Raw genomic sequence first — 230,686 nt, forward strand, 5'->3', positions numbered from 1 at the left:
GCACATTTAGTGTACTTTAAACAGGCTTTTGTAGAGAAAAAGCATTGGTTAAATGAGCAGCAATATGCTCAACTGCTTGCACTTACCCAACTACTCCCAGGCCCAAGTAGTAGTCAAATGGGTATGGCTATCGGCTATTTACAACATCGACATTTAGGCGCAATTGTGGCTTGGATTGGGTTTACCCTTCCTTCAGCCTTGCTAATGTTTGGCTTAGCACGATTCATTCAGCAGCATCCAGTTTTTAATTTAACCTTATTTTCAACAATCCACTCAATCATCTTGGCAATTATTGTCTTTGCTTTTTTACAGATGTTTAAAAGCTATTGTAAAACCAAACTACATTTTGCCTTAATGCTTGTTAGTACTGGGTTGCTCCTGCTGTTTTCCAATGCTTGGATACAACTTGTGATTATTCTCGGTACTGGTTGTTTAGCCGTTTTAATGACGCGATTTGCATATATTCAAAAGGATTCAAATGATCTTGCTATCGAAAAACAGCATATAAATTTTAATACCTTACCAACCGCTCATCGTCTTCATTCAATCTGGTTGATTGGCTTTATTTCAATCTTTTTCGCCTTGTGCTTGGCAATGCTTTTTTCCAATAAGCTGTTCTTTCAAGCCAGTTTTAGTTTTTATAAAACAGGCGCTTTGGTCTTTGGTGGTGGTCATGTGGTTCTTCCTATGCTGCACCAAGACCTTGTCAATACAGGGCTAATCAGTAAACAAGATTTTGAATTAGGCTACACACTTGCGCAATTTATGCCAGGACCACTGTTTAGCTTTGCCAGTTATCTTGGTGCATATTTGCCCCTTACAGCTTTTCCCATTGTTAATGCTGCCATAACAACACTGTTGATCTTTCTACCTTCTTTTTTCTTTGTTTTTTTAGCTTTGCCTTACTGGTCTAAGCAACTTGAGAATCGTTATATTGAAAATTCTGTAATGCTCATCAATGCCGTAGTTGTTGGATTTATCCTGTCTGTGATCGTCCCCATGCTACAAAAAATCATGGGCAGTCCATTAGATATCCTCACAACCTGTTTAATGCTATTGAGTTTAAAACTTAAAATTTCAATTTTTATCAGTATTCCTAGTCTTTTATTTATTCATTATGCCTTGCTGAATTGCATTTAAAAAGCCAGTGATATCACTGGCTTTTTAAATCTAAAGATTAAGCGATAAATTTTAGAATTAATTGAATCACTGTTGCATTAATTAAGTCGACAAAAAAAGCACCACAAAGCGGAACAATCAAAAATGCTTTATGTGAAGGACCGTACATATTGGTAATGGCCTGCATATTTGCAACAGCTGTTGGTGTTGCGCCCATACCAAAACCACAATGACCTGCGGCCAATACCGCTGCATCGTAATTTTTCCCCATTACACGGAATGTCACGAAAGCAGCATATAAAGCCATCGTTAATGTTTGTGCACTCAGAATAATCACCAATGGCCCGGCTAAATCTGCTAACTGCCAAAGTTTTAATGAAAGTAAAGCCATCGCTAGATAAAGTGACAGTGCTGCATTACCAAACACATCGATCGCACGATCAAACATTTTAACTCTTAAAATGCCTTCAAGCACATTTCGAAGAATAACACCGCCAGCGAGCGCCCAAACAAATGTTGGCAGTTCAAACCATTGTCCTTTACTGTAACCTGTCATAAATTCAGCAAAAGCCAAACATGCTGCAAAAAGTCCCAATGTTGTAATCGCATTATCTGCAGTAATCAAACGGACTTGATGTGGATATTCAAAGGGAACATATTCACCAAGATCAGAAACAGCTTGCTGATTGGTCTCATCCACTTCTTTTTGTGTCTTTGGATTAGATAACTGATAACGGTTAATCAGTAGCTTGGCCAATGGACCACCGATGATCCCACCAATAATTAAGCCAAAGGTTGCACTTGCCATACCCAATGCTAATGCACCTTGAATACCATGCTGGGTTTCTAAAATCTCACCCCAAGCACCTGCTGTACCATGTCCACCTGTGAGGGTAATTGAACCCGCAATCAAACCAATCAGCGGGTCTAGACCCATGGCCGTTGCCAACCCAATCCCAACAAAGTCTTGTACGACAATAAATGAGGCAACACAAATTAAAAAAACGACTAAACCAAAACCGCCCTCTTTTAATTTTGCAAAATTTGCACTTAAACCAATCGAAGCGAAAAATACCAACATGAAACTGGTTTGCAATTCACTACTCGTGGTAATGCTATAGCCCCAAAAATTATGGATGAGTAAAGACAAAATTGCGGCAACAAGTCCCCCAGCAACAGGTTCTGGAATATTATATTTACGGAGAAAATCAATCTTATTGACCAGGAAACGACCCAATAACAATACGATGACCGCTGCAATCAACGTATAGAAGGCATTAAAAGAAAATTCCATAAGTAATTGTCCATTCTTTGGCTAGATTTTTTGTTGTATAGATATAGAAATGCTATTCCATAGTATCAGACTTAAAATCACTCAGATTCAGTGATTACCTAATTGCCTGATATATACAACAAAAAATTAAAATAAAACGCAGATTTTCAACATTGAAAATCAAAAAGGCTTATCGCGATAAATACATTAGCGATTAGATATAAACAGAATTGCAATGCTGCAAAAATTTAGAAAAGAAAATGGTCATGATGTTACTCCTATTATTGATAAAAGATCATTTCATCAAACAATGAGAAATACAGTCCTCATAAGTCATTCGCTTTACAAGAACAGGCCAAAACAGGTCATTTATCTATACGATAATATGAACATACAAAAAAAAGTGGGTTAATTATGCATTTTTTTAAGCAAATGTCTTATGTTTTTACAATATTATTCATTATTTGAAATGATATTGATTTGATGATTATTTTTGACGTGAATACTCAGGCATTAAAAAACCGAGGATCATTCCTCGGCTTTTTGAATCAATAAATTTCTAAGTTGGAATTAGAAATTGTATTTCGCCATTAAACCTACACGGTTATCTTTATAAGATTGACCCGCGAAAGTTTCACGTTTACCGTTGATATACTCGATACCTAAATCAATCGGTTTCGCTGGAGAATAGATCACGTTTAACCAAGCTTGTTGAATTTTTTCATTTGCAGTTTGGTTTGCTTTGGCAAAATCTGTACCGTTGTCAGCAAATAATGCACCATACGCTAAAGTTGAACGTAAGTTAGGTAAGATTTTATATGTCCCACCCACTTGAAGCGCAGTGAATTCATTCTGTTCAATATCACCATTTACCACAGAATATGCATTGTTACTTCCGTATAAGTAGTTGCTATTACCAACCACATAAGATGCATCAGCAAAAAGTTTTAAAGGATCAGCAACTTTAAAGTCTGTACCAACTGCAACACCCCAACCAGTCTTGTCTTTGCCAACATTGTTATCTTTATAGTTTTCCACTAAAACACGTGCAGATGCATTACCGTTGCCATCAGCATATGATTGTGTAATTTTACCTGTTAACACAGGAAGACTATATTTAACTGCTGTACCTGTAACTCCAGTACTATTACCCTCTTCAGCAGCAACTAATAATTTTGTAGTCGGTGCCAAATTGTATGCATAACGTACTTGTGGAATACGTGTAGTACCGCCACCTGCGTTAGTTGCAAAGTCAATCATTTCTGGTGCATGGCTAGATAGGAAGTTAGATGTTGTTTGACCAAATAACCAATTGTTATAGGTTAAATAAGCATGACGAATACGAAGGTTTTCATTTACGCCATTACCTGCAAAGTCAACTTCAACTTTACCACCAACTTTAGCATCGCCTACTGGTGTATTAAAATCTAAACCGATACGTGTTGTTTTTGCTGTAGCACGGAGTTTATCTTTCGCTTCGCCATTGGTTGAACTGATTTTGTTGAAGTCGTCATCACCGCCTTCAATGATATAGTTCGCATCACCACGAACAAAACCATAAATATTGATATCTGCACCAGACTTAGACTTTAAGCCAACTGAAGAAGAAGATGGTGCTGCTTGAACTTTAGATTCAACTAATCTTACTTGCTGCTGTTGCTGTTGAAGAAGTGCTTTTAATTCTTGAACTTCATTACGTAATTGTTGAATCTCTTGACTGTCAGTAGCAGCTTGAGCTGTATTTACCATCAAAGCTGTTACTGTTAATGCTAAACTTTTGACGATCAATGACTTGCGATTTGTGAATAGACTCATGAAATACTCCTAGCCTTATTTATGATGTGCATCCGTACAATTTGATCTTTTAACCCCAATACTTTGCTAAAAAATCAATTTTTCTTGTTTTCTTCAGTAGTTTCTCAAACACCACATAAAAAAAACTTTGCACATATATGCTTGCTATTAAATTATGAAAGCGTTGAAACTAAGTTAAAACCCAAAAGTAACAATTTGTGTATAATTCTTACACCTTTGTAATCTAGCGTAACTCAACCCCTTTATTAAATCAGTTTTATCGAATAATACTTTAATTTCAATTCTTTTTTCAGATTAGTATTTCTATAATCATTATATAATCTAAGGCTTAGCTAAAATTTCAAAAAATGAATATAACGCCTCTACGACTATCGTATATAGTCTATTTGATGAAAAATTAGACCAATAAAGGACTTTTATGTTTATAGAACAGGTTCAAGTGATAGATCAAGCAATTACAAGCCGTCATTCAGTACGTGCATTTTTGGATAAACCTATCGATTTATCTATTATTAAAGATATTTTAAAAGTTGCCTGTCGTGCGCCATCAGGAGCAAATACCCAGCCGTGGAAAGTATATGTCGTCACTGGTAACAAACGGCAAGAAATGATTGACCGTGTATGTGCTGCTCAAATCGAATTATTTACCCGACCAGAACTTGCCGAACAGCATACTGCGAGCTTTTCATACTACCCAACCACTTGGATTTCACCATTTATTGATCGTCGTCGTGAAAATGGTTGGGGGCTGTATGGGCTTTTGGCGATTCAAAAAAGCGAAAAAGAAAAAATGGCGGCACAACATTTAAGAAATTATCAGCTTTTTGATGCACCTGTTGTGCTGTATTTTACTGTAAATAAAATCATGGGAACTGGCGCTAAAATGGATATTTCCATGATGGTGCAAAATGTCATGATTGCAGCCAAAGCTCGCGGTATAGACAGTTGTCCTCAAGCTGCTTGGAATCATTTTCATCGTATTGTCTTAGAGGTACTCAATGCGCCTAATGATGAGGAGTTAGTCTGTGCGGTTGTATTGGGCTATGCCGATCCAGATCATATTGTAAATACATTTATTACCCCGCGTGAACCTGTTGAAAGCTTTACCGTGTTCTTGGATTAGAACGACTTTATTTAACTGCCTTCAATAATTTAAGTCATTTTAAAATATTTTTATTCGGCTTCTTTCAAAAGCCCTTTTTAAAACTGAGTTCAACATAAAATTTCCTCATCCTAACCTTCTCGAAAGGTGGAGAAGGAATTTTCAATACCAATATGATTTACTCAACATAATTATTTTTTGATTTTTAAAAAATCTATTCTTCTGTATTTGATGAACAAGAGCATTTCAATGCTTGAATGTTGCCCTGACTTGTTAAAGTGCATGTTTTCTTATAGTAAGGGCTTTTTATCGTAGCTGTCTTTATATACCTATCGTCTTTTAGCGATCCCCTGCTGTTTCTTACATAATAAATGTCTAGGGGTTAAAGCCTGTGAAATCTCGAATAATAGACAGCATTAAAAAATTAGCACGCTCTCACACACTAAATATTACAAAATAAAACAATGACTTAAATAAAAATCCAATCAAAAAGCATCTAAGACTCAGGTTTGTAATCTTTTGTAAAGTAATATTGATAATTAAATGGGCTTTATGACACTATATATGTATTGGCAATAAGCCCCCTTATAGGTATAAGCAACATGTCTATCCAAGTCAAAGATTCAAACAACAATATTATCCCTATTCAAAATATTCAGTTTGCGGGTGGTGAACGACATGTTCAAATTTCAGCAGATACGTTAAAAATGTTGAAAGGGCAAATTCAGATTCAAGCCAAAATCAGTAACACGCAAGATTTGATGGATTACTTGTTAATTGAAAATGTATTACTCAATCAAGGTTTAGAAATTGATTTAGAAATCCCCTATTTTCCATACGCACGCCAAGATCGAATCTGTGCGATGGGACAGGCATTCTCATTAGAACTGATGACAAAATTATTAAATATCAATACTGAACAATTTCCACAACAACGTAAATCAATCAAAGTTTGGGATGCACATAGTTGTGTTACTGAAAAACTTTTAAATGAAAACACCCATTTTTTTGAGATTGAGAATGTTCAACCAAGTGAAATCATTCTGCAAAATTCAAAGTTACAAGACATTTTAATTGCTCAAGACACCGTTTTAATCTGTCCAGATGCAGGTGCAAAACAACGGACCAAAACGATTGCCAAAGTCATCAATAGCTTAAGAGATCACGAAATCGAAATGGTCTACTGTGAAAAAAAACGTGATGCCATCACAGGAAAAATTCAGAATGCTCAAGTCAATGCAACTGATTTAACGGGCAAAACAGCTGTGATCACGGACGATATTTGTGATGGTGGTGCAACTTTTATTGGTATTGCACAAGAGTTAAAAAAATTAAATTGCCAACATGTGATTTTGTATGTGACTCACGGGATCTTTAGTAAAGGTATGCACGTATTTGAAGGCTTGGTTGACCAAATTTTTACCACGACGAGCTTTCCACAAACTGAACACCCAAATCTAAACGTCATTTCATTTAGTCGTTTCAATTCATTTTAATTATTTTGGAGAATAAGAATGAGCTTAAAAATCAATCCACTGAATGCAATTGACTTTTATAAAGCAGATCACAGACGCCAGTACCCTGTTGGCACAGAATATGTTTATGCCAATTTCACGCCACGTTCTTCTCGTTTAGCAAAAATGTTGCCTGACTTCGACGATAAAATCGTGTTCTTTGGCTTACAAGGCTTTATCAAACACTTTTTGATTGAGACTTGGAATGAAGGTTTTTTCCAACAAGATAAGGCAAAAGTCATTGCTAGATATAAACGTAGAATGGATAACGCATTGGGTGACGGCGCAGTACCAGTCGATCATATCGAAGCTTTATATGACTTAGGCTATTTACCAATCCGAATCAAGGCGCTAGAAGAAGGCAGCCGTGTCAATATAAAAGTACCTGTACTCACTATTGTAAATACCCTGCCTGAGTTCTTTTGGTTAACCAACTACTTAGAAACAGTACTCAGTGCTGAATTATGGAAAAGTTGTACGACAGCAACGATTGCATTTGAATACAAACGCTTACTGACAGCATATGCGATTAAAACAGGTGCACCTTTAGACTTCGTTGCTGTACAAGGCCATGATTTTAGCAGTCGCGGCATGAGTGGGATTTATGATGCCACACAAAATGGTGTAGGACATTTAACCAGCTTTATCGGTACAGACGCAGTTTCAGCGATTGATTATGCAGAAGAATATTACGATGCAGACGGCATTGTAGGTGTTTCAGTTCCAGCAACCGAACATAGTGTGATGTGTATGGGCAGTGAAGACAATGAAATTGAAACTTTTAGACGTTTAATCACTGAGCTTTATCCATCAGGTGTGGTCAGTATCGTATCGGATACTTGGGATTTTTGGCGAGTGATTACAGAATTTACTGTGGAGTTAAAAGACGAAATTCTAGCTCGCCAGCCAAATGCTTTAGGTTTAGCTAAATTGGTTTTTCGTCCTGACTCTGGTGATCCTGTAAAAATCATTTGCGGTGACCCAGAAGCTGAAATGGGCAGTCCAGCTTATAAAGGCGCTGTGCAATGTTTATGGGAAATCTTTGGCGGAACCGAAACAGATCAAGGCTATAAAGTTTTAAATGAGCGTGTTGGTTTGATTTATGGTGACTCGATTACTTTGGAACGTGCTTTAAATATTGTTCAAGGGCTAGAAGCTAAGGGCTTTGCTTCAAATAATCTGGTCTTTGGCATCGGTAGTTATACTTATAACTATTTAACACGTGACACATTTGGTTTTGCAGTTAAAGCCACTTGGGGACAAGTCAACGGTGTTCCACGTGAATTATTTAAAGATCCGATCACTGATTCTGGTATAAAGAAATCTGCCAAAGGTTTACTTCGTGTAGAAAAAACTGAAGACGGATTTGTGTTATTTGATCAGCAAACCATGGAACAAGAGCAACAAGGTGAGTTAAAAACGGTGTTTGAAAATGGGCAATTGATTCGAGCGTGTCGTTTGAATGAAATTCGGGAGCGATTGGCAAATCAGTTATAACAGCTATTTGTAGAAACCTTGCTTTTATAGCAAGGTTTCTACGCTTAGAGTACGCCATTATCCATCTCATTCTTGCTAAACATATTTTCTACTTGGCGAATCTCTTCCACCCTGCAATAATCCAACACAATCCGTTACTTTAATAAAATTAAGTGAGCCTTACAGTGACCTTTAACTCCGAACAGGAATTTCTCTCTAACTATAATAAAAAGGATTATGAATCCCCATTACTTACAGTGGATATGGCGATTTTTTCTGTTGATGCGGGTCAACTACAGGTTTTATTGATTAAACGTTCTAATTTCCCACAAAAAGATAAATGGGCACTCCCAGGTGGTTTTGTCGATTTGTCTAAAGATCAAGATTTGATGGCAACAGCACATCGTAAATTGGTTGAAAAAACTGGACTTCAATCACCACATTTGGAACAAGTTGCGACGGTTGGCAATGCAACACGTGATCCTCGTGGGTGGGCTGTAACAGCTTTATATTTTGCCCTGATCGATTTCAAAGCATTTCAACAGATTGCCACTGAACAAAATGAATATAGCGAATGGATTTCAATTGCTGAGGCAAAAAAATTAGACTTGGCTTTTGATCATTTACAGCTTTTAGATATGGCTGTTGACCGTTTGAGTAGTAAGGCACGTTATACAGCCTTACCCGTCAGTTTGATGCCTCAACTGTTTACTTTGACTGAGCTACAGCAGATTTATGAAATTATTTTGGGACAAAGCTTAGAGAAGAAGTCATTTAGACGGCGTATGATTGAAGCTGGCGCAGTTGAGGAAACAAACCAAACTAAAATTGCAGGCAAACGTCCTGCTCAATTGTATAAGTTTGCGCTAGAAAGTTATGATTTCCATTTTCCTCGAATTTTAGAGTACCCGAGGGAAACCACTTAAGCGCTTTGTATTATTTGGATAACAGCAAACAATGAAAACTTTAGAACAATTAATCAATATTGAAGATTCAGGCTGGATATTGGTACAAGAATGGATGACTCAAGCCACCAACCATATTGAAGTTTTACCCAAGAACAAATTAAGAGCTGAACAAGAGTTACTGAACATTCAAGTCACAACACGTTCACCTATGGGTTCAATTATTTATGAAACAGGTGGAATACTGATTGATCATGGATGGTTGAGAATTTTAGCTTCAGGACATCCAAAATTAGATCGTGGTATTACTGAATGGAATCATCATAAAACGTTTCATCAATCTGATCAGGAGCTAACCTATCTACTGATTGCTGATGATGTTTTAGGGGGTTACTTTGCTATCAATAATGGAAAATTAGGTGAAGCAATTGGAAAGATTTACTATTTTGCCCCAGATACATTGGTATGGGAAAATCTTGATGTGAGCTATTCAGAATTTTTGACTTGGGCATTCAGTGGAGATATTGCTCAGTTTTATCAAGTATTCCGTTGGCAAAATTGGCAGACAGATCTTCAAAGTCTCAATGGCAACCAAGTCTTTAGTTTTATGCCCATGTTATTTACCAAAGAAGGTAAGGATATCGAACAAGTGGATAAAAAAATTATTCCTATTTCTGAGAGTTATGATTTTCATTTTGCACCGACTTTAAAATAACTGAGAGCAGCAAATCCGTGAGCAATCATCTAAAGTTAATCCGAGCTTTTCCTAAAGCTCTATTAGATGATGTTTTAGTAATATCAAAATACTTAGAAAGTAAAAAAATAAAAATTCATGAAAGCTCTCAATGCGAAGTGTTGATTCATCACGAACATATCGTTGTACCATCAAGGATCTATATAACTCAGTTACAATGTATTGAGTTTCATAATTTTTCTTTAACACAACGTCAAATTCTATGGTGTATTCTTACTCGCCATCACAATGGTTTTGTTCGGCAAAGAGCGCTCGAAAGACTCCTTAAAACTGACCTTACAAGTTTTATGATCCCTTTCATTTTTCAGTTATTGGGTGAATATGTTCAAGAAATTTTAGAGGCCATTGAACCGATTCTAGATGCAAATAATCAAGGACTTTTTGCAGCATTTATGCTGCAAAATCCAAAATATGACCAAACGACTCAAAGTAGAATTGTCAGCTATTGGAATGAGTATTATCGGATTAAATATCCAAATTTTAACGATTTTATGGGTTATAAAATTTTAAATAAGCTTAAAAGCTTTGTCTTAACTTATCGACATCACTAAATCACTTCACATCGACTTCTAACTGCCGTTTCAATTTCATTTATTGATTTCCAAAAATAACGACATAAGTTCCTATTTTTATTTTTTCCTCTAAACAACAAACCAGTTTTTCTAAAAAACTCATCACTTTGCTCTCGTTAAAATGCAGATCTTTAATTTTTAAGATAATGTCTTGTATGGCATTTTGATCAAAATAGTTATCTGAACAAGGATCAAAACTACACTCAAATTCATTTCTCAGTGGGCTAAACAACGGAAATAAAGATCTAAATATTTTAATGACATAAGCAAAATCATCTTGCGGAATAAAATAAGTTCTATTGCCTTTATTTTGTATCCTCTCTAAGTTTTCATCTTCTGCCCAAATAAAGAAACCCACTTTATCAACATATTTTGGATTTTCATCTATGCTCAATTTGATTGTACGTTGATTAAATTCATTAATTTTTTGAATGATTTTTTCAAGATTGTAATGATATCTCGGATCATCATAATATTCTTGTGCAAGCTCCGCCTCACAATCTGTTGCTACACAAATTTTTTCAATATTCTGCTGATGATAAACTTGTATGCAATGTGCTATCTCATCATATTGTTTTAATAAAGCGCAAGCATCTGCGATTGAAATGGTAATTTTTGCGCGTAATTCATGTAATTTTTCTTTATCCATAACACACCACTTTTAATTGCCTCATTCTTTCATTTTCAATATTTATACATCACAACTTTGCAAATTCTATTATCTTAATCAAAACATTTAAAATTGGACAATAACAATGAACGCACTAAGCTACTTTGAAATTCAGTCTTCAAACCCTGAACGTGAAGTTAAATTTTATCATGACGTTTTCGGTTGGAAATTTAGTAAAGTTGAAGGTCTACCCATTCAATATTTTCAAATTGAAACAGCCAACATACATGGTGGCTTATTGGAGCGTCCAGCTCAAACACCACCCACCCATTGTGGAACCAATGCCTTTACCTGTTCCTTTGAGGTTGAAGATTTTGATACAACTGCTGAAAAGATTTTAGCTTTGGGTGGGCAAGTAGCAATGGAGAAATTTGCTATTCCCAATAAATGTTGGCAAGGTTATTTTTTAGATGCAGATCATAATACCTTTGGATTAGTCCAAGTTGATCCTAATGCAAAATAAGCTTGATTGATTAAAAATCTAAATGAATGTTTGAGAAAACCAGTCTATATTCGGCTGCATGAAACAGTTGGGATTAAAAGATAGCGAATATTTTTTAAGAATTTTTATAAAAAATACAGATCATATTAAGTGATTAAGGCCTTACAGCTGATTTAAGCATTCAATTTGTGCTACCTTAATTTTAAATTTTGTAAGGCTTATCCAACTAATGACTGTACGCTTTCTTCATACTTCAGACTGGCATCTGGGACAATTCTTCTATAACCATTCTCGCCAGTATGAACATGAGCAATTTTTAGCGTGGTTATTAGCTCAAATCAAAGAAAAACAGCCCCATGCCCTATTGATTGCAGGCGATATATTCGATGTCATCAATCCTGCATCTGCTGCGCAGAAACAGCTCTATCAATTCCTAGCCAATGCACATCAGCTTGCTCCACATATGCAAACCTTAATGATTGCAGGTAATCATGATTCAGGTTATCGGATTGAACAGGTTGAGCCCTTACTTGAAAAATATCACGCCAAAACAGTTGGTGTGATTCATAAAAACGAGCTTGGTCAAATTGATTTAGATCGTTTACTGATTCCAATTTATGATGAACAAAAAAATATTATTGCTTGGTGCCTAAGCTTACCGTTTCTACGCCCAGCCGAAATTACAGGCTTTAATGAACAAACCAATAACAGTCAAAATGCCATTGCCTATTTACATCAACAGGTGATTTCTGAAGCACGAAAAAGAAAGACAGATAATCAAGCACTCATTCTAATGTCACATGCCCATATGCAAGGTGGAGAAACCTCTGATTCTGAACGGCCTATTATCATTGGCAATGAGGAAGCACTTTCTACCACATTGTTTGAAGATTGCATTGATTATGTTGCACTCGGGCATTTACATAAACCGCAAAAAGTTGGTCAGGAACATATCCGTTATAGTGGTTCACCTATTCCCTTATCCTTTAGTGAAATCAACTATAAACACCAAATTGTCGACGTTAATATTGACCCGCTTAAAACAGATGAGTCACGGGTTTCATTTGAAAGTGTATTTATTCCCCGTAGTGTACAACTACATAAAATTAAAGGGGAATTGAACGAAGTTTTAGCCAAATTAAAGGCCTTAGCAAGTGGTGAAATTGAAAATATTGATCAGCGTGAATATGTCGATATTGAATACCATACCGATGTTCCACCTCCGCCCAATTTGCGCCAACAATTTGAAGATGCCTTACCCAAAAGTCGTTACCGCTTAGTACGCATTTCAAGACAATACTTCGCATCAGAAAAAAATAACGATGAAATTACTTCAATCAATTTAGAACCACCGACACCAGAAAAACTCTTTCAACAGCTTTGGGAAAAAAATGGCTATACCAATGATGATGCGGTCTTGAAAGACTTTTTAAGCTTATTACAAGAAGCCGAAAAAACGCTTGAAAATCAACACGACGCATAGGAGTTTGCAGTGAAAATTTTATCTATACGACTCAAAAATCTCGCGTCTCTTTCGGGTGAACATTTTATAGATTTTGAATCTGAACCATTAGCTTCAGCAGGTTTAGTGGCGATTGTTGGAAAAACAGGGGCAGGGAAATCAACCATTTTGGATGCCATGTGCCTTGCTCTGTTTAATAAAATCCCACGTTTAAAAGACAGTGATGGTAAATTACAGGATGTTGATGGCTCTGAACTTTTAACCAACTCACCACTGACTGTACTACGCCGTGGTACCGCACACGGCTTTGCTGAATTATGTTTTGTAGCACAAGATCAAAAGCATTATTTGGCACGCTGGGAACTTAAACGTTCCCGTGAAAAAGCAGATGGAAAACTACAAAGTGTCCAACGCTATTTAAAATGCTTAACTGATGGAACAGTAGTAGCAGATAAAGCCAAAGCCGTTGAATCAGCGATCTATAAAATTACCCAACTGAGTTTTGAGCAATTTACCCGTGCAGTTCTCTTGGCACAGTCCGAAGTTACAGCCTTTTTAAAAGCACGTGACAATGAACGTGGTGAATTACTTGAGTATTTAACCAATTCATCCATTTTTGGAAAAGTCGGCCAATTGGCCTATGAAAAAACCAAATTGGTGGCATCAAAACGTAAGGAATTGGAAAATCTTCTCGGTCATATTGAGCTCCTCTCTGAGGAAGATGCCGCTGAATTACACATACAATTCCAACACATCAATCAAGACTATAAAAAACTTGAAGATGAAAAATCGCAACTTGAAAAACAGCAGCAATGGTTTGAGCGTAAACAAAAACTGAATGATGAAATTGTCGTTAAGCAACAGTTGCTTGATACACAGTTACAGACGCAACAAGGCTTAATCCCTGAGCGTGAACGTTTAAATCGTTTAGAAATATTCTCAGAAATTCGCTCTAGTATTTTCCAAAAGCAACAACTGATAAAAACCGAACAGCAACTCGCACCACAAATTCAAAAACAACAACAGCTTTTTGATACATTACAAGTTCAATTTGACACTGAACAGACCCGTTTTATCCAAACTGAAAGTGCTTTAACTGTTCAGCAAAATTTCGAAAACACCCATCGTGAGTCTTTGAGTGAAGTACGGAAATGTATTCAGGAACGGGATTTTATTGGGGTCGAATTTAAGAAAATTCAGACCAGATTAAATGATTTAGAATCGTCTAAAACCCCACTACTCGATCAACAACAACAACTTGAACATCATATTCAGCAGATTACAGAAAAACGAAATATTTTAAATCAGCAACTTGCAGACACTCAACAGTTCTCAAGTTTGGATAAAGGTTTAACTGCACATGTGCAACAGTTAACTCAATTTATTCAGCACTATCAGTCTATTGAAAATCAATTAGGAAATGTATCTCAGGCTGAAACGAAATTAATTGAGCAAAAAACACAATTACAAGACTCAATTCATCAATTTGGAACTGCGGAGCAACTTGAAACTCAGCTTGAACAAACGCGTCAACAACGTGAATTTAGACTAAGCCAACTCAACCAATTGACGACGTTACAACAAAAATTAGCCCAGCTTTTTGAATTAAAGATTGAATCTCAGCAGCTTAATGACCGATTGAAACGTTGCTCAGTGCAATTTCAACAACTTGAAAAAACCACAATACAGACTGAACAAGATTTCCAAACAGCGAAACAAGCTCGCTTAAAACTGCAAGAGGTTTTACAACAACAACGCTTATTACATGCTGAAAATGTAGAACGTTTAAGAGCTGAATTAGTAGATGGTCAAGCTTGTGTTGTTTGTGGAAGCACAACTCATCCCTATCACCTTGATGATTCTGCTGTATCTAAAGCACTATTTGAGCTACAACAGCAACAGGAACAACAAGCCACGCTCAAAGAACAAGAAACATTTAACCTTTGGCAAGCGGCTCAACAAGACTTGACCAAATTGAGTGTCGAACAGCAACAGCTTAAAACCACTCTTCAAAATGTGACTGAAAAAATAACCGTCACACAACAGCTATGTATTGAACAAGGTCAATCAGCCCAAATCCCGCTGAACTTAACTCAGACACAATCTGAAATTAAGCAACAATTGGAGCAACTTACCCAGCAATATCAGTTTGATATTCAACAATTGGAAGCACAATCTAAGCAATGGATTCAAAGCATCAAAGTTCAGCAACAATTAAGTCAAAGCATTCAACACACTGAACATCTATTGCAAAATGCCAATAACCTACACAATCAAGTGCAGCATATTGTCAGTTGCTTAGCTGAGCGTGAAAAAAATGCATGGCAACAGTACAGTATCACCACAGCACAACATATCTTGAGCCAATTAAATACGCGTACACAACAGCTTGAACAGCTTGAGTTATTGTCGAAACAGCATGATCAATATCTACAGCAACTCAATACAGCTCAACTCAATATAGCGAATGCAACCAAACAGATTTCTGAAACTGCTCACAGCTTGAACGAGATAAAACTAAAAGGGCAACAAAATACAGAATTGGCAAATCGACTCATTCATAGCATGATAGGATTAACAGAGGTTAAGCCGAATGAATGGTTAACGCAGTATGAGCATGAATACCAGAAAACCCAGACGCTTTACCAACAACAAAAGCAAAGTTTTAACCAATTACGCAATCAATTTGAGCAGGAAAAAAGTCAGCTCGAACAACTTAAAGCCCAGCAACAACAAAATGAGAATAGCCTCAATCAAGTGAATCAGGATATTCAGCAATGGCTTGCTCAACATCCTGATTTTCAGCCTGATGATTTAGAGCACTTGGCTCAAATCACGGCGGTACAAGAACAACAGATCCGCCAACAACTGCAACATGCTGAACGAATGTTAAATGAAGCCAACTCAGCACTTAACACCATACAAGAGCAATTAACCGAACATAAGCTTCATCAACCTGAAATTGATTTTGAACAGCTACAACAATTGATTTTGGATAATGCGAATACGCTGAAAACCCAATTTGAAATCCGTGATCAGTTAAAACTCAAACTTGAATTGCATCAGCAAAATGTTGCTAAGCAAAAGCAATTTGCTGATCAGATTCAACAAGTACAACAGGAAGAACATCGCTGGGGCAAGATTTCAGGCTTAATGGGAGATGCGACCGGTAAGAAATTCCGTGATTATGCACAACAGTATAATCTGGATATTTTACTCGAACACGCCAACCAACAATTGGCGATGTTGTCTCAACGTTATACCTTAAAACGATTAGATAATTCGCTCAGCCTTGCCATCATTGACCATGATATGGACGGTGAAACCCGTTCTGTTGCCTCACTTTCAGGGGGTGAATCGTTCTTGACTGCCCTTGCCTTGTCTTTGGCAATTGCCAATATGGCATCAGGTTCAATGAAAATTGAATCTCTCTTTATCGATGAAGGTTTTGGTACATTAGATGCATCTTCTTTACATATGGTCATGAATGCATTAGATCAATTGCAGAATCAAGGGCGTAAAGTTGTATTGATTTCACATATACAGGAAATGCATGAACGTATTCCTGTGCAAATTCAGGTGCGTCCTTTAGGGGCGGGTGCAAGTACGATTGAAGTGGTGAGTTAGTGTTTAGCTCACACTTCTTAATTTAAATTTTTATCGTATTCTGCTTGTATCTTATCGCAATAAGGTTTCATTGCAGTCACTGAATTTTTAAAACCATTCAAAGCTTCATCAAATGTACGCTGATCTTCAGCAAACTCTTGATCGAATTGCTCTTTATACTTTTGATTATTCAACAGCATTTTAACGATTTGCTGTTGATGAACACATCTCCTATGCGCGCTCATTATATTATCATCTTGAGCCGTATTCGCAATTGAATCCATGAGAGATGCAACAAGGGATTCAAAAACCTCCTTAAACGCTTGATAAGTCTTTTGCTCTGAAACAATCGCTTTGTTCAGCTCAGGATTTGCACTTGTATTTGCATGAATTAAAGATGTAACCAATAAACATAGAATCGATAGTAAATATTTAATATTTTTCATTATTCTTCCAAACAATTAAAAAAGAAGTGCTTATAAGCACTTCTTTACTTTATTCTTTAACGATCTGCGGGAAATGCATTTGGTGGAGGTGCATATTTATTCACGGGTTTAGCCTCATCTTCTGGTGCTTCCAAGTCATATAAAACCGTACCAATTACACCAGCATTCTGAATGGAACCATTCTCTGAGTTCGCAGCATACGCATCTTTAGGCTTACTAAAAGTAAAGGAAGCAACAGCAGATTCACTCTTACGGAAACCTTCAATTTTCAAAGAATCATGTGCATGTAAGACATAACCAGAATTACTTCGGGATGCCTCACTGCCATCAATGACATCTACACCATCAACACTGGCAACCACTTCAAAGGTTTTCGCTGTGTTATTTTCATACTGAAGTTGATAGCTTTGCCCTTCACGCCCTGACAAATAGTAGCTTTGTCCAACACGATACATTGGAATTCGGTTTCCATGATCATCTACAACAGAAAAACTCACTTTTCCTGCGGCAATAGAAATTGAATTGACCGTTTTACCTTTATAGTTCTTATCTGCATATTGCACGATAGTTTCAGCAAGAGGTGAATCAGATTTACGCTTTAACTGCACTTCAGTCACATGGGAATCAATTTCATCACCCCACTTTGTGCCTAACTTTTCATCAGCTGCAACTTGATTGTTGGCTGCTTCAGCGGCTGCATCTGCACTGGTCGCTTCGGTTTGGGATTGTGATGCGCTTTCATCTGATTTTTTCGAACATGCAGCTAGAAAAATACACAACAAAAGGCAGAGAAATATATTTATATTTTTCATTATAAAACCTATTTTAAAGTTTATAAGTTACGTAGATTATTATCAAAGTCATAATATCGTAGCTGTTTTGACTGCGCTATTTTTAAATTATTGCAATTATGTAACATTATAACATCTCAAAAAATAAGAGGGATAATGTGATCCCTCTCACTTCTTGATATTTTTTAATTAATCCGCAGGAAAGGCATTTGGTGCAGGCGCATAAGTATCCTTAGATTTTTTGGGTAGATCGTATTTAGGGGCTTTTAACTCATACACCACTGTACCAATCACACCAGTATTTTGAATAGAACCACTGGCAGAGTTGGCAGCATAAGCATCATTTGGCTTACTAAAAATAAATGAAGCTACAGATGAATTACTCTTCCTAAAACCTTCAATCGCAAATGAGCTATATGGTCTTAACACATAACCACTATTTGAACGTGAAGCTTTACTTCCATTGAGAACATCTAGGCCATCGACACTTGCAACAACTTCAAAGGTTTGGCTACTGGTATTGGCATAACGCAATTGATAGCTTTGTCCATCACGGGCAGAAAGATAATAACGCTCGCCATCGCGATATAGCGGTAAAATTCGCCCACGATCATCCACAACAGAAAAGCTAACTTTTCCAGCAGCTAAAGAAATGCTGTTAATACTGCGTCCTGAAAATTGCTTACTGGCATAACGAATTTGAGTTTCATCAATAGGGCTGCTACTTAAACGTTTTAAATCAACTTGAGTCACATATGAGCTTACGTCATCTCCCCATTTCGTTCCCAAACGCTCTTCTGACTTTACTCGATTTTGGTTGGAAATAGGCGCTGCTGCAGCCTTAGCTGTTGCTGAGGTAGGTGATGGTGCAGATTCGATTTCTTGTGAAGTTGAATCCTGCGTTGAAGAATATTTTGCAGTACTACAAGCGCTGATTAAAGCACAAAGACATAACCATAATAATAGTTTGGATTTATACATATTCTATTTCCAGTTTTTAAATTTTATTCAAATCAGTATAGTCAAATTGACAATCATATTACATCTAGAATTGTTGAGTATATTTTAAAAAATTTAACTGAATAGTTTGCCTTAAAGTAAATTCCAAATGCTTAAACGGATACTCATCAGCTTCATTTTACCTGTACATAGAATTGTTTTTTATAGTGATTTATCTTAGCCAATGTGAAAAACATACTTATTTCTTAAAAGGATAAATATCAACACAAATCAAAAAACTGTATGTAGAAATACAGTTTTTCATTTCATACCAGCAACTACTCAGCGTGTACAGGTCTTAGAGTTAAAATCTGTTCACTACGTCCGAATGGTCCATAAATATCATGTAAGACGGAACTGGTTAAACCAATACCATCTTCACCATACTGTTGTATGGTTTCTAAACCTAACCATTGACCTTGGGGCAAACGATATAAATGAATTTGTAAATCTAAGTTTGGAAAGCCCCAATTAAAAGGAGGTGTTTGTCTCGCCACGACACCATTTGCAGTATCGACCATTCCCATTAACTTCACAAATGCCGATGTCGGTTGACCTTCAACCATATCCAAAGTATTGCTAAGCCATACAATACCTGCTCCCTGTCGACGTTGCTCAGTCCTTGCTTCAATCGAATGAATATATCCACCAGGCCACTGACGTATTTCATGCCAAATCGGTAACTGTTCAGGCGTTCCAATAGATTGATCCTCTAAACCTGCAACACTTTGACTATTGCTGGTCATCATGCGCCAAGTTCTCGCCACAATACTTATTTTACCTTGTGTGACCATTTCGGATTCAATCAGTTCAATGGTCTTGCCAGCTCGAATTACTTTTGTCCGAATATAAAATTCGCCACCCGCAATTAATCCAAGAATATCTAAACTTATACGACCAATTCGAACATCATTTCGAGGTGAAAACTGCTCTAATTCAGCACAAATAACCCCTGTCGCTGGTGCCATATGTTGCTCATGCGCATTCCAAGCCCCTTGAGCATGATGTGTCGATTGATAATGCGCTGTCACTACACCCTGTTTATCGATTTGACGCTGAATCAATTGATAATATGCAGACATAAACTTCCCTATCACTCTTAAAAATCATTCGCTATACATATAATCCCGCATTATTTTTGTACTCGACTTAAACAAAGAAGTCTAATACTAATAGGAAAAATGACCCTTAGCGTTCAATATTTTACACAGGATTGAACGCTTAGATTTAAAGTGAGATATTGAAAAGAGTAACATATTGAAAAGTCAGTGTTTGAAAGCCTAGATTTAACCAATGAGTAAAACGACGCCAGAGAAAATCAGACAATAAATACCAAAGAAATGCCAACGACCATGTTCAAGCCAACTCGATAGCCATTTTAAAGCAACAAGACCTGCAATAAAGCTAAACAGCATCCCAAACATACTGGGTAAAAGCAGTTGAGCTAAATGGATATTTTGAAAATTCTCGGCATGTAGCAATCGATAAAGCTCTTTTACAATCACCGCTGGGGTCAACACCACTGCCAAGGCAAAACTAAACTCTTCCGCTTTTTGCCGAGCGACACCTAAAAACAATCCTGTTGAAATTGTTGCACCTGAACGTGAAAAACCACGAAACGGCAAGCATAAAGCCTGAACAGCGCCAATCCATGCCGCACTTTTCACCGTCACATCACCAACCTGTCCACGATCTAATCGAGAAGATAAAATAATCAATACACCAGCAGAAGCTAAAGCAGCAGCCATTAATTTTGAGTTGCTAAACAATTGCTCAATTTCAAAGTGGCTTGCCCCAGCAAAAAAAACATGTTTGATCATCGATTGCAGTGCCAATCCGAGTACGCCCGTGATGCCTGTTGCAACAATCACAAACCATGCTTGTTTTTTAAAGCGATCCCATGACGAAAAATAGGTTGTGCGCCAAGACTTCCAAAAATACATAATGACCGCAAACATGGTTCCTGTATGTAGCATCACCAATAAAAACGTCATATCAGGCGCTGATGGGTCAAAACCCATCAATTTTTCAGCCACAATCACATGCGCTGAACTGGATACCGGCAGCAGTTCTGCAAACCCTTGTATGATGGCAAGAATAAGTACATGAAAAATAGTCATCAACAATCTCAATGGATTAGAATTATTGATGTCTTATACGTTTACAGCATTAAATCTAAATTAAAATAAACTTAAACCCAGCGAAAATTAACTCAGCCTTCTCGCCGATTTCGCTACAACCTTTAACGCTGATTTGAATAATCTCGTGCACCAAACAAAGCTGTCCCAATACGTACCATGGTTGAGCCTGCGGCAATGGCTTCCACCATATCTCCAGACATCCCCATGCTTAACGTATCCCAATCTGCAGCATGCGCATGATGAACTTTAACCTGATCAAACAATTGCTTTGCATCACTAAATGCTTGCGGATGATCAGGTGCAGGAATCACCATTAAACCACGCAACTTTAAATTCTTTAATTGACTGATTTGTTTCACCAGATCTGCAACTTCATCAGGCTGACAACCGTCTTTACTGTCTTGTGCATCAATATTGACTTGCAAGCAAATATTTAATGGCGTTTGAGTCGCTTCTCGTTGATTTGAGAGACGCTCTGCAATGATAAAACGATCAACACCATGCACCCACGCAAACTTTTCAGCAAGATGCTTGGTTTTATTGCGCTGCACATGACCAATAAAATGCCATTCGATCTCTAAATCTGTTAAATCTTCAATTTTTTCGAGCGCTTCTTGTAAATAATTCTCGCCAAAAGCACGCTGACCCGTAGCATACATTTCTTTTAATAACGTACTTGGATGTGTTTTGGAAACTGCCAACAACTGTACCTGACTCACATCTCGATTTGCAGCCAAACAGGCCTGCTGAATTTGCGCGAGTACATGATTTCGAGCTTGATTTAGATCATTCATTGACAAGGTTCTCATTTCATAAAAATTTCAGCTTCCAAGCAATGAAATTGTTGGTTATGCTGAGTGAAAGGCCTTATTATTCTACAAAATAATGAGGGCGTGTTGATCGTTCATAAATAGCTTGCGTTGTAGGCTAAAATTGAGCAAACAAGGAATGGAATGTAGAGAATAGCAAGACTATTTTCAAATTTCATAACGCAGTTTGAGATAATTTTAGCCACAACCTAAGCAAGAACAAAGTATTGCTTTGTTCTTAGCGCAAGGCGAAGCTAAGTTTTTTACTGTTTTTTTTATTGCGTGTTACCTTGCGAAAAGATGTTTCTCATCATTTAGAATAACTAAATTTCGTACTTCGCGCCTAGTAACCCTAAAAAACAGGCTTAGTCGCAAGCATAGATGAATAATCTACACCCCCTAGGCAAATAGGTTTTTATTCGGGGACATTATGGATATTACAGAATTATTGGCGTTTTCCGTCAAAAATGGTGCATCTGACTTACACCTTTCAGCAGGTATGCCACCGATGATTCGTGTCGATGGTGAGGTCCGTCGTATCAATTTACCAGCACTGGAACATAAAGAAGTTCACAGATTGGTTTATGACATCATGAATGATAAACAGCGTCGTGATTTTGAAGAACAATTAGAAACTGACTTCTCATTTGAAGTTCCAGGTATTGCCCGTTTCCGTGTCAACGCATTCAACCAAAACCGTGGTGCGGGTGCTGTATTTCGTACCATTCCTTCTAAAGTATTGACCATGGAAGATTTAGGTTTAGGACAAATCTTTAAAGATCTTTGTGAATTACCCCGTGGTTTGATCCTTGTAACAGGTCCAACAGGTTCCGGTAAATCAACCACATTGGCCTCTATGATTGACTTTATTAATGACAGTCGCTATGACCATATTTTAACGGTCGAAGATCCAATCGAATTTGTACACCAATCTAAAAAGTGTCTCATCAACCAGCGTGAAGTGCATCGTGATACACATGGCTTTAATGAAGCGCTACGTTCTGCGTTACGTGAAGACCCTGACATTATCTTGGTTGGTGAGATGCGTGACCTTGAAACCATTCGCCTTGCTTTAACAGCAGCAGAAACAGGTCACTTGGTTTTCGGTACACTACACACCACATCAGCGGCAAAAACCATTGACCGTGTGATTGACGTATTCCCTGCTGAAGAAAAAGACATGGTCCGTGCCATGCTGTCAGAATCATTACAAGCGGTTATTTCACAAACCCTGCTGAAAAAGAATGGTGGCGGACGAGTTGCAGCACACGAAATCATGATCGGTATTCCTGCAATTCGTAACTTAATCCGTGAAAACAAAGTTGCACAAATGTATTCAGCAATTCAGACCGGTGCAAACTATGGTATGACCACATTGGATCAGAGTTTAAAAACGCTGGTCGCCAAAGGTGTTATTAGTCCTCAAGTTGCAAGAAATGTAGCAAAACAACCAGAATCATTCTTATAAAATGGATTATTGAGGTTTAAAAAAGATGGACTTTAATGACTTGCTCAACATGATGATTGAGCAAAAAGCATCAGACTTATTTATTACCGCCGATGTTGAACCATCAATGAAAATTAATGGTCAAATTGTTCCTGTGGTAAAAACCAAGTTAAACGGCGAAATTATTATGCAATTGCTTAACTCTATTATGAGTGAAAAGCAGCGTAAAGAATTTGCTGAGACGCGTGAATGTAACTTTGCCATTACCAATCGCGATAAAACTGCGCGATTCCGTGTCAGCGCTTTTCAACAACGTGATATGCCTGGAATGGTTTTACGTCGTATTGAAACTCAAATTCCGACTATGGATGAGCTTAAATTACCGCCTATTCTTAAAGATCTCGCAATGACCAAACGTGGGATCATTATCTTTGTTGGTGCAACAGGGACAGGTAAATCAACTTCTCTTGCATCCATCATTGGTTATCGCAATCAAAATTCTAAAGGTCATATCATCACCATTGAAGACCCAATTGAATTTGTACACGAACATGCAGGATGTATTATTACCCAACGTGAAGTGGGAATTGATACAGATTCTTTTGAAATTGCGCTTAAGAATACTTTGCGTCAAGCACCAGATGTGATCTTGATTGGTGAGATCCGCTCTCGTGAAACCATGGACTATGCCATCGCTTTTGCTGAAACAGGTCACTTAGTCTTTGCCACACTGCATGCCAACAATGCTAACCAAGCAATTGACCGGATTATTCACTTCTTTGAGTCTGACCGTCATAGCCAATTGTTTATGGATCTATCACTTAACCTCAAGGCCATGGTTGCACAACAATTGATTCCAACACCAGACGGTAATTCTCGTCGTGCTGCAATTGAAATTCTCATCAACTCACCCTTAGTTTCAGACTTAATCCGTAAAGGTGATGTCCATGAAATTAAGGATTTGATGAAGCGCTCTCGTGAATTGGGTATGCAGACGTTTGACCAAGCTTTATTTGACCTCTATAAAGCAGGACAAATTACCTATAAAGACGCACTTAAACATGCCGACTCTCCAAATGATTTACGTCTACAAATCAAATTGGATGAAGAAGGTGGTGCACAGCTACTCAATTCAAATAGCAAACTCACCTTTGATGGACAGTAGTTCCAAAGCAAAAAAGAGCTGATATAAAAAGAGGGGGCTTGGTTAAGCCCCCTCTTCATTTGTTGTATTTATGTGATTCTAGCGCTTACGATAAGCTTCCTGACATGCAGGTTCATCACAATAACCGTATAGATTCAAAGAATGTCCAGTCAATTGAAAGCCATGTTTCTCAGCTACCGAATGTTGCTCATGTTCGATGGTTTCATTAGTAAATTCAACGACTTTATTACAATTTTGACAAACCAAATGATCATGATGATCTTCTTGCATAATTTCAAAAACAGAATGATTGTTTTCGAAATGATGGCGCTGGATAATTCCAGCAGCTTCAAATTGTGTTAACACACGATATACGGTCGCTAGACCGACATCTTCACCTTGTTCGAGTAATGTTTTATAAATGTCTTCCGCGCTCAAGTGGTGTTGTCTTGAATTTTCTAATAATTCCAAAATCTTGATTCGTGGTAGGGTAACTTTAAGTCCAGCTTTGCGTAAATCTTGATTTGAAATAGGCATATAAAAAGGTCTCTCAACAAATTTTAAGTTGGAATATGCAACAGAGTTGAGATGCAGTATGATCTATCCTTGGATCAATTGCATCATAATTAATTTGGGATAGTGTAGCAAAATGCAAAAAATCATGCTGACGTTATTCGTCGCTTCTTTACTTGGTGGTTGTTCTGTATTTGGAGTATACAAAGTCGATATTCCTCAGGGAACACCGTTAACCCAAGCTCAAGCTTCAAAAATTCAAGTCGGTATGACCTACCAACAAGTACAATTCTTGTTGGGTAGCCCAACAGTCTCAGATCCATTGAATCCAGGACGATGGGATTACATTTACAACTATATCCCAGGAACTTACGCGAAAAAAGCGAAGATTCCCGCAGCACATGGCCAACATTTAAAGGTTTATTTTGATCAATCAGGTGTCGTAAACAAAATTGAAGGTTTAGAAACCATTCCTGAGTCTCAACCTGGTTTACCTGCTTCTAAAGAAGCAATATTGAATGCGCCCCCACTATAGACACTTTGCGATAAAAAGAAACCCCTCAATGAGGGGTTTTTCATATGCATTCAATTGTTTAAAGCGATTATTGTAAATAACGCCTTATTTAAATAACAATTGTTGATAGCGATTGCCACGGCAGTAACGTCCGACAGGATTTGCTTTTGCGCGATTGCGACGAATATCTTTTGGATTAATCGTTAAAGCTCTATAAATTTCAACACGATCACCTGCTTGTAGCAAATGCGATTGCGCTTTTATTTTCACTCCAAAAATACCAAAACTAAAATTTTCAGGCAATTCTACTTGTTGCGCCAATCCACTTTGCGCAATTGCATCGGCAATCGTCATGCCTTGAGAAAATTGTAACTCAATGTGAAATTGTTGCTTTTCGGCAGCATATGCCACCCAAATCTTTGCCACGAGAATCACCTTGACCCTTAAATTAACTGTTCAATATAGGATACCAATGCCAACACAATACTCAAAGGTAAAACAATTCGTACCGCAATACGCCAAATATTATAAAACGCTTCTGAACTAAAATTGATTGCTTTACGTAGATGGCTGATTTTCATAATCCAACCCACAAAGATCGAATAAATCAAGCAAATGACCAAGCCCCAAATCATCAGCAATGGATTAAACAGCACTGCAATGTTTGGAATTGCCCAAAGGAATAATGCCACCAACAACACTACAAATTGAATAAGTATTGCGACTTGGCGTTGAGCTAACTGTTCTTTGCCTAGTTGTAATAATAACGCGGCTGAAATGACTGCAGTAAATAATAAAGTATAGGCAGGGATTTGTGCTGAAGCCGCAAAAAAACCAAAGGCAATCACAGCCACCAGTTGCGCAATCCAAATCGGGAAAGCTGTTTTAGATGCCTCATTATTCTGTTGAACATTCAACAAGCTGGTTTGCCAATACAAGCCTAAACCGAGACCTGTGGCCACAAGGGCTAAAATCGTTGCATTGCCCCACTCTTTAAACTCTACAGGAGTAACATGCCAAGCGGATAAGTGTGTACCGAAAACCTGTGCAAGGATTAAAGAAAGCAGCACGCCTAGCGTGATCAAGCCCACTAAAATTTGACGAGGCGCAAAAGACAAAGCAAAAGCCACTACAGCGGCACCTGCAAATAACAAATGACCTTCTATCGGTAAATTCGCAATCTGCACAGCACTTTGACTGATATTCGATAAAATCCCACCCGCTAAGAATGGAATAAAGATAACAGCCAGCCAACCCACAATACGCCACGATTGAGATGCGTCAGCATCACGAGTTAAGCTAGACAAGGCATTGAGTGCAGTTGTTTTAGAACGCTTTGCTAAAGCAACTTCTAAATAAGTAATCGGCAATGCCAACACCAGCATTGACACTAACCACAATATCCAAAAATCAATTTGCCGATCAATTTGAATACCTAGGCTTGGAGCCAAACCTGCGATAATTATAAATGATAAACAAAATGCCATGAGCGGCGATAACCATCGTGACATAGAATAATCCTGCATGAGGTGTTTCGTAAAAAGTTCTGCTATTTTGCCTTTGTCGATGCTGAAAATCAAAGCTTAAAAGAAAAAAGCAAATCACCCCTCGATGATTTGCTGCGCTAGATCTTGTTATAATCTTTGTTATTTCTTTTTATCCCCTCTGAATTTTTTTAGTTAGAGAGCTGGTGATTCCCATAATTTCACAATCATAAAATGCCTGTAAATTATGAAAAAAATCTTGCAAACCAATTTTTACCTTTTTTCTTTTCGTTTTCTTTAATGATCCCCATCATATTTAATTTTACAGCCCCCACATAATCTGCATCATCATGTTGAATATGATTAATTAACCATTTAGACAACACCTCATGCAATTCTTTTTCTATAGAATGCCCTTCTTCAAAACTGGTACGATAACTTTCGATACGTTTAATAAATAAGTCATGTACACGTTTATGAGGAACACGGTATTTATAACCCGCTTCTTCTTGTAAGCTTTCTTCAAAGGTGAAATGGGATTGTGTATAGTCAATAATATTATCAAGAATTTGCTTAATACGAGCGCGATCCGTTGCCATACCGATTTCATCAATTTCATTGATGTAATCCAAAATCCGTTTATGTTGATCGTCGATCACATCGATACCCGTATTATATTCTGGAATCCATCTCATCTTCATACGATCACCTTAAAATAATGTCTTGACCTTCAGCAACCATATTAACGGCTATCTCTATAAATAAAAATGAACTGTATTAGTCGGGATTCATTAAAAAAACTATGAAATAAATTAAGTTATTGTTTATACTTGAATAATATTTTAATCCGCACTAAAAGAGTAAGATATTTTTTAACCAATTATTAAGTTTAAATAATTTTATTGATTGTCTATATTTATTATTTTGAATGAACAAATGATTATTCGTGTGTAATCTAAAAATTTAAAACAACCACCTCAAATGATATTTTTATTTGCACGTTTCCATACGATTACTCGTGATAAAACTACTCAATCATTTTTTCAAAATAAGAAAAAATATTCTTTTGTGATTTTGTTATATTTTTAAATACTTTCTTTATTCAAGTGAAAATTATTTTATATGTGCTATTTTTATCCCACTTATTTCATGATCCACTTTTAAAAGAGCTAAAATATAAATTTTATCACGGCAATTTTATATAATAGACTTCTTTCATAAGTCCTTTTTAAAACCATAAATCGACATAAAAGCGCCCTCATCCTAGCCTTATCCCAAAGGGAGAAAGAACTTTCAATCCCAATATTATTCACGCCACATCATCATTTTTTGATTTATGAAAGATCTTTAATATTTAAACAATTATAACGATATTATTACTCATTTTTTTCAATAGAATATAATTACACATTATTATTTCATTATCTTCTCTTTGCTTTAACAACATCAAAATATTCCGTTAAGTCTCAAAGATGACCATCCTATACAATTGAATATGGGACTTTGATCATTCAGAATAATGCGATTTACAATAAATAATCCGAAGTAATTTTTACAGGATATCGTGAAAAAGCCTGCAAACGAATGATAAGGAAATTGCTATCAATCTAAGATAATTCTTGCATCTATAGTTGGTGCAAAAGCACCTATAAAAACCTGAATGGGCTAGATAAATTGAATTATTTTTACAATAATTTATATTTAAAAAAAACATGGAGTTAGTAAAGAACACCACCTCCTATCCTCATACAAATTCATTCAGATCAAACTAATATTGATCTGCCTTGGTGACTCTAACCAAACTTGGATCAGCAGCCTCACGGGCCAGTCTTTCGACATGTGTTGTTGCTGTTTTTATCACTTGACCATCTTTAAATAAAATCATCTCACCAGGCTGGTATGCAGTCCAAACTTCATTTTGAGTTAATGGCTCTGTGGTAATCACGGCAACACGATCTTCTTTTGTTGTAAATTGACTAAAATCAATATCAACATCAATATCGACTAAGCGTGCATATGTAAATGGATACTCACGTACAATCCAATGCAGCTTCGTTGTCGCATAACTAAACAAAGCTTGTCCATTGGAGAGGCAAAAATTAAAAGTGCCATATTCTGCAATTTTAGGTGAAATTTCTTCAAGCAAGGCAAATACATCATTTAAACTCGGTTCAAAATAACCAAATCTTAAAACCAGTTGTTCAAGCAAATAACAAAATGCCAGTTCACTGTCGGTACTGCCTACAGGGGTAAAACGCCCCGACAAATGTGGATGAAAGTTATGTAAATCACCATTGTGCGCAAAAATCCACTGTCTGCCCCATAACTCACGAATAAAGGGATGAGAATTTTCTAAGGTAATTTTACCTTGAGTTGCTTTACGAATATGCGCAATGACATTCCGCGATTTGATTGGATAGTTACGTACCAGTTCAGCAATCGGTGACAAGACTGCAGATTGATTGTCGACAAATAAACGACATGCTTTATCTTCAAAAAAGGCAATACCAAACCCATCAGAATGATCAGAGGTTATTCCTGCACGTTGAGAAAACCCACGAAACGAGAAAGTAATATCAGTGGGAGCAGCGCAGTTCATTCCAAGCAATTGGCACATAGTGTATTCATACAGCATTTTATTTATAAGAATATTGTGCATGACTACGCATCTGCTTGCAAATCTCAATAACTGAAAATAACTGCAAACAGATGCATATTAGACCAATGACTTAACATAGATCAGCAGAATAATTGGGTACTTATTCGCGGATCAAACTCTAAGTCCCCTTATTTTTCGGACACTCAGCGATTAACCATTTTGTTTAAAACAAAATTTTTGGCAATTTCATTGACATCTAAAAAGACAAAATAATCTAAACAATTAAATGCTTCATCGTGATATGCCTGTTTCGATAAACGCGCATTCATTTTCAAATAGACATCAAACAACTTTGGAATTCGTTCATCTTGTGGAAAGCTATACTCTGGATGACTTGGTTCAAAAGCGAGATTTGCCTTTATATCAATTGACTGTTTGACAGTCATTTTCTTCAAATGCTGATGTGTATAGTAAGCACGTGCCTTATTGTCTTCCAAACGGATACTGACACATCCCATTAAGTGTTTTGCCTTCATTTTCCACAGTACTGTCGGAACCAAATTTAACCACAACATCGACAATGCACGTCCATTACGATAACGCGGATGTACACAAGTACGGCCTATTTCCACAATATTAGATAGATGTGAAAGTTGAGAAACATCAAATTCTTGTGCGCTATAACTACGTGCAAGCTCATGCCCCTGAATCAACTTCAGGCGTGTATAGGCAACAATCTCATTGCTCCATTTATCACGTAATACCGCATGCTCACAATCCAGGTCATATAAATCTTGATCTAATCCATTTTCAAATGTAATGCCAAACTGATCTGCGAATTGTACTGCACGAAATTTTTGTACTTCTTTGAGTTGTTTCAGGTCTTCAACCCATTCAAATTTATATTGTGATTGTGCTTTTTTAGGTTTTGGTAAGGGTAAATTTAAGTTCTGGAAGTTCTGACGATACTGATTTAATTTTGCGAACATATTTTCGACTCCTTGAGCTTTTACTTACACTAGGCAATCCCGATGACACTTATATGACGAAAAAATGACCGTTTAAAAACACGCTATGAATGGTGAATTTGAAATAAAATCGGCAAAATAAAAAAGCCAATGTTTTCACACTGGCATTTTAAAAAAAATAATCTATAGATTTGGGTCTGTTGACAATTCGTCTACGTTTGCGACTACGTGTGTTTTTTAGGCGATACTAGGCGCGGAGTATGAGATTTAGTCATTCTAAATGAGTAGTTCGTAACGACGTAGCGGCAAAAAACACGCTAGTCCCGAAGGGTTGTGGCTAAAATTATCTCAGCCTTCGTTATGAAACTCGAAAATAGTCTCGCTATTCTCTTCGTTTCATGCCTTGCCTGCTTAATTTTAACCTACAACGCAAGCCATTTATGAAATATCAACAGACCCTAAATATTATTTCTGAGGCTTGGCACGGTTGGTAATTAAGGTTCCTACACCATGATCGGTAAAGATTTCTAAGAGTGTTGCATGAGGTACCCGCCCATCTACAATGTGCGCACTCACAACCCCACCTTTAACCGCATCTAAGGCACAACCCACTTTAGGAATCATGCCCCCGTAAATCACCCCAGTTTCAATGAGACGATCGACTTCTTGAGTACTAAGACCCGTCAGGAGGTTTTTATTTTCATCTAAAACACCTGATATATTGGTCAATAGAATCAATTTTTCCGCGCCCAAAGCTTCTGCCACTTTACCTGCGACTAAGTCTGCATTGATATTATAAGTTTGACCGTCTTCATCTACACCTAAAGGCGCAATCACTGGAATAAAATCACTTTGAGTAAACATTTCTAAAACGTCAGTTTTAACCCCAGTCACTTCCCCAACTAGACCTAAGTCAATTTGCGTGACTGTACCATCAGCAAGTGTCTTTTCCATCAAGAGCTTTTGAGCACGCAATAAATTACCGTCTTTACCCGTTAAACCAATGGCACGTCCACCATGCTGATTAATCAGATTAACGATAGATTTATTAACGCTGCCGCCTAAAACCATCTCAACCACTTCCATGGTTGCAGGATCCGTTACCCGCATTCCATCAATACGATCAGACTCACGTCCCAACTGTTTAAGCAATGAATCTACTTGTGGACCACCACCATGTACGACAATCGGATTTAAACCTACAGTTTTGAGTAAAACGATATCGCGAGCAAATGAGCTTTCCAACTCTGGATCAGTCATTGCATTGCCACCATATTTTACAACGAGTGTTTTACCTGAAAATCGTTGAATATATGGCAAAGCCTCTGTCAATATTTGCGCTTTGTCGATGCCAGTATGCTGATGTGGCATTCGCCTCTCCTTAGTGAGCTGTAGGAATTAGACTGATGAATATGGATGATGCAAGAAATCAGTGTGCCTGTAGAATATCTTGGGCGATCATAGGATAACGATCACTGAGCATAGACGCAAATGTCTGACGAATTTCATTTAAACAATTTGGACAATCTGCATCAAAACGTACGGTAAAATATTCACCTGTATTTGATGCCCGAATAATGCCAAAACCATGCTCAAAATCAAGGCGAACACCATCAATTTTACTCAGCTCAGCACCAAATTGTTGACTGAGCTGTTCGATCTCATTCAAAACAATTTTCGGATCAGTTCGATGGGTACTGATATAAGTATCTTCAGTATAAAAACGATCAGGATAACAGGCTAAGATTTCAGACAATGTTGCTTGAGGAAAACAACATAAGTATTCCATCACACGTAAAGCCGCATATAGACCATCGTCATAACCAAGTCCACGTCCATCATTAAATACATAATGACCTGCGTACTCACCACCAAAGACAGCTTGGCCTTTTGATTGCGACATGTATTTGCGTAAAAAACTACTGCCAGTCCGAATCATCTTGGCTTGACCGCCCAAACGTTCAACCACTTGACGTACCATAGATGAGCATTTCACATCAAATACAATTTCATGCTGTGGGTGATCTTTTAAACACATTTGGGCAAACAATGCTAAAAGCCGATCCGCTGAAATAATATGGGCATTTTCATCCAATAGAACCACACGATCGCCATCACCATCTAAAGCAATACCAATGTCTGCCTGATGATTAACTACATTTTGTCGTAATAATTCTAAATGTGTGGCTTGTGAAGGATCCGGTGCATGGTCGGGGAAGTTTCCATCAGCATTACAGCGTAATGCAATCACCTCACAACCCAATTTTTTTAAAACAAGATTGGCACAATAGCCTGCTGAACCATTTAAGCCATCAATCACGACTTTGAGTGGTCGGGTTAACTGAATATCTTTTAATAACGCAGACTGATAGGACAGACAAAATTCAGATTTAATTTGATGAGTCGCGGTTGGAATCACAGATTCTACATCAATCCATGACAACTGCTGACTTTGCAGATAATTTTTTGCTTGAATGCCTATATTTTGAATCATTTCAGGAGACGGTGGCTCAAACTGCATGATCCATTTAATACCATTGTCAGTTTTTGGATTATGACTGGCTGTGACCATGATGCCATTGCCCTGCGTATTTCTTGCGGCAAAGTACAATTGTGGGGTAGCACAACAACCTATTTCAGTGACTTCAATGTCTTTATTTTGAAATACCTGTTTGATAATTTGAGCATACGCAGGACTGCTTAATCGAGCATCGTATCCCAAGGTAATTTTTGATTGACCCTTTTCAATCAGTTGATCAACTAAAGCATATGCGATTGCCTGAATCAATTCAGGTGGCATCATTTCAACTTTTCCACGAATATCATAAGCGCGGAAAATCTGAAAAGGAAAATCATTCATCTTTTTCATAAGCAAAACTTCTATTTGCTTAACCCTTTATTTCGTCAGCTTTATCGCTCTAATGATAAGCAAGCAATTCATTTATATGAGAATATTTATATCGGGTCAAATGCAATATACTAAAAAACTCTTGATAATATATTCAATTTTATATACAGCGTTATACATACTTTTTGTTACAATTCAATATAACATTAAAAAAGCCTGATAAATCAGGCTTTAAAAATGATGAGAAAAACTTAGTTCTTCCCAGTGTGACCAAAACCACCAGCACCACGTTCAGTCGCTTCAAATTCACTTACAATATCTAATTGCGCTTGAACTACAGGCACCAAAACATACTGTGCTAAACGCTCACCTGGTTCTAAAGTAAAGGTGGTTTGACCACGATTCCAAACAGAAACCATCAATTCGCCTTGATAATCTGAATCAATTAAGCCAACCAAGTTGCCCAATACGATCCCATGCTTATGGCCCAAGCCCGAACGTGGTAAAACTAGACCAGCAAAATTAGTATCTTCAATATAAATGGCCATACCTGTTTTAACCAACACAGTTTGACCAGGTTCAATTTGAATCGCTTCTTCTACACATGCACGTAAGTCCAAACCCGCTGAACCTGTTGTTGCATATGTTGGCATTGGCCATTCTTGACCTAAACGTTGATCAAGTACTTTTACTTGAACTTTCATATTGAAATCCTTGATTAAATAAAGCTGTTAAAGGTTCTTCTATGTCTTTCGATCTGTTTAAAAGCAAATCGAAAGAAAAATAAAAGAACTGATTTAAAAAAATTAACGTTTTAATAACGCTTTTAAGTTTTGTAAATATTGCTGTGCCTGTTGTTTAGGATCAACATTTTCAGCTAATTTTTTCTTACGCCCTAACCAATCCAACTCATCTTGAGGTAATTCATCTAAGAAGCGGCTTGGGGTCATTTGTTTCATTTGCCCACCATTTTTACGCTGCTCAGCCAAAGTTAAGGTTAAGCCTTGTTGTGCACGGGTAATACCCACATACATTAAACGGCGTTCTTCTTCGATCGTTTCAGCGGCAATGGAGTTCTTATGTGGCAGAAGCTCTTCTTCTAAGCCCATAATATAAACAAATGGAAATTCCAGACCTTTAGATGCATGTAGTGTCAGCAGGTTAACTTTATCGGTGTCTTCATCTTCCTGCTGTTGCTCAAGCATATCCAGCAACACCATTTTACGAATCACACTTTCAATGTTCTTTTCATCTACATCTTCAGCACGATTGATTAAGCTTTGAATACTGGTATAGAGCATCTCCACATTATCAATCTTGGTTTTTTCTTGTGCAGGCGTTGCCGCAGTTTCACGTAAATAATCGATATAGCCTGCATCATTCATCATTTGACGAATTTTAGGAACAGGTTCATCGTCATCTAACAATTCACGAGTGAAATCATTGATAAAGCCAGCAAACTCAGCCAGTTGTGTAGTAGCCTTTTTCGGCATTACCATAGTTAAGCGTTGATCACTTGCTGCAGCCAACAGTGATAAATGATTTTCTTGGGCAAAAAGACCTAACTTTTCAAGTGTTACAGGGCCAATTGCACGTTTAGGCGTATTGATAATACGAAGGAAAGCACTGTCATCTTCAGGGTTGATGATGATACGCAAGTAGCTCATCACATCTTTAATTTCTGCACGACCAAAGAAAGATTGACCACCAGAGAGCTTGTATGGAATCTGCATTTGACGTAGCTGAGTTTCCAATACACGTGCTTGGAAATTTCCGCGATACAACACCGCATAATCTTTCCAGTTTTTGCCATTCATCAATTTATGCGTAAGTAGATCTTTTACTACACGTTCAGATTCATCATCATCATTACGACAGGTAATGATTCGAATGACTTCACCATGACCTTTATCACTCCACAACTTTTTATCGAAGATATGTGGGTTATTTTCAATGACATGGTTCGCGGCTTTTAAAATACGACTGGTAGAGCGGTAGTTTTGCTCCAGCTTAATCACTTTTAAATTACGAAAATCTTCTTTGAGCAATGCCATATTTTCAGGCTTTGCACCACGCCACGCATAAATGGATTGGTCATCATCGCCTACAGCGGTGAACTGCCCCATCACACCGACCAATAATTTTACCAAAATATATTGCGCGGTATTGGTATCTTGATACTCATCCACAAGTAGATAGCGAACCCGGTTTTGCCAACGATCACGAACTTCTGCATTGTCTTGTAAGAGACGTGTTGGCATTACGATCAGATCATCAAAATCTACAGCATTATAAGCCCGTAAATTTCGCTCATATAATTGATACAAGTGGGCAAACTGCACATCTTCTGGTGTTTCACAAGTCGTATGTGCTTGCTCAGGCACAATCAAATCATTTTTCCAATCTGAAATCTTTTTCATGGCTTTAGCAATCAAGTCTTTGCTTTCAGCACCCGATAAATTATCACGATGCATCAAGTCCATAAGAATACGCTTACAGTCATCGGCATCAAGGATTGAGAAATTATTTTTAAGTGGGGTATTTTTCAGCTCAATTCTTAATAAATTTAAACCAAAGGTATGGAAGGTTGAAACCGAAAGCCCTTTGCCCTCTTCTTTGCCCAATAGCTTACCGACACGTTCTTTCATTTCACGTGCAGCTTTATTGGTAAAGGTCATTGCGGTAATTCGATGCGCAGGAATCCCACACTGCTGGACCAAATACGCAATTTTTCTTGTAATTACTGAGGTTTTACCTGAACCCGCCCCTGCAAGTACTAACAAGGGTCCTTGAGTATATTTCATGGCTTCAAGTTGCTTGTCATTCAGTTGACTTGCTTTCGACATTGTTCATCCTCTAAAAACTTCGAGCTCGATTATAGTCATCTAAAGTAGAGTTGCAAAATGCTTAATTTGAATTTTTCCAATATAAAAACCAGATAAAAATAATTTCAGTTAAATTCTGCTTTAGTTTCAAACCTTCTTATTTCAATACTCTATTTTGTTATGAGTTGTTGTTATTCAGTTGACTGGTGATCAAGTGGCGAAAGCATAACCAAAAGCCATCATAACGGCTAGCAAATAGCAGCAAGAAGAAAGACCTTTATAGCATCAACGCTGGTTTTAATGATAAAAAATCTGAATCGCAACCTTGAACTGGTTGATGCGGTTTAAATAAAAATTTGGAACATAAAAAAAGGAATCATAGCGAACCATGACTCCTTTTCAATGCTTTCAACTCAATGCCTTCAACTAAAAAATACGTTACTGTTGTTACGATTTCTTAGTTTGTCGGATATTAGTTTGCTGCATAAATGCTAATTTCAACACGACGGTTCTGTTCACGACCCGCAGCAGTTGAGTTATCTGCGATTGGGTTTTGTGAGCCATAACCTTGAGTATCAATACGGCTCGCTACACCTTTACCTTTAAGGTAGTTTGCAACTGAATACGCGCGGTTTTGAGACAATGGAATATTGATTGAATCATTACCTGTATTATCTGTATAACCCGTAACAAGAATTACACTCTTGTTATCTTCCATTAAAGTTTGAGCAACTTTATTTAAAGTACCGTAGAAGTTCGGCTTAATTGTTGATTTGTTGGTATCAAACGTGATGCTACCAGGCATAATTAAAGCAACAGAACCATCTGGATTACGGTTAACTTCTACACCAGTACCCTGCATTTGTTGGCGTAATTTCTTTTCTTTATTGTCTAAATAAAGACCAGTACCCGCACCTAAAAGCGCACCAATTGCTGCTGCACGATTGTTTTGTGCAGATGAGTTTGCATTACCACGAGACAAACCATAGCCCGCTGCTGCACCGATCAAACCACCAATAGCAGATTTGTCGTACTCCATACCACCGATGTTATTACCAGTTGTTTGACAGCCAGAAAGTACTAAAGCCCCTGCTGTAAGTGTTGTAATTAATAGTGCACGCATTGCATGCCTCCAAGTTGTGTTTTTTGTTAGCTTAATTTTGGTATAAAAAACAAAGCACCACTATAGGCGTTTTGTTAACAATCACGTATTTTTTTACATTTTGTAATATTTACAATGAAATTTACAAAAGTGATCATCATAATTTATACATAGTCATTAAATGTGTCTTTTTTAATTGCATTGTAACGACTATATTTAGAGTCTGTGGACAATTCGTCTATGTTTACAACGATGTATATTTTTGAGCGAATACGAGGCAGCAAATCCGAAATCTAGTTATGCTAAATCAAGACTAACATGATTTTTCAAGGCCGCAACGTGATAGTAAAAAATATCCTAGTCGCTTGAACTGGCACTCACAATAAATCATTAGGACTGTTCTATGTCATCTCAACAGCAGAAGCAACCTATTTTAAAAAAAATTACGAAAGGTTTAACCGTTGGCTCAGTGATTACTGGTAGTACTTTTTTTCACGGCCCGCCTGTTTTAGCTTTAGGTTTGACCAAATTATTTAAAAAGTCAAAAAAGGTGGATGAAACCAATATCAACATCACCAATAGTTGGTTAAGCGTCAATAATTGGTTGATTGATCATATTCTTCCAGAAACACAATGGGACATTACCGTTGATGAAAACTTGAATTTAAATATGCAAGGTCGTTATTTAATGACCTGTAATCATCAAAGTTGGGTCGATACCACCGTAAACCAATATTTTGGTCTAACACGCATGCCACTCACCCGCTTTTTCACCAAATGGGAACTGATCTTTATACCGTTTGTCGGGCAAGCCTTTAAAATTCTGGGCTTTCCAATGATGAAACGCCATACAAAAGAGCAGATTGCAAAAAATCCTGAACTCAAAACACGTGATATGGAAGAAGCACGTAAAGCCTGTGAGCAGTTATTAAGCCAGCCTTTTACGCTACTCAACTATCTTGAAGGAACACGCTTTACCCCAGAAAAACATGCTCAACAACAATCACCTTTTACCAATTTACTTAAACCTAAGGCTGGTGGACTCGCACTCGCTTTAAGTATCTTAGGTGATAAGATTGACGCACTGGTGGATATGACCATTGTGTATCCAGATGGTGCACCCGGTTATGGCGAGTTTTGGTTAGGCGAAGTCCCTCGAATTGCAGTCAATATGCGTAAAATTGAGATTCCTGAATGGGTACTGGGCGGCAATTATGAAGATGATGCAGAATATCGCGAACGCTTTCAAAACTGGGTTGATGATTTATGGACTGAAAAAGATCAACTGATTAGCACCATAAAACAAAAATATAACCACTAACTTTCAATTGAAGAAAAACCACAGAATAGGATGGATATGACAGAGCAAGTTCCACCACTCGAAAATAGTACAGAAACGAAAAACGATATGTCACGAGGATGGTGGATCGCTTTTGGTTATGACATCTTCATGATGTTTATTATCATCTTTAACTTATTCTGTTTATGTGCCAATGCTTTTTTAATGAGTAATTTTGGTGACTGGCTTTTCAATGAAATTCATTTACCGCAAGTTTTACAGTATTACAAAACAGATCTGCACCCATGGGTGATTAAAACCGAAAGCTGGTTTATTACCTTTTTGATTGTTGAATTGGGCATTCGCTGGCTCATCGCAATCATCAACAAACACCATGCGCGTTGGTTTTTCTTTCCATTTATTCATTGGTATGAAATTTTAGCGATTATTCCTTATTTACGTTTTTTACGTTTAATTCGGGTCGGTATTATTGCTTACCATTTTCATGAGTTAGGTTATAAGGTCATTCCCGACAACATTCTAAAACGTGTGCTGTTTTATTATCGGGTGGTGATGGAAGAATTGTCTGACCGTGTGGTCATTACAGTCATTGACGGAATCAAACATGAATTAGATACGAGTTCCAGTCATAAGAAAATCATTCATGATTTGATTGACCATCATAGAGAGCGTTTTGCACAAACCTTAGCGGAAGTCTTACAAGAGTCTTTAGCCGCTGAATTAAAAGCACAAAGTCATGTGATTAGCCATAATGTTGGACAGATTGTACGTCAAGCCATTGAAGATACTCCGCAATTGACTCAATTATTGCGCATGATCCCAATTGCAGGCAGTATGATTGAAAATCAGATTCAAAATATTGGGCAACAGTTAGGTGAGAATATTACCCAAGGATTGGTGGAACCTTTCACTGAAGGTAATTTACACAATCCAAACGCGACCTATCAACTAATTTCAACCAAATTAAGCCAGTTAAATATTGAAAATCAGAAGCTTGAAGAACTAGTTGAATCTGTAGTCTATGAAAGTTTAGAATCGTTAAGGAAACAAGTGAAAGTAAAACAATGGCAGCTTGAATTAGAAAAAAATGATCAAGTAAAAGATGAGTGATTCAAAGAATAAGCAATTCATTGAAAATATTTGTATCTTTGCTAGAGAAATCATTCAATATGTTCTAGCATTTGCCCTATTTCACAATTTTTGACGCTTAGATAGAAAAATTTAGGTCACACGCCTTTTAAGGAATAATTATGGCTGATATACGGATTACAGGCAGAATGGTTAATTTTACCCGATTAACCTTCGATACTAATGATCATGATGCCATCCGCCAGCAATTAACTTCAATGATGAGTGAAACCTCTTATCAAGGGGCTTTGGTCATTATTGATACCACAGTTGAACAAGAGCTTATTGCCCTGATTCAACTCATTATCAGTCTAGATTTACAGCCTATGGCTGTGATTGATGGTTTATTGGGTGATCAAGCACGTGCAATTCAATTCCCAGTCTTGCCTGCCGATCGTCCATTGCAACGGATTAAACCGACGAAAGAACAAGTGGTTGAAACACCAGTAAAAGCACCCGCTGTAGCAACACCAAATGCAAGCATAGATGCGCCTAAAACATTGAGTCATGTAACCTCATATCATGATGAAATTTTAAGAACTGGACAATGTCTGGTTCAAGATCATGGGGACATCATACTGAATGCTGGTATTAACAGTGGTTCGGAAGTGATTGCTTCAGGAAATATACATATCTATGGCAGTGTTCGTGGTAGAGTCATTGCAGGTGCAGGTGGTAACACCATTGCAAGAATTTTTTGTCATTCACTAGAAGCCGAATTGGTTTCTATTGCAGGAACATATTGTGTGGCAGATGACATTCCTCAAGATGTCATTAAAAAGGCTGTACATATTTACTTGAATGACCAGCAAGAGCTAGTGTTTGAAGCTTTGCAATTTTAAGGTATAAATTAACACCATATAAAACTCGTTTAATCGGGTAAAATGACCATAACAGGAGTGGATTCGGTGGCCAAAATTGTTGTCGTTACATCAGGCAAAGGTGGCGTAGGTAAAACTACGACGAGTGCATCTTTTGCAACAGGATTAGCCCTACGTGGTCATAAAACTGTTGTGATTGATTTCGATGTGGGTTTGCGTAATTTAGATTTGATCATGGGCTGTGAACGCCGCGTGGTGTATGATTTTGTTAATGTCATCAATAACGAAGCACGCTTACAACAAGCATTGATTCGTGATAAAGATATTGAAAATCTATATATTTTACCTGCATCACAAACCCGTGATAAAGATGCGTTGAGCGATGATGGTGTTGCTCGTGTAATCGATGAGCTTTCGCAAGAGTTCGATTATATTATTTGTGACTCACCTGCGGGGATTGAGCGTGGCGCGATTTTAGCCATGTATCATGCAGATGAAGCAATTATTGTAACAAACCCAGAAATCTCTTCTGTTCGAGATTCAGACCGTATTATTGGTATGCTCGACAGCAAGACGAAAAAAGTAGAAAACAACGAAGGGCGTGTTCGTAAGCATTTATGTATTACGCGTTTTAACCCTGAACGTGCCGATAAACAAGAAATGTTGACCATTGATGATATCTCAAAAGATATCTTGCGTGTACCAACTTTAGGCGTCATTCCAGAGTGCCCTAGCGTACTTCAGGCATCGAATGAAGGTAAACCCGTCATTCTTTACCAAGAAGCATCTGCTGGGCAAGCATATGATGATTTAGTTGCGCGTTTCTTGGGTGAGGAACGTCCTTATCGACATATTACAGTGAAACCTAAGGGTTGGTTAGCACGGTTATTTGGAGCGTAGAAATGGCAGGATTTTGGAGTAAACTTTTTAGCAATGATGACAAACCATCTAGCGCCCAAACTGCTAAAGATCGCTTAAAAGTTATTGTTGCTTCTGAAAACGGTTTGGGCAAACGTTTAAGCCAAGACAAGATTGACCAAATGAAGAAAGAAATCATGCAAGTGGTTAATCGTTATGTCCGTGGTGTGGATGAACAGCATATTCAAATGCAAGTTCGTTCTGAAGCCAACATTGAAATGTTGGAAATGAATATCAATTTACCTGAAGAACGATAATTTCATTATTGATTAGTCAAGTGAATTGATTCAGGGCAAAATATAGGGCAGAGTCAAAAAGCATTGCTTTTACTCATGCAATATATTTTGCCCTTTTTATTTTAGATTTTTTTCAGCTAAATATTGTATTTATCCTTATTAAACAAAAGCTCAATAAGGTTTATATAATGCTGCAAATCAATCATTTGATTTAGAATTATTTTATTTTGAGGAGATGCTGTTATGGCACTTTCACAGCCAGCAACGTTCAATGAAGAATGGTCAGACGAGCGTGTATTTGCCTACTTAGATCAACTTCCTCCTGAAGGTACCAATACAGATTTTCATGTACTTTATCATGCATTTAAACATATGCGCCCATTTGACTATGAGCGTTTGTTGACCAAGTTTGTTGCTGATGGCCGCGACATCAATGCAACCAATCCTGAAGGTCAGCGTATTCATGACGTGATTGCTGAATACCCGCGTCAAAAAGAAGGTTTCTTAGAAGTATTGGCAAAGTTTGCTTAACGACTAAAATACGCGGATAACACGATACAACTCAATATTGTTAATCAGTAAATGTCTGATGAATTTCATTGGGCATTTTTATTTTATATAACCCTCTTTTCTCAATGTATATCTCAAGGCTCTCTAACGTAGAGTCATCACTATTGAATACAATGATTTAAATACTTATACACATCAACATGAATAAACTTTGCTAAAATCCGCTATTTGATTCAGTCTTTAACGATGTTTTAACATCATCCAATCTCGATTTAATTCAAACAACAATATGCTGTGTAAACTAAATCCTACAGTTAACTTATCAGCTGCCATAAAAAAACCCAGCTTACGCTGGGTTCTTCGAATCAAGTCAGTGCTTAGTGAGCAGCGAATTGGTTCATTGTGTTTTTAGCATCGTCATGCGCTTTAAGTGCATTGTCACCAGAGAAGATTTCTTTGTGATCATCACCGATGTCAGAACCCGCCATTGCTTGGTGTTTAACACAAGCGATACCACCACGGATTTCTTTACGTTGTACGCCAGCAACATAAGCCAACATACCTTCAGTACCGAAGTAACCTTGTGCAAGCTCATGAGTAGAAAGCGCAGCAGTATGGTAAGTCGGAAGTGTAATCAAGTGATGGAATACACCAGCTTCACGAGAAGCATCTGCTTGGAATGTACGGATTTTCGAGTCAGCATCAGCAGCCAATTCAGAAGCATCGTACTCAGCGCTCATTAATTTAGCACGGTCATAAGCAGAAACGTCTTTACCTTCAGCAACCCAACGATCGTAAGCTTGTTGACGGAAGTTTAAAGTCCAGTTGAATGATGGGCTGTTGTTATAAACAAGCTTCGCATTTGGAACTGTTTCACGTACACGGTTAACCATGTGTGCAATTTCTTCAACGTTTGGAGTCGCAGTTTCGATCCAAAGAAGATCTGCACCGTTTTGTAAGCTAGACACACAGTCAAGTACAACACGGTCAATTTGAGTACCTTCACGGAACTGATATAAGCCAGAAGCTAAACGCTTAGGACGGTGTAATTTACCATCACGTTTAATCAAGATTTCATCTTCTTGAGCATCAGCAATATCAATTTCAGTTGTGTCTAAGTAGCTGATATATTGAGAAGCAATATCACCTGGCTCTTTAACCACTGGGATTTTTTGAGTCAAGTCAGCGCCTTCAGAGTCAGTACGCGCAACGATGATACCGTCATCAAGACCCATTTCTAAGAATGCATAACGTAATGCATGGATTTTAGAGATAAAGTCTTCATGTGGAACTGTTACTTTACCAGCTTGGTGACCACATTGTTTAGCATCAGATACTTGGTTTTCGATTTGTAGTGCACAAGCACCAGCTTCGATCATCTTACGTGCAAGTAAATAAGTCGCTTCTTCGTTACCGAAACCAGCATCGATGTCCGCAATAATTGGCACAACGTGAGTTTGGAAACCGTCGATTTGTGCAGTGATTTCAGCAGCTTTAGCAGTATCACCAGCTTCGTTTGCTTTTTTAAGTGCACGGAATAAATCGTTAAGTTCTTTCGCATCAGCTTGACGTAAGAATGTATAGATTTCAGCGATTAAAGCAGGTACAGAAGTTTTTTCGTGCATAGATTGGTCAGGAAGTGGACCGAATTCTGAACGAAGTGCAGCAACCATCCAACCAGAAAGGTAGATATAACGTTTGCTTGTAGTACCGAAATATTTTTTGTTTGCAATCATTTTTTGTTGTGCAATGAAACCATGCCAGCAACCTAAAGATTGAGTGTATTTGCTAGAGTCAGCATCATATTCAGCCATATCACGACGCATGATCGCAGCTGTATATTTAGCGATATCTAAACCAGTTTTGAATTGGTTTTGCATTTGCATACGCGCAGCATCTTCTGGGCTAATATCGCGCCATGTGCTTCCGAATTTTGCTTTTAATTCACGGATTGCATCAATCGCTGTTTGGTATGTAGTCATGATATGTTCCTGTAATAATATTAGGATTTCATCAATCGAAGAGCTAAATCCACTCGGTATTTGTTTGTACAGATTTAGAACACTTCGTTGTTATGGTCTTAGCTTAGATTGACTCCTCAAATTAATCCAATATTCTGAGTTAATTTTCAGTATTTATTTAAAAAATATGTAGATCAAAGTCGTATTATAATTATATAAAAAATCTCTAAATACTTAATTTATAAAGCCTTATATAAAACCCAATCATCTATTTTTTGCTTAAATAGCAGACAATTTACTGATTTTATCGCTATTAGACTTAAGTCTGAGCTTGTAACAAAAAAACCAGAACTGGATTTTTTTGATATAAAAATACCCTGAATGATCAATAATCACACAAGTATAATCGCCGAATTCATCCATTGAGAAACAATGCTGTTGCTCAAAAATCTGCTGGTCTTGATGTATAATGAGGAGATTAGGATTTATTCAAGCATGCATCTCAATTTAAAACCAAGACAATAAATCTTGATCCTTCTACAACAATAAATCGCCTGCTGTTTTTTTATCTACTTTTTACACAAAAGCATTTCCTTATGGCATAATCCCCTGTGATTTCTAAATTTTATTTTCGGTATTTTTTTTATGAATCTGGAGCGGGTCGATCTCAACCTCTTAATTTACCTTGACGTTCTTTTACGTGAAAAAAATGTGACTCGTGCTGCTGAACAGCTTGGTGTTACCCAACCCGCAATGAGTAATATTTTACGTCGTCTTCGTAATTTATTTAATGACCCTCTTTTAATTCGTTCTTCTGAAGGTATGACACCAACAGAACGTGCTTTAGAATTACAACCCCGCATCCGTGACGCACTGTCTGATTTATCGATGATTTTGGAACCTCGTACTGAGTTCCGACCTTATACTTCAAACCGTGTATTCCGTATTATGACCTCTGATTATGCCGAAGCGACACTTGTTCCTCGTCTAGTCAAAGCCTTGCGCTCAGAAGCACCGAATGTTGTACTCGACTTTTTAACACCAAGTGACGTGTCATATCGTGACATGGAACAAGGTAAAGTTGATTTAGCCATTAACCGTTTTAATGAAATCCCACAAAGCTTTCACCAAGTTTTAGTATGGCGTGACAGTTTCTCTTGCCTACTCAACAACAAACATCCCGCTTCGAGTAATTTAAATCTTAAAAGTTATTTAGATGCGCAACATATCTGGGTATCAAAAACAGGTATGGGGGTCGGTTTTGGTGTGAATCCTGAGAAACAAGCAGGATTAGGTTGGATTGATCAAGCTTTAGAGCGAATTGGTCAAAAGCGTAAAATTTCAGTCTTTACCCGTCATTATCAAATGCCAGCATTGTTGGCTTCAAATGTCGATTTGATTGCAACATTACCAACCCGTATCGCCCGTTTACAAGCCAAAAGCCAAAATTTACTCATTAAAGATCCGCCTTTTTATATTCCTGAATTTGAATTAAAAATGGCATGGTGCCCGTTACTTCATCATCATCCTGCACATCGTTGGTTACGCCAATTGATTCTTTATGTTGCACGTCAAATGATTGAAGAAGAAAATCGTGAATTTATGCAAAATAATTCGCATTTTTCTCAATATTAATAGGAATTTTCTTAAATTCTTATCATTTCAAGCTTATACTAATTCCAGATCGGTAGTGTGTTACTCACTACCACCCCCCTTTTATGTGTTAAAAATATCTCATAATAATGATGATCCATAGGTGGATTCGTGAGCCTGTTCCAGAATATCCTAATCATCGCTGTCCTCATCGCAGGAGCTGGTTTTTTATCTTTAACTGAAATCGCCCTTGCAGGTGCGCGTAAAGTTAAACTGAAAATTCTTGCCGAATCTGGCGATGAGCGAGCACAAAAAGTCCTCGACTTACAGCAAAACTCTGCCGATTTCTTTGCCGCATCCCAAATCGGTTTAAATGCTGTTGCTATTCTTGGCGGTATTTTAGGTGAAGGTGCCTTTCGCCCTTATTTTCTTGAATTTGTCTCGCGTTTCTATGTCGGAAATTGGACGGAAACCATTAGCTTTGTCCTCTCATTTACTTTAGTCACTTCACTGTTTATTCTTTTTGCCGATTTAATGCCAAAACGTATGGCAATGATTGCACCGGAAAAAATTGCGGTTTCAGTCATTAATCCCATCCAGATCTTTATCGTGGTTTGTAAACCTTTAGCTTGGTTTATCAATGCGGTGGCTAATTTGTTGTTCCGCTTGTTTAAAGTCAATACAACACGTGAAGACAACATTACCTTTGATGATATTTCAGCGGTGATGGATGCAGGTGCTCAGGCAGGTGTTTTACAAAAGCAAGAACATCACTTTATTGAAAATGTATTTGAACTTGAAGAACGTAATGTTCCATCTAGTATGACCCCACGTGAAAATGTGGTGTTTTTTACGTTAAAAGAACCAGAAGAAAGTATCCGCCAAAAACTGGCTGAATACCCTTATTCTAAGTTCCTGGTTTGTAACGAAACCATTGACCAAGTGATTGGCTATGTAGATGCCAAAGATATTTTGGTACGGATTCTCAATAATCAAAAAATTAATCAGCTGCACGAATCAACTATTCGTACAGTATTAACCATTCCTGACTCATTGACCCTTTCTGAACTTCTTGACCGCTTCCGCTCAAGCAAAGAAAAATTTGCGGTGGTATTTAATGAATATGCACTTGTGGTTGGTGTTATTACCCTGTCAGATATCATGATCACTGTGATGGGCGACTGGGTTACACCAATGGATGAAGAGCTACAAATCATTAAACGGGATAACAACTCATGGTTGATCGATGGGAGTACCCCAATTGAAGACATGAAGCATGCCTTAGCCATTGATGAAATGCCAGATGAAGAAAACTATGAAACACTGGCAGGCTTTATGATGTATCAGTTAAGAAAAATTCCCAAACCAGCTGACACGGTGATTTTTGGTGGTTATAAATTTGAAGTGGTCGATGTAGATCATTTTAAAATTGACCAGCTACTTGTTACACGGTTACTTGAAAAAGCTGAACCATCAAGCTCAGACGATTCTTCACAGTAAGTTTCTTTAGCGTATTTAAAGCTTAGCAATTACCTTGCTAAGCTTTTTTTATGCAAAGCAGTGCTTCAATATTAAAGGTCCCAGAGCGTCTTTGATTAGATTATGGGCTTTTGATTTATAAATTTTAAAAATATGAAAATTAACATGAACTCAATTCCTAAAAACCAAAAATCATAATATATTTAAAAATCAATACCTTATATTTTATAACCATTTTGGTGCAAAAATAATATTCATTTTTAAATATCTGTTTTGAATACTCTATTTATTTAAAAAATAGTACTGAATTCAGTATTTCTACAAGGATATTTTAATTTAATCAAATAACTATTAGCATGCTTCTGCTTAAAAAACTAAAAGACTTCTGTTAAAAAAGTCTCATTCAAGGATCGAACTATGCTAACCGTATTAGGTTTGGGCATGATTTTGTGCTTTATGTACTTAATCATGTCTAGACGAATGACTGCGCTTGCAGCACTCACACTTATTCCAATTTTATTTGCATTAATCGCTTACGGTCTTAGCTTCTATTTCGACAGCCTTGGGCATTTAGAAATCAAACAGCTCGGTGAAATGATGCTTGATGGTGTGAAAAAACTTGCACCAACAGGCGTAATGCTACTTTTTGCAATTCTCTATTTTGCCATCATGATTGACACGGGATTGTTTGATCCTTCTGTAAAGTTCATCTTAAAGCTGGTCAAAGGTGATCCCCTTAAAGTCGTTATTGGTACTATTACCCTGACACTCATCGTCTCTCTTGATGGTGATGGTTCAACCACCTACATGATTTGTGTGGCAGCAATGCTTCCGCTCTATAAAAAATTAGGTATGAGCCCGCTGATTATGGCGTGTTTAATGATGCTGGCAAGTGGGATCATGAACCTTACCCCTTGGGGTGGGCCAACGGCACGTGCTGCAAGTGCGCTGCACGTAGAGGCGAGTGAAATCTTTGTGCCTATGGTTCTACCAATGTTGGTTGCTATTCTTTGGCTCTACTTTGTCGGTTTTATGTATGGCCGTATGGAACGTAAACGCTTAGGTATTATTGAACTTGATGTTAGTCATGGTGATGACATTCAAATTTCAACGAACCCAGAAGCAAATCGTGCACACTTAAGATGGTTCAACGGCTTATTAACTGTTGTACTGATGATCTGTTTGGTGAAAGGTGTGTTGCCTTTACCGATCTTATTTATGATCGCGCTTTGTATTGCATTAGTGGTGAACTATAAAGATGTCGATATGCAAAAATCTTTGGTTGCCCATCATGCAGGCAGTGCCCTAAACGTTGTGGGTATTATTTTTGCCGCAGGGATTTTTACTGGGATTCTTTCAGGGACAGGCATGGTTGATGCGATGTCGAAAGAATTGGTGGCGATTATTCCACAAAGTATGGGGCCTTTCTTAGCACCAATTACTGCTGTGATTAGTATGCCTTTGACCTTCTTTATGTCGAATGATGCTTTCTATTATGGGGTGTTACCGATCCTTTCAGAAGCAGCAAGTCATTATGGTATTACACCTGTAGAAATGGCACGTGCTTCAATTGTCGGCCAACCTGTGCACTTACTCTCACCATTAGTTCCTTCTACCTATTTATTATGTGGATTGGCTGGTATCGAATTTGGACAGCATCAGAAGTTCACCATTAAATGGGCGATTTTGACCTGTTTGGTAATGCTGGTTGCAGCCATGCTGCTCGGTGTGTTCCCACTCTATTCAACACTCCACTAATAGACAAAAGCCGATATTTATATCGGCTTTTTTTTCATTTTAAATAGATTATTTTCATCATCATCTATTTAAAATAATGATTTATTTACAATCAAATCCAATTAAGGATGAATCAAGACATCGAGCAACGCTTGATAATGAATTGAAATGTCATCTTCTAAAATTTTATAGGCACTATCGAACTGCACCATTGGCCAGCCTTCTTTCCAGAAAGGAAAAATATTATGCAGGTCACGCGTCACGGTGGCATCTTCACGAATAATCGCTTGAGCAACTTGCGATAGCACTTGAGCAGTTTCTGCACCATCAATGGCTAAATAATCGATACCTTTAGCTTTTAAAATACGAACACGATCTTTCTTATAACGAATTTTCTTGGCTTGCGCTTCATTTAAATTTAAAGCCAAAGTCACTGCTTCAACAAGTTTGTCTTCAAAGCTTTGATGTAAAGCAACCAATGCCTGTTTATGTGCTTCTTGACGCCCTGCTTTTCCACCATCACGAATGATTTTTTGTGCTTCAACATTCAGTTCATCCGATTTCATCGACTGAAGAATGTCTAAAATTTCAATATCACTTAATGAAGCAGAAGAATCTGTCATGGGAGTCCTAAAACAAAAATAAATAGAAACGCTATTTTCGCACAATTTTAAAATTAAGTCAGAGATAATGTTAATCTGCTGCGATGTATCTCGAACTGATCAAATAACAATAAAGGATGATATTTCAATGTCTGTTTTAGCCCTACTCGCTTGTACCAGTTTTTATTCCGCCTTGTATCTCATCTATTTTTATTTTGCTCAACAACCACGACCTCTGTTCCTTGTGCTGGCAGTGATTTTATTCGTATTTGCTTACCGAATTACTCCTGCGGTTTATCAAAGGGAACGACAAACATTTAATCGCACCTTGAATCATGGAAATTGGCTGACTTTGCCGCTTTACACATGCTGGCAATTGTTTATCTTGCCTATACGCTTACTACTGTCCAAATTTTTTGATTAAGACCATTCGATAAAATCCTATCAATAAGCATAAACTGACAATTTTTTGCTTTCTTAATTGAGATTTTTTTGCTATTGATTTGATATGCCAATAAAAAGTGAAACCTTATGAAAGCTGTTGCTTATAAAAAACCATTCGCAATTTCAGAAGCCAATGTTTTTTCCGAAATCGAGATCGAACAGCCAGTTGCAACAGGTCATGACTTACTGATTGAGGTCAAAGCCATTTCAGTCAATCCAGTCGATATCAAAATGCGACAGCGTACTTCGCCAGACAATGATACTTGGAAAATTTTGGGTCATGATGCGGTTGGGACCGTGAAAGCAGTCGGAGAAAAAGTTCAAAATTTTAAAGTGGGTGATGAAGTTTTTTATGCGGGTTCAAATCAAAGACAAGGTTCTTATGCTGAATTCCAATTGGTCGATGAACGTATCGTTGGACTAAAACCTAAATCATTGAGTGATGCAGAAGCCGCAGCCTTACCATTAACGTCGCTCACCGCATATGAAATGTTATTTGACCGTTTAAAAATCCAAGACACCAAAGTTGAAAAACCTGTGATTTTAGTCATTGGCGCTGCAGGTGGTGTAGGATCTATTACGGTTCAATTGTTAAAAGTACTGACTGAATTTACTGTTATTGCCACAGCTTCCCGCCCTGAATCTAAAGCATGGCTGACTGAAATTGGCGCAGATTATATTGTGGATCATAGCCAACCATTAGAACAGCAAATCCTAGACTTGAATATTGGGCTACCTCATTATATTTTTTCAATTAATGGTACGGGGCGATATACACAAGCCATTGCCAATTTGATTGCACCCCAAGGTCATTTTGGTTTAATTGATGATCCTGAAAACTTTATCATCAACCCGTTTAAAGTTAAGTCTGTTTCTGTTCATTGGGAATCGATGTTTACCCGCTCTACATTCCAAACCAAAGATCTCAGCCGACAAGGTGATATTTTAAATAAAGTTTCAAAATTAGTTGATGACCAAAGAATCAAAACCACTTTGGGACAAAACCTCGGTCAAATCAATGTTGAGCATATAACCCAAGCTCATACACTGATTGAGTCAGGTAAAAGCATTGGTAAGATCGTATTAGCAGGCTTTTAATCGCTGGTTTTTAATGGCGACTTCAATCTGTATGAGTTAGATTGAAATCGCCTTACATATTTATAAACAAAGGCAAAAGTTTAAAGCTTTGTATAACAATGTGAGCTTAAATCACTTCCACCACAACTTTACCAATATGCTCACCTGTATCCATACAGGCATGTGCAGCTTGGATCTGATCAAATTTAAATGTTTTATAAATCATGGGTAAACATTCACCTTTTGCCCACAGTGGAACGACTTGTTCCATCAAACCTTTGGCAATTTCAGCTTTTTCAGCAGTTGTACGCGCACGCATTGTTGAACCAGTAATAGTAAGACGTTTCATCATAATCTGCCCTAATTTTACTTCTTTGGCCTTTGCACCACCCAAAAATGCGATATAAACCAAACGCCCGTCTCTACGAAGTAGGTTTAGATTTTGATCTAGATAAGGCGCCCCAACCATATCAAGAATAATATCGACACCCTCATTTTGGGTCTTTTCATGAATGACCTGTTCAAAGTCTTGAGTTTTATAATTAATCGCATCGGTCAAATGACGAATGGCTTGAATCTTCTCATCAGAACCTACAGTTGCAAAGCTTTTCAAACCGAATGATTGCGCTAACATTAATGCGGTTGTACCAATACCACTTGAGCCACCATGTACCAATAGTGTTTCACCTGCTTTGGCATGCGCCATTTGGAAAACATTGGCCCATACGGTAAAGAAGGTTTCAGGTATTGCTGCAGCTTGAACAAAACTTACAGCTTCTGGAATATTAATGGTTTGAGATTCTGGCACGACACAATATTCTGCATAACCACCGCCGTTGGTCAGTCCACAAACCTTATCCCCCATTGTGAATAAAGTGACTTTTTCTCCTACTGCAATCACCTCTCCAGCAACTTCCAAACCGGGAACAGGTGTCACCCCTTTTGGCATAGGATATAAGCCTTGACGCTGTAAAATATCGGGCCGATTAATCCCAAATGCATGGACTTTAACCAAAACTTCATCTGCTTTGGGTTGAGGAATTTCTACCGTTTCATAAGCCAGTTTTTCTATACCACCGGGTTCTGTAATAATGACCTGTTGCATATTCTTTGTAGACATACTTGCTTTCCTATTCCATTCATTGCTTTTCATGTTTTCTGTATTTGAACATAAACCAGTGCATGTGCAAATATTTCGCCACCAATGTCTACAAAATAGCGTGGGTATCCTTACAAAAATATAATTTTCAGTTATTTATACAAATGGCATCAAACGGATAAAGACAATAAGAACAAAGATCAAAAACAAACGATGTTGCTGATTTTACAGATAACCATGCGCTCGCTTATGGTTTAAAAATAGATTATCGCTTTTAACTCATTATATTTTTTGCAAGTAAGCATTTAATTCTTAACGATTTACATGCTTTTTTATTGCCATTTTTAAGCATCAAAAAACCATATTGATCATTTTTTGTTTGCTATTTTAATTTTACCCTGATAATATTAAAACACAAATTAGTTTTACCCAGATAAAAATATCTAAAGGTTTTAAAATGAATACTGAAAACACCTACACTGCCTTTATTGGCAATGACCGTTTAATCACTGACTCGCTGTTAAACGTGGCATTAACCATTAAGACTCAACAAAATACCTCCACACCTGTGTTGATTTTTAATGATCAAACGGGTCAAGCCATTGATGTTAATACCATTGGCTCTACAGCCGATATTCAACAACGTTATGCTGAACCTGAAGCGGTTAAAAAAGTTGGACGTCCTAAATTAGGGGTGATTTCTCGTGAAATCACTTTGCAGCAAAAACATTGGGATTGGTTAGATCAACAAAGCTCTAGTGCATCTGCTGTGATTCGAAAATTGATTGACCAAGAGTTAAATAACCCCGATTCAGCAAGCAATAAAATGTTAGCAAAACAGGCAACTGATCGTTTTATGTCAGCAATGTCAGGCAATATGCCCAATTATGAGGAAGCCACTCGTGCTTTATATCAAGGTAATCAAGCGCTGTTTTTAGAATTGATTCACAACTATCCAAACGATTTACGGGCGTATTTGATTTTAAAAACACAACATGCTTTTTAACTACAATATTCGCAACTATATAAAAATAAAATGCGCTAAGCCTTCGGGATTAGCGCATTTTTTATAATCATCGGCACACGATTGATCATTAAATTATTTTTGTTGTTCGGACTCATCACACGCTTGTTTTAAACGTTGCATTGCCATCGGATCCATAGGTGCCGTCATCATTGCATGATAGTTTCGGCATTCTTTGGTCGGCTCCTGTATTTTCGGTTGGTTTGAGGCACAGGCTGTCAATACGCTTGCAATACCAATCAGGAAAAATGCTTTCATTACATGACCTACTATTAAATTTCAACTTGAATTAAAACTGAATTTTATTGCTTGTACTGTTGCAAGTCTGTTTTGATCACATTCCATCAATGTGAATTCTTCTTATTTTAAAGCTTTCACAACCGTACCGTTCATTGAAGCTCTAAATAGATTCAGTCGAGCACTGCAAAAAGTATTAGTTGACTCTTGCAGAGGATAAAAATTTTAAAATCCCTTTATTTATAATCAGATATATGCTCTAAGTATTAAACAATGCAAAATTAAAAATGCTTTAATCTATATGATGTTGATTAGTATTATCTTGTATATATTAAATTTTTTGCATCAAAAAACCCACCTTCTGGTGGGCTTCTCTCAATCAATCCAATCTGTTAAAGACGAACCAATTCCACAATTTTTTCAGCCAATTCTTCAACTGCTTCTTGAGCAAATGCTACATCAGCACCCTGCTCAACATCCGTCACCACCACAACACCAGTTTGACGAAGCAATGCAACTTGATCGCTTGATAAACCTACTTTTGCAATCGCAACAACACCTTGTTGAATCAATAAGCTTTCAAGAGATTGTGCATGTTTAAGTACTTGAGCAGATACAGCAACTACAGCCGGTTTTTGACCTAAACGTGCAGCACGAGCTTCAGCAGTGACAGGTTCATTGTGTGCAGTCCATTCAACCGCAGCTTCAACCATACCCGCACCAACAGTCACATTACTTAAACGGTCAATGAAGATAAAAGAACCCGTATAACGACTGTCATGATAACGGTCAAATACCACTGGCGCATCAAACTCAATCGTTACATCTGCAATCGCATTTAAATCAAGCTGCTCAACTTGCATTTTTTCCAATGTGTTGACATTGGTACGATAATTAATTTTCGCAACCTTAGCCGGAATGGTTTGTGTACCAAACTTCACATTATAAAGTTTACCCAACACTAAAGGCTGATCGTTCATCCATACCACAGAAGCACGAGCAGAACGGGAAATGAGCGGTTGCTCACCCGCTTTAACCAGCACGTTACCACGCGAAATATCGATTTCATCATTCAAGGTCAAAGTCACTGCTTGACCCGCAATAGCATGCGCTAAGTTACCATCAAAAGTGACAATTTCTTTCACTGTTGACTTCTTACCAGACGGTAAAGCCACAATTTCATCACCAACTTTGATTTCACCTAAAGCAATCGTACCGCAGAAACCACGGAAATCGAGGTTAGGACGGTTCACATATTGCACAGGGAAGCGGAATTCATGTTTGCTTACATCATGTGTAATTTCAACAGTTTCCAATGTTTCCATCAAGGTTTTACCTTGATACCACGGCGTATTTTCGGATTTATTTACAACGTTATCGCCATTCAATGCAGAAATTGGCGAGAAGATGATATTGGCAGGTTTACGCTCACCCAATTGATTAACAAAATTATTGTACTCAACTTGAATTTCATTGAAACGCGCTTCAGAGAATTCAACCAAGTCCATTTTGTTAATCGCAACTACGATATTGCGAATACCCAATAGGCTCGCAATAAAGGTATGACGACGAGTCTGTGTTTGTACGCCATAACGAGCATCAATTAAGATGATTGCAAGATCTGCGGTAGATGCGCCTGTGGCCATGTTACGGGTATATTGCTCATGCCCTGGGGTATCAGCAATGATAAACTTACGCTTTTCAGTAGAAAAATAACGATAAGCCACATCAATGGTAATACCTTGCTCACGTTCAGCTTGTAAACCGTCGACAAGCAAGGCCAAGTCAGGTGCATCACCTGTTGTGCCCACTTTTTTAGAATCACGGGTTACTGCTTGTAATTGATCTTCATAAATCAATTTTGAATCGTAAAGTAAACGACCAATTAATGTTGATTTACCATCATCCACATTACCGCAAGTCAAAAAACGTAACAGGTCTTTATTTTCGTGCTGTTTTAAATATGCCAAGATATCTTGGCTAATTAATTCTGATTGATGAGACATTGCTCAAAGCTCCACAATATTTTGAAATCGGTTGCTATATCTTTAAATCCTCCTAAGTCCTCCGTTTTCTTGCTGGAGTTCCCCCCTCTTTTATAAAGAGGGGGTTAGGGGAGATTTATATAAAAAATACTTAGAAATAGCCTTCTTGCTTTTTCTTTTCCATCGAACCTGCTTCATCATGGTCAATCATACGACCTTGACGTTCAGAGCTTGTGGCTAAAAGCATTTCTTGGATAATTTCAGGCAGTGTTGTTGCTGTTGATTCAACAGCACCTGTCAACGGGTAACAGCCCAAAGTACGGAAACGTACCGATTTCATTTGTGGAACTTCACCTTCTTTTAAACGCATACGTTCATCATCCACCATGATCAACGTACCACTACGCTCAACAACTGGGCGTTCAGCGGCTAAATACAAAGGTACCAAAGGAATACTTTCTTGGTAAATATATTGCCAAATGTCTAACTCAGTCCAGTTTGACAATGGGAATACACGGATACTCTCGCCTTTATTGACTTTACCGTTATAAAGATTCCAAAGCTCTGGGCGTTGGTTTTTAGGATCCCAACGATGTTTAGCATCACGGAAAGAATAAACACGTTCTTTTGCACGTGACTTTTCTTCATCACGGCGTGCACCACCAAATGCAGCATCAAACTGATATTTATCCAATGCCTGTTTTAAGCCTTGGGTTTTCATAATATCAGTATATTTTGAGCTACCATAATCAAATGGGTTTACACCTGCATCTTTACCTTCTTTGTTTTGATGCACGATCAGATCAAAACCGTGTTCTTTTGCCATGTTGTCACGGAATTTAATCATGTCCTTAAACTTCCAACCTGTGTCGACATGCAACAGTGGGAAAGGAAGTTTAGCAGGATAAAATGCTTTTAAAGCAAGATGCAGCATGACAGCTGAGTCTTTCCCGATTGAGTAAAGCATCACTGGATTTTCAAACTCAGCAGCAACTTCACGGATGATATGAATACTCTCAGCTTCAAGCTGTTTTAGATGAGTAAGTCTTTCCTCAGATATAGGCATTGACAGCACCAGCTCACAAAAACGTGTACTTATTACACATATTAAAATTTATATTCATTATAGTGATTTACACCTCAACCCTTTTGCTTGTTTTTTTATATTCATATATAAAAACATCATAAGCAACAACAAGAGATCGGTATGACCACACAAATTATTGCACTAGAACAGATTGATTTTGAGCAATGGCTTCCACTTTGGCGCGGCTATTTAACATTTTATAAATCACAACTCAGTGATGAACAAATAAGATTATCTTGGAAGCGAATCACAAATCCTGAACAAGTTGATATGTTTGGTTTTGCCATCAAAGTAAATGGTCAGGTAGTTGGCTTTGTACATTTGATTGCACATATGAGCATGTGGACAGATTTACCCTATTGTTATCTACAAGATTTATTTGTGGATGAAGCTTTTAGGAATCAAGGTTTAGCACGACAATTAATCGAGCATTGTTATCAGGTCTGCGCAACAAAGTTTGACCGTGTTTATTGGCTCACTCAAGAATCCAATATTAACGCCCAACACCTTTATGATCGTATTGCGAGTAAAACAGGATTTATCCAATATAAAAAGGCATTAACATAACTTATTTTAGATGTAATTCATTTAAAAAAATTAAAGATCTGCATAATCAAATAGCTCAACCAACAATTTAAAACTAAAAATCGCTTCTTTTGTAAAAATTTTAAAGAAGCGATTTTAGCTTAGTCCCAACTTATCAAACTGTATATGCTTAAAATTAGATATATACAGCCCGACAACTCAGGTCTTAATGGCCGAATAATGCTTTATCTAAAGGAATTTCGATTCCTACAGAAGCACCTGCATCATTGCCATGTACATCAGAATCACTCACCCAACCATTAATTTTTAATGGCATGGTCGGTTTAATATAATGTGTCCAAGTTAAATCTAATGCTTTAATTTTGTCTTTTTCAGGGAAGGCTAAGTTGATTTGCTTATCACCAAAGAGAGCAGCAGATTGGTTGACTTTGGCATAGATTGCACGACCAGATAAACGATTCATCACATCAAAGCGAATATCACCACCGACAGAAATCATTTCACCATCACCACCCATTGCATGCCCCAATGGGAAACCTTGTTGGTAATAACCATCTTTATAAACATGATGACTATAAGAAATACCTAATGGATCGCCATTTGTTTCTGTATTCGCCCATTCAACATAAAGCTGGTACGGCAAATTTTTAAAACTTGAGGAATAGTCAGCACCAGCTAAATACATTTTTTTAGAGGGTAGTAAACCCGCTTCATCTTCCCCAATATATTGCCCATAAAAACTCATAGGAACATTCAGCAAAGATTGAAGATTTAAACGTGCATCAAATCCAGCAAGCTGGTTGGATGGATTACCCACCCCCGTACAAGTGCTATCCGCACACTCATTGTCTTTTCCAATAAAAGCATTCCAATAAGCTTTTGCACTTCCTGGTTGACCTTCTCCATCAATTTGGAAAGCACGTGATGCACCAATTTCTAAATAAGGTAAAGGTTGTGCAGTTAAGCGCAATCCCATTAAACGTGCATCAGGCACAGCCGTATAATCATTTAACTGCCCAGCAAATGCTTGATATTGCCAAGGACCAATCCAAGACAACCATTTAGATTCAAAAGCTTTTTGTTCAGCACGTTGTACAGTAAAACCATAAACTGGACGGCTGGCATCACCACGAATCAAACTACCATCATGTCCTGGCCCCCAATATGTTGGGATTTGACCCGCAATAACCCACTGATTCCATAGTTTTCCTGCAATGTATGAACCTTCCACATTGACATCTTGGCCGTTATCAATTTGCGGATCTTTTTCACCATTCACACGAAGCTTTGCATCCCAGTTTTCACCGCCTGCATTAAATTCTAATGAACCCACATACTGTGCTTTTGCACTATCCCCAAAAGCTTGAGGAATATTTTTTTGATCAGTTTCAGCAAACAAACCTAATTTTGCGGTTTGATTATCTGCTTTTAGTGCGTTTTGAATTGAATCAATAACTTTTTGTTGGGTATTGTTTAAAACTTTTGCTTGAGATAAGGCACGTTGAATTTCATCCCCACTCATTGGCCAAGTCGATGTACTGATTTGAATCACACCTTGCTGATTTAACCAGTTCAAATCTGTACGAAGATCTTCATTATTTAATACGATTCCCTGTGCAAATACAGGTAAAGACATTCCAAGTAATACAGCAGCACAAAGTGATTTTCTTAAATACATGCTCATTTTTCTCAAGTTTGATTTACAACCACACCTTAATTTTTTTATAAGTTTTTTTCAATGGTGAAATTGTGTTATTCATATTTTAAAATTCCATTATCCAAAAGAAAATGAGTGCACAAAAGTGCACTCATTTTCTTTTAAATTCAGACAATAACGATCATTCAGCTTTTAAAATAATCGCCATCACTAACTTTTAAATTAAAATACTTTTAAAAATAACCAGAATAAACCGCCCGATAAACAAATCGTTGCAGGTAAGGTAAAAATCCATGCAGAAAGAATCGTTTTGACTGTTGCAAAATTCAATCCAGTTTTATTGGCAACCATAGTTCCCGCAACCGCACTGTTGAGTACATGAGTCGTTGAAACGGGTAAACCAAAACCATCTGCAGCAGCGATTGTCGACATTGCCACAAGTTCAGCAGACATCCCTTGACCATAGGTCATATGATGTTTACCAATACGCTCGCCCACAGTAACTACAATACGTTTCCAACCGACCATTGTTCCTAAACCCAGTGCCAATGCCACAGCAACTTTTACCCAGTTTGGAATATATTGAAGGAAAGAATCTAAGTTTTTGCGATACTCTTTTACCACTTTGCCTTGAGCTTCATCCATTTTTGGAAGTTGATCAGCTTTATCCAAGCGTTTAAAAGCCGTGGTGCTTAAGTACATATCATTGCGTAATGAAGATACTTCAGCTTCTGGGATATCTTTGAGATCACCGAATTTACCAACACGCTCGCCCAAATGATCAGTCAAACTGGCCAATGCAGGAACAACTTCGGGATTTATTTCTTTGCTTTGAATAAATTTAGTGATGGTTACACGCGCTTGTTCATCTGGAATATCGGCATGCTGTGCATAAATTGCTGTCGCAGTTTGACCAGACAATTGTGAGAATGACTGTAAATGCTGTTGGTCTAAACCTCTATTCAACGAATAAGCCAAAGGCACAATACCAATCAAAATCAGCATGATTAAGCCCATACCTTTTTGCCCGTCATTTGAACCATGTGCAAAGCTTACACCAGTACAGGTGAAAATCAGAATTGCACGGATCAAAGGTGGTGGTGGCTTATTGCCTTCAGGGGGTTGGAACAACTCAAGTTGTTTCTTAAATATTTTTTTAACAATCAAAAATACAATTGCTGCAAATGCAAAACCAATCAAAGGAGAAAACAGTAATGCTTTACCCACTTTAAGCACTTGATCCATGTCTACACCACTTGCACCCGTTGAAGCGTGCAAAATGTAGTTCATGATGCCTACACCCAAAATTGAGCCAATCAAGGTGTGAGAGCTCGATGCAGGAATACCTAAGAACCAAGTGCCTAAATTCCACAGAATCGCCGCAATCAGCATGGCAAAAACCATAGCAAAACCAGCGCCACTGCCTACATTCATGATCAATTCAACAGGAAGTAAGGCAATAATTCCATAGGCAACTGCACCACTGGCAACCATTACCCCAAGGAAGTTACAAAAGCCTGCCCACATCACTGCTACAGGTGCAGGCAATGCATTGGTATAGATCACGGTTGCTACAGCATTGGCTGTATCATGAAAACCATTTACAAACTCAAAACCCAAAGCGATAAATAATGCTGTCGCTAAAAGGATCATTGAATAAAGGCTTAACGGTGGAACATGTGCTAAATCTGCACTAACTTGCACCCCAATATAAATCAAGGTAGCAATGATAATCGTCAGAAACACCGGCATAAAAAATTTCGGTGTTGGTACATGTACATTCGTCGATTTAGCAGCTTGAGACGATTGTGCAGAATCTGAGACGGGAGGTAAATTCGAATTCATGCAGAAAGTTAGCGAATATTAGAATGCGCTTATTGTTCAATTAAATTGTGACAATTATATGACAAATAGAGGTCATATGAAGTGAAATTTATAATTATTTCACTTCAGTATTTCGCTACACAAGCGACAAAATTAATATTTTTATTATTTATAATTAGTATCTTACACCAATAAAATCCATACAATTTTTACAAAATATTATATTTCAGACTGAAATAATATTTGTAATATTTCAGACCAATTTAAGCTATTTATCATTTGGCATTGCTATTTTTCATGAAATTTATGACAAATTGATGAAAAAACAAACATATTGTTAAGTTTATTTTTAAATATTTCCCCATAAACCCTATTTATCAAATCTATGCAAGTTTAAGGCCAACAATCTGCCTTTCGCTAAAGTACCCAACATCAGCAATAAATCATCTTTCATCGCATGTGGCAGTCCCATAAAGCGATCATCCGAACAAGGTTCACACATTGTGAAAAGCTGGCTCTAACACGCCAATCCATCGTGTACTTTTCAATGTCTAAGTTGCATAAAAAACTCAGCGTTTTATAAACACTGAGTTTTTGACTTAAGACCATCCCGAAAGCTGATCCTGAATGTAAATTGAATATTTATGTTAATTAAAATTATTTCCACTGATAGCCCATAGACACTGCACCACCAATATTGCTACGGCTGTCAGCAGAAGCACCCATTTTCCAGACGATTTTATTGCTGTCAGTAATGGCGCTCACCCCGATTGCCACAGCAGTTTCACCTCGGTAACCCGAAACACCCGCACTAACCATACTCATACCCGCTTCAGTCGGTTGTGGTAAGTTACCTACCGCCATCGCACCTGCGATACCTGCATAAGTATCGTTACGCAAGTCATCCATGTTTTTATTGGTGTCATAGAAAGCTTGTTCCAGATTACTTACCCGCGTATCTATAGCGCCCAAGGCATCCCCTACATTATGGAAGGTTCCCCCTGCGACATTGTAGGTGGGTGCACCAATCGAACCATCTTTGTTCAGTGTTGAGCCGCCACCTAAATGTTGCGCCACACTACTATTGGTTTGGTGTAATTGTGAACCGTTAATGGCATCCGTAGAGGTTGAGGTAATTTCACCATTTGCTAAACCACTGACTTTATTTGTTGTCCCATCAATCGTGACTTTACCCACATTGACCTTATTCGCTGTAACTTGCTTTGCTGTGACTTGATTCGCAGTAACAGAATTTAACTGAATATCCTCTGCTAAAGCCACTTGATAGTTATTTGAACCATCCGCATTGGTACTACTGTTTACAACAGTGTTTTTACCTGCAGACACGCTGGTTTTAGCACCGGCAACCTGTCCATGTATTGAAGCAATTGCATCATGCACATTGTCTTTACCTGTATTTCCAATATTACTGGTTTTGATCGTTCCATCTGGATTAACTTTTGCATTTCCGCCCAATACATTTGCGACGCTTTCAGCGGTGTCATGCAATTGACTACCATTAATGGCTTGATCAGAATCGGCACTCACCTTACCATCAGCCAAACCACTGATGGTATTGCTTTGTGAATCAGCTTTAATATTACCCACCGTGACCGAATCAAAACTGACATCATCTTTGGTTGCAACTTGATAATCGGTTGAGCCATCTGCCTTAGTGGTTTTGGTTACTTCAGTATTTTTACCTGCACTTACAGTTTCTGTAGAACCTTTAGCTTCATTGGCTTTAGACATTGCAGCCTTTAATTGTGCAACATTGACCGCGTCTGTATCTGCCGTACCCGCTGCTACACCAGTAATTTGACGAGTGATCCCCCTTGAGACATCTCCCACAGAAAATGCTGCTGCACTACTTCGCCATGTACTCCCAGTATTGCTAGAACCAAACCCTGTCAATGGATCAAAGCCAGCGATACCCGCCGCAGTATTAGCAACTGAGCCTTTACCAAGTGCAACACTACCTTCCAGCTCGGCACGCGTATCCGTTCCAAGCGCAACCGCATCTTTACTCTTGGCTGATGAATTAAGGCCAAGCGCAGTAGCACCATCTCCTTTTGCACTCGCACCAACACCTACCGCTACAGCAAGCGCTCCACTTGCACCATCATTATTATAATTACCCGCTTTGTTACCAGCATCATTGATACTCACATAATGAGTCGTATCCCCTGCACCAGCATAAAGTTTTTCAACCGCTTGGTTTGTGGCATGTAATTGTGAACCGTTAATAGCATCTGTACTGCTTGCACTAATTTCACCTGCAGCTACATTGATGATTTGTCTTTCACCACCGACTTTACCGACACTGACGACACCATTGGCTGTTGATCCTACACCTGCAAAGGCATAATCCTCGCCATTAATGCTGACTTTATCTACAACAGTAGCTACACGATCTGTGGATGCGTTACCTAAGACCACACTGTTGGCTTGAGTTGTTATGACATTATTACCGAGGACTTGAGTATTCTCTTGAGCAACTGTATTTTTATTGCCTAATACAGTCGTATTCTTGGCATTATTCAGTGTATTTTCGTTCCCGAGAACACTATTTTTCTCACCACCACTAACCGTATTACCAAAACCCGCAGTCAGAGACTTCATACTGTCTGTAATTTTATTAAATGCACCAACAGCTGAACTATATTCACTTGCACTTGAAATCTCGTTGGCGACACCCACACCTAAAGCACGACGACCTTGGATTGTATTATTGGCACCTAAAACTGTAGCTCGCTCTCCTTCTGCGATATTCCAAACACCAAATGCAGAAGACCATTGACCTTTAGTTTTATTTTCCGCACCGACTGCAATAGAACGATACCCCTCGGCATTGTTATAACTGCCTACTGCAACACCAGAGAAATCTTTTACAGTATTGTTAGCACCTAATGCTAAAGCTTCATTGCCTGTAACATTATTATTGTGACCAATTGCAGTACTAGAACTGGCCGTATTACTTAGGGAATTATTATTACCAATCGCAATACTATTTGCAGCATCGCTGGTGACATTACCAATAGCAATTGCATTCTCACCAACCGCCTTAGCACTTACACCTACAGCGATCGCATTTACACCTGTTGCTCCACCATTATTATAATTCCCGCCTTGGGTACCACCATCGTTGACACTGACATAATGGGTTTGACTATCAGCAATGGCTTTGTGAGTTGCATATAACTGCGAACCGTTCACTGCATCTGTACTGCTTGCGCTGACTTCACCTGCAGCAACATTGATGATTTGACGCTCACCACCAACTTTACCCACACTCACTACGCCATTTACTGCAGAACCAGCACCTGCAACTGTGTAGTTTTCACCGTTAATGGCGACTTGATTTACTGTCGTTGCTACACGATCTGTAGATTCATTTCCTAAAACCACACTGTTGGCTTGATTACTTGTGACATTGTTCCCCAAAACTAAAGTATTACTTTGTGTCGCTGTATTTTTATTCCCCAATACAGTCGTATTTTGGGTATTGGGGAGCGTATTATTATTCCCCAAAACATTGTTATTCTGTAGATCCGTCACATTATTACTGAGCCCCACGACTATCGCCCCTGCCATACTCGACATAGTCAATGCTGAAACTGCCAATAACGCACCTGCAACAGTTGTTTTAGCAGAAGATCGTTTACCCCGTGTCTTGGATACCTCAGAAATCGCACACCAAGTGCCTAAAGATTCATTCCAAACGATTTTATAGACCTTATTCATGTTCTTATCTCACATTTATAATAAATTATGTGATTAAGTTAACACTTAAACTTGAAGTTTCAACATTTTTTTAGGCTTGTGCAAAAAAATCATGTATTACCCTAAATGCATGATTTTTTAGAATGAATTATTTGAATTTTTTTAAATTGTCTAGATCAAAAATCTGTCATCAGGAAGTGTGTCAAGATTGGTACCTTGAAAGTCTACATTCTGATAACATATCGGCTATTTTTAAAATCCGATTTTATTGAGAGTTTTAATGTCCACGCTTACCACGTTAAAAGAGCTTCTTGCCAAACGCATCCTAATTATTGATGGTGCAATGGGAACTATGATCCAACGCCATAAACTGGAAGAAGCTGATTACCGTGGTGAGCGCTTCGCTGACTGGGCATCTGATTTAAAAGGCAACAATGACCTTTTGGTGTTAACTCAGCCACAAATTATTCAAGGCATTCATGAAGCCTATCTAGATGCTGGTGCTGACATTATTGAAACCAATAGCTTTAACGGCACACGGGTTTCAATGTCTGACTATCACATGGAAGATTTAGTCCATGAGATTAACTTTGAAGCAGCCCGTCTTGCCAAAGCTGCTTGTGAAAAATACTCAACCCCTGACAAACCACGTTTTGTCGCCGGTGTATTGGGACCAACATCACGTACCTGCTCTATCTCACCAAATGTGAATGATCCAGCATTTCGTAATATTACCTTTGATGAACTCAAAGAAAATTATATTGAAGCCACGCATGCTTTAATTGAAGGTGGCGCAGACATCCTTCTCATTGAAACGGTGTTTGATACATTAAACTGTAAAGCAGCAATTTTTGCAGTAAAAGAAGTCTTTAAACAGCTTGGCCGCGAATTACCGCTAATGATTTCTGGCACAATTACCGATGCCTCTGGTCGTACCTTAACAGGACAAACTGCAGAAGCATTCTGGAACTCTGTGCGTCACGGCGATTTATTATCGATTGGATTTAACTGCGCCTTGGGTGCAGATGCCATGCGTCCACATGTCAAAACGGTATCAGATGTTGCCGATGTTTTTGTTTCAGCGCATCCAAACGCTGGCTTACCGAACGCATTTGGTGGCTATGATGAAACACCAGAAGAAACAGCAGCTTTCTTAAAAGAATTTGCTGAAAGTGGTTTGATCAATATCACTGGTGGCTGTTGTGGTACTACGCCTGACCATATTCGTGCTATTTATAATGCGGTTAAAGACATCCCACCACGCAAAATCCCTGACATCAAGCCTGCATGTCGCCTCAGTGGTTTAGAACCGTTTAATATTTATGATGACTCATTGTTCGTCAATGTCGGTGAACGTACCAATGTTACGGGTTCTAAAAAATTCCTCCGTTTAATCCGGGAAGAAAACTTTGCCGAAGCACTTGATGTTGCATTACAACAAGTGGTTTCAGGCGCACAAATCATTGACATCAATATGGATGAAGGAATGCTCGATTCGCAAAATGCGATGGTACATTTCTTAAATCTGGTTGCATCTGAGCCTGAAATTTCTAAAGTACCGATCATGATTGACTCCTCTAAATGGGAAATCATAGAAGCAGGTCTAAAATGTGTACAAGGTAAACCTGTTGTTAACTCGATTTCCTTAAAAGAAGGTTATGACGAGTTTGTCCATAAAGCACGTTTGTGTCGTCAATATGGTGCAGCTGTCATTGTGATGGCATTTGATGAAACCGGTCAGGCAGATACTGCCGCACGTAAACGTGAAATCTGTAAGCGTTCTTACGATGTGCTCGTTAATGAAATCGGTTTTCCTGCGGAAGACATTATTTTTGACCCGAACGTTTTTGCTGTCGCAACAGGGATTGAAGAACACAATAACTATGCGGTGGACTTTATTGAAGCAACAGGCTGGATTAAACAAAACTTACCACATGCCATGATTTCTGGTGGTGTGTCGAACGTATCGTTCTCTTTCCGTGGCAATGAACCTGTCCGTGAAGCCATTCACTCTGTATTCCTTTACTATGCCATCAAACAAGGCATGACCATGGGGATTGTCAATGCGGGTCAAATGGCCATCTATGATGATATTCCTAAAGAGCTGAAAGCCGCTGTTGAAGATGTCATTCTCAATCAGAATCAAGGTGACAGTGGTCAAGATGCAACTGAAAAATTGCTTGAAGTTGCTGAACAGTACCGTGGTCAAAGTGCTGCCCAAAAACAAGTTGAAAACCTTGAATGGCGTAATGAACCTGTTGAAAAGCGTCTTGAATATGCGCTGGTCAAAGGGATTACCAGCTTTATCGATGAAGATACTGAAGAAGCCCGCTTAAAGTCCAAACGTCCACTTGATGTGATTGAAGGTCCATTGATGGATGGTATGAATGTGGTCGGTGACTTATTTGGTTCAGGTAAAATGTTCTTACCTCAAGTGGTCAAATCTGCACGCGTGATGAAGCAAGCCGTAGCATGGTTAAACCCATACATTGAAGCTGAGAAAACAGGAAGCCAATCCAAAGGTAAAGTGTTGATGGCGACTGTAAAAGGCGATGTACACGATATTGGTAAAAACATTGTCGGTGTTGTACTGGGATGTAATGGTTATGACATTGTTGACCTTGGTGTCATGGTGTCTTGCGAGAAAATTTTACAAACTGCGATTGATGAAAAAGTCGATATTATCGGCTTATCAGGTTTGATTACCCCATCGCTTGATGAAATGGTATTTGTTGCAAAAGAAATGCAACGCAAGGGGTTTAAAATCCCACTGTTAATTGGTGGCGCAACCACTTCGAAAGCACATACTGCAGTAAAAATTGATCCGCAATACTCAAATGATGCTGTGATCTATGTTGCCGATGCTTCTCGTGCGGTGGGTGTTGCAACCACCCTACTGTCTCCTGAAATGAAGCCTAAATTTGTCGATGAACATCGTGCTGAATATGAAAAAGTACGTGAACGCATTGCCAATAAGCAACCAAAAGCAGCTAAATTGTCGTATGCAGAATCCATTGAAAATGGTCTAAAAATTGACTTTGCTGCCAATCCACCAGTAAAACCCAACTTTATTGGTTTGCAAACCTTAACCCATTATCCACTTGATAGGTTGGTGGAATATTTTGACTGGACGCCATTCTTTATTTCTTGGAGTTTGGCAGGTAAATTCCCGAAAATTTTACACGATGAGATTGTCGGTGAAGCTGCAACTGATTTATATAATCAGGCTCAGGCGATGCTAAAAGACATCATTGACAATAAACGTTTCGATGCGCGTGCCGTTTTTGGAATTTATCCTGCAAACCGTTCAGCCGCAGACTCTGTTGAAGTCTTTAATGAAGATGGTCAATCTGTAACCCATACCTTCCATCATATTCGTCAGCAATCAGATAAAGTCACAGGTAAACCGAATTTGTCTTTGGCTGATTTTGTTGCAACCAAAGCACAAGCCAAAGACTACTTGGGCGGTTTTACCGTTTCAATTTTTGGTGTGGAAGAAATGGCGCATGAGTATAAAGCCAAAGGGGATGATTACTCCGCCATTCTTGCTCAGTCTTTGGGTGATCGTTTTGCTGAAGCGTTTGCAGAACATTTACATGAACGTATTCGTAAAGAGTTCTGGGGTTATCAGGCAGATGAACAACTCTCTAATGAAGAATTAATTAAGGAGAAGTATGTCGGTATTCGTCCTGCACCAGGCTACCCAGCTTGTCCTGAGCATTCTGAAAAGGCGTCTTTGTTTGATTGGTTAGGCACCACGGATAAGATTGGTACCCAATTGACCAGCAGTTTTGCAATGTGGCCACCATCAAGTGTTAGTGGTTTCTACTATGCCAACCCACAGTCTGAATACTTTAACGTGGGTAAAATTGCGTTAGATCAGCTAGAAGATTATGCAAAGCGGAAGAACTGGACCTTGGATGAAGCGAAGCGTTGGTTAGCACCAAATTTGGATGATTCGGTTTCTTAATCCGAAACCCTTTTATAAAATACGAGCCAGTCCCTTTTTATTAAAGAGGGACTTGTGCATAAATTGAGAGGCTTGATAGATGCCTCCTTTCAGGAAAAAGTTGATCTTAAATCCTTAACACTTTATTAAAAATAAATATTAAACAATTGAATTTTATAATGAATAAATAACCCAAAGCATACTTTAATTAACGACTCTAATGCCTACAATAGCTCTCCTCACCCTACAGCGAATGATAGAGGTAGCGGTTAGATTTTATTGCAATCATTTTTTCATGTATGATCATTTTATTTGGTCTGTAGAGATAAAACATGTTTGAGATCATTGATGATTTAAAAGCTAAATTAGATCAGCATCGACCTCTTTCATCTACAATTGTCAAAAATCTACACGAAGACCTCATATTACGTTGGACTTATCACTCCAATGCCATTGAAGGCAATACTTTAACCTTGTTAGAAACCAAGGTTGTCCTTGAAGGAATTACGATAGGTGGTAAAGCATTAAGAGAGCATTTTGAAGCGATCAATCATCGTGATGCAATTTTGTATGTTGAAGATATTATCAAAAGGCAAGAACCCTTTTCAGAATGGCAAATTCGTAATATTCATCAATTCATCTTAAAAAATATTGATGATGAAAATGCTGGGCGATACCGTCAACAAAATGTCTTAATCTCAGGTGCTACGACTAACCCACCAGACCACACATTGCTCAATGACAAAATGGCTCAGTTTATTGATTGGTATAATCGTGATGCTCATAAATTACACCCAGTTGAACGAGCAGCCAAAGTTCATGCAGATTTCGTAGCGATCCATCCCTTTGTTGATGGAAATGGTCGCACATCTCGCTTATTGATGAACCTTGAATTGCTTAAAGCGGGTTATCCACCAAGTGTAATTACTGTAGAAAATCGATTAGCTTACTATGAAGCGTTAGATCAATGGATGGCGAATGATAATACGGGACCATTTATTGATTTGATTGCTGATGTCGTATTGGATGGGTTTAAACCTTATCAGATAATTTTAGGAATTTAAGGGGGAATCCCCATCCACAATAATCGCTAGGATCATTCAAGATGGGATGGCCCAATTATTTACTCTGATCCTGTTCATACACAAATGCCAATAGATAGCTGGCAAAACATTAAATTTAATTGGTCTTTTAGAGATACAAGGCATTTAAATCAAATGCCCTTGAAACCAAATATCTATTAACCTGAGTTCGATATAAAACTCTTGATGAAATATGATACTCGGAAACGTCATCTGCAACTGTCTGAGGTAGGACTTCATTGATAAAGTATTGTTTCTGCGATTCATTGAATGCGTTGCTGTTGGTCGACGAGTTTTGCGGTGAGCAGCGATGTAGCTGCGCAAGATGGTTACCCTTGAGGAGCTTAGCTCCTCATGTCGAAACAAAAGTAGGGCGAGCCGCAGGCTGATCCTGAAATTGAATGAGAATTCAGTAAGACTCCGCCAAGATCATTTTTTTCAGTAAGTTAAAGGTGTAATAAGGTCGAGCCCACGTTATTACTTTCTAAGATTTGACAACAAAGTATTGGTAATCGACTTATTGTTTTCAACAATTCTGGTCTTTTTGGCTTTTGCTGATTGATCTTCAACACGCTCAATTTTGGTTGCTTTTAACTTTCCGTTATTTTCAACAACGATAAATTTAACTCTTTCATTTCGCTTTGGCTCACCCTCTGCAAGCGGGAAATCCGAAATATGAAAGAAAATATCTTGTTCAAGTCCACCAATAAAGCCAAAGCCTCTATCGGCATCGTATTGTTTAATTTTTCCTTGCTGGAATTCAGGCTTCATACATATTACTCATCGCGGTACACAATCGCTGTATTATACCCTGATCTTGATCAATAGATAAAATAGCAAAATTTGTCTTGATCTGTTGTCATTGCAGCGATAAAAAAGCCCACTTTTCAGCAGGCTTCTATACAACTTAAATTCTAATGTGCATGCCCTGCGCCAACATTCCCTTTCGGTTTTGGACATAACCAAATAATCAATCCTGCGAAAATAAAGATCATCGCAAAAATCAAAAACACATGATTAACCGAAAGCGTTAAAGCCTCTTTATCCACCAAGTTGGAAATGGTACCCAACGCCATTTCAGGACTAAAGCCACTGTTGACCAAGTTACGTTGAGTTTCCTCAACATGCATGGTCGACACGATTTCACTGCGTGCCAGTTTGGTATGATCATCCCAAATGGTCACCGCAATAGATGCACCAATTGCCCCTGCCATGGTTCGCATAAAGTTCATCAAACCCGCAGCAGAAGCCACTTCATCTGGACGTACCACACCTAAAGCAATATTAGACAGTGGGATAAAGAAGAACGGTACCGCAAAACCTTGGATAATCTGTGGTAATGCCAGTGCCATAAAGTCAGCATCACTGGTCCAAAATGAACGCATTAATGTGACGCCACCCAAAATCATCAGCCCAAAACTGGACAAGGCTCTTGGGTCATATTTAGTCGCAAGTTTGGCAACCACAGGCGACATCATCAAGCTACCAAAGCCCATTGTCGCAGTCAGATAACCTGCCCAAGATGCGGTATAACCCAAGTTAATCTGTAACCATTGTGGAATAAGCACAATACTGCCAAAGAATGCCGCAAAGGCAAAGGCCAATGAGATTGTTGCGATGGTAAAACCACGGTATCGGAAAATTTGTATATTGACGATGGGATGTTTTTCATAATATTCCCAGATGAAAAAGGCAATAAATCCAACCACCAAAATCACAGCCAAAATACAAATAAAGCTGTTATTAAACCAATCCCGCTCATGCCCCAAATCGAGCATTAACTGTAATGCGCCAATCCAAACGATCAGCAGCGTTAAGCCAATGGTATCAATCGGGAGTTTAGCAATCGGTGTTTCAGCAACTTTTAATAGACGCATCACCCCAACAGCGCAGATCACACCCACTGGAATATTGATAAAGAAAATCCAATGCCATGACCAGTTATCACTGATTGTACCGCCTAAAATAGGGCCTAGAATCGGTCCAACAACGGTCGTCATTGCCCACATCCCCATTGCTTGAGAATGCTTTTCGGGTGGGAAAATACGCATCAACAAAGTTTGACTGAGTGGCATGATTGGACCACCAAATAAACCTTGTCCGATACGACAGATCACTAACATCGCCAAGCTATTGGATAAGCCACAAAGAATTGAAAATGTGGTAAAGCCAATCAGACTGATGGTAAATACCCGAACAGCACCAAAACGTCCTGCAAGCCAACCGGTTAAAGGTACACAGATGGCTTCAGCAACGGCATAGGAGGTAATCACCCAAGTTCCTTGAGAACTTGATACTGCTAAACTTCCGGTAATATGGGGCACAGAAACATTGGCAATGGTCATATCTAGTACGACCATAAAATTGGCAAGTGCTAAAAAGAAGGCGGCAAGAAGTAAGCGCCCACCTTTAAGCTCACTTTGAAACGTTGCTGTATTCATAAGTGATTACTTCGCTGAAGAGGTATCAACCTCAGCATTCATGGATAAACCCACACGTAATGGATGCTCAGCCAACTCTTTAGGATCAAGTTTGATACGTACAGGTAGACGTTGAACCACTTTAATCCAATTACCTGTCGCATTTTGTGCAGGAATCAGCGCAAATGCAGAACCTGTACCACCTGAAAAGCCGATCACCGTACCGTGATACTCTACTTTCTTGCCATAGAGGTCTGAAGTGAGGGTTGCCTTCTGACCAACTTTCACATTTTGCAACTGACTTTCTTTAAAGTTTGCATCCACATAAAGTTCAGCCAAAGGCACCACTTTCATCAAACTTGTCCCAGGTGCAATACGCTGCCCCACTTGAATACTACGACGGGCAATCACACCATCTAACGGTGCTTTAATTTCTGTACGTTGTAAATCTAAAAGTGCTTGATCAAGTTTAGCTTGAGCCACCAATACATCAGGGGTTGAACTTTGTGAGGTCCCCCGAATTAAAGCTTCATTGGCATCTAAATTACTTTGTGCAGCTTTGCGTTTAGATTCCGTTTGCGCCAATGCTGCTTTTGCCACATCGACATTTGCTTTGGCATTGTTTAAAGCACTTTGTGCTTTGCTAAATTCTTCTTTAGAGATTGCACCTGTCGCGCTTAACTGCTGACGGCGGGCAAATTCTTGCTGTGCTTGTTGATATGCCACATCGGCTTGCGCCACTTGTGCTTTGGCACTGTTAATATCATCTGCACTGACTAAAATCTGTGAGGACAATGAACTGCTATTTGCCGAGCTTTGTGTATATTGACGCTTGGCTTTGGTCAACGCCGCTTCAGCTTCTGCAACAGCGATTTTTGCATCACGATTATCAATAATCGCAAGTACATCACCTTTTTTCACTTGTTGAGTATCACTGACCAAAACCTCAGCAACTTGTCCGCTGACCATCGAAGTAATTTCAGCAGTTTCAGCACCGACATAGGCATTGTCCGTTTCAACAATATTGCCAAAAATAAAAGCCCAAATTGCATATAGAATTGCAGCTACAACAACAATAATGGCAAAAATCTTCAGCATTTTTTTACGTTTTTGTTTGGCTTCCAAATCCGCTTGCGCTTGATTTTCATCATTTGGAGAGGCATTCGTCGTTTGCGCGTCAGTCATCGCATGTTCCTAGCTTACTTGGACTTGTCAAAACATCTTTGCATTTTGGAGATATAAACTGAAAAACTGCTTAATCATATCTATATGACGTTGCTTGATGGTTGAATAAGTCAACTTCTTAAAATTGTGGTGCCCAATTTTACAGGTAAAAATCATATTATGAGAATAAAAATATTACTCTATAGTTTATCTTTATAAAAGAGGTCAATCTTATTGATATTCATATTTTTTTGAAAAAAAATAAGCCAGCAAAATATGTATTTTACTGGCTTATATTGACACAATGAATACAAAAGTGTACTGATTAGTACACTTAGTCAGCTTGATCAATAGGCATAAGAAGCAATGGCTGTTGCAATCGCCTTACCTTCATTGTTGAACATGGTCATACGCATGGTGCAACCTTTACGCCCCATTCTCAAGGTTTCAGCTTTGGCAATAAAGTATTCACCGCGCCCGGGTGCAAGATAATCTACACGCATATCAACTGTCGCTAAACGAGAAACTTTCTTTAATGTGTCTGGCAGTTGGTCTGGCTCTGCACGTTTATACAGCTCCCCCATTGCCACAATTCCACCAATACTATCCAGCAATGTCGCGGCCACACCACCATGTAAAATTTGAAATGCGACATTGCCAATCAAATACGGTTTCATTTCGATATAGCCTTCAATCTCATCATTGACAACACGCATTTGCATATTGTTATGTGAAAAATAAGGCGAACCATTAAACGCTTTAGTGAGTTGGTTAAGCACCACATTTAGATCTGCTTTCGCACCTAAATGTAAATTACCAGTCCACTTTTTTTGCGATTCGCTAGGCGCAGAATCAGTTTTAGAAGAATCACTCATCATCATTTCGAAACCAATATTGAGAAAAATTTTCAGCTTTTTCCCAAAAAATATATGAAAGGGCTACAATATATGCCTAGTTTAATACTGAACATCGAGATTGTTATGACTTATACGTTCAATCGTCCTGCTTTTCCAGCTACTCGTATGCGCCGTATCCGTAAAAACGATAAGCTTCGAGCAATGGTAAGAGAGACTCAACTCACAGCAGATCATCTCATTTATCCAGTATTTGTACTTCCGGGACAAAACCAAAGCCAAGATGTACCAAGTATGCCAAATGTTCAACGATTGTCAGCAGACTTATTGTTGAAAAAAGCAGAAACCCTATTAGAACTTGGTGTATCAAAACTTGCCTTATTCCCTGTTACACCACAACAAGACAAAAGTTTAACAGCTGAAGCTGCGTGGCATGAAGACGGTTTAGTTCAAAATACTTTACGTTTGTTAAAAAAAGAACTGCCTGAGATGGTACTCATCACGGATGGTGCATTAGATCCTTATACCACACATGGTCAGGACGGCATTATTGACGATACAGGTTATGTATTAAATGATGAAACGGTTCAATGCCTGATCAAACAAGCCTTAAGCCATGCTGAAGCAGGTGCAGATGTGATCGCGCCAAGTGACATGATGGACGGCCGTATTGGTGCAATCCGCCAAGCTTTAGAAAGTAACGATTTTATTTATACCAGCATCATGGCGTACTCTGCAAAATACGCATCTAGTTTCTACGGCCCTTTCCGCGATGCAGTTGGCTCATCATCCAACCTAAAAGGTGGTAATAAGTATAACTACCAAATGGATGTCGGTAATCGTGCTGAAGCACTGCATGAAATCGCCCTTGATATTCAAGAAGGTGCAGACATGGTGATTGTCAAACCAGGTATGCCGTATTTGGATGTGGTACGTGAAGTTAAAGATACCTTTGGTGTCCCGACCTTTGTTTATCAAGTCAGTGGTGAATATGCCATGCTTGCAGCAGCCATCCAAAATGGCTGGTTATCTGAAAGCGTGATTATGGAATCCTTGATGTGCTTCCGTCGTGCAGGTGCAGATGGTATTTGGACCTATTATGCAGAAGATGCAGCACGTCAATTAAAAGAGATGAAGTAAATCATCCCTCCCTTACTGAACTCATGGTTCCTCACCTTTTAAAAAGGGAGGAGCCTATGACTGATTCAGTCGTGAATGGAAAGTCCCCTCTTTTAAAAAATAAGCAGTATTGCTTTTGCCGGTGGGGATTAAAAATCTAAATTGGTACAGAATACACAATGCATATCGCCATTATCGGTGCTGGAGTAAGTGGCTTACTCAGCGCGCTTGAGCTTGTTGAACAAGGCTGCACCATCACCCTGTTCGATCAACAACATGCTGGACATGCTGCTTCATGGGCGGGTGGCGGTATTCTGTCACCCATGTATCCGTGGAGATATCCCAATGAAGTCAATCATCTGGCACAACACGGCAAACAACTTTACCAACAATGGAATGAGAAACTACAACCTAAAACAGGGATAGACTTTCAAATCCATGACACGGGAATGTTAATTTTTGACGAAGCAGATTTTGAGCTTGGACTGAATTATAAAGACCAACATCAAGAACCGATGCAGCATTGTGAATACCTGCAAAGAGAGCAGCTTGAAACCGTCAATCCCCATATTTCAGCACAGTTTCAACATGCAATTTATTTTCCACATCTAGCCAATGTTAGAAATCCGCGACTTCTTAAATCACTGATCAGCTATCTCAAACAACACCCTCAAGTTGAAGTGTATGAAAATACATGGATCGAAAAATTTAATATTCAAAATCAAAAAATTCAGTCTGTTGAAAGTGCCAATGGACAACGTTTTGTCGCAGACCAATTTGTGATTGCAACAGGCGCATGGTCAAATTTCTGGGCAGTACAATTACAGCTTTCGATCCCAGTAGAACCCGTTCAGGGGCAAATGATGTTATTTAAAACTCCGGAAAACTGGCTACCCACCATGTGTATGAACAATGTGATGTATTTGATCCCACGCCGAGATGGTCATATCGTATGCGGTTCAAGCATGGACCATATCGGATTTGATAAACGTCCAAATGTACAAACACAACAAAATATTTATAAAGCCTGTATCGAAATGGTCCCTGAATTGGCAAACTTCCCCATCGTCAAGCAATGGGCAGGATTACGTCCAAGTTCACCGACAGGCATTCCATATATTGGAAAAATGCCTGAACTGAATAACTTATGGGCAAATTTTGGACATTACCGTAATGGCTTATGTATGGGACCTGCTTCAGCACAGTTATTAAGACAATTGATGCTCAATCAAGATACACGTGTTGATGCAAAAGCTTATTCAACCGAGCGATTAACAGCATATACACCACTCACTCTGCAATCATCTTTTAGCTAAAAAGTGTTTGGTTCTGACATGAAAGAATTTAAGAGAAGACGCTTAGCTGCGTCTCTCATCTAGAACGATTGATAAAATTGCTGATGCCGACCAAGCGATTTACCAATAATTCTCTACAGCAATATTGCCTTCACCGCGACGATTCATCGTCAAACCACGGGCTTTTAATGCAGCTTTAGTGTCATCTACCATTTGTGGATTCCCACATAGCATGACATGGGTGGTATCTGCATTGAATTTTAAATCAGCGGCTTTTTCCAATTCACCATTTTCAATCAAAATCGGTAAACGATCATGTAAGGCTGCATTGGGATCACGCGTAACAATCGGGATAAATTTAAAGCCAGTATGCCCCTCACCAAAAAGCTGAGCAATCTCTTGGATCCGATCGACATAAGCCAATTCAGATTCAGTTCTTACGCTATACACCAAGTTGATTTTTTCGTACTTTGACCAAGTTTCAAAATCTTGTAGCATCGAAATAAAAGGCGCTAAACCTGTGCCCGTTGCCAATAACCACAAATCTTTAGGCAATGGCAATTGATAACGTGCTAAGGTTAAGAATCCATAGGGGATTTTTTCCAAATAAAGCTCATCACCGACTTGTAGATGCTGTAAATTGGAGGTAAATGCACCGTCAGGAACAACGATTGAAAAAAATTCGAGTGTTTCATCAAATGGGGATGAAACCACGGAATATGCTCTTACCACCAAATCATCACCCACTTTTAAACCAATGCGAGCAAATTGCCCTGCGGTAAACTTAAAATGGGCAGGTCGAGTCATGGTGAAACTGAAAAGTGTATTGGTCCAACGCTGAACAGACAAAACCTTTTCTATGCTAAATTTTTCAATTGACATGATTTCTTCGTGGCATGAAACATAGTCCTCATGGTAGCATGACTATATAATCTATGAATATTAAAATGTTAAGGCTCTACTTATGCGAATGACTTTACGCCAGTTGGCGGTTTTTGTTGCTGTCGCTCAAGAAGGTACCGTGACCAAAGCAAGTGATGCGGTTCGGTTGACTCAAAGTGCGGCAAGTATGGCTTTGGCAGATTTAGAAGATGGACTGGGTGCTCCGCTTTTCGATCGTCTTGGTAAGCGCTTACAGCTTAATGATCTTGGTCGTTTCTTACTTCCTCAAGCTTTAGAAATTTTAGGTCGCTGTGAAGCCTTTGAACAAGCAGCCAAAGGTGAACTACAAAGTATTGATTTACGGATTGGTGCAACACTGACCATCAGTGATTATTTAATGCCCGACTTAATGGCAAACTTTTTACAAGTTCAACCTCAAGCGCATTTACAGCTCCAAGTCGGTAATACCCGCCAAATGATTGAAGCGGTCAACCAATTCCAACTCGATTTGGCATTGATTGAAGGTTCATGCTTCCTACCACAACTTCAATGCATTCACTGGCGCGATGACGAACTCGCGGTATGTTGTTCGCCTAATCATCCACTGGCAAATTTACATCGTGAATTAAAGCAGTCTGACTTCCAGCATGTTGAATGGATTTTACGTGAAGAAGGTTCTGGAACACGTGAAGTCTTTGACAATGCCATTCTAAAAGATCTTGAAGATGCCAATATCCGCTTAACCCTAGGTCATAATGAAGCGATTTTAAAAATCGTTGCTGGAGGTCTAGGAATGTCATGTATTTCTAAATTGGCAATTCAGCCTTTGCTCGACAAAGGACAATTGGTGATTTTAAATACCCCATTCTGGCAACTTGCTCGCCCGCTATATATGCTGGTACATCGTCAAAAGTACCAAGGACCGGGCTTAAGAGCCTTCCTAAAATTTTGTGAAAATGGTTAAAACCAAAGCTCTTCTTGGAGCTTTTTTATAATTATTCGATTAGCACAACTACTTACCAAATTGCCGTTCACATGGTCGACCATCATGATCCCCATCCATTTGTGTATTGGGGCAATTTTTAATAAAAAATACCGCCTCATCATAAGATGTCATTTGGCTGCAATGGGTACGACCATCGCATTGATAAGGTGATTTTTCCGTTGATGCTGTTGTCGATACAGCTATGTTGCTTTGTACGGATTCTGCTTCATTCTGTTTTTGCACTGAATGATGATGACTGTTTAAAGCATTTTGGGATTTTTCACTAAACTTTACCGGTTTAACATAACCAATCTCTTTGCGCTGTTGCTCAACGATTTGCTTCTGCTGTTGCTCTAACAGTGCAAATTTAGCATGTTGTTCTTCCTGATAGGTTTGGTATTGATTCCATGTCGCAAAACTAAAATAAACGAAGCCAAAAACAATCACCAAAATCACCACAGACATAAAACCGAATTTCTGCCCTTCATTTTTGCCTCGTCTTAAAATATTTTTTTGCTTATCAATATTGATCTTTTTATTTTTTAAGTCATTACTCATCGCAACATCTAAACGAATCATTTGATGTGCTTTCAATGTTCCATGTGCATTGATGATTACATATTTTATGGTTTCCCCTTTTTTCGGCTGACCACCTTCTTTTGGAAAATCAGCGATGTAAAATATTACAGATTGCGCTGAATTATGATCCAATAAAAGTCCGTAACCTTTATCATGATGATATTCAATGATTTGCCCCAAATAAAACATATAACTTCTCTTGTAAAATAAGTATGAATCGCAAAATATATTCAACTCGTTTCAGATGTTTAGTGTGAATATGCCTTTCGTTTCTGCTGTTTAATCTTGTCCTTTTGTTCTTGTTGATATTGTTGAAGTCTCATTTCAGCCTCAACTTTGTACTGCTTATAACGATCCATTGCATACATCACAGAACTTACCGCAATGAATATAACCACCGCGACGATCACCACCCAAGGGTTCAACGTCTTGCGCTTTTCAGATCGAATTTTCTTGACAGCTTGTTTGCGTTTGGAATATAAAAATTTAACTTTCAACTTTTGAATTAAACGTTGAAATGCAGTTAAATCCATATGCTTTTCAAGTAACTGCCGATCAATTTGGCTGTTAAAATATAAATCATCCCCTTTAAAATTTTGACTATCTTCTATCACCTCTAAGGACCCAAGCAACACTGCGCTCTGATTGCCCTCAGCGATTTCAATATTTCGACCCACTCCCCCCACATCAACAACAGTATTAGCATCACTTTCTTCAATGGGTTTAATGTTATCAACTGTATGAGTTTGGTCTTGCAATTCAGTATTCTGGATAACTTTAGTGGAAAGGTCAACTTGTGTTTGCGCTACAGGTTCAATCTCTTTGGCTTGATTTAAATCTCCGTCCGATTCTTCAAGCACTGGGTCATTGATTGTTGTTTGAATGGACTCCACAAAGGTGTCTTGTTGTTGTGCAACCAAGTCAATATCTGGAATAGCATCAGGTAAAATACCTTGGTCGGTGTGAATTTTCGTTTGAGGGTTCTGTAAGCCTTCATCAGCCAATCCCCTTCTCTTTTTCAGCGCTTTGCGAACATTTCTAATATGCTCATAGGCATTTTCTGAATAAAGATGTGGAACGGAGGGCTTGTTTTGATCATTCACATAATTTTTATGATCTAAACGTACGATAAATTTGGCGAATAAACCACCATCTTGCTCTAAAACGACACATTTAATCCGCTCACCAATTTGAGGAAGAAGCAACTGATTTGAAAAATCTTCTAATTTAAAAACAACTTGTTGATGATCATTTAATTCAATTAGACCTTGCCCTAAATCATTATCGAAAAAGGTAACAGTCCCTTTTCTGAACATTTTTTATTCTCTTATCATTAAAAAGGAGGCCCCCTATAGCCTCCTTCGATGATACTAAATTTTAATCTTTTTGCACACTACCAAAAATTTTATCTCCAGCATCACCTAAACCTGGCACGATATAACCTTGTTCATTTAAACCTTGATCAATTGAAGCGGTGAAAATCGTCACATCAGGGTGTGCGGCTTCAACACGTTTAATTCCTTCAGGTGCAGCAACCAAAACCATAACACGGATATCTTTACAGCCACTTGCTTTTAACACGTCAATCGCAGCAACCAAAGATGAACCAGTCGCCAACATTGGGTCAATAATCATGGCTAAACGATTTTGTACATCTGGAACCAATTTTTTATAATAAGTACGTGCTTCCAAAGTTTCTTCATCACGTTCTAAACCGAGGACTGAAACTTTAGCACTTGGGATAAGATTTAAAAAACCTTCTAACATGCCAATACCAGCACGTAAAATTGGCACTACAGTGATTTTTTTACCCGCAATTCTGTCTACTGTAACTTTACCATTCCAGCCATCAATCTCATGATCACACACAGGTAAATCTTTGGTTGCTTCATAAGTTAAAAGCATGGTTACTTCTTGAGCAAGTTCACGGAAATTCTTAGTACTAATGTCAGCACGGCGTAATAAACCTAATTTATGACGAATAAGTGGATGACGAATTTCTTGAATAGACACGGGAGGACACCTAAAAGGATAAAAGTAAATTTCCATTATTATAAATGTTTTTTATATCAGAGATAAGAAAAGCCCTCAATGAATGAGGGCTTTTTTTGTTAATAGCAGGATTTTATTGCGATTAGTGTTGTTGGCTCATCAAGAAATGTAAAGGAGATAAAATTTCTGATTTCAACGCCAAGTTGATGATTGGATCTGGATAAACACCAATGATCAATACCAAAGCAGCAGCGCCGAGCACCATCAAACCACCCACTTTTTGTCCCCAATGATCAACCGCATCAATACGAGGATTATCTGGTGGAGTCATATACATCACGATCATCACACGTAAATAGTAATACAAACCAATACCACTACCCACCACAACCATAGCAGCCAAGAACCAATGTTCTGTGGTTACAGCAGCAATCACCACCATAAACTTACCGATGAAACCAGCGGTCAATGGAATCCCTGCAAGAGAAAGCATCATCACTGTTAAGGTCGCAGTCAGAACTGGACGACGCCAGAATAAACCACGGTAATCCGCAAGCGACTCAGCTTCATCAACATTGTTATATGGGCTCGACATTAACGCGACAGCACCAAAAGCACCAATCGTAGTTAAGGTATAAGTCACCACGTAGACACTTACACTGCCTAAACTTGCATAACCTAAACTAATCAAAGCAATCAATAAATAACCGAAATGGGCGATCGATGAATAACCCAAAATTCGTTTTAAGTTGACTTGACGTAATGCAAGGAAGTTCCCGACTAAAATCGAAAGTACAGCGATCACAGTTAATACAGTCACGATAGACGGTACAAGAATGAAACCTGAACTTAAAATAAAGCGGACTAATAAACCAATGGTTGCAACTTTAGCAACAGTTGCAAGATAGGTCGCGATTGGCGCAGGTGCACCTTGATAAACATCTGGTGTCCATTTATGAAATGGCGCCAACGATAATTTAAACGCAATTGCAATCACGATTAATCCTGAACCCAACAAAATCATTGGTTGAGCAAGGAAACCTTTTAACTGTTCAATAAAGTCAGCCAAAGACGCAATTTGTTGCACTTGTGCTAACTGATTTCCATACAAACCTGGGAAGTCAGTAAATGACAATGTACCGGTATAAGCATAAACGTATGCCATACCCATCAACAAGATTGCTGAAGCGGTTGCAGAAAGTACCAAATACTTTACGCCTGCTTCTAGCGATTTTCCACGCTGATGCGTATATGCCAATAAGCCATACACAGGAATTGACAAAAGCTCTAAGCTAATAAAGAACGACGCATAATGAGAACTTGCCACCATTAACATTGCCCCTGTTACAGAGATCAACATCAAGATATAAAGTTCTTCACGATTATCTTTATAGGTTTCAATATAAGCGTGAGATAACGTACAGCATGCGAGTGCAGCAACTACTGCAATAAATTGATAAAACAATGTAAATGGATCAACCACAAACATGTTCATCACATTTGATGGTGCAAATGAACCACCAAACATCATGAATAAAATATCAATTGCAGCAAGGTTTAAACCCACCACCGATGCAGTCGCAATCAAATTATGATTACGCTTGATCGAGGTTAGGATCATCACCACAACAGCGGTTAAAGCAACAATAAAAACTGGTGCTAAAGGCATGAGACCCGAAAATGACATAGTGAAGTTCATGACTATTGGATCTCCACATTTTGTTGAGATACGACTTGTTGTGCCGCATCAACAACTTCTTGAACTGGAATATAGCTATTTGATAACCACGCCATACTTGAGTGAGAAATATCAAGGAAGCTTTGTGGATACACACCTAACCATAATAAGCCAAATGCACAGATCAATAGAATTACTGTTTCACGTACATTCAAGTCTTTTAATGGACTTTCATAATGCTTTTTCTGTTCTTCATTTGGCGTACCAAATAAAGCTTTGTGGATCAGAATCAAACCATAAAGACCAGCAAAGACCAAGCTAATCGCCGCAATGATGGTAAATGTTGGGAACTTAGCAAATGAACCCATCAAGATCAGGAATTCACCAATAAAGTTACCTAGACCTGGAATACCCACAAGCGCAGAGACAAAGAACATCAAGAAGAATGGTAAATACTGGAATTGACCACGAATACCACCCATCAAACGTAAGTCACGGGTATGTAAGCGCTCATACACTTGACCACACATAATGAACAATGCAGCAGATGACAAGCCATGTGCCAACATCATGATCATTAAGCCTTGGAACGTCAGAATATTACCGGCATAAAGTGCAAGTAATACGAAACCCATATGCGAAATAGAAGTATAAGCAAGCAGGCGTTTCATATCTGTTTGCTGGAAAGCACACCAAGCGCCGTAGAAAATACCAATCAAACCTAAAATAATCGCAATATCGGCAAATTGTGCAGATGCTGCTGGGAAGAATGGCAATACAAAGCGCAGTAAACCGTACGCAGCAGTTTTAATCAAGATACCCGCTAAGTCTACAGAACCTGCTGTAGGTGCTTGCGCATGGGCATCTGGTAACCAACCGTGTAATGGGAATACTGGAAGCTTGACCGCAAAACCAATAAAGAAACAGATCATCAATGCATAGGCAATATGTGGTGCCTGAGCATCTAAAGTGTTTGCAACAGCAAGTAAATAGTTATAGTCGAAGCTAATCGTACCTGACATCTGAGAACCGTAGACCACTAAGCCTAAGATCCCGATGAGCATGATCAAGCCAGCGACTTGGGTATAGATAAAGAACTTGGTTGCAGCATAAACACGTGATTTACCGTCTGCGCCTTTATGACCCCAAAGAGCGATCAAGAAGTAGATAGGGACTAGCATCATCTCCCAGAAGAAGAAGAACAAGAACATATCAATTGCAAGGAAAACCCCGATTACCCCACCCAAAGACCATAATAGGTTTAAGTGGAAGAAGCCGACATTCTTTTGAATTTCACCCCATGAACAGCCAACTGCAAGTACACCCAGTAATGCAGTCAAGCCCACCATCAGCAATGAAAGACCATCTACAGCCAAATGAATGTTAATACCAAGTGTTTTAATCCAAGGTAAATAAAATTCTGCTGCCCAAGTTGGAGTCTTCGCCCCCAACTCATAGCTAAAGCCACCTTGTTTCCACAAAATCAGTGTTAAGCCCAATGTAACGAGCATACCGACTAATGCGATATAACGTGGCAAATGTTTATCAAGTTTATCGACCAACCAACACGCGAAACCTGCAATAAAAGGTACAAGAATCAGTGCGGGTAAAATCCAATTGTTTGTGATTTCCATCTTATTTCCCCACTACCTGAATCACGATCAAGATCATCAGCAATACCACTACACCGAGTGACATACTTGATGCATATTCACGTAATGAACCTGTTTGACGGGTACTTGTAAATTTATTCCCACTATTTACGATCGCAGGTAATACCAGCCATAAACCATCAATTGGGTCACGACCTAAAATTTTCGCAATGAGTAAATAAGGTTGAACAAATACAAGGTTGTATAAAGAATCGAAACCAAATGCATTACGGCAGATATTTGCAAGTCCAGCACCAAATGAAGTGGCTGCAAAACCTTGCACCGCTTTATAAGCGAAAGCAAATAACACCACGCCTACAGCTAAACCGACCAATGCGATACCGACTGCAAGGTGTTCTGCACCATGCATTCCTTCTTCAATCGCTTGAGAAACTTCAAATGCAGGGATATGTGCTGCATTTAAAATGTTCATCACTGGCGCTTTTAAGAAGTAAGCCAAACCTGTTGAAAGAACAGCCAAGATACCTAAAGGCGCCCAATACGTTGCACCTTTGATTTCGTGATAATGTGTTTTTTCTTCACCGAAGAATACAACCCAAATTAAACGGAATGTATAAATCGAAGTTAAGAATGCACCCGCAACACCAACCCAATACAATGAGTTATACAATGCGACAGATTGACCTTGCGCCCAAACAGCACCCAAGATTGCATCTTTTGAGAAGAAGCCGATCGTGATAAATGGAATTGCAGCAAGTGCACCACCACCAATCGCGAAGCAAGCAAATAAGAATTTGTTTTTGTAGAACAAGCCACCCATTTTAAAGATGTTTTGTTCATGATGGTAAGCCAAGATCACCGCACCAGAAGACAAGAACAATAATGCCTTAAAGAATGCATGTGCAAGCATATGGAACAGACCTGCTTGATACGCTTCTGCACCCACAGCCATAAACATATAACCGAGCTGACTCATGGTAGAGTAAGCCAGAATACGTTTGATATCTGTTTGAACCAAAGCTGCAAAGCCAGCAACCAACAATGTTACAGCACCCGTAATCGAAATGAACTGCATCACTTCTGGTGTCATTTCAAACACAGAGAACATACGGCAACATAAGTAGATACCCGCGGTAACCATTGTTGCAGCATGGATCAATGCAGATACTGGTGTCGGACCAGCCATTGCATCTGCCAACCATGTTTGTAATGGGATTTGCGCAGATTTACCTGCTGCACCCAAGAACAACATCAATGACGTGATCAATGCCAAGTTATGATCAAGTGCGAGAACTTGTGAAGCATTGGCAACAATCGTGCCGATGTGTAAAGTACCAAATTGTTGGTAAAGCAAGAACAATGCGATCAGTAAGAATACATCACCAACACGCGTTACTGTAAATGCTTTAATTGCCGCAAAACCATTTGCAGGGTTTTGGTAGTAATAACCAATCAACAGGTAAGAACACAGACCTACGCCTTCCCAACCTAAGAATAACAACGCTAAGTTGTCACCCAATACAAGCACCAACATGCTTGCAACGAATAAGTTGAAGTATGAGAAGAAACGTGCGAAGTCTTCTTCACCACGCATGTACCAAGTTGCAAAGATGTGAATCAGGAAACCTACACCTGTCACCATGCCCATCATTAACAATGACAAGCCGTCAAGATGCAAACTTACACCCGGTGCAAAACCGCCTACATTGAACCAAGTCCATAAATGCTGTGCTTGCGCAACTGAACCCTGCTTAACAAAGTCCATGCCTGCAATCAATGCAAATAAAGCAGAAAGGCCAACAGAACCCGCACCAATAATTGCTGCTACATTTTCAGGAAGTTTATTACGTCCTGCCGCTAAAAGCACAAAGCCAATCAGCGGAAATAAAATCGTTAAATATAAATAACTCATCCGCGCATCTCACTAGCAGCATCTACATCCAGATGATGGAAGCGATGATAGAACTGGAGGACGATCGCTAGACCGATACAAGCCTCTGCCGCAGCAAGTGTGAGGATCAAAATAAACATAATTTGACCATCAGGTTGTGCCCATGCACTTCCTGCCACAACGAATGCCAATGCTGCTGCATTCATCATGATCTCAAGGCTCATTAACATAAATAATAGGTTGCGTCGCACCATTACACCGTAAAAACCCAGTGCAAAAAGGATAGTTGCGACGATCAAACCATGTTCTAAAGGAATGTTGCCCATTACTGTTTATCCTCTGCTGCACTCGGTTCACGTTTGCCTAAGTGGAATGCTGCAACCAATGCTGCAAGCAATAACATTGCGGCAACTTCAACCAATAATAAATAGTGGGTAAAGAGTGCTTGACCAATTGCTTTAGGTCCAATCACTTGAGTTCCAAGTACTGCACCATGTTGGGTATAGTCTGAACCTAATACCCAAACCAAACATAAGCCCACTAAGAAGCTCATGAGTGCTGGATAAGCCCAAGCATCTGAAGTCAACCATTTACGTTCTTGATCAACTGTATGTTGACCAAGGTTGAGCATCATGACCACGAATACGAACAACACCATGATCGCACCCGCATAAACAATCACTTCAAGCGCAGCTGCAAATGGTGCACCAATGATCAAGAAGATCCCTGCAACAGCAAGTAGAGAAACGATCAAACTTAATAAAGCATGTACTGGATTGGTGTTGGTCACAACACGAATCGTCGAAACAATGGCCACGAGAGCCATTAAATAAAATGGCCACATCATGGTAATAAGCTCCGTACATCTACAGGCGCACTTTCACGTTGCGCTTGACCTTTTTCTTTACCATCAATTGCCATACCACTTACACGGTAGAAATTGTAGTCTGGGTATTTACCTGGTCCTGAAATGAGTAAGTTTTCTTTCTCATAAACAAGATCCTGACGGACATATTCGCCTAACTCAAAATCTGGTGTTAACTGAATGGCAGTTGTTGGACATGCTTCTTCACACATACCGCAGAAAATGCAGCGTGAGAAGTTAATGCGGAAAAATTCTGGATACCAACGTCCATCATCTTTTTCAGCTTTCTGCAATGAAATACAACCAACAGGACATGCAACCGCACATAAGTTACACGCAACACAACGTTCTTCACCGTCTGGGTCACGTGTTAATACGATACGACCACGGTAGCGTGGAGGTACGATTTGTTCGGCTGGCACTTCTGGATATAAAATCGTATCGCGTTTGCGTGTGACATGGCTAAACACCATCCACAACGAACGAACAATTGATCCTACGCCAGCTAGAATTTTATACATTTTGTACTCCCTGCTGTCCTAGGCCTGATTCATCAGAATCACAGCACCAGTCACCAAAAGGTTGACCAATGCAAGTGGTAAACACACTTTCCAACCAAAATTCATAACTTGGTCATAACGTGGACGCATTAAAGAACCACGTGCCAAGACAAACATCATTACAAAGAATGCTGTTTTCGCAATGAACCAGAATGCATCTGGAATGAATGGAATATTTAAATTAAATGGTGCTAACCAACCGCCAAAGAATAAAGTCACGATCAGTGCAGAAATTAGAATGATGTTGACGTATTCAGCAACGAAGAACATCCCCCATTTCATACCACCATATTCGACATGGTAACCTTCTGCCAATTCTTGTTCAGCTTCAGGTTGGTCAAATGGATGACGATGCGTTACTGCAACACCCGCAACCACGAAGATCATGAAACCAATGAATTGCGGAATCACAAACCATACATCACGTTGTGCTTCTACGATGTCACGCAAGTTAAATGAACCTGCAATTGCCACCACACCCATCAATGAAATCCCTAAAAAGACTTCATAAGAAATGGTTTGTGCTGCTGAACGTAGACCACCCAATAACGCATATTTGTTGTTAGATGCCCAACCACCAAATAACACCGCATATACTGCAATACCTGCCATTGCCATAAAGAACAATAGACCGATACTCATGTCTGAAACACCTAAGTAAGGTGAAACAGGAATAACCATGAATGACAGTACTGCAGTCGCCATTGCCACTGCTGGTGCTAAACGGAAGGTTAACTTATCTACAAACTTTGGTGTCCAGTCTTCTTTGAACATGATTTTCAGCATGTCGGCAACGATCTGGAACATCCCGCCAGGACCAACACGGTTTGGTCCATAACGGTCTTGCCATAAGCCCAGCAAACGACGTTCAATAAATGACATCAAAGCGGCCAGTAAAACCACAACCAACAAAATTACGATGGCTTGAATCACTGAATAAGCGATTGGCCAGTCTTGTGCCCATGTCGGTAGTGCGCGTAAAGATTCATTCATGATTACACTCCTACCGTTACAGATACAGGTTCAGCAAGTGAAACTGTTGGTGCTTGGCCGACTGGATAACCGATATAACCTGTTGGTAAATATTCAATCACATGCACAGGAAGACTAATCGTCGTTTCGCCTGCTTTCACTGTCAGTTGTTGACCATCTTGAACATTTAAACGTGCTGCATCTTGCTCGCCCACTGCAAAAGTCGCTTCTGGAATACGCGATTCCATCACCGGCGTTTTAATCGTAAATTCACCTGAAGCGAAAATATGATGCATTGGAACCAAACGGAAACTCTCTGGATTTGCCACAACCGCAGTTGGCGCCACATAGCTACGTGCAGGACGTTTTACTAAGCGATCAAACAAACGAACGCCTGAATCACCACCTTTAAGGTGACCACCCACTTCATCTTGGTATTTGTTCCAAGCTTGTGGTGAGTTCCAACCCGGTGCCCATGCAAATGGAACCAATGACGATGCATTTTGCGGTCCAACATAACCTTCCATAGAGAATGTTAATGCGGAATCGACATCGACAGGTTGTTTCGGCTCATGTACGTTTAATGGTGCACGCATTGCAGTACGACCTGAGTAACGACGCGGTTCACGGGCAATTTTCAAGCCATGAACACGGTAGCCCGCATCAGGTGCAACATCTTGAATCGCTTCAAGAACTGGAACATTTTTGACCACAGACTCAATTACGTCATCCAACAATGTCCACGAGATCGCTTTACCTTTCACACCCGTTTCAATGGCATGTAACCAGCGCCAAGATTCTTTGATGGCATATTCTGGTTTGTAATAGCTTGGGTCATAAACTTGATAGAAGCGTTGCGCACGACCTTCTTGGCTGACCACTGTTCCATCGCCTTCTGCAAAGCTTGCAGCAGACAAGACAACATCAGCTGCTTTTACGGTTTCAGTTTCAGAATGATCAAGCACTATCACGCTTTGCGCTTTGTCTAGAGCAGCCTGAACTTGTACAGCAGGTAAACGGCGGAACAAATCATTTTCAACAATAATGATTGACTCATAATCTTGAGCAAATGCTTGTTCTAAGCTTAAACCACCAAACAAAGCCATACCCATTGAGTTCACTTCTGGAACTGTCAATGTTAAGCCTGCATTTCCACCTAGGTTTTGTGCAACTTGTGCAGCAGCTTCCATGATGGCAGCATCTTGTAAGCTAGTACCCGAGATGATTAATGGTTTTTTCGCAGCTTTTAACGTATCCGCAATGGTTTGTGCAAATGCTTTAGCATCATCATCTAAACCAAGAATCGCATCACCGTTTACACCCGCAGCAATCGCAAAACCTAAACGTGCAATATCGTTTGGAGAAGCAACAACTTCACCCTCAGCAATATCAGCTAAACGTGTTTGTGTTGCAGCCAAGATATAGATTGGAGAATTTGCATCCTGACCAATACGTTTTACAGGTTCAGCTAACCAATCTTGGGTACGGCGGTCTGCGGCCATTTGTTTGGCTTTGTTTTTCGCAGCTTGGCGAACAGACAATGCCATACGTGGTGCAGTTTGCGTTAAATCTTCACCCAAGATCAAGACTGCATCATAGCTTTCGATTTCACGCATACTTGGGTTATAAACACCCTCAGCTTGCATAATCGATGCAGCAAGTTCAACCAAGTTCTGTTCTTTTTGAGAAAGACCTGTTGAATAATTTTCTTGGCCAACCAACTCACGCAACGCATAGTTTGATTCTAATGATGCACGTGGAGAACCAATACCCAAGACTTTTTTGCCTTGAACATTTTCAATCACTGAGTCCAGTGCCACATCAACAGAAACAGTTTTAACTTCTGTTGCAGCACGGAATTGTGGCTGACGTGGACGATCTTCACGGTTCACATAACCCGTACCAAAACGACCTTTATCGCAAAGGAAATATTGGTTAACGTCACCATTGAAACGGTTTTCTACACGACGTAATTCGCCATAACGCTCACCCGGAGAGATGTTACAACCTGAAGAACAGCCTTGGCATACGCTAGGCGCATACTGCATGTCCCACTTACGGTTATAACGTGCCGAATGGGTTTTATCGGTAAATACACCTGTTGGGCACACTTCAGTCAAGTTACCAGAGAACTCAGACTCTAAAGTGCCTGATTCTGGACGACCGAAGTAGACACGTGATGCATTGGCATAAACACCAAAGTCTGTACCACCGGCATAATCGTTGTAGTAACGAACACAACGGTAACATGCGATACAACGGTTCATCTCATGTGCAATGAAAGAACCCAACTCTTGGTTGTGATGCGTACGTTTGGTAAAACGATAACGACGACGATCATGTTGCGTCATTACCGTCATATCTTGTAAATGACAGTGACCACCCTCTTCACAGACTGGACAGTCGTGTGGGTGATTGGTCATTAAGAATTCCACAATCGATTCACGGAAATCTTTTGCTTCTTTGTCTTCAATCGAAATAAAGGTATTGTCAGATGCAGGAGTCATACATGACATTACTAAGCGACCACGAGTATCTTCTGGATTCGCATATTGAGTAACAGCACATTGACGGCAAGAACCGACAGAACCTAAAGCTGGATGCCAACAAAAATATGGGATGTCGATGCCAAGACTCAAACATGCTTGTAGCAAGTTTTCCGAGCCATTGACTTCATACGATTTTCCATCGACATGAATTGTAGCCATAGTCGAATTCCTTAAACTTGTTCTACGTGGCTGGCTTGGGCTACAGGACGATCTGTCACTTTAGCTTCAAACTCGCTACGGAAATATTTGAGTGCACCCATCAATGGTTCCATCGCACCTGGTGCGTGAGCACAGAATGTTTTACCAATCCACAACTTGCGAGTCAGTTCTTGAAGATGTTGAATGTCTTCCATCTTCCCTTCACCTTTCTCAATTGCGACAAGTGCTTTGACCGCCCAAGGTAAACCATCACGGCATGGCGTACAGAATCCACATGATTCACGTGCAAAGAATTCTTCTAAGTTACGCGTTGCAGAAACCATACACTGGGTTTCATCAACGACCATTAACAAACATGTACCTAGACGAGAACCTGCTTTCATAATGCTTTCTGAATCCATTGGAAGATCAATGTGTTCAGCAGCCAAGAAGTCAGTCGATGCCCCACCCGGTAACCATGCTTTCAGTTTAAGACCATCGCGCATACCGCCAGCATAGTCTTCAATCACTTCACGTGCAGTCGTACCAAACGGTAATTCCCAAAGACCAGGGAAAGTCACTTTACCTGATGCACCATAAATTTTAGTGCCTGGATCTTTAGATTTACCCGCAGACAAACCGATATACCACTCAGGCCCACGCAACATAATTGCTGGTAAGTTGTTATAGGTTTCTACGTTGTTTACGATGGTCGGACGGCCCCATGCACCTGCAACTTGCGGGAATGGAGGCTTAGTACGTGGGTTTGCACGACGACCTTCGAGTGAGTTAATCAATGCAGTTTCTTCACCACAGATATAACGCCCCGCGCCGGTATGCACATGCAGGTCAAAATTCCAACCTGTATCTAAGATGTTGTCACCCAAATAACCTTTAGCACGCACTTGTTCTAAAGCTTCATTTAAGTATTGTGCAGCTTCAATGTATTCACCGCGAATGAAGATATAACCCTGAGTCGCTTCGAGGGTATAACCTGCAATCAACATCCCTTCGATCAATTGATGTGGAAGTTTTTCCATCAACAAACGGTCTTTGAATGTTCCCGGTTCCATTTCATCGGCATTACAGATTAGGTAACGAGGACCACCATCATTGGGTGCCATCAATGACCATTTAATCCCTGCTGGGAAACCTGCACCACCACGACCTTTTACAGTCGCTGCTTTGATGACTTCAAGAACATCTTTAGGTGGCATAGAAAGCGCTTTTTTAAAGCCTGCATAGCCTTCTAAAGCTTCATAGTCATCAGCACTACGAACAAATTCCTGCTTACTCAAACGCCATGTTAATGGGTGAGTTTCAGGGTTTCCTTCGCCATAAATTGGTCTTGGTTCGGTATTCATACATACTTCTCCAATAACTGTTTCACAGAAGTCACTTCAACCAAACCGTGTGTATCTTCATCAATCATCAAGGTTGGACCTTTGTCACAGTTCCCTAAACAGCAGATCGGCAATAAAGTAAAACGACCATCAGCTGTCGTTTGACCAAATTGGATACCCAATTCACGTTGGAAAGCTTCTGCTAAAGTTTCCGCACCCATCAAGAAACATGCAATCGAATCACATAATAAAATTACGTGACGACCTACAGGCTGACGGTATATACGGTTATAGAATGTTGCAACACCTTCTAAATCCGCAGTTGTAATTGTCAATAATTGAGCAATTGCATGTAGCTGCGCGTCATCCACCCAACCATTACGGCGTTGTACACACTTTAAAGCATCCAAAGACGCTGCGCGTGGATATGGGTAGTGACCCATGTGATGTTCAATTTCATGGATTTCTTCACTAGTCAGAATCCCTTCAACATTCACACGTGGCTTTTTATCAGTCAAAATCATCATAATGCGTTTACCCCTTAGCGATCCACGTCAGCCATAACGACGTCAATTGTCGCTAAATAAATGATCAAGTCAGATACAAGACTGCCGTTAATCACGGAAGGAATTTGCTGCAAGTGGGTGAAAGTAGGCGTACGAATACGGGTACGGTAACTCATGGTTGACTTATCTGAAGTCAAGTAATAGTTAGACGCACCTTTCACCACTTCTGCCATTACAGAGGCTTCACCAGCTGGCATTACAGGACCCCATGACACGCTCAAGAAGTGCGTAATCAAAGTTTCAATATCTTGTAAAGTCTTATCTTTTGGTGGTGGAACTGCCAATGGATGATCCGCTTTATAAGGACCAGAAGGCATATTATCCAAACACTGTTTGACGATTTTTAACGACTCTTCGATTTCGCGATAGTGAACCATTACACGCGCGTAAGCATCGCCTTCATACTCTAACGGCACTTCAAAGTCGTAATTTTCATAACCACTGTATGGACGATATTTACGAACATCAAAATCAATACCTGTCGCGCGTAAACCTGTACCTGTTACACCCCAAGCCAATGCCGATTTAGCATCGTATTGCGCAACATTACGGGTACGACCCACAAATACTGAGTTTTTCAATGCAGCAGTATGATATTCCTTCAAACGTTTTGGCATCCATTCGAGAATTTCACGAATCAGTTTTTGCCAGTTGTTTGGAAGGTCATGTGCTGTCCCGCCGATACGGAACCATGCTGGGTGCATACGGAAACCTGTGATCGCTTCAATTGCGTCATAGATTTTTTGACGATCCGCAAACATATAGAATACTGGTGTCATACCACCAGCATCCTGAATCGCAGTACCGATATACAACAAGTGGTTATTGATACGGAATAATTCAGACATCATGACACGGATACATTGTGCACGATCAGGAACGGTAATCCCTGCAAGTTGTTCCACACCCATGACATAAGGCATGTTTTGCGCACAACCACCTAAGTAGTCAACACGGTCTGTATATGGAATAAATGAATGCCAAGTTTGACGTTCAGCCATCTTTTCCACACCACGGTGGTGATAGCCAATATCAGGCACACAATCTTTCACTTCTTCGCCATCAAGCTGCAAAATTACACGGAATGCACCATGCGCAGATGGGTGGTTAGGCCCTAAGTTCAAGAACATAAAGTCTTCATCGGCGTTACCGCGTGTTAGACCCCAATCTTCTGGAACAAAACGAAGATGTTCTTGTTCGAAATCTTGTTTAGCCTTGTCTTGCATGTACGGTGTATATTCAGTCGCACGTGCAGAATATTCTTTACGTAGTGGATGACCTTCCCAATAGGTTGGTAACAAGATACGACGAAGCATTGGATGCCCTTCGAAATTGATCCCAAACATATCGTAAGCTTCACGTTCGTACCAATTGGCATTTGGCCAAATATTGGTCGCTGTTGGAACGTTAATATCGTTCTCACTCAACGCCACTTTGATACGAATATCACTATTACGTTCTAATGAAAGTAAGTGATAGAACACTGTGAAATCAGATGCAGGTAAACCATCACGGTTGTTACGCAAACGTTCATCGACCGCAGATAAGTCAAACAGCATCACATAAGGACGTGGTACTGTACGCAAGTACATTAGAACTTCTTGTACACGTGCGCGCTCAACCCAGACCGTCGGAAAATCTTCAAACGTCGGTTGCACGTAAAAGTTCTCGCCAAATTTGGCTTTGAGATCTTCTACAATTGCAAATGCTGGGCGGGAATCAACTGGAGTCGATTCTGGCATAGCAATTTCAGTTTCAGCCATTGGCTTGGCTTCCTATTTAATACAAATTCTGTCAAATTCCCTGATGACCATATCCATCAGATATGTCAAATACTCATCAGAAAAAATTACTCAATTTCATCCATAGAGCGTAAGTTTTTCACTGCAATACGTTCAGCGTTCTTACGGTCGCGTTCTGGCATCATCTTTGGCTTATACACTGGCTGAAGATCATCACCGATTACCGCAGAGAGCGGACGACGTTCTAATTGAATTTGGTCTTGCAATAACATCAAGGCTTGAATCAATGCTTCTGGACGTGGTGGGCAACCTGGAACGTACACGTCAACAGGAATGATTTTATCCACACCTTGTACAACAGAATAGATGTCGTACATACCACCAGAGTTTGCACAAGCACCCATTGAAATCACCCATTTAGGCTCAAGCATTTGTTCATACAAACGTTGAATTACAGGTGCCATTTTAACAAAGCAAGTCCCTGCAACGATCATCAAATCTGCCTGACGTGGCGAAGCACGAATAACCTCGGCACCAAAGCGCGACAAGTCATGCACACCAGTTAACGTGGTTGCATATTCAACGTAGCAGCAAGATGTACCAAAGTTAAAAGGCCATATTGAGTTTTTACGGCCCCAGTTTACAGCTGTGTGTACCACATCCTCTAAGCGAGTCATGAACACATTTTTATTCACTTCTTCTTCAAGTGGATCTGTCACAATTTGACGATCTTGAAGCGGATATTGTTCAGCTTCTGGATTCGCACGGGTTAAAGTATATTTCATTCCCGAGTTACTCCTTGTTCAGAGACATGGTCGGTGTTTTATCTTTCACACGACCAGAAGATTGAGCTGGAATAGTTCCAGTAGGATCCATCACCAACTCTTCAATTGAATTGAAGCGAGTAATTTCTGCAAGGTCCATATTTGGTGAACCAATTTTAGGTTTAATCCCTGCGATTTTACGTTTATCTGAAGGTGACCAGTTCAATGCACCTGTGGATAATTCATAAATCAAACCAACGAGTAAAACTAAAATAAATACAGCTGCAGCTGAAAACCCAACCCAACCTACTTCACGTACAGATGTCGCCCATGCATATAAATAGAGGGCTTCCAAATCGAATACAACAAAGAAGATTGCAACAAGGTAGAACTTCGCAGACAAGCGGATACGTGCACCACCAGCACTAACCACACCTGATTCAAATTGCTCTTGCTTCGCACGTCCCCATGATTTACCCCCAAGGAGCAAAGGAACGGTGAGCATAAAGACACATAAAAATGTCACGCCGATCACGAAGGCAATGATTGCCCAATCGTATGGAGTAATGGCACTCATGCGGGGATAACTCCTGGCAGGCCTATTATTTAACAAAGAATGTATGTATTGGCCTTGCAAATACACCAAACACAAAATAAATCTGGTCAATTGTACCCGATTGATGTCATCTGTTGCTAGTTAATAGCTCTAAGTCTTTCGGATGATTTTTTAGACAAAAGCCATAATTTTTCCTGATTCACAGCGATACAGCGCTGACTTATCGTTTTATCAAATTTCTATCCCTATTCTTATTAGTTTTTCCGAAGTTTATTTTTTAATCATGAATTAAAAATGACAAATCAGTAGCTTAATCCGATTCAGTCCAAGTAAAAGCTTCGATTTATCCATGCTTTTCTGCGATTTAATTGGCTAATTTCCACAAATATAAGGATTTACCATCTAAAATATTTTGTTACATTCTATGTGATAAAATAGTCACATTAGATCAATCAAGTGATAAAAATTATCTTATTGTGATAATTTTTAAATATTACAAAGTTATTTATAATTTTTTATACTTTACTATTATCAAAACCAACTTATTTCAGTGAAATAACCCGCTTTAAACCATCCAGCGCCAAATGTTCAATGCCTACTTTTGACCTACCTTGTGCCCTCTTATTATTTTCTGATTTAAATTTTCGAAATAGTCAGCACTGTCAATGATGTCATTTTTCGCACATACCACAGCCAAGCTCGCCTAAACTAAAGCCGTTTGAAAGGTGAGTAACTTATCGCCACTTAAATTAGTAAATTGTATATTTAACACCCAATTGCAGTAAAAGGTGTTCATTGTCGCAAACTTAGACGAATTGTCTACAGAGCCTATACACATTGAACTACTTTTATGTATATGCTATTCAATATGAACAACTTTAAATCAATAATTTAGGGGTAAAACAAGATGGAATTCAGCAGCAAGCCAAACTATTTTTTATTTGCACAATTACTGATTCGTCATATTGAAAATTACGTCAAAAAACACGCTGATGCACAAAATGCAATTTTTGATCTAAGAGATGTTTATGAGCTTTTCCGCCAAGATCTTGCCGCAACCACGACAAATCTAGAAGGGATTTTAAATATCGCAGATGAATATCGTATTGATACTATTCAAGGTGACCAAAAAATCATTAGCAGTTATAAAATTGACGCTGAACAAAATAGCTTATTGATTGACTTTAATCATGATGCATTACAAGCATTACGAGACAGCAAGCCAATCATTGCGCCTGATGCAACGCTTCAACAATAAGATCTTGACTAAGCAACATTCAGACATAAAAAACCACCGAAATTTTCGGTGGTTTTTTTATTTGAAACCAAGCCTTCAGTCCACAATAGCATTCTTCTTATTCATCCAGTATCCACACTACACGAAGCCCAACAGGATCGCTGCCCCATGGTGTCGTGCTCGAAGCTGATTACTTGAACACAGTATCGCGTACTAGGTTGATGACATGGATCAGTTTACTGGCGGCAGTATCGACCAACACTGCCAATGGCCTTTGAAACCGAAGATGCAAAAATAAACCTTGATCATTCGAAGTGACTTCAAAATCTTCTAAAAAACTCAATTTTATACAAGATCAGTAATACCTGTGATAATTTCTGCAATTAAATCAATGCTGATGGTTAATACGATATCCCAAGATTCACAATCCTCCCCGATCAAAATATAAATCTCGCCATCATCACCTTTTTTCCAATAAACTGGGCTGTTGGCAGATTCTCCTGCCTTCATATAAGCAACAGAATCTGTTGTTATTTTTTTCAATTCTTCCACTTGGTCCATTGAAATATAAATATTAATTTCAATATATTGGTTGGCAATTTTTATTATAAATGCAGGATGCCCATTTCCATTAAATGCATGATCAATAGTAGTATCAAAATTAGCGTTCACCATTCAAATTCCCTTAATGAATATTATCATTATCAATATCAACATCAATGCTCAAGCTATTTAGTTTGGTCTGCGTAATTATGCTTAGAAAGGTCTGACAAAGAGTACGTTTTGATGTTCCGATAGATATCGTTATTTTTACATAACGCAAATATCATACAAATGTAGTAGTTTACCTGCATTTATTGGCGCACAAAAAACAGCATATAAATCTGATTCAGAATCATCAAACCATAATTGGACCTCAATTATATGTTTATTAACACGATCTCCTTTGAGAGAAAAAACCTCTGTATCCCCCAGTACATCGTCAGGGATTTGTGTCATTTTCACAAATCCACTTAAATGCGCAAATTCATTTACAGCAACTCTATATTCATTTGCCGTTGATGGATAGGCCAGTTTATTTTTCACCAATTCCTCATAGTCATCAGAAATCATAAGATTCAATATTTTTATCATTGATTCTTTATATATTGGAAATTCTCTTAGAAAAATATTTTCATTTGTCATTTTCTGATCCCAACTTTTCGCATTGCCGTGGATGGAGTAATTCCAATCTTCTAAAAATATAGATCAAAAGGCATCCAATATTTTTGAGTGAATTTTTGTATTGAAAGTCCCTTCTCCTGTTGGGAGAAGGTTAGGATGAGGGTTGTTTTATCTTAAACAATGACTTTAAAGATGACTGATGAACCAAGTCAAATAGCGCTTAATTGATAATAATATTTAACAGCATGATTTAACAATTAAGCTTTTTTCTTTTTAAAACGCTCTACAGGCCAAGACATGGTAAATCTTGCACCACCCAAATCTGAGCTTTGATCGACTTCAATCGTCCCGCCAAACCAATACGCAATACGACTAACAATTGAAAGTCCTAAACCATAACCACCCGAAGCACGAGTACGGCTATCATCTAAACGAGCAAATGCCTCAAATACACGTTTACGGTCTTCCTCTGGAATTCCGGGGCCATCATCTTCTACACAGACATAGGCCATGTTGGTCTGGTGATTGACACCACCACTGATATTGACTTGATGATCACAGTAACGTATCGCATTTCCCACCAAGTTTTGCACAACTCGATGTAAATAACGACGTTCTGCATCGACAATCACATCAGATGAAAGTGGGTTAAGGTGGATAATCTTTTGGGTTTTTAATGCTTCGGTTTCTACCGCAACTTGCTTTAATACATCAATCAATACAATTTTTTCAAAATCTAATGAAGGTGTACCTTGCTCTAATTTCGCATAGGTCATGATTTCATCAATCAGCGTATTTAACGCTTCAATGTCTTTATCAATCATCTCGACCTGTTGCAAACGATATTCATGGTCATCTTCATCTGCCAGCATTTCCATACCAAAACGGATTCGCGCCACAGGTGTACGTAACTCATGTGATACCGCACGCATTAGCTCACGCTGTGCTTCAATCAAACGCTGTATATGGTCAGACATGCTGTTATAACTGGTGGCTAGACTGGCCATTTCGTCATAACCCTCAACAGGTACACGTTGCGACATATCCCCTGTTCTCATCACATCTAAAGCTTCATTCACCTGTTTCAACTTGCGTTGCATCGGCACAATCAAGCCATACACCCCCAAACAGAGCAAGAACATACTTAGCAATGTAATTCCGGCCGCCAATTTAACGGGCATCCAGTTAAACATTGGAACGGGACCAAGCACCAACACATCTGTAGGTGAGTTTGGTAAGGGTGAAACAATCGAAATGGTGGTACCACGTACAGTTGCACTGTCACGCCATAAAATCACACTTTGATCTGACCTTAAACGACCAATTTGCTCGGAATCGAGATTGAGCTGAGAAATCTTTTCCACACCAACATGATAAGAGAAATGTTGTTGAATTTTCTTAAGATATTCTTGTTCTTGACCGGGATAATAGACCAAATAATCCAGAATAAATACTGGAAGCGCCTTCATTTGGCGTTCGCCAATTTGATCGACTTTGATATATAAATAGTGTTTAGGGTCATTTCTGATCCCTATCACCAGATAGGCAATCCCTTGTTCTGCATCATAACGCACCACCGCTTTTTGACTTTCTATACGTTTTTCTTCAGTACGAGATAAGTCAACTTTGCGCGCTTCGAGATAATAAATGGGAAGTTCTAATAGATCAGACGCATCTGAAATCCAATCTAGGCGCTGCTGTTCAGTTTGCTGACGTGCCACACCTTCACTGATCACAAATGAAATTCCATCTGTGAGAGACTCACGATATTCCTGCGCACGTTGATAATTAATTATTTGGACAAGTAAATATCCAAACAAGGCAACCAACACAACAAGAATGACTAATCCTGCATAGATGCGCAAAAATATACTGTGTTTAGACACGCAAACTAACCTTCTTTATGCCTGTTCTGTGATGGACAAGCATCTTAGATGACTGACCCATCGTTTATAGACCAGTCTCTTTAACAAACAAATAACCTTTACTACGTACAGTTTTAATACGTTTCGGATTTTCAGGATCATCACCAATTTTTGGACGAATACGTGAAATACGTACGTCAATCGAACGGTCTTGACCATCATATTCAATACCACGGAGACGTTCAAAGATGTCTTCACGCGATAAGATACGGCCTGCATTCGATGCCAATAACCAGAGTAGATCATATTCAGCACTGGTGAAGTCAACCAACTCACCGTTAAGTGTCACTGAACGACCGCCATTGTCGATCACAAGATCGTCAAATTCAATACGTTGTGCAACTTCATCTTCAGGCGCTTTGTCTGTACGACGTAATAATGCACGAATACGCGCAAGCAATACACGCGGTTGAACAGGTTTAGCAACATAGTCGTCTGCACCCATTTCTAAACCAAGAACTTGGTCCATATCTTCAGTACGTGCAGTCAACATCAAAATCGGTTGATGATAATGTGGACGAACTTCACGACAAACGGTTAAACCATCTGCACCCGGCAACATCACATCCAACACAACCAAGTCTGGTTGTTCAGCAATGATGCGGCGAATCGCACGGTTACCATCTGGCTCTACCCCAACTTCCAATCCATTGCGAATTAAGTATTCCTGAGTTAAGCGAGCTAGGCGCTCGTCATCTTCAACAATCAGAATCTTTGGTAACTTTTCTTCTTGGCTCATCTATTTGCCCCTATATTTGATTTTGGAGTCTGCTACAAATCTCGCAGATTCAACACACTATGTTTTGCAATATACACACGTTTACAATGTAAACAAGACCTCATTCACCAAACTGATACATGAGCGTATCAATTTGTTATATTTTTATTAACTATTGAATTGTAGGCAGTTTTATAAAATCAATACACATCATTTTTAAATTTCTTCAAGACAATCAATAGCTGGACTAATTTTTATACAAAATATTTCATTGTTCATATTCTGTCTCATCAGTTTATCGTTTTTTGAGTTATCCACACACTTATCTATAAGCACTCTGCGGAGTCTTTGCTATGCTATGTGCTTGTCTCATAAGGCATATAACAAAAATGACGCTTTGAGGTAAAAAGATGCAAATAAAAATTTACTTTTCAGGGATAAAATATTCTTGAAATGTCAATATTGATCTACCCTTAAAATTACCGTATCTTGTGTTCTAAATTAAATTAAACCACTAAGTATTGTGTTTAGTCCTCAAACATCGTGACAACAAATTTTGCAGTTTGTCCGATTCAAATGGTCCATAAACATAACAATGATGACAATGGAGCTACGCTGACAATGAACGCCATTACAACCCCTGGTCAACTACAAGTGATTAAACGCACTGGTGATGTTGCCGCTTTTGATGCAGATAAAATCTCTGTAGCAATTGGTAAAGCTTTTTTGGCTGTAGAAGGTCAACAAAGTGCAGATTCAAGCCGTATTCATGATCGCATCACTCAGCTCACAGAGATGGTGATGAATACTTTTAATCGTCGTTTACCTTCTGGCGGAACAATTCACATTGAAGAAATTCAAGACCAAGTTGAATTGGCGCTTATGCGTACAGGCGAACAAAAAGTTGCACGTGCATATGTGATCTATCGTGAACAACGTTCTGATGCACGTAAACAAACTGGTGCTCATCATCACCCAACCTTACAAATCACAGATGCGAACGGTCAGCTTCAGCCTCTAGATTTGGGTAAACTTCAAGCCACGATTGAAAAAGCAAGTGAAGGCTTAGAAGGCATCAATGTTCAAGCCATTGTCGATGAAACAGTTAAAAACTTATATAACGGTGTAAAACAGTCAGACATCTCAACCACGATGATGATGGCAACACGTACCCGTATCGAACAAGAACCAAACTATACTTATGTAACTGCACGTTTATTACGTGATGACTTGGTTGCGACCGGTTTAAAATTCTTAGGTTTAGCCACAGATACCATCGAAGGCGATGCACTCGAAACTTACTTAAACAAAGGTATCGAGCTTGAGCTTCTCTCTCCTGAGCTTTTAAACTTTGACCTTGCGAAATTGGCAGCTGCGATCAAACCAGAACGCTCAAACCAATTTACCTATTTAGGTTTACAGACTTTATTTGACCGTTACTTCATTCATTCAAATGATGTACGTTTCGAACTTCCGCAATTGTTCTTTATGCGTGTTTCAATGGGACTTGCATTAAATGAAGAACAGCGTGAAGACCGTGCAATCGAATTCTATGACTTATTGTCTAGCTTCGATTATATGGCGTCTACACCGACCCTGTTTAACTCAGGTACGTTACGTCCACAATTGTCGAGCTGTTACTTAACCACCATTCAAGATGATCTATATGACATCTATGGTGCGATGCGTGACAATGCCCTTCTTTCTAAATGGGCTGGTGGTTTAGGCAATGACTGGACACCAGTACGTGCCTTGAACTCATATATCAAAGGTACCAATGGTAAGTCACAAGGTGTTGTACCTTTCCTTAAAGTTGCCAACGATACTGCGGTTGCAGTAAACCAAGGTGGTAAACGTAAAGGTGCAGTATGTGCATACCTTGAAACTTGGCACTTGGACATTGAAGAATTCCTAGAGCTTCGTAAAAACACTGGTGATGACCGTCGTCGTACTCACGACATGAACACGGCTAACTGGGTTCCAGATTTGTTTATGCAACGTGTGATTGAAGATGCTGAATGGACACTGTTCACGCCATCTGAAACACCTGATTTGCATGATTTAACTGGCGGTGAATTTGCTGAACGCTATGCTTACTACGAAGGCATTGCAAAAGAAAACAACATGCTGCATAAGAAAATCCGTGCGAAAGACTTATGGCGCAAAATGTTATCGATGTTGTTTGAAACAGGTCATCCTTGGATCACATTCAAAGACGTATGTAACTTACGCTCACCACAACAACACGTAGGTGTAGTGCATTCATCTAACTTATGTACTGAAATCACTTTAAATACCAATAAAGATGAAATCGCAGTATGTAACTTAGGTTCGATCAACCTTGTACAACATGTTCAAGGTGGTGCTTTAGACCGTGAAAAATTAGCGCGTACAGTTAAAACTGCTGTTCGTATGCTCGACAACGTGATTGACATCAACTACTACGCAGTTGAACAAGCACGTAATTCAAATATGAAACACCGCCCTGTCGGTATGGGTATCATGGGCTTCCAAGATGCTTTATATGAATTGGGTATGGGATATGGTTCTGATGCAGCAGTAGATTTTGCTGATGAATCAATGGAAGTGATCAGCTACTACGCGATTCAAACATCAAGCGACCTTGCTGTTGAACGTGGTGTGTATTCAACATTCAAAGGTTCATTGTGGGATCAAGGTATCTTACCAATCGACTCTTTAGATATCGTTGCAAAATCACGTCCAGAGCGTATGTTTGAAGTTGACCGTACTCAACGTTTGGACTGGGATACATTACGTACTAAAGTTCAAAAAGACGGTATGCGTAACTCAAATGTGATGGCGATTGCACCTACAGCAACCATTTCAAATATTTGTGGCGTTTCACAGTCTATCGAACCGACATTCCAAAACCTTTATGTAAAATCTAACCTTTCTGGTGAATTTACAGTGATCAACCCGTACTTGGTACGTGCGTTAAAAGATCGTGGTCTTTGGGACTCTGTGATGGTTAACGACTTGAAACACTTTGAGGGTTCAGTACAAAAAATTGCACGTATCCCTGAAGAGTTAAAAGCAATTTTTGCGACTGCATTTGAAGTCGATACACGTTGGATCGTAGATGCTGCATCACGTCGTCAAAAATGGATCGACCAAGCACAGTCATTGAACCTTTATATCGCTGGTGCAAACGGTAAAAAACTAGACATCACTTATAAGATGGCTTGGTTACGTGGTCTTAAAACCACTTATTACCTCCGTGCATTAGGTGCAACCTCTGCGGAAAAATCAACCATTAACACGGGTGCTTTAAACGCAGTAAAAGCAACAACTGTTGCTGCACCAGTGGCTGCGGTTGCTCAAGAAACTAAACCCGAAGCGCCTGCTGAAGAAGATGGTTTCGCTCAAGCAGCACCAGTACCACAAGCATGTTCAATCGATAATCCAGATTGTGAAGCTTGTCAGTAAGTAATCCTCCCCAATCCTCAAGGGGAATAAAGTCCCCCTTTTTAAAAGAGGGACTTTGGGGGATTCAAAAAATCTGAAATTATAAAAGGCGAAGAAATGTTCCATTTAAGTCATAACTATGAGTTAGGCGTAATCGTGCTGATCTTAGCCTTTTTAGTTTTTTACGTGCCTGCGGTCTATGCATTCTTTGCGATCCGTAAGCAGCAAAAGCGTAAGCAAAATAAGTAGTGTGGATATCTGTTCTTTCGAACAAGAACAAAACAACTATCGGCAAAACTTAATTTTGCTTGCACAGAATAAGCGTATAGTAGTGACATCTTCCATTGTGAGATGTCGAACATAGATATTAACAACGAAGAGAGAACAACGATGTCTATCCTAAGTTGGGACGATTTTGAAGATGATGAACAGAAACAAGCTGCACAAGCTCACCAGCCTGCGCCCGTCGAACAGAAAAAAACGACTGATTCGCAAGTGGTATCTGATACAAAGCAGTCATCGCAGAATGTGGCAACTACACAATCCGCTGGAACCTATACAGCAAGATCAACAAATCCAACCGATTCGTTGGCAAGAGCATCTCACGCCTTAGAAAAGTTAGACGTTGCACCTGGCTTAGAAGAGCTTGAAATGGGTGCGCAACGTGTACAAGTTGATGATAAAGCCATGATCAACTGTCGCGCTGACTTAAACCAACTTGTACCGTTCAAATACGAGTGGGCTTGGCAAAAGTATCTAGACGGGTGTGCAAACCACTGGATGCCGCAAGAAGTTAACATGAACCACGATATCGCACTTTGGAAGTCTGAAAATGGCTTAACCGAAGATGAGCGTACCATCGTGATGCGTTCATTAGGTTTCTTCTCTACTGCGGATTCTTTGGTTGCAAACAACTTGGTGTTGGCGATTTACCGTCACATCACCAACCCTGAATGCCGTCAATACATCTTACGTCAAGCATTTGAAGAAGCGATTCATACGCATGCTTACCAATACTGTATCGAATCTTTAGGTATGGATGAAGGCGAAGTCTTCAACATGTACCGTGAAGTTCCGTCAGTTGCACGTAAAGCAGCGTGGGGCTTGAAATATACTCAGTCTTTATGTGATCCAACCTTCCAAACAGGTACACCTGAAAACGATCAAATCTTACTGCGTAACTTGATCGCATTCTATTGCGTACTTGAAGGGATCTTCTTCTACTGTGGTTTCAGTCAGATCTTGTCAATGGGTCGTCGTAACAAGATGAATGGTGTTGCTGAGCAATTCCAGTACATCTTACGTGATGAGTCTATGCACTTGAACTTTGGTATCGACATGATTAACCAAATCAAGATCGAAAATCCAAACTTGTGGACTGCTGAATTCCAAGAAGAAATCATTCAGATGATTCTTGAAGGTACCATGCTTGAAATCGAATATGCGCGTGACACAATGCCACGTGGTGTATTGGGTATGAACGCAGCGATGATGGAAGAATATTTAAAATTCATCTGTAACCGTCGTTTGGCACAGTTAGGTTTACCTGAACAGTTTGCTGGTGTAAATAACCCATTCCAGTGGATGTCTGAAATGATGGACTTGCGTAAAGAGAAGAACTTCTTTGAAACGCGTGTAACTGATTATCAAACTGGTGGTGCGTTGAGCTGGTAAGAAGTCACATATCGTAAGACGACATATAAGTCTTCCTTAGCGACAAATAAAATTTCCTTGTAAAAAAGCCCATCTATATAGATGGGCTTTTTTACAATTAAAACATTTTAAAAAATTCTATGTTGAACTATAACCCAATTAAGGAATTTTGATGAGTGTTATGTTTGGACGTTTTTCATCAAACAATTATCTTAACGAAATCCTAATCTTTCCAAAATAATTACTAAGCATAGAAAATTTAAAGTTAAAAAACGAGATATTAACAACCCAACTAAGTAAATCCATTTAAAGAAATGACACTAATGTTTTTCTTTAGTTGTTACTTGGTATTTAGTATTGTTTTAAGATAAACCTCCCAAGACATAGTTAAATAAAATATTAATTAATAATGTATATTCAAGACACACCTCTCCGCAAAACTATTAATCCAAAATATATTTATTAAATATTTTATATTTAATCATACTTTTTAATAACTTATTTTACTAAAAAAATAATTGAATTGAATGACCATCACAATCATAAATATTGCTTATTAAAGCATCAAAATTACACATTTCCTCTCTAATATCATTACCAACCTTTAATTCATTAATTTTCTCAGTTAAAGTTAGATTTTTAAATGATTTTTTAATAATTGTATTTATTGATTTAATTTGACTTTCAAAGGGCTCTTTATATTTAAACTTAAAAACTTTATCTCGAATATCGTAAATTGGAGTATTTGGTTTAGCATCAATAATGATTATAATCCACATGATAGCATTGTATAATTGTTTCGCTTTAAGGTTCCATTTTATATTTGATTCAGTTCCAATTTTACTTTTATTAATCTGCCCATTATTTTGAGGAAATTCATTCTTCTCATGCAGCGGATTAAAAATTGGCAAACCACTATGGTTTAATAAATATAGAAAATCTCTTGCAGCACCTATTCCACATTGTATAGTCTCAACTATTTTTTCATTATTTTTACTCTTTGCTTCGAAAATATAATAATTATTTTCGATTATTTGCCCAGCATCACTATGTTTTGTTTGTCCTTTTAATAATTGTATATGGGCTACAGGTTTTACAGAATAGTTTACTACAATCCACTTTCTTTGTTCTTGTCCTCTACAGTTCATCTATTTTCTTTCCTCTAAGTAAGATTTTCCCAGTGCTATCTATGTAATTTCAATTCATTAATTTGCTATGAAGACTAATTTCCATCTAAATCAAAAGCAATTCTATATCTCTCATCTGCTTGAAAACGAGTAGAATAGTACGCTCTCTCATATTGCATGATCCAAGATATTTGCTTACCCTTGGTAATTTCTACTGCATGGTTAACAGTTTGTAATTTAGACAAAAGGTTGTAAAATTCAGTTTTTATCTCACTCTGTGAGGCATACCAATTTTTTATGAAAATACTATCAATGTTTTCTAAAATATTTTGGATAATTTTTTCACTATCACTTTGATTTTGACATTCAATAAAATACCCTACTAATGCATAATCTATATTGCTTAGATTTATTGAATATAAATGATAATGGTCTTCTGCTTGCCCAAAATTCCAATTTAGCCACCTCCTATAACACTTGCTCCAGAAAAGTTTTCTGATATCAATATCAGCTAATGTTGCAAATTTTTGAAATGTCGTGTTTAAGATTCTTCTTGAATCGTCATAGCCATATTGCAGGTTTATAGCATCCAACTTTATTGATTCTAAATAAAGATCAATCTCTCTTTCAGAAGCATACTTAGCCAAATAAATTCCAAATCCTTCTGCTAGAATTTGAAATCTAACTAAATAACGATTGAATATGATTAACCAAAGGCTAAGCTGATTAAGATTACAACTTATTTTTTGCAAAGTCTGTGCAAAAAAGTCAGCTTCTTTATCTGTTAAATTATTATATTGACTGTTGTTGAGTTCCAAAGCAAATAGTAAAGTAAATCTAAAAAGCTCATTTGTGGTGTCACATGCTAGTGTAAATCGTTGCAGTAAAGAAAAATCATGCTCTCTACAAATTGACATAAAACCAAAAAAATCATCATATTTTTCAATAGCTAGTAATAAATTTTCTTGTGAATAACTTAATAAATATAAAAATATCTGATATTGAAAAATATTGGCTCTGCTAAATTTAGGAGAGCGTCCCCATAGATACCAATTATTAGCCAGATGTAACCAATCTCGTTCCTTTATTGCGGTCATATATGGTTGTACTGCTTCTTTTTCCCAAATTGGCACATGCTGCTGTTGAGGAATTACAATATCATAATGAAAACGATCAAATCTCCCCTCTAAAAACTCATTTAATTGGGAATTATTTATTAAATCTGGTGGTATTAATTCCCATAAATTTTCAGATAGTATGTCAGAGATTATAAAAATCAATGATAGCAATGTGGTCGAAAATTTAGCTTCATCCCAACTTTGTAATTCTTGAATTAACCATTTTAATATGCCTTTTAATGTACTTTGTTCATCTTGGGTAAGAGAATTATTTAATCCCCTATATTTTTTATCATGAAAATTTTCCAAAAGTGGATAGTCTTGTAGTAAACCTTTGTAGATTTCTCTGAGTTCGTTATTGGAGTATTTAAATGGAATATCCTCTGAAGTTGCCGTAATGACCTTTATAGCTACATGAGGCTCAATAGCATGGACATTTTCTAAACCATTTGTAACCAAGGCTTTAAAAAATAATTTATTTTGTTCTAACATTTCCATACTAGACATTCCTGATGATCTAGAGCCATCCATAACTGTTCAAATGCATCAGCAATTAGGCGACCATCAGACACCTCTTGAAAAATATGGTGTGCCTTACCTAAGCTATTTACTGAAGTTCCTAATGACCAAGCTCTAGGTCCAATGCTAGTTTTAGGAAAAATAAGAAATCGATCATGAAACGACCAACCATACTGATCGAACTTGGCTCTGAACTCTAACTTTAGACCAAACTTATTTTCACAACTATCTTCTAACTCCTGACCATAACTCCTCATTACATCTATTTTTGCTTGTCTATCAGTATCTGGTGGAAGCTCCAATCCTGTAATAGCTTTCAAATTTGAATTAGAATGTGAACAATAAAATAAAGTTCGCAAAATATCTTGAGGTGATAAGTAAGGATCCCAGAGATAAATTGACTCTTGTCCATGACGTTGAATAAGTGTCCTAAGATCCTCATATGCTTTAACAGACTGATTACGATTGTATTGAATCAACTTCTTTTGCTTTAACAAATCCACTTTTTCGTGCTCATATAACCGCTGCGACGTCCATGTACGATTTGATATCTTTGATTCATCTTTATTAGCATTTATATTAAATGATCGGCTTGTCCTAATATTGATACGAATTAGTTCTCTATCTGTGCTGCTCTTTTTGATATAAAAACCTCTAGGTTCATGCTCAATCATTGCGCTATTCATTGAAAACTCATGAACAAAGGAGCTTTTTGCTGAAGCTGCTATTAGAATTTTTGTATCATCATCCCATAAGTAGTATCGATGCACACCTCTCTCATGCATCATCGGAATAATTACTTCGTTAGTCTCAACTCGACAAGAATAGAAATCTTGGCATGTCCTATCATCTAAACGAATGCAATTAAAAACTAGATTTTTACCTTCCGAAGATGATTTAGGATGCCAGGCTATTTTTAAAGTTAATGCATTACCTTGTTTTGTATGATGCAAGTCCGTGATAGCAATGGTGACTGGCAATTGAACAATAAGATTACCTAGTCGGTCTGATACACTTGCTAATTTAATTGGTATAAATTTCTGAATTTCTTCAGATAACTGTTGCAATAAATCAGGTCGATCGAAGAAAATTTTGAAATTATCTTTTGTTGTATCAAACCACTCAAAGACATGTGAACCACTCCAAAAATTATTTTTTAGTATATTATTGAGTGGTACTTCTTCTGTAGCATCAGGTGGGACAAATATTCTAGGAACTAAGTTAAGACTATTTGAGAATAATAAATTTTTCTGATAGGCAGTCCATACATTATCTTGAGCCAAGGTCATCAAAAGCCCCATGGTTTCTTCTAGGGTTAATGAATATTTTGTTATACCAAAAGAAAAACCTTTTAAGCCTTGTATCTTTAACGGCTTTGGATTTAAAAAAGTTTGTTTTTGAAGCTCTTCTGTTTGTTCTTCTTGAGCGACAACTACAGTCAAAATATTAAAAGGCTCAAACGTTCCATTCGATTTAGGTATCCCAAAAATAGTTATAATTTCAAACTGATTATAGAAACCGATGATATTAGGCTCTAATAATTCAAATATAGAATTTATATAATGTGAAGCTTCCTGCATAATTTATTTATCCTCGCACTCATCTACATCAACCCTATCATATACTCTTCTTAACAGCAAAAAACGTTAACTATCAGTTTGTTAATAAAAATATTTAAACCCAAAGCATGACTACAGACAGACCTATTTTTTGTAGCAAACAGAAGCTATCGGACAGTTCTTTTCGATTTTGCAGATCGCAAGCTCATGGGCTTTGCTTAGACAGGAGAATTACTGGCTGGTGTTGTCAAGAAAATTCTTTACAATGCTTAGCAGAAGGTAAAATATGTCAGACACTCTATAACCCTCCTTCACCTATCTCGTCACGGATAGTGACAAAGGTACAGACTAAACTCCCCGATCACTAAAAAGATGAATAAGCATATAATATAATTTTTATGAAATATATTAGGGCCAGCATGATAATGATCGTGTCTTTAAAATGACGCATTTTGTGTCGTTTTAAATGTAAAATGACAGCTGTTGAGTCATTTTAGATTATCATCATATGTCATCTAAGGGTATAAACTATTGATTCTATAAAACCGGAATTGACAGAGGAAGTGTTGCGTGATGTACCCTACTGGAAAACGACAATTGAAACTTACTTAGATAACAAGCCATCACATAAGTAAATGGCTTGTTATTTATTTATGGCTATCCTGCTATTTAAGCACAATCAAGGCTATCTAAAAATCTATAATTATTCTTTACTTTTTTCAGAGTCTATCAATTTTTCTTCCAAAATTTCTAATCCAACTTCAGCCCATTCACTAACTTCACTATTTTCTTGAATATATTGTGAATAGATATTTCTAACTGTTTGATCACCAGAAGAATTTCCTAATGTGATAGCAATGGCTATACGTACCTCTTCATATTTATCATTAGCCTTACTTATAATAGCTTTTTCAATATCAACACTTAATGTTTCATAAAGGTGTCCAATTGCTGCAATTGCTGCAGCTCTAACTTCATAAGATTTGTCATCAATCAAATTCATTAGTATAGGTTTAGATTTTAATTTAAATGGATACTTCTTCTCTTTATCAAAAAGGCAACCTAGTTGCCCTAAAATAAATGCTGCTATTTCCCTCTGATAATCAAGTACGGATTTACTCCATAATTCAGCAAAATAAAATACTTCACTCGTCCCTCTGCATTGTAATTTTCTAGCAATTAATGTTCTAACTTCTGGACTTGGATCGTCAATTAAATCAATCAAGTTCTGAGTGGTCAAAGTATCTAAATATCTGTTGGCAAAAATTGCTAACATAGTATCATTATCTACTATCATTTTTTCTTATCCTTACTAATTCTACTGTGACGGCATCCCCAAGCTTTTTCAGTAGCTTTTACTGCCGGTTTAGGGAATCTATGGGCGTTTCTTTTCAACCACTCACATCTATCATCTGATTTATTACACTCTCTATTGTAGGCATCCTGAATTGCTGTATCGGCTTGATTTCCATGTGCCGTCATTAAGTTAGTTATAGAATTCCAAGAACTTTTACTTGCATCCTTTCCTGCCTCCCATGCAACAGGAATAATCGCTCCACAATCAGTGGCATAACAAGCAACACCAACACCTATTGCTGTTCCTGCACCAGCCAACAAAGCACCAGCACCTGCAACTTGTACCACCTTTCCTGTTGGATCAATAAAATTAACCGGATTATTTCCAACATAAGCATAGGTGTTCAAACCACCAGCCAGTCCAATCGGATCACTTTGGGTATATCTGCCCGTAAGTGGATCGTAGTACCGATTCCAGTTGTACCACAGTCCACTTTCTACATCAAAATATTGCCCTGGGAATCCAAGATTAAAAGCACCTACTGTTTCATTCGTCACTGTACGCCCAAAACTACCGTTAGAAGCCTTCCACACCACCGACTTATTTGGGGCAGTAATTAATTCTGCCCGACCCAAATGATCATTATGTATGAAATTTACAGCACCTCCTGTTACCAGAGCGATAGGTTCTCCACCCAACCAAATATATAAACGGCCTAGGCTACCAACTTTCCATGTCTCTGCTGTTAACCGACCATCAGGCGTATAAATATAATCTGTGCGGGCTGAACCATTGACTTTACGACTGCGAAGGTTATCCACATCATAATCATAACGGGTAACGCTTTCACCTGATTTCACTATTTTAAGACGCCCAAAACCATCATAAGCATAGTTGTAATTAGCTGTCCCGACCGGACCTGTACGAGCAATTAAGTTTCCGAGAGTGTCATAACTATATGATTGTATACCCGCAGCAGTGGTCATTGATTTAAGCTGATTTCCAACAGAAATTTCATAACTTGCAGCATTACCAGACTGGTTCAGTCTGTTCGACCCCGTATCGTAGCCCCATTTTAGCGCTTGTACATTTGTACTAGAACCAAGTAAACGGCCCATCGCATCATATTCATGACTAAGGCTCTTGCTATCGTCTACAACATCTTTGACTTGCGTGATCCAGTCATTGCTGTTGTAGCTGTAACCATAGTTTTGTAGGTTTCCAGTCCGAATACCAATCAAGCGATAATCCTGATCATAACTGCGCTTTTCAGTCAGACCATTGCCATAGGTCCAACTTTTAACTCCACCATAGGGTTCATAAAGAATATTACTAACCACAGTCTTGATAATATCTGTATCGAATTTGAATGCTACCTCCTTGACTCGATTCAGTTCGTCATATACATACACAGTATCAAATGTTAGTTCATGGCCTTCTTCTCTCACACGGTCATAATCATCGTATAACCAATAATAATTGTATTCTGTACCATCAATTTTAGTCACTTGAACGGTGAGTTGGCCTGATTTGGTATAACCATATCCTTTACCTGTTACCCCATCTGACGTTGCACACAAACGGCCGATACCAAATGTACAGTCATCATAACGCCAGACTTGAACTTGCCCCTCTGTCTTGGCCTGAGTTTTTCGATTTAAGGCATCATAGCTATAATTGGTAACACTGCCATCGGCACGAGTCAAGCTGATGAGATTCCCATCATTGTCATAAGTGTAGCTGGTTTGACCGGTGGCTGGGCTCTTCTGGGTAAGAACTTCCCCAAAACCGTTATAGGTATAGCTGGTTGTATTACCAGCTGGATCAGTGACTGAGGTTAAGTTACTCAGGGAATCCCATGTGTATCTTACAGTTGAGCCATCTGGCTGACCTTCTGTAATTAAACGCCCCATGGCATCATAGCTAAAGGTTTTTACCTGGCCCAGTGCATTACTTTGTTTAATCACATTGCCATTGCCATCATATTCCTGAGCAATGTTCTGACCATTATTGCCTTTGTCTGCTGTTGTCCAACCCAACTGATTTTGGGTATTTGCTCGAGCGTAGCGAACAGTATTACCTTCACGATACTCTACTCGTTGTAGGACACCCAAATTGGAATAACTGTAGTTCTGCTGGCTAATGACATTGCCATCGGTACCATGACTAATACTGGCAATCGTTCCATTATCGTTATAAGTCGTTGTTTCAACCATCCCATTTGGATAGATGGTTTTGGTACGGCCGAAAGGCCCGTATTCATAACGTGTTTGGGTATAACGGCCCATTGAAATTTCTACAACTTCGCTGATTATTCTTCCTCGACTGTCATAGCTGTATTGAATAACTTGCCCATTGGCTGAAGTAATTTTACCCACATTGCCTAAAGCGTCATAATTACTATATGTCGTGGTTTTCCCCAACGCATTCTTAAACTCTATTAAATTTCCTGCAGTATCATAACGATAATTACTGACCTTTCCATTACGACTAGTCGTTATAGTTATTGGTATACCATTACCCTGAGGCCTATAAGTGGAAGCGTTGAAGGTATAAGCATATTCTTCTTTACGACAGCTCTTTTGGTCACATACAGAGAAACTTTTTAAACGGTTATTGTCTTCATAATACTCATAATTCTCTGTTTTCCATGCCGATCCAGCAGCAGCCCCAAAACCTGTGAAGTATTCAGTTTTTAATATCAATCCAGTTGTTTTATTCCAACTGGATTTAATGGTTTGTGCAGCACTATAGCTACCATCTTTAATCCCACGAACCTCCTCAATCACTCGACCAGCAGCATCACGTTTATATTCGGTTTTAACGCCATTCCAGTCAGTTTTTGAACGAATCAAGCCAACATCATCATAAGTGGTGGATGCACTGGCATTTGGACAATTACTGACACCACTACGTTCCATACTGGCAAGCTTGGTTTTACTGCTGTCGGTATAGTTATATCGAGTCACTGCACCTGCCGCATTAGTTACAATAGAATAAGTATCACCATAGGCAACTTTATCGGTCTGGGTACCATCAATCCGCCCACTCTGAACAGCTTTATTTGCAGCATCGTAAAGATAATTACTATAGCGTTTCCCATTGATTGAGATCCCTGTCAAGCTCAAGGGTTGAGCACCATTCTCCCCATAGTGATAATTTCGAGTTGTGCCATCAGGATAATTTACGGTCGTTAATCGTCCTGTGTTGTCATAGCCGTATTTGTAGATATTTCCATTCGGATCTGTGACAGATTTGATATTCAGGCTGTTTTTATCCATATCAACCTGAATGGTTTGCCCATTGCTATGCCCAATTTTTTTTACAACTGAAGGATTGTATTGGTCCGCATAATATAAAATCCAACCGACGCCTTGTGCATTGGTTTTGACACTCAGTGCCCCATTTTGCCAATAAAATTCTTTGCTTCCATCAGGAAGCGTGACAGACCATTGACCACTATCCATGACGACTTGGGCTTTTTCTAGTGATTCGACGGTTCCATCAGGGAGTCTACGGGCCTTTTTGCCATTTTTATCTTTGACCAAACGGTAATCAAAACTATGTGTCCATCCTGATTTGGCCCCATCAACTTTAATTGAACGATAGACTCGACTGAATGTCAGTGGCATTTCATAACCACTGCTCACAAAGTCAGTTTCTTCCTGAACTTTAGTCCCATTCGCAATCAAAATTGGGTTCGAGGTTGTTTTACAGGTGTTGTCAGCAGGGTCATCAACCTGCGTTGTTGTCGTACCATCCTTTTGTAGCTGTGACATTAAATAGTCTTCGCTGTATTCATTATACCCTAGACCATCTGGGTCTATCTGCCAATCATAACCAGGATTTCCAGCGCCACTCCCAGTAAAATAATAATTCGCTCCCTCTTTTAGTGCATTCACTCTTATGGTTGGCATCTGCCCGCCAGGAGTGGCTGCATATAAACTTTGATGAACAAAGCTACCGATTAACAATAGAGTAGATATTTTTTTTAATTCTGGAATTTTCATTGAGAATGATTATCATTAATAGTTTTTACAAATATACAATCCAGTCAAAAAGCTGTCAATCTGAATTATTCGAATTTAACTTCAATCACATACGGTCTGGTAAAAATGGACTACTTGAAATCAGAATATCAAAAACTTGAAAAAGGAAATTTCAAAAAGAAAAAAGAGGGACGAACGAGTCTACATTAAAAAAACAAGTTTTTTCAATGCGCTTAGGCAACGGTCTGTCAAAACCGACTGGCAATGTAGGCCAGCCAGCAAAGAATAATCGGAGATTTTTCGGGTGTCAATGTTAGATTTTGTGCAAAACATTAAAATTATTATTATTTTTCAATCAATTAAATAATTGATTATGATTATATTAAACCAGCGTATTTGATCAACTCAACCGATCAAAACGCCTTATTATTTTTAGCTCTGGCATAAGGCGTAAACCCAAAAGCAAACTGGCTTTAAGCAACTTCAGTCTGCCCAACATGATGATAAGAACGATTAAAATAAACCAAGCTTTGATCATGTTCACTTTGTTGAATTGCCACAATACGACAAATAAAAATCGTATGTGTTCCGACTTCTTGAATTTGCTCAATCTCGCAATCAAAATTCACCAAAGCATCATCTAAAACCGGTGCGCCAGTTTCTAATTCTGTCCAAACGCCATGTTTAAATCGTTCTTCTGGGCTTAATTTAGACGAAAACGCTTTAGAAATATGCTGATGATGTGCACTTAAAACATTTACAGTTAAAATTTTATTTTCAACAAAATGCACATGAGAACTCGCCGCTTTATTCATACAGACCAATAAAGTCGGAGGTGAATCCGTCACACTACATACGGCAGACGCAGTAAATCCGTAACGACCAGACAAACCTGTCGTGGTAATGACACTGACTGCACTGGTCAACAAAGACATTGCATTTCTAAAGTCTGTTGCTTCAATCATTTCATTGTTCCTAAATTGAACCGTACTTTTTTAGATTTAGCATTACCCTGCTATTCCGTCATGTAGGCACTGCATCTGGATGAGTTTCTCAGTAGAACTGATGTTCTCTAAATTGTGATTAGGGTTTCCCGTTGGGTCTTGGATATCCATTCACCCAAACAGGTCACCCTTTTTACACCACAATATCGTTGAATACTAGCGGCTAAGTTCTTTACGAACGATTTCTGCGCCAGCACTTAAGGCATTAAGTTTGCCTCTTGCAACTTCACGAGATAAAGGAGCCATACCACAGTTAGTCGATGGATAAAGCTTATCTGCATCTACAAACTGAAGTGCTTTTCGTAATGTGTTGGCAACTTCTTCTGCTGTCTCAATGGTATTGGTTGCCACATCAATAGCACCAACCATTACTTTCTTACCACGGATCAATTCGATTAAATCCATTGGCACACGAGAGTTTTGGCATTCTAAAGACACGATATCAATTTTAGATTGTTGAAGTTTAGGGAACGCTTCTTCATATTGACGCCATTCTGAACCTAAAGTCTTTTTCCAATCTGTATTGGCTTTGATGCCGTAGCCATAGCAAATATGCACAGCAGTTTCACATTTAAGTCCTTCAAGTGCTCTTTCTAAAGTCGCAACACCCCAGTCGTTGACTTCATCAAAAAACACATTAAATGCAGGTTCATCAAATTGAATAATATCCACACCCGCAGCTTCTAACTCTTTGGCTTCTTCATTGAGGATTTTGGCAAATTCCCAAGCAAGTTTTTCACGACTTTTATAATGCGCATCATACAGCGTATCAATCATGGTCATTGGACCAGGCAACGCCCATTTAATCGGCTGATTGGTTTGTTGACGTAAAAACTTGGCATCATCAACAAAAACAGGCTTTTGACGAGACACAGCACCGACAACAGTTGGTACGCTTGCATCATAGCGATTACGAATGCGTACAGTCTCACGTTTCTCAAAATCAACACCATTGAGATGTTCAATAAACGTGGTGACAAAGTGTTGGCGCGTTTGTTCACCATCACTGACAATATCGATCCCAGCGTGTTGTTGCTCTTGCAATGACAAGCGTAAAGCATCTTGTTTGCCTTCAATTAATTGCTCATCTTGTAATTTCCAAGGTGACCAAAGTTTTTCAGGCTCGGCAAGCCAAGAAGGTTTTGGTAGGCTGCCAGCAGTTGAAGTCGGTAATAATATTTTCATAATCAATAATCTTGTCTATCTAGGTAAATTAAGCAACGTAATTTGCAGACCACTGCTCAAGGATATGTTTGTATGGCTTGATGAACTGCTCTTCAGTAAATTTGCCTTGCTTAATCGCCAACTGACCACGCTCTTCTCGGTCATACACAATACGAGTAAGTGAATAATCCTGATGCTTTAAACTTGGTTGGTAGGATTTACCTGCCACAGAATTTGCATTGTAAATCTCAGGTCGGTAAATCTTCTGGAAGGTTTCCATAGTGCTGATAGTACCGATCAACTCAAGGTTAGTGTAATCACTCAACAAATCACCACGGAAGTAAAATGCCAAAGGCGCAACACTATTTGGCGGCATAAAATAACGAACCTGCAAACCCATTTTTCCGAAGTATTCATCTGTTAATGAATATTCATCTTGCAGATATTCAACACCCAATACTGGATGCACATTTGTAGTACGGTGATACACCTTGCTACTTGAAACACTAAGACAAATCACAGGTGACTTTTTAAAGTTTTCTTTATACGCATTTGAATTTACAAATGCGTTGAAAATCTTCCCATGAAGCTCACCATAGTTTTCTGGCAGGCTAAATTGATCTTTATTTTTATTATGTTCTAACAGCAATACACTAAAATCATAATCACGCACATAAGAAGAAAAATTGTTGCCCACAATACCTTCAATACGTTGATTATTTTTGTGATCAACAATATTGGTTTTCAATATTTCAATCGTAGGGAAAGTCTCACCGTTGCCTTCGATATCAATATCAACTGAAATGATTTCTAGCTCAACAGAATAACGATCTGCTTCAGGATTATCCCAATGCGCTAAGGCATTAAAACGATTGTCAATCATCGTTAGGGTATTGCGCAGATTGTCATGGCGACTCTCACCTCTTGCTAAATTGGCAAAGTTGGTTGTGATACGCGTATTATTAGAGGGATGATAGTTTTCGTCGAAACTAATGCTCTTAATCGTAAATGTAAAATCTTTACTCATGATGATCTGATACCCTAATTTCTGAAATAAACCTGAATTTTTTTCATGCTCTTTCTGAACCATCCAATTTATCTTTGGATCTATCCAGTCAATAGTATTTCCCGTATTTTCTGACTTGTACTTAGTCGCTCAATTCAGAATCAACGATAATCTTGTCTATCGTGAAGCGCTTGGTGTAATTTATACCGCAATCCGTACATGAATAAAAATGATATAATTTCACAAAAAAGTGAACTAAATTCATGTTTAGGGATGAGTAACATGAATAAATGGATTGTGAGGCAGAGATTTTTTAAAAGTCATCCATAATTTTCTTAATGTTTGAGACGATATTTCTTTCATACATGAAAAATGATCATGTGGAGTGAGTCATATGGGTCTTGAAAGTTCCTTCTCCCTGCGGGCATAGGTATCTACACAATTAAATCTATTTAAGTTAAATTGGAGAGCATGCTCTCCAATTTAACATTCCACACTTAGATAACCGATTAGTTAAACGCTACGGAAGTCTTGTAAAACTTAATATGAATCCACTTGCTTCATTAGCCCCAGCGCTTAAAGATATTGCCTCTACCCAAAAGACTAGCTTTGCTACAACCCAAGCAGTTTGGCGTTTCTTAAATAACGAAAACGTTTCATTTCAACAACTCAATCAGCCTCTTCAGAAACTTGCGCTTGAACAAATCGCTCTATCGAATCACCACTATGCCTTAGTTGCTCATGATTGGTCTCAACTACAATATTTCAAACATAACAACAAGTTAAATAGATTCAAAAGAACACATGCAAGTGACAAAGGCTATGAATTACAAAGCAGTTTATTAATTGATGCTGAAACGGGTTTACCCATTGCACCATTAGATCAAACTTTATGTGATGCTACTGGACGTTATTCAACATTTACTGATGGGCATAAAATAAAAGAAACCCACTTAAATGCACTATGTGAACAAATCGAACATATTGAGTCTTTACCAATAGAAAAGAAACTCGTACATATTATTGATCGTGAAGGAGATTCAATTGCTCATCTTAGATTATTGAATCAACAAGAACATTTATTTCTTATTCGAGGTAAAGAAGGAAATCGTGTTGAATATCAAGGAGAAGATGTTAAGTTAAGGGAAGTGTCAGACCAAATACCAACTACACAAACCCATACAATTCAATATAAAGGGAATTGCGAACAACTCTATGTTGGTGAAACTCAAATCAGTATTACACGTAATGCAAGACCAATGCAGAAAGACGAAACGGGAAAAAGAGTTCCACCACAAAAGGGAAAGTCATTAACCGTTCGACTGATTGTAGTTGAAGTTAAAAATAAGCAAGGAAAATCACTTTCTCGTTGGAGCTTATTAAGTAATGTATCATCAGAAATTCCAAGTATAGAATTGGCAACTTGGTATTACTGGCGTTGGAAAATAGAAAACTATTTTAAGTTGTTAAAACAGGCGGGCCATGACATTGAGTCATGGCTACAAACAACTCCGCAAGCGATATTAAGACGACTCTTAATTGCAAGTATGGCATGTGTGTTAACTTGGCGAATACAGCGAGAAAATGATGAGAAAAATTCAAGAGTTAGAGTCTTTCTAACACGTCTATCAGGAAGACAACAAAAAAGAGGAACAAGGGAAAGTGCTCCTGCAATTTTGGCTGGTCTGTCAATATTACTGAATACACTACAATTATTATCTGAACATTCGGTTGATGACCTTAAGCTGATTGCTGAAATTGCATTAGAGTCTCTACAAAAAGATGTGTAGATACCAATGCCCTGCGGGAGAAGGCTAGGATGAGGGGCTTTTATGTTGATGTATAGTTGAAAAAAGGACTTATGAAAGCAGCCCAATATAATGAGCTTCTTCACTTTAAACGTATGTAAAATGAAGAAGTTTTAACACATAAATTGTATGATGCCTTCTCTAAAAATCATAAATCGCTGTAAAGTTTAGGCGGTTATCAATACCTTTCTGATCTGCAAAGGTTTTACGTTCACCATACATATATTCCACCCCTAAATTAATAGGTTTAATCGGATTATAAAATAAATTGATCCAACCTTCTTTTAACGCTTTATTTTGAGTTAAATCATTACGCACTAAATTAGCAAAACTACTATTATCATTGGCTCGCATATACCCCAGCCCTAAAGTAGAACGTATTTTAGGAGTAATGTGCTTGGTTAATCCCAAACTGAGTGTATCAAATTCATTTGGTTTCATATTGCCATGGGTATCAAACACATAGGCATAATTTGACCAAAGAATATTCTTGGTATCACCTTTGATGTGGTTATAATCAAACCGAATCAGCGTATTCTCTGCCAATTGATATTTTCCACCCAGTGCCACGCCCCATGCCAAGAAATCATCATTATTTTCATGACCTGTGGCTTTTTGGGTTAAAAAGGCCCGCCCTGAAAAGGCAGAACCATTATCGAACTTATAGTTCAAACGAGCTACTGCTGAAGGCAGTTTTAACTTCGCCTGAGCATCGGTGGTAAATTGTTGATTTCCCGGAGTTGTTACAGTTTCAGCTTTAGGATCTTCTAAACTAAATGCAAGATTCATATTTTTATTCATGGGATAACTGTATTTTACTTGCGGAATCCGCGTTAAAGATCCGCCCACAGATAAAGCAGCATCCACCGTTTCAGGAAAATACTCAACGGCATTAAAGTTTGACCAAGTTTGTCCAATTAACCATCGATCATAAGTTAAATATGCTTGACGAATACGGAAAGCATCTCGGCCTGCTCCTCCAAAAAAATCCAATTCGATTTTACCACCAACATGATGATCACCAATTTTTGGCGTCTTAAAATTAAGACCTAATCGCGTAGCATTTAAGGTACTTTGAAATTTATTCGAATTATTTACTTCATTTACACTCCCTTCTAAAGGCACACTATTAATATAGTTATACATGGTACTTGGTCCTTTGAACTGATAGGTCGCATCCGCACGGACATTTCCATACAATTCAAACTCAGCCCCTGCTTTTGTCATCAGTTGCCTCTGATCAGCTTTAACAACTGATTTTTCTGATATATTTTCTTTTAGTTTTGGCAGCTCGGCAGAAATTTTTTCACTGGTCTGTTTTTGCTGTTGCATGAGCGCTTGTAATTCCTGCACTTGTTGTTGCAGATGCTTAACTTGTTGTTCTAAAGTCATTTCTGCATAGCTTGGAATTGCCATCATTAAAATCGATAAAGTGAGTGAAACCTTCACTAAAATTTTTGCATCCATTTTCATTTTTAAACTCCATTTAAAATAAAAACTTTCAATATTCTTGTTTTGAAATCATCTTTTCTAATCAGTATTTCTATTCATAAGTATTCAGAAACCTACTTATCCTAAGAATATTTTTATTAACATTTAAACCTAACGCTTTTTATGCTTTTGTGCTTTGTTGCAATAAATCACGAAGTTTAAATTTTTGAATTTTGCCTGAAGGTGTCATTGGTATGTCATCCCATACCTCCAAACGCTCTGGCAAATATTGGTTGGCTAGATTATGTTTTTTCAAGAAGTCAACCAGATCCTTTAGCTCAATTTGAGCAGCACCTTCTTTTAACTTCACAATTGCACAGGCTTTTTCGCCCATTCTTTCATCTGGATAAGGCACTAAGGCGACCATAGCAATATCGGGATGTAAATAGATCAATGATTCAATTTCGGCAACAGGAATTTTTTCACCACCTCGAATAATCACATCTTTTTTACGTCCTGCAATACGGATATAGCCTTGTTCATCCAGATATGCGATATCACCTGTATCGAACCAATCATTTTCATCGGTTTCATTTAAATGTGGCCGTTTTAGATACCCACCAAAATTCGAACAACTACGAATCATAAGCGTACCTGATTGATGTGGTGGTAATACCTCGCCCTGATCATCCACAATCTTAACCTCCACACCAGGAAGTGGAATTCCATCCGTATTAAATGAACGTTCGTCATCATCTTCGGGGCAAGTCGTTGTTACAGCTCCACACTCAGTCATTCCCCAAGCTGAAATTACTTTAACACCCATATTTTTACGTGCTTTTTGCACCAGCGTGCTTGGAATAGGCGCACCCGCGCATAGAAATATCTTCAGACTGTCTAAAGATTGCTGAGTGTCTAATACGGCTTCAGATAAATCATTTAAAAATGGCGTAGAAGCCATGGTAAATGTAACTTCATGCTTATGAATCAAATCAATTGCAGTGTTTACATCCCAAACATCCTGTAATACGACTTTTGCTTTTATGAGTAGAGGCATAATCAAACCATACATAAAGCCCGTTTGATGTGCCATTGGGGACCCCATTAAAATCACATCGTCTTTGTTGAGATGCAACCGCTTAGCATACTCTATGATGATGAAAAACAAGGTATTCTCGGTATGCATTACGCCTTTAGGTTCTCCTGTAGTACCAGACGTAAATATAAGTTGAGCAATATCGTCAGCAGTGATCGAAGCATCATCGAGTGTATTTACACTTGCTGAGTCATTCTCCAGTCCGTGATTTAATAACAACGCTTCAAAACTATTCTCTCCATCTCCACCAATGACGACCACGTGTTCTAGACTTTCAATATTTTTGTGTAATTGATAGGCGAGTTTTTCATGGTCAAACTTACGAAAAACTTTAGGTACAATGAGGATCTTACTTTCAGTATGCTTCAATATAAATGAAAGCTCTCGCTCTCTAAAAATGGGCATTAGCGGATTCAAAACAGCGCCTATAGAGCGACAAGCAATGTACAATAAAGTGAACTCCCACCAATTGGGCAATTGGCAAGACACCACATCTTGTTTTTGAATCCCTAATCGTTTTAAACCTAATGAAATTTTATTGACTGTATGTAGCATTTCTTGATAGGTAAAACTTTTTTCAGTTTTATCTTCAGTTTTATAACTAACCAATGCAACCTGATCAGGGTATTGATATACCGCTTCATTCAATGAGTGAAGAATGGTTTTATTTAACCAATAGCCTTGTTGCAACATTTTTTCCCGACGTGGGGATAAAAGAACCGCATCGAAATCCATTTTATAACTCCAAATTATTGTCCTATTTTCTTTCTGTTGAATCCCAATAGATGTCATTCATCCAATGACTGATGCAAACCCTCCTGATTACTCAATTAAATGCTTGAGAAATTTAAAATATTCATTACGAATGGTCGTGATACATTCACATTAGACAGGGACTGCTTTACGACCTACTTTATGTCGAGCAATAATTGTTTTCATAATTTGTGCTGTTCCGTCACCAATTTGGAAACCTAAAACATCACGTAACCGTTGTTCCATTACTCCACGGTCATAGCCTGCATGACCAAAGGTCAACAAACATTGATGCACAACATCATAAGCCAATTTAGGCCCCCACCATTTGCACATCGCAGCTTCAGAAGTATGCGGAAGGTGGTTGTCTTTCAACCACAATGTTTGTAAACACAATAAGCGTGCTGCTTCAATTTGTGTCTCATAATCAGCCAGTGGCTGAGATACGCCTTGGAACGCAGTCAGTGGTTTACCAAAAGCTTCACGCTGAGCAGCATATTCCCACGCTTCCTCTAGAGATACGCGGGCGACTGCTAAAACTTGCAAACCGATCAAAGCTCTTGAAAAATCAAAGCCTTGCATAACTTGTACAAATCCCTTGTTTTCATCGCCGAGACGGTGATTGACTGGCACACGCACGTTATCGAAAAATATTGACCCTCGACCAATCGCACGCTGTCCATGACAATCAAAACGTGTTGTCGTAATACCAGACAAATCCATTGGAACGAACAGCGCAGTTACACCATGTGCTCCAGATTCAACACTCCCTGTACGCCCAAACACCACTGAAGCATCGGCTTGATCAGCTGCAGAAATAGAGGTTTTTTCTCCATTTAAAACATACATATCACCATCGCATTCAATTTTTAAGCGTAAATTGGCGGCATCGGAACCACCACGCGGTTCAGTTAAACCAATAGAAAAAATTGCCTCTCCAGCAGTTAATTTTTTCAGCCAAGGGCCAACCACTTCAGGTTGTCCATATTCAGCTAAAATCTGACCATTTAAAGAAGCCAATAAATTAATATATGAAAAACTCAAATCTGCTTTAGCAATAGCTTCATGAATAATCCCTGCAGCTAGACGCCCCATCCCTTGACCGCCATATTGCTCAGGTAACTCTGGCGCTATAAATCCCATTTCACCCATTTTTTTTACCAAGTCACGATCAAAGCTTCGACGCTGATCATGCTCTAAATAGCTGGGTGCAATAAATTTTTGTGCAAACTTTTCAGCAGTTTCAGCTAAGAATTCTAACTCTTCGTTGATATAAGGATTTTTACTCATAGCCTAGCTCCTTACTTATAGTACTTACGGAATTCAGGTTTCCGTTTTTCTTTAAGCGCATTTACGCCTTCATGAGATTCTTCTGTGTCGTAATACAATTTCAGTGCGTACATGCCCATCCCAGCAATACCTGCCTGATGTGCGGTATCCATATTAAAGCTACGTTTGGCAATAGCTAATGCTGTTGGGCTGCGTTCACAAAGCTCTTCTCCCCATGCTTGCACTTCAGCATCCAACTGCTCAGCCGATACACATTTATTTGCTAAACCAATATCAACAGCTTCTTGACCGGTATAACGGCGGCACATATACCAGATTTCACGAGCTTTCTTCTCCCCGACCACTCGCGCAAGGAAAGTGGTTCCATATCCTGGGTCAACAGAGCCCATTTTAGGACCAACCTGACCAAAAATTGCTTTATCGGAACAAATCGTGAGGTCACAAATAGTAGCCAATACATTTCCCCCACCAATCGCATAGCCCTGAACACGTGCAATAACGGGTTTAGGTACATCGCGGATCGCACTATGCAACTCTTCCACCGGTAAACCAATGGTCCCGCGACCATCATAATTTCCATGATGAGCAGACTGATCCCCTCCAGTACAAAAAGCTTTTTCACCAGCTCCAGCTAATACAATGGCGCCAATATCACGGTCATAACCCGCCTTATTCAAAGCACGAATCATTTCATCGCAAGTTTGACCACGAAAAGCATTCATTTTTTCTGGGCGGTTGATCGTAATCCATGCCACACCATTTTTGACTTCATATAAAATATCTTCGAAATTCATTTTGCTCACGTCCTGTTCACTTTTATCTGTTTAGCTTTAATCATTCTTTATGCTTATTGCTGACTGGTCTTTAACCCGTCATGGTTAAACCACCAGAGACACTTAATACTTGCCCAGTAATAAAACTGGCATCATCACTTAAGAAAAATGCAATTGAAGATGCCAAATCCTCTGGCTGTCCCAAACGGCCAAGTGGAATTGCACGTATAAAGGCTGCACGTAGTTTTTCTGGATTTAAAGCACCGTCAGTCACATCAGCAAGTAAAGCGGTATCGGTAGGCCCTGGGCAAATCACATTAATTTTTATGTTGTTACGAGAATGTTCACGTGCCAGTGTTTTAGAAAATGAAACCATTCCACCTTTACATGCGGCATATACAGCTTCACCAGAGGAACCGACGCGTGCTGCATCAGATGCGATATTGACAATACTTCCAGCATTGCGTTCTACCATGCCTTTTAATATGGCAAAGTGCATATTTAGCATTCCGATTAGATTGATCTGGATCAGTTTGTTCCATTCTTGCGGATTACTTTTGATAAAAGGTTTAAAAATATCCCAGCCAGCGTTATTGACTAAACCATCTACAGGTCCAAACGCGACCTCTATTCTCTGTACGGCCTGTTCAATTTTATCGCTATGGGTAATATCACATTGGACAGCCAAAGCTTGACCATTTCGGTTATTAATCTCAGCTGCCAATTTTTCTGCAGCTTCAATATTCATATCAAAGATCGCAACTTTAGCGCCTTCTTCTGCAAGACGTCGACATGTTGCAGAACCAATTCCACCTGCACCACCCGTAACAATGACTACTTTATTTTTTAATCCTTTCATTTACCTATCCCTACATCTATTCGTATCTAATTTGGATGGCTATTTTTTAATTTAGCGACTATTTAAAACACAATAGAATTATAATCTTTTTATGTCAATATATTTACATAATTTAAATTTAAAAAAATATTTTATTTATAATTATCAAATTATTAAAATAAACAAAAATCAAATACATTGACATAAAATAACGACTACTCTTATCTTTTACTTTAAATGGTGAACTTCATTAGGGGAAAATTAAATTTTACTGAATGCGTGTCTTTAACGCTTTATATCATTCGCCTATAGCAATCTGACTCGACTTTTCTTCAATTCAATCTTAAGTGCGTTGATGTAAAACGCTTGATCGCAGGGCATTTTAAATTTATTTTTTAAATGCTTTAATGAGAGATATTTCAAACATGCAGAACGGATTGAAAGAAGTCATAAAGATTGATTTAAAAAAATATAAACAATTGATTTTTAAATCAATTATAAGAAAACCGTATAAACTTTTGAGCATTACAGGGAAAAGGAATTAGTGTTATGATCAATACCCATAAGGTATACTCTTTATTATTTACTCGCGTTTCTCTTCAGGTTGGTCTTTATAATGAGTAATTCTGTACCCAAAAATTATGATCAATCCTTATATTCAGCCCACAATAGACTCTTTTTCAGACTGTTTCAGGTTGGTAATAGCTTAGACCGACAGTGCTCAAATGAACTCGGTATTTCACCTGTGCATTGGGCTGTGCTTGGTGCTTTATCTCGACCACATGTAAAATCAGGGATGTCTTTTTCAGATTTGACTGAATATCTTGGCGTGAGCCGTCAGAATTTAGATGCCGTTTTAAAACGATTAGAACGCAATGGCTTAGTGGAACGTATCATCAATGAAAATGACAGACGTGCGAAAACTGTAGCACTTACTTCTGACGGTTTGAAAGCGTGGGATAAATTACAAGATAATTTTTTTAATTTTTATGGACAGGCTTTAGACAAAATTGCCTTTGATGATGTCATCACGTTGATCCACCTTTTAAATAAACTCAATGATGGTCTAAAAAGTATTAAAATTGAACCCTGAAATATTGAGCAGCAATTAAAAAATTGGTTATATCTTCATTTAAATGATTTAAAAATGAGCCTTTTTTGGGCTCATTTTTTATCAATTTTACCTAAAACTAAACCAGAAGTATCAACTTCAACTCGAATACCTAAATATCATTGATAGTGTTGATTTCGGAATTGATCCGCACCATCAAGGTAAACGTCATCGCAAGCAACACATTGGTAATAAAGCACTTGCTTGCATTTAAAATATAATCATTACCCGCTTTAATTGCACTGTTTTTAAAGGTGCAGTATCAGAACCTGAATCAGGTTTAGTTAAACAAAATGAACCAAAAATTTCGCCAGTGGTATTAACATGCTAAATATTTCTACTTTTGTACAATGAGTCAATCAATGAGAATACTGCTAGAACCAATCCCATTATTGGTTCCAATTAAAGGACGAAACTGGTAAAAACCTCATATTTTGTAGTAATAAAAATATGAATACCTTTCCTTAATTTTTCTAGCAATTCAATATCCATTTCTGATCTAAGACAAACTTGAACGTTGATGATTAATGAGTGACAAAGCAACTGCACCAATCAATCCTGCCAAAGCAATCACCATAAAATTTTGTTGAATAGGCAAATTTAAGGACACGATCAAACCAATTAATAATGGTGCTCCAATCGCCCCTAATCGCCCCACGCCAGAGGCCATACCAATTCCTGTTGAACGAATAGCGCTCGGATAAAATTGTCCACAATAAGAATAAGCAACAATTTGTGCACCCGTTGAGCACGCCCCTACAGTAGCAATAGTGAAATACAGCATATTTAACGACATTGGCAAGGTCATGAAATACAGGAAAATACTCCCCAAACCATACATGATGACTAAAACCCATTTAATATGAAAACGGTCTGCCAACCACCCGCCACCAACCGCCCCAATAATTGCCCCCATATTCAAAGCAATAACAAAAGTAAGGGCTGAGCCAAGGGAATAACCAGACATTGCCATTAGCTTGGTTAACCATGTACTTAAAGCGTAAACCATAAATAAACATGTAAAGAATGCCACCCAAAACATGAGCGTACTCAATGCTCGCCCATCACTAAATAATAGTCCCATAGAGGGCTTAGTACTGTTGATGTTGTTTTCATTCACAAATTTTGTGTCACTATCGATTTGGAAATGCGGTGCAATTTGTACTACAAGTTTTTTCAATTCACCTTCTTTATTGTTTTTAGTTAAATAACTGAGTGACTCTGGCATTGATTTCCATATAAAAGGGATTAATACAACAGGAATGGCTGCAGCATAAAAAACAACTTGCCAGCCAAACTCTACAATAAACTGCTTACCTAAAACTGCGGCTAAAATACCACCGACTGCATAACCTGAAAACATTAGTGAAGTCATTAGATTACGTATTTTCTTCGGGGAATACTCCGTCATTTGTGCAACAACATTCGGCATTACACCACCAATCCCTAAACCAGCAATAAAACGAATAATACTAAAAGTAATAGGATCTTTAGCTAAACCAGCGACTGCAGTAAAAATACTAAATAAAAAAACACATATTACAATGCTTAAACGGCGACCAATTTTATCGGCCAAACTACCAAAAAGCATTGCACCGAACATCATTCCAAATAATGCAGAACTCATCATAAATCCAGCAGTTGAAGCACTTACGCCCATTTGTTCCATGATTGGAGGTAAGGCTGCGCCAGAAACAGCAATGTCATATCCATCTAAAATAATAATCACCAAACACCAGATCAACACCTTTGCATGGAAGCGATTAAACTTTGCTTCACTTGCAATTTCTTGCATATCTACATTCTTCATGCGTCAACTCCTTGATCATTTTAATTCTTCTAAATTTATGAGTTGTAAAATCGCTTTTCCTTATTCTCAATCGCGATATCACTCATATTCCCTGAGCGAAATTCAAAAGTCCGTGTAATCTTTCTACTTTCCATCAGTCAGAAGCAGATTAATTTAATCATTAATTTATGTCAATATATTTACATAAATGATTATTTAAACCAATTAAAATAAATAACTTAAATAAACTCACATTAAAATTAAATATACATATTGACGTAAAATAGATAAAAACATTATTTTAATATGCCAACTAAAGAAGCTGGCGCATGAGTGTAATGAATGTAATTGCCCAATGTGTTGCGCCGTATTGTGTTGGTTGCTATTTGGCTTTTTTCTTGGCTTAGGAAATTGAGAAGAAATGAAGATCGAAAGTATTATTTTGATTGATCATTTAAGTTTTTCTATTGTGGGGCTGTTGGGTAACTGCCGTTGGCAAAAAATCATCATCTAATAATGACTTATACTCATCATTTAATAACCTCTATATAAATATTAAATTTGCTAAAAAGCGACCAGCTCGATAAATATCAATTAAAATTATATGGTTATGATAAATATTTTTTGATGATGAATCTCACACATAATTATGACTAAACTCCTAAAAAATATCAGATAATTTAATATATCCTTCTGTTTTCTTAGTTTTTCCATAGTATTCAACATGCAAATATAATGAGTCATTTTTTTTAATAATATTCTTTATTTTTACTTTATCATTTTTTACAATATAAGCCTTTGTTTTTACATAACTTTTATCAAGAATAAATACTTTAGGTAAATTTATTTTTATATTTTTTACTGTTTGATTTGAATTGTCTTTTAGAGAGTAAATAGTTGATTTATTATAATAAATGACACTTAGATTAAGATTATCACTTAATGTTTTTAATTCTTCTTGCAAAGAATATCTATCATTTTTCAACTTGTATATACGTGTGTAACTTATAGGGCCATCTTTAAACCTTTCAATAATTTGTTTTTTATCATTTATAACTTCTGGATCGTATAATGGACTCAAATAAAACTTATGAGCTTTATTATTTGATATATCGAATATTTGATACTTCCCACTAGGATTGCAATCATCTGTATAGTTTACAAACAAATATTTCCTTTTATCATTCGTTAAACTCTCCACTGAAAAAGCATCTTTATCAAAACAATAATTAGCATCATCAAATAGGAAAATTTTCAGGGAACCCTGTTTAAAATAAACTTTATGATTATTCTTTACTAAGCTATCACTATCAGCAAAAGTTAGTGGTGGGCATAAAAGAGCTACTGTTAAAAAGATTTTTTTACTTAAACCCATTTCTTTTCTCAACCTCTCTTAATATTTTTAAAAATAAACTTTTCCGCTCAGCTAAACCTACTGTACCACCATTAATCCTTCTGCTTACTTTATCTACAACTTGTAAATGATGAGAATCGGTATAAGTCCCATTTAAATCACTATATCCTTTCCGAACCAAATTATCCGCATTTTTAAATTCATTAAAAGCCCATACAGCACTTTCTACAGCATGAAAAAGATCGTTACAAAGTAAGTCCGGATTTGTTACCACATCAAGTCCTGAATAGTTTTTATATAAAATATATGCACTTTTCCACGTTAATTGAATTAAACCTCGCCCTCTATATTTTGGTCCATCACCCGGCGTAGTATTACCTTCTTTTATTATTTGTTTACGCCTTCTACACGCTCTACTTTTTGGAATATCACATACAGAGGGAGGAAAAGTTGAAATGTCGTAATCTCTCCCACTCGCATACTCGATTAATGTATAAAAATGATCACATTCATGGTAGATCTGAGCAAGAAAATGACAAAGCATAAGCTTGTCTGTCATTTTATATTTTAGTAATCCCTTATTTAAGGCGAGTACAAATTGTTCAGGAGTAGTATTCTGTGTCGGTTTCCCGTTCATTCCTTCTTTCCAAAATAACTTTCGAGAACCATATACCTCCTTAAAAAAGCTTAAAGAAATTATTTCTCCTGAAATACTATCCTCTATACGTCTAGGAATATTAGGATCATTTGTTGCTGTTCTTCCACTCAAAATATCTACACTTAATTGTAAATCAATAAATTCCTCTTTAACTCTTCTGACCATAAAGCTCACAGAATCTAAAGGAGTTCCATCTGGTTTTAAAATAGTTAATTTAATTTTTTGACCAACCCAGTTAATTAACTTTAATTGTCCATTTTTAACTTTAAGATTCTTTTTTTGATTATTGTTAAAAATCATCTCAACATCAACATCATTAACTGCATAACGCTGTCCTGATTTATCTAATACTTTTATTAATGTAAAACCTTTAAAGCTATCATATGGTTCATTTAGTTTAAGTAATATTGGTTGCTTTATCCCATTTCCTGAGTTCCCAGAAAACTTAAGCTGAAATTGATCAGTTGATGTAAGTACTAAAACTTCAATATCTCGATTCGCAGATGATAGAACTTCTACTATTCCTTGGTTATTCGTATATTTATCTGGAGAGTTTCCTTTTCCTTTTGGTCTAGATTGAATCGGAAAATTAACCATAACTTTTCCATTACTATCAACAACTTTAAATAAAGTACTAACTACTCCTTTGTTCGTAGGAGACCTATTGCTTTGTTTATATTCGTCAATCGTCTTTGGCAATTGAATTCTAATAGGATTATCTTCAGATGATATTACAGAAGAATTGATTGTTTTAAATACAGTATAACTTTGCTGATTAGGTGGTTGAACAAGGATTTCAATCGTTCTATTTGGTGAAGCTTGAAATACAAATAACCCATGCGAATTCGTTTTCTGAGGATTATCTTTAGATGACCCCTTATATTTAGATTTGACACTTAAATTGACTACATATTTCCCAGAACTATCAAAGAATTTTACTGTAATTGTTTTTAATTCAGACATTACTAAAAATCCTCTTCAGAATAAACATCATCACCGTTCGATAATGCTTCATCTAATAATTCATCTATATTTTCTCCATCTAATCGTTTTTGCACTAAAGAAACATATGATGAATCAAACCCTAATGCAATAAAATCAGTCTCTTCAGGTGTATAAAAGCGTAAAGAACTCATATTATTTTTATCATTCAATTTATCAATTTTAGATTTTATTAAATAATTATTATGTTTATTTAGAACAAAAATTTGCTTGTCATTACCAATATTGTCACTCCAGTTATAATCAATTTTATTACTGTAAAGTGTTTTAGGTGTTGGTAAACTTACTTTAAAATTAGGTACATGTACTCCTCCTTCAAACTTCTGCTGCCCCGACTTCACCTCAAACAATCCTGGTGTCGTCGCAAATACACCTGAACCGTTGATCCTTACCTCAGAAGTGTCCCCAACCAATCGAATCTCTTTAGGGCTAATGATATAAACTGTATCCTCTGTAGAAATGATTTGAATGCCTTTACGTGCAATGACATCAGCACCATCTCCCTGCGCTTGAATTTCAATTTTACCTTTACCTGCAAATAACCTTGCCCCTTCTTGTGCTGCAAACAAACTAATCTTGTTTTGTGCATGTGCTAAGAAGCTCTTTTGAGTGCTTAGGTTAATACTATTGTCTGCTGTATGACTGATTTGCCCATCTGCTGAAAGATGAATATCTTCATTACTGGTAAGTGCAATTGAGTTTGGTGAAGCCAATATCATTAACGCCTGTTTAAACGCATCGGCTTGGTTCTTGGCTTCATCTGAGTCATCTTTTTCCAAAGCAAAAATAAACGATTTCAAATGATCTAAGTTTTCTAAAGGATCAGCCTGTTGATTCTTGGCAACTTCACTCAATGCTTTGGAATTATTTAGACTACTTTCTAACTGATTTTTGCCTGCGGTCACATCTAGGTGATTACCCGAAGCAGAATCCTGAGCATAAGTACTCAGTAGTAAACCTTGTCCTGCTCTAACTCCACCCCACTGGTCAGTTCTCAGTTCAAAGCCTTCACCTCGTCCTTCGCTTGTGTCTGTCTCTTTGGGATGACTTAAATTACCGAGGTTGAGTTGACTCGCTCCATGACTGCTCTGTAACTGACTGCTGATTTGTTCAGTAGTATCATCAAATCTAAGTTGGTTATAACCAGTACCTTGATACTCTCGACTTTTAATCCCTGCCAGTTTTTTGGTATCAGGCAGTTTACCTTTGTTATCAAACTTGCTTGGATAACGATGCGCTTCATGAATACGCCCTACTACAAATGGCCTGTCAATGTTGCCATCAAAAAAATCTATAACGACGACCTCTCCGATTCTCGGTAAGAATCGTGCACCATAGCCTTCACCAGCCCACGGCGTCAGGACATCTACCCAAGCTGAATCGGTGTCGTTATCGTTGGAACCGGCACCACCATCGTGGCTATGATCTTGATTGCGGGTAAACAGAAAACGTACTTTGATCCGTCCCCACTCATCCACATGGATTTCTTCTCCACTTGGTCCAACCACTCTGGCACGTTGGGGTGATGCAATCGGACGATGTTTTAGTGGATTGTATTCTGGAACAGTAGTGATATTTCGACGTTGCAGCACCAACTGATTGGCTTGGCGTTCATCACTATTGTTTGTCGTGATATTGGTTATTTGCCAATTGCTTTGCTTAAGCAAATTTTCAACCTGATTGGTTAGGTCTTTAGGTAGGTTGTTTTGATTATAAAAGTGTTTCGATGTAATCAGAAATTGCTTATCTGAAAAATCATGTTGATCAATTTCGGGATGCCCATTTAATTCAAAGATATAACCCACATGTGCATCACGTACTGTAGATATTGCGGTAAATTGTTTGGCTTGTGAGTCATAGTAGTTACTCATATTTTGGTTACAGCGTTCAACCTGACTGTTGCCTGATGGAGTTACACCATCTTCTCCATTGAGATCTTGAATCCATGCTGGACTAAAGTGCCAAACTTGCTCTAGTCCTAGACTAGCATTGTCATAGTTTTCACTATGTTGATGCTTACTTTGTACATTGCCTGCACCTTCATCTATATCTAATACATCGGCTTGCCAACGTTGAATATGTACTGATGTAGGCTGAATAGAACGCTGTCCAATAAATGAGATAATGCTGTCTTGCCTTTCGGTGGGACTGCTACGATGAAAGCGGATGCTTTTGCGTTCTAAGCTGGTGTATTGAGTATTATTATCAATCAAACGAAGCTTTTGTGCTTGAATTTGTTCACTGAAACTCGATACTTTAAGTTGGGCTTCATCGATCAACCAGTTAATGCCTTCACTTCTCATCAAACGGGTCAGGAAGTCAAAGTCACTTTCAAAAGCCTGCATAATGAATGGACGCACATCATAGTCTTTACTTAGGCCGCTCTTATCTAAACTTAGACTTGAAGCAAACAACGGGCTGCGTTGTACCCATTCTTGGAATACGGTCTGGATCACATCCACAACCGACTTATTCATAAATACTCGAGAGTTCCTACGATGCTTCCAAAGTGCTGTTGGGTCTTCAACAATCAGACGATAGATGGTAAGAGAACCATCAGATGCGCCAATATCCGCTTGAGTCACAATTCCTGAAATACGAGTTAATTCAGATTTATCTGTGACGAGATCGATTGCAGCTTGAGTTCCAATAAAGCTTTTTAAAGGGATTATTGCTGACGTCGCAAGACAGATGAGTTGAAACCGAACACCCTCATTGATTGCATGTGCCCCATCAATACGTTGTAGAAACACCTGATCATTTAAGACAGAATTTGAGAAATGCGCATGAATAACACGTTTTTGTACAGGCAACCCAAGTTTTTCAAGGGCAAAATGAATGTTATTAAACATATTTTTATGTAGTATTTCTTAACAATAAATAAATAATATCAAAATAATTGCTATTTAATCTACTTTACTTTATTTTTTAATTAATTTTTACTAAATAATATTTTTAAATTCCTTTTGGCTTTTTTTTAATTACTTGCTTCATTCTGTATTGATATCCTGATTTAAACAGCTATGAAAGCTACTGTATTAATAAAGAATATTTTCTTTATTAATACAGCTTAAATTTTAAATACAGTTTTATTTATTGAAAAATTATATTTCTATATCAGCCTTTATAGACAGTTCTATGTAACAAAGCTCCTTAGTATTCAAACTCACCCAACATATAAAGTTGATCCACTTCACATTATGCGATTAAAATTTGGATAAATTTTTTCTTAAAAATATATAAAAATTTACAATAAAAATGAGTAGCTTAGTTGAGTTTAATCATCACAAAACGAAATATTCCCTATTTATTTTCAGGTTTTTATAATTAAACAATGTATTCCTCTTAACTTTTCCATTAAAATAAGCCAAATATCTTTTTGTAATTCGTCACCACCCTCTCCTATTGTACCTATTGAGTGGTAACACGAATAAAACATGCCTTTGAAAATTCGCGTGGCTAATAAACTGTAATGACTCAAGCAACTCAGCATCCTATGGAATCCATTTCCAACATCCGTGTATTGGATGAATGGCAAGAAGAAATTCCAGAGGATTTATATATTCCTCCTGCTGCATTCGAAATTCTGCTTGAACATTTCGAAGGACCACTCGACTTTTTAATTTATCTGATTCAAAAAAATGGTTTCGATCTTTTACAGTTAGATATTGCTCCGATTGCAACACAATACTTGTCTTATATGGACGGTATGAAATCGTTAAATATCGAGTTAACCGCTGACTATATGGTGATGGCAGCATTATTGGCAGATTTAAAATCTCGCTTGTTATTGCCAAAACCAAAAACCATTCATATTGAAAAAGATCCAAAACAGGAATTAATCGATCGCTTAGAAACCTATTTACGGATTAAAAAAGCAGCTGAACGTTTAGGTCAGATGCCTGTTTTAGACCGAGATACTTTTGCGACCCATGTTGCGATTGGTCATATTCCAAAAGTGTATGAAGGTTATGAGGTTGAGATGTTAAAAGATGCCTTGTATTGCATTTTTAACCGCCCTGAACCCATAACCCATAAGATTGAACAAGAACCTGTATTACTTGAAGAACGCATTGCTTATATCGAATATATGATTGAATCTGGAGAAGTTCTCAGTTTCCAAGAATTACTCAAGCCAAACCAAGGTCGAATGGGCATGGTGGTTACATTTATGGCAATCTTGGAGCTGACCCGTCAGCAAAAAGTCCAAATTATTTCTTCTGGTGTTGAGGCCCCGCTTGCAATTCAAGGAGCAACGGCATGACCATTGATCAAAATAATGCCTTTAATGTTGATGAATTACATCACGAAGTTCTGATGCAACTTGAAGCGATTATCTTTGCAAGTGATGCCCCTGTATCGCTTGCTCGCTTAAAAGAAGCATTTCAAAATCAGTATTCTAAACAACAGTTGCAACAGTATTTACAGCAATTGTCTGTGTTACAACATGGTCGTTCAATCGAACTTGTCGAAACAGCTCAAGGTTATCGTTTTCAAGTGCGAGCAAAATACCGCAACGTGATTGCGCAAGTTTGGCCAGATCGACCAACTCGATTATCGCCGTCACTGTTAGAAACAGTTGCAGTGATCGCTTATCATCAGCCAGTAACCCGTGCTGATATTGAGCAAATACGAGGGGTTACAAATAATAGTCAAATACTCAGGACTTTGTTTGATTGGAACTGGATTAAAGAATCTGGTTACCGAGAACTCCCAGGTAGACCCGCGTTGTTAGTGACAACGCCACAATTTTTAAATGCTTTTGGTCTAGTGTCTTTAGATCAATTGCCTCCCCTACAGGATGCCAAGGAAGCTTTTATGATTTTGGATGCGCAAGCTGCCAAGTCTTAAATAGGTGCACTGTTGATGATTATTTCTAAGGTTATGCTGTCATGAGTGAAAAATTGCAAAAGGTACTCGCACGAGTGGGTTTGGGCTCTCGCCGTTATATGGAAGAGGTCATTGCCGCTGGTCGTGTAAGTGTCAATGGGCAGGTTGCTCAAGTGGGCGAACGTATTGAACCAGGTGATGAGCTTCGCATCGATGGTCGTAAAGTTCAGTTCCAAATTGAAGACGAAATTCGTCGTCGTGTATTGATTTACTACAAACCTGAAGGTGAAATCTGTTCTCGTAATGATCCAGAATCTCGCCCGACTGTGTTTGATCACTTACCCCCGATTTCCAATGACCGTTGGGTGATGGTGGGTCGTCTAGATATCAACTCAACAGGTTTATTACTTTTTACAAATGATGGTGAACTTGCCAATCGTTTAATGCATCCCTCAAATGAAATCGAACGTGAATATGCAGTTCGAGTCATGGGTGAAGTAACGCCTCAACTCAAAAACAACATGACAAATGGCGTTGTTTTAGATGATGGTCCAGCAAAATTTGAATCTTTCTCTGAAATTGGTGGTGAAGGGATCAATCGCTGGTACCAAGTCGTTGTAAAAGAAGGTCGTAACCGTGAGGTTCGCCGTATTTTTGAATCACAAGGTCTAAAAGTAAGTCGCTTGCTCCGTACTCGTTACGGTACTGTGATTTTGCCTCGTGAACTTCGTACAGGTCGTTGGATGGAACTTGATAAAACTGATATCGATAATTTAACCAAAGCTGTTGAACTGAAACCACGTCAAGGCACAGGTTTATTTGGTATGGCAAAACGTCGTACTGAACGTATGCAAGACAAACCTATGGCTGCGCGTCGCGGTGGATTCCTGCGTCAACAACGTCGTGATAGCGAAGGTGAAGAAGCTCACAACCATCAAAATGATCGTCGTGATGCTCAGCCAAGTGCAAACCAATATGGTCAAAATCGCACTGAAAACCGTACTGACAATCGCAATGAACGCTCAGAAAACCGCTTTAATAAAGCACGTTCTGGTGGCAACAGCTACAACAATGACCGTGCTGACAACCGTGGTAATAGTTTTAATAGCAACCGTTCTGAAAACCGTTATGGCAATCAACAAAACCGTAATCGTTCAGAAGGCCGTTATAATCCAAACGAGCGTCTAGATCGTTCAGATCGCCAAGAACGTAGTGAACAACCTGAAAAGAAAAAACCGTTTGTTGTGACAAAAGGTTTTAAAAAGTTCTAAGTTCTAAATAGACTTAAAGAGCAAAAGCCACTATTTTTAAATAGTGGCTTTTTTTCGTTTAAACTATGCGCTACATCATGTATTAAGGTTTAAATATATTCCTGTAGGCTATGCCTCAGCTTGTGTTGTAAACAAAACAGTGCAAAACCCTTTAAGCAATATGATCTTAATATGGTAATAACAAGATGAATAAAAAATACCTGATCCTCATTCCCTTATTTCTTATCTGGTTTATTGCGTCTATATCGATAGCATATCAAGGGCTGTTTTATTCAGAGTATCTGATCAATTTTCTTAGAAAGAAACCACAGGATTATGGTTACCCACTTTTTCAGGTTGTCATTTTATGCTCAATTTATGGCCTATGGATGTGGAGCTATGCCTATTTACTTTGCTCAGAAACTGCCATTCGTAGACCATTTCTTAGCTATACAGTCTGTTCAATCTTACCGATTGTTATTCCAGTCTATGGTGTAATAATACTGATTTACTCACCACCTGATATAATCACTTTTATTCTAATCAGTTGTGCAACCAGCCTATTTCATTTTTTATTATTGCCTATTCTTATGCCTATCTATCGCAAGTATATTTATCCTAAACAAAACGCATCAGTTTAATCGTGTTATATATCAATAAAAATACTCCTTACGCTACTACAACTGTAGCTCTCCCACTAGAAAAAAGGGAGAGCTAGCTGAGACTAAATTAATTAACTTTAGTAAAACCCCCTCCTTTTTCAAAGGTGAGAAGTATCAACTTCGCAAAGAGCAAGATTTAAAATCCTTAACGGACTGGCAGCAACTGAATCCAGCAGCTCTCATAGCAAAAATCTAAATCACCTGTCTGCTTGCTTGTGGAATTGAACTCAGTAAGCGTTTGGTATAGTCATGTTGTGGTGACTGGTACAACTCATCCGAATTAGCAATTTCAACAATATCACCATGGTTCATCACCATAATTTGATCCGAAATATATTTCACCACAGACAAATCATGTGAGATAAAAATATAACTCAAGCCAAATTCATCTTGCAGATCTTGAAGCAAGTTTAGAACTTGTGCTTGAACCGATACATCGAGTGCCGAGACGGATTCATCACAGATTAAAATTTCAGGTTTTAAAGTTAAACAGCGTGCGATTGCAATACGTTGACGTTGTCCCCCAGAAAACTCATGTGGATAACGATCAAAGGCTTGCGCAGGTAAGCTTACTCTTTCCAGTAATTCCAGAGCCATCTTTTTACGTTCAGTATCATTTGCACCAATTTTATGAACTTGCATCGGCTCCATCAAAATTTGGCCCACGGTAAAACGCGGATTAAGTGAGGCATAGGGATTCTGAAAGATAATCTGAATCTTACGTTGATACTGGGCAAACTCTTTTTCAGACATTGCCAAAATATCTTTACCTTGAAATAACGCTTGGCCGCCAGAAGCTTGTTGCAAACGCATCAACAATAAGCCGATGGTGGTTTTACCTGAACCAGATTCCCCGACTAGTCCTAAAGTCTTACCTTTCGCCAGTTGGAAAGATGCCCCTTTGACTGCCTGAAATTCATCTTTGCCAAATAGACCTTTACGACTAAAAAATGATTTTTTTAAATCACGCACATCTAAAATAATTTCTTCCCCGCCAACAAGGCCGCGCTTGCGCTCCGCAAAATCCACCTTAGGCAAACTCATTGCCTCAGTCACAGGTGCGTCTTGAGCTTGCATAAAATCACTAATGACCGGTAAGCGATATGGACGATACGAAAGTTGCGGACGGCATAATAATAATGCTTTGGTATAGGCATCTTGTGGCTGTTCTAAAACAGCTTTTGCTAAACCTTGTTCACGAATTTCACCATGACGCATCACAATCACTTCATCGGCAATTTCACTCACCAATGCCAAGTCATGGGTAATAAACAACATCGACATTTGACGGCGCTTACGTAAAGTCTCCAACAAATCTAATATTTGTTTTTGGATGGTGACATCTAATGCAGTAGTCGGTTCATCGGCAATCAGTAATTTCGGTTCACAGGCGATTGCCATGGCAATCATGACCCGTTGCTGTTGACCACCAGACAGTTGACTGGGGTAAGCATCAATCTTGCTTTCAGGGGATGGAATCCCCACTTCAGTGAGTAATTCTAAAGTGCGTTGTCGTGCTTGTTTACGCCCCATATTTAAATGAATACGCATAATTTCAGCAATTTGATCACCCACTGTAAACACAGGATTAAGTGATAACATCGGTTCCTGAAAAATCATAGCAATGTCTTTACCACACATTGCACGCATTTGTTTACTGCTTAAACTGAGTAAGTCTTTGCCTTCAAAAATAATTTTACTGTTTTCAGCAATACGAGATTGGCCTTTGGGTAATAAACCCATGGTTGCCAATGAAGTTACGGATTTGCCACTGCCAGATTCGCCAACCAAGGCCACGGTGGTATTGGCAGGAATCTGAAATGAAATACCTTTTACGGTTTCAATAAATTGCTTATTTTCACCCTTAAAACTCACACTCAGATTTTCAACACTAAGTAGCACAGGAGGTGTCGCTTGTTGTTCTGACATCTTTAAGCTCCTTATTTTAGTTTAGGGTCTAATGCATCACGCAATGCATCTGTAAACATTGAAAATGCAGTCACAAGCACGGCCATCGCTACTGAGGCTGCCACCAATTGCCACCATTTACCTAAAATCAGCTCACTTTGTGCTTCATTCAACATACTGCCCCATGACACCACCCCCACAGGTACACCAAAGCCCAAGAAGCTTAAAATCACTTCAGACTTAATAAATGCAACCACCAAGATCGACATCTGAACCAAAGCAATATGGCTTACATTGGGGAAAATATGCACAAACATCCGTCGGGTATTACTGACACCAATCGCTTTGGCTGCCAGTACATACTCGCGTGAATTATGTTTCATATATTCAGCACGAATTAAACGAAATACCCCAGTCCAACCTGTTAATCCAAGAATTAAAACAATGGAAAGAATGCCTTTTTGTTGCAATACAGCGGCAATCGCCAATACCAACAATAGATAAGGTATCGAGGTAAAAATGTTATAAAACCAGTTTAGAACATCATCAACCCAACCACCAAAGTAACCAGCAATTGCCCCTAAGAATGTGCCGATTACCACGGCCAATAATGCCGAGATTAAGCCCACAATAATTGAGGTTTCTGCGCCTTTAATGGTTTTGAGTACAACATCCTGTCCCCATTTATCTGCACCGAAAGGCAAGGTTTGTTTGAGTTCACTTTGCTGATCAAGTAAATGCCCACCCAATTGCTGATCAATAGCTTTCATATCTTCTGCAAGCGGATCTTGAATACCGTAGTAGTCAATCGCGCCACCTGAAGCTTGTTCTGTTGCAATTTCAGTATTTAACTCTTTGATCACATCTTTTAAAGGATCAACAGGATTTTCAGGTAAGGCCTCTACAGTTGCGGCTTTCTTTGCAGAATCTTGTGTATTTTGATCTGCCCCGATAAATGTAGGTGGCGCATAACTCACGGCTACTTCTTTATTCCAATTTGATGCAATCACCCCCGTCATGGAGAGTACCAATATGATGAAATAACACAGCAACACCAATAGCGACAGCATAGCGATACGATCTGCTTTTAAACGTCGCATCGCCAATCGCCATAAACCGGGGGAAGTCTGTTGTTCTTGGGCGTCTACTTTTTTCGATAAAATTCCGAGCATCATCCCACCTACTTCAACTGTACGCGTGGATCAACCACTTTATAAATCAAATCGGCGATCAGGTTAAAAATCATGGTCGCAGCGGCAACATATACCGTGATAGCTTTAATCACTGGAAAGTCGCTTCGTTCTACTGCAATAATGACTTCTCGCCCAATCCCCGGAATACCAAAAAATCGCTCAATTAAAAATGCCCCAATCAACAACGCTGGCAGGCTCGACATCACGTCAGTAATAATCGGAATAGATGCATTACGCAGTACATGTACACCTAAGATACGTCCCTCACCGACCCCTTTTGCCCGTGCAGTACGGACATAGTCTTGATTGACTTCATCTAAGACAAAGCTACGGTATAGACGTAAAGTCGGTGCAATACTCACCACCAACATGATTAAGATTGGTAATAGTGCGTATTGCAATAGATTTTCACTGAGACTATCACTCCAACCTTGTACCGGAAACCATCCCAGCTTATAGGCAAGACCGTACTGAAATACGATGATATAGACCAAAATACTGATCGACATCCCAATGGTACATAACAACATCACCATACGATCCGTCAATGAACCACGTACCGAAGCAACAGCCAAAGCCAGAATGATTGAAATTACAGTTTGTAAAATTGTCAGTGGAATAATGATGGTCAGCGATGGACCTAAACGGGTCAGGATAATGTTTGAAACCGATTCCCCGGTACTCCAGCTATTGCCATAATCAAAAGTCAGGATTTGCTTAATAAAAATCCACAATTGAACATAATATGGTTGATCTACCCCAAGTTGCTGACGAATATTTTCAATCTGTTCAGGGTTTGCCATTTTTCCAGCAAGGATATAAGCAGGATCTCCGCCAACCCAGTTAAATAGAAAGAAAATCAGCAACACGACTCCCAACATGGTGGGAATCATTTGCCATATACGGCGCGTGATATATGCCAGCATAGTTCTAATTCCTTTTAATCACGTTGACCGGTAATTTCTTGAAAGAATGCCTTGTTATCCGGTTCTCTGCCCAAGAAATCAACCACCAGCTGCTCTGCTTTCTTTTGTCCACCTTGTGACAAAATCGCTTTACGATAACGTGCTCCAACCTCTGGATTATTTAAGTTATCGCCAAAAGCAGAAAGCATGTCTAAGGCCATCACTTCTGACCACATATAGCCATAATAGCCAACTTGATATCCGCCCATAATATGACCAAATTGTCCTGGGAATTCTGTGGTTGGTACATACCCTAAGGCGGTTTGGTTTTCGAGTTTTTTCCATACGTCTAAAGGCTGAGTTTTTAAAGCATCTGCGGTATGCAGTGCCATATCGTATTGTGCGTATAAGGTTTGACGAGAATAGAACAAGCCACGACCATAGTTTTTAACGGCTTTTAATTTGCCAATCAATTCATCATCGACACGTGGACAGGCTGGTTTGCAATAATCGGCTAAAGTCGATAGCGTTTCTTTACGACGTGCCCATTCTTCATACATCTGTGAAGGTGCTTCAACAAAATCTCGCTCGACAGAGGTACCAGATTGCGAGGCATAACGGGTGTTTGACAAAATTCCATGTAAGGCATGTCCAAACTCATGCACAAAGGTTTCCAGTTCATCACTGTTTAAACCTTTACGGTTAAAGTTAGTGACTAAGGCTGAGATCGGTTTACGCTGGGTCAGGGTACTGCCACCCTTAACGCCCCACACCGCTGCATGACCATACTTTCCTTCACGTGGAAATTTATCGATATATAAACCACCTAAAAGCTGACCTGTTTCCCGATCTGTGACATCGTAATATTCAACTTCATCTTGCCAGACATCAACCTTGGCAGGCTTAAATTCAATCCCGTATAGATTTGATGAAATTGCAAACAACCAATCTTGTGATGCTTGGGTCGGGAAATATTCACGCATTTTTTCTTGGTCAATTTTGTACTTTTCTTGACGTAATTTTTCGCTCCAATAGCCCTCACTCCAACGGTTAATTTCCGCTTTTTCCACTGGAATATTTAAGGTCTTGGCTTTAAATTCACGCAGTGTTTGCACTTCTTTTTTCTCTAATGGGGCAACCGTACTATGTACCTCATTGAGGAATTTATTGACCGTTTCAGGATTCTTGGCCATACGATTTTTCAATGCCCAATCGGCATAACTGGCTTTACCAAATAATTGTGCAAGTTCATGCCGTAAATCAATCGCTTGTTTAAGCAACACTAAATTCTTTTCAGTACCACGACGGGTATAAGCAATTTGATAGCGTTTACGCGCATCATCACTGTCTGCCAATTCCATAAAAGGACGGTATTCTGGGTAGTCAAAACCCAACAGGTAATTGCCTTTTTCATTTTTCTTTAGATTGGCAATATAACTTTCTGGTAAGCCTTTTAGCTCGGCTGGGGTAAATTCTAATTTATCAGGATTATCTCGAATGTTGCGGGCATATTCTTGTTGAATCTTGGTCAATTCATCTAAAATCACTTTTAAACGTGCTTGTTTTTCTGCGGGAAGTTGTACCCCTGTATCTTCAAAACCATCTAAAATATCTTGGCGATATTTACGGTCAATCTCATCACTGGCTTTGGTTTTTTTAATTTGCTGATAAAGCTTTCCATCTTGATACACTTCAGTTTGAAACTGACTGATTTTAACTTCGCAATCTTCTGCGGCTTTACGTAAATCTGCGCTTGGGTCAACATTACTGGCTAAATTAATCGGCCCATAAAAATCTTCAAACTCTGCAAAAATTTGATCCCACTTTGCCAATACTGCTCCAGCAGGCGCATTATTTTTGAGTTTAACTTTGGCAAATTCAGCCAACTTGGTTTTAACATCTGCAATTTTTGCATCACATTGGGCAGGGATATCTTTGGCCTGAAACTTGGGTAAAGTACTGCGTTCGGTTTCTGCAAAGGCCCATTGCCCCATACCCATTGACAACATACAGAGTGTGGTTAATTTAAATCGCTTCATTTTCATTTTCTCCAATCTTTCATTTATTCATTTTCAAATTTCAATCTGTTTATTTTTAAGCTTTTGATAGAGATTATTTTTTCATATCAAAATACATCCATTCCGATGGAATAATCGGATGCTTTTTAAAGCCGATGACACGCGGTTGCGCCAAAGCATTGCGATAACGCGTCGATGCCATTTGTACCGGCATATACACTTCTAATATACGCGCCATCTTATGATATAAAGCATCACGCTCAGGACCTGGTTTCAATTTTTGGGTTTGTTCATATAAGCGATCATATTCAGGAATTTTCATGCATGCACTATTGGTTGCATGGATATTCTTTCCATAAAACAGTTGCATAAAATTATCTGCATCGGGATAGTCGGCAATCCAAGCTGATCCCTTAAACATGGTTTTACATTGTTTTTCAGCTTTTAAACCTTCCGCAAAAGGTAAAGATTTGGTGGTCATTTTGACCTTGATATTGTCTAAAGTCTTTTTCCAAAATTCAGCACTTTGCTGACTACGTGTACTATTTCCATAAACAGTTAATTCAATCAGTAAGGGTTTGCCATTCGGCAAGGTACGCCAGCCATCGGCTGCAACCTTATAATGATAACGATCTAACAGTAAATTGGCCGCTTTGACGGAATAAGGAATACTGGTTTTATAGTTTGGATCATGCCCAATCACCCCATAAGGGATGGGGAATTGTAAGCGTTGTGCATCACCCTTCATCAAAATCTTAATTTGATTATCAGGTGAAAAGGCCATTGCCATGGCACGGCGTAAAGCAATTTTTTCTTTACTCAAACCACCAACAACAGGGTTTTGCATATTCCAGTAATAATAATCAATTGAAGGATCGGCAATACGGGAAAGTTGAATACCTTTTTTAGCAAGTTCGGGTTTAAGCTGACCATCTTGGATGGCTTGAACACTGAGATCACCATCCAACACAAATAAGTCAGTTTCATCTTTACTAAATGATAACCAGCGTGATTGTGATTCTTCCATCACTTGAATATCGACCACACCGATTTGCGGCATTTTTTTGCCTTTCATCGCATCGACAATTTTTTGATCTTCTGGTGTGGATGCTTTGAAATCCCAAACATAACCACGATAATCTGGATTGGCTTTCAAGATAATCCGTGAGCCAGGTGTCCATTTTGCCAAGACATAGGGACCTGTTCCAACAGGATGGGCCATGGCAAAACCAGACCGATCTCGATAGTGTTCAATCACTTCTCGTGCCACTGCACCAGCTGGTTGATGTGCCAACAGCATTGGGAAGTTTTGATCAACTTGTTTCAGTTTAATCACCAAGGTATAACGATCTGTGGCCTGAAGCCCTGCAACAGGTAGATCATAATTAAACTTGCCTGTTTTTTTAGCTTGCTCAAGCACTTTGTCCATGCCTAGAATTTTGTCATCAAACAACCAACTATTGGGCGAATGCAAACTTGGGTCTAACAACCGTTTATAAGAATAAACATAGTCTTGCGCGGTTAATTCACGGGCTTTGCCTTTAAATACAGGATCTTTGGCAAAATAAATTCCTTTTTGAATTTTAAAAGTATAGGTTAAACCATCAGCACTGACTTCAGGCAGGCTCACTGCGGTACGGGGGACTAATTTGGCAGGTGTTGCTAAATAATCGTAGGTATATAAACCTTCAAATATTGAATTATGCACATGCGCAGAATAAAGATCTTGGGTGCCTGCTGGATCAAAACCCGTTTCTGCAACGGGGAAAACATAACGTAAAACTTTATTTGGATCTGCCGGGCTTTTGGCAAATACATTCAGCGTGCCTGTCAGGAGCATACCGCCCAAGAATGCACTGCCCCCAATCTGCTTTAACTTTTGCTTTAAATCATCCTTCATCATTTTATTCAACTTCATCTGGTTATTTTTTAACTGGCTGAACATCAAGGTATTGCCAAACGGTATTGATCATTGGATGTGCTTTATAGCCTTGAACTTGTGGTTGCAACAGCCAATTGCGAATACGGGTACTATGAATAATCCAAGGGTTATCTGCCTCTATCTGCCGACTGATTTTTTCATAAAATGGCGTTCGTTGTTGTGGCGGTAAAGTTAACGCTTGCTGATACAGTGCATCATAAGCTTTGGATTGATAGCAACTTAAATTTCCTTTGCCTGAGTTTGGACCATAAAGTAACTGAGCAAAATTTTCTCCTTCAGGAAAATCAGCAATCCATGCCCCACCCCAAATCATATGTTTACATTGCATGGCTTCTTTTAAATTATCGGCAAAATTACTGACCTTAAATTCAACACGCACCCCAATAGCATCTAAGTTTTTCTTCCATAACTCAGAATGAATGACTGAGCTTGAGCTATTTTCAGTATTATATTTCAGGGTAAATGGCTGCCCGTTGGGTAAAGTTCGATAACCATCTTTACCTTTCTTATAACCAAATCGATCCAGTAATTTATTGGCCAATAACGGGTTATAGGCAACACTACTTCTATATTGAGCATTGTGCCCTTGCACCCCATCTGGCACCAACATTTCAGCTCTAACCGCTTGACCTTTATAAAGTTGCTTAATCGCTTCTTGTTGGTTATATGCCAAGGTAATGGCACGGCGTAGTGCAATTTTGTCTAGACTATACCCCCCCACAATCGGATCTTTCATATTGAACATGGTATAGGTGATTTCAGGGTCTTTATTGGGAAAATGTTGAATGCCCTGCTGTTTAAGTTCTGGTTTTAATTGTGTGCCGTTTAAAGCCTGTGGAACCGCATTTGAAGTTAATTTGTCAAAATCCAATTGACCTGACTTAAATGCCAACCACCTTGACTGTTCTTCCTCAATAATACTCACGATAACCTTACCGACTTGGGGCATTTTTTTACCCGACATCTCTTTGACAAGTTGGTTATCCCATGCCGTACCTGTCGATTTATAATTCCAAATAAAGCCACGATAATCAGGGTTTGCCACCAGCTCAATTTTACTGCGCGGCACGTATTTACTCAGTTGATAAGCACCTGTACCTACAGGATGCTGCCCGATACGATCACCATAAAACTCAACAACTTCACGTGCTGTTCCGCTAAAAGTGACATAGGCCAAAATATAAGGGAAATTATAATCTGCACGGGTTAAGGTAAATTGTAGGGTGTATTTGTCTAAAGCTTTAAGCCCTGAAATGGACGCATCATAATTAAACTTGCCTGTCTTTTTCGCATTGGCAACCACTTGCTCTAAGCCTTGGATTTTGCCATCAATAAAAGAATAGGTAGGCGAATGATTTTTCGGATCACTCACACGTTGAATCGAATAAATATAATCTTGGGCAGTCAATTCACGTCGTTTGCCTTTGAACGTAGGATCATCGGTAAAATAAATGCCGGGTTGTATTTTAAAAGTATAGACCTTGCCCTCTTGTTCTATTTTTGGCAATGCTTGTGCCGTATTGGGCACCAATACCACGGGACGAGCCAGATAATCATATTTGAGTAAGGGTTCAAATATCGCCTCTGCAATATTTCCACTGTAGAAATTATAGGTTTTCACCATATCAAAACCATCATCTGGTGCTTCAAAAGCCAAATTCAGGATTTTATTCGGTTGTGCAGGCGTTTTCGCAATCGCCATTTCCCCACAACCCATTGCACCGACCAACAACGCAAATTGTAAAAGCTTGGATTCCAAATTCACACCTATGTATTTTTATTCATCAAATTATTTAAACAGAATACTGGCAGCACCATCATCCTGTCGATTGCTGCTTTGGTGCCGAACCAGAACGTTAAATTAACAATAGTGAAAAATTGAACGATATAACAGTATTAAATACAAAGCGAATATCATGCCACTACGCTTACCCCTTCTAAATTTTGTTTATTTTTACCGTAATAAAATCACATTTATTCAATGATTATCTGAGACTGACATCCTATCGTCATCTTCAGCACCAATCTAAATATTAAATTCAGATATCATTTATCAGAACTACTCATAATGCACAATTTAAGTACACACACGTTCCAAAATTGATCACTTATTTTATCAAACACTATAAATATTCATTTAATCTTTTGATTTAAAATAATTAATAGAAAAAATAAAACCATAATTAATAGTTATACCACTCATTAAATATAGTTAAACTCTTTAATTAACAACTAAATATAAAGAAAAACTAAAGTCTGTTGAGTATTTTTTAATCACATCTTCATATTGTATTAACATTAATCAGGGCGACTTCCAAACTTATTTTTCTACTATCAAGTCACGGATGAATAAGGAGATTAAACACTAGTCACGTAAATTCTTATCATTTTTTTGTATATTTTTAAAACATATAATTAGATAGTTGGCACTTGAATTGCTAGAAAGCAATGCAGCAATATCGCTAAGTACAAAAAAAAATGGATGTCTGAAAATATGAAAGTAAACAAAAATGTTTGCACTTTGGGATCGCCAACGATGGGGAAAACGTTACTAAAATTAAGTACGCTTAGTCTAAGTATGATGTGCCTATCGCTAGCGCATGCAGCAGAAACTGAAGAAACAAAACAACCAACAAAAGTAGCCAAAGTCACCGTTACAGGGTCTTCAATTAAAGGCGTTGCAGCTCAAAGTGCTTCCCCCATTACGATTATTAAAGGTGAAGATTTAGCCAAACAAGGGGTAACCACTGTCGAAGAAGCCTTGACCAAAGTCAGTTCAAACCAAGCTGGTTTTTCTACCTCTCAAAACATCGGGCGAAGTAATACCGAGGGTTCATCAGCCAATTTACGTGGTTTAGGAACAAATAAAACACTGGTCTTATTGAATGGTCGTCGTTTAGCTTATAGTCCGTTTAGTACATCAACCACCAACCTTAATATTATTCCAATGGCAATGGTTGAACGTATCGAAGTCCTTCGTGATGGTGCATCTGCGGTTTATGGTGCAGATGCAATTGGTGGTGTGGTCAATTTTATTACCAAAAAATCCTTTGAAGGCCTCAACATCAGTGTGGGTGCAACTCAGCCCGAAGCCAGTGGTGGTGATAAACAAGATATTTCCATCTTTGGGGGCTATGGTGATCTGGATGAACAAGGCTTTAACGTTTACGGTGTAGTCGATTATCGCAAAACCAACAATATCATGGCAAAAGACCGCAAGATCAGTCGCCGTGGTGGTGTGATCCCTGAACTCGGTCTAGATGCCAGTTCAATAAATGGATTCCCTGCAAATTTTCTTGATCCAAAAAATAATATTTTGGCAAATCCATATGGCAATACAAATTGTAATAACACGCCTAATGTCGTTGCAGATGGCGGATTATGTTATCTCAATACCCAAGCATTAATTGGGATTACCCCAGAAGTTGAAACAATTTCAGCGCTTGGTCGTGGAACCTTTAAACTTTCAGATAAATTTAATCTGATTGGAGAATATATCTTCTCGCGCAATGAGGTCACCACTTCAGTTGCACCCGATGTATATAGCCGTTCGGTCACCCTACCCTCGACAAGTCAATATTATCCTGGCAAAGGCATTGTTCCTGCAGTGACTGGACTCAGCGATGGAGATTTACAACTCTATCTGCGTTCACAAGGTGGTAACCGTTCAGGCAAAACAACCAATGACTCACATCGTGCATTTGCAGGAATTGAGGGTGAAGCTTATGGTTGGGATATCAATGCCGGTTTAACCTATGCAAAAAGTGAAGCAACAGATAGCTTTAATGCGGGTTATCTCAATCAAAGTAAGGTTCAGGCCGCTTTAAATAATGGTTCACTCAATCCATTTGGCCCTTCAGCCGATGCTAATATTTGGAAATCCTTTGAGGTTAAAGGAGATACCAATAAAGCCAGCTTAGACTCAACCTCATTTGATGTCACTGTATCTCGTCCAATCTATACACTACCCGCAGGTGAGGTTGGATTTGCCTTAGGCGGAAGTTTTACCAAACAAAATTGGGATCAAAAAATTAATGCTGAGATCGTCAGACAAGTACCTGGTAGTGGTACAGATCCAGATAAACCTGTGAGTAAAGGTGATCGAGATATCTCTGCGGTATTCACTGAATTACATATCCCGATTTTAGCCAATTTAGAAGCGCAACTTGCAGCACGCTATGATGACTATAGTGACTTTGGCGATACCTTCAATCCAAAAGTCGCTTTACGTTGGGAACCGTTAAAGCAATTGATGTTCCGCACCTCATACAGTACAGGTTTCCGTGCACCAAGCTTATACGAAATCAACTCACCACAGAGCCAAACCTACACTGGTCCAAAATACAATGACCCAGTACTCTGCCCAGATGGCGCCCCAACTGAACCAGAATACCAAACAGAATGTAAAGTTCAATTTAAACGTATGCAAGGCGGAAATCCCGACTTAAAAGCTGAAGAGTCAACATCTTATACTGCTGGGCTTGTGTTTGAGCCAATCAAAAATCTGGTATTCACAGCAGATTACTACAACATCAAAGTGGATAATTTGATCGATACGATTTCCGATTCAATTATTTTTGCTGACCCAAACAAATATTCAAGTTTATTTGTCCGTGATGCAGATGGACGGATCAAATATTTGAGTACGACTTTGATCAATATGGGTGGAATTAAAACTCAAGGGGTTGATTTAAGTTTGAACTATCTCACACCTGTGACTAAAACAGGCCGTTTTGGTTTTGGTATTGATGGGACCTATGTCATTAAATATGACAAACAAGAAGAAAAAGACGGTGAATGGATCAGCCGTGCAGGTAGCTATTATAACCAACAAGTCTATTCACGCTGGAAACATGTTGCCAATGTCAATTGGAGTTACGACAACTGGAAAATGATCTTTGAGCAACAGTTTAGTCGTGGTTATAAAGACTCAAATTCTATTGGTGAAGCTAAATATGACAACCATCGTGTCAGTGATTACATCCTGTATAACCTTGCGGGCACTTATAGTGGATTCAAGAACTTAGAACTTACTGGTGGGATCAAAAATATCTTTGACCAAGATCCGCCTGCATCCAACGTGAAGGATAATTTCCAATATGGTTATGACTCCAGTTATGCAGACCCAACAGGTCGCGCATATTACGTCAGAGCAACTTATAAATTCTAATTAGGCATTTCGCAAACATGATCTAGATCTAATCTAGTCACGGTGTTTGCGAAATTGATTCATTCACTTAGCCAAACAAAAGAATTGAACAGAATTTTTTTATCGTCTCTCTTTTACTATTTATTGTTTGTCTCTCATTTCAGGAGTAGCAATGGGCAAGAATTTTTCAGAATTAGAAAATAATTCTTCCAAACGCCTGATCGGGATTGGAGCAGTCATCTTACTGCATCTAATCATTCTCTATGGCTTGATTACAGGTTTATCCAAGACAGTTGAAAAACCAGCGGATGAACCTGTTGAATTACTGATTATTCAGGACAAAAAACCTGAACCAGAAAAACCTAAACCCATTGAAAAGCCACCAGAACTACCAAAGTTGGTGCAGAAAGTGTTGAAAACACCAGAGCCAAAGCCGACTGAAAAAACTGTGGAAAAACCAACAGCAACACCAAAGCAGACGGCTACACCTACACCCACAGCAACGCCAAAGACCTCAGAAAGTCCTGAGCCAACACCGACGCCAAAACCAGAAACAACAGCAAAACCTGAACCTGCAAAAGCAAAACCAGCAGGTGAAACACGAGGTGTATCGAGTGGAGAAGCAGGTTGTAAAACACCTGATTACCCACGTGAATCTTTACAAAACGAAGAACAAGGTGAGGTCCTTATCTCGGTATTTGTGGGTAGTGATGGAAAGGTTAAAGAGGCCAAAGTTAAAAAATCGAGTGGGAGTAAAAGCTTAGACAAAGCTGCCTCGAAAGCTTTTAGCTTATGTAGGTTTAAACCTGCGTTAAAGAATGGTGAACCTCAAGATTCTTGGTACGACATACCTTATGAATTTGTATTGCAGTAATCAATTAAATAAAGATTTGGAGATAAATGATGAATAAAACGCTGAAATCTGTACGACTATTTGCTTCTGTTGGGATTTTAACTGCAAGCACCCTACTGCCTGTATCTAGTGTATTTGCAGAAGAAACCACTGCAACGCCTGCGACTGTAACGACAACCAATACAGCAACCAGTGAAACACATACACCACCACCTAAACCCGCAGCAACACAAGCTGTTCACAACCCTTACGGTTTAGAAGCACTATGGCGCGAAGGTGATATTGTGGCTAAATCAACCTTATTTATCTTGGTCCTGATGTCGATTGGAACGTGGTACATCATGGTGACCAAGTTTATTCAGCAGGCAAAAATTAAGCGTCAAGGTAAAGAAGTTGAAGCCAAATTTTGGGATGCTGCATCAATTGACGGCGCTGCGGGAACGCTAGGTGAAGCAAGTGCCTACCGATTTATTGCTGAAAAAGGCATTAACTCAACCAAAAAACATGGCGGAAACCTACTTGAGCGTATCGACTTTAATACTTGGGTCACAATGTCGATTCAACGTGCAATTGATAAAATTCAAAGTCATTTAAGTGGTGGTTTAGCATTTCTTGCAACCGTCGGTTCTACCGCACCATTCGTTGGTTTGTTTGGTACAGTTTGGGGAATCTATCATGCACTTACTGCAATTGGTATTTCGGGTCAGGCCTCTATTGATAAAGTTGCTGGCCCTGTCGGTGAAGCACTGATCATGACCGCAATCGGTCTTGCTGTAGCCGTGCCTGCGGTACTTGGTTATAACTGGCTCACCCGCCGTAATAAAGCAGTATTGGATAATGTACGTACTTTTGGTTCTGACTTACATACTGTTCTACTCAGTGGCGAGATCAAAAACAGTAGTGATGCGAAATAAATGAGGTATCTATTATGAGCATGACAGTCAATTCAGGCAGTGACGAAGATGATGTAATTTCTGCGATTAACACCACACCTTTGGTGGATATTATGCTGGTTCTGCTGATTATATTTTTAATCACCGTCCCCGTTGCCATTCACACGGTTCCAGTCAAGTTGCCTGAGGAAAAAAATACACCGTATGTCACCAAGCCGATTAATGTACAAATCGCGGTCAATAAAGCGGGGGATATTTTTTGGAACGAAAAGTATATCGCAGATAAAAATACACTGATCAATCGTTTACAGGCTGAGGCAGCAAAACGCCCACAGCCAGAGGTACATATTCGTGGTGATCAAGTGACAAAATTTGAAGCGATTGATGAAGTCATTAGTGCTACTAAGCAAGCAGGTATCGGCAAAATCGCGTTTGTCACGACACCTGTTGCCGCACCATAATCGAAAAAGGAACAGTTTATGGGTATGAATGTAGGTGCCAATAAAGACGATGATGATGTAATGTTAGATGTCAATATGACACCACTTATTGATGTGATGTTGGTGTTGTTGATTATGTTTATTATCACCATCCCAATTCCAAATAATGCGATCAATATTGACTTGCCCAATGGCGCACCACCACCGACCAATGAGAAGCCACCTGAGCCAGTCACCTTACGTATTGACCCTCAAGGTAAAATCTTTTGGAATGATCAAGCTGTAGAAAATAAACAAGCGCTAGAAGTTTTATTTGCGGGTGTTGCACAGAAATCAGATCAAGATCCGATTAAAGTGCAACCCGATAAACTGACTGAATATAAGGATGTGGCTATGGTGATGGCAGCCGCACAACGATTAAATGTTAAAAAAATCGGAATTGCAGCAAGCCAATAATATTTAAGGGATGAACAAAGCTGCACAGTTCAATCGACTTGCAGCTTTGAGTCCCTACTCTATACAATGTTTCTAAGCTGTTTATTCATAGCGCAACATTATAAAGAACACAACACTCAATATATCTGACTTTCACTCACAGCTAAAAAAGCCAGCATCTGCTGGCTGATCATCGACATTAAGTCAATTAGGTGATTTTAAATGCCAAAGAAATGGCTTGATCTTGTTGTTCAGGATCTGGCCATTTTTGTGAAACAGATTTTAACTTAGTATAGAAACGAGCGGCATCTGGACCATATAAATGCGACTCACCAAATTTTGAACGTCGCAAACCACCAAAGTTAAAATAACTCACTGGAAGTGGTACAGGCACATTAACACCAATCATGCCCGACTCAACCTCCATAAAGAACCGGTGTGCTGACTTTCCATCACGGGTAAAAATCACCGAACCATTGCCATATTCATGGCTATTGGTCACAGCAATTGCCTCATCTAAACTATTGACGCGTAAAATTCCTCGCGCTGGACCAAAAACTTCTTGTTGATAAAAATCCATATCCATAGAGAGATAATCAAATAAAGTCGGACCAATATAATAGCCGTTGGCATACTCTGGATGTTTAAAATCACGACCATCCACCACCAACTCAGCACCATCTGCAATACATTGATCAATTGCCTTTAAAACAGATTGTTGCGATTGCGCACTAATCACCGCACCAAAATCTGCAGTCGGATCATTGTATGCGCCAACTTTCAATGCTTTGATTTTTTCTACGATACGTTGGCGTAAGTGATCTGCCGTTTCAGCACCTACGGGAATCAGCAGTGATACCGCCATACAACGCTGGCTGGCTGAACCAAACCCCGCTGAAACAAAGGCATTTGCAGCCGCTTCAAGATCGGCATCAGGCATCACCACCATGTGATTTTTCCCGCCAGTAAATGCTGCAACACGTTTGTTATGTGAGGTGCCTTTTTGGTAAACATATTCACCAATCTGGGTAGAACCCACAAAGCTCACAGCCGCGATTTCAGGATGTTCAAGTAATGCATCGACTGCTGTTTTATCCCCCTGTACAACATTAAATACATCGTCTGGGAGACCCGCTTCTTTCCATAACTCTGCAAAAAATAATGCAGCCGAAGGCACTTTTTCAGACGGTTTCCAAACTATTGAATTCCCCACAGAAACAGCCATGGCCATCATGACAGCAGGAATCATGATGGGAAAATTAAACGGGGTAATGCAACCCACCACACCCACAGGAACCCGTACAGAAAACACATCGATGTCGCCTGCAACATTACGTGCATATTCACCCTTTGTAATCTGCGGTGCATTACAGGCAAATTCAATTCCTTCAATCGTACGGCCAATTTCACCGATTGCATCGGCAATGGTTTTGCCATGTTCACGACCAATGATTTCTGCCAATTCAGCTGTTTTGGCAATCATTAATTCACGTAATTTAAACAGAACTTGCAAGCGTGTAGCATGTGAAGCTTTTGCCCATTTTTTTGCATTTGCTGATGTCGCAGCTTTCACCGCAGTATCAATCACTGTTGCATCACCATAAGCACAACGCGCAATTTCTTCACCCGTAGAGGGATTAAATACTGGGCCTGAATGTTGAGTTTCTGTGATATGACGGCCTGAAATATAATGTCCGATCAAAGTATTCATCCTGATTTTTCCTTCACGCTGGTACTGAAACTAAATTAAAAATGCTACTGAAGTCGGTCTTTCCATGACCATTTTGGCGAGAAAGCCCCATATTCCCAAGACAGATAAAGGAAATATTCATATTCATTCCTGAAAATTAAGCGTGGTAAATTGAATGATTGATTACAGTGCTTTGCTTTGAATCACTACTTTGCATTAAACAGACAATTTGCTTTTCACTGATTTACGTTGTCTCGCTGGGCTAAGATCATCACGCTTCATAAAGAAGCTACAGAAGATTGCGAAAATCGCCATACTCATGATGTAGGTAATAATCAAATGCGGGCTACCATTACCAATACTTAGGAGTTTGGTGGCGATTAATGGTGCAAGTCCACCGCCTAATACACCTGCGAATTGAACTGAAATCGAGATGCCACTGTAGCGAATTTCGGCAGGAAACTGTCGAGCAAATAACTGAGACTGTGGCGCATACATGATCGGGAACACCACGCCGATTGCTAAAACAATTGCGGTCCATACCAAGACTGGGTCCTTGGTATCCAACATGCTAAAGAACGGATAGCAATACAATGCAAGGACCACTAGACCAAACATAAACATATTACGCTGCCCAACTTTGTCGGATAGATGTCCACACAATGGCGTCATCACCATGATTAAGCCTGCACCACAAATCGTTGCAAACAAAATGTCTTGGCGAGGAATACCCAACTTGGTTGTGGTGTAGGCTAAGGCAAAAGTAGAGGCAATATAGAACCATGCATTTTCAGCAGCACGGGCAAAGATAATCGTGAGTAATTCGCGCGGATGATTTTTAAAGACCTGCATTGCTGGAACTTTAACTTCTTGTGCTTGTTGTTTTACTTTTTCAAAATCTGGTGACTCAGGCACTTTGACACGGATATACCAACCCACACCTAATAATAAAATGCTGGCAAGGAAAGGCAGACGCCAGCCCCAACTAAATAGACTTGCTTCGGGTAAAAGTGAAACTAAACCCAATGCGATCGAGGCCAACATTAAACCACCACCAGCACTTGCTTGAGGTAAACTTCCCCAAAAGCCTTTACCGCCTTCAGGTGCATGCTCCACAGCCATCAACACGGCACCGCCCCACTCGCCGCCCATTGCCATACCTTGAACAAAACGTAAAATCACCAGAAAAAATGTCGCCCAATATCCAATACTTTCATAGGTTGGCAATAGACCAATTAAAACAGTAGGAATCCCCATCATAATCAGTGTGGTTAGCAGCATGGTTTTTCGACCAATTTTGTCCCCAAAATGACCAAAGATAATACCTCCCAACGGACGTCCAATAAAGCCAACGGCGTATGTGGCAAATGCAGCCAAGACACCTGTTAATGGATCAAGATTGGGGAAAAACAGTTTATTGAAAATTAATGCTGCGGCTGCACCGTAAATAAAAAAGTCGTACCACTCGATTGTCGTTCCAACCATGCTGGAGATACCCGCCAGACGGTGTGAAGACTTTTTCGGTTGTTGAGGACCTGATCCTTGTATATGCTCCATCGCTACCTCGCCCAATTCTTAGTATTGTCATCCATTCATCACCTTAGAGATAATCCATCCTGATTATATTTATTAAGGTGATCTAATTCTTTTTACACAAATAACTTAAAATAAGAAGCCAAGATTAATATTGATTTATCCTGATAAAAAATTCTAAATAACCTGAGTGCTTCTCATCATCAATGTGAATCAATTGCTTTTTTCAGTCAACACCCTTAATTACTTAAGTAGTTTTTAAAATCCAATAAATAAATTAAATACAATCACTTATACAAAAACCTACCAATATAGACTAAAGTTAAATATAAAAAATGTGATCCATTACAAACTATTAAAAACACTAAATTTATATGTATAACAACACAAAAATAATCTATTTAGTTTTCATCATATTATAAAAAATCAACGGTCGAATACTTGTTATTTCTCGCTATCGCGTTATATTCATTATTATACTAAGTAAGGATGCTTATTATGAACTATAATAAAATCGCATTTGATTTTAGCCCTGCACCAATTGTTGTATTAAGCTATCGCCACATGATGGAAATGAATGCTGCATTTGCCAATCTGTTTGGCTATGAGCGTGGTGAATTAATCGAGCAATCCATAGTCAAAATTTTTCCTAGTCTTGAGGATTATGAAAAGGTCGGGAATGATGCATTGCAAAGCTTATTGTTAAAAAAAAGCCATTATTATTCTGATCAGCGCTTTATGCAGCACAAAAATGGCGAAATCTTTTGGACACATACCCATGGGCAAACCTTAACACCTGAAGATCCCTTTAAATTGATGGTCTGGCATTTTGAACGTAAAGATCAGGTGCTGTCTTCTAAGCAAAAATTGACCAAACGTGAATCAGAAATTACCCAATTGATTGTCAATGGATTTACCTGTAAAGAAATCGCACGAAAATTAGAGCTGTCGCATCGGACCATAGAAGTGCATAAAGCAAATTTAATGAAAAAGTTGGGCGTTCGCTCCAAAGCAGAACTGACCTCAAAAATTATTATTCGAGAAAAATGATATAGACAAAAAAATGATCACAGTTGAATTGCTGTGATCATTGATGAACCTCAAAAAAATTAAGCTTTTTTCACAAATTCTGACTTTAATTTCATGGGACCAATACCATCAATTTTACAATCAATATCATGCCCATCATTACTGTCTACCAGCAAACGAATACTTTTGACTTTGGTTCCTACCTTAACCACTGCAGAAGAACCTTTAATTTTTAAGTCTTTAATCACTGTCACTGAATCGCCATCTGCCAAAATATTGCCAACAGCATCTTTAATCGTCACGCTGTCATCTGCTGTTACTTGCTCGCCATCTTTCCATTCATAGCTACATTCTGGGCAAATCAATAAATCGCTATCTTGGTAGGTATATTCTGAATTACATTTTGGACAATGTGGCAAAGACATAATAAGCTCAACTTCGGTTCAAATCACAATCATAGCATTTTAAGATTTTTCATCAACTTAAAAACCATAATAAATATAAGGAATAATTTAAAATCAACCGCGATCAATAAAACTAGGCTTTATGATTTAACACATCCAGCAAAACACTGACATGATTTCGCCCTTGATTTTTGGCCGCCGTTAATAAGGTTATAGGACCTTGTGCTATCAGTTTCCGCAGCTCTTCTAACTGTACTGTAACCTGTGATAATTCAATGCGATAACGTTGTTGAAACTCATCCCAACGGTTTTCGCTATCCTCGTGATACCATTTTCTGAGTTCATTGGACGGGGTAATTTCTTTCGGCCATAAGTCAATCTTAGCATCGTCTTTTTTAATACCACGTGGCCACAAGCGATCAACCAGAATTCGTTGACCATCTGTTTCTGAAATCGCATCATAAATTCGTTTGCTATAAATCGTCATTGTTATTCCGAACCGAAGTTATTCTAAAATTATTCCAAATGATGAGAAATATGGTTGTGTAAAGTGACAATGGGGTCATAAAAACACCTTGCCCCCCCATCACAGCTTAGCCTGCAAACATAGGCGAGGCTTGGTGCTTACTCAGGCAATCAATGATTGAATTGTATTGCCCGTTTAATGGATGATAGATGAATGATATAAATAGCAAAGCAGATCTATAGCGATAGTTTATAGGTCACTTACGCGAGTTTATTGATCTGGAATTGTTGGATTGACCAAGAGACCAAGTAATTGCAAAGACTCTTGCCATCCCAAATAACAAGCCTCGACAGGAATCACTTTCGGGATACCTGATTGGGTAATATTGACTTCCGTTCCAACAAGCACACCTTTTATTTCAATGATTACTTCAATTTCGCCAGCGAGTTCAGGATTATCAAATCGATCAAAATATCGTATGCGTTGGTTGGGAATCAGCTCTGCATAAGTTCCACCAAATGAATGGATTGTACCTGTAGAGAAATTGGTAAATGACATTCGATAAGAACCACCAACCGTTGCATCCATTTGATGAAGTTTTGCTGTAAAACCATGTGGAGGCATCCACTTTACAATTGCATCTGGGTCTAAGAAAGCTTTATAGACTCGCTCTGGTGGTGCACTAAAAACGCGATGTAACTTTACCGTATTACTCATACTCATATCCTTGACTATTATTGTTGTTGAAAAGCAAGTTTAGCGCTGTACAAAGCTTTCATTTGTATGGTTTGAGTAGTCTGAAACTTAAAAAAAAGCATATCAACAAGGATATGCTTTTAAAACAATATGCGTCATCTAAAGACCGTTATTCTTCATCGTCTTCATCATCAAATATATAGGTTGTACATCCCCAACCATCATATTCACCTTCAAACTGCTCAGCAATTTTACTAAACCATTGCTCTAAATCAACAACATCTTCGTAGTCTGGAATCAGATGAACATATACCGTAATCACCCATTCATTGGGTTGCACTTCTTCATCCAAATACAGTGAAATTTTTTGCTCTTCGTGTAAAAGATAGATTGCACATTTTTCAGCGAGTTCTTGTGTTTTAAAATACACAGAAAACTCGATTTCATGTACCTCTTCTAAATCATCACCATCTTCGTGCATTTGCCAAAGTAGATTACCGTTATCATCTTCTGGGAATTTTTCAAAATCACGAGTCATGGCCAAGCCCTCTTTTAAGGTTATAAATATTATGACTTTTACAATAGCAAAGTTTTATGACAGTTTTAAAATATTGCTTATTCGCACACAAATTACTACTTTTATTTGGCATCAATTTGTAATAAAAATTGAATTAATTCTATGATTAATAAAAACTCATATCTATTGTTGATCTATATTCATTGATGATTAAACCAATAATGAAAGGTGCATGATGCCAAACTTTAACCCACAACAACGACAAGAAATTCTGTTACTGATTCAACAAGGTCGTAAAGTTGAAGCAGTTAAATGGGTCAAAGACCATTCAGATTTAGGCTTGAAAGAAGCCAAGGATTATGTAGAAAATCTGACAGAAAACGCATACAACTTCGCATTTGCAGATTCAGCTCAAAGTGATAGTTCCCGTGATATACACTTGCAAATTCCTCAACAAGACATTCTTGCCCTGATCCAACAAAATCGTAAAATTGAAGCGATTAAACTGGTCATGGAAAATTCAAACCTTGGGCTAAAAGATGCCAAAGACTTTGTAGAACAGCTCACTGAAAATCCCAATTTAGCAATCAATCAGTTTCAGTTCGATGATGATTTTTATGACAGTCAGCATCCTCGCTATAAAGCAATTCAGTCGAATTTTGAAACTGGTGAAATCTATGTGTTATATCAAGATCATCAAAAAGTGTTGATTGATGAACATCATCCTGACTGGGATGAAATTATGCGTCATTTTTCGCAAGGTGAAACATATGATTCGGCTGCTGCCTACATTGCTGCAATGAAAGCCAAAGCACCTGATAGCGCTGTCAATTCGACACATAATGTTCAGTCAATTCCCCGCCCATCCAGCGTGACAACGCAACCTGTCGGTATTGAAGATCAAACCAAGAAAAAAGGCTTACCTATTGTTATGCTTGTTGTGATTGCGATTGTTGCTGTGATTGCCTATCAATTTTTTATCAAGCAATAAGATGCAACACCGCGATAAAATTTAACATGGCAATAAGATTGAATATGCAATGCAAGATGACGAATAAAGTTTAAAACAGTCAAAAGAAAGCCATTCAACTAAACGCTATCGTTCTCATCATTTAAATTATTCGAGGTGCATATGTACCAATTGAATCAAACACAATTACAAGCATTGCTTGATCTGCTTGAACACCATCAAACAGAACAAGCAGAACAATTCCTTATTGCACAACTTCAACTAGATCCAACCGCAGCAAAAAATTTAGTCCGCATCCTATACGAATCATCAGATGCGCTTCAGGCTTTTAAAGCAAACCCTCAAATTTTATCGGGCGAAATGCCGAATATAAAAAATGAAAGCAAATCTTTTGAATTCAACTTTTCATCTAGTACGGTGAAAATGACCAATCAGGATGGTAAGACCATTGAAATCAATGATCAACATCCCGACTGGCAAGAGATCAAAAAACAATTCCAAATCGATTTGACTCAACCAGATGCTTTATCCAAATTTGCCGAAAACTTTATGCAAGGAGAGACGCAAAATACCTCATCACAAGCAAAGTCTTCATCTTATGATTCAACAAGCCCTACTCACGCTTCGGTTCAAACCTCAGGGGTGGAAGACTTGAGTCATCAGAATAAGTCCAGCAGCATGCTGTTATTGATTGGGTTTCTTGTTTTGATTGGGATTGCAGCCTTTTACTATTTTAAAACATGATTGATCAGTATGAAATTTAACTCAGCTCAATAATATCAATGGTTGGTGGTACTCTAAACCGAAAAGGCACACCTACCATACCAGTACCGACACTGACAAATACATCGGCATTTTCATGCTGATACAAGCCTCGTTTATGACCGAGAATAGAAACTTTTTTCATTACATAACTGGTCAACCACGGCAATTCAACTTGCCCACCATGAGTATGTCCAGACAGCATCAACGGACGTGTAGGCAACTGTGGCACCATATCTACCGTATCGGGGTTATGTGACAAAATTAACCACGGTTTGTCTTGAGGTAAATCGGGCATATAACGCATATCCGCCTTGCCTGCCCATAAGTCCCCGACACCGATTAAGCGAAAATCATCAAATTCAACAATTTTACCTTCAATATCCATGACGTTATTGGCCTCTAAGGCACTGGCCAATAAGGCTTGAATCGGTGGTCCTGGATACTGCTCATCATGATTACCATTTACTGAATAAACCGGAGCTTCGATCTGTTTTAAAATCGCCAGTTCTTCAACCAATTTATTTTCAGGTTCATAGGTCCAATCCCCTGCAACCACGACAAAATCGGGTTGAGCCAAATTAATTTTTTTGACAATTGTTTTAAGCTGACGCTCATGTCCAGAAAACAGACCAATGTGTAAATCTGCAAGCAACGCAACTTTAATCGGTTGAGTAAAGGTTTTCTCCTGCCCCAACGGATATTGTATATGCTGAACATGAACTCGATGTGGTTCAATAAATCGTGCATAAATCAACAACGCACTGAGTAAGAAAATAAAAATACTTTCATGTAATGAGAATTTTCCGATATATCCTGCATAAATGCTAAAAAATAACAACGGAATTAATAAATAAGACAGGTAGAATGCCAGTAAATGGACGAAGGACTTAAAAGGATGGATCGTTTCAGTTCTAGATTGACTTAACCAGGCTTGGCTTACTCCCCATACCGCAAGCACAATGAAGCAGAGATAAAAAATTGATGTAACAGTTAGGGTTGGAAACATATTCAATCTCGCAAGTCGCGTGTACTTGTCATCTCTTTATTTATCTTTTGAAAAGGCTACATTGGCATTTCATAAATGGATTGCATTTCGGCAAACATCGACGAATTGTCAATATATCCTCAGGCAATTATACTCTAGCTCTGAGAAATCTTAGAAAATATTATGCAAAGAACGATCAATCGTAATACCCAATTACAGCAAAAAGCTCACAATCACCATGCTTCAAAATATTGGGTGATGATCGGTTCTTGCCTATTACTCAGCCTTTCTGCCTGCTCAACCCTACCTCGACAAGAAAATATTAAACCCGAATATGCCTACGATATAGAAACCAAAGACACCCCTTTGGCGCAAATTATTTCTCCATTAAAAGCGCAAAACCCTGAGTTAACCGGTTATCACGTTCTTTATGATCCGCTGGAAGCAATCGCAGCACGCATCAATTTAATTGAAAAAGCACAAAAAACGTTAGATTTGCAATATTACATTTGGGACAATGACAAAATTGGCTCATTGGCTTTATACAAAATTATTGAAGCCGCAGATCGCGGTGTTAAAGTTCGTTTACTGATTGATGATAATAATGCCAAACAAATGGAAGGGGTTTATCTCGCCTTAGATCAACACCCAAACATTGAAGTAAAACTATTTAACCCTTACCGTTTTAGAAGTATTCGCCCCATCGACATGGTGCTGGATTTAAAACGTATCAATCGTCGCATGCATAACAAAACCTTTACTGCTGACAATCAAATTTCATTAATTGGCGGACGTAATATGAGTAATCAATATTATAACGTTAGTGACAATTACCAATTTTCAGATGTAGATGTGATGTTGGTGGGGCAAGCGGTAGATGATATTACCCACTCCTTTGATGAATACTGGAATCATAGCTACGCTTATCCGGTGAGAAATATTGTCAATCACAGTACCTACACCTTACGTTATGACAGTCTAAAAGAACAATTGACCCACCATTACCAAGAAATTACCGTTCAAAATTATTTGAATTTAAGTAATCGCACCCATGCTTTTGATCAATGGCTCAATCATAATATTCAACTGGATTGGGTCAAAGCAGAAGTGGTCAAAGATGCCCCAGATAAAATTCAGGCCAAGGCCAAAAAAGAACAACATCTCAACTTCCAAATGGTGAAACGCTTAGATATCCCGACTCAAAATGTCGACCTGATTTCTGCTTATTTTGTTCCGCAAAAAAAAGGCGCAAAGAAACTGGTTGAGTTGGCAGATGAGGGCGTTAAAGTACGTGTCCTGACCAACTCATTTAAAGCCAATGATGTCGCGTTGGTACATGCATTTTATGCAAAATATCGAGATAATTTATTAAAAAATGGGGTCGAGCTTTATGAGTTTCTGCCTGCCGTTTCTGAAGAGAATCTCTATGCCAATTCAGAAGAAATCTCAAAGAAAGCCAAAGTTAGCTTAAAAGGCTTAAGCCGTTCTAGCTTGCATGCCAAACTGATGGCTGTAGATAATAAACAAGTGTTTATTGGCTCATTTAATTTCGATCCACGTTCAGCCAACTTAAATACTGAGATTGGGGTCATTATCAATAGTCCACCGTTAGCGATTGCCGTACATAAAACTATGGATGATAATTTAAAAAAATATGCTTATAAGCTGGTTTTAGATTCACAGAATAAAATCAATTGGCTCAAAGAAACGCCTCAAGGCATTGTCACTTTAAGAAAAGAGCCAAAAATGAAGTGGTGGCAAAAAGCAGGAATTAAGGTGATTTCTTGGTTGCCGATTGAGGGCTTTATGTAAGCTGATCATTTTGCCTTAAATGATCATCATCTCATGTGGTAAATGATGCACACTTAAAAGATCATACTCATTTACCATAGAGACATAACTAGTTTCGCTTCTACTTAAAACGATCTAAAAGCTTTTGATCCTTAGCAAAGCTTAGCCCTGCAAGACTTCTTTCTGTAGATCTTCCAAACCTTTTTGCATCATCACTTGCACTTGTTGCGTCAGGCTTTCAACCGTATGCCCTTCTGTTGCAATCGCAGGAAAGGTTTTGAGGTGCGCCACAACCTTTGGCATTTCCAGCACAGCTTGGACATGTTCGACAAATGTGGTTTCGCCAATAAAAGGCACTACGGTATCTAATTGCCCATGTTGATTTACATAGCAAATCACACATACTTGTACGGGTTTCTTGGCTTCGATTGCCGCACCTAAGATCCGACCATGTACTTTTTTGACTTTTGAACCATCAGTGGTGGTTGCTTCAGGGAAAAACAACACTGGAATATCTTTACTTAAGAACTCAGCGATTTGCTCTCGAATACGTACAGAATCCCCTGAACCACGTTTAATAAATAAAGTTCCACCACCTTTAGCCAAATTGCCAAAAACTGGCCATTTTTCAATTTCAGCCTTCGCTAAAAAGAATACCCGTGCCCCTGAACCTAAAACAGCAATATCCAACCATGAAATATGATTACTCACCCACAATGCTGGTTCACGCGGAATATCGCCATGTACACGCACGTCGACATTAAATACTTCACTTAAACGGCGACAAAAATACTGAACATAACGGGTATTTTTAGGATTATTCGGATCTTTATAGAGTTGATGGCGGTAAACCAGATAAAAGCCTTCTGCAACAGCAGATGTTCCTGATACCAGTTTTTTACTGTACAAAAAGACTTTAGATAAAGCACTTAATTTCGATGATTTTGACTTTTTGATTGCTTGTTGTTGAGTCATAGATATTCACTAAACAAAATGTATGTCATATTAAACTGACACTATTGTATACATATCTAAATCAACTTGCATTCATCATTAAAGACAACAACATTGATTTACTGTGCGAAATGAATAGCCAAATCAGCTCAACGCTAAATTGTGGCAAAAATTACGCGCCATCAAGCAGCTATGGATTTTTACTAAATTTTAACTCCCCCGTTAACATAACAGGAAAATCCAAATTAAGATTTCACAATAAATTCATATATTTATAATTTTATTGCAATACTTTGCATACAGCTTAGGATTTAACACAGAATATCCTTTAGAATGATTTTTCTAATCTAATGTCTGAGTTTTACAATCTGTGGAATACTTTGATCAAAATCAAGGTGGTGAAAAAACCATTTTAGTCAGTGTGAATGTTCAAATCTTAGAAGATCTTGATGCAGAAGAATTTCGATTACTGGCTAAATCTGCGGGCGCGGATATATTAGAGCATTTAAGCGTACAACGGATTAAACCCGATCCTAAATTCTTTATTGGTTCAGGTAAAGCAGAAGAAATTGCTGCACAAGTTGAGGCAGATGAAGTGGAGTTGGTTATTTTCGACCAAGCACTGTCACCCGCTCAGGAACGTAATTTAGAACGTATTTTAAAATGTCGTGTGATTGACCGTACGGGTTTGATTCTGGATATTTTTGCGCAGCGTGCCCGTACCCATGAAGGTAAGCTGCAAGTTGAATTGGCTCAGTTAGATCATCTTTCTTCACGTTTAGTCCGCAGCCGTAGCAATTTGGACAGTCAAAAAGGCGGTATTGGTCTACGTGGACCTGGTGAAACCTTACTTGAAACAGATCGACGTCTATTACGCATCCGTATGGAACAGCTCAAAGATCGTCTGGAAAAAGTCCGAAAAACACGTATTCAAGGCCGTGCTGCTCGCCAAAAAGCCAATATTCCAACTGTGTCTTTGGTCGGTTATACCAATGCAGGCAAATCAACACTTTTTAATATTTTGGCAAATAGTGATGTTTATGCAGCAGATCAATTATTTGCCACACTCGATCCAACCTTACGCCGTTTAGATTGGGATGGTATTGGTACGCTTGTTCTTGCAGACACTGTTGGTTTTGTGCGCAATCTCGCTCATTCTTTAGTCGAATCCTTTAAGGCAACTTTGGAAGAAACTTTAGAAGCCACTTTACTGTTACATATCATCGATTCGAGTAGTCCAGATGTTATGGAACAGATTGATGCCGTAGAAACGGTGTTAAATGAAATTGGCGCAGATGTTCCAATATTAAGAGTCTATAACAAGATCGATCAAAGCGGAGAAGAAGCCAAAATCGTTTATGCCAAACCGCACCAACCTGAGCGTGTTTATGTTTCAGCCCATACACAACAAGGCTTAGACTTGTTACGTAAAGCGGTACATGAATGTTTGATGGGGCAAATTCAACGTTTTGAACTACAATTAAAACCCGCTTATGGCAAGTTAAAAAATCAACTTTACGATCTTAATGTCATCGAATCTGAACATTATGATGATGAAGGCAACTTACAATTGGTGGTTGCCATGGCACCACAAAAACTGGAACAGCTCATCAATCAGGCACATTTACCGCTCGTTGAAATCCTTGGCAATAAGGCAGAACAATTTAAAAGGCCGTTAGAAGAGTTTGAAATAAAGCGCTAAATCGGTTAAAACGTGAAAGATCAATTTTTATAAATAAACACACATGGATCAGTTAAAAGGTATCGATTGGCAAGCATGGATCTTCACAATAGGACTTATCATCTTCTTTCGTGAAGCTTCTGTGTTGGTGATGTCACAATTTAATCATCCTGAATTGGGCAATTTAACAGGTCTACTCAGCCTACTGTTTGTGTTGGTTTTATGGCGTAGATTCAAAAAAATCCCTGCCCGTCTGGTCGATACCAATAATAAATTAATGAGAGAAAGTGGCTTTGCTTTCCTACCGATATGTGCGGGTTCTTTAATCATGCTGGTCAGTATGGGAAAAGAGATCCCCTTATTTCTGGTTGTGATGTTTGTCAGCACACTGATTCCACTCTGGATTTATGCAAAAATGGCGAAGAAGTGGCTATAGGAGGCTGATATGTTAAGTGTACTCACTGGGTTTTTAATCACGCTAATTGCCTATTTGGCAGCGAAACCAATTAATAAACGCTTTCCTCAAATTCCGCTTCTGGTCATTGGCATGTTTTTTGTGATTGGAATTTTAATGATCTTTAAAATTCCTTATGAAAAATACAATACAGATATGAATGGTCTATTTAGCCACCTACTCGGTTATGTCACTGTGGCATTGGCTATTCCATTAGCCGCAATGCGTTATGATGATTTACCACTGAAATCTGTTGTAGGGATCTTGGTGTTTGCCAGTATCAGCGCTGTTGCATTACCCATGAGTTTGGCTTATTTACTGCATATGTCAGAACCGACCATCATGGCCTTTGCCACACGTGCTGTGACTACGCCAATTGCAATCAATATTGCAACTTTATTGCACTCACCAGTCACATTGGTGATTTTGATCGTCATTTTATCAGGCGTGATTGGGGCCGCATTTTCATCGATTATTTTACGCAATATTAATGATGAACGCGCGTCTGGCTTGGCTTTAGGACTGGCTGCACATGCCATCGGAACGGCCCAAGCTTGGCAACGTGGCGCGGTTGCAGGTCGTTATGCAGCCTTTGGAATGGCAGTAAATGCGGTGTTCACAGCCATCTGGTTGCCAACATTTATACTTTTTATAAAATAAATGTGATTTAGTTTACTTTTCACATGATTGCCTAGAGTAATTATTCAGCTTAAGATGAACTATTCTTTCCCCCATTTTGATAAGGAATCAATAAATGAGGTTTAATAAGTTCATCTTAGGGACATTATTTTCTGTTTTAAGCTGTAGCAGTATGGCAAAAGATATCACTGGTACTTGGAAAAATATCGATGATAAAACTGGCTCATCTAAAGCTGTGCTTGAAATACGCAAAGAAGCCAATGGCACATATACCGGTAAAATCATCAAAATTACCCCACGTCCTGGTTATACTCCAAAAGAAACCTGTATAGACTGTCCAGCGCCTTATACCAATAAACCCATTTTAGGTATGGATGTTCTTAAAAATCTCAAACAAACCAGTGAAGAAGATTATGTTGGTGGAAAAATTATTGACCCACTTACAGGTAAAATTTACTCCATGAAAGCCAAACTTAACTCAAACGGTAATCGCTTAATGTTAAGAGGTTATGTGGGAGTGTCTGCACTTGGTCGTAGTCAAACTTGGATTCGTGAATAAGGTCTTATTCACTGATCACAACATTTAAACTTATCACAACATTTAAACTTAAAAGAAAATAGGTATGCTTATGAAAAAAGGAATTTTCAGTTGTATGCTACTGGGAATGATCAGCTGGACACATGCAGCTGACATCACTGGCACATGGCGCACTGTTGATGATAAAACAGGTTATGTTCGTGCACATATTCAAATCGAGAAACTAAAAGATGATACTTATGTCGGCAAAATCATTAAAGATTTTCCTGCACCCGGCGAAGCTGCTTTAACACAATGTCGCAATTGCCCCGCACCCTTTACCAATAAACCCATTATTGGCTTAACCATCTTACAAAAGTTAAAAGCTGATCCAAACAACCCAAACAGCTATATTGGTGGTGAAGTTCTGGATCCTCGCGGAGGAAAAATTTATCATGGCAAAGCCCGCTTAAATGCAAGTGGAAACCGCCTGACCTTACGTGGCTATCTTGGTATTTCACTGATTGGTCGAAGTCAGACATGGATTCGACAAGAATAATTTACTTTTTAATTGATAGATAAATTCGCCATTTAAAAGATTAAAATCATTGAAAATGGCGCATTGACACTATGCTTGAATCTCGTGACATTACCCAAAATAAAAGCCACATGTTGTGGCTTTATTCATATCAAAAAACAGGATTATCGACACTAAAAAGTTTTTGATCTTCTAGTCGATAAGCCAGCAGTTGATGCCCCCAAACACAGCCACCATCGACATTTTGGATTTGCGCATTGATGCGCTCACCTTGCAACGCTGCCCAATGTCCAAAAACGATCTGATGAGTTTTTGCTGTCTGTGATTCAAACTTAAACCATGGCTGAAAACCTGCTGGCATCGGCTCATCTAAAGCATCTTTAAAACTAAACTCTAAACGACCTTGTGCATCAGTCAGGCGCATACGGGTTAAATAATTGGTAATACAGCGTAAGCGAGCATGACCTTGTAAATCATCTGCCCATAAATCTGGCTCAGTGCCATACATCTCTTTTAGAAATGAATCCAGCACAGCAAAGTCATCATGCGCTAAGACTGCTTCTACTTCTTTGGCCAACGCGGCAGTCTTTTCCGCATCCCAAATATTCGGGATACCCGCATGGGTCAAAATCGTCTTTTCATTGGGAAATAAACACAAAGGCTGTTTACGCAACCAATCAACCAATTCATCACTTTCTAAAGCATGAATAACATCATCAATCTGGTCTTTTTCTTTGAGTTTTTTGATCCCACGTGCAACCGCCAGTAGATTTAAATCATGATTGCCAAGGACTGTCGCAGCATTGCCTTGTTCGCATAATTTTTTGATAAAGCGTAATGCACCCACTGAATTTTCACCACGCGCGATTAAATCGCCCGCAAACCAAATAAAATCTTGATCAGCATCGAACTGGATTTCTTTGAGTAGTGCTTTCAGTGCTTCAAAACACCCTTGTACATCACCAATCACATAATTATATCTGACTTTTTCCAGCGCCATTTAAGCCACCATTTGGTCAGATAATGCAACAAACTGAGCCAATGTTAAGGTTTCTGGGCGTGCCATTGGATCTACACCAGCATTTTCAAAACCATCTTCAACCAACATACCTTTTAAGCTATTACGTAATGTTTTTCGGCGTTGGGTAAACACATGCGATACCAAACGAGCCAAGGCTTTTTCACTTTTAGCAACAATTGGTTTAGTCGCATAAGGTTCTAAACGGAATACCGCAGATGTTACTTTTGGTGGTGGATTGAATGATCCCGGTGGCACTTCAAACAAGAAAGTAGGTTTGCAGAAGTATTGAATCATCACCGACAAACGCCCATATTCTTTGGTGTTTGGAGATGCGGTAATACGATCAACCACTTCTTTTTGCAACATAAAATGCATGTCTTTGACTTTGTCACCAAATTCTAAGAGATGGAAAAGCAAAGGCGTTGAAATATTATAAGGTAGGTTTCCGACCACACGTAAAGGACGGCCTTCCTGAAATAATTCAGTAAAATCATATTTTAACGCATCAGTTTCAATGATGGTGAGGCGTTCAGGATGTGGTACTCGACCCAGCAAGCCTGCTGCCAAGTCACGATCCAGTTCTAGCACTGTCAAAGCATCACATTCACCATTTAAAGGTGAAGTTAAAGCAGCTAAACCTGGTCCAATTTCAACAATATTTTCCCCTGATCGCGGGGCAACAGAACGAACAATTTTGGCAATCACACGTTGGTCATGTAAGAAGTTTTGTCCAAAACGCTTACGCGTATGATGCCCTTCATCTTTAGGGTTTAGGGCATTAATTTGATACATAAAATTCTCCACATTGATTGATGACCACTATTGCGTATTCGACTCTAACTTGCTTAGGCTATTAAAGATTTCATCAGATTTAGTTAAATTTTCCCTTGTTGCTTGATATATAGCAACTAAGGTATCTCGTTTTTTAAGCAGGTCGAGTGCCTCATGATGATCTAAGATCTTCGCATAATCTTCTTGAATTGATTGTAAGCTCTGACGCATCTCTGCATCTTTAACACGTTCAATACCTAATTCGGCATTACCTTTAAGCTGTGCTTGAAGATAAGTATCAAATGTATCAAGATCAGACCAAAAATCTTCGATATTATAGACAACGTTTTCATCACCTTCAGATATTTTCTTCATTGAACGTGCAAAACGATCAGCAATAGAAGCTTGATTTTTCGAGATGATGGCTTGAGCTGAGGGATAATTTGCTCGAATCATTTGATCCGTTAACAGATTGTATTCAGCTTGAATATCAAGAATAGTGTCTTGAATGATGATATTGAGGTCTTGTATGGCAATTATACTACTTTTATGCTTTACCAAAAGATCAATATTAGCATTGATTGCTTCTCCGTCTTTAAGCATTTTATCCATGCCACTATGATTCGCATATTTTTTATGCACCATTGCCAATGCTTGATTAAATTTTTCTTGGCTGTTCTTTAAATTATCTACAGTGAGTGAACCAGCATATTGCACAACATCTTGTGACTGTCTTGGAATTTGCAGTGACAAAACCCGTAAATCACATACACTGTGATCCATTGCAAGGTTCGAGCAAGCAGATAGCATAGAGGCGATCAATACAGCCGCTATGCTATTTTTTATGCAACGCTTCATGGATTGTGGTTTTATATGGTTGTTCTTATGCTTAATGATTGACATTACTCATTTTCCATTTGTTTGAAATTTAAATAATTATTATTCAATAAAGTTAATTCGAGCGAGCGAGATCAAGCGCTAAATCGACAGCGACATGCAAACTTGAACTTTTTGCAAGGCCTGTACCTGCAAGGGAGAGCGCAGTACCGTGATCAACTGAGGTCCGAATAAAAGGTAAACCTAAAGTAATATTAATGGCTTCGCCAAATCCCTGCGATTTTAACACAGGTAAACCCTGATCGTGATACATCGCCAAAACAGCATCAGTACCTTTTAAATGATCCACAGTAAATAAAGTATCAGCTGGCATACTTAAACTCATGTCTATACCTTGCGCTTGATAACTTTCAAGCACTGGATTGATCGTATCAATTTCTTCATGACCTAAGTAACCACCCTCTCCAGCATGCGGGTTTAAGCCACACACCAAAATATGCGGGTGATTAATTTTAAATTTTGTTTTTAAATCATGAATAAGAATATCAATCACCTGATGAAGACGCTGTTTGGTAATGGCATCTGCAACATCCCGCAGTGGTAAATGCGTGGTCACTAAAGCAACTCTTAACGTTTTTGTTGCAAGCATCATGACCACACGTTCCACACCAGCAAACTCTTGGTAATATTCCGTATGACCGCTGAAGTGGATCCCTGCGTCATTGATTATTGACTTTTGTACTGGCGCTGTAGCAACACCAACACTGAGTCCTTGCATGGCATAGTATGCAGTTCGGCGTAATTGTTCGATCACATATGCAGAGTTTTGCGAGTTTAACGTCCCTAAAACAACATCCACGGCTAAAGGAACATGTTCCACATAGAGCTGACCTTGAGCCAAACACTCCCTCTGCCCTTGATACTCAATAAGCTGAACGCTTTTGTTTAAAATTTTGGCACGATCCCTCAACATATTGATATCAGCCAATACAACAACTGGACGATCATCAATACGATCTGCCAAATCTAAACAAATATCTGGGCCAATGCCAGCAGGCTCACCACTGGTTATATATAAAGGAAGCATCTAGAACTCTTTTAACAGACCTTGCATAGATAGTATACATCGGTTCTAAATTATCATTTCCAATTCAAGTTCATTTTTATATCGAATATAACGGAAACATGTAAAAAATAAACCAAAAACAATTTCTCAAGAAAACTATGCGACTCAATTATAAACATTTTTTGTATTTCAGTTTTAGAAAGCTGAAATTTATAATGAAAAATATATATAAAAATACATTACTTATGCTGTAAATCAGCAATAAAATTAGCACGATTACAACTTAAGCTTAAAGTCTAAAAGAAATATCCTTTCCAAGACTATACCGCCCTACATATTTTCATCATTCTCATCTAAGTCAAAAGTTATCTATTCGATGACGATTCTTTTAGCAATTCATTCTATAAAAATTAACGGATTGAATATCACATCTTAAATAGAATGCTTAAAGCTGACTTTTAGTCGCTGGACGAGTTTCTGGTTGAGCTTGCTCTTGATCAATCTCAGAGAAATCAAACATCGATTCAACCTCTTTCCCACACTTGGCTGGGTCAATATGTTGATCAAAGATTATTCTGACTCGATGGTCAGGTTCAACTTTTCCATAGACTGTATATTCGCCACTTCGGCTTTTATCGTCATCATCCTTCCATTGCACAACCGCATCGACTTCTTCACCAATAGGGATGTGTTGCGTTTGAATAAGCAGTCCAACCGCTTGGCAAGGATATGCGGATTGAATTTCTTCACTAAAATCGACCGTCATCCATTTGGCATCCAGAATCGTATCCAGTTCTTCTTGCTGTTGTTTTCTTGCTGCTTTTTCTTCCTTGGTGTTTTCTGCTTGTTTTATTTTTTCATTTTCCCATGCTTTTTCATTTTCTAGTATGTTCTTTGAATTCAATTGATTGAACTGGGCTTGCTGATCCAGCAAATCCGCTTGAGCAAAACAGAGGTTTAAGTTGCCTACGCCGAATAGCAGTAGAACGAATTTTATTGAATTTATTATTTTCATTTTTGCCTGACTTATTTTCTTTATATCACTTTAATTATTCATGAATCCTGTCACAATTCCAATATAAATCAGAAAACCTTACAACATTTTATCCAAACTAAGCTTTGCTTTTGGGTCCGTTTATCCATATAATGATGCGCTTGAAATTCAATATTTCAATTGCGACTCTAACTCTTTTCAGATAGAATTCGCACTCCTTTTTGTTTGGACAGATTCCATAGTCCAAACCAACTATAATAGGTAGTGGTTTAATGAAAACTCTCAGCGCTAAGCCAGCTGAAGTTCAACACGACTGGTATGTTGTTGATGCTTCTGGCAAAACTTTAGGTCGCCTTGCGACTGAAATCGCTCGTCGTTTACGCGGTAAACACAAAACTTCTTATACGCCTCACGTTGACACTGGTGACTACATCGTTGTGATCAATGCTGAACAAGTACAAGTGACTGGTAAAAAATCACTTGATAAGAAATACTATCGCCACACTGGTTTCCCTGGTGGTATTCGTGAAACTAATTTCGAAAAATTAGTTGCTCACAAACCAGAAGAAATCTTCGAACGTGCTGTAAAAGGCATGTTGCCAAAAGGTCCTCTTGGTTACGCGATGATCAAGAAAATGAAAGTGTACGCTGGTACTGAGCATCCTCATACTGCTCAACAGCCACAAGTTTTGGACATCTAAGGGATACAGCACATGGCTACTAACTATGGTACAGGTCGCCGTAAGACCGCAACTGCACGTGTTTTCCTATCAGCTGGTACTGGTAAACTCGTAATCAACAACCGCACTCTTGAACAGTATTTCGGTCGTGAAACTGCTCGTATGGTTGTTCGTCAACCACTTGAGCTTTTAGAAGTTACTGAAAAATTTGACCTTTACATCACTGTTGCTGGTGGTGGTATCGGTGGTCAAGCAGGCGCTATCCGTCACGGTATTACTCGTGCATTGATCGCTTCTGACGAGACTTTAAAACCTGCTCTTCGTCAAGCTGGTTTCGTTACTCGTGATGCTCGTGAAGTTGAACGTAAGAAACTTGGTTTACGTAAAGCTCGTAAACGTCCTCAATTCTCTAAACGTTAATTCGTTTACCGAATCGGACAAAAAACCTCGGCATTTGCCGAGGTTTTTTTATGGGGTAAAACTAGGGTCTGTAGACATTTCATAAATGGCTTGCGTTGTAGGTTAAAATTGAGCAGGCAAGGCAGGAAACGGAGAGAATAGCGAGACTATTTTCGAGTTTCATAACGAAGGCTGAGATAATTTTAGCCACAACCCTGAGCAAGAACAAAGCACTGCTTTGTTTGCAGCGCAAGGCGCAGCGGGGGGACTTGTCAACAGACCCTATTCGAAGTTATTTTGTTTTATCTCGTTTAGAACAGTCCATGACAGCGTCAGAAATCCCATCGGCAGCTTTTGATTCTGTAATCGTACAGCCATTTTCCTGATAAGTTCGAGTTTCCTTAGAGAACTTATGATCTTTCGGGATCGGTGCATTACACGGCTTATCGGTCTTTACATTGACCATTTTCACGGGTCCATCGTTATAGATCGTCACCTTACAACCCTTTACAACGTATTCTTGTTCAATCCCTCCATACATTTCATCTTCAGAAGCGTCAGATGCAACATCACAAGCCTCATCTGCGCGACATAAGGCCCCTACTCCAGCCACTTCCGCACCAGCAGCTTCGGTTGCTTCAGCGGCAGCCTCTTGCACTTGCGCATCTACAGATTGCTTCTTTGCATATGTATTTGAAATGCTCATCATCAAGAGCAATGCCAACGCCAATTTACTGTGCTTATTTATTAAATTCATAGGTTTATCCTTGTTTTCTATCTATTTGATAGCAATACCCACCATAAGCTTATTAAAGTTAAGATGATTTTATTGTCTATTTTTAGTATTCTACTCTATTCACTTCACTTAGTTTTTGGAATATGCCTGTCGAAAATGCACCTCAACAAGGGATTACGTTGTATAGCCACGAGGATGACTTTCGTTCACATTGGATTAGATTTCTTCTTGCAGAAAAACAAATTAAACACACATTAATCATTGTCGAAGAAGATGATGAAGATTTAGCCAGTTTAAATCCATATAATCAACTGCCTATGCTGATTGAAAATGATTTAAAGCTGTTTAATACCTGTATTATTTCTGAATACTTAGATGACCGTTATCGACAAAACAAACTCTATGCGGATGCCCCAGCACCACGCGCAGAACAAAGACAGTATATTTGGCGCTTTGAACAAGATTGGCTAAAACTTGCAGATATTATGCTACGCCACCCAGATACACTTAATGAAGCTGCAAAAAAGAATGCACAAAAACAATTAAAAGATACTTTGGTATCCCTTACCCCACTTTTTCAACATTATCCTTATTTTATGTCTGAAAACTTTACAATTTTAGATTGCATGTTAGCGCCAATTTTCATACGGTTAAAACATATGGGAATTGAATTACCGAAACAGCAATCTCGTCCAATTTTATTATATTGCCAACGGATTTTTAGCCGCCCTGCTTTTTTAAAGTCGATGACTTTTAAAGAGAAAAACAGATATAGTGAATTTTTGGCAAAATTCTAGATCGCAAATCAATAGAGTACTTTTTAATGTCTGAACAAGAATTGAACTTAACCCCAACTCGACCATACCTTGCACGCGCAATATATGAATGGATTTGCGACAACAATTTAACGCCATACTTACTTGTTGACGCAACCAAACCCTATACCGATGTACCACAACAATTTGTACAAGATGGGCAAATTGTATTGAACATCGCACCACATTCTGTGCATATGTTAAATATGACCAATGAGGCAATTACCTTCTCTGCTCGTTTTAGTGGCGCATCTAAAGATATCTATGTACCTATAAATGCGGTATTAGGCTTGTATGCACGCGAAAATGGACAAGGATTATTCTTTGATCCAGATGAATATGCCAATGTGCAAATAGATGAAGATGTTTTAGAATCAAATACAAGTGAAGAAGTAGAAACTAAAACTGAGGCACCAAAGAAAAAACCAAGTTTAAGAATTTTAGAATAGAACAAGGAGAACTGAATGGCTTTTGATCTCGTACAATACTTTGCTGAGCAGATAAAGATTCAAAAGCCTCAGCTATTATCTCAATTAGAGCCTGCTCAACGTATAGCACATATTGAAGAACTCAATGCTTTAACCTTGGGTAAACTCATTACGCTATGGCGTAAAGATGATGATGCGTTGTATCAAGAAATTCTTTCGCAAGATCAGTTGTACAGCCAAGAAATTTCTCGACACCTCACTACCTCTACTCAGAATAAATCCAGTTTAAATAAATCTATACTTGAACCAGCAACAACGGAAATTCTTGAACTACAGCTTGCTGAATTAAAGCAACTTGAAACAGCAGGAAGTTTAGGTAAGCGAGGGCTTCGAGAATTGGTGATTGGGCAAATTGAGCACCTATCAGGTCAGGCGAAAGATTGGGTTTGGTCAACAAACGAACTAACCGAACTGATTGGCTCTCAACCTGTACCCGAAGAAGAGATATCATTAGATGAAACGATGAAGGAGTTTAATCAAATGGTCAATGTTCAAAAAGCAGATCTTCATACAGATCATCAAGACGTCGTAGTAACCGAAACGGCAAACCCAACTTGGGCTAAAATTGCAGAACCTGTAGTGGCACTTGTGGTTTTGTATATTCTTTTTGAAGCAGCGACGAAGCTTTTTGCTTAATTTAGTTTGATAATTAAAAATTATAAAAAGCGATCAAAATGATCGCTTTTTTTCATATAAAAAATACTTAAGTAATTTTAATCATTTCACGTGATTAAAATCACAGTAATAATATTATAAATGATAAAATATGCACAATCATAATAAATATTCAAATCACTATTAAGTTAAGCTTTTATTGACAAAAATAACTAAGCAATTTATTTAACTTTGAGATAGATTTTTTATAATAACTAATGTTAATTTAAAGCTATGAAACTCTCTAAACTTTAAGAAAAATTAACAGTTTACACAGGAGGATAATAATGTAAGAAATATACTGATTAAATGCCAAGCAATTAAACATTAAAAAAATGATTTTACTGGAAAAAGAACAAATCTAGCGTTAACTTAAACTAACTACGACCGTTAAAAAACAGTTTACACTTTAATTTTTTAATATTAGATAAGTGATATTATGAACAATCAATGTATCAATATCGCAATTTCAGGCTTAGGTTTAACCACCTCTGACGATCTTAAAATAAGACTTAGAAAAATTTTACCAACCAATATTGGTATAAATTGGACAAGTGTTTCAGATCAAAATATAAATTGTATTTTGATCAATGAGCAGTTTTTTGAAAATAATAATATCCAGAATATTATCCAAAATAAAAATATTCCTTATTTAAAAATTTCAAAACATAGTGAGCATAAAGAAAGTGCAGAAGATAATTTACTCTGCATCCCGATTTATGACGAATTCACATTGAAAAACTGGGTCAATATCAAATTACTGCATAAGACCGAAACAGAACAGTTGGAACTTAGCCAAGTTCCCGATGATGAAGCTGAGGATCAACTTGAAATCAAAGAAATTGATTTTTTTTCAGCGCTTTTCCATCACGACAGTCGCAAAGTCATTTTAAATGATCATCTCGGCACGATTGCGATTATCGACCATCATGCACATTTGGCATGGCTAGAAGCCACCCGTGAAGAATACCAAACAGATCGCTCGATACACTACACTGCGGCAGTCACTGCGGACTTTATAAAAGTTTCTCGTAAACGACAATTCAACTTAGAAAATTGGTTATTTAACCTAATTTGGAAAAATCCCAATTTAATTACCGTACCTGCAGCTGATAAATATTATCGCCTCAAATTTTGGGTTCAACCCAATGAGTTGGATAAGAAATTACTGTTACAACTAAGTGCATGCTTTATTTCTGGAGCTGAGATTCAACACGTCTCAGACAAACTCAACATTCCAGTCACAACCGTCCAGCACTTTGTTGCTGCGAATTTAGCCATCCATAACGCTGAACTGATTTCAGCAAAAGAAAGTCTATTTGATAAAACACCAAGTAATACTGAACAAACGGAAGAAAAAGGGATTTTAAAAAGCTTTTTTAACAAATTAAAAAGTCGATTTAAATTTTAAGGGATAAATACACGATGATTATTCAGAAGTATAAAATTGTTTTTGCAGGTTCAATGGGGGCAGGTAAAACTGAAGCAATTAAATCATTATCAGAAGTACCTGTATTAGCAACTGAAGCATTTAACACCGATGATCGTAGCCATAAAAAACTAAACACAACCGTGGGAATCGATTATGGCGAAGTAACCCTAGATGATGGCAGTAAAGTTGGGCTGTATGGCACACCAGGACAAGGTCGCTTTGACTTTATGTGGGGCGTGATATGCAAAGGCGCGATTGGTACGATTCTGTTGATTGATCATAGCTTAGCAACCCCCTTAGATGAACTGGAATATTACCTCAATATTTTTAAACAATATGGTGAAAACATTGTGATTGGAGTCACCCATATCGATGATGATATGAATAAGCCAACCCACCAATACCGTCAATGGTTGATGGAACGTAATTTAAATTTACCTGTGTTTTTTATTGATGCACGTAAGAAAGCCGATGTGTTATTGCTCTTAGAAACCTTGATCACCACATTAGAAGTAAAATATTTATAAACTATTGATATGTATCCGCTTACTGGAAGTGTATTCGGATACTCAAAAGTCACTATATTTAAACCAGTTAATTATTCATATAAGTGATATCTATCAAGTGATTGATCAGAAATTAAGTTTATGTTTTATATTAACTTTTAGGAAATTTTGGTTAACAATTGATTTTTTGTGCTTTTGAATCCTAGATGGTTATCCTACCGCGGGGCGACATGGATGTCGCCGTTGGGCGGGGGTACAGGACGTACCCCTCGCCCAAAAAAAGATTTTTGTCACTTTTCATCTCTGAAAAGTGAGGCATCGCCTACGCAAAGGGATTTAAACGTTGAATTCAAGGTGTGGCATTGCAAGCTTTTTTATAATTAAACAATTGATTTTTTTATTTAATTAATTAAAATTATATTCTTGTGTATGCGCTTTTTGACAGGTTAACTATATTTAAAGCCGTTATTTAAGCAATGGGGAAATAAAACCGAATCCACTTGATAGCATAAAGGAATAAAATCTTTAGCCTTATTACTGTTTGTAAGGCTACTGTCTATAAGATTGCATGAATTGTTGTTTGTGACTTACCTTGTGCTTTAGACTGATACATCAATAAATCTGCCTGATGTGTTGCATCATCGACATTGTCAGGTAATTCATTGTAAATACGGATTCCCATACTAAAATCGATACCGAATTTTTGCTTTAAGCCACTAAATAAGAAACTATTTCTAAGTCGTTTTGCGTAGTCCTCGATTCCTTTTAAATCAGTATCTTGTAAGATCACTACAAATTCATCACCGCCCATACGAGCAACCAGATCAGAATGACGCGTTGCGGCTTGCAATACATGGGCGAACTCAACCAAGACATCATCACCTTTGCTATGTCCATAGGTATCATTTACGGCTTTAAAACCATCTAAATCGATAATAGCGACAGCTAAGGTATGTTCTTTTTTGCAATAACGCTTTTTTAATGCCTGATACTCTAAATTAAAGGCACGAGTATTATTCAGCGATGTCAGAGAATCTTTCATTGCCATTAAGGTCATTTCATTTAAATTATTTTTTATTCTCAGTAATAAAAAAGCCACAACACTAAAGAAGCCAAGCCTTACACAAGCATTCCAGAATGGGATAATCGAATTTGTATACTGGTGCCCTGCACTATAGTCAGCATATAACCAAGTAATCCCCGATAAAATAACCGCAATCATCGCAATATGCTTGTTGTCATACCATGCAGCGATAGAAACAGGAATCAGATAAAACACTGCAAATGAGTATTCATAGCCTGTCGCCAGATCAATTACACCTAAAATAATGATAATTAAAAGCAAACTAATACGACGCACAACCATCGAACTCATCAACAGATAGGTCTCCAATTGTTTAATCATTTAGACATCATCCTTTGTCCAATAGTAGCAAGCTTTTACAACAGCTTGAATTGCAGAACCCAAAACAACAACACTTCAAAAATCCAATTAAATCGATGTTTTAATTAATTTTAATAATCGAATTTAGACGTCAATGAGTCACTTATAGTTAAAATATGCAATAAAGTAAAGTTTTGAATATGATGATTTTTAGCTTCTTATAGGTAATTTCTTAATTGCTTTGTCGGTAAGTTAATCAGATCAAATAAATGGAATTGTAAAATATAGTTTTTATCGAATTTTTCAGGATGAGCGGGAAAACAACTCTGGTTTACTTCAACTATTAAAACTTTGTAAGTTTTAATCCTATTGCCTATAAACTTTTGATTTATAGCGTCCTAAGCCGAATCGAGACCTTGTGGGTAAGTACTACACTCACGTTGTACATAACTGGTAGCAATCTACTCTTTTCGATCCCTTACATCCTTGAGATAAATATTAACGAAATCGGCTCGGGATTATTTTCCTAAGATTAAGATTTTCTCGTGAAATTTAGAATTATTTCCCGTAATCAAACACAATCTCAGGATTTTTTATCTTTTATATTTCTAAAATGATTTTTTATTGCAAACTAATTTAAAAAATCGAGAATATATTTCTGTTCTTATCAACAAAGATGCAAACCCCAAAGAGCCGTAACGCTCAAAAGCTTTTTCTGTATTTTTAATCTTTCACTCGTCTTTTTTTATTTCTCTTTTATTCATTTCCGATAATAAATCCAATTGAATTTCCTGAATTTTTGCCAGTTTATCCCACTGATGAATGAGTAAATGATCTATTTTTTCATGCAAATGACGGATTTCTAATTCAGCTTTCAAATTGACTTGATAATCATTTTGGGAGCGTAAGCGATCTTTGGCTTCTTGACGGTTTTGGCTCATCATAATAATTGGTGCTTGTACTGCAGCAAGACAAGATAAAATAAGATTTAATAGAATAAAAGGATAAGGATCAGCAGGTTGTTTTACGATCACAACTGTGTTTAATAAAATCCAAACAACTAAAAAAAGCATAAAACAAATTAAAAACGTCCAACTTCCGCCAAAAGTCGCAATTTTATCTGCGAGCCTTTCCCCAATGGTCCATTTTTTTTCGAGTTGTGTTTCAGTATTTTTTGTTATTAATTCATGCTGTTGCATACTATTAAGCACTTCATACTCTAGGTTTGACACCTCCCCCTGCTCCGATTGAAGCAAAGATTGCACATACTGCATACGATATTTGGTTAAATCTGCTTTACAAATATAATCCTGCGCAGACCAATTGGGAAAATCTCGTGCAATTTCTTCAGTAATAACCTTACGTATAGCCCCGAGCGGAACAACATTCGCATGTGAAAAAGTTTGATTACATATCAAGCAAATATGATTTTCATTTTTATCATTCATTGCACTACTCTTTATCATTATTTGGTTTCAATATCTGTCATTATTTGAATAAAGTATAGAACTTATTTTAATGTGATGCTGTGATGAAATCATTTTGCTTTGATGTATTTTTCTGATGTTTTGAATACTTTTGAATAGGCTTAATTGATGAGTCTTATTTGAGATTTTCACATTATTTTTATCGAATTTTTCAGGATGAGTGGGAAAACAACTCTGGTTTACTTCAACTATTAAAACTTGGTAAGTTTTAATCCTATTGCCTATAAACTTATGGTTTATAGCGTCCTAAGCCGAATCGAGACCTTGTGGGTAAGTACTGCACTCACGTTGTACGCAACTGGCAGCAATCTACTCTTTTCGATCCCTTACATCCTTGAGATAAATATTAGCCAAATCGACTCGGGATTATTTTCCTAAGATAGATTAATTTTTTTATTTTTTAGGAAAATTTTCCTTTAAAAGTTACTTAATAAAGAAAATTTTTCAACAAAGCTTATTTAATGATTTTTTATTGCATAAATTCTAAAAAAAATGCAAATTTAATTTATAAATTTGCATTTTAGTCATTCTATTTAAATGATCACACACTTTAATCTGCTAACTTAAGATGCATCTTTTAGCGAGGTTGTTTTACTATCACGCAAAATATCTTCCAAGCCTTGGGTATCCTGATTTAAAAATGCGGTTAAACTCGCTTTTACCTGTTCAAGCGTACTGTGTTTGATTGCAAATACTTCTTTATTTTTCCGTGTCATCAAGCCAAATAATTCACGTTGTTGAAAAATCAATTTGATATTGCTTTCTATCTTAAATTCAAAATCCTCACTTTTTGCATAAGCATTTAATGTAATTTTTAAAAATGCTTCTGACACTGAGTTCAACACTGTAAAAATAGTGTTTCGACCATCCAATTGTAATTGCAAAACGCGTTGACGGCGCCAACTGATACTTTCAAATTTCGCCAATATCTCAGCAATGTCTAAATCGCTCTCTTGCTCCATCTCACGCTCATCGGTGTGATTAGGATACTGAATTTGAATTTCAAACTTGTTCATTATTTTATAACGCATACCCTTAAAATCTATTTGTAGTGTAACAACACTCTTTAAAATTAATAGCGACTCCAATCAAAAAATTATAAATTAATCATTGATTTTAAATTACAAATTGTAAAATTTATCACTATATTTAATTTTTATATGCACTAGGTGTATTTTATCTTTTGGTCAAATAATCAAACCCGTTTATTCTTTTTTTTACAGATCAATAAGGAAGCTCAAGCTTCCTTACTTTTTATAAAAGATGTCGATCTCTAGTCATTATGCCAAACGATGCTCTTGCAGCATTTTTTTATGCATCAATTGTCGATATTGTTCTGTCATCTCTTCGATTTGCCCATTTAGGAATAAGCTGAGCTGATCTGAAACTTGCGCTTGGTTTAAGTTTTTATACACCAAATCATATTTCTTTTTGCGCGTTAAAAATCCCAAAAATTCTTTACTTTCAACAACCAGTTGGATATTGCTATCGATCTGAAAAACAGGGTCTGCTTTACTCGAGTGTGTATTTAACTGGATATGTAAATAAAGTTCTGTCTCCGTGTCCTGTACAGCAAAGGAAATATCAGAATTTTCAACTTGTCCCTGTGTCAGGAATAAACGGCGCCAATTGATCGCATAAAATTTTGCACGAATTTGCTCAATGTCCTCTGCCTCAAATGATACGATATCTTGTGCAGGCAAATTGATCTCGACCTCGAACTTTCTCATTGTTCTCACCTATCCATGTGATGTTTATATTATGAGCTATTAATAGCATTTATATCTTTGTTTTAAAACAAATATTTATGTTAAATCATTAAAATTTATTACTTTTTATCAAACACTCATCACAAAAATCAGATTATTTATTGATGAAGTTTTTATTAATTTTTCTATTTTTATATCAACCAGTAAAAAGTATCAGCATCTTTCAATTCTCAAGTTATTTAAAAAAATGAGTCAGCATAAGCTTTCGTCGTGACTTCAAACAATTGACGTTTAAAATATACATTTCAATTGAATAGATATACGTTCTATCATTTTTAATATTATGCTGTTCCACCACATAAAGATGGAACAGCAGGTAAAATTGGTGATGATTAGCTTCTTAACAACAGCAAACACATCCCTTAATTTTTTCACGAGGCCAATTCATCTTTGCTCGTTTAATTGCCAACTCACTTGTCGCAAAAAAGCCCAGTAGATTTTGATTTTCCGCCTTAGGTAAATGCTCACAAGCTTTACTTGCATTGTGTACCTCATATACACCATTGGCTTGCGCATTTATATCGATAATGAACTTGTCCATCATAAAAGTTTCCCCCAATACTCTTAAAAAGACCTTGAGATTAAATCTATAAAGATGATGCTTCCATTAATCCCATAATAAAAGTATGCCTTTATGGTGCAAAAATCAATCTCTCTTTTATTGATTTATTGTTGGGGAAATTTGTCTTTGTATTCGATTTAGAGTGAATCAACTTGTATGTCAAAACAGCGAACACTTAATCCAATTTAATGACTCAACCCAATTAAATTGAGTCATCATCCTCTTTAGATCTTGATAAACAGTTGCTTCAAAAGTGCTTTAACACACTAACTACAATGGATGAACAACGCTTTCTTGTTTTTTCTTTCTTAACCAGCGAACCGCTACCACCATCAAGATAATACCAACAACCACCACCAATACAGGAACGATAAGCGATAATATCGATACCACGATTGCCCCAATCCACTCACCTGTAGACACCAAAGGATTGGCTATTCCGCCTGTCGTTACAGTAGATACACCACGAACCGCAACCGTTCCCATTTGTACAGCTGTTGCTGTACCACCACCAACGATAATCGCAGCCGCCCAACTTGCAAACTGTGGCATTTCACCTGTACTGACCGCCATGGTGGTCAATGTTCCAGCCACCATCGCTGCTGGCGTGGCAATAGTATCTAAAGCATTGTCGACCCAAGGAATATAGTACGCGCCAATTTCACAAATAGTCGCGACAGCTAAACCAATACATACCGATGGTATCGCTAACCACTCAAAACCTTTCATTGGCTCAAACCAACCCATCAGTGATGCAACACTCATCACCAATAACGGTACAAATACACGAAAACCGCAGGCGGCACTTAAACCAATGCCAATACATAAACTCAGGATTGTTTCCATAATGATTTATCTGCCTTTTTCTCGTTATCTTTTCAACTATTATTAAATTAACAAAAAGCCCTATCACTAGATAGGGCTTTTGCTTAAAACAGGGAGTATCTGTTTTATCTGTGCGGCTTAGCAATCTTATTTTTTAAATTGATTGCCAAGGCATTTGGTACACTGGGGTAAACGATCTGTACCAATTTCTAAGTAAGTGCGATGTCCGCATTGGACACAAAAATAGAAGCCTGTTCCGGGTTTTTCGCCAGCAGTAACCATTTTTGTTCTCCATAGGTTTTAGAAATGGTGAATAAAGTATAGCCATATTTTGATGTATGTCTACTGTCTATTTCTAAAAATGATGGTGTCATTTTTGCAAGAAATGATTTCAAGAAAGAAATTTATGGTTTTTGAGAGCTACTGCTTAATCATTAAATAGCGCAAACCATTTAAAGCTCTTCTTTTTCTTGAGGTGGTTCATCTGTTCTTTCTTCCTCATAAAAATCATCAGGCATCTGTGACAATACATTTAAAAGGCGCTCAGCTGTGATTGATTCATCAGAATTTACCGTATCACTTTGAGTTTTTTGTAATAAAGACATTTTATTCCCCAAATAAAAACCCCACTTAACAGTAGGGCTTTTTACAACACTATCAATTACTTTTTTCTTTAATCTCCCCCTCTTACGAGGTAATTCTTCTCACATTTAAAAAGAGAAGAACTCCCTCCTTTTTCAAAGGAGGGTTGGGGAGGATTTAAAGAGTGGAACTCATCAAGCCACTTGCCCTTCCAAGAAATCCTGTGCAAAGCGTTGTAATACCCCACCCGCTTCATACACATGCACTTCTTCTTCAGTATCCAAACGACAAGTTACAGGAACTTCGATCACTTCACTCTTACCATCAACCGTAGCACGTTCAATCACCAAGGTTAAGTCTGTACGTGGTGCAATATTACCAATCACGCTATACAGCTCAGTACCATCAAGCTTTAAGGTTTTACGGTCGGTATCCGCTTTAAACTCAAGTGGTAACACGCCCATACCAACAAGGTTAGTACGGTGGATACGTTCAAAGCCCTCAGCCACAATCGCTTCAACCCCAGCAAGACGAACACCTTTCGCAGCCCAGTCACGGCTAGAGCCTTGACCATAGTCCTTACCAGCAATGATGATCAGTGGTTGTTTACGATTCATATAAATCTCAATCGCTTCCCACATACGCATCACTTCGCCTTCTGGCTCAACACGCGCTTTAGAACCTTGTTTGATGGTACCGTCAGAACGAACCACCATTTCATTAAACAGTTTTGGGTTGGCAAAAGTTGCACGTTGCGCGGTCAAATGGTCACCACGATGCGTTGCATACGAGTTAAAGTCTTCTTCAGGTACACCCATTTTATGCAGATATTCGCCTGCTGCCGAATCCATCATAATTGCATTCGATGGTGACAAATGATCCGTCGTAATGTTGTCAGGTAAGATCGCAAGTGGACGCATATTTGACAATGTACGTGGTGCAGCCAAAGCTCCTTCCCAATACGGTGGACGGCGAATATAAGTACTTTGCGGACGCCAATCGTATAACGGGCTTTCTGATTTTTCTGTCACCCCCAAATCAAACATCGGGATATACACTTTACGGAACTGTTCAGGTTTTACAGATTGTTTAACCAACGCATCAATTTCAGCATCCGATGGCCAAACATCTTTTAGGTAAATTGGATTACCGTCTTTGTCATTGCCCAATGAATCCGTTTCAATATCAAAACGAATTGTGCCCGCAATTGCATAAGCCACTACCAATGGCGGTGAAGCCAAGAATGCTTGCTTTGCATAAGGATGGATACGACCATCAAAGTTACGGTTACCTGAAAGTACCGCAGTGGCATATAAATCACGGTCAATAATTTCTTGCTGAATCTTTGGATCTAAAGCACCAGACATACCGTTACACGTCGTACATGCATAAGCCACAATACCAAAACCAAGCTTTTCTAAATCTTCCAGTACGCCAGCTTCTTCAAGGTAAAGTGCAGCAGCTTTAGAACCTGGTGCAAATGATGATTTCACCCAAGGTTTACGTACTAAGCCCAATTCATTTGCTTTACGTGCCAACAAACCCGCAGCAACGGTATTACGAGGGTTTGAGGTATTGGTACAAGAGGTAATCGCAGCAATAATGATTGCACCATCAGGCATTAAACCATCAGTACGGTTTTCAACTACGCCTGCAATGCCTTTCTGTTTTAAATCTGCTGTTGATACACGTGCATGTGGGTTTGATGGACCTGCAATATTACGTGTTACCGTTGAAAGATCGAAACGAAGTACCCGAGGGTATTCTGCTTGTTGCATATCTGATGCCCAAAGACCAATTTCTTTGGCATAACTTTCTACCAATTTGATTTGGTCAGATTCACGACCAGTCAAGGTTAAATAATCAATGGTGTTCTGGTCGATATAGAACATTGCCGCAGTTGCGCCATATTCTGGAGTCATATTGGAAATCGTTGCACGATCTCCTACAGACATACTGTCCGCACCTTCACCAAAGAATTCTAAATATGCACCCACTACACGTTCTTTACGCAAGAATTCTGTCAGCGCTAAAACGATATCTGTTGCCGTGATACCAGCTTTGCGCTGTCCCACCAATTCCACACCGATAATGTCTGGAAGGCGCATCCAAGATGCACGACCCAGCATGACATTTTCAGCTTCCAAACCACCAACACCAATAGAAATTACACCCAACGCATCTGTATGTGGCGTATGTGAATCCGTACCAACGCAAGTATCTGGAAATGCGATACCTTCACGGTTTTGAATCACTGGAGACATTTTCTCCAAGTTGATTTGGTGCATGATGCCGTTGCCAGCTGGGATCACATCGACATTTTCAAATGCTGTTTTGGTCCATTCAATAAAGTGAAAACGGTCTTCATTACGACGGTCTTCTACAGCACGGTTTTTTTCAAATGCATCTGGGTCAAAGCCACCGTATTCCACTGCTAGAGAGTGGTCAACGATCAACTGCGTTGGTACAACAGGATTAACTTTAGCAGGGTCACCGCCTTGGTCTGCAATCGCATCACGTAAACCTGCAAGGTCGACTAATGCTGTCTGCCCAAGGATGTCATGACATACCACACGTGCTGGATACCAAGGAAAATCATGGTCTTGTTTACGGTTAATCAGTTCTTTTAAAGACTGTTCGAGAATGGCTGGATCACAACGGCGTACCAGCTGTTCAGCCAATACTTTTGAAGTGTATGGAAGTTTTGCATATGCGCCTTGCTGGATGTCTTCTACGGCTTGACGCACATCGAAGTATTCGAGCTGGGTACCTTGCAGTGGTTTACGATAGTTGTTATTCATTAGTTTTGTGCCTCTTGCATCATTTTGTACTGCGTGTCTAATGATTGGCATAGTACACTGTCGAAAACCCATTTCCCAAATCGTTTATATTTCATAAGCTTAGATATAAAAACAGGGGTTTTAGAAATATTTGGTAACAACTTCATTAAAATATTTGCACTAAAACTGCTTTTTTTTGAAAAATAGCGGAAAATAAGATTAATTCTTTAGTATTAGATTTAAGATAAGCGAGCAATTCATGAGCGATCTAGCTTTCTCCTCATTTACCTTGATTGGTGTTGATGCAATCAAATTTCTACAAGGTCAAGTGACTGTAAACGTTGAAGCTTTGGCTGAAAATATCACCCAATACACTGCGATTTGTGATCTTAAAGGCCGTATCCATTTTGGCTTATGGCTTAAAAAAATTAATCCTGAACATTTAGAGATTGTTACGACTCAAGATCAAGCCGAAGAATTTGCCAAACATATTAAAAAATACGGTGCTTTTTCTAAAATGAAGATTGAAGAAACTGGACGAGTTTTTCCAACATTGAATGGCTCAACGACTGATTTTTCTGCTACAGAAACCGATATTTCAGTATGGGAAATTGCTGCAATTCAAACTGGTCAGGCTTATATAAATCAAGCAATTGAACATGTATTTCAACCACAAGAATTACGCTTACACCAACGTGAAGGAATCAATTATGACAAAGGCTGTTACCTTGGTCAGGAAGTGATTGCACGCCTCTGGTTTAAGGCAAAACCAAAAGCATGGTTACATGTCATTCAAGGTACAGGTCCTGCCCCTGCTCAAGCTGAACAATTGAATAAAGGTGTTCAAGTGGTAAACAGTGCAGCATTTGAAAATGGTTATATTGCGCTTGTGGTTGCCCGTCCTGATGCTTTAGAAGAGTTAGATGTGACTGTTTTAGCATTACCTGAAAGCTTAAGTGGTGATGTGGCGAGACCGCAGTAATTTCTCAAAGTTGATTACAATAATAAACCTACAACCTTGTAGGTTTATTAAGAGAATTAAATGATTAAGTCAATTACAACAACTTTAACAATAGTAATAGGTTAGCTTCATTTTCATAGATGAATACTTTGTTAATCTAGTACGGCTTCCAAAGATTTATCGACAATTTATATTTTTACTTTCACCTGAATTTTGTATCCCAGCCATGTTCTTTTTACTAACTCCTAAATTTTTAGAAAAGTTGAAAATTTAGGAAGATGCTTTTTGCCGAACATAATAAATCACACCACTCTTATCATCAGAAAAGTAAAATGAATTTTCATCTACCCGATAAATATCACAAGGGCGACCATAGACATTTTTGCCCACTAAAAAACCATCCATAAATGTCTGTAGTTTTTGCCCTTTACGCATAATCACAATTTTATAGCCATGACCAATCGTGGCATCGGTAGAACCATGTAAAGCAACTAAAAAAGAATTTTTGATGGTGTCATCTGTATTGGGATGATCAAAATAGTCAAAACCAAGTGCAGATGAATGCGCAGGGAAATAGGCATAAGGAGGCAATACATTTTTGCAACCTGACGGACGTTTAAATTTTGGATCTGCCAAAATTTTACCATTCGATGAATAACATGAAGCCCAACCATAATCTGCATCACGTTTGAGTGCATAAAAAGTTTCATCAGGCTTATTTTTACCCAAATGATCCACACCTTGATTAGTGGCAAATAAAAAATTACCAACCCATTTCAAACCGACTGCATTGCGTAAACCTGTAGCAAAAATCTTTTGTTGCGAACCATCGGGATTCATTTCTAATACTGTTGCCCGAACTTTTTCTTTCTCGGTACAAGCATTGCAGCTTGAGCCGACTGAAACGTAAATTTTCCCGTTCCCACCCACCGCAATTGTTCGTGTTAGATGCCAACCACCATATTTATAACTTAAACCGTAGTCAGGAAAAGTCACTAAAACTTCGGCTTTATCGGTTGCTTTAATTTCACCTTTGGTAAATTTTCGTCGGGTCAATTGATTGGTTTCTGCTAAATACAACCAATCTTGCCCGGAAGAATCTGTATAAAATTGAACTGAATTAGGATTCTTTAAACCCGTCATATAAGGAATAATTTTGCCAAATTTGCCCGTTTCAGGATTCCAATCATCCAAAATATAAACGATGCCTTTTTTATTATCAGTCAAATCGTGCATATCTGTTACAAACATTCTGCCATCAGGAGCTTTGCTAAAAAAACGAACTCGCTTTAAGCCCTCAGCCGCTGGAATAATTTCGTAATTCTCTGGAAGATTTAAAGAAAAGCGCTTCCCATTTTTTAAGTTTACCTGATGAGGCACAAGATTTGGCTGTTGAGCTAAGATCCCCATTGAACAAACTAAACTTATGAATAAGATTGACAGTACTTTCATCATAGATACGTCTCGATTAATCTTAGCAAAAACAGCCTTCTTTTTTATATTATATAACTTGAAGCACGAGTATATAGTCAAATAATTTTGCTAGAAAAATACAAAGACCATCCAGATACAAGCCATTATCTTATATTGTTTTTAGCCAAACGCCGAAAGTATTGTTGTAGTGGATTAATGCATTCACTCTCATTCTACGGTACAAAGTGCATCAAAAAACCAAACTTAAAAAAAATAAACAATGACAACATAAAAAGTTATTACTTTAGAAAGCCCTAACTACCATCAATACATCGATAGAGGGCTCATCCAAGTGCTTAAAGCATTTTTACAACCCAATTGAACAGTTCACTAATTTTCAAGGAGTATTAGGGTCTGTTGACAATTCGTCTATGTTTGCGACTACGTGTGTTTTTTAGGCGATACTAGGCATGAAATACAAAATTTAGTCATTCTAAATAAGTAGTTCGTAACGACGTAGCGGCAAAAAACACGCTAGTCCCGAAGGGTTGTGGCTAAAATTATCTCAGCCTTCGTTATGAAACTCGAAAATAGTCTCGCTATTCTCTTCGTTTCATGCCTTGCCTGCTCAATTTTAACCTACAACGCAAGCCATTTATGAAATATCAACAGCCCCTAAAACCCATGAAATAATTTATTCATGTCTTTACACAAATAATCTTTAAAGTGAAATGCCCGTGCATGTTTTGCATCAAACTTGGCCGTCTGACCATCTTTTTCAAAAATATAAACACGGTCATCCTTACTGACAAGAAACTCACCACCCAGTTTGATCAACAAGGCATCTATCTTATCTTCATCGGCAATACTGTCATCTTGGCTGACTTTGTCATAATTACGTCTAATGCCTTTAATAAACATCGTCTACTCACACATTCTATTTAGCCAGAATTATACCCTTTTCATTGCCTTTAAAATGGCTCTAAATAAACATTATCAAAATCATTCAGCTTGTTTACCCAGATAAATACTTATAAAATAGCCAATCATGTGTTATCGCGGCTGCTGAACCCGATCAACTCATGAGTTTTATCTATGGACATTACACAACAATATTTTGAAAATGAATTAAACCGCAATCGCGCTTGGAGACGTAAGGTAAATTATTTACACCGTGGTCGAGATTGCAGACATACTTCAAGCCTTTGGAAACCAGAAAAAGACTGGAAGCTGCTTTGGAACAGATCGTTAAAAAGATCTCGCTCGAAACAATTAAGAATTGAATATCCACGTATTTCATCTGCTAAAAGACGAAAACAAGCACAATATGATTTTTGGAAGACTGCTGATTGAACACCCTTTTTATTTGTAGTCGTAACCAATGGCGTAGTCCCACTGCCGAGCGTGTCTTTGCAGTGGGCTATGGCATTTCCACACGTTCCGCTGGAACAAGTAAACACGCCAAACATCGTATTTCTGTCAAAGATATTGCCTGGGCAGATATGATTTTTGTCATGGAGCAAAAACATAAACAAAATATCAAAGAGAAATTCCCCAACCAGTTACAACATAAAAAAGTCATGGTGTTGGATATTCCAGACGATTATCACTATATGGATGAAGAGTTAATTGAAATTTTAACAGAGGCTATGCAACCCTATTTGCCTTAAATGCTAAAGACCTTGCCATCAATCAGTATGACCAATTCATAATCAAAATGATGACAAAACAACCTTAAATTGCCATAACTCAACCCGATCAATATTTAACAATAAAATAAATGATGCAGAATCCACTAAAAGTATTTTCTATCCTTAAAACCTTCACGCTTATCTTGGTGATATGCGCGCTTCTGTTCAGCTTTAGTTTTATATTTAGATTTTCTGACTCAAATTCAGATGAGATTCCTTTTACTGCGACTACAGAAAAACTTGGGATATTTGAAAAATATAACAACCAAATTTATGCCGCTGTACCCAGCAATGGTGATTATTTGATCCCAGAAGCAGATGTTCAAAGTTTTTATTTACCCAATGATAATTACCAATACCGACAACTTGGTGCAGATAAACTGCATGTCTATTGTGGCAATATCATCCTAAAAGGTGTGCAACCTCAACAGGTGAAGACCATTGGGGATGGTTATTTTACTGCTGGAAAAGACACTTGGTATTGCTCCCCCTCCACCGAACGAAATAAGGATTTAGCTGCGCTTCGAGAAGTTTGGCAAATCATGCAACAAAATTTTGCCCTAGGCTCAAAACCACAAAGCTATCTCTACCCCTATTTTAAACTTGAACGAGGCAACTGGCCTTATCGTGTTAATTCCGAAAATGATACGGCAAGTAATGGGACATTCACCTATTTTCAAGGGAAATTGCTTTCTGGAGCCAATCCAGACCAACTCAAACTTGTCTTAGGTGAACATAACTATGCCTATCGAGCGGATGGAAAAAACGTCTATTACAACAACACCCTGCTCGATTTAAAAGACAATGGAAAACTTTATAGTATTGAAATAGACGGTTTAAATAACCAATATTATTTGCTCAATCCTGTGGATGGTATGGTCTATGTCAACGAGTTTGCCTTTGATCCCCAATACGCGCCTTATCATCTCTTAAGCGAACATGGCGATCACATTAACCATGCTTTGTTTTATAACGACACGGGGATTTACTATTTTGATCTGAATAAGAAAAAAATGCGTCGCGCAGGTGCTAGTCCATTTTTAGGCAAAGCATTTAAAGAAATCGCACCGCTGATTTTTTCTGATGGCACACAAATACTCTATCTACAAGCCAGTGAATATCGCAGTAATAAAGGATCAGCCTCTTCCAAATCCACCCATATTCTAAAATTAGCTGAACCACTTCATTCCACATGGCAAAAACTTGGAGATGTAAATTACAACTATGGCAGTGTATGGAATAATGGCAATGCGTTTTACTATTTTGATCAGTTAGGAAATAGCCAACTGGTTAAGGCCACGATTTATCATATTCGCGACCCACAAACGATTCAAAATTTACTGAGAACTCAACCACGCACTGACGATATTCGACAATGGATTGATGAGCAAAAAATGGTTGAAGCCAAACACACAGAATTACTCGAAGTAGAGACAACTAACCGCTCAGACAAATATTGGGGCTTGTTTGTTCCGATCATTTTCATAGCATTTTTGAGTATGCTGATGTGGATATTTAAACGGTTTAATTTAAATTTTGCCCCATTTTATATACGCAATCATAAACTGATCGTCAGTAATTTGATGATGACCTCTTATCCTTTAGATCAGGTCACATGCGTTGAATTTAGTACCCATAGGACAACAGCGAATGGAGCTTATATTGGTCACTTTCAAATTTTACATCGCAATGGAAAACGTAGCAGAATCTTTAATTTTAGTACGCAATTACGCTTACGGAGTGACTCACAAGTAGAATTAAATCAATATATCCAAAAACTCAGAAATGAGTTAACACGCCATGGTATCCAGAATACAATACGAAATTAAGCGTGGTATCAACTGAATATCGCGTTGGCAATCACATGATCTCAATATATTTTTGATCATTATTGAGTGCACAATATCCACATTATTATTTTGAGCTTTAACATGAAAATCTGGTTATCTCTTCTGACTTTGGGTCTTTTTACCTTTTCTTCTGCACATGCAGATATTCAAACTTTGCAGCAAAACTTAAAAACCAAATATCCTGAGATTCAGGTGAAATCGGTACAAAACTCACCAATTAAAGATGTTTATGAAGTCTATATGGGTGGGCGTATTGTTTATACCAATGAAGATGCAAAATATTTCTTTGTCGGCAATTTAATTGATCTTAAAGAACAAAAAAATCTGACTGAAGAACGTATGCAAGCCCTAAAAAGTATTGATGTAAAATCATTACCTTTGAAACAAGCCATTAAGCATGTCAAAGGTAAAGGTGAACGTGTAATCTACGTATTTAGTGATCCTGACTGCCCATATTGCCAACATCTTGAAAAAGAATTAAAAAATATCGACAACTTAACCGTTTACTTATTTTTATACCCAATCACGCGTTTACATCCAAATGCTGAAAGTATTTCACAGCAAATCTGGTGCTCTAAAAACCAGTACCAAGCGTGGGAAGACTATTTAATTGACAAGAAACAACCAACTTCAAACAAGTCATGTACGACCCCAATTGAGAAAAACATTGCTTTAGCAAAATCACTTGAAGTCGATGGTACACCGACATTCTTCTTACAAGATGGCACCCGTATTTCAGGCGCACGTGAGGCAGGCGAAATTGAATTACTCCTCAAAGCAGTAAAATAACAGCCCACAGCCTAGAGAATAAAAAATTTCTCTAGGCTTTAATGTTGTTAAAATATCCTTAATTCTTTCTTATTTATAAATAAATTAAAATTTAAATACACTAACTTATACAATAGGCATGTTTACATTTATAATTTTCAAATTATGATAAAAACGTCCTCAACAATGTTCTCACACCATAAATGGAATTATGTTGAAATTAAAACAAGGTATATCGTCAAAATGAAAAAAATTCTATTCGCTACACTACTCAGCTTTTCATGTATTTCTGCATTTGCAGCAGATACAGCTAAAAGTAACGTTGACCCTGCATTTGTCAAAGCACAAGAGCTGATTCAAGCAAAAAACTATCCTGCGGCGTATCAAGAACTTGAACGTCTTGCAAAAGCTGGCAATGCACAAGCCTTATATAACTTAGGCTATTTAACCCAAACAGGACAAGGCACAACCAAAGACGATAAGAAAGCTTTGAAATATTATCAAGATGCTTCAGCAAAAGGCTATCCTGTTGCAAGTTATGTCTTGGCGCAAAGCTATGCGGTAGGTCAATTGGGCTTAGCCAAAGACGAAAAGAAAGTTCGTGAATACTTAGAAAAGTCCTCTGCTCAAGGATTTGATGATGCTACAGTGGAACTTGCGGTTTTACTATTTGCTGAAGGCACACCCGCATCTGACAAGCTTGGCTTACAAAAACTTGATCCTTTAGTGAAAAAAGATTTTGCACCTGCAATTCATGCGAAAGCGCTGTATGACATCACCGATGGTTTAAAGAAGAAGAATGCAGCAGCAGTTAATCAAGGTCTAAAATCAATCCAAGATTTAGCTAAAAAGGGATATATCCCAGCATTAATGGCTGTCGGAAATATGCTGACCAATGGCAATATCATTGATCAAAATCTACCAGAAGCACAAAAGATTTTCTCAGAACTTGCTAAAAATAATGTGCCTAAGGCAAAAGAGTCTTTGGATGTTGTAAACAAACTGATTGCTGAAAAAGGCAAAACACCTGCTCCAGCAGCACCAGCAAAAAAATAAGCAGCTCTTAAAAAATACTCTCGCAAGAGAGTATTTTTTTACCACCAAACACCAATCAAAACACTCACCACAATAAAACTCAGTAAAGTACTAATCATCAATGGTGTCAGTGCTTTTTCATTTAAACCATAGACTTGCCCAAAAATTCCAAATATAGAAGGCATAGGCAAAGCGGCAATCAAGGTACCTGCATAAATCATCTTTTGATCCAAATCGGTTAAATGAGTCAAGCCTAAATAAACCAATATCGGCATACAGATATTTTTAGAAACCACCAAATAAATAGTTTGCAGATTAAGTGATTGAATCGTAATCCCAACCATCCCACCACCAATAATAAATAACGCTAAAGGTGAGGCAGTCTGACCTAACAAGGCAAATACTTGGTCTAATACATGTGGAATTTGAATTTCGAAGATCGCACAGCTCATGCCAATCATCACTGACAAGAACAATGGGTTTTTTAATAAAGTCAGAAATGTTGTTTTTAAAATAGCGGCTAAATTGGCTTGTCTTTGTCGCCCTATTTCTGCCAAGGTTAACATCAGCGGTACAAGAAATACGCTTTCAATGATCACAATCAGTGAAATATAAATCATGGCTTCACTACCCATCAGCAAAGTCAAAATTGCTGCGCCCAGTAACCCGGTATTGGACATTGATGCGCCAAGTGAAAATACAGAAGCATGGGTAAAATGGTTGTTAAAAAGCTTTTGCCCTAAAATAAAGGCCAAAATAAATAGAGTAAAAGTGACGCCTGCATAAACAAAGAAATAAGCAGGATACCAAATCTCATGTAAATCTTTTGCAGCCAGTGCGTGAAGTAATAAAGCCGGTAATGCAATTTTGATTACAAAAGCACCAATTGCAGTAATTTGCTCTTTAGAGATCAATTGGATTTTGACAGATATAAAACCCAAAAATAACAGGAAAAATACTGGAAAAATTACCGAAAAAATCATTCAAGCCGTTCCTTTTCCAGATCATACAAATAAAGATATATCCTAGAATATATCTTTATTCAGTTTAAATACGTTTAAAGAATAATGAGTGAATCAAAACTGTTATGCCATCAATATGCTGAGAACAAATCTTTAATTCCATGCGGCTGACAACGTAAATATTGTGGTGCAATCGAGATTTTTGCACCCAATTTTGCTGCGGCATGCCAAGGCCAGCGTGGGTCATATAAAATCGCTCTTGCCAATGCAATTGCATCTGCTTCGCCTTGTTGAAGGATCTGTTCAGCTTGTTCAGCTTCGGTAATTAAGCCCACCGCAATGACAGGAATATTCACCTGTTTTTTAATCGCATTTGCAAAAGGCACTTGGTAATTTGCACCCACTTTAATATCTTGTTGAATATGTAATCCCGCAGAGGATACATGGATATAAGCAGCACCAAGTTGCGCTAAAGCTTTTGATAAGCCAATGCTTGATTCAACATTCCAGCTATTTTCTGCATCCATCCAGTCGGTTGCAGAAATACGTACACCTACTGGGTAGTCAGTTGGTACAACTGCTCGAATGGCTTGAAAAACTTCTAATGTAAAACGAATACGATTTTCAAAACTTCCACCATATTCATCAGTTCGGTGGTTAGACAATGGCGACATAAATTGATGCAGTAAATACCCATGCGCTGCATGAATTTCAATCAGTGAAAAACCAGCATCTACTGCACGAATTGCCGCTTGCGCAAAGTCCTGAATAATTGTTTTAATTTCGTCAATGGTTAATTCATGCGGGGCAATATCATTCGGGCTGAAAGCAATATCACTGGCTGATACAGTTTGCCATCCGTGTGCATGATCTGGCGCAATCTGACCTTTCCCCTGCTTCACCAACCAAGGCTTTTCAGTCGAAGCTTTACGACCTGCATGCGCAAGCTGAATAGCAAAAGGTGTTGGAGCAATGCTTTTTACCTTATTGAGTAAAGCTTTGATTTGATCTCGTTGTGTATCATTCCAAAGTCCCACATCGGCATAACTGATCCGCCCTTCGGCTTGAACCGCTGTTGCTTCAATAATACATAAGCTCGCGCCTGACAAAGCGTAACTTGCCCATTGCTGTTCATGCCAATAGGTCACTTCACCCTGATCTGTTGCTGAATATTGACACATTGGCGCAATAATAATTTTATTGCTGAGGGAGAGTGAACCAAATTGAATAGATTCAAATAACTTTGGTTGAGCAGACATAAATTATTTTCCCAATGAATTAGAACTGTTTGGTGACACTGAGTCCTGCACTCCAGTTAATACCATCAGCAGGTTCAAAGAATCGACTATTACCATCATTCACAATGACTGAACCGACATAATTTTTATCGAATAAATTATCGACTCGAGCAAAACTACGTACTTTCCAATCGTTGTTTTTCCAGATATAACCGACATTCATACTGGTTACTGTATAACTTGGTGCAGTATCTGTATTGAGATCGTCTACATAGATTTTATCCATATATCGAACATCGACACCTGCATTAAAGCCCTGCTCAGGCAACCAGCCGAAAGATACAAAGGCTTGGTTTTTTGCAATTCCGGGAATGTAATTGCCACTTTGGATAACTTTTTTAGGATCTGTGTTGGGAATGTCTGCATCAAATGTTGCATCAAGGAAACTATAACTGGCTTGAGCCGTTAAATTTTTCCACAACTTTTTATTCCAAGACAGCTCTACTCCTTGGCGTAGTGTTTTATCTGCATTTTGATAGGTTGCACGTCCATTGAGTGTTCCCGCAGAAACGATGTCATCTTGAGTATTACTTTGGAAAACTGCGGCGGTAAAATTACCTAGACGATTTTGTGCTTTTAAACCAAGTTCATAGTTATCACTGGTTGAAGGTTTAAGCGCAAAGTTAATCCCTGCCGTTCCTTCTGTTGGATAGGCCATTTCGGTAAAGGTTGGTGTTTCAAAGCCTTTGGCATAACTGATATAAGTACTGAGATCTGGAGTAACTTCCCAAGTAAAGGCAGCTGATGGGAGCAGTTTTTGATAATCGGTTTGACCACTGTCATCGCCATTCAAACCAATGATGTAGTGATCTTTCGACTCATAATGGACATTGCTATAGCGTAACCCTGTATCTAGACGTACAGTCGGCAAAAATTGCCAAGCTGCCTGTAAATATGGATCTAAATTCCATAAAGTATTTCGTTCATCACGGCGTAAGTTGCCTTTTACCCCATATTCGCCCTTGGCATTAAAATTCTCATACCCTTGACGATCTTCATTCATCGCATCATAAGCCAAGCCTGCACTGATCCGTGTATTCGGTAATAAGTCTTTGCCAGTCCAACGTAAATCAGCACCATAAAAATCTCGTTCGAAATCAATCACTCCACCTGCATGGCGTGGATTCTTTTGAGCAGAACTTGGAATAGACTGGTATTGAGTCACTTCACGATGACCAATATAAGCCATACTATAAAGCTCTTGTTGATCATTCAGGGGCTTAGTCCAATTGATACCTGTCTGTGTTTGGTTAATATCTTTACGAACATCATAGATATTTTTACTGTCATTGACCTGTTTAGGATTTTGCTTCCATTGCTCACGAGTCAAACCTTGTGGATCATCAGCGGAAATATCTACATGATTGATCAGCCAATTGATCTTAGAACCATCATCTAAGTCCCACGTGAGTTTGGCATTGCTCAACACTTTTCTTGCCGCACTATGGTCACGATAACCATCAGTATTAAAATAAGAAGAACTGATCACGTAGCTCGGTTCATTGGCTTTATCTGCACCACCTTGTAAGGTGATGTCAGCGCGGCCTTTATTATTACTGCCACCTGAATATCCTAACTCGACCGAATCACGCCCTGTTCCTTCTTTGGTCGTGGTGAGAATAGTCCCCCCAGAGGAGTTTCCATACAGTGATGAAAAGGGCCCACCCAGCACTTCAATATGATCTAAGCTCGTTAAATCAATATTTGAAGTTTGGCCTTGTCCGTCTGGCATCGTCGCAGGAATCCCATCGACATAAAGACGAATCCCACGGACCCCAAAAGTTGAACGTGCGCCAAATCCGCGCATAGACAGTTGTAAGTCTTGGGCATAATTTTCACGGTTATTGAGCTGTAAACCCGGAATTCCTTTGAGTGTTTCAGTGAGGTTTACCCCAATATTATTTTGATTCTGTTGCTGATCAACTCTATATACCGATGCTGGGGTGTTTAATATGCTGGTATCAGAACGTGTTGCTTCAATTTTAATGGTTGGAAGTTGCTGGGTAGAATTTTGCTGAATGGAATCTTGAGATTCCACTTCAGCATATAAGCTCTGTGTGATACATACCGTTAAGCAAAGTAGTGTTGTATTAATTTTTAGATGTTTCACTCTTTGCATAAAGGTGTCCTCGGGTTGTATTAAAAAATAATTTTAGACCCTAAGCCAACGACAAATGCATTGTCCACCTGATTGGTTGCACCAGGATGTACCACATACTGCACTAAAGGACGAAGCATGAACCATTTGGCAGGGTAATATGAGTAATTCAACTCAACATTATACTCTGCATCTTCATTCAACTGTCTTAAATTTGTTCCTAAACGAGCACCATTCACATAATTAGTATACCGATCGTTCAAATGTACCCGATTGACCGCCAAACCAAGAATATCGTTTGGCTGACCATCAAACAGACCATAGTATTTTAGACCAAGTTGCTGTGAATCATTTACGGCTGTCGTCGTACGATCATGAATGGTGAAGTTACCAAAACTGTGTAAACCACGTTTCCCCTCTCCAGTTGAAGTCAATTGCTGTTCAAACGCAATCCAACCGCCATATGTGCGATCTTCAGCCTTAGTTCCTGCTTTATAGCCCACATCATACTGATTTTTAGGCTCATCAGCAGTATTGTAAAGCGTACCAATACGATAACTGCCTGGTAAATCATTCACACCCTGCTTAGGTGACCACACCACTTCAGAAAGAATATTGACACCATCAGCATGCTTTGTATCCAAATTCCAGCCTTGTCGCTCTAAAGCATTATCAGGGTTGTATTCAAACACCCCCACTTGTGCAAATAGTTCAGGATTGATGTGATATTTTAAGCGTGCGCCCCATTGTGAGACGGGTGTGTTATACCAAAGCTTGCCTTGCCATTTCCCCATCTGTGCTGCACAAAATGCATTGCCTTGGAAATCACAAGCCATGGTATTGAATTCAGTACCTAAACCCATACGACCTAAACGCAAGCTTAGTCCTTGATCCTTAAAATTCTTTTCTATATATAATTCGCTGAGACGGCTCCCCGAATTACCACGTCCCCAATTGGCTTGCGAGTTTGCCCATTGTGGTGCATCTGGTGCTTGAATACCTCTGAGTGAAGTACTTTCACCTTGACGTGCTGTAACTAAAGCACGAATAGTCACATCATTCCAACCCGCCAGTTTCCCCATATCTAAGGTTGTACCCAGTCCGAATTGTGTCGCAAATGTTGGCGCTTGGTGCGCATCATAACCACCATCAGCGAGATATGAACTGTCCATGGCAATGGTGCCATCAAATTTGATTCCCTTTTCTGCAAGTTCAGTCCGACTCCCATTCCAATCACCCGTCATGGTTGAGCCGTGTAAATTAAACGCATCTTCAGCTGATGCAAAAGACATCATGCTACATGCAGAGATTGCCAATAACGGATAAGCAATTTTTTTCATGGGAAAGCCTAATCAGGAACAAAACGAATAAAGATAAACCAGTCAACACTCAATCACTTTAACCGTCTAAATTTAATAGAAAGTTCCAGCTTTAAAATGACTATTTTTCCTGAAATATCGAGATAAAAAGAATTATTTCAGTAAACAATTCACTAGAAATTTACACATTTTTTTACATATAACTATCAGATATTTTTTATCAATTGGAAAACTTTATTTTATTAATAAACTTTATTTTAGATAACAATCACTTAGAAATAATAGTTCAATCTTATTCAACGATCATATCTATAATTTTAACCTAAAGTCGTAGGCTCAACACAACCGCCCTTTAACGCAATGCAATTCTTGCATACAATATTCAGTCCTCACACCAATGTGACAAGTGCATGCCTGAATTACCTGAAGTTGAAACAACAAAAACCAGTTTACTCCCCCTGATCGACCAGAAAGTTCTTCATGTTCAAGTACGTGAGTCACGGTTACGCTGGCCTATTCCCGAAGATATTCAACAACTTCAAGGTCAAAAACTCGTTCGCTTAACACGTCGTTCAAAGTACATTTTGGCAGAGTTTGAAACCCATAGCATGTTATGGCATTTGGGTATGTCGGGTAGTTTTAGAATCTGTGATGAACATGAAGCACTTAGAAAGCATGACCATCTGATCATTCAGTTTGAAGACACACAGCTGCGCTATCATGATCCTCGACGTTTTGGTTGTATCATTTGGCTGAATGAGGAAAGCCAAACAAAATTGATTGATACTTTAGGGCCTGAACCATTGAGTGATGAATTTCATGCCGAATATTTAGCAGAAAAGTTTAAAAATAAAAATGTCGGCACAAAAGTTGCAATCATGGATAATCATATTGTTGTGGGTGTAGGCAATATTTATGCAACCGAAAGCTTATTTAATTTAGGGATTCACCCTGCACAGCCTGCTTCGAGTTTGACGAAAGCGCAAATTCAAAAATTGGTCATCGAAATTAAACGAATTTTAAAGCAAGCGATTGATTTGGGTGGTTCAACCTTAAGAGACTATAGCAATGCCATGGGTGAGAATGGCTACTTTCAGCAGACCTTATTGGCTTATGGTCGTGCGGGTGAGATGTGTATTAACTGTGAAACCACTTTAGAAAATTTAAAGTTAGGACAAAGAGCCAGTGTGTTTTGCCCACAATGCCAGCCATTAAAGATCGCGAAGAGCATCCCACAAAAACCACGAGGAAAAAGTAAATGAAAACTGCAATCGTTCGACATATTCTCGTCAAAGATAAGGACTTGGCTGAACAACTTAAGAAGAAGATCCATGATGGCGCTGATTTTGCCAAAGTGGCCAAACAGCATTCCACATGTAATTCAGCAAAACGTGGTGGTGAACTGGGTGAAGTAAAAAAAGGACAACTTGTTCCTGTGATTGATAAACTGGTATTTACCGCTGCTGAACGTGTACTTCATGGTCCAGTAAAAAGCCAATTCGGCTTTCACTTGGTTGAGATTAAATTTCGCATGGATTTTTAGTTTAAAGATTTACATTCTTTTGGAGACATTGAGAGAATGTTCCACTATTTATCAGCAATGTTCAAATTAGAGTCACAACAACCACCATCACTGAAGCTAAATTAAAATACTTTTGCTTTTCGATCATTCAGGCTTTCAAAGTGTGTCTATCACGTAGCGCAATGACAAGGATGTTAATATTTGCTTTAAACCTTATTGTTTATTAAGACAACAAAACAATAAAAATCTGAGCTGTTCTCGTTAATTTAAACCCTCCTATATTTTTGAATCAATTTGCTCAGGTTTAAATTCATGGATAAACTTGGCATAATCATCAATATATGATCTAAATGCTTCTTCCCGGGTGGTAAAGTAAAATATTTCATTGCCATTTCTAACGATGGTTTCAGGAGATTTACCATTACAGTATCCTCCTGCTGAATAGACAGCAGACTTAAGCATTTGAAAACTTTGCTCAGCAACCTGTTCATCCTTAAACGCAAAAACCAGCAAAACAAAATCTGGACGATATTGTTTTTCATCACCTAACTTAACTTTACTGATTGCCTTATAAGAGCGAATGCCCTCACCTTTTACTTGAATCACTTTATTCAGAGAGCAATCATTTTCAGACCAAGAGCTGCCACTGTCTTTTTCTATAAACTCAAAATTGGCTTTTAATAAACGTGTTTGTAATGCCAAAAGTAATGTTTCATTTTCATCTACCGAGTCGGTTTCTATAGTGGCGTAGCGGGTATCTTCATTTGGCATTTCATTAAAGGTTAAACCACTGGCAGGTCGGCTTTGGTCCGCTTGTGTAGATGTTGGAGTATCAGCCGATTGCTGCTCTTTTGGATGCTCTGAACATGCATACAAACTGATAAGTATTGCCATAATCCCTATGTTTTTTTTCATCAGCCCCATCCCTATTTTCTTGCTTGCATAAAAAACGGTACTTGATCGTACCGTTTCATTCAACTCTTTTACAATGATTTAATAGCTTTATCAGGGTTTAGATATATTAAAATACTGTAATTTGAATCAATTTAATGAAGATTAAGCTTCAGGGCGTTTCTTTAATTCATCACGAATTTCACGCAGTAATGCAATATCTTCTGGTGTAGCAGCTGGAGCTTCTTCAGCAGGTTTACGAATTTTATTGAGGAATTTAACCAACAAGAAAACCACCCACATTAAGATCAGGAAGTTCAATACAATTGTGATGAAATTACCATAAGTTAGTACGTTAATCCCAGCTTTGGTCAATTCATCCAATGATGAAAGGTTATTTGGGTTATCGCCAAGTACGACAAATTTTTGAGTAAAATCAACACCACCACCCGTAATCACTGTGATTAAAGGCATAATCACGTCTTTAACTAATGAGTCGATAATTTTATTGAAAGCACCACCAATGATGACACCAATTGCCAAATCCATCATATTGCCTTTAATGGCAAATTCTCTGAACTCTGAAAGAATACTCATACTTTAACTCCACGCCGATTTTGCGTATTTTTTATGTGACGAAGTATACATTATGTTTCAACATATATTTCCGCCTAATTTACTCGCTTTTTATTAAAAACCAATATCCTTTTACATTTATATAAAAAAACCGCAATTTATTAAAAAATTGCGGTTTTTTTCTAGAAATTAAATTATTTCCAGTTTGAACGCTTAGCCACGTGAAGCACGTTTACGTTCATTTTCAGTTAAGAATTTTTTACGAATACGAACTGATTTAGGTGTTACTTCAACTAATTCGTCATCTTCAATAAATTCTAATGCTTGTTCAAGCGTGAATTTGATTGCAGGTGTTAACGTTAACGCTTCATCTGTACCAGATGCACGCATGTTAGTTAACTGTTTCGCTTTGGTTGGGTTCACAGTCATGTCGTCTGAACGAGAGTTCATACCTACGATCATACCTTCATAAACTTCTAACTGTGGTTCAGCAAATAGACGACCACGGTCTTGTAAAGTGAACAATGCAAACGCTAAGCAAGTACCGTTAACCATAGAGATCAACACACCGTTTTGACGTTTCGCAACTGCACCTTGTTTAGCTGTACCGTAATGCGAGAAGCTTGAAGTCATGATACCAGTACCAGAGGTAATGGTTAAGAATTCAGAACGGAAGCCAATCAAACCACGTGATGGAACAGTTGCTTCAATACGGATACGGCCTTTACCGTCAACTTCCATATTGGTCAACTCACCTTTACGGTTACCCATTTGTTCCATAACAGAACCCTGATGTTGTTCTTCAACATCAAAAGTAACGTTTTCGTATGGTTCTTGAGTTTCGCCATCAACTTCTTTCATGATCACTTGCGGACGAGAAACACCCATCTCGAAGCCTTCACGACGCATTGTTTCAATCAATACTGAAAGGTGAAGTTCACCACGACCAGAAACTTTGAAACGGTCTGGACTGTCAGTATCTTCAACACGTAAAGCAACGTTATGGATCAATTCGCGATCTAAACGCTCACGGATATTACGAGAAGTTACAAACTTACCTTCTTTACCAGCAAACGGTGAGTTGTTTACTTGGAATGTCATCGAAACTGTAGGTTCATCTACAGACAATGCAGGTAATGCTTCAACATTTTTAGGATCACAGATTGTGTCAGAAATGTTCAATGCATCTAAACCAGTGATACATACGATATCACCCGCTTGAGCAGAATCTACATCTACACGCTCTAAACCATGGTAACCCATAATTTTTAAGATACGACCGTTACGTGTCTTGCCATCTTTATCGATCACAGTCACTGGTGTATTGGTTTTTACTGAACCACGTTGAATACGGCCAACACCAATTACACCCACGAAACTATTATAGTCAAGTGATGAAATTTGCATTTGGAATGGACCATCAATATCAACTGCTGGTGGTTCAACGATATCTACGATTGTTTCGAACAACGGCGTCATATCTTCCGCTAATTCTTCAGGAGAAGGACCAGCAACACCACGTAAGCCTGAAGCATATACGATTGGGAAGTCTAACTGTTCGTCACTACCGCCTAAGTTATCGAACAAATCAAATACTTGATCAATTACCCAGTCTGGACGAGCACTTGGCTTATCTACTTTGTTGATGATAACAATTGGCTTCAAACCACGAGCAAACGCTTTTTGTGTTACAAAACGAGTTTGTGGCATTGGGCCTTCTTGTGAATCGACAAGAAGAAGTACGCAGTCAACCATAGACATTACACGTTCAACTTCACCACCAAAGTCAGCATGTCCTGGGGTGTCGACGATGTTGATGCGGTATTCAGTATTTGTACGCTTGTCTAACCATTTGATTGCAGTGTTTTTTGCAAGAATGGTAATACCGCGTTCAGACTCAAGCGCATTCGAATCCATAACACGCTCAATCTCACCCGCGCGGTCACCGAGTGCACCTGATTGTTGTAAAAGTTTGTCGACAAGAGTCGTTTTACCATGGTCGACGTGCGCGATGATGGCAATATTACGGAGAGTTTTAATATCAGACATGTAAATTCGATACGCTTTAAATTTGAGGGCAAATTATACAGAAAAATCTTAACTTTTAGTAGTGACAGTTTATTGACAGTTACAAGTTTTTTTCACAACAGCAGGCTTTTTATTTTGTAATAGTGTGTAAAGCGATTAGAATAGCGCCATCTTGCCACTTCCAATTGCTGTGCCATGTCCAATTCTAACCCCTCTCCCAATCAGAAACAGGCTCAAATTGATCTTGTTTATGGTCTAGATGATCGCCCAAAACCACTCATCGCTTTTTTTGCGGCTTTGCAACATTTACTTGCGATTATTGTTCCAATTGTAACACCCGGTTTACTGATTTGTTTAGCTTTAGGTGTTTCTCCTCAAGATACCAATATGATTCTTTCCATGTCATTGGTGATTTCTGGAGTGGCAACATTCTTACAATGTAAAAAAATTGGACCCTTTGGTGCAGGCCTCCTGATTGTCCAAGGCACAAGCTTTAACTTTATAGGTCCAATGATTGGGATTGGTTCTGCCATGGTTGCTGCGGGCACACCGGTAGAAGCGGTTATGGCATCTATTTTTGGTGTGGTCATTGCTGGCTCATTTATTGAAATGGGTGTTTCACGTATTTTACCTTGGGTAAAAAAACTGATCACGCCCTTGGTTACAGGGATTGTGGTGCTGTTGATTGGTTTAACCTTAATTAAAGAAGGTTTAATCAGCATGGGCGGCGGCTACCAAGCCATGGAAAGTCATACGTTTGCCAGTGCTGACAATCTCATCATGTCATGTACAGTGTTGGCAATTATCGTCCTTCTCAATCGCTTCAAAGTGGTTTGGGTGAAAAGTTCTGCAATTCTGATTGCTTTAGTGATTGGCTATATTCTTGCGGGTTTTATGGGCTATTTGGATTTTTCTGGTTTAAAAGATGCCCCATTGATTCAAATTCCGACACCAATGCATTTTGGAATTAGCTTCTCATGGAGCTTATTTATTCCTATGGCGTTTATTTATCTTGTCACGTCTTTAGAAGCAATTGGCGATGTTACTGCAACCTCTAAAATTTCAAATCAGCCTGTAGATGGCCCAGTGTGGATGGAACGAATTAAAGGTGGCGTATTGGTCAATGGTGCCAACTCTTTCCTTGCAGGGATCTTCAACACATTCCCAAGTTCTGTCTTTGCACAAAATAACGGTGTAATTCAGTTGACGGGTGTTGCAAGTCGTTTTGTTGGGATTTGGATTGCAATCCTGCTCATCATTCTGGGGTTATTCCCTGCTGTTGCTGGTATCATTCAGGCGGTACCGCAAGCGGTACTGGGTGGTGCGGTTATGGTAATGTTTGGTGCAGTTGCTGCTTCAGGCATTAACATTTTATCGGGAATTCAACTAGACCGTCGTGCGTTATTGATTATTGCAATCTCTTTGGGTCTCGGCCTAGGGGTTGCACAAGTTCCTCAAATTTTGGAACATTTGCCAGAATTACCGCGTAATATTTTTAGTTCTGGTGTCGCAACTGGCGGGCTAGCTGCATTAATTTTGAATTTAGTTTTACCCGAAACTAAAAAATAATAAATCTATTCTTTATAATGCCCAGCTTAGACTGGGCATTGCGCTAATTTTTATTGATGGATGGTGAATATGGAGCCAAAAAGCGAAGTTGTCATTCGACAGCATGACTACCTTTCTGGACGCGTGCTATTTGTAAATGCAGCAACGGATGATCTACTTTCAAATTTAGCTCATAACATCGAAGCAAGCATTTGGACTTGGAATTACAATGAGTTTCAATATTTTCAGAATCAGCAGGCAACGGTACATTTTGGTACTGACCTGCCAGAAGCTGAATTTGATCAAGCTGTTGTTTTTGTTCCAAAATCAAAAGAGCTACTCAACTATATCTTGCACAATTTAGTCAGTCGTTTAGCTGTTGGCGCTTCGATTTTCTTGGTTGGAGAGAAAAAAGGTGGTGTAGAACGTGCTGCAAAACAACTCCAGCCTTATGGTCAAGCCATCAAGCTTGATAGCGCACGTCATTGTCAAATGTGGCAACTCACCACAGATAAAACCGTGACAGCAAAGCCATTAGCAGAATGGGCGCAAGTCTATAATGTTCCAACACCTGCTGGAGAACTTAGCATTTGTGCACTTCCTGGTGTGTTTAGCCAAAATCGTCTAGATATTGGAACTGCAGTGCTTTTACCTTATCTCAAACAAGTGACGTCTGGAAAGATTGCGGACTTTGGTTGTGGTGCAGGTGTCATCAGTGCTTACCTGAGTAAACTTAATCCGAAAAATCGTATTTTTGCTTTAGATGTCGATGCTTTTGCTTTAGCATCAACGCAAATGACTTTTGAAAAAAATAATTTACCTTTAGAACAACTTGAAATAAAAGCAGTCACAGGGATTGAAGATGCGCCATTGTTCTTACACGCCATTGTGAGTAACCCTCCATTTCACCAAGGTATTCAAACAGATTACAATGCCAGTGAAACGTTATGTAAAACTGCGAGACGACATTTAAAATCAGGTGGTGAATTATGGATTGTGGCAAACCGCTTCCTAAATTACCCATTACTCATTGAGCAGAGTTTTAGTCAATGTACGACTAAAGCAGATCAACAAGGCTTTAAAGTGCTGTTCGCCAACACTCAAAAAAGTAGTAAGGAATAACGATGAGCGAAACAGATCATCCTCAACTCCAGCGTAAGCTTGGAGCACGACATTTAAACATGATCGCCATTGGCGGTTCTATTGGTACAGGGTTATTCCTTGCTTCTGGTCAAACGATTGCCACTGCTGGACCTGGTGGTGCATTACTTGCTTATGTCCTGATTGGTATCATGATTTATTTCTTGATGACCAGTTTAGGTGAACTTGCAACCCACAATCCAACATCAGGCGCATTCTTTACCTATGGTAATAAGTATGTAGAAGAAGGTTTTGGTTTCGCACTCGGTTGGAACTACTGGTATAACTGGGCCATTACCGTTGCATTTGAATTGGTTGCTGTTCAATTCATCATGAAGTTTTGGTTTCCAGACATCCCCGGCTTTTGGTGGAGTGCGCTATTCCTTGCGATTATCTTCTGTATCAATGCCTTAACTGTAAAAGGCTTTGGTGAGAGTGAATTTTTATTTTCACTGGTTAAAGTGATTGCCATCATCTTCTTTATTGTCATTGGCTTATTCATGATTGGTAAAATCATGTTAGATCCAACAGATTCAATTACCAAGAATTGGACCGTTGGTGAAGCGCCATTTGTTGGTGGCTTTCAAGCCTTAGTCGGTGTGGCCATGATCGCTGGATTCTCGTTCCAAGGGACAGAGATGGTCGGTGTTGCAGCAGGTGAATCTAAAGATCCGAAAAAAACCATTCCAATCGCTATTAAACAAATCTTTTGGCGTATTCTCTTATTTTATATCTTGTGTATCTTTATCATTGGTACATTGGTTGCGTATACAGATCCAAACCTTGCACTTGCTGCGGAAGGTGATGGAAACATTACCCTGTCACCATTTACCCTGTTATATGAAAAAGCAGGTTTAGCATTTGCAGCAGGCTTAATGAATGCGGTGATTTTGACTGCAATTATGTCTGCAGGTAACTCAGGCATGTATTCATCAACACGTATGTTGTTTGATATGGCACGTGAAGGTAAAGCGCCACGAGTTTTCTCTAAACTCGATCTTCGCGGTGTACCTATGAATGCACTGTATGCAACAACGGCAATTGCGGCACTGTGTTTCTTAACCACCTTTATTGGTGAAAGTGTCGTGTTTACGTGGCTGTTAAACATGTCAGGTATGTGCGGTTTTATTGTCTGGTTAGGTATCGCAATCTCACATTATCGCTTCCGTAAAGGTTATTTGGCTCAAGGCTATAAACTTGAAGATCTTGCTTATCGTGCAAAATTCTTCCCTTTTGGTCCATGGTTTGCCTTTATTCTTTGTGCCATCATTATACTTGGCCAAAATGCAGAAGCTGTGCTTGATGGAAAATGGATGAGTGTGTTGTCTACTTATATTAGTATTCCGCTGTTCCTTGTTATCTGGCTTGGCTATAAGTGGAAACACAAATCTAAATTGATCGCTTATGATCAGATGGATGTACAACCCATTCAAGTCGAAAAAGAGTAAATCACTTGATGTAAATAAAGCAGCTTTTTAGCTGCTTTATTGTTTTTTTATAACAGCAATTCAACGTGAATTAAAAATTAATTGGCTATGTTTCATTGACAAAGTTTTTTTTCTTTATAGAATAACGCCCATTGGATCATTTCCAATCAGAATTTTCACCTTTGATTTTAAATCAAAAAGTAGAGGAGTACGACATGCATCAACTTGAGAAAACTTTAAATTAAGATTAAGCAGTCGTCTACTCACGGGCACTGAATTAATCAAAGTGTCCGAATGTCAGTCAAACCTAGCATTCGCTAGGTTTTTTATTGTCTTTAAAATTTGAATCGATCATTGCTTTGACAATAGAGTTGTAACCGCTTTCGGACAATAAAAAAATTTGCTTCGAGAAAAAAAATGAGCATACAAATGATTTTAAACGCCAAAGCAGAATATGGCGTTCCTATAAAAATTTATACAAAAGATGTGGATGAAGAAAGCCTAACCCAATTGCGAAAAATGGCACAATTGCAATTTATTCATTCACATATCGCAGTCATGCCAGATGTACATTTGGGTAAAGGCGCAACCGTGGGAAGTGTTATTCCCACCAAAAATGCCATCATTCCTGCTGCGGTTGGCGTGGATATTGGTTGTGGTATGAATGCATTAAGACTTAGTCTAAAAGCATCTCAATTGCCCGATAATTTAAGTACTTTACGCAATGCTATTGAAAGAAAAGTACCTGTCGGCTTTGAAATGCACAAACAAATCAAAGCTAAGGCGTCAACACTTTCACCCTTAGATAAAAAGCTCCAGCGCATTACAGACAAACACCCTGCTTTAAAACGCATGTTACGCAGTTTTGATGTTACATGGCAAAAGCAACTCGGGACTTTAGGTGGTGGTAATCACTTTATTGAACTGTGTATTGATGAAAATGATGATATCTGGGTCATGCTGCATTCAGGTAGCCGTGGCTTAGGTAATGTGATTGGCACTTACTTTATTGAACGTGCCAAGAAAGAAGCACAACATCGTTTTGGTCACGTGCCTGATAAAGACTTGAGCTACTTTGCAGAAGGATCGACGAATTTCGATGATTATGTGGAAGCTGTAGAATGGGCTCAAGAATATGCTTTTGAAAACCGATGTGAGATGATGCGTTTAATTTTAGAAGCAATTCGCCCTTTATTACCAAGTTTTCAAATGACCAAAGAAGCGATTAATTGTCATCATAATTATGTACAGAAAGAACTTCACTTTGGTGAAGACGTCTTTGTTACACGTAAAGGTGCAATTCGTGCAGGGCTCGATGAATACGGGATTATCCCCGGTTCAATGGGCGCGCAATCTTTTATCGTTAAAGGCAAAGGTAATCCAGATTCGTTTTGTTCATGCTCACATGGCGCAGGACGTAAAATGAGTCGCTCTAAAGCCAAACACTTGTTTAATCAGCAAGATTTGATTGCACAAACAGTAGGCGTTGAGTGCCGTAAAGATAAAGGTGTGGTTGATGAGATTCCAAGTGCCTACAAGGATATTCATCAAGTTATGGCCAATCAAAATGATTTGATTGATGTGGTCCACACACTGAAACAAGTATTGTGTATTAAAGGTTAAAGCTAAAATAACCCTCAATTTTGATCATGAATCTCAGTAAATTTCGATTTACTGAGATTTACATTTTTAATTGGATTAACAATAACGTACAGATTGAATATAAGGATCAATCACAATTGCTTGCTGACAAATTCCTTCAGCTAACCGTTGTTGCTCAAAGACAGCTTTCGGCATGGCATCAAAATTATCATAGAAACAAATTTCCTGATCATTTATCGAATAAACCAACGAATGATTTCCAACGCCTTCTAAAGTGTCATAAAAAACAATGATATTACACCCTTGTTCAATATAGACTTGAATTTCTTGATAGCTTAGCGCTGGACTAATCTGCAACCCTAACTTCTTCGCGTCTTGATAACGGGCGATTTCTTTTTCATGAATATTTAAGTCTTCATCTGTATAAAAAGACAGATCAAAACCTATTTTTTTTAACCCAATCGCTAGGCCAATCGTAAAAGTGCCATCCTCTGCATCGTGATGACAAAGTTTAACCAGCTGTTGAATATCTAACTGAATTGAGTAATTTTGCAATAACATCCAAACAGCAAAAATACCGCAATTTGATTCGAGGTCTAATAAAGCTTTAGGCAGTTGCACACTCATTCAATTTTCAAACTTGTAGAAATCACAATCAACAATTATAACGCTGTATGATCAAATTGAGAGGCTTTATCGAAATTACTTAATTTTTAAAGTCACCGTTACTCGTCTATTTTTCACTCTACCTTCAGCTGTTTTATTATCAGCAATTGGCTTGGTTGGTCCTAAACCGAGCGTAATCAATTGCTCTGGATTGACCTGATATTCGTTTAAGAGAAAATCTTTGACAATATTCGCGCGTGTTAAAGAAACTTTATTATTTGCAGCCAAAGAACCAGTACTGTCTGTATGACCTTCAATGTAAAGAACAAAATTTTTATTGTCTTTCAATAATTGTGAGGCAACAGATAAAGCAGGTTTATACTCAGCTTCAATGTCTGTCGATTTCGGTTGAAAATATATGGACAGCCCATTTTTCACTGACTTCACTTCATTTGGATATTGTTTTTGGATTGAAACACGATTTGAATTTATTGGTGTCGACGTACAGGCATTTAATGCCATGAGTACCAGTCCTAAAATGATATATTTCATCGTTAACCTGTAATTATTAATTTCTGATTCAATTTTATTTAGATATTCTAGAATTATAAGGACTTTAAATAAAAAAGCGACTCAATTGAGTCGCTTTTTTATTCACTAAATAAAGGATTATTTAGTTACAGTACGGCTACCAGTGATTGTCGCGAATACACGACGGTTCATAGCACGACCTTCTTTAGTTTTGTTGTCAGCAATCGGTTGATCCCAAGCGAAACCTTGAGTAGACAAACGAGATGCATCGATGTTGTACTCGCTTACAAGCGCTGATTTAACAGAGTTAGCACGAGCTAAAGATAAACGTTCGTTTAACTTACGTGGACCAGTGTTATCTGTATGACCTTCAATACGAGCAGTCGCATTCGGGAATGTAGTTAACGCATCAGCAACTTTAGCAACTTCTGGCTTGTATTGATCTTTGATGTTTGATTTGTTTGTATCAAAGAACACACGAAGTTCCATGTTCAAATCTTCAGTAAGAACTTGTGGAGCTGGTTCAACTGGAGTTGGAGCAACTGGAACCACTGGAGCAACTTCTACTACAGGAGCAGCAGGCTTCAAGTGACCACCAAGAACTACGTTAAGACCTGCAAGAGCAGTATAGTTCCAGAATTTTTCGTCAAAGTTATAAGTACCACGAGCTTCAGTACGAAGAGATAAAGCATCGTTTAAGCGCCAGAAAGCACCAACACCAGCATTACCTAAAGTACCTTCTTCGTTGTTATGGTAAGACATGTCATCAAGTTTATACTTGTAATGACCAGCACCTAACAATACATACGGTTTGATTTTGCTGTCATAGTTTTTAGTGATCAAATCAGAAGTAGCATAAAAGTTACCGTTGATTTGAGTTTGCTTGTATTCAGAACCAGCTACGCCAGTACCGTCAAGATCACCTTTAACTTGGTTATATTCAGCTTCAAAACCTAACCATGGAGTAAGTTCTACACCAAGTGCAGCACCAACGAATAAATCGTCTTGTAATTCAGGGCCGTTAGTTAACTCGCCTTTATTACCACCATTGTTGTGTTGAGAGTCTTGGAAAGTGTAACCAAGTAGTAAAGGTGTAACAGTTACACCAGCATTAGCAGCAGCGAATGGAGCAGCAACAAGCATAGCAAGTGCGATACGACTCAATTTCATGGATATCCTCCAGAGATAACAATTGTTGTTCAAGCTTAGCCTAAAATTTATTGGCTATCCTGAGATAAATTTTAATACCCCAGTATTATTTTTAAGCTACTCACGTTGAATCATACAAACACTTGAGGCTTTTTCCAAGTGCTTGATAACTTTAATCAAGTAAATTATTGACAAAATTACTTACAATTTCCGTTGTAATTCGGTAACTTTTTACTCAATTTTTTTGCGTGGATCGCTTATCTTTTTGCTACGTGCATTTTAGCAGTAAAAGAAACTGATAGTAATAAATATTTTACTACGTTAACATTTCAATTAAATTTAATAGAAAAATCATTATTTTTCAAATAAAAAACAAGACTTAACAGAAGATCCAAAGATGTATTTTTATTGTAAAGCGCGAGGTCTTACCTTGTTCGAGCTTATTACCACTATTTGTATCCTTACAATTATCTGCTTAATCTGTTTGCCCCATTATCATAATTGGATGCAAAAACAAGAGATTAGAATCATTTCCACACATATTCAACAGCATGTTTCTTATGCAAGAAGTCAAGCTTTAGTTCGACATACCACTGTAGTGATTTGCTCATCTGAAGATTTAATTCGATGTGAAAAAGATAAATGGAACAAAGGATTACTTATTTTTACAGACAAAAATAAAAACAAGCAGATTGATGAGGATGACCACATACTCCTCAAAACTGAAAATAAAATTAAATATGGCAAGCTGACTTGGGTTGGAAGTGCCAGCAGTAGAGATGTATTGACTTTACAAGGTGATACAGGTTTACCCAGAGGTTCACCTGGAAGTTTCTATTATTGTAGCCAATATGATGCAGAAAATAATAAGCGCTACAAAATCGGACGAATGGGTGCAATAAATTTAGGGCCACCACCTGAATGTTAAAAACTGTTCTCTACGGTCAGCATATATTCAATCGCTAGACTTTATTCTTATACTATTTTTTATATACTGCTTAGGTTTTGGATATATTCACAGAATAATCATTTGGAGATTAAAACAATGACTGACATCGTAATTGTGAATGGTGCGCGTACAGCTATGGGTGGTTTTCAAGGAAGCCTGACCAGTTTGACTGCGCCAGAACTAGGTGCTGCGACGATTAAAGAAGCCATTGCCCGTGCCGGCTTACAACCAAATGATGTACAAGAAGTCATTATGGGGTGTGTTTTACCTGCGGGTTTAAAACAAGGCCCAGCCCGCCAAGCAATGCGCAAAGCTGGCTTACCTGATTCAACCGGTGCTGTAACCATTAACAAATTGTGTGGTTCAGGTATGAAAGCAGTTATGCAGGCTGCGGATGCAATCAAAGCAGGTTCAGCAGAGGTGATTGTTGCTGGCGGTATGGAATCGATGACCAACGCACCTTATCTTTTGCCAAAAGCACGTAGCGGATATCGCATGGGCCATGGCGAAGTAAAAGACCATATGTTCTTTGATGGCCTAGAAGATGCTGAAACAGGTCGTTTAATGGGGTCTTTTGCCCAAGATATGGCAAATATTAAAGGCTATACCCGTCAACAGATGGATGATTTTGCGATTCGTTCTTTACAACGCGCACAAAAAGCCATTACTGAAGGTTGGTTTAAAGACGAAATCGTTTCTGTCACAGTTTCAAGCCGTAAAGGCGATGTTGTTATCGATCAAGATGAACAACCATTTAATGCCAATATCGACAAAATTCCTAGTTTACGCCCTGCGTTTGCCAAAGATGGAACGATCACTGCAGCCAATGCCAGTTCAATTTCAGATGGTGCATCTGCGCTGGTTTTAACCTCTGCGGATCATGCTAATGCAAAAGGTCTTCAACCTTTAGCAAAAATTGTTGCCTATGCTTCAAACTCACAACACCCCTCTGAATTTACCATTGCCCCTGTAGGTGCAATCCAAAAGGTATTGGATAAAACTGGTTGGGATGTTCAAGATGTTGACTTATGGGAAATCAATGAAGCATTTGCTATGGTTACCATGTGCCCTATCGATGAATTTAAATTGGACGCTGAAAAAGTCAATATTCATGGTGGTGCATGTGCCCTCGGTCATCCTGTTGGTTCTACAGGCTCACGTATCATCCTGACCTTGATTCATGCTTTAAAACGTACGGGTGGTAAAAAAGGTATTGCAGCCCTTTGTATTGGTGGTGGTGAGGCGACTGCTGTAGCGATTGAAATTCTTTAAGCATTTCAATCCTTGAATTAAAAAGAGGCGTCTACGAGTTGGTAGACGCCTCTTTTATTTTGCTTTCACCTGAATAACTTAAATATCGCTCAATTCATAATTAAGGATTTAAATTTTTCTGCTCTGGAATCGGGGCAATATAGGCAATAATCAGCATCACAAAACCCGCGCCCAAGAAAGAAATCACGCGTGTTAACGTTCCAATATGAGATAAATCAAACAGTACCAATTTTAAGGTGACAATCACCAAAATGCTTCCCCCTAAAATCCATAAAGGACGTAATAACTTACGGCTAGCAAAGCTCATCGCAATAAAGGCTAAACTCACCCAAAGCAAGGTTAGGCTCAGTTGCGCAGTGGCATCTTGCCAAAGACTCAGTTGGTTATAAGGTGTAGCAAAATACACATGTAAGGCTCTTAGAATGATATAGCTACTCAGCCATAACAAACTTAAAACACACAGCACAGCAAGTATCCCATGGTCAATACCCTGCTTTAAACCGTGTTTAAATTGAAGATTCAGCATCCAGAAAAACCCAATTAACATGGCGATACTGACCAAATCAAATGGGTTTAAGACTGGCAATAAATATCCTTGAAATGCTTGTTGTGAAAATAGCTGAGAACAAATCATCCAAATCAACATCAGCAACAAACTGCTGCGCGTTTGCCAAAACATCGTCCATTCTGAGTTTTTCTGAAAGAAGCACCATCCACAAAACACTAAAGGTAAAATTACCACGCTGATATAAGGCATCGTTGCAATTAAACTAAGACTGCTTAGACTTAAACTGATTAAAACACCTAAACTGAGCCATTCACTTTCAAACTGTAGCCCTTTTGCAGGTCTTAACCAGACTGCCGCTAGCAATAAACCTGAAACTGCGATACCCCATCGTTCAATATCACTGGTCCATAGCAACATGCCATTTTTACTGATATCCAGCAATAAAATGAGTGTAAATACATAGACGGGAATTACCCCAATCCATTTTGGAATCAACCATGTTGATCTGGCCTTTAGCCATAACATCAACTCATTCATCAACAGATAAGCAATAACCACAATCAATACACTGTAAATGTATCGATTTTCTCCCTCTAAGTGATCAAGCAATAATGCAAGAATCATCGTGGTTGCAGAAATCATCAGCAGGCTTAAAAACAAGGTCGTTACTGAACTGATCTGTTTGCGAAAATCATCACGGCTATTTGCCAATAACACCACGGCGATATAGCTTAAACTTAAGCACCAATACATCGTGGTTGGAAAATCAGGCAATTCAAACAAGTAATAAAGGCTTGAACAGCCTGCAACAATCAACAAGGCAATCGCCATATAACGACTGATCACCGATTGTCGATATAAAGCAAAGCCAAAAATACAGAGGCCTTCAACAGCCCAACCCACCACACTCCACTGACCATGCAGAAGAATTGGTGGAATTAAAGCAATAAAAATCAATGCTAAACTAAAATAACTTTGAGAAATCAGTTGAATAGATTGGTTACGTTTTGAGAGCTGATAAATCCCTGCAAACACCACAGCAAAACCCAAGCTAAAACCAGCAAGAATCAGTTCTTGGTGAAAATACATTAAATATAAGAATAAATAGCCAATAATCGGTGCACCAAAAATCAACGCAACATCTAAACTGGGTTTCAGTTTAAATTGCTCAAGATCCTGTTTGGCGATCAATTGACTGAATCGAAAACCAAGCCAAATGAATACTGCAAGATGTGCAAGAATAAGTATCGTGAGTGACTGTTTTTCTTGACTATAGCCATGATAGAACGCATAACCACCACCAATGATTACAGTCACTAAAAAACCGATCTGATTTAAATATTTCCAAGGTCTTAAGGTACTGAGTATAGCAATCGCAATGTTAATCACTAAATAATAAGCCATCAGTTCTGCTACCGTTGCATTTCGCACAGGCAACGTAAATGGCGCAATATAAGCAATAAGCACGGCCATCAATGCCAATTCCACGCTTTGCTGCTTTAAACTTAAACTCAGTGTTAGTGCCATAATTACAGCAAAACACAAACTTGCTAGATAAAGACTCGGAATCACCTGATTGTAGTAGGCAAAGAATAAGGTTAAAAATAATCCTGCCAGCCCCAAGCCCTCTATTGCCAAGGCAAAACTACGATTTTTATTTTGTAGCAACACACCCAACGCGGTGATTGCCGCACTGGACAAGGCAACGATTGAAAGTTTGACGGCTAAACTTAATTGCCAATGCTCTGTCGCAAAACGCAGCAATAACACAATACCAATCACCAAAACCAAGATCGCAACTTTCAAAACAGGGTTGCCTTGAAAAATCCATTGGCGAATTTGCCCCATTAAGTTCAGCGATGAATCTTGTGGCGTGCCGATGTTTTGTTGTATAGATGATGGATTGTTTAAATCTGGAGATCGCTGTTCTGACAAATTCAAGTGTTGAATTTGCAATTGAACTTGGCTCAAATAGCGCTCTAAACGGCGTAACCAGCGTAAGAAAAAGAAAATCCAAGCAGTTAGACCTAAACCCACCATCCAGCTCAAATGCAGTGTTAAACCTACAACAGCAATAATCGAAGAGACATATAATGGCACTTTCGAGGTGCTTTGCAGTGGAACCCGTGTCTGTTGCGCGATCTGTTGCAATGGATCTTGAATCGCATCCACATACTGCATCACACTCATGACAAATGCCAAACCACAGATGTAGGTCAATATCCGTGCATCCAAAAACCATGCACTGACTGCGATAATGATCAGCATCATTAACCAAATGATGCGAATTTCACTCTGCCCTTTGAGCATATTTCATCTTTCTCGATCCTGAGTAACTCGATGATACAACAGCCTTGCCTGATGATTATGTGAATTCATCAGATATTCAGTAACACAAGGATGACTGTTGCATCTTCGCAAGCGCAAAAAATCACGTACAATAAAGCGGTTATTTGAATTAGGAAAATATCAATGCCACCATTTGTATTGGTCGATGGGTCATACTTTTTATTTCGTGCTTTTCATGCACTCCCACCTTTAACCACATCAACTGGATTACAGACCAATGCGATTCGCGGGGCAATTTCTGCAATTCAAAAACTGATGCGTCGTGTGCAACCAACACATATGGCGGTTATTTTTGACACACCTGAACCCACTTTCCGCCATGTACTGTCACCGATATATAAAGGTGACCGCCCAAGCATGCCAGAAGAATTATCTCAACAAATCCCTTATTTGCATGCCTTGATTCGAGCTTTAGGTATTCCTTTACATACGCTTCCGGGTGCTGAAGCGGATGACATCATTGGAACCTTGGCAAAACGTGCTGAAAAAGCTGGTCATCAAGTTTTGATTTCTACGGGTGATAAAGACATGGCGCAGTTGGTCACGGATAAAGTGACCCTCGAAGACAGTTTTAAAGACAAACCGATGGATGTCGATGGTGTAATCGAAAAATTTGGCGTCCGTCCAGATCAAATTATTGATTATTTAACCTTGATGGGTGATGCCTCTGATGGTATTCGTGGTGTACCTGGTGTTGGTGCAAAAACGGCCGCTAAGCTGTTAAATGAATATGGTACGATTGCTGGCATTTTAGAAAATGTTGACAATATCAAAGGTAAAGTTGGACAAAGTTTAAAAGACAATGTTGAAGGGATTGCACTTGATCATCAATTGGCAAGTATTGTTATCGATCTCGATTTAAGCTTGAGCTATGATGATTTAAAGCTGTGTGAACCTGATGTTGAAGCATTACGCAACTTGTATACTGAACTTGAATTCCGTAATCAATTACAATCGCTAGATCATCCAAACAATCCAAATAGCCCAGCCTATAAACAAACAACTCAAAGTATTGGCAAAACTGAGCAACCTGTTGAAAATGAAATTACAGATCAAGCAACAAGTTCGAGTGTTGATGACCGCCTTGGTGAAGCCACTTATCACACTGTTTTAAGTCAAGAAGCATGGGATAAGCTCTTCCAGCGATTAAGCACAGAAAAACGTTTTGCAATTGACACTGAAACCACAAGTTTAGATTACCGTATCGCTGAAATGGTCGGTTTTTCAGTGGCTTTTGATGCCAGTGATGCTTATTACATCCCTTTGGCACATGATTATGAAGGTGCACCTGAGCAACTCAATCGCGATGCGATTATTCAGCAAATCAAACCGATTCTTGAAGATCCAAGTGTTGAAAAAATTGGACATCATTTAAAATATGATGCACATATTTTTGAAAATCACGGTATCCATTTACAAGGCTGGTATTTTGACACCATGCTGGCCTCTTATGTCTTGAATGCAGTGACAACACGCCATGGTATGGATGATGTTGCACGCGTTTACCTGAGCCATTTGACCACGACTTTTGAACAAGTTGCTGGTAAAGGTGCAAAACAAAAGACCTTTAATCAAATCGAGATTGAAACCGCTGGACATTATGCCGCAGAAGATGCGCATGTCACCTACCGTCTTTATGAGGTTTTAGAACGTAAGCTGAAAGAAATTCCTGAACTGATCAATATTTTACATCACATTGAAATGCCAGTAGCCAGTGTTTTGGCGACCATGGAAGAAAATGGGATTGAACTTGATCTAAGCTTCTTGGATCAGCTCAGTGTGGACTTTGCCAATACCATTCAAAATCTTGAAAATCAAATTATCGAAATCGCTGGCGAATCTTTTAATGTCGGTTCACCCAAACAAGTCGGTGAAGTTTTATTTGAAAAATTAGGTTTAAAAGGTGGCAAAAAAACTGCAACGGGACAATACAGTACCTCTGAAGCGGTTTTAGAAAAAATCGATCATCCAATTACTGAACTGATCATTGAGTATCGTGGTTTAACCAAGCTTAGAAGTACCTATACTGAAGCCTTAGTCAAACAAGCCAATCCCGAGACCCATCGCGTACATACCAGTTACCATCAAGCCTTAACAGCAACGGGACGCTTGTCTTCAACCGATCCAAATCTACAGAACATTCCGATACGTGAAGAAATTGGTCGTCAGATTCGTAAAGCCTTTATTGCACCTCAAGGGCGTGTACTTTTGGCAGCCGATTATTCACAAATTGAATTACGTTTAATGGCGCATTTCTCACAAGATGATGCTTTGGTTGACGCCTTTCAAAATGGGCAAGATGTACACCGTCGTACAGCATCTGAGGTCTTGGGTGTCGCGCTGGAAAATGTGACCTCTGATCAACGCCGCCAAGCCAAAGCCGTTAACTTTGGTTTATTGTACGGTATGTCTGAGTTTGGTTTGATTCGTCAACTGGGCTTTACTCGTGAAGAATCGCAAAACTATATTAAGCAATACTTCCACCGTTATCCGGGTATTTATGAGTATATGCAACGTACCCGCCAAGTGGCATTGGAACAAGGTTTTGTAGAAACCATTACAGGTCGTCGTTTATATACACCCGATATTGACGCTCGAAATATGATGGTGCGTAAAGGTGCGGAACGTGCTGCGATTAATGCGCCACTTCAAGGCTCTGCGGCTGAAATCATTAAAATGGCGATGATTGAGGTCAATAAAATCCTCCCCCAAGATCAGGCCAAACTTTTACTACAAGTACACGATGAATTGGTATTTGAAGTTGATGAAGCTATTGCAGATCAATTGGCTACACAGATTAAAGATGTAATGCAAAAAGTCGTCACCTTATCAGTACCTTTAGTTGTTGAAGTCGGTCAAGGTAAGAATTGGGGTGAGGCACATTAAGCCTTTAAAAAAACTCCCTAACTTTCTAGAACAGGGTTAGGGAGTGATCATCTTTTGTTAAAAATATACTCAATGTTATATTTTTTAACATGCATAAAAAAAGGACTCTATTGAGTCCTTTTGCTATTTAAACCGGTGAATTAAAGACCTGTTAGCAATGCAATCGCAGCATAATCCATAACTTTTTCAGCAATGATCAATGCCAAAATCGCTAAAATTGGAGAAAGATCAATCATTCCCATATTTGGCATGATACGGCGGAACGGTGCCAATAATGGTTCAGCAAGCTCTTGAATCACTTCAATATAAGGTGATCTCGACTGAGTAAACATTACCACCCAACTGAGAATAATGGTCGCAAAAATTAAATAGCGACAAAAACGAATCAAATCTTGAATCATGGTAACAAAAGTTAAAATGATCAAATGTACAGGACTATTGGGTATTGCACCTTGCAAGTACATCATTCCAAAAATTTTAAGCAGATATAACACCACTAGCAAAACTAATGCAGCTGTATTTACTCGCCCTTTGGCCAAAGGCGGAAAAATTCGCCCAAACATATCCACAATTTTTGTCGCTTTAACTGTCGACATCACCACTGGATTGTATGGACTCACCATGGCCAATTGCATTAAAAAACGAAAGAATACGAGCAAAATCGCTACGTTAATAATAATGCCAAAAATTTGCGCAGAATTTGCACCCATACTGGAACGTTCCTAAAAATCAATAATTATTTAATGCTGTCACTTAATTCTTGAGCCAGTTCCTGACTACGCTTCTGCGCAGCAGCTAAAGCTGTCTGAATATTTTGAGAAATTTGAGCACGATCAAATACTTCTAAAGCAGCTTGTGTAGTGCCGTTTGGAGAAGTCACATTTTTACGCAATTCTGAAGGTGCATTTGAGCTGGTAATTGCCATTTGTGCTGCACCAAGTGCTGTCTGTAGAGTTAAAGCAGTCGCAACCTTTTCATCTAAACCCATATTTTTTCCAGCACGAATCATGCTTTCCATCATATAGAAGAAATATGCAGGACCTGAACCAGAAACAGCAGTCACAGCATCAATTTGCGCTTCAGAACTCACCCAAAGCGTTAAACCTGTCGCAGCAAGTACTTGTGTTGCCAATTCGCGGTCTTTAGCACTGACCTCTGGTTTCGCAAACATACCATGTGCACCAGTTTGAACCAAAGCAGGGGTATTCGGCATAACACGAACAACACGCTCACTGCCGGTTAAGTCTGAAATCGTTTTAATTTCAGCACCAGCAACGATCGAAATCAATAATTTATCTTCGAGTAAACCTTTTAATGGTTTAAGTACCCCACCCAAAACTTGAGGTTTTACAGCAAAAACAACAATATCCGCATTTTTAATTGCTGCGATATTATCATCAGTCACATGAACATCTTTTTCTTGTAGCAATTGTCGAATGTTTTCAAAGGGATCAGAAACTGTAATACGTGTTGCAGGTAATCCACGACTCAACAAGCCACCGATTAGGGCTTGTGCCATATTCCCACCACCAATGAAAGTAATATTACAATTTAACGCTGCACTCATGAATCACGCTCGACCTTAGTTTTTAACTCAGAGATTAAATTTGGTTGCCATCCACCCACTTCACAATATTCAGATTGCGCCAACCAAAAACCATTTGGTGTAAACACCCCAAGCATAACATTATCTACACTTAATATTTGAATTGTATGACGCATCCACGGAAAAATATGTGCTTCTTGAATGGCTTTTTTCAAAGGCCAAGCACCGACTCTGCCATAAAGATGAATTTTTTCACCACCCAAACGCGGCTTTAATGTTAGCTTATGATTGAATAATGCAAAAGCCAGGCCCATTTTAGAGCTTTCGATCTGAAACACACCAGATGTGAATTGTAGTTGTTGATGAAGCTGAAATTGAACTTCCTGTTCTTGAGGCAATTGTTTAGATCTTGATGCTAAATATTGGTTTTGTTCAATTCGATACAACTGATTTTGATAACGTAAATAATAAAAATGATTCCAATGTAAAGCAGCTTGCGCATCTGTTTTAGACTCAATTACTTCATCTTGTAGCCTTTGCACCATGTCCAAGGCTGGGCGATATGTCCCCTCACCTTTCATCCATACCGATAAAAGTTGCCGCTGTCTAGCAGGGGAAAGAGAGGCAAATTTGGCTAAATCCAATTGTGCAGGATGACCACAAAAGCTTAAATCCTGCTGTACCACCTCATTGAGAATTTCATCAGCATCTTGCATTAAATAGCTGGTACGTGCCAATGCTTGCTGCATTTTAGGATAACGACTTTGCAAAATATGCCAAAGTTCATGTCTACACCATGCACGGTCATAATGTGTATCTAAATTGGAAGGATCGTCCACATAATCGATTTGCAGTTGTTCAACCCATTGGCAAATCTGCTCACGGGAAGTATCCAGTAAAGGTCGCCAAATCAGCAATTGATCGCGCTGATCGATGGATTGCATCGCAGATAGACCTGTAACCCCAGCACCTGACAACAAACGCAACATTAACGTTTCAGCCTGATCTTGCTGATGATGTGCAAGAACCAATACCTCATTTTCATTGATATGCTGTAAATAGGCTTGATAACGCGCTTGACGTGCTTGATTCTCAAGATTGCCTTGAGCGACTTGAACAGACTGAAGAATATAAGGAATATTCAGCGCCGTGCATTGTTGAGCAACAAAATCAGCCCACACATCACTGACTTTTTGTAGGTGATGATTGACATAAATTGCACGAATTTGCTTGGGGAAAAGTTGTGCCATCAGATGTAGCAACAGCATGGAATCCATACCACCACTACATCCGATTAAGAAACGGGTATTTTCAGGAAATTGAGAATACTGTTTTAAGAAGCAAGACCTAAATTGTCGCTGCCAAACTTCATTAAACGTTGATAACGTGCTTCGCATCGTTCTTCCGCAGTCATTGGCTGTAATTCATCAAGCGCTTGTTTTAACACATCCTTGAGTTTTTCCATAACCTCAAAAGGATGTAAATGAGCACCCTCACCTTCATCAACCACATATTCAACAATACCAATTTCTTTGAGCTTGTCAGCAGTTAATGCAAGTGCTTCACTGGCTTGTTCTGCTTTATCTGCAGTTTTCCAGAGAATAGAAGCACAACCTTCAGGTGAAATCACAGAGTAAATACTGTGTGAAAGCATAATAACACGATCTGCAACACCGATGCCCAAAGCACCACCAGAACCACCTTCACCTAAAACAGTTGCAATGACTGGCACTTTAAGGCTTGAAAGTTGCGCCAAGCTGGTTGCAATTGCTTCTGCTTGACCACGCTCTTCAGCACCAATACCCGGGTATGCTCCCATGGTGTCAACAAAGGTAAACACAGGAAGATTAAAGCGTTCCGCCATATCGAGTAAGCGTTGCGACTTTCTGTATCCTTCAGGATTACACATCCCAAAGTTATGCTGTAATTTTTCACGCGTGCTACGACCACGGTGTTGACCCACAACCATTACGGGCTGACCGTTAAAACGGGCCAATCCACCCACCATTGCACCATCATCACCATATAAACGATCACCATGCAAGGTATCAAATTCAGTAAAGATTTCGCCTACGTAATCCAAAAATTGCGGACGCTCAGGGTGACGTGCAATTTGAACCGTTTTCCAAGCTTGAGATTGAGCAGCTTTATTTTTCATAAGTCGAGTATTATCCCTAATTCACCGATGGATTACGCATCGGAAGTTTAGGTTTAAGTGATATGAAATGATTGATCATTCCATCATCACCAAACCTTTAAGTTAATCGATAAACTGTTCCGACTGAATATTCAATTCAATGTCCCAATGCTTAAATTGCACTTGCTCATCATGCAAATCTGCAACCAGCAATGGCCATTGTTTGGCATCACCAGAAACGCTGAGTTGCCATTGTTGCTCATTCTCTACCGTCAATTCAATGGCAGGAAGCATCTCATCGCTACGACTATGATTCAGTAAAACTGCAAGACGAAGCAACAAACACAAGTACACAAGCTTGTTGCCGCCCACTTTTAACACGTCTAGTTTGGCATCTACGCGTAATTTACGACGGTGATGAGCGACCAAATGTGACAAATGGTTTTGATCAATTTGCGAAAAACCGGGGATGTCTGAATGTTGTAATAAATAAGCACTGTGCTTTTGATAACCACTATGGCTAATGGCTAAACCGATCTCATGTAAATAAGCAGCTCGACGCAACAGATCACTATCATCACTGTTTAAGTTAAGTGTACTGGCAACAGCATTAAACAAATGTTGTGCAGTTTCAACCACACGCTCAGCTTGTTTTGCATCTGCGCCATAGCGTCCCATCATCGCCTGTACACTGCGATCGCGAATATCTTCATGTTGGAAACGGCCGAGTAAGTCATACATTACACCTTCACGTAATGCCCCATCTGAATACACCAATTTATCAATATTCAAGACTTCAAACACAGCATAAAGGATCGCTAAACCCGCAGGTAATACTGCTCGGCGATCTTCTTTTAAACCATCAAATTCCATATCTGAAATATTTTTAAATTTCAGTAATTTGTCTTTTAATTTTTCTAAACCTTCACGAGTCAGATTCTCTTGCTCATCACTCCAGCCCATATTGACCGCAATTTGGCGACATGCTTTGATGGTTCCACTAGAACCGACCACAGTATCCCAGCCCGCAGCTTTATAGGTATTTGCAATCGAAGATAATTCTTTACGCGCCGCAACCACAGCTTTATCAAAAGCTTTGTTGTTAATATCACCATCGGCAAAATAGGCTTTAGTAAAGGCCACACAGCCCATCTGTAAAGATTCGGTATGAATCGGCTCGAACTCTTCACCAATAATCAGTTCAGTAGATCCACCACCAATATCGATCACCAGACGGCGACCACTATTGGCCATGGTATGGGAAACACCCAAGTAAATGAGTCGGGCTTCTTCTCGTCCCGCAATAATTTCAATGGGCTTTGGCAAGATCTCCGCTGCTTTTTGAATAAATTCATGTCCATTTTTCGCTTGACGCAGTGCATTTGTCGCGACAATTCTGAGTCGAGTCGGCTGTACTGAACTTAAACGCCCAACAAAACGCGCTAAGCAAGCCAAGCCCCGTTGCTGTGCAGCTTCAGTTAAGTTTTTATTTTCATCTAATCCAGCTGCAAGCTGAACCTTTTCTGACATAGAAGCAACTTTCTTAACTTCACCATGATCCACACGAGCAATTGCCAAATGGAAACTATTTGACCCCATATCAATCGCAGCAAGTAATTCTTCATCAATCAAAAAATCAGACATTATTTATACAAACTCATACTGAATTGCTGCTTAGATTAATTCACATACACGCTTTTTAAAAGCCATTTATTTAGACAATTTGATGAGTCATTACTTTTTCAGCATATATGACAATTATGTGACAGTTTCACTGGTTTTTCTGAAGATCCGATTGTAAATATCGTGAGCATCAATTGGACAAACTCACAAATTAGAATGAAAATTTAAACATCCCCCTACATTGTTAAAGATGACTATGTAATACTTATATCCATAGATAGATTCATCTTTAAAATATTTTGGAGCAAAATCCATGTCTGGCAATATCGTAAATACCACTGATGACAACTTTGATGCAGATGTACTTCAATCTGATATCCCTGTAATCGTAGATTTCTGGGCAGGCTGGTG

At 38.5% G+C, this 230,686-nt stretch carries 194 protein-coding genes and 2 pseudogenes (2 of these 196 only partly in view); 77 read left to right on the forward strand and 119 right to left on the reverse strand.

From position 1 onward, the window contains the following. On the forward strand, positions 1–1,140 hold the 3' portion of the coding sequence (chrA, locus tag ACQ7EO_RS16975) for a chromate efflux transporter (protein ID WP_434278108.1). It extends 69 nt beyond the left edge of the window; 1,140 of the gene's 1,209 nt are visible here — the last part of the coding sequence; its start codon lies beyond the left edge, outside the window; the stop codon is at positions 1,138–1,140. Positions 1,141–1,177: 37 nt separating this feature from the next. Here chrA and gltS read toward each other — a convergent pair whose 3' ends face one another. Continuing rightward, positions 1,178–2,413: a sodium/glutamate symporter gene (gltS, locus tag ACQ7EO_RS16980; protein WP_004819437.1), complete on the reverse strand. Its 1,236-nt coding sequence runs from the start codon at positions 2,411–2,413 to the stop codon at positions 1,178–1,180. Between the two features lie 549 nt (positions 2,414–2,962). After that, entirely contained in the window at positions 2,963–4,207 is a 1,245-nt protein-coding gene (locus ACQ7EO_RS16985) for a DcaP family trimeric outer membrane transporter (protein ID WP_034610928.1), read from the reverse strand. Positions 4,208–4,625: 418 nt separating this feature from the next. Between ACQ7EO_RS16985 and ACQ7EO_RS16990 the strand changes: the two genes are divergently transcribed. From ACQ7EO_RS16990 to ACQ7EO_RS17015, 6 genes are all read left to right on the forward strand, one after another. Beyond that, complete coding sequence (locus ACQ7EO_RS16990; RefSeq protein ID WP_434278109.1) at positions 4,626–5,330, forward strand: nitroreductase; 705 nt, start codon at positions 4,626–4,628, stop codon at positions 5,328–5,330. A 581-nt stretch (positions 5,331–5,911) separates the two neighbouring features. Beyond that, a complete protein-coding gene (locus ACQ7EO_RS16995) occupies positions 5,912–6,805 on the forward strand; it encodes a phosphoribosyltransferase family protein (protein ID WP_419312451.1) in 894 nt (297 codons plus the stop codon). A gap of 18 nt (positions 6,806–6,823) precedes the next feature. Next, positions 6,824–8,320 (forward strand): nicotinate phosphoribosyltransferase, encoded by a 1,497-nt coding sequence (locus tag ACQ7EO_RS17000; RefSeq protein ID WP_244015228.1) that lies wholly within the window; start codon positions 6,824–6,826, stop codon positions 8,318–8,320. 164 nt (positions 8,321–8,484) lie between these two features. Continuing rightward, complete coding sequence (ntrR, locus tag ACQ7EO_RS17005; RefSeq protein WP_434278110.1) at positions 8,485–9,225, forward strand: ADPR responsive transcriptional repressor NtrR; 741 nt, start codon at positions 8,485–8,487, stop codon at positions 9,223–9,225. Positions 9,226–9,256: 31 nt separating this feature from the next. Further along, positions 9,257–9,919: a DUF2625 domain-containing protein gene (locus ACQ7EO_RS17010; protein ID WP_434278111.1), complete on the forward strand. Its 663-nt coding sequence runs from the start codon at positions 9,257–9,259 to the stop codon at positions 9,917–9,919. Between the two features lie 17 nt (positions 9,920–9,936). Continuing rightward, on the forward strand, positions 9,937–10,509 hold the full coding sequence (locus tag ACQ7EO_RS17015; protein WP_434278112.1) for a hypothetical protein: 573 nt from the start codon (positions 9,937–9,939) through the stop codon (positions 10,507–10,509). A gap of 40 nt (positions 10,510–10,549) precedes the next feature. Here the strand turns inward: ACQ7EO_RS17015 and ACQ7EO_RS17020 are convergent, their stop codons facing one another. Further along, on the reverse strand, positions 10,550–11,179 hold the full coding sequence (locus ACQ7EO_RS17020) for a hypothetical protein (RefSeq protein WP_434278114.1): 630 nt from the start codon (positions 11,177–11,179) through the stop codon (positions 10,550–10,552). Between the two features lie 106 nt (positions 11,180–11,285). Here ACQ7EO_RS17020 and ACQ7EO_RS17025 point away from each other — a divergent pair, with 106 nt between their 5' ends. The 3 genes from ACQ7EO_RS17025 to ACQ7EO_RS17035 all read left to right on the forward strand — a co-directional run bounded on the left by ACQ7EO_RS17025 (position 11,286) and on the right by ACQ7EO_RS17035 (position 16,731). After that, positions 11,286–11,663 carry a VOC family protein gene (locus tag ACQ7EO_RS17025; RefSeq protein ID WP_434278116.1) on the forward strand — a complete coding sequence of 126 codons (378 nt, stop codon included), beginning with the start codon at positions 11,286–11,288 and terminating at the stop codon, positions 11,661–11,663. 208 nt (positions 11,664–11,871) lie between these two features. Continuing rightward, positions 11,872–13,125, forward strand: coding sequence for an exonuclease SbcCD subunit D C-terminal domain-containing protein (locus ACQ7EO_RS17030; protein ID WP_434278117.1), 1,254 nt, complete (start codon positions 11,872–11,874; stop codon positions 13,123–13,125). Positions 13,126–13,134: 9 nt separating this feature from the next. Then, positions 13,135–16,731 (forward strand): AAA family ATPase, encoded by a 3,597-nt coding sequence (locus ACQ7EO_RS17035; RefSeq protein ID WP_434278118.1) that lies wholly within the window; start codon positions 13,135–13,137, stop codon positions 16,729–16,731. A gap of 17 nt (positions 16,732–16,748) precedes the next feature. Here the strand turns inward: ACQ7EO_RS17035 and ACQ7EO_RS17040 are convergent, their stop codons facing one another. The 6 genes from ACQ7EO_RS17040 to ACQ7EO_RS17065 all read right to left on the reverse strand — a co-directional run bounded on the left by ACQ7EO_RS17040 (position 16,749) and on the right by ACQ7EO_RS17065 (position 21,881). Next, positions 16,749–17,156, reverse strand: a complete 408-nt coding sequence (locus ACQ7EO_RS17040; RefSeq protein ID WP_327858207.1) for a hypothetical protein — start codon at positions 17,154–17,156, stop codon at positions 16,749–16,751. A gap of 56 nt (positions 17,157–17,212) precedes the next feature. After that, entirely contained in the window at positions 17,213–17,968 is a 756-nt protein-coding gene (locus tag ACQ7EO_RS17045) for a hypothetical protein (RefSeq protein ID WP_434278120.1), read from the reverse strand. 168 nt (positions 17,969–18,136) lie between these two features. Beyond that, on the reverse strand, positions 18,137–18,928 hold the full coding sequence (locus tag ACQ7EO_RS17050; RefSeq protein WP_434278121.1) for a hypothetical protein: 792 nt from the start codon (positions 18,926–18,928) through the stop codon (positions 18,137–18,139). 296 nt (positions 18,929–19,224) lie between these two features. Continuing rightward, a complete protein-coding gene (locus tag ACQ7EO_RS17055; protein WP_434278122.1) occupies positions 19,225–20,028 on the reverse strand; it encodes a thioesterase family protein in 804 nt (267 codons plus the stop codon). A gap of 204 nt (positions 20,029–20,232) precedes the next feature. Beyond that, positions 20,233–21,066, reverse strand: coding sequence for an undecaprenyl-diphosphate phosphatase (locus ACQ7EO_RS17060; protein ID WP_434278123.1), 834 nt, complete (start codon positions 21,064–21,066; stop codon positions 20,233–20,235). 122 nt (positions 21,067–21,188) lie between these two features. Next, on the reverse strand, positions 21,189–21,881 hold the full coding sequence (locus tag ACQ7EO_RS17065; RefSeq protein ID WP_434278124.1) for a YggS family pyridoxal phosphate-dependent enzyme: 693 nt from the start codon (positions 21,879–21,881) through the stop codon (positions 21,189–21,191). A 445-nt stretch (positions 21,882–22,326) separates the two neighbouring features. On the opposite strand from ACQ7EO_RS17065, the gene ACQ7EO_RS17070 reads away from it, so the two are divergent. Continuing rightward, positions 22,327–23,364 (forward strand): type IV pilus twitching motility protein PilT, encoded by a 1,038-nt coding sequence (locus ACQ7EO_RS17070; protein WP_004722735.1) that lies wholly within the window; start codon positions 22,327–22,329, stop codon positions 23,362–23,364. 25 nt (positions 23,365–23,389) lie between these two features. Beyond that, entirely contained in the window at positions 23,390–24,508 is a 1,119-nt protein-coding gene (locus tag ACQ7EO_RS17075) for a PilT/PilU family type 4a pilus ATPase (protein WP_004722736.1), read from the forward strand. 78 nt (positions 24,509–24,586) lie between these two features. Here ACQ7EO_RS17075 and fur read toward each other — a convergent pair whose 3' ends face one another. Then, the gene (gene fur / locus ACQ7EO_RS17080) at positions 24,587–25,024 is read right to left on the reverse strand and encodes a ferric iron uptake transcriptional regulator (protein WP_004722737.1); all 438 of its coding nucleotides are present in this window, start codon (positions 25,022–25,024) and stop codon (positions 24,587–24,589) included. Between the two features lie 112 nt (positions 25,025–25,136). Between fur and ACQ7EO_RS17085 the strand changes: the two genes are divergently transcribed. Further along, the gene (locus tag ACQ7EO_RS17085) at positions 25,137–25,535 is read left to right on the forward strand and encodes an outer membrane protein assembly factor BamE (RefSeq protein WP_004722739.1); all 399 of its coding nucleotides are present in this window, start codon (positions 25,137–25,139) and stop codon (positions 25,533–25,535) included. 84 nt (positions 25,536–25,619) lie between these two features. On the opposite strand, the gene ACQ7EO_RS17090 is transcribed toward ACQ7EO_RS17085, so the two are convergent. From ACQ7EO_RS17090 to ACQ7EO_RS17135, 10 genes are all read right to left on the reverse strand, one after another. Then, entirely contained in the window at positions 25,620–25,940 is a 321-nt protein-coding gene (locus ACQ7EO_RS17090) for an RnfH family protein (RefSeq protein WP_004722741.1), read from the reverse strand. A 17-nt stretch (positions 25,941–25,957) separates the two neighbouring features. Beyond that, positions 25,958–27,040 (reverse strand): hypothetical protein, encoded by a 1,083-nt coding sequence (locus tag ACQ7EO_RS17095; protein ID WP_434278127.1) that lies wholly within the window; start codon positions 27,038–27,040, stop codon positions 25,958–25,960. Positions 27,041–27,243: 203 nt separating this feature from the next. Then, positions 27,244–27,699, reverse strand: coding sequence for a bacteriohemerythrin (locus tag ACQ7EO_RS17100; protein WP_004819397.1), 456 nt, complete (start codon positions 27,697–27,699; stop codon positions 27,244–27,246). Between the two features lie 1,067 nt (positions 27,700–28,766). Continuing rightward, positions 28,767–29,615: a class II glutamine amidotransferase gene (locus ACQ7EO_RS17105; RefSeq protein WP_016539214.1), complete on the reverse strand. Its 849-nt coding sequence runs from the start codon at positions 29,613–29,615 to the stop codon at positions 28,767–28,769. A gap of 185 nt (positions 29,616–29,800) precedes the next feature. After that, positions 29,801–30,586 carry a GNAT family N-acetyltransferase gene (locus tag ACQ7EO_RS17110; protein ID WP_434278129.1) on the reverse strand — a complete coding sequence of 262 codons (786 nt, stop codon included), beginning with the start codon at positions 30,584–30,586 and terminating at the stop codon, positions 29,801–29,803. A gap of 444 nt (positions 30,587–31,030) precedes the next feature. Further along, complete coding sequence (gene argB, locus ACQ7EO_RS17115) at positions 31,031–31,936, reverse strand: acetylglutamate kinase (protein WP_004722746.1); 906 nt, start codon at positions 31,934–31,936, stop codon at positions 31,031–31,033. A 58-nt stretch (positions 31,937–31,994) separates the two neighbouring features. Next, positions 31,995–33,434 (reverse strand): phosphomannomutase/phosphoglucomutase, encoded by a 1,440-nt coding sequence (locus ACQ7EO_RS17120; protein ID WP_434278130.1) that lies wholly within the window; start codon positions 33,432–33,434, stop codon positions 31,995–31,997. Positions 33,435–33,664: 230 nt separating this feature from the next. Next, positions 33,665–34,117, reverse strand: a complete 453-nt coding sequence (gene dut / locus ACQ7EO_RS17125; protein WP_434278131.1) for a dUTP diphosphatase — start codon at positions 34,115–34,117, stop codon at positions 33,665–33,667. A 102-nt stretch (positions 34,118–34,219) separates the two neighbouring features. Next, a complete protein-coding gene (locus ACQ7EO_RS17130) occupies positions 34,220–36,259 on the reverse strand; it encodes a UvrD-helicase domain-containing protein (RefSeq protein ID WP_434278133.1) in 2,040 nt (679 codons plus the stop codon). A 451-nt stretch (positions 36,260–36,710) separates the two neighbouring features. Next, a complete protein-coding gene (locus ACQ7EO_RS17135) occupies positions 36,711–37,361 on the reverse strand; it encodes an OmpA family protein (protein WP_004722751.1) in 651 nt (216 codons plus the stop codon). A 382-nt stretch (positions 37,362–37,743) separates the two neighbouring features. Between ACQ7EO_RS17135 and ACQ7EO_RS17140 the strand changes: the two genes are divergently transcribed. From ACQ7EO_RS17140 to ACQ7EO_RS17165, 6 genes are all read left to right on the forward strand, one after another. Continuing rightward, on the forward strand, positions 37,744–38,661 hold the full coding sequence (locus tag ACQ7EO_RS17140; protein WP_434278135.1) for an acyltransferase: 918 nt from the start codon (positions 37,744–37,746) through the stop codon (positions 38,659–38,661). Between the two features lie 36 nt (positions 38,662–38,697). Next, a complete protein-coding gene (locus ACQ7EO_RS17145) occupies positions 38,698–39,750 on the forward strand; it encodes a preprotein translocase subunit SecA (protein WP_434278136.1) in 1,053 nt (350 codons plus the stop codon). Between the two features lie 140 nt (positions 39,751–39,890). Further along, positions 39,891–40,610 (forward strand): septum site-determining protein MinC, encoded by a 720-nt coding sequence (gene minC, locus ACQ7EO_RS17150; RefSeq protein ID WP_434278138.1) that lies wholly within the window; start codon positions 39,891–39,893, stop codon positions 40,608–40,610. A 66-nt stretch (positions 40,611–40,676) separates the two neighbouring features. Then, complete coding sequence (minD, locus tag ACQ7EO_RS17155) at positions 40,677–41,489, forward strand: septum site-determining protein MinD (RefSeq protein ID WP_004722761.1); 813 nt, start codon at positions 40,677–40,679, stop codon at positions 41,487–41,489. Positions 41,490–41,491: 2 nt separating this feature from the next. Continuing rightward, positions 41,492–41,764, forward strand: coding sequence for a cell division topological specificity factor MinE (gene minE, locus ACQ7EO_RS17160; protein WP_004722763.1), 273 nt, complete (start codon positions 41,492–41,494; stop codon positions 41,762–41,764). 222 nt (positions 41,765–41,986) lie between these two features. Then, a complete protein-coding gene (locus ACQ7EO_RS17165) occupies positions 41,987–42,274 on the forward strand; it encodes a PA4642 family protein (protein WP_151956520.1) in 288 nt (95 codons plus the stop codon). A 356-nt stretch (positions 42,275–42,630) separates the two neighbouring features. On the opposite strand, the gene ACQ7EO_RS17170 is transcribed toward ACQ7EO_RS17165, so the two are convergent. Beyond that, positions 42,631–44,235, reverse strand: coding sequence for an isocitrate lyase (locus ACQ7EO_RS17170; RefSeq protein ID WP_004722767.1), 1,605 nt, complete (start codon positions 44,233–44,235; stop codon positions 42,631–42,633). 624 nt (positions 44,236–44,859) lie between these two features. On the opposite strand from ACQ7EO_RS17170, the gene ACQ7EO_RS17175 reads away from it, so the two are divergent. From ACQ7EO_RS17175 to ACQ7EO_RS17185, 3 genes are all read left to right on the forward strand, one after another. Next, positions 44,860–45,849, forward strand: coding sequence for a LysR family transcriptional regulator (locus ACQ7EO_RS17175; RefSeq protein ID WP_004722769.1), 990 nt, complete (start codon positions 44,860–44,862; stop codon positions 45,847–45,849). 129 nt (positions 45,850–45,978) lie between these two features. Further along, positions 45,979–47,307: a hemolysin family protein gene (locus ACQ7EO_RS17180; RefSeq protein WP_434278141.1), complete on the forward strand. Its 1,329-nt coding sequence runs from the start codon at positions 45,979–45,981 to the stop codon at positions 47,305–47,307. A 396-nt stretch (positions 47,308–47,703) separates the two neighbouring features. After that, positions 47,704–49,044, forward strand: a complete 1,341-nt coding sequence (locus tag ACQ7EO_RS17185) for a CitMHS family transporter (RefSeq protein ID WP_034611001.1) — start codon at positions 47,704–47,706, stop codon at positions 49,042–49,044. A 101-nt stretch (positions 49,045–49,145) separates the two neighbouring features. On the opposite strand, the gene ACQ7EO_RS17190 is transcribed toward ACQ7EO_RS17185, so the two are convergent. Then, entirely contained in the window at positions 49,146–49,646 is a 501-nt protein-coding gene (locus tag ACQ7EO_RS17190; RefSeq protein ID WP_004819381.1) for a hypothetical protein, read from the reverse strand. A gap of 127 nt (positions 49,647–49,773) precedes the next feature. On the opposite strand from ACQ7EO_RS17190, the gene ACQ7EO_RS17195 reads away from it, so the two are divergent. Continuing rightward, entirely contained in the window at positions 49,774–50,049 is a 276-nt protein-coding gene (locus ACQ7EO_RS17195) for a hypothetical protein (RefSeq protein ID WP_434278144.1), read from the forward strand. Positions 50,050–50,156: 107 nt separating this feature from the next. Next, complete coding sequence (locus tag ACQ7EO_RS17200) at positions 50,157–51,167, forward strand: zinc-binding alcohol dehydrogenase family protein (RefSeq protein ID WP_004819378.1); 1,011 nt, start codon at positions 50,157–50,159, stop codon at positions 51,165–51,167. A gap of 106 nt (positions 51,168–51,273) precedes the next feature. On the opposite strand, the gene ACQ7EO_RS17205 is transcribed toward ACQ7EO_RS17200, so the two are convergent. Then, positions 51,274–52,266, reverse strand: a complete 993-nt coding sequence (locus tag ACQ7EO_RS17205) for an NAD(P)H-quinone oxidoreductase (protein ID WP_434278145.1) — start codon at positions 52,264–52,266, stop codon at positions 51,274–51,276. A gap of 436 nt (positions 52,267–52,702) precedes the next feature. Here ACQ7EO_RS17205 and ACQ7EO_RS17210 point away from each other — a divergent pair, with 436 nt between their 5' ends. Beyond that, positions 52,703–53,251 (forward strand): DUF2239 family protein, encoded by a 549-nt coding sequence (locus ACQ7EO_RS17210; RefSeq protein ID WP_434278146.1) that lies wholly within the window; start codon positions 52,703–52,705, stop codon positions 53,249–53,251. Positions 53,252–53,344: 93 nt separating this feature from the next. On the opposite strand, the gene ACQ7EO_RS17215 is transcribed toward ACQ7EO_RS17210, so the two are convergent. The 3 genes from ACQ7EO_RS17215 to cysD all read right to left on the reverse strand — a co-directional run bounded on the left by ACQ7EO_RS17215 (position 53,345) and on the right by cysD (position 56,551). Then, positions 53,345–53,527, reverse strand: coding sequence for a hypothetical protein (locus ACQ7EO_RS17215; protein WP_151801211.1), 183 nt, complete (start codon positions 53,525–53,527; stop codon positions 53,345–53,347). 371 nt (positions 53,528–53,898) lie between these two features. After that, positions 53,899–55,512 (reverse strand): sulfate adenylyltransferase subunit CysN, encoded by a 1,614-nt coding sequence (gene cysN, locus ACQ7EO_RS17220; RefSeq protein ID WP_270382681.1) that lies wholly within the window; start codon positions 55,510–55,512, stop codon positions 53,899–53,901. A 130-nt stretch (positions 55,513–55,642) separates the two neighbouring features. Beyond that, complete coding sequence (gene cysD, locus ACQ7EO_RS17225) at positions 55,643–56,551, reverse strand: sulfate adenylyltransferase subunit CysD (protein ID WP_171066897.1); 909 nt, start codon at positions 56,549–56,551, stop codon at positions 55,643–55,645. Between the two features lie 147 nt (positions 56,552–56,698). Here cysD and ACQ7EO_RS17230 point away from each other — a divergent pair, with 147 nt between their 5' ends. Next, positions 56,699–57,145 (forward strand): GNAT family N-acetyltransferase, encoded by a 447-nt coding sequence (locus ACQ7EO_RS17230; RefSeq protein ID WP_303577088.1) that lies wholly within the window; start codon positions 56,699–56,701, stop codon positions 57,143–57,145. Positions 57,146–57,329: 184 nt separating this feature from the next. Here the strand turns inward: ACQ7EO_RS17230 and ACQ7EO_RS17235 are convergent, their stop codons facing one another. The 4 genes from ACQ7EO_RS17235 to ACQ7EO_RS17250 all read right to left on the reverse strand — a co-directional run bounded on the left by ACQ7EO_RS17235 (position 57,330) and on the right by ACQ7EO_RS17250 (position 64,349). Continuing rightward, positions 57,330–58,802 (reverse strand): capsule assembly Wzi family protein, encoded by a 1,473-nt coding sequence (locus tag ACQ7EO_RS17235; protein WP_434279631.1) that lies wholly within the window; start codon positions 58,800–58,802, stop codon positions 57,330–57,332. Between the two features lie 201 nt (positions 58,803–59,003). After that, positions 59,004–60,626, reverse strand: coding sequence for an inorganic phosphate transporter (locus tag ACQ7EO_RS17240; RefSeq protein WP_434278149.1), 1,623 nt, complete (start codon positions 60,624–60,626; stop codon positions 59,004–59,006). 349 nt (positions 60,627–60,975) lie between these two features. Further along, complete coding sequence (locus ACQ7EO_RS17245) at positions 60,976–61,107, reverse strand: hypothetical protein (RefSeq protein ID WP_434278151.1); 132 nt, start codon at positions 61,105–61,107, stop codon at positions 60,976–60,978. A gap of 155 nt (positions 61,108–61,262) precedes the next feature. After that, positions 61,263–64,349: a YadA-like family protein gene (locus ACQ7EO_RS17250; RefSeq protein WP_434278153.1), complete on the reverse strand. Its 3,087-nt coding sequence runs from the start codon at positions 64,347–64,349 to the stop codon at positions 61,263–61,265. A gap of 259 nt (positions 64,350–64,608) precedes the next feature. Between ACQ7EO_RS17250 and metH the strand changes: the two genes are divergently transcribed. Together metH and ACQ7EO_RS17260 are read left to right on the forward strand one after the other, a co-directional pair. Further along, the gene (gene metH / locus ACQ7EO_RS17255) at positions 64,609–68,298 is read left to right on the forward strand and encodes a methionine synthase (protein WP_434278155.1); all 3,690 of its coding nucleotides are present in this window, start codon (positions 64,609–64,611) and stop codon (positions 68,296–68,298) included. A gap of 311 nt (positions 68,299–68,609) precedes the next feature. After that, entirely contained in the window at positions 68,610–69,341 is a 732-nt protein-coding gene (locus ACQ7EO_RS17260; RefSeq protein ID WP_434278157.1) for a Fic family protein, read from the forward strand. A 495-nt stretch (positions 69,342–69,836) separates the two neighbouring features. On the opposite strand, the gene ACQ7EO_RS17265 is transcribed toward ACQ7EO_RS17260, so the two are convergent. From ACQ7EO_RS17265 to ACQ7EO_RS17280, 4 genes are all read right to left on the reverse strand, one after another. After that, positions 69,837–70,130: a cold-shock protein gene (locus ACQ7EO_RS17265; RefSeq protein WP_434278159.1), complete on the reverse strand. Its 294-nt coding sequence runs from the start codon at positions 70,128–70,130 to the stop codon at positions 69,837–69,839. A gap of 143 nt (positions 70,131–70,273) precedes the next feature. After that, complete coding sequence (locus tag ACQ7EO_RS17270) at positions 70,274–71,800, reverse strand: DHA2 family efflux MFS transporter permease subunit (protein WP_004819350.1); 1,527 nt, start codon at positions 71,798–71,800, stop codon at positions 70,274–70,276. 6 nt (positions 71,801–71,806) lie between these two features. After that, the gene (locus tag ACQ7EO_RS17275) at positions 71,807–72,964 is read right to left on the reverse strand and encodes an HlyD family efflux transporter periplasmic adaptor subunit (RefSeq protein WP_004819348.1); all 1,158 of its coding nucleotides are present in this window, start codon (positions 72,962–72,964) and stop codon (positions 71,807–71,809) included. Positions 72,965–73,290: 326 nt separating this feature from the next. Then, positions 73,291–73,824 (reverse strand): thioesterase family protein, encoded by a 534-nt coding sequence (locus ACQ7EO_RS17280; protein ID WP_004722808.1) that lies wholly within the window; start codon positions 73,822–73,824, stop codon positions 73,291–73,293. 99 nt (positions 73,825–73,923) lie between these two features. Between ACQ7EO_RS17280 and hemB the strand changes: the two genes are divergently transcribed. Together hemB and thiO are read left to right on the forward strand one after the other, a co-directional pair. Next, positions 73,924–74,937, forward strand: coding sequence for a porphobilinogen synthase (gene hemB / locus ACQ7EO_RS17285; protein ID WP_016539219.1), 1,014 nt, complete (start codon positions 73,924–73,926; stop codon positions 74,935–74,937). A gap of 158 nt (positions 74,938–75,095) precedes the next feature. Then, on the forward strand, positions 75,096–76,232 hold the full coding sequence (gene thiO, locus ACQ7EO_RS17290) for a glycine oxidase ThiO (protein ID WP_434278160.1): 1,137 nt from the start codon (positions 75,096–75,098) through the stop codon (positions 76,230–76,232). Between the two features lie 99 nt (positions 76,233–76,331). Here thiO and ACQ7EO_RS17295 read toward each other — a convergent pair whose 3' ends face one another. Next, positions 76,332–77,093, reverse strand: a complete 762-nt coding sequence (locus ACQ7EO_RS17295) for a ferredoxin--NADP reductase (protein ID WP_056514680.1) — start codon at positions 77,091–77,093, stop codon at positions 76,332–76,334. 82 nt (positions 77,094–77,175) lie between these two features. Between ACQ7EO_RS17295 and gigC the strand changes: the two genes are divergently transcribed. Next, positions 77,176–78,057, forward strand: a complete 882-nt coding sequence (gene gigC / locus ACQ7EO_RS17300; RefSeq protein WP_004722815.1) for a LysR family transcriptional regulator GigC — start codon at positions 77,176–77,178, stop codon at positions 78,055–78,057. A gap of 48 nt (positions 78,058–78,105) precedes the next feature. On the opposite strand, the gene ACQ7EO_RS17305 is transcribed toward gigC, so the two are convergent. From ACQ7EO_RS17305 to ACQ7EO_RS17380, 16 genes are all read right to left on the reverse strand, one after another. After that, the gene (locus ACQ7EO_RS17305) at positions 78,106–78,846 is read right to left on the reverse strand and encodes an excalibur calcium-binding domain-containing protein (RefSeq protein ID WP_434278163.1); all 741 of its coding nucleotides are present in this window, start codon (positions 78,844–78,846) and stop codon (positions 78,106–78,108) included. Positions 78,847–78,905: 59 nt separating this feature from the next. Continuing rightward, complete coding sequence (locus ACQ7EO_RS17310; protein WP_434278165.1) at positions 78,906–79,973, reverse strand: hypothetical protein; 1,068 nt, start codon at positions 79,971–79,973, stop codon at positions 78,906–78,908. A 61-nt stretch (positions 79,974–80,034) separates the two neighbouring features. Next, complete coding sequence (upp, locus tag ACQ7EO_RS17315) at positions 80,035–80,670, reverse strand: uracil phosphoribosyltransferase (protein ID WP_004722821.1); 636 nt, start codon at positions 80,668–80,670, stop codon at positions 80,035–80,037. A 121-nt stretch (positions 80,671–80,791) separates the two neighbouring features. Further along, positions 80,792–82,348: an NADH-quinone oxidoreductase subunit NuoN gene (gene nuoN / locus ACQ7EO_RS17320; protein WP_004819337.1), complete on the reverse strand. Its 1,557-nt coding sequence runs from the start codon at positions 82,346–82,348 to the stop codon at positions 80,792–80,794. Between the two features lie 2 nt (positions 82,349–82,350). Beyond that, positions 82,351–83,955 carry an NADH-quinone oxidoreductase subunit M gene (gene nuoM, locus ACQ7EO_RS17325; RefSeq protein WP_171066895.1) on the reverse strand — a complete coding sequence of 535 codons (1,605 nt, stop codon included), beginning with the start codon at positions 83,953–83,955 and terminating at the stop codon, positions 82,351–82,353. Between the two features lie 7 nt (positions 83,956–83,962). Then, entirely contained in the window at positions 83,963–85,852 is a 1,890-nt protein-coding gene (gene nuoL / locus ACQ7EO_RS17330; protein WP_004722828.1) for an NADH-quinone oxidoreductase subunit L, read from the reverse strand. Then, complete coding sequence (gene nuoK, locus ACQ7EO_RS17335; RefSeq protein ID WP_004722831.1) at positions 85,849–86,157, reverse strand: NADH-quinone oxidoreductase subunit NuoK; 309 nt, start codon at positions 86,155–86,157, stop codon at positions 85,849–85,851. The genes nuoL and nuoK overlap by 4 nt, the downstream gene beginning before the upstream one ends. After that, on the reverse strand, positions 86,157–86,675 hold the full coding sequence (gene nuoJ / locus ACQ7EO_RS17340; protein WP_171066894.1) for an NADH-quinone oxidoreductase subunit J: 519 nt from the start codon (positions 86,673–86,675) through the stop codon (positions 86,157–86,159). The genes nuoK and nuoJ overlap by 1 nt, the downstream gene beginning before the upstream one ends. Then, positions 86,675–87,217 (reverse strand): NADH-quinone oxidoreductase subunit NuoI, encoded by a 543-nt coding sequence (nuoI, locus tag ACQ7EO_RS17345; RefSeq protein WP_004722835.1) that lies wholly within the window; start codon positions 87,215–87,217, stop codon positions 86,675–86,677. Before nuoI ends, nuoJ begins: the two co-directional genes overlap by 1 nt. An 18-nt stretch (positions 87,218–87,235) precedes the next feature. Continuing rightward, positions 87,236–88,249, reverse strand: coding sequence for an NADH-quinone oxidoreductase subunit NuoH (nuoH, locus tag ACQ7EO_RS17350; protein WP_004819331.1), 1,014 nt, complete (start codon positions 88,247–88,249; stop codon positions 87,236–87,238). A gap of 2 nt (positions 88,250–88,251) precedes the next feature. Then, complete coding sequence (gene nuoG / locus ACQ7EO_RS17355; protein ID WP_004819329.1) at positions 88,252–90,936, reverse strand: NADH-quinone oxidoreductase subunit NuoG; 2,685 nt, start codon at positions 90,934–90,936, stop codon at positions 88,252–88,254. 11 nt (positions 90,937–90,947) lie between these two features. After that, positions 90,948–92,279 carry an NADH-quinone oxidoreductase subunit NuoF gene (nuoF, locus tag ACQ7EO_RS17360; protein WP_034611088.1) on the reverse strand — a complete coding sequence of 444 codons (1,332 nt, stop codon included), beginning with the start codon at positions 92,277–92,279 and terminating at the stop codon, positions 90,948–90,950. Then, positions 92,276–92,785: an NADH-quinone oxidoreductase subunit NuoE gene (gene nuoE, locus ACQ7EO_RS17365; RefSeq protein WP_004722839.1), complete on the reverse strand. Its 510-nt coding sequence runs from the start codon at positions 92,783–92,785 to the stop codon at positions 92,276–92,278. Before nuoE ends, nuoF begins: the two co-directional genes overlap by 4 nt. Positions 92,786–92,799: 14 nt before the next feature. Then, positions 92,800–94,587, reverse strand: a complete 1,788-nt coding sequence (nuoC, locus tag ACQ7EO_RS17370) for an NADH-quinone oxidoreductase subunit C/D (RefSeq protein WP_004722840.1) — start codon at positions 94,585–94,587, stop codon at positions 92,800–92,802. A gap of 86 nt (positions 94,588–94,673) precedes the next feature. Further along, positions 94,674–95,351: a NuoB/complex I 20 kDa subunit family protein gene (locus tag ACQ7EO_RS17375; RefSeq protein ID WP_004722842.1), complete on the reverse strand. Its 678-nt coding sequence runs from the start codon at positions 95,349–95,351 to the stop codon at positions 94,674–94,676. Between the two features lie 7 nt (positions 95,352–95,358). After that, positions 95,359–95,907 (reverse strand): NADH-quinone oxidoreductase subunit A, encoded by a 549-nt coding sequence (locus tag ACQ7EO_RS17380; RefSeq protein ID WP_004722844.1) that lies wholly within the window; start codon positions 95,905–95,907, stop codon positions 95,359–95,361. Positions 95,908–96,793: 886 nt separating this feature from the next. Here ACQ7EO_RS17380 and ACQ7EO_RS17385 point away from each other — a divergent pair. Beyond that, positions 96,794–97,144 carry a hypothetical protein gene (locus ACQ7EO_RS17385; protein WP_004722847.1) on the forward strand — a complete coding sequence of 117 codons (351 nt, stop codon included), beginning with the start codon at positions 96,794–96,796 and terminating at the stop codon, positions 97,142–97,144. A 324-nt stretch (positions 97,145–97,468) separates the two neighbouring features. On the opposite strand, the gene ACQ7EO_RS17390 is transcribed toward ACQ7EO_RS17385, so the two are convergent. The 4 genes from ACQ7EO_RS17390 to bfmR form a co-directional block, all read right to left on the reverse strand. Further along, positions 97,469–97,798 carry a hypothetical protein gene (locus ACQ7EO_RS17390; RefSeq protein WP_434278169.1) on the reverse strand — a complete coding sequence of 110 codons (330 nt, stop codon included), beginning with the start codon at positions 97,796–97,798 and terminating at the stop codon, positions 97,469–97,471. Between the two features lie 135 nt (positions 97,799–97,933). Then, a complete protein-coding gene (locus tag ACQ7EO_RS17395) occupies positions 97,934–98,308 on the reverse strand; it encodes a DUF7668 domain-containing protein (RefSeq protein ID WP_434278170.1) in 375 nt (124 codons plus the stop codon). Between the two features lie 236 nt (positions 98,309–98,544). Then, positions 98,545–100,173, reverse strand: a complete 1,629-nt coding sequence (bfmS, locus tag ACQ7EO_RS17400; protein ID WP_004722852.1) for a sensor histidine kinase BfmS — start codon at positions 100,171–100,173, stop codon at positions 98,545–98,547. Positions 100,174–100,237: 64 nt separating this feature from the next. Continuing rightward, a complete protein-coding gene (bfmR, locus tag ACQ7EO_RS17405) occupies positions 100,238–100,951 on the reverse strand; it encodes a response regulator transcription factor BfmR (RefSeq protein ID WP_004722855.1) in 714 nt (237 codons plus the stop codon). Positions 100,952–101,506: 555 nt separating this feature from the next. Here bfmR and ACQ7EO_RS17410 point away from each other — a divergent pair. From ACQ7EO_RS17410 to ACQ7EO_RS17420, 3 genes are all read left to right on the forward strand, one after another. Continuing rightward, a complete protein-coding gene (locus tag ACQ7EO_RS17410; RefSeq protein WP_081407422.1) occupies positions 101,507–104,377 on the forward strand; it encodes a ribonucleoside-diphosphate reductase subunit alpha in 2,871 nt (956 codons plus the stop codon). 96 nt (positions 104,378–104,473) lie between these two features. Continuing rightward, positions 104,474–104,605 carry a preprotein translocase subunit YajC gene (locus ACQ7EO_RS17415; RefSeq protein ID WP_004722859.1) on the forward strand — a complete coding sequence of 44 codons (132 nt, stop codon included), beginning with the start codon at positions 104,474–104,476 and terminating at the stop codon, positions 104,603–104,605. 141 nt (positions 104,606–104,746) lie between these two features. Further along, a complete protein-coding gene (locus tag ACQ7EO_RS17420) occupies positions 104,747–106,030 on the forward strand; it encodes a ribonucleotide-diphosphate reductase subunit beta (protein ID WP_004722861.1) in 1,284 nt (427 codons plus the stop codon). Between the two features lie 485 nt (positions 106,031–106,515). On the opposite strand, the gene ACQ7EO_RS17425 is transcribed toward ACQ7EO_RS17420, so the two are convergent. The 8 genes from ACQ7EO_RS17425 to ACQ7EO_RS17460 form a co-directional block, all read right to left on the reverse strand. Beyond that, positions 106,516–107,157, reverse strand: a complete 642-nt coding sequence (locus tag ACQ7EO_RS17425; protein WP_434278172.1) for a hypothetical protein — start codon at positions 107,155–107,157, stop codon at positions 106,516–106,518. 74 nt (positions 107,158–107,231) lie between these two features. Further along, complete coding sequence (locus ACQ7EO_RS17430; RefSeq protein WP_434278174.1) at positions 107,232–108,752, reverse strand: hypothetical protein; 1,521 nt, start codon at positions 108,750–108,752, stop codon at positions 107,232–107,234. Further along, positions 108,740–110,353 (reverse strand): VPA1262 family N-terminal domain-containing protein, encoded by a 1,614-nt coding sequence (locus ACQ7EO_RS17435; RefSeq protein ID WP_434278175.1) that lies wholly within the window; start codon positions 110,351–110,353, stop codon positions 108,740–108,742. Before ACQ7EO_RS17435 ends, ACQ7EO_RS17430 begins: the two co-directional genes overlap by 13 nt. A gap of 682 nt (positions 110,354–111,035) precedes the next feature. Beyond that, positions 111,036–111,629, reverse strand: coding sequence for a HEAT repeat domain-containing protein (locus ACQ7EO_RS17440; protein ID WP_434278176.1), 594 nt, complete (start codon positions 111,627–111,629; stop codon positions 111,036–111,038). Next, positions 111,626–115,639 (reverse strand): RHS repeat-associated core domain-containing protein, encoded by a 4,014-nt coding sequence (locus ACQ7EO_RS17445; protein WP_434278178.1) that lies wholly within the window; start codon positions 115,637–115,639, stop codon positions 111,626–111,628. Before ACQ7EO_RS17445 ends, ACQ7EO_RS17440 begins: the two co-directional genes overlap by 4 nt. Before the next feature lie 452 nt (positions 115,640–116,091). Next, complete coding sequence (locus ACQ7EO_RS17450; RefSeq protein WP_004722874.1) at positions 116,092–116,583, reverse strand: flavin reductase; 492 nt, start codon at positions 116,581–116,583, stop codon at positions 116,092–116,094. 195 nt (positions 116,584–116,778) lie between these two features. Further along, complete coding sequence (locus tag ACQ7EO_RS17455) at positions 116,779–117,807, reverse strand: methionine synthase (protein WP_004819267.1); 1,029 nt, start codon at positions 117,805–117,807, stop codon at positions 116,779–116,781. Positions 117,808–117,835: 28 nt separating this feature from the next. Continuing rightward, positions 117,836–118,813 (reverse strand): DUF1852 domain-containing protein, encoded by a 978-nt coding sequence (locus ACQ7EO_RS17460; protein ID WP_434278180.1) that lies wholly within the window; start codon positions 118,811–118,813, stop codon positions 117,836–117,838. Between the two features lie 524 nt (positions 118,814–119,337). Between ACQ7EO_RS17460 and ACQ7EO_RS17465 the strand changes: the two genes are divergently transcribed. Continuing rightward, positions 119,338–120,582 (forward strand): transposase, encoded by a 1,245-nt coding sequence (locus ACQ7EO_RS17465; protein ID WP_262086299.1) that lies wholly within the window; start codon positions 119,338–119,340, stop codon positions 120,580–120,582. A gap of 159 nt (positions 120,583–120,741) precedes the next feature. Here the strand turns inward: ACQ7EO_RS17465 and ACQ7EO_RS17470 are convergent, their stop codons facing one another. From ACQ7EO_RS17470 to ACQ7EO_RS17490, 5 genes are all read right to left on the reverse strand, one after another. Beyond that, on the reverse strand, positions 120,742–122,073 hold the full coding sequence (locus tag ACQ7EO_RS17470) for a DcaP family trimeric outer membrane transporter (protein ID WP_434278181.1): 1,332 nt from the start codon (positions 122,071–122,073) through the stop codon (positions 120,742–120,744). Between the two features lie 139 nt (positions 122,074–122,212). Continuing rightward, positions 122,213–123,862 carry a cyclohexanecarboxylate-CoA ligase gene (aliA, locus tag ACQ7EO_RS17475; protein ID WP_434278182.1) on the reverse strand — a complete coding sequence of 550 codons (1,650 nt, stop codon included), beginning with the start codon at positions 123,860–123,862 and terminating at the stop codon, positions 122,213–122,215. A gap of 150 nt (positions 123,863–124,012) precedes the next feature. Beyond that, positions 124,013–125,170 (reverse strand): cyclohexanecarboxyl-CoA dehydrogenase, encoded by a 1,158-nt coding sequence (gene aliB / locus ACQ7EO_RS17480; RefSeq protein ID WP_434278184.1) that lies wholly within the window; start codon positions 125,168–125,170, stop codon positions 124,013–124,015. A gap of 11 nt (positions 125,171–125,181) precedes the next feature. After that, positions 125,182–125,964 carry a 2-ketocyclohexanecarboxyl-CoA hydrolase gene (badI, locus tag ACQ7EO_RS17485; RefSeq protein ID WP_434278185.1) on the reverse strand — a complete coding sequence of 261 codons (783 nt, stop codon included), beginning with the start codon at positions 125,962–125,964 and terminating at the stop codon, positions 125,182–125,184. Between the two features lie 70 nt (positions 125,965–126,034). Next, positions 126,035–126,802 carry a glucose 1-dehydrogenase gene (locus ACQ7EO_RS17490; RefSeq protein WP_434278186.1) on the reverse strand — a complete coding sequence of 256 codons (768 nt, stop codon included), beginning with the start codon at positions 126,800–126,802 and terminating at the stop codon, positions 126,035–126,037. A gap of 595 nt (positions 126,803–127,397) precedes the next feature. Between ACQ7EO_RS17490 and ACQ7EO_RS17495 the strand changes: the two genes are divergently transcribed. Further along, a complete protein-coding gene (locus ACQ7EO_RS17495; protein ID WP_239046391.1) occupies positions 127,398–127,874 on the forward strand; it encodes a MarR family winged helix-turn-helix transcriptional regulator in 477 nt (158 codons plus the stop codon). 517 nt (positions 127,875–128,391) lie between these two features. Here ACQ7EO_RS17495 and ACQ7EO_RS17500 read toward each other — a convergent pair. The 4 genes from ACQ7EO_RS17500 to ACQ7EO_RS17515 all read right to left on the reverse strand — a co-directional run bounded on the left by ACQ7EO_RS17500 (position 128,392) and on the right by ACQ7EO_RS17515 (position 135,547). Continuing rightward, positions 128,392–129,702: an MFS transporter gene (locus ACQ7EO_RS17500; protein ID WP_434278187.1), complete on the reverse strand. Its 1,311-nt coding sequence runs from the start codon at positions 129,700–129,702 to the stop codon at positions 128,392–128,394. A 640-nt stretch (positions 129,703–130,342) separates the two neighbouring features. Next, positions 130,343–131,056, reverse strand: a complete 714-nt coding sequence (locus tag ACQ7EO_RS17505) for a hypothetical protein (protein ID WP_434278188.1) — start codon at positions 131,054–131,056, stop codon at positions 130,343–130,345. Then, positions 131,043–132,656, reverse strand: a complete 1,614-nt coding sequence (locus ACQ7EO_RS17510) for a glycoside hydrolase family 19 protein (protein WP_209826760.1) — start codon at positions 132,654–132,656, stop codon at positions 131,043–131,045. The genes ACQ7EO_RS17505 and ACQ7EO_RS17510 overlap by 14 nt, the downstream gene beginning before the upstream one ends. Positions 132,657–132,658: 2 nt before the next feature. Then, positions 132,659–135,547 (reverse strand): type VI secretion system Vgr family protein, encoded by a 2,889-nt coding sequence (locus tag ACQ7EO_RS17515; protein ID WP_434278190.1) that lies wholly within the window; start codon positions 135,545–135,547, stop codon positions 132,659–132,661. Between the two features lie 620 nt (positions 135,548–136,167). Here ACQ7EO_RS17515 and ACQ7EO_RS17520 point away from each other — a divergent pair. The 3 genes and pseudogenes from ACQ7EO_RS17520 to rluB all read left to right on the forward strand — a co-directional run. After that, positions 136,168–136,959 carry a segregation and condensation protein A gene (locus ACQ7EO_RS17520; RefSeq protein WP_154130848.1) on the forward strand — a complete coding sequence of 264 codons (792 nt, stop codon included), beginning with the start codon at positions 136,168–136,170 and terminating at the stop codon, positions 136,957–136,959. Next, complete coding sequence (scpB, locus tag ACQ7EO_RS17525) at positions 136,956–137,546, forward strand: SMC-Scp complex subunit ScpB (RefSeq protein WP_004722881.1); 591 nt, start codon at positions 136,956–136,958, stop codon at positions 137,544–137,546. Before ACQ7EO_RS17520 ends, scpB begins: the two co-directional genes overlap by 4 nt. A gap of 41 nt (positions 137,547–137,587) precedes the next feature. Then, positions 137,588–138,475 (forward strand): annotated as a pseudogene (gene rluB, locus ACQ7EO_RS17530) (23S rRNA pseudouridine(2605) synthase RluB); the annotation flags it as partial. Positions 138,476–139,629: 1,154 nt separating this feature from the next. On the opposite strand, the gene ACQ7EO_RS17535 reads toward rluB, so the two are convergent. The 6 genes from ACQ7EO_RS17535 to ACQ7EO_RS17560 form a co-directional block, all read right to left on the reverse strand. Beyond that, on the reverse strand, positions 139,630–141,366 hold the full coding sequence (locus ACQ7EO_RS17535) for an ABC transporter ATP-binding protein (protein ID WP_434278192.1): 1,737 nt from the start codon (positions 141,364–141,366) through the stop codon (positions 139,630–139,632). An 11-nt stretch (positions 141,367–141,377) separates the two neighbouring features. Continuing rightward, on the reverse strand, positions 141,378–142,517 hold the full coding sequence (locus tag ACQ7EO_RS17540) for an ABC transporter permease (protein ID WP_056515294.1): 1,140 nt from the start codon (positions 142,515–142,517) through the stop codon (positions 141,378–141,380). A gap of 8 nt (positions 142,518–142,525) precedes the next feature. Then, the gene (locus ACQ7EO_RS17545) at positions 142,526–143,464 is read right to left on the reverse strand and encodes an ABC transporter permease (RefSeq protein WP_004722891.1); all 939 of its coding nucleotides are present in this window, start codon (positions 143,462–143,464) and stop codon (positions 142,526–142,528) included. Between the two features lie 14 nt (positions 143,465–143,478). After that, complete coding sequence (locus ACQ7EO_RS17550) at positions 143,479–145,488, reverse strand: M3 family metallopeptidase (RefSeq protein ID WP_434278194.1); 2,010 nt, start codon at positions 145,486–145,488, stop codon at positions 143,479–143,481. A 67-nt stretch (positions 145,489–145,555) separates the two neighbouring features. Next, positions 145,556–147,364: an ABC transporter substrate-binding protein gene (locus ACQ7EO_RS17555; protein WP_434278195.1), complete on the reverse strand. Its 1,809-nt coding sequence runs from the start codon at positions 147,362–147,364 to the stop codon at positions 145,556–145,558. Between the two features lie 19 nt (positions 147,365–147,383). Then, positions 147,384–149,120 carry an ABC transporter substrate-binding protein gene (locus ACQ7EO_RS17560; RefSeq protein ID WP_434279632.1) on the reverse strand — a complete coding sequence of 579 codons (1,737 nt, stop codon included), beginning with the start codon at positions 149,118–149,120 and terminating at the stop codon, positions 147,384–147,386. A gap of 777 nt (positions 149,121–149,897) precedes the next feature. Here ACQ7EO_RS17560 and ACQ7EO_RS17565 point away from each other — a divergent pair. The 5 genes from ACQ7EO_RS17565 to ACQ7EO_RS17585 all read left to right on the forward strand — a co-directional run bounded on the left by ACQ7EO_RS17565 (position 149,898) and on the right by ACQ7EO_RS17585 (position 155,194). Further along, positions 149,898–152,573, forward strand: coding sequence for a TonB-dependent receptor (locus ACQ7EO_RS17565; RefSeq protein ID WP_434278197.1), 2,676 nt, complete (start codon positions 149,898–149,900; stop codon positions 152,571–152,573). Positions 152,574–152,724: 151 nt separating this feature from the next. Then, the gene (locus tag ACQ7EO_RS17570; protein WP_434278198.1) at positions 152,725–153,426 is read left to right on the forward strand and encodes an energy transducer TonB; all 702 of its coding nucleotides are present in this window, start codon (positions 152,725–152,727) and stop codon (positions 153,424–153,426) included. Between the two features lie 26 nt (positions 153,427–153,452). After that, a complete protein-coding gene (locus ACQ7EO_RS17575) occupies positions 153,453–154,319 on the forward strand; it encodes a MotA/TolQ/ExbB proton channel family protein (RefSeq protein WP_434278200.1) in 867 nt (288 codons plus the stop codon). 14 nt (positions 154,320–154,333) lie between these two features. Continuing rightward, positions 154,334–154,759 carry an ExbD/TolR family protein gene (locus ACQ7EO_RS17580; protein ID WP_034610077.1) on the forward strand — a complete coding sequence of 142 codons (426 nt, stop codon included), beginning with the start codon at positions 154,334–154,336 and terminating at the stop codon, positions 154,757–154,759. A gap of 18 nt (positions 154,760–154,777) precedes the next feature. After that, entirely contained in the window at positions 154,778–155,194 is a 417-nt protein-coding gene (locus ACQ7EO_RS17585; protein WP_004722903.1) for an ExbD/TolR family protein, read from the forward strand. Between the two features lie 187 nt (positions 155,195–155,381). On the opposite strand, the gene ACQ7EO_RS17590 is transcribed toward ACQ7EO_RS17585, so the two are convergent. Together ACQ7EO_RS17590 and ACQ7EO_RS17595 are read right to left on the reverse strand one after the other, a co-directional pair. Then, positions 155,382–156,884 carry a CoA-acylating methylmalonate-semialdehyde dehydrogenase gene (locus tag ACQ7EO_RS17590; RefSeq protein ID WP_434278202.1) on the reverse strand — a complete coding sequence of 501 codons (1,503 nt, stop codon included), beginning with the start codon at positions 156,882–156,884 and terminating at the stop codon, positions 155,382–155,384. A 195-nt stretch (positions 156,885–157,079) separates the two neighbouring features. Next, positions 157,080–158,420 carry an MFS transporter gene (locus tag ACQ7EO_RS17595; RefSeq protein ID WP_034610073.1) on the reverse strand — a complete coding sequence of 447 codons (1,341 nt, stop codon included), beginning with the start codon at positions 158,418–158,420 and terminating at the stop codon, positions 157,080–157,082. Between the two features lie 474 nt (positions 158,421–158,894). On the opposite strand from ACQ7EO_RS17595, the gene ACQ7EO_RS17600 reads away from it, so the two are divergent. After that, positions 158,895–159,446, forward strand: coding sequence for a LuxR C-terminal-related transcriptional regulator (locus ACQ7EO_RS17600; RefSeq protein ID WP_004722910.1), 552 nt, complete (start codon positions 158,895–158,897; stop codon positions 159,444–159,446). Positions 159,447–159,505: 59 nt separating this feature from the next. Here the strand turns inward: ACQ7EO_RS17600 and ACQ7EO_RS17605 are convergent, their stop codons facing one another. The 4 genes from ACQ7EO_RS17605 to ACQ7EO_RS17620 form a co-directional block, all read right to left on the reverse strand. Next, positions 159,506–159,850: a zinc ribbon domain-containing protein YjdM gene (locus ACQ7EO_RS17605; protein ID WP_034610071.1), complete on the reverse strand. Its 345-nt coding sequence runs from the start codon at positions 159,848–159,850 to the stop codon at positions 159,506–159,508. 112 nt (positions 159,851–159,962) lie between these two features. After that, positions 159,963–160,316: a DUF488 domain-containing protein gene (locus ACQ7EO_RS17610; RefSeq protein ID WP_434278204.1), complete on the reverse strand. Its 354-nt coding sequence runs from the start codon at positions 160,314–160,316 to the stop codon at positions 159,963–159,965. A gap of 249 nt (positions 160,317–160,565) precedes the next feature. Beyond that, positions 160,566–161,012, reverse strand: coding sequence for an SRPBCC family protein (locus tag ACQ7EO_RS17615; protein ID WP_004722915.1), 447 nt, complete (start codon positions 161,010–161,012; stop codon positions 160,566–160,568). A 148-nt stretch (positions 161,013–161,160) separates the two neighbouring features. Then, positions 161,161–161,529: a ribonuclease E inhibitor RraB gene (locus ACQ7EO_RS17620; RefSeq protein ID WP_004722917.1), complete on the reverse strand. Its 369-nt coding sequence runs from the start codon at positions 161,527–161,529 to the stop codon at positions 161,161–161,163. A gap of 211 nt (positions 161,530–161,740) precedes the next feature. Here ACQ7EO_RS17620 and ACQ7EO_RS17625 point away from each other — a divergent pair, with 211 nt between their 5' ends. Both ACQ7EO_RS17625 and ACQ7EO_RS17630 read left to right on the forward strand, forming a co-directional pair. Further along, a complete protein-coding gene (locus ACQ7EO_RS17625) occupies positions 161,741–162,499 on the forward strand; it encodes a ribosomal protein L7/L12 (RefSeq protein WP_434278205.1) in 759 nt (252 codons plus the stop codon). Positions 162,500–162,640: 141 nt separating this feature from the next. Beyond that, entirely contained in the window at positions 162,641–163,222 is a 582-nt protein-coding gene (locus ACQ7EO_RS17630) for a hypothetical protein (protein WP_034610064.1), read from the forward strand. Between the two features lie 16 nt (positions 163,223–163,238). Here ACQ7EO_RS17630 and ACQ7EO_RS17635 read toward each other — a convergent pair whose 3' ends face one another. Then, a complete protein-coding gene (locus ACQ7EO_RS17635) occupies positions 163,239–164,249 on the reverse strand; it encodes a metallophosphoesterase (protein WP_434278206.1) in 1,011 nt (336 codons plus the stop codon). Between the two features lie 162 nt (positions 164,250–164,411). On the opposite strand from ACQ7EO_RS17635, the gene ACQ7EO_RS17640 reads away from it, so the two are divergent. After that, entirely contained in the window at positions 164,412–166,040 is a 1,629-nt protein-coding gene (locus ACQ7EO_RS17640) for a phospholipase D family protein (RefSeq protein WP_034610061.1), read from the forward strand. A 141-nt stretch (positions 166,041–166,181) separates the two neighbouring features. Here ACQ7EO_RS17640 and ACQ7EO_RS17645 read toward each other — a convergent pair whose 3' ends face one another. Then, entirely contained in the window at positions 166,182–166,994 is an 813-nt protein-coding gene (locus ACQ7EO_RS17645) for a lysophospholipid acyltransferase family protein (protein WP_096733262.1), read from the reverse strand. Between the two features lie 349 nt (positions 166,995–167,343). Here ACQ7EO_RS17645 and hflX point away from each other — a divergent pair, with 349 nt between their 5' ends. From hflX to ACQ7EO_RS17670, 5 genes are all read left to right on the forward strand, one after another. Further along, positions 167,344–168,675: a ribosome rescue GTPase HflX gene (gene hflX, locus ACQ7EO_RS17650; protein ID WP_034610059.1), complete on the forward strand. Its 1,332-nt coding sequence runs from the start codon at positions 167,344–167,346 to the stop codon at positions 168,673–168,675. 43 nt (positions 168,676–168,718) lie between these two features. After that, positions 168,719–169,090: a hypothetical protein gene (locus ACQ7EO_RS17655; protein ID WP_034610058.1), complete on the forward strand. Its 372-nt coding sequence runs from the start codon at positions 168,719–168,721 to the stop codon at positions 169,088–169,090. A 9-nt stretch (positions 169,091–169,099) separates the two neighbouring features. Next, positions 169,100–169,768: an LrgB family protein gene (locus ACQ7EO_RS17660; RefSeq protein ID WP_004722933.1), complete on the forward strand. Its 669-nt coding sequence runs from the start codon at positions 169,100–169,102 to the stop codon at positions 169,766–169,768. Between the two features lie 94 nt (positions 169,769–169,862). Next, positions 169,863–170,306 carry a DUF2147 domain-containing protein gene (locus tag ACQ7EO_RS17665; protein WP_004819221.1) on the forward strand — a complete coding sequence of 148 codons (444 nt, stop codon included), beginning with the start codon at positions 169,863–169,865 and terminating at the stop codon, positions 170,304–170,306. Positions 170,307–170,376: 70 nt separating this feature from the next. Further along, positions 170,377–170,823: a DUF2147 domain-containing protein gene (locus tag ACQ7EO_RS17670; RefSeq protein ID WP_004819219.1), complete on the forward strand. Its 447-nt coding sequence runs from the start codon at positions 170,377–170,379 to the stop codon at positions 170,821–170,823. Positions 170,824–170,953: 130 nt separating this feature from the next. Here ACQ7EO_RS17670 and ACQ7EO_RS17675 read toward each other — a convergent pair whose 3' ends face one another. The 5 genes from ACQ7EO_RS17675 to ACQ7EO_RS17695 form a co-directional block, all read right to left on the reverse strand. Next, complete coding sequence (locus ACQ7EO_RS17675) at positions 170,954–171,802, reverse strand: symmetrical bis(5'-nucleosyl)-tetraphosphatase (protein WP_303576778.1); 849 nt, start codon at positions 171,800–171,802, stop codon at positions 170,954–170,956. Further along, positions 171,803–172,615 (reverse strand): 16S rRNA (adenine(1518)-N(6)/adenine(1519)-N(6))-dimethyltransferase RsmA, encoded by an 813-nt coding sequence (gene rsmA, locus ACQ7EO_RS17680; RefSeq protein WP_239046405.1) that lies wholly within the window; start codon positions 172,613–172,615, stop codon positions 171,803–171,805. A gap of 27 nt (positions 172,616–172,642) precedes the next feature. Further along, on the reverse strand, positions 172,643–173,497 hold the full coding sequence (locus ACQ7EO_RS17685; RefSeq protein ID WP_434278208.1) for a pilus assembly protein PilJ: 855 nt from the start codon (positions 173,495–173,497) through the stop codon (positions 172,643–172,645). A 49-nt stretch (positions 173,498–173,546) separates the two neighbouring features. Further along, positions 173,547–174,518 (reverse strand): 4-hydroxythreonine-4-phosphate dehydrogenase PdxA, encoded by a 972-nt coding sequence (gene pdxA, locus ACQ7EO_RS17690; RefSeq protein WP_434278209.1) that lies wholly within the window; start codon positions 174,516–174,518, stop codon positions 173,547–173,549. Between the two features lie 424 nt (positions 174,519–174,942). Further along, positions 174,943–175,512 (reverse strand): hypothetical protein, encoded by a 570-nt coding sequence (locus tag ACQ7EO_RS17695; RefSeq protein WP_434278210.1) that lies wholly within the window; start codon positions 175,510–175,512, stop codon positions 174,943–174,945. Between the two features lie 251 nt (positions 175,513–175,763). Between ACQ7EO_RS17695 and rplM the strand changes: the two genes are divergently transcribed. Both rplM and rpsI read left to right on the forward strand, forming a co-directional pair. After that, positions 175,764–176,192 carry a 50S ribosomal protein L13 gene (gene rplM / locus ACQ7EO_RS17700; protein ID WP_004722943.1) on the forward strand — a complete coding sequence of 143 codons (429 nt, stop codon included), beginning with the start codon at positions 175,764–175,766 and terminating at the stop codon, positions 176,190–176,192. A 12-nt stretch (positions 176,193–176,204) separates the two neighbouring features. Next, positions 176,205–176,591, forward strand: coding sequence for a 30S ribosomal protein S9 (gene rpsI / locus ACQ7EO_RS17705; RefSeq protein ID WP_004647927.1), 387 nt, complete (start codon positions 176,205–176,207; stop codon positions 176,589–176,591). A gap of 379 nt (positions 176,592–176,970) precedes the next feature. Here the strand turns inward: rpsI and ACQ7EO_RS17710 are convergent. Beyond that, positions 176,971–177,279, reverse strand: a pseudogene (locus ACQ7EO_RS17710) (hypothetical protein); the annotation flags it as partial. 170 nt (positions 177,280–177,449) lie between these two features. On the opposite strand from ACQ7EO_RS17710, the gene ACQ7EO_RS17715 reads away from it, so the two are divergent. The 5 genes from ACQ7EO_RS17715 (at position 177,450) to ACQ7EO_RS17735 (ending at position 181,222) form a co-directional block, all read left to right on the forward strand. Beyond that, the gene (locus ACQ7EO_RS17715) at positions 177,450–178,103 is read left to right on the forward strand and encodes a glutathione S-transferase N-terminal domain-containing protein (RefSeq protein ID WP_434278211.1); all 654 of its coding nucleotides are present in this window, start codon (positions 177,450–177,452) and stop codon (positions 178,101–178,103) included. Between the two features lie 26 nt (positions 178,104–178,129). Next, positions 178,130–178,570: a ClpXP protease specificity-enhancing factor gene (locus ACQ7EO_RS17720; RefSeq protein WP_004722950.1), complete on the forward strand. Its 441-nt coding sequence runs from the start codon at positions 178,130–178,132 to the stop codon at positions 178,568–178,570. Positions 178,571–178,585: 15 nt separating this feature from the next. Next, on the forward strand, positions 178,586–179,245 hold the full coding sequence (locus ACQ7EO_RS17725; protein WP_434278212.1) for a hypothetical protein: 660 nt from the start codon (positions 178,586–178,588) through the stop codon (positions 179,243–179,245). 457 nt (positions 179,246–179,702) lie between these two features. Next, on the forward strand, positions 179,703–180,674 hold the full coding sequence (locus tag ACQ7EO_RS17730) for a hypothetical protein (protein WP_419312600.1): 972 nt from the start codon (positions 179,703–179,705) through the stop codon (positions 180,672–180,674). 14 nt (positions 180,675–180,688) lie between these two features. Continuing rightward, the gene (locus tag ACQ7EO_RS17735; protein WP_004722957.1) at positions 180,689–181,222 is read left to right on the forward strand and encodes a GTP-binding protein; all 534 of its coding nucleotides are present in this window, start codon (positions 180,689–180,691) and stop codon (positions 181,220–181,222) included. 535 nt (positions 181,223–181,757) lie between these two features. Here ACQ7EO_RS17735 and ACQ7EO_RS17740 read toward each other — a convergent pair. The 9 genes from ACQ7EO_RS17740 to acnD form a co-directional block, all read right to left on the reverse strand. Next, positions 181,758–182,606, reverse strand: a complete 849-nt coding sequence (locus ACQ7EO_RS17740; RefSeq protein WP_434278213.1) for a GGDEF domain-containing protein — start codon at positions 182,604–182,606, stop codon at positions 181,758–181,760. Positions 182,607–183,316: 710 nt separating this feature from the next. Beyond that, positions 183,317–184,033 (reverse strand): DUF1003 domain-containing protein, encoded by a 717-nt coding sequence (locus ACQ7EO_RS17745; protein WP_004819201.1) that lies wholly within the window; start codon positions 184,031–184,033, stop codon positions 183,317–183,319. A gap of 602 nt (positions 184,034–184,635) precedes the next feature. Continuing rightward, entirely contained in the window at positions 184,636–185,103 is a 468-nt protein-coding gene (locus ACQ7EO_RS17750) for a hypothetical protein (protein WP_004819199.1), read from the reverse strand. A 249-nt stretch (positions 185,104–185,352) separates the two neighbouring features. Further along, positions 185,353–185,802 carry a hypothetical protein gene (locus ACQ7EO_RS17755; protein WP_434278215.1) on the reverse strand — a complete coding sequence of 150 codons (450 nt, stop codon included), beginning with the start codon at positions 185,800–185,802 and terminating at the stop codon, positions 185,353–185,355. Between the two features lie 379 nt (positions 185,803–186,181). Then, entirely contained in the window at positions 186,182–186,385 is a 204-nt protein-coding gene (locus ACQ7EO_RS17760) for a hypothetical protein (protein WP_154129523.1), read from the reverse strand. Between the two features lie 288 nt (positions 186,386–186,673). Next, complete coding sequence (locus tag ACQ7EO_RS17765; protein ID WP_434278216.1) at positions 186,674–187,249, reverse strand: DUF4126 domain-containing protein; 576 nt, start codon at positions 187,247–187,249, stop codon at positions 186,674–186,676. Between the two features lie 126 nt (positions 187,250–187,375). Next, entirely contained in the window at positions 187,376–187,510 is a 135-nt protein-coding gene (locus ACQ7EO_RS17770) for a zinc ribbon-containing protein (protein ID WP_004722968.1), read from the reverse strand. 170 nt (positions 187,511–187,680) lie between these two features. Beyond that, positions 187,681–187,833: a hypothetical protein gene (locus tag ACQ7EO_RS17775; protein ID WP_244015110.1), complete on the reverse strand. Its 153-nt coding sequence runs from the start codon at positions 187,831–187,833 to the stop codon at positions 187,681–187,683. Between the two features lie 171 nt (positions 187,834–188,004). Next, a complete protein-coding gene (gene acnD / locus ACQ7EO_RS17780; protein WP_434278218.1) occupies positions 188,005–190,611 on the reverse strand; it encodes a Fe/S-dependent 2-methylisocitrate dehydratase AcnD in 2,607 nt (868 codons plus the stop codon). A gap of 238 nt (positions 190,612–190,849) precedes the next feature. Between acnD and ACQ7EO_RS17785 the strand changes: the two genes are divergently transcribed. Further along, the gene (locus tag ACQ7EO_RS17785) at positions 190,850–191,572 is read left to right on the forward strand and encodes a YgfZ/GcvT domain-containing protein (protein ID WP_434278220.1); all 723 of its coding nucleotides are present in this window, start codon (positions 190,850–190,852) and stop codon (positions 191,570–191,572) included. 249 nt (positions 191,573–191,821) lie between these two features. Here the strand turns inward: ACQ7EO_RS17785 and ACQ7EO_RS17790 are convergent, their stop codons facing one another. Together ACQ7EO_RS17790 and ACQ7EO_RS17795 are read right to left on the reverse strand one after the other, a co-directional pair. After that, positions 191,822–193,006 (reverse strand): PQQ-dependent sugar dehydrogenase, encoded by a 1,185-nt coding sequence (locus ACQ7EO_RS17790; RefSeq protein ID WP_244015104.1) that lies wholly within the window; start codon positions 193,004–193,006, stop codon positions 191,822–191,824. A 633-nt stretch (positions 193,007–193,639) separates the two neighbouring features. Next, entirely contained in the window at positions 193,640–193,885 is a 246-nt protein-coding gene (locus ACQ7EO_RS17795; RefSeq protein WP_004722984.1) for a hypothetical protein, read from the reverse strand. A gap of 174 nt (positions 193,886–194,059) precedes the next feature. Between ACQ7EO_RS17795 and ACQ7EO_RS17800 the strand changes: the two genes are divergently transcribed. The 5 genes from ACQ7EO_RS17800 to ACQ7EO_RS17820 all read left to right on the forward strand — a co-directional run bounded on the left by ACQ7EO_RS17800 (position 194,060) and on the right by ACQ7EO_RS17820 (position 198,329). Next, positions 194,060–194,317: a hypothetical protein gene (locus ACQ7EO_RS17800; RefSeq protein WP_234622496.1), complete on the forward strand. Its 258-nt coding sequence runs from the start codon at positions 194,060–194,062 to the stop codon at positions 194,315–194,317. Next, on the forward strand, positions 194,314–194,634 hold the full coding sequence (locus ACQ7EO_RS17805) for a low molecular weight protein tyrosine phosphatase family protein (protein WP_004722986.1): 321 nt from the start codon (positions 194,314–194,316) through the stop codon (positions 194,632–194,634). Before ACQ7EO_RS17800 ends, ACQ7EO_RS17805 begins: the two co-directional genes overlap by 4 nt. Before the next feature lie 110 nt (positions 194,635–194,744). Beyond that, a complete protein-coding gene (locus tag ACQ7EO_RS17810) occupies positions 194,745–196,484 on the forward strand; it encodes a DKNYY domain-containing protein (protein ID WP_244015102.1) in 1,740 nt (579 codons plus the stop codon). Between the two features lie 102 nt (positions 196,485–196,586). Then, positions 196,587–197,294 carry a DsbC family protein gene (locus tag ACQ7EO_RS17815; RefSeq protein ID WP_434278221.1) on the forward strand — a complete coding sequence of 236 codons (708 nt, stop codon included), beginning with the start codon at positions 196,587–196,589 and terminating at the stop codon, positions 197,292–197,294. 222 nt (positions 197,295–197,516) lie between these two features. Then, positions 197,517–198,329: a tetratricopeptide repeat protein gene (locus tag ACQ7EO_RS17820; protein WP_209826796.1), complete on the forward strand. Its 813-nt coding sequence runs from the start codon at positions 197,517–197,519 to the stop codon at positions 198,327–198,329. Positions 198,330–198,367: 38 nt separating this feature from the next. On the opposite strand, the gene ACQ7EO_RS17825 is transcribed toward ACQ7EO_RS17820, so the two are convergent. The 4 genes from ACQ7EO_RS17825 to ACQ7EO_RS17840 form a co-directional block, all read right to left on the reverse strand. Beyond that, a complete protein-coding gene (locus tag ACQ7EO_RS17825; RefSeq protein WP_244015099.1) occupies positions 198,368–199,291 on the reverse strand; it encodes an AEC family transporter in 924 nt (307 codons plus the stop codon). Positions 199,292–199,401: 110 nt separating this feature from the next. Beyond that, entirely contained in the window at positions 199,402–200,529 is a 1,128-nt protein-coding gene (locus ACQ7EO_RS17830) for an NADH:flavin oxidoreductase/NADH oxidase (RefSeq protein ID WP_034610005.1), read from the reverse strand. A gap of 19 nt (positions 200,530–200,548) precedes the next feature. Then, on the reverse strand, positions 200,549–202,687 hold the full coding sequence (locus ACQ7EO_RS17835; RefSeq protein WP_244015097.1) for a TonB-dependent receptor: 2,139 nt from the start codon (positions 202,685–202,687) through the stop codon (positions 200,549–200,551). A 20-nt stretch (positions 202,688–202,707) separates the two neighbouring features. Beyond that, positions 202,708–204,006, reverse strand: coding sequence for a carbohydrate porin (locus tag ACQ7EO_RS17840; protein ID WP_244015096.1), 1,299 nt, complete (start codon positions 204,004–204,006; stop codon positions 202,708–202,710). Between the two features lie 389 nt (positions 204,007–204,395). Between ACQ7EO_RS17840 and mutM the strand changes: the two genes are divergently transcribed. Both mutM and ACQ7EO_RS17850 read left to right on the forward strand, forming a co-directional pair. Continuing rightward, the gene (gene mutM, locus ACQ7EO_RS17845; protein WP_004722995.1) at positions 204,396–205,247 is read left to right on the forward strand and encodes a bifunctional DNA-formamidopyrimidine glycosylase/DNA-(apurinic or apyrimidinic site) lyase; all 852 of its coding nucleotides are present in this window, start codon (positions 204,396–204,398) and stop codon (positions 205,245–205,247) included. Then, positions 205,244–205,528, forward strand: a complete 285-nt coding sequence (locus tag ACQ7EO_RS17850) for a peptidylprolyl isomerase (RefSeq protein WP_004819160.1) — start codon at positions 205,244–205,246, stop codon at positions 205,526–205,528. Before mutM ends, ACQ7EO_RS17850 begins: the two co-directional genes overlap by 4 nt. A gap of 255 nt (positions 205,529–205,783) precedes the next feature. Here ACQ7EO_RS17850 and ACQ7EO_RS17855 read toward each other — a convergent pair whose 3' ends face one another. From ACQ7EO_RS17855 to typA, 3 genes are all read right to left on the reverse strand, one after another. Next, complete coding sequence (locus ACQ7EO_RS17855) at positions 205,784–206,422, reverse strand: hypothetical protein (RefSeq protein WP_244015094.1); 639 nt, start codon at positions 206,420–206,422, stop codon at positions 205,784–205,786. Between the two features lie 141 nt (positions 206,423–206,563). After that, positions 206,564–206,995, reverse strand: coding sequence for a large conductance mechanosensitive channel protein MscL (gene mscL, locus ACQ7EO_RS17860; protein ID WP_004723003.1), 432 nt, complete (start codon positions 206,993–206,995; stop codon positions 206,564–206,566). Positions 206,996–207,187: 192 nt separating this feature from the next. Continuing rightward, the gene (typA, locus tag ACQ7EO_RS17865) at positions 207,188–209,023 is read right to left on the reverse strand and encodes a translational GTPase TypA (RefSeq protein ID WP_004723004.1); all 1,836 of its coding nucleotides are present in this window, start codon (positions 209,021–209,023) and stop codon (positions 207,188–207,190) included. A gap of 174 nt (positions 209,024–209,197) precedes the next feature. Here typA and ACQ7EO_RS17870 point away from each other — a divergent pair, with 174 nt between their 5' ends. The 4 genes from ACQ7EO_RS17870 (at position 209,198) to ACQ7EO_RS17885 (ending at position 214,740) form a co-directional block, all read left to right on the forward strand. Next, a complete protein-coding gene (locus ACQ7EO_RS17870) occupies positions 209,198–210,571 on the forward strand; it encodes a uracil-xanthine permease family protein (RefSeq protein WP_004819155.1) in 1,374 nt (457 codons plus the stop codon). Positions 210,572–210,640: 69 nt separating this feature from the next. After that, on the forward strand, positions 210,641–211,672 hold the full coding sequence (locus ACQ7EO_RS17875; protein ID WP_105713291.1) for a class I SAM-dependent methyltransferase: 1,032 nt from the start codon (positions 210,641–210,643) through the stop codon (positions 211,670–211,672). Positions 211,673–211,674: 2 nt separating this feature from the next. After that, the gene (locus ACQ7EO_RS17880; protein ID WP_004723010.1) at positions 211,675–213,138 is read left to right on the forward strand and encodes an amino acid permease; all 1,464 of its coding nucleotides are present in this window, start codon (positions 211,675–211,677) and stop codon (positions 213,136–213,138) included. A gap of 396 nt (positions 213,139–213,534) precedes the next feature. Beyond that, complete coding sequence (locus ACQ7EO_RS17885; protein WP_434278227.1) at positions 213,535–214,740, forward strand: RtcB family protein; 1,206 nt, start codon at positions 213,535–213,537, stop codon at positions 214,738–214,740. 75 nt (positions 214,741–214,815) lie between these two features. Here ACQ7EO_RS17885 and ACQ7EO_RS17890 read toward each other — a convergent pair whose 3' ends face one another. The 3 genes from ACQ7EO_RS17890 to omp38 all read right to left on the reverse strand — a co-directional run bounded on the left by ACQ7EO_RS17890 (position 214,816) and on the right by omp38 (position 217,026). Continuing rightward, positions 214,816–215,346 (reverse strand): cysteine peptidase family C39 domain-containing protein, encoded by a 531-nt coding sequence (locus ACQ7EO_RS17890; RefSeq protein WP_434278229.1) that lies wholly within the window; start codon positions 215,344–215,346, stop codon positions 214,816–214,818. A 75-nt stretch (positions 215,347–215,421) separates the two neighbouring features. After that, complete coding sequence (locus ACQ7EO_RS17895) at positions 215,422–215,877, reverse strand: OmpA family protein (protein ID WP_166783166.1); 456 nt, start codon at positions 215,875–215,877, stop codon at positions 215,422–215,424. A 117-nt stretch (positions 215,878–215,994) separates the two neighbouring features. Continuing rightward, on the reverse strand, positions 215,995–217,026 hold the full coding sequence (gene omp38, locus ACQ7EO_RS17900) for an outer membrane protein Omp38 (protein ID WP_239046424.1): 1,032 nt from the start codon (positions 217,024–217,026) through the stop codon (positions 215,995–215,997). 484 nt (positions 217,027–217,510) lie between these two features. Between omp38 and ACQ7EO_RS17905 the strand changes: the two genes are divergently transcribed. Next, entirely contained in the window at positions 217,511–217,933 is a 423-nt protein-coding gene (locus ACQ7EO_RS17905; RefSeq protein ID WP_244015088.1) for a GspH/FimT family protein, read from the forward strand. Positions 217,934–218,050: 117 nt separating this feature from the next. Next, complete coding sequence (locus ACQ7EO_RS17910; protein WP_434278230.1) at positions 218,051–219,226, forward strand: thiolase family protein; 1,176 nt, start codon at positions 218,051–218,053, stop codon at positions 219,224–219,226. Positions 219,227–219,326: 100 nt separating this feature from the next. On the opposite strand, the gene ACQ7EO_RS17915 is transcribed toward ACQ7EO_RS17910, so the two are convergent. Next, positions 219,327–222,044 (reverse strand): DUF2339 domain-containing protein, encoded by a 2,718-nt coding sequence (locus ACQ7EO_RS17915; RefSeq protein ID WP_434278231.1) that lies wholly within the window; start codon positions 222,042–222,044, stop codon positions 219,327–219,329. A gap of 162 nt (positions 222,045–222,206) precedes the next feature. On the opposite strand from ACQ7EO_RS17915, the gene polA reads away from it, so the two are divergent. Next, positions 222,207–224,969, forward strand: a complete 2,763-nt coding sequence (gene polA, locus ACQ7EO_RS17920; protein ID WP_434278232.1) for a DNA polymerase I — start codon at positions 222,207–222,209, stop codon at positions 224,967–224,969. Positions 224,970–225,109: 140 nt separating this feature from the next. Here polA and ACQ7EO_RS17925 read toward each other — a convergent pair whose 3' ends face one another. From ACQ7EO_RS17925 to ppx, 5 genes are all read right to left on the reverse strand, one after another. After that, on the reverse strand, positions 225,110–225,679 hold the full coding sequence (locus ACQ7EO_RS17925) for a YggT family protein (RefSeq protein ID WP_004723028.1): 570 nt from the start codon (positions 225,677–225,679) through the stop codon (positions 225,110–225,112). A 26-nt stretch (positions 225,680–225,705) separates the two neighbouring features. Next, positions 225,706–226,536 (reverse strand): pyrroline-5-carboxylate reductase, encoded by an 831-nt coding sequence (gene proC / locus ACQ7EO_RS17930; RefSeq protein ID WP_004819135.1) that lies wholly within the window; start codon positions 226,534–226,536, stop codon positions 225,706–225,708. Further along, the gene (gene tilS / locus ACQ7EO_RS17935) at positions 226,533–227,912 is read right to left on the reverse strand and encodes a tRNA lysidine(34) synthetase TilS (protein ID WP_434278234.1); all 1,380 of its coding nucleotides are present in this window, start codon (positions 227,910–227,912) and stop codon (positions 226,533–226,535) included. The genes proC and tilS overlap by 4 nt, the downstream gene beginning before the upstream one ends. Further along, positions 227,849–228,673 carry an acetyl-CoA carboxylase carboxyltransferase subunit alpha gene (locus ACQ7EO_RS17940; RefSeq protein ID WP_004819131.1) on the reverse strand — a complete coding sequence of 275 codons (825 nt, stop codon included), beginning with the start codon at positions 228,671–228,673 and terminating at the stop codon, positions 227,849–227,851. Before ACQ7EO_RS17940 ends, tilS begins: the two co-directional genes overlap by 64 nt. 102 nt (positions 228,674–228,775) lie before the next feature. Then, positions 228,776–230,296 (reverse strand): exopolyphosphatase, encoded by a 1,521-nt coding sequence (ppx, locus tag ACQ7EO_RS17945; RefSeq protein WP_096733198.1) that lies wholly within the window; start codon positions 230,294–230,296, stop codon positions 228,776–228,778. Positions 230,297–230,588: 292 nt separating this feature from the next. Here ppx and trxA point away from each other — a divergent pair, with 292 nt between their 5' ends. Continuing rightward, on the forward strand, positions 230,589–230,686 hold the start of the coding sequence (gene trxA, locus ACQ7EO_RS17950) for a thioredoxin (RefSeq protein WP_004723035.1). Its footprint extends 229 nt past the window's final position; the window shows 98 of its 327 coding nt (coding positions 1–98); its start codon is at positions 230,589–230,591; its stop codon lies off the right edge, out of view.

This window comes from Acinetobacter sp. CE-15 (assembly GCF_051059255.1).
Taxonomy (GTDB): Bacteria; Pseudomonadota; Gammaproteobacteria; order Pseudomonadales; family Moraxellaceae; genus Acinetobacter; species Acinetobacter guillouiae.

Bases quoted from the DNA above. Each gene is read 5' to 3' on its own strand.
- ACQ7EO_RS17190 (WP_004819381.1), bottom strand. From the start codon at position 49,646: ATGACAGATTCTTCTGCTTCATTAAGTGATATTGAAATTTTAGACATT.
- ACQ7EO_RS17630 (WP_034610064.1), top strand. From the start codon at position 162,641: ATGTACCAATTGAATCAAACACAATTACAAGCATTGCTTGATCTGCTT.
- nuoJ (WP_171066894.1), bottom strand. From the start codon at position 86,675: ATGTGGCCATTTTATTTAATGGCTCTCGTGGCCATTGTTTCGACGATT.
- omp38 (WP_239046424.1), bottom strand. From the start codon at position 217,026: ATGAAATTGAGTCGTATCGCACTTGCTATGCTTGTTGCTGCTCCATTC.
- ACQ7EO_RS17565 (WP_434278197.1), top strand. From the start codon at position 149,898: ATGAAAGTAAACAAAAATGTTTGCACTTTGGGATCGCCAACGATGGGG.
- ACQ7EO_RS17810 (WP_244015102.1), top strand. From the start codon at position 194,745: ATGATGCAGAATCCACTAAAAGTATTTTCTATCCTTAAAACCTTCACG.
- ACQ7EO_RS17100 (WP_004819397.1), bottom strand. From the start codon at position 27,699: ATGAAGATGAGATGGATTCCAGAATATAATACGGGTATCGATGTGATC.
- ACQ7EO_RS17720 (WP_004722950.1), top strand. From the start codon at position 178,130: ATGTCTGAACAAGAATTGAACTTAACCCCAACTCGACCATACCTTGCA.
- ACQ7EO_RS17455 (WP_004819267.1), bottom strand. From the start codon at position 117,807: ATGAAAATATTATTACCGACTTCAACTGCTGGCAGCCTACCAAAACCT.
- ACQ7EO_RS17880 (WP_004723010.1), top strand. From the start codon at position 211,675: ATGAGCGAAACAGATCATCCTCAACTCCAGCGTAAGCTTGGAGCACGA.
- ACQ7EO_RS17520 (WP_154130848.1), top strand. From the start codon at position 136,168: ATGACTCAAGCAACTCAGCATCCTATGGAATCCATTTCCAACATCCGT.
- ACQ7EO_RS17795 (WP_004722984.1), bottom strand. From the start codon at position 193,885: ATGTTTATTAAAGGCATTAGACGTAATTATGACAAAGTCAGCCAAGAT.
- ppx (WP_096733198.1), bottom strand. From the start codon at position 230,296: ATGTCTGATTTTTTGATTGATGAAGAATTACTTGCTGCGATTGATATG.
- ACQ7EO_RS17250 (WP_434278153.1), bottom strand. From the start codon at position 64,349: ATGAATAAGGTCTATAAAATCGTTTGGAATGAATCTTTAGGCACTTGG.
- ACQ7EO_RS17020 (WP_434278114.1), bottom strand. From the start codon at position 11,179: ATGGATAAAGAAAAATTACATGAATTACGCGCAAAAATTACCATTTCA.
- ACQ7EO_RS17770 (WP_004722968.1), bottom strand. From the start codon at position 187,510: ATGGTTACTGCTGGCGAAAAACCCGGAACAGGCTTCTATTTTTGTGTC.
- minE (WP_004722763.1), top strand. From the start codon at position 41,492: ATGGCAGGATTTTGGAGTAAACTTTTTAGCAATGATGACAAACCATCT.
- ACQ7EO_RS17800 (WP_234622496.1), top strand. From the start codon at position 194,060: ATGGACATTACACAACAATATTTTGAAAATGAATTAAACCGCAATCGC.
- ACQ7EO_RS17055 (WP_434278122.1), bottom strand. From the start codon at position 20,028: ATGTCTGCATATTATCAATTGATTCAGCGTCAAATCGATAAACAGGGT.
- ACQ7EO_RS17575 (WP_434278200.1), top strand. From the start codon at position 153,453: ATGATGAATAAAACGCTGAAATCTGTACGACTATTTGCTTCTGTTGGG.
- ACQ7EO_RS17110 (WP_434278129.1), bottom strand. From the start codon at position 30,586: ATGTTCGCAAAATTAAATCAGTATCGTCAGAACTTCCAGAACTTAAAT.
- ACQ7EO_RS17050 (WP_434278121.1), bottom strand. From the start codon at position 18,928: ATGTATAAATCCAAACTATTATTATGGTTATGTCTTTGTGCTTTAATC.
- ACQ7EO_RS17195 (WP_434278144.1), top strand. From the start codon at position 49,774: ATGTCTGTTTTAGCCCTACTCGCTTGTACCAGTTTTTATTCCGCCTTG.
- ACQ7EO_RS17730 (WP_419312600.1), top strand. From the start codon at position 179,703: ATGAACAATCAATGTATCAATATCGCAATTTCAGGCTTAGGTTTAACC.
- ACQ7EO_RS17230 (WP_303577088.1), top strand. From the start codon at position 56,699: ATGACCACACAAATTATTGCACTAGAACAGATTGATTTTGAGCAATGG.
- ACQ7EO_RS17825 (WP_244015099.1), bottom strand. From the start codon at position 199,291: ATGATTTTTTCGGTAATTTTTCCAGTATTTTTCCTGTTATTTTTGGGT.
- ACQ7EO_RS17310 (WP_434278165.1), bottom strand. From the start codon at position 79,973: ATGTTCAGAAAAGGGACTGTTACCTTTTTCGATAATGATTTAGGGCAA.
- ACQ7EO_RS17580 (WP_034610077.1), top strand. From the start codon at position 154,334: ATGAGCATGACAGTCAATTCAGGCAGTGACGAAGATGATGTAATTTCT.
- ACQ7EO_RS17715 (WP_434278211.1), top strand. From the start codon at position 177,450: ATGCCTGTCGAAAATGCACCTCAACAAGGGATTACGTTGTATAGCCAC.
- ACQ7EO_RS17270 (WP_004819350.1), bottom strand. From the start codon at position 71,800: ATGAATACAGCAACGTTTCAAAGTGAGCTTAAAGGTGGGCGCTTACTT.
- ACQ7EO_RS17120 (WP_434278130.1), bottom strand. From the start codon at position 33,434: ATGAAAAAGATGAATGATTTTCCTTTTCAGATTTTCCGCGCTTATGAT.
- ACQ7EO_RS17070 (WP_004722735.1), top strand. From the start codon at position 22,327: ATGGATATTACAGAATTATTGGCGTTTTCCGTCAAAAATGGTGCATCT.
- ACQ7EO_RS17170 (WP_004722767.1), bottom strand. From the start codon at position 44,235: ATGACTACATACCAAACAGCGATTGATGCAATCCGTGAATTAAAAGCA.
- gigC (WP_004722815.1), top strand. From the start codon at position 77,176: ATGCGAATGACTTTACGCCAGTTGGCGGTTTTTGTTGCTGTCGCTCAA.
- hemB (WP_016539219.1), top strand. From the start codon at position 73,924: ATGACTTATACGTTCAATCGTCCTGCTTTTCCAGCTACTCGTATGCGC.
- ACQ7EO_RS17215 (WP_151801211.1), bottom strand. From the start codon at position 53,527: ATGAAAGCATTTTTCCTGATTGGTATTGCAAGCGTATTGACAGCCTGT.
- ACQ7EO_RS17885 (WP_434278227.1), top strand. From the start codon at position 213,535: ATGAGCATACAAATGATTTTAAACGCCAAAGCAGAATATGGCGTTCCT.
- ACQ7EO_RS17675 (WP_303576778.1), bottom strand. From the start codon at position 171,802: ATGGCGCTGGAAAAAGTCAGATATAATTATGTGATTGGTGATGTACAA.
- ACQ7EO_RS17380 (WP_004722844.1), bottom strand. From the start codon at position 95,907: ATGAGTGCCATTACTCCATACGATTGGGCAATCATTGCCTTCGTGATC.
- ACQ7EO_RS17385 (WP_004722847.1), top strand. From the start codon at position 96,794: ATGGAATTCAGCAGCAAGCCAAACTATTTTTTATTTGCACAATTACTG.
- ACQ7EO_RS17470 (WP_434278181.1), bottom strand. From the start codon at position 122,073: ATGAAAATGGATGCAAAAATTTTAGTGAAGGTTTCACTCACTTTATCG.
- badI (WP_434278185.1), bottom strand. From the start codon at position 125,964: ATGAATTTCGAAGATATTTTATATGAAGTCAAAAATGGTGTGGCATGG.
- ACQ7EO_RS17440 (WP_434278176.1), bottom strand. From the start codon at position 111,629: ATGATAGTAGATAATGATACTATGTTAGCAATTTTTGCCAACAGATAT.
- nuoL (WP_004722828.1), bottom strand. From the start codon at position 85,852: ATGAGTTATTTATATTTAACGATTTTATTTCCGCTGATTGGCTTTGTG.
- ACQ7EO_RS17740 (WP_434278213.1), bottom strand. From the start codon at position 182,606: ATGATTAAACAATTGGAGACCTATCTGTTGATGAGTTCGATGGTTGTG.
- ACQ7EO_RS17495 (WP_239046391.1), top strand. From the start codon at position 127,398: ATGAGTAATTCTGTACCCAAAAATTATGATCAATCCTTATATTCAGCC.
- ACQ7EO_RS17235 (WP_434279631.1), bottom strand. From the start codon at position 58,802: ATGTATTTAAGAAAATCACTTTGTGCTGCTGTATTACTTGGAATGTCT.
- ACQ7EO_RS17645 (WP_096733262.1), bottom strand. From the start codon at position 166,994: ATGACTCAACAACAAGCAATCAAAAAGTCAAAATCATCGAAATTAAGT.
- ACQ7EO_RS17820 (WP_209826796.1), top strand. From the start codon at position 197,517: ATGAAAAAAATTCTATTCGCTACACTACTCAGCTTTTCATGTATTTCT.
- ACQ7EO_RS17420 (WP_004722861.1), top strand. From the start codon at position 104,747: ATGTCTATCCTAAGTTGGGACGATTTTGAAGATGATGAACAGAAACAA.
- ACQ7EO_RS17695 (WP_434278210.1), bottom strand. From the start codon at position 175,512: ATGAAAATAATAAATTCAATAAAATTCGTTCTACTGCTATTCGGCGTA.
- nuoI (WP_004722835.1), bottom strand. From the start codon at position 87,217: ATGTATAAAATTCTAGCTGGCGTAGGATCAATTGTTCGTTCGTTGTGG.
- ACQ7EO_RS17175 (WP_004722769.1), top strand. From the start codon at position 44,860: ATGAATCTGGAGCGGGTCGATCTCAACCTCTTAATTTACCTTGACGTT.
- ACQ7EO_RS17305 (WP_434278163.1), bottom strand. From the start codon at position 78,846: ATGTTTTATTTGGGGCAAATCATTGAATATCATCATGATAAAGGTTAC.
- ACQ7EO_RS17655 (WP_034610058.1), top strand. From the start codon at position 168,719: ATGGATCAGTTAAAAGGTATCGATTGGCAAGCATGGATCTTCACAATA.
- ACQ7EO_RS17585 (WP_004722903.1), top strand. From the start codon at position 154,778: ATGGGTATGAATGTAGGTGCCAATAAAGACGATGATGATGTAATGTTA.
- ACQ7EO_RS17840 (WP_244015096.1), bottom strand. From the start codon at position 204,006: ATGAAAAAAATTGCTTATCCGTTATTGGCAATCTCTGCATGTAGCATG.
- ACQ7EO_RS16995 (WP_419312451.1), top strand. From the start codon at position 5,912: ATGTCTATCCAAGTCAAAGATTCAAACAACAATATTATCCCTATTCAA.
- ACQ7EO_RS17665 (WP_004819221.1), top strand. From the start codon at position 169,863: ATGAGGTTTAATAAGTTCATCTTAGGGACATTATTTTCTGTTTTAAGC.
- ACQ7EO_RS17625 (WP_434278205.1), top strand. From the start codon at position 161,741: ATGATGCCAAACTTTAACCCACAACAACGACAAGAAATTCTGTTACTG.
- ACQ7EO_RS17750 (WP_004819199.1), bottom strand. From the start codon at position 185,103: ATGCGTTATAAAATAATGAACAAGTTTGAAATTCAAATTCAGTATCCT.
- ACQ7EO_RS17025 (WP_434278116.1), top strand. From the start codon at position 11,286: ATGAACGCACTAAGCTACTTTGAAATTCAGTCTTCAAACCCTGAACGT.
- ACQ7EO_RS17280 (WP_004722808.1), bottom strand. From the start codon at position 73,824: ATGATGATGAGTGATTCTTCTAAAACTGATTCTGCGCCTAGCGAATCG.
- ACQ7EO_RS17395 (WP_434278170.1), bottom strand. From the start codon at position 98,308: ATGACAAATGAAAATATTTTTCTAAGAGAATTTCCAATATATAAAGAA.
- ACQ7EO_RS17000 (WP_244015228.1), top strand. From the start codon at position 6,824: ATGAGCTTAAAAATCAATCCACTGAATGCAATTGACTTTTATAAAGCA.
- ACQ7EO_RS17570 (WP_434278198.1), top strand. From the start codon at position 152,725: ATGGGCAAGAATTTTTCAGAATTAGAAAATAATTCTTCCAAACGCCTG.
- ACQ7EO_RS17640 (WP_034610061.1), top strand. From the start codon at position 164,412: ATGCAAAGAACGATCAATCGTAATACCCAATTACAGCAAAAAGCTCAC.
- ACQ7EO_RS17895 (WP_166783166.1), bottom strand. From the start codon at position 215,877: ATGAAATATATCATTTTAGGACTGGTACTCATGGCATTAAATGCCTGT.
- nuoK (WP_004722831.1), bottom strand. From the start codon at position 86,157: ATGGGCAACATTCCTTTAGAACATGGTTTGATCGTCGCAACTATCCTT.
- metH (WP_434278155.1), top strand. From the start codon at position 64,609: ATGTCCACGCTTACCACGTTAAAAGAGCTTCTTGCCAAACGCATCCTA.
- ACQ7EO_RS17450 (WP_004722874.1), bottom strand. From the start codon at position 116,583: ATGATTGAAGCAACAGACTTTAGAAATGCAATGTCTTTGTTGACCAGT.
- ACQ7EO_RS17140 (WP_434278135.1), top strand. From the start codon at position 37,744: ATGTCATCTCAACAGCAGAAGCAACCTATTTTAAAAAAAATTACGAAA.
- ACQ7EO_RS17595 (WP_034610073.1), bottom strand. From the start codon at position 158,420: ATGGAGCATATACAAGGATCAGGTCCTCAACAACCGAAAAAGTCTTCA.
- ACQ7EO_RS17145 (WP_434278136.1), top strand. From the start codon at position 38,698: ATGACAGAGCAAGTTCCACCACTCGAAAATAGTACAGAAACGAAAAAC.
- ACQ7EO_RS17940 (WP_004819131.1), bottom strand. From the start codon at position 228,673: ATGAAAAATAAAGCTGCTCAATCTCAAGCTTGGAAAACGGTTCAAATT.
- ACQ7EO_RS17460 (WP_434278180.1), bottom strand. From the start codon at position 118,813: ATGAGTAAAGATTTTACATTTACGATTAAGAGCATTAGTTTCGACGAA.
- typA (WP_004723004.1), bottom strand. From the start codon at position 209,023: ATGTCTGATATTAAAACTCTCCGTAATATTGCCATCATCGCGCACGTC.
- ACQ7EO_RS17915 (WP_434278231.1), bottom strand. From the start codon at position 222,044: ATGCTCAAAGGGCAGAGTGAAATTCGCATCATTTGGTTAATGATGCTG.
- ACQ7EO_RS17890 (WP_434278229.1), bottom strand. From the start codon at position 215,346: ATGAGTGTGCAACTGCCTAAAGCTTTATTAGACCTCGAATCAAATTGC.
- ACQ7EO_RS17725 (WP_434278212.1), top strand. From the start codon at position 178,586: ATGGCTTTTGATCTCGTACAATACTTTGCTGAGCAGATAAAGATTCAA.
- acnD (WP_434278218.1), bottom strand. From the start codon at position 190,611: ATGAATAACAACTATCGTAAACCACTGCAAGGTACCCAGCTCGAATAC.
- ACQ7EO_RS17620 (WP_004722917.1), bottom strand. From the start codon at position 161,529: ATGACTCGTGATTTTGAAAAATTCCCAGAAGATGATAACGGTAATCTA.
- ACQ7EO_RS17775 (WP_244015110.1), bottom strand. From the start codon at position 187,833: ATGTCTTTATTACAAAAAACTCAAAGTGATACGGTAAATTCTGATGAA.
- ACQ7EO_RS17240 (WP_434278149.1), bottom strand. From the start codon at position 60,626: ATGAATTCGAATTTACCTCCCGTCTCAGATTCTGCACAATCGTCTCAA.
- ACQ7EO_RS17905 (WP_244015088.1), top strand. From the start codon at position 217,511: ATGCAAAAACAAGAGATTAGAATCATTTCCACACATATTCAACAGCAT.
- ACQ7EO_RS16985 (WP_034610928.1), bottom strand. From the start codon at position 4,207: ATGAGTCTATTCACAAATCGCAAGTCATTGATCGTCAAAAGTTTAGCA.
- ACQ7EO_RS17545 (WP_004722891.1), bottom strand. From the start codon at position 143,464: ATGCTGGCATATATCACGCGCCGTATATGGCAAATGATTCCCACCATG.
- ACQ7EO_RS17445 (WP_434278178.1), bottom strand. From the start codon at position 115,639: ATGAAAATTCCAGAATTAAAAAAAATATCTACTCTATTGTTAATCGGT.
- ACQ7EO_RS17200 (WP_004819378.1), top strand. From the start codon at position 50,157: ATGAAAGCTGTTGCTTATAAAAAACCATTCGCAATTTCAGAAGCCAAT.
- ACQ7EO_RS17245 (WP_434278151.1), bottom strand. From the start codon at position 61,107: ATGTGTGAACCTTGTTCGGATGATCGCTTTATGGGACTGCCACATGCG.
- ACQ7EO_RS17555 (WP_434278195.1), bottom strand. From the start codon at position 147,364: ATGATGAAGGATGATTTAAAGCAAAAGTTAAAGCAGATTGGGGGCAGT.
- ACQ7EO_RS17425 (WP_434278172.1), bottom strand. From the start codon at position 107,157: ATGAACTGTAGAGGACAAGAACAAAGAAAGTGGATTGTAGTAAACTAT.
- ACQ7EO_RS17745 (WP_004819201.1), bottom strand. From the start codon at position 184,033: ATGAATGATAAAAATGAAAATCATATTTGCTTGATATGTAATCAAACT.
- ACQ7EO_RS17550 (WP_434278194.1), bottom strand. From the start codon at position 145,488: ATGAAAATGAAGCGATTTAAATTAACCACACTCTGTATGTTGTCAATG.
- proC (WP_004819135.1), bottom strand. From the start codon at position 226,536: ATGAGTGCAGCGTTAAATTGTAATATTACTTTCATTGGTGGTGGGAAT.
- bfmR (WP_004722855.1), bottom strand. From the start codon at position 100,951: ATGAGCCAAGAAGAAAAGTTACCAAAGATTCTGATTGTTGAAGATGAC.
- ACQ7EO_RS17635 (WP_434278206.1), bottom strand. From the start codon at position 164,249: ATGTTTCCAACCCTAACTGTTACATCAATTTTTTATCTCTGCTTCATT.
- ACQ7EO_RS17430 (WP_434278174.1), bottom strand. From the start codon at position 108,752: ATGGAAATGTTAGAACAAAATAAATTATTTTTTAAAGCCTTGGTTACA.
- gltS (WP_004819437.1), bottom strand. From the start codon at position 2,413: ATGGAATTTTCTTTTAATGCCTTCTATACGTTGATTGCAGCGGTCATC.
- ACQ7EO_RS17065 (WP_434278124.1), bottom strand. From the start codon at position 21,881: ATGAATGATCTAAATCAAGCTCGAAATCATGTACTCGCGCAAATTCAG.
- ACQ7EO_RS17910 (WP_434278230.1), top strand. From the start codon at position 218,051: ATGACTGACATCGTAATTGTGAATGGTGCGCGTACAGCTATGGGTGGT.
- ACQ7EO_RS17165 (WP_151956520.1), top strand. From the start codon at position 41,987: ATGGCACTTTCACAGCCAGCAACGTTCAATGAAGAATGGTCAGACGAG.
- ACQ7EO_RS17265 (WP_434278159.1), bottom strand. From the start codon at position 70,130: ATGAAGCCTGAATTCCAGCAAGGAAAAATTAAACAATACGATGCCGAT.
- ACQ7EO_RS17105 (WP_016539214.1), bottom strand. From the start codon at position 29,615: ATGTGCCAATTGCTTGGAATGAACTGCGCTGCTCCCACTGATATTACT.
- ACQ7EO_RS17610 (WP_434278204.1), bottom strand. From the start codon at position 160,316: ATGACGATTTATAGCAAACGAATTTATGATGCGATTTCAGAAACAGAT.
- ACQ7EO_RS17835 (WP_244015097.1), bottom strand. From the start codon at position 202,687: ATGCAAAGAGTGAAACATCTAAAAATTAATACAACACTACTTTGCTTA.
- ACQ7EO_RS17515 (WP_434278190.1), bottom strand. From the start codon at position 135,547: ATGTTTAATAACATTCATTTTGCCCTTGAAAAACTTGGGTTGCCTGTA.
- ACQ7EO_RS17600 (WP_004722910.1), top strand. From the start codon at position 158,895: ATGAACTATAATAAAATCGCATTTGATTTTAGCCCTGCACCAATTGTT.
- ACQ7EO_RS17790 (WP_244015104.1), bottom strand. From the start codon at position 193,006: ATGATGAAAGTACTGTCAATCTTATTCATAAGTTTAGTTTGTTCAATG.
- ACQ7EO_RS17075 (WP_004722736.1), top strand. From the start codon at position 23,390: ATGGACTTTAATGACTTGCTCAACATGATGATTGAGCAAAAAGCATCA.
- ACQ7EO_RS17375 (WP_004722842.1), bottom strand. From the start codon at position 95,351: ATGAAATATACTTTAACCCGTGCGAATCCAGAAGCTGAACAATATCCG.
- ACQ7EO_RS17010 (WP_434278111.1), top strand. From the start codon at position 9,257: ATGAAAACTTTAGAACAATTAATCAATATTGAAGATTCAGGCTGGATA.
- ACQ7EO_RS17605 (WP_034610071.1), bottom strand. From the start codon at position 159,850: ATGTCTTTGCCACATTGTCCAAAATGTAATTCAGAATATACCTACCAA.
- nuoC (WP_004722840.1), bottom strand. From the start codon at position 94,587: ATGGCTGAAACTGAAATTGCTATGCCAGAATCGACTCCAGTTGATTCC.
- minC (WP_434278138.1), top strand. From the start codon at position 39,891: ATGGCTGATATACGGATTACAGGCAGAATGGTTAATTTTACCCGATTA.
- ACQ7EO_RS17045 (WP_434278120.1), bottom strand. From the start codon at position 17,968: ATGAAAAATATAAATATATTTCTCTGCCTTTTGTTGTGTATTTTTCTA.
- ACQ7EO_RS17095 (WP_434278127.1), bottom strand. From the start codon at position 27,040: ATGCAGGATTATTCTATGTCACGATGGTTATCGCCGCTCATGGCATTT.
- ACQ7EO_RS17410 (WP_081407422.1), top strand. From the start codon at position 101,507: ATGGTCCATAAACATAACAATGATGACAATGGAGCTACGCTGACAATG.
- ACQ7EO_RS17830 (WP_034610005.1), bottom strand. From the start codon at position 200,529: ATGTCTGCTCAACCAAAGTTATTTGAATCTATTCAATTTGGTTCACTC.
- ACQ7EO_RS17205 (WP_434278145.1), bottom strand. From the start codon at position 52,266: ATGTCTACAAAGAATATGCAACAGGTCATTATTACAGAACCCGGTGGT.
- ACQ7EO_RS17755 (WP_434278215.1), bottom strand. From the start codon at position 185,802: ATGAGAAAGTTCGAGGTCGAGATCAATTTGCCTGCACAAGATATCGTA.
- nuoE (WP_004722839.1), bottom strand. From the start codon at position 92,785: ATGATGATTTTGACTGATAAAAAGCCACGTGTGAATGTTGAAGGGATT.
- fur (WP_004722737.1), bottom strand. From the start codon at position 25,024: ATGCCTATTTCAAATCAAGATTTACGCAAAGCTGGACTTAAAGTTACC.
- ACQ7EO_RS17465 (WP_262086299.1), top strand. From the start codon at position 119,338: ATGAATCCACTTGCTTCATTAGCCCCAGCGCTTAAAGATATTGCCTCT.
- ACQ7EO_RS17415 (WP_004722859.1), top strand. From the start codon at position 104,474: ATGTTCCATTTAAGTCATAACTATGAGTTAGGCGTAATCGTGCTGATC.
- argB (WP_004722746.1), bottom strand. From the start codon at position 31,936: ATGCCACATCAGCATACTGGCATCGACAAAGCGCAAATATTGACAGAG.
- cysN (WP_270382681.1), bottom strand. From the start codon at position 55,512: ATGTCTCATCAATCAGAATTAATTAGCCAAGATATCTTGGCATATTTA.
- ACQ7EO_RS17765 (WP_434278216.1), bottom strand. From the start codon at position 187,249: ATGGAAACAATCCTGAGTTTATGTATTGGCATTGGTTTAAGTGCCGCC.
- ACQ7EO_RS17670 (WP_004819219.1), top strand. From the start codon at position 170,377: ATGAAAAAAGGAATTTTCAGTTGTATGCTACTGGGAATGATCAGCTGG.
- thiO (WP_434278160.1), top strand. From the start codon at position 75,096: ATGCATATCGCCATTATCGGTGCTGGAGTAAGTGGCTTACTCAGCGCG.
- ACQ7EO_RS17560 (WP_434279632.1), bottom strand. From the start codon at position 149,120: ATGGGTTGTGGGGAAATGGCGATTGCGAAAACGCCTGCACAACCGAAT.
- ACQ7EO_RS17505 (WP_434278188.1), bottom strand. From the start codon at position 131,056: ATGGGTTTAAGTAAAAAAATCTTTTTAACAGTAGCTCTTTTATGCCCA.
- ACQ7EO_RS17085 (WP_004722739.1), top strand. From the start codon at position 25,137: ATGCAAAAAATCATGCTGACGTTATTCGTCGCTTCTTTACTTGGTGGT.
- ACQ7EO_RS17660 (WP_004722933.1), top strand. From the start codon at position 169,100: ATGTTAAGTGTACTCACTGGGTTTTTAATCACGCTAATTGCCTATTTG.
- ACQ7EO_RS17925 (WP_004723028.1), bottom strand. From the start codon at position 225,679: ATGGGTGCAAATTCTGCGCAAATTTTTGGCATTATTATTAACGTAGCG.
- aliB (WP_434278184.1), bottom strand. From the start codon at position 125,170: ATGAGTAAAAATCCTTATATCAACGAAGAGTTAGAATTCTTAGCTGAA.
- ACQ7EO_RS17785 (WP_434278220.1), top strand. From the start codon at position 190,850: ATGAGCGATCTAGCTTTCTCCTCATTTACCTTGATTGGTGTTGATGCA.
- ACQ7EO_RS17030 (WP_434278117.1), top strand. From the start codon at position 11,872: ATGACTGTACGCTTTCTTCATACTTCAGACTGGCATCTGGGACAATTC.
- nuoH (WP_004819331.1), bottom strand. From the start codon at position 88,249: ATGAATGAATCTTTACGCGCACTACCGACATGGGCACAAGACTGGCCA.
- ACQ7EO_RS17815 (WP_434278221.1), top strand. From the start codon at position 196,587: ATGAAAATCTGGTTATCTCTTCTGACTTTGGGTCTTTTTACCTTTTCT.
- mscL (WP_004723003.1), bottom strand. From the start codon at position 206,995: ATGAGTATTCTTTCAGAGTTCAGAGAATTTGCCATTAAAGGCAATATG.
- nuoG (WP_004819329.1), bottom strand. From the start codon at position 90,936: ATGGCTACAATTCATGTCGATGGAAAATCGTATGAAGTCAATGGCTCG.
- nuoN (WP_004819337.1), bottom strand. From the start codon at position 82,348: ATGAACTTCACTATGTCATTTTCGGGTCTCATGCCTTTAGCACCAGTT.
- ACQ7EO_RS17060 (WP_434278123.1), bottom strand. From the start codon at position 21,066: ATGACTATTTTTCATGTACTTATTCTTGCCATCATACAAGGGTTTGCA.
- ACQ7EO_RS17510 (WP_209826760.1), bottom strand. From the start codon at position 132,656: ATGTCTGAATTAAAAACAATTACAGTAAAATTCTTTGATAGTTCTGGG.
- ACQ7EO_RS17870 (WP_004819155.1), top strand. From the start codon at position 209,198: ATGTCCAATTCTAACCCCTCTCCCAATCAGAAACAGGCTCAAATTGAT.
- ACQ7EO_RS17210 (WP_434278146.1), top strand. From the start codon at position 52,703: ATGAATACTGAAAACACCTACACTGCCTTTATTGGCAATGACCGTTTA.
- ACQ7EO_RS17535 (WP_434278192.1), bottom strand. From the start codon at position 141,366: ATGTCAGAACAACAAGCGACACCTCCTGTGCTACTTAGTGTTGAAAAT.
- aliA (WP_434278182.1), bottom strand. From the start codon at position 123,862: ATGGATTTCGATGCGGTTCTTTTATCCCCACGTCGGGAAAAAATGTTG.
- ACQ7EO_RS17040 (WP_327858207.1), bottom strand. From the start codon at position 17,156: ATGAAAAATATTAAATATTTACTATCGATTCTATGTTTATTGGTTACA.
- ACQ7EO_RS17130 (WP_434278133.1), bottom strand. From the start codon at position 36,259: ATGTCGAAAGCAAGTCAACTGAATGACAAGCAACTTGAAGCCATGAAA.
- rpsI (WP_004647927.1), top strand. From the start codon at position 176,205: ATGGCTACTAACTATGGTACAGGTCGCCGTAAGACCGCAACTGCACGT.
- ACQ7EO_RS17855 (WP_244015094.1), bottom strand. From the start codon at position 206,422: ATGAAAAAAAACATAGGGATTATGGCAATACTTATCAGTTTGTATGCA.
- ACQ7EO_RS17685 (WP_434278208.1), bottom strand. From the start codon at position 173,497: ATGTCAATCATTAAGCATAAGAACAACCATATAAAACCACAATCCATG.
- ACQ7EO_RS17615 (WP_004722915.1), bottom strand. From the start codon at position 161,012: ATGAGTAATACGGTAAAGTTACATCGCGTTTTTAGTGCACCACCAGAG.
- ACQ7EO_RS17540 (WP_056515294.1), bottom strand. From the start codon at position 142,517: ATGCTCGGAATTTTATCGAAAAAAGTAGACGCCCAAGAACAACAGACT.
- mutM (WP_004722995.1), top strand. From the start codon at position 204,396: ATGCCTGAATTACCTGAAGTTGAAACAACAAAAACCAGTTTACTCCCC.
- dut (WP_434278131.1), bottom strand. From the start codon at position 34,117: ATGAAAGTTCAAGTAAAAGTACTTGATCAACGTTTAGGTCAAGAATGG.
- ACQ7EO_RS17760 (WP_154129523.1), bottom strand. From the start codon at position 186,385: ATGATGGACAAGTTCATTATCGATATAAATGCGCAAGCCAATGGTGTA.
- ACQ7EO_RS17735 (WP_004722957.1), top strand. From the start codon at position 180,689: ATGATTATTCAGAAGTATAAAATTGTTTTTGCAGGTTCAATGGGGGCA.
- ACQ7EO_RS17850 (WP_004819160.1), top strand. From the start codon at position 205,244: ATGAAAACTGCAATCGTTCGACATATTCTCGTCAAAGATAAGGACTTG.
- rsmA (WP_239046405.1), bottom strand. From the start codon at position 172,615: ATGTATCAAATTAATGCCCTAAACCCTAAAGATGAAGGGCATCATACG.
- ACQ7EO_RS17275 (WP_004819348.1), bottom strand. From the start codon at position 72,964: ATGACTGACGCGCAAACGACGAATGCCTCTCCAAATGATGAAAATCAA.
- ACQ7EO_RS17390 (WP_434278169.1), bottom strand. From the start codon at position 97,798: ATGGTGAACGCTAATTTTGATACTACTATTGATCATGCATTTAATGGA.
- ACQ7EO_RS17135 (WP_004722751.1), bottom strand. From the start codon at position 37,361: ATGCGTGCACTATTAATTACAACACTTACAGCAGGGGCTTTAGTACTT.
- ACQ7EO_RS17500 (WP_434278187.1), bottom strand. From the start codon at position 129,702: ATGAAGAATGTAGATATGCAAGAAATTGCAAGTGAAGCAAAGTTTAAT.
- scpB (WP_004722881.1), top strand. From the start codon at position 136,956: ATGACCATTGATCAAAATAATGCCTTTAATGTTGATGAATTACATCAC.
- ACQ7EO_RS17875 (WP_105713291.1), top strand. From the start codon at position 210,641: ATGGAGCCAAAAAGCGAAGTTGTCATTCGACAGCATGACTACCTTTCT.
- ACQ7EO_RS17490 (WP_434278186.1), bottom strand. From the start codon at position 126,802: ATGAAAGGATTAAAAAATAAAGTAGTCATTGTTACGGGTGGTGCAGGT.
- ACQ7EO_RS17435 (WP_434278175.1), bottom strand. From the start codon at position 110,353: ATGCAGGAAGCTTCACATTATATAAATTCTATATTTGAATTATTAGAG.
- rplM (WP_004722943.1), top strand. From the start codon at position 175,764: ATGAAAACTCTCAGCGCTAAGCCAGCTGAAGTTCAACACGACTGGTAT.
- tilS (WP_434278234.1), bottom strand. From the start codon at position 227,912: ATGCGAAGCACGTTATCAACGTTTAATGAAGTTTGGCAGCGACAATTT.
- ACQ7EO_RS17590 (WP_434278202.1), bottom strand. From the start codon at position 156,884: ATGAATACTTTGATCGGACATTATATTTCAGGCCGTCATATCACAGAA.
- nuoF (WP_034611088.1), bottom strand. From the start codon at position 92,279: ATGAATACCGAACCAAGACCAATTTATGGCGAAGGAAACCCTGAAACT.
- ACQ7EO_RS17260 (WP_434278157.1), top strand. From the start codon at position 68,610: ATGTTTGAGATCATTGATGATTTAAAAGCTAAATTAGATCAGCATCGA.
- ACQ7EO_RS17295 (WP_056514680.1), bottom strand. From the start codon at position 77,093: ATGTCAATTGAAAAATTTAGCATAGAAAAGGTTTTGTCTGTTCAGCGT.
- ACQ7EO_RS17185 (WP_034611001.1), top strand. From the start codon at position 47,704: ATGCTAACCGTATTAGGTTTGGGCATGATTTTGTGCTTTATGTACTTA.
- polA (WP_434278232.1), top strand. From the start codon at position 222,207: ATGCCACCATTTGTATTGGTCGATGGGTCATACTTTTTATTTCGTGCT.
- pdxA (WP_434278209.1), bottom strand. From the start codon at position 174,518: ATGCTTCCTTTATATATAACCAGTGGTGAGCCTGCTGGCATTGGCCCA.
- ACQ7EO_RS16990 (WP_434278109.1), top strand. From the start codon at position 4,626: ATGTTTATAGAACAGGTTCAAGTGATAGATCAAGCAATTACAAGCCGT.